Raw genomic sequence first — 230,686 nt, 5'->3', positions numbered from 1 at the left:
TCGTGTATGGCGTGCTTGCGACACTACCGAGAAATTCCCAGCGCCTGCCAGAGAAAGTCGAATGAAATTGTGCGTCGGCCCTGCTCTGCCGCTTGCCGCTTTTCGCCGGCCTCATACATGCGTATCAGGCCCTTCACACGCTCCAGCCCCGTCGCCGTGTTGATCGCCTGCCGGGGGGTTTTGTTGGCGAGCGCGGGAATGGGCTCGTCGGGCCACTTGGCGTACATCCGCCGGAGTGTTTCTTCGATCATTTCGGCGAGAGCCTCCGGCGACATATCGAGGCCAGCGTCGGCGGGCTGCACGCGTTGACCGACAGGCATGTTGCGCAGCAGTCCCGCCGGGTCGGACAACTCGCGAGACACGAATAGAACCGCCTTGCCAGCAGCGGACTCGAACCAGAGGCGACCTTCATCGGCGTAGCGCTGCGTTTTGTAGAACACCGTGATCTTGTCGGCACCGTTCTCGACGTTGATCGTCGCCACCGAGCGTGTCTGCCCGTCTTTGCAGTCGATGAGACGATCCCAAACGGACTCGCGGTCACCGTCAAGGTCGCTCTGGGCAGACAGGCAGTGCGTCAAGGCGGTCCAGTCCCTGACGCGATAATGGTCCGTAATCAGCAACATGGGCTCGCCCGAGTAGGCGTCAATGAAAGCTGGCATCGGCATGGGAGCACAGAATTGTGCGAGCCACTGGCGTCGAATGATGAAACTCAGGATGCCCGGCAGGTCTTCCGCTGGCCCATCGAAGCAATCTCTGGCCGCGCGCAATTCCTCAACAACGAGCGACCCGGCAAGAGGCGAAAACGGGTAGGCCGCACCAGACAGCTCGTAGTGACCATCAAGCTTCATGATCCGAGCGCCCATTTGTATTCCGAGCATCGACGCTTTGCTACCGGACTTCTCACGCACGATGATCGGCGACGCTTCAGTGTCGAGCGAATCGCATAGCGTCAGCTGCTGATTCGGCGTGACGTCCGTAATGTCGTACAAGCGCAACGGGCGCTCCGCCATCTGCACGATCCAGGCGCGCTGATCCACCGTGAATAGCGGCCCACCGTGCCCCAGCAAGTATTCCGCTACCCTCCTGTACTCACCATGAACGAGAATCTGGCCTTCGGCCAACAGCCATTCCGTAGCGTTGAGTTGAATGCTGGTCTGCGTCTCCTGATCCTGAGCTAGAAGCGCATCATGTTCCTCTTCGCTCAATTCATCGTAGAGCATTCCTCCAATGGCCGCGCCGACCGCTTTACGATGTTTGTTCGTGAGCCACTCAATGGCGCGCTCCACCCCTCCTGCGTGACCTTTCCTTGCGGGTTCAACGAAGTCTGCAGGGCTGTTTGCGCAGCACTGCTTGTATTTCTTGCCGCTGCCGCATGGGCAGGGATCGTTTCGGCCAATCTTGTCGGTCATTTGCTGAACTCCACCCTCTCTCGTAATTCCTTGCCCGCCGTGCAGCGGGGTTCTTTGTCGCTGGCACCGGCACGGTCGCCCGCCTTTCGATTCCGCCCGGTGCGGAGCGACCGGTAGTTCAGCGCGAATTGCCGAAGCCGTTGCCCTGTATCCGCTCTCATCTTGCCAACGCGTTGCTCAGCCCGTCAAGAATCCCTTTGACGGCAAGCTCGGTATCTTTGGTGGCGCGTGGCGAAAAATGTACGGTGCGCCGGGTCAGGCCGCCAACAGACTTGTCCATCTCGATCATGCCTGGCCGCAGGTCATTGACTGCGAGAATAGGACAGTTTGAAATCAGAAGCCAGAGGCACTACCCCGCCAGGATCAGCCACCACCGATTGCGAACTGCAAGCTCTGCCCCGCCCACTCCACGTCAGTAATCGGCATCGTCATTGCGGCTACCCGCCGCCTACCGCGTCGATTTCAGCGACCGGCAGATCGAAAAAGCGGGCAATTTCGTCGCGGCTCTGGCCCAGCGCCAGACGCTCGCGCACGTCGGTTTGCCAGCCTTCGAGTCCGAGACTCAGCGAACGACCCGCCCGCTCGCCGGCCAGCGTCTCGCCACCGAGCCGGTCGTATTTGTTGGCATAGCCACGCGGAGTGATCATCAGGCCTTCCTGAACGAAAGTGCTGCTGTTACCAATCAGTACGGTGGTCAGCATGCCGATCTCGCACTCGGCCATTTGCGCCAGCGTCGTCAGCTGGATCGCCTGCTTCTTGCGGTACGCCGACTTGACCACCGCCACCGGCGTCGCAGGCGCGCGATGGCGCAGCAGGATGCGCTGCGCCTCGACGATCTGGCCGGTGCGCCGGCCGCTCTTCGGGTTATACAGGGCGACGACGAAATCGGCGTGCGCCGCCGCGTTCAGGCGGCGGGCGATGACCGGCCATGGCGTCAGCAGGTCGGAGAGCGAGATCGAGCAGAAGTCGTGCGTCAGCGGCGCGCCGACCAGCGCCGCACACGCCGACAGCGCCGTCGCGCCGGGAACGACCTCGACTTCGATTCCCGAACCGGGGCGCCAGCCCGCTTGCAGCAGGACCTCGTAGGTCGGACCGGCCATCCCGTACACACCGATGTCGCCCGACGAAATGACCGCCGCGACCTTGCCCTGGCGGGCATGTTCCCAGGCTTCGTTGCAGCGATCGAGTTCTTCGGTCATGCCCTTGCGGATGACCAACTTGCCCTCGAGCAGGTCTTTCACCAGCCTGATGTAGGTGGCGTAGCCGATGACGACGTCGGCCTCGGCGATGGCCGCGCGCGCGCGCAAGCTCATCTGTTCGTGCGCCCCGGGGCCGAAGCCGACGAGGATGATTTTTCCTGCTTTCTGGATGGGGTCAGTGGCGTTCATTGGCGCTCATGGGTTCTGATAGGTGAATACGGGCGATGGAAACGGTGGCGTTACGGCCATCGGGGCCGCGCCGCTTGTGTTTTTCGACGATCAGGTCGGCCTTGTCGCTGCCGGCGGCGAGCAAAGCAGCGGCTTCTGAAACCGACGGAGAGCCGGTATACCGGCGTACCGTTTCCGAGGGATTGGGAACATCAACGGCCGCGAGCTCGGCGGCCGGGTAAAAATGGGCGCGCCAACCGTATTCCCTGAGCGCCTGCAGCAAGCCGTCTTCGTCGGCCTTGAGGTCGATGCTGGCCACCGCGCGGACGTCCGACGGCTGTCCGCCGCAGGCCGCCAGCGCTTCGCCGATGGCCTCGCTGATGGTCGCCGCCGGCGTGCCGCGGTCGCAGCCGAGGCCAATCGCCAGCGCCAACTGCAGCGGCTTTTCGCTGCCCGGAGCACATTTCACGGCGCGTCGCCCGGCCGGTAAACGACCACCTTGCCGGCCAGCCGCGCCGCATAGTCGGCTGGCATCGCCCGCTGGCTGATCCAGAGCAGCGCCGCGAAGCGCTCGGGATCGACGTCTTCGAGGCGCGCAAAGCGTTGCAACGTCGCCGGCAGCGGGCCACTGCGGCCGTTGGCGTGGCGCGTCCACCAGTCGCCGCTGCCGTCTTCCTGGACCACCGCCACCGGCTCGTCGTTGACCACCGCGGCGCTGACGCGAACGATTGCGGCGTGCGTCGCCTCGATCTTCCAGCCGAGTTCGCGACCGAGGAGATCGACGGCCAGCGTCTGGCGGGCGTCCGAGGCGGTGGTCAGCACGGCCGTCGCCGCCAGCGCGGTCGCCAGGTGGCCGGCGAGAGCGTTGGCGCCGCCGACATGCCCCGAGAGCACCGGGATGGCAAAGCGACCGGCCTCATCCACTACGACAACCGCCGGGTCGCTTTCCTTGTTGCCCAGATGCGGCGCGATCAGGCGGACGACAGCGCCCAGCGAGACGATCGCGACGATCGCGTCGAAAGCGGCGAACAGCGCCGGCACCTGCTCGCCGACCTTGCCGCTGTAGCACTGCGCGCTTGCCGGCGCAGCGCTCGCGGCCTCGGCGCGAAATTTCTCCGGGGCGAACAAGGAGGCCCCGGGCAGTGCCGCGACAACCTTGCCGGCCAGGGCAATGCCGTGCCGGGTAATGGCGACGACAGCGACCTTCATGCCGCCTCGGCTGCCGGCGCCACTGCCAATGCTTCCTTGCGCGTTCGGCAACCGCGACGCAATTCGCCGCGCACGCGCTTCGGGTTATGGACCAGCATCAGCGACAGGTAATTGGCTTTCTCGCCTTTCAGGCTGGCGATGTCGCGAACGATACGCTCGTCGGGCGCGCCGACCTTCTCGACAAAACAGGTGCTGTCGAGCAAGCCACGCCGCTCCAGCAGCTCGATGACTTCGTCGAGCAGCGGCTTGACCTTGAGCAGGACGACGGTATCGAACTCGTCGAGCAGGTGATCGATGACGCCGACGCCGTAGGCCGCCGGAATCACCGCCAGCGTTTCATCTTCCTCGGCCAGCGTGCTGCCGGTGCTCGCCGCGGCAGCGGCGAACGAACTGACGCCGGCGATCGTCTCGACGACCACCTCGGGTGCCAGTTCGCGGACGACGCGGGCAAGGTGACCAAAGGTGGAAAAAGTCGACGCGTCGCCTTCGACCAGGAACACCAGGTCGCGACCTTCGGCGAGCAGCTCGACCGTGCGCAGCGCAGCGCGGGCCCACGCCTTGCCGAGAATCTCGGCGTCACGGGTCATCGGAAAGACCAGTTGCTCGGCGTCGTCCGGCACGGCGATACCGCCACGCGCGACGATGGCCAGTGCGTACGAGTCGTCCTCGGCCTTTTTCACCGGGTACAGCCAGCGTGCACCGGACTGCAGAACCGCCCAGGCGCGGCGAGTGATCAATTCGGGGTCGCCGGGGCCGAGTGAGGCGCCGATCAGTTTTCCGTAGCGGGGCATTCTTCTTCCTTTCTTGCAGTGAGGATCCACACCGGGTTCTGGGCGGCCAGCCGGTGCATGTCGAGAATCGGCTGGCTGCGACTCGCCTGCAGCTGCACCAGCTCCCAGGGCACACCGCTCGCCGCCAGCACGCGGGTGGCGGTAGCCAGGTTTTCGAGGGTGACGAAGTTCATCACCAGGCGGCCAGCCGGCTTCAGGCGGCCAAGAATGCGTTCGATCAGCTCGGCGAGTTCGCCGCCCGAGCCACCAATGAACACCGCATCGGGGTCGGGCCAGCTATCGAGATGAGCCGGCGCCCGGCCTTCGACCAGCGTGTAGTTGCTGGCGCGGAAGCGAACGGCGTTGGCGCGCGCGTTGGCGGCGTCGCCGGCATTCTTTTCGATGGCCCAGACGTGCCCCAGGGGAGCCAGCGCCGCCGCTTCCAGCCCGACCGCACCGGAACCGGCGCCAATGTCCCAGACGATGGCGTCGGCCGCCAGGCGCAGCTTGGCAAGTGACAGCACGCGCGCCTCCTGCTTGGTAATCAAGCCTTTTTCCGGCGCCCGCTGCACGTACTCGTGGTCTTCGCGGCCAAGCACTGCCGTCGCGCTGGGCAGCACCCTTTCGACCAGCAGCACGTTCGGCTCGGGAAACTCGCGCTCGGCCACCTCGGCGAGCGGCAAATCGGGAAAGATCTGCTCGTCCGGCAGCAGCAGGCGGCAAGCCACCGACACTTTGAGATCCGCAGCGTGGCCGGCGCTGAGCAGCGCGCGCGCCAGCCGCGCCGGCGTGTTCTCGGCACCCGTAAACACCGCCACCAGCGGCTGCAGGGCGATTGCCCGCAGCACGCGGTAGAGGCCATGCGCGGGCGACGCGCCAGGCCACCACTCGCCGGCGTCGGCACCGTGACACGAGGCAATGCGCAGGTTTTGCCAGGGCTTGCCGAGGCGCGCACAAAGCAGTTGGACGGTCGACGGCGCCGGCAGAACCTCGATCTGCGCGGCGCCAAGCTTGCCGATCAGCAGCGGCGCGATGCCGTGACAGAGCGGGTCACCGGTGGCCAGAACGGCGACCGATCGGCCATCGGCGCGCGCCGCCGCGATCCACTCCGGCACCTGCTTGATGGCCGCGTCCATGTCCTGCAGCTGGCAGTCCGTCGGCAGCTGCGGGCGCACCAGGGCAAGCGTGCGCGCGGCACCGATCACCAGCCTGGCGGCGAGCAAGCGCTGGCGCGCGCTCTCCGACAAGCCGGCCCAGCCGTCGTCGAGAATGCCGATCACGGCGCAGGGTTCACAGGGCTTCATTTTCCTCCACACGAACGATGAAACGGCCTTCGAAATCGCAGACCAGTACGGTCAGGCGATAGCTACCGGGGTAGCAGGCCTTGAGACTACGGATGGCGCGAATCGCCAGCGCCCGATGGAAAGCTTCAGCGAGTCCCTGCGTCGCCAGGCGTTCAGCGGCGAAACGGCCAGTTTCAGCGTTGCGGATGGCCTCGACGAGGTCTGCCGGCGCGCCGACCGCGTGTGCCGACTCGGCGAGTACGTCGCGGTCGATCTCTGCCTTCCAGGCGTGCGTCACCGCCAGGCCCTGGCACATCTTGGTCAGCTTGCCGACCATCGCGCCGACAAAGACGTGCTGCATACCCTGCTTGACCGCGGCCAGGAATGCCGCCTTGACGAAGTCGCCCATCTGCACGAAGCAGCTTTCGTCGAGTTCGCCCAACTGGCGCATGGCGAACTTCTCGCTGCGCCCACCGGTGGTGAACACGACGCTGCGCTGGCCCTGCCTGGCGGCCACCTCGACGCCCTGGACGACACTGGCGCGAAAGGCGGCGGTCGAGTACGGACGGACGATGCCGGTGGTACCGAGAATCGAAATGCCACCGAGAATTCCAAGACGCGCGTTGAGCGTCTTTTTGGCCATCTCCTCACCGCCCGGAACCGAGATCGTCACCCGCAGCCCGTCGTGCGCCAGCAGCTCGCCAGCGGCCGCCCGCACGTTGTCGCGAATATTGCGCTGCGGTACCGGGTTGATCGCCGGCCCGCCAAGCAGCAGCCCGAGGCCCTCGCGAGTGACCGTGCCGACGCCGGGGCCGCCACACAGCTCGATCTCGCCGGCACGCTCCGGCAACAGCTGCACGGCGGCGGTCAGCTGCGCGCCGTGCGTCACGTCGGGATCGTCACCGGCATCCTTGACGATCGCCGCGCAGGCGCGGCGCTGCAGGCCTTCGCCGACAACGCTGGCAGCGATCACCGCGAAGCACACCTCCTGGCCATTGGCCAGCCGGCACAGGACGTGCTCGGGAACCTGCCCGGTAAGGAGGCCGAGCGTCGCCGCGCGTGCCGCCGCCGCCGAGCACGCGCCGGTGCTGAAACCGGTACGGTTGCCACGCTGACGACGCGTCGCGGACTTGCGCAGCTTGGCCGGAGCGAGAACTTCCGCGGTGTCGCTCATGCCAGCCGTTGCTGTTCGTTTTCGGCGAAGGAAAGCAGCGCGTGAATCGCCGCGACGACCAGCGTCGAGCCGCCCTTGCGGCCGCGGATGGCGACCCAGGGGACGTCGTCGACGTTCATCAGCAAGTCCTTCGACTCGGCCGCCGAGACAAAACCGACCGGCATGCCGATCACCAGTGCCGGACGGACACCCTCCTCACGAATCAGGCGCACGACTTCGATCAGCGCTGTCGGCGCATTGCCGATGCCGACGATGGCGCCATCGAGCTGACCCTCGCGCTGTGCCTTGCGCATCGCCTGCACGGCCCGCGTCGTAGTCTCGGCGTGCGCCAGCTCGATGACGTCCGGATCGGAAATGTAGTGCCGGGTATACAGCGCGAAGTGCTGCAGACGCGGCCTCGACAAGCCGGTACAGATCATCTCGACGTCGGTGACGATCGGCGTGCCACCCTTGAGCACCGCCGCCAGACCGGCGACCATCGCCTGTGGGTGAAAGACGGTTAGGCCGTTGAACTCGAAATCGGCATTGGCGTGGATCATCCGGCGCACCAGTGGCCACTGTTCGGCGGTGTAGTCGTGCGGCCCGACTTCGGCGTCGATGATGGCGAAAGAACCGTGCTCGATGGCGCGGCCGCTGGCGGTCAGTTGCTCGGTAATGTTGTGGGCAGTCATGGCGGCTCAGATATGGGCGTGCTGGTGGTCGTCGTGGCCTTCGTCATGCGCATGAGCGTGAACGCTGGCGATCGTGACGGTGTGGCTGTGGTCGTGCAGGTGCTCGGCCTCGGCGGCCTGGCGGTACTTGCAACCGTCACATTCAAGCAGTGCGCCGCTGGCCAGGTCGCGGCCGCCGACGCGGGCATCGAGCAGGTCGAAGACGCCCTGATCGAAACCGAAGTAGCTGCCGGCCGCAAAAGCGATCTGTGGATACTGCTTCTGCAGCCGTTCGACCTGCGCCTTGATCCGCTCGACGAGGACGCCGTTGAACAGATAGACCGGGACGATGCAGAGCTGCGTCATTCCCAGCCGTACCTGCCGCTGAACGACGCTTTCCAGGCGTGGCCAGGTGACGCCGGTAAACGCCAGTTCGACCAGTTCGTGCTCGTTGGCCTCGAACAGCCAGCGCGCCAGCTTGGCCAGTTCGCCGTTGGCACCGGCGTCGGACGACCCGCGGCCGAGCAGGATCACGCCAGTGGTTTGCGGATCCGGCATGGCCAGCGATTTCATCAGTTGCGCGAGCTGCCCCTGCAGCACGGCAAACACCTCGCGGCCCATGCCGAGATGGCGGGCACAGTGAAAAGTGACCTCCGGATGAGTGGCACGAGCGGCGTCGATCGCCGCCGGCAACTCCATCTTGACGTGGCCGGCGGCGTTGAGGATCAAGGGAATGACCAGCACCCGGCGGGTCCCCCTTGCCGCGCGCTGCAGACCCTCGGCGAGCAGCACGTCGGCGTGCTCGATGAAGCACACCTCGATCCGCCAGTCGGGATGCCGCTGCCGCCACTCGACAGCGAAGCGGCGGATCTCGTCGTTGCCGTCGGGGTGGCGGGAGCCGTGCGCGGCAAGCAGCAATGTGGTCGAACCATCCATCTCGTTTTACTCCGATGCCCGGCGAAAGCGGTGCGTGAAAGTTGCGTCGTAAAGTTTCGATTTCTTCAGTTGTGGCCAGTGCCGCGCGCCGAGCGCCGGACTGGCGATGATCATCGCCTGGCTGGCGATCTTCTGCGCACGACACTTGTCGCGGATGTCGGCGAGCGTCCCGCGGATGATCTTTTCCTCACCCGGCCAGCTCGCCTTATGGACCACCAGGATCGCCGCGTCTTCGCGCCAACCGGCGGCGCGCAGGTCCTCGACGACCTGCTGCAGGAGCGTGATCGACAGAAACACGCACAGCGTGCAGTGGTGCTGCGCGAGTTCCTGCAGCGCTTCGCCTTCCGGCATCGGCGTGCGGCCGGCAACGCGGGTCAGGATCACCGTCTGGGTGACCTCGGGCAAGGTAAGCGTCTCGACGGCGGCGGCCGCCGCGGCCATCGCCGACGAGACGCCCGGCACCACGCCGACCTCGATACCGGCGGCGTCAAGCGGCTGCGTCACCTCGACCAAGGCGCCAAACAGCGCCGGGTCACCGGTCTGCAGGCGAATGACGACGGCCTGGGTGCGGGCCTGCTCGATCAGCCAGGCGGTGATTTCCGCCAGCGCCATGTCCTTGGAATCGGCGATCGCGCAGCCCGCCGGCGCCCAGCGCATGGCGGCCTCCGAGACCAGCGAGCCGGCGAAAAGAATCGCCCCGGCGCGGGCGATCAGATCGCGGCCCTTGACCGTGATCAAGTCGGGGTCGCCCGGACCCGCGCCAACGAACCACACCTTGCCCATCTTCAGTTCGCCAGCTTGAGCGACTGGACGTTGAAGCAGGCGGCGATCAGGCGCTTGTTCTCGTGGCGCTTGAGAAGACGAACGACAGCCAGCGTAAACAAGGGCTCGCAGATGACGATCAGCAGGTAGGAACTGGCAAACGACGCCCAGGCGGCGAGCGGCGTCGCGACCTCGGCGGTGAGCAGCCAGAAGCCGACCATGGCGGTGACGCCGGAGTAGTACAGGGCATCCAGCTTGACGATCGCCCCCCAGCTGACGACCCGGCCGGACATGGCCGCACGCAGCTGACGACCGACGCCGAAGTGGACGGCGATCAGCGGCACGATCAGCGACAGCGAGTTGACCGCCAGCTGCGGCAGATCGGTCGGTTCGAAGAGCACGCCCTGGAGCAGCAGGCCGGCCGCGAAACCGAGCAGCGTCGGCACAAAGCCGAGGGTCAGGTAGATCGCCATGGCGCCGACGAAGTGCAATTCCGAGGGGCCCACCTTGACGTGCAAACCCTGCATGAACAATGAGAAGAACAGCGCCGCGAGCGCTGCCCGGACGATGTCTGCGGGTCGTTTGAGCAGATCCCTGGCGTAGTAGGCGACGACGCCAGCGGCGGCGACATTGGCCAGCGCGACTTTGGCCGGGGCGATGATTCCGGGTTCGATATGCATGGTGACTTCCTTTCGTTCAGTGGGGCAAAGAAGAAGGTGCTGGCGCAAACAGACGTGCCACCGCCTCCGGGTTGGATGGGAAATAGAGGTGCAGGTAGGAGGCGTGCAGACGCCCGACGCGGTAGACGGCCTCGCCGCGCCGCCCGGGGCGCGCGCCCTCGCTGGCGGCAATCGGCAACAGCGGCGTCTCCATCCGGGAATAATGAAAGGTATGCCCGCGCAACTCGCCCTCGGGCAGCACCACCCGGTGCAGGCCAAGGTTGGCGAGCCGGCCGAGCATCGTCGCCTGCCCGGGCAGCACGCCGACCATCTCGGCGCGATTGCCGTCCTTGTCGGCCAGCGATTCGAGCAGGTAGAGCATGCCACCGCACTCGGCGACGAGGGTCTTGCCGGCGCCATGGTGGGCGCGGATGGCGGCGCGCAGGGGCGCATTGGCGGCCAGCGCCGCGAGGTGCAGTTCGGGATAACCACCGGGCAGGTAGAGAACATCGGCCGCGGGCAGCGTCCGATCACACAAGGGCGAAAAGAAAGTCAGCTCGGCGCCCAGGGCGCGCAGCAGGTCGAGATTGGCCCGGTACAGAAAGGCGAAGGCGCCATCGCGCGCCACGGCAATGCGCACGCCGGCCAGCGCCAGCGGCGCCTCGGCCGGCTGCGCTGCTGGCGCGGCGAAAAGCACCGGCGCCGGCAAGGCCTCGTGAAACGCCGTCAGCGCGGCAGCAGCGCGGGCGATGCGGGCGTCCAGGTCGGCGACTTCGGCCGCCTGCACCAGGCCGAGGTGGCGCTCGGGCAGCGCGATGTCGGCGTCGCGCGGCAAGTAGCCGAAGGAAAGCAGCCCCGTCGGCAGGCTCTCGGCAAGCATCTCGTAATGGCGTTCGCCAGCGACCCGGTTGGCGAAGACGCCGGCAAAGGGCAAGCCCGGCCGGTAGCTGGCCAGACCATGCGCCAGCGCACCAAAGGTCTGGGCCATGGCACTGCCATCGATCACCGCCAGCACCGGGATGGCAAAGAGCGCTGCCAGATCGGCGCTCGAACGGTCGCCGTCGAATAGTCCCATGACGCCTTCGACAAGGATCAGATCGGCTTCGCCGGCCGCCTCGTAGAGCAGTTGACGGCAGTGATCCTCACCGCCCATCCACAGGTCGAGCTGATAGACCGGCGCGCCCGATGCACGCTCGAGAATCATCGGGTCGAGAAAATCGGGGCCGGTCTTGAAGATGCGCACCTTGCGCCCGAGCGCGCGATGCCGCCCGGCGAGCGCCGCGGTGACCGTTGTCTTGCCCTGGCCGGAGGCCGGTGCGGCAATGAACAACGCCGGACAGGCGCGCACCGTGCTCACAGATCGACCCCCTTTTGCGCGCGGATGCCGGCGCGAAAGGCGTGCTTGACGTCGCGCAGCTCGCTGACCGTATCGGCCGCTTCACAAAGCGCGTCGGGTGCACCGCGGCCGGTGATCACCACGTGCTGCATAGCCGGGCGGGCGGCGAGATCGGCCAGTACGACCGGCAGGTCCAGCCAGCCATTCTTGAGCGGATAGCTCAATTCGTCGAGGACGATCAGCGCCAGTGACGGGTCGCTGAACATTTCGCGAGCGACGGCCCAGGCTCGCCGGGCGGTCTCCCGATCGCGCTCGAGGTTCTGCGTTTCCCAGGTAAAACCTTCGCCCAGCACGTGCCAGACGACGCCTGGCTGGGCACGGAAGAAGGCTTCTTCACCGGTATCCGAACGGCCCTTGATGAACTGCGCGACGCCGACCCGCAAGCCGTGACCGAGGGCGCGGGCGAGCATGCCAAAAGCCGAGCTCGACTTGCCCTTGCCGTTGCCGGTGAGGACCAGCAACAGGCCCTTGTCCTGATCGGCACGAGCGATGGCCGCGTCGACGACCGCTTTCTTGCGCTGCATGCGGGTGCGATGGCCCTGCTCGCGATCGTCGGCGCTCATGCCCGCCCCCGATCGATCGAGTCACTGCCGATGGCGCCAAAGGGAGAGCGGGAGCGGCCGCGGTCACGCGCCGCAGCGAGCGGGGTGGACCAGGGGTCGCACGACGTGTCGAAAAAAAGGCAGGACGAGCGGACGAGCCGCGTGCCGGCCGGCGCCGGTAGGGATAGTGCACGCACCTAGTTCTCCTCTGCGCACACCCGCGCGCAAGCCGAACGAAAAAAACGACACGAGGAGGAGAACGAGCTGAATCCGGGAAAGCGGCCAGCAGCCGGTTTACCGAGACATCGCCCTCCGCAATGTCGATCTGTATGCGCCAGGCAGGTCTCCGGACTCACGAGCGGGGCAATCCCTGGACCTGCGCCTTCCCATGCGATAGCACAGTGGCGTGTGGCAGATCCTTGCTCTCGTTTACCGTTGCGGGGGCAGTGCCGGGATGGTCATGGCCTGTGGAACAAGGCCTGATGCACCGGCTTCCCATTTAGTCCCTCGAGCGAACACCCTCGGGACACCTGAAGCATGGGCACCTTTTACCCTCCCTGCGAGACGACTGTCAAGCGCTTCGCTACGGCAATTGCATGCATCCAGCCGTTCAGGCCAGCCGCTGTCGGCAGCCGACGCGAGCGCACTGAGCGACAGCAGCCGCCATTCGATCGGGCCGTTCCCGACTGTCGCAGCCGGCCCGATGGCACCGGTCGACGACCCTGGCAGGCAAGCGACGGCCCCATCGGCAGACGGACAATCGGCGGCGATCGAGGCAATGCCCTTATAATGCGGCGGTTAAGCCGATTCGCCGCAAACCTGCAAACCCAGTCCATTTCAGTTACGGGAGAAGTCATGGGATTCCTCGCCGACAAGCGCATTCTGATCACCGGCGTGCTGTCGAAACACTCGATTGCCTACGGCATCGCCAAAGCCTGCCACCGCGAAGGCGCCCAACTGGCGTTCACCTATCAGAACGAGCGCTTCGAAACGCGCGTCGCCAAGTTCGCCGCCGAGTTCGACAGCACCCTGCTCTATCGCTGCGACGTTGGCGAAGACGCCGATATCAACGCGCTGTTCGCGGCTCTCGCCGAGCACTGGGATGGCCTTGAAGGTCTGGTGCATTCGATCGCCTTCGCCCCCGGCGAAGCGATCGAGGGCGACTTCCTCGACGGCATCTCGCGCGACGCTTTCCGCATTGCCCACGACGTCTCTTCGTACAGCTACCCGGCGCTGGCCAAGGCCGCCCGACCACTGCTGCTGAAGGGCCGCAAGCCGGCCTTGCTGGCGCTTTCCTACCTCGGCGCCGAACGCACGCTGCCCAACTACAACACCATGGGTCTCGCCAAAGCCAGCCTCGAGGCAGCCACCCGCTACCTCGCTTTCTGCCTCGGCCCGCAAGGAATCCGCGCCAACGCCATCTCGGCCGGGCCGATCAAGACGCTGGCGGCTTCCGGAATCGGCAACTTTTCGCGCCTGCTGGCGTACAACGCGCACAACGCGCCGCTGCGCCGCAACATCACCATCGACGAAGTCGGCAACGCCGCCGCTTTCATGCTCTCCGACCTGGCCAGCGCGATTACCGGCGAGATCATGTACGTCGACGGCGGCCTGAATACGACGGCGCTCGGTAACGCCGACCCGATGCCGGGCTGAACCAGTGCAGGCCTGGCGCCGCTCTGGCGGCGTCAGGCGTCGCGCCGACTCCCTGGCGCGCGCACGATCGCCGCGGCTTGCGCCGTGTCCCGGCTGCCGGTGCAGTAGTTGCCGTCGCCGTGATCTCAGCCGGCGAAAACGCCGCCAGACAAGAGACCAGCCCAGTGCTCTGCGGCCGCCGACGCGGCGAGCCAGACCACCACACTGCGAAAATCGCCCAATGATCAACAACAGAGGCCTTTACCAGCCGAGTTTGACCGCCCTCGCCCGCGCCACGCATTCCCTGACGCGGCTGCTCATCACGCTGCTCGTCGCGCTCGTGGTGCTGCTGCCAGCGTTCCTGTCGACCCCGGTCAGCGCCGCCACCACCGCTGCCGAGGTGACTGATGCAGCCGATGCCATGGCACCACTGGACACATCGAGTCCGCGCGCGACCTTGCGGAGTTTCCTGACCCTGAGCGAGGCCGTGGCACGTCGCTATCAGGACTACCGCGATGCACCGAGTCGCGAAACGCAAGCGGCGCTCTACATGCGCGTCCGACGAGCCGCCGAGTTGCTTGACCTGAGCCGCGTTCCGCCGGCTACCCGCGCCGAAGTCGCGAGCGAGACCTTCGTCCTGCTGTGGGAAATACTGGCCCGCGTCGAGTTGCCGGCTTTCGATAGCATCCCCGGCGATCAGGAGGCCGGCACCATCAAACGCTGGCGCATCCCGCATACCGCGATCACCATCGCGCGGGTGAGCGACGGAAACCGCGCTGGCGAATTCCTGTTCAGCGCCGACACCGTGGCCGATGCGCGCACGCATTTTCTGCTCGGGAAAGAGCTGCCACACCTGCGTCCGCTTCCGGGTAACAGTGCGTATATTGCCAGCCAGCGTCTGACTGGCTGGATGATCGCGCTGGCCTGGGTCGACGCGCTTCCCGAGTGGGCCAACACCCTGGTGCTTGGCCAGCTGGCCTGGAAATGGCTGGCTTTACTGCTGCTGCTTGCGGCACTCTTCACCGTCATCACCGTGATCTACCGGTGGGCAAGGCAGGGCCGTTGGGACGGCTCGCTGGCGTCCTGCCTGCGCCGTCTGAACGCGCCACTGCTACTACTCGGACTGGCGTATCTCCTGGGCATGTTTGCCACACAACAGATCAACGTCTCCGGACCGGGTGGCCGGGGCTTCATCGAACTGATCGATCTACTCAAGGGAGTCGGTGCCGTGTGGGCCGTGTGGGTCACCATGACCTGGATAGCCGAGGCCTTCATCGCCTCGCCGACGATCCACTCCAAGGGCTTGACCGCGCACATGATCCGCCTGGTAGCGCGTGCCGCCGGCACGGTGACGATTCTGGTCCTGGTCTTTCGTGTCGGCAATGATCTCGGCATTCCCCTGTACGGCCTGGTCGCCGGTGCCGGTGTCGGCGGCCTGGGCATCGCGCTGGCGGCGAAGAGCACGCTCGAGAACTTCATGGGCACGCTCAACCTGTTTGCCGACCGCCCGGTCAAGGTCGGCGATTTCTGCCGCTTCGGCGCCGATCCTTCGCCCGGTTACCTGCGCATCGGCACCATCGAGGAGATCGGGCTGCGCTCCACCCGCATCCGTGGCATCGACCGCACGCTGACGACGATTCCCAACGCCGAGTTCTCCAACCTGCAGATCGTCAACCTGTCGCAACGCGACCAGATGCTGCTGATGATGCGTATCGGCCTGCGCCACGGAACGACGCCAGACCAGTTGCGCCTGGTGCTCACCGAGTTGCGCAAAATGCTGCTCGCGCACCCGCGAATCACTCCCGATCCTGCGCGGGCCCGCTTGACCGGTTTCGGCGAGTGGTCGATCGACGTGGAGATCTTCGCCTACGTCGCCACCGCCGACTGGAACGAGTTTCTTGCCATCCAGGAGGACATCCTGCTGCGCATCATGGACATCGTTACCCACGCGGGGACGGCCATCGCCTTTCCGTCGCGAACCATTTTCCACGCGCGTGACACGGGCCTCGACCGCGAACGCCAACAGTCGTCCGAGCAGCAGGTACGCGAGTGGACCGCCGCGCAAAACCTGCCGTTCCCGGATTTTCCGGACGACTATCGCGCGCAGATCATGGACACCCTCGACTATCCGCCGAAAGGATCGCACGGAGCGGGCGGGGCCTGACCACAACCGTCGTGCCTGCTGCACAGGATGCGGCGCCCTGCACCCGTCCCATGGCGCGCGCCCAGAAGCTACCACGGAGAGCATCGATATGAATTTACCCAGTCTATGGACCGGCGCATCTGGACTCGCCGGAATGGCGCGCAGTGCCGCCCCAGCCCTGCTGGCACTGGTGATCGCTGGCTGCGCCGGCCCACCCGTGCTCGAACGTCAGGTACTCGGTTACGATGATGTCACCAGCCGCCTCGACCAGAAGCTGCTGCTGATCAACATCGCCCGCGCCGACAACGGCAAGCCGGTGCATTTCACGACGACGTCAACCATCGCCGCCACCTTCAACTGGACAAGCACGCTCGGCGCCAGCGGCGAGTGGCACCGCAACACTCCCGATAGCTTCCTGGGAATGAACATCGGCACGGGCGTCTCCGAGAACCCGACCTTCAGCATTCATCCGCTTTCCGGCCAGGCGTTCACCGAACGCGTGCTGACGCCGTTCAAGGACCAGTCCTTCGAGTTTCTGGTCTTCCAGGGTGGTGCCATCGACCGTGTCGCGCGACTGCTCGCTTCCGGGATCGAAGTGCAGAATGCCGACGGCAGCTTCGCCCGCTTCATCGCCAACGACCCGGCGCTAGCGGAGGAGTACACCGAGTTCCGGCGCATCGCGACGCACCTGCGCTGGCTCAACGACAACCGCAAGCTGTTCGTCCGCACGCTCGTCTTCGAGGAACCGATAGCGCCGGCGCTGAAGGCCGCACCGAACGCGGCGGACGTCATCAATGCCAACAAGGAGGGTCTGCAGTGGCGACGAAACGACGACGGCAGCTACCAGTTGGCGCGCCTTCAAGCCGGGCGCGTGGTGGTGATGAACGTCGATCCGATGTCGCTGAGCAATCAGGCGCGCTACGAGCTCAACGAGCGCATCAAGCGCAACCCGCGTGGCTTCGTTTTCCTCGATGTCAGGCCGGACGGCCCTGGCGGCGACCTTGCCATCCGCGGCGCGATCAAGCTGCGCAGCATGTTGCAGATGCTCGCCTTCGTCGCCAACGGCGCGCGCGCAGTTCCCGAGTTTGACGTCGCCCCCGACCCACGCACCGGCGTAGTCAGCGAGAACCCGCGCTCGACGCTACACATCGATATTTCGGAGGTACCACCGGCGGCGACCATCGCCTCAGTCGACTTCCAAGGGCGTGCTTACAGCGTCGGGAACACGAGCTGGGACCGCGCAAACTTCGCGACGCTCGGCGACCTCTTCCAGACCGCTGTCGGTGACATCAAGGGCGTCGACCTGCCGATCACGATTTCGAAGTGAGCTCGTCCGCTTGACGAAACCGCCACTGCCTCCGCGCGGGGCGACCGTCGGACTCTGGCACTGCAGCGGCTAGCAGATCACCAAGGGCCTGAGCGTGTACAGCACCGACTACATGAAGCGCGCGGTGGTCGCCGCCTTCGGCTGGCCGGCGAACGTGCAGGAGGATGCGGTATACCCCTACACCACCGTCAATTCCAAGGGCCAAATGATGCCCCTGAACCAACAGAAACTCTGCACCTCAGCGCGATTTCTCGATGCTTTCCACGCTCGAGACGACTGCCACCCTGCCACGCCCCTTCAATGTCGCAGCACCTGCTGGTGTGGTTGATGCGCATCAGCCGAACAAACTGGCTTGGGGCGGCGCCCGAAATGGGGAGTAAACGCCGGGCGGCACGGGAAGCGTCTTTGCGCTCCAGGTGGTGAGAATCTTTTTCATGATCAGGGAATCTTCGATGCAGGCGATGATCTTGACCTCGCCTCCGCAAGTCTTGCAGGTCTCGATATCGATGTTGAAGACTCGCTTCAGGCGCTGCACCAGGTCATGGCGGCTCGACGTTCAGCAGGCGTGGTGGCTTCAGACGCATCCGCCGTGCGGGCTTGCCCTTGCCGCGCTTGGCCAGCGTTGCTTGTTGACGATGCGCGCCACAGGGGGCAAATACGCCATGAAACAGCGCTGAAGCATGACTGCGCCAGCCCAGTACTGGCAAGGCGTTGCGGTGGGCAGGCAAAAAAGGTTTCGCACAAGGGAGCTAGACAGCCGGGGGGACTTCTGGCAGGATAGGTGGAGGGTCATTGGTCCACGTTTCAGCCGGAGGTATCGTGGTGGTTGCAACGAGCGAAGGGGAGTGGGTGCACTGCGGTCGCGTATTCAGCGCCGCGGAGATCGCCGAGGTGTGCGGGACGGTGGCGTGGCTGCCGGGATTGGCGCGCAAGGAGTTGGCGGCGACGGTCTGCGAGCACCTGGGGTGGACCACTCTGACAGGGACGGCGAAGATCAGCGCCTGCCTGGAGTTTCTGGAGCGTTTGCAGGCGGCCGGGCTGCTGACACTGCCGGCGATAAGGCCGTCGTCAGCACGCCGTTGCGCGCCGCCCGCGGCACCCGTAGATACGGTCACCGGGGAGCTTCCCGTGCACTGCGCCCTGTCGGCACTCGCACCGGTCTGCCTGGAAGTCGTTCGCGACGCGGCGTTGGTGGCGCAGTGGGATGCGCTGGTGGCGCGCTGGCACCCACTGGGTTTCCAGGGGGCCTTCGGCTACCGCCTGCGCTACTTCATCACGGCGGGCGACCGGCGGCTCGGCAGCGTCCTGCTGGCCGGCGCTGCCCGCGCGGTCGCCGTGCGCGACCGCTGGATCGGCTGGACGGCCCAGGCCCGCCGCGAGAACCTGGCGCGGGTGGTGAACAACAGCCGCTTCCTGATCTTTCCCCACGTCCGGGTGCCGCATCTGGCCAGTCATGTGCTCGGACAACTCGCGCGCCGCGCACGCGCGGACTGGCTCGATCACTGGGGCTTCGAGCCCCTGTTGCTGGAGACTTTCGTCGATCCTCGTCACTATACCGGCACCTGTTACCGCGCGGCCGGTTGGCAGTTGCTCGGGGCAACCAGCGGGCGCGGGCTGGCCCGCCCCGGCCAGTCGTATCGCAGCACGCCCCGCCAGGTGTGGCTCAAACCGCTGAGCGCCGATTGTCGCGACCGGCTGTGTGCCGCCCCTGGGAGCTCCCGGCCATGAGCAAACCCTGCCGTCGCCCGACACGCGCTGCCCTCAAGGAGCTGCGCTCAGAGAAGAAACGGCAGGAAAAGGCACTGAACGCGAAACGGCGCGCGAGTGGACAAGTCCTCCACTCCCCCACTTCTCTGCCCAACCGATGCTCAGCCTTCGCGACCGTCGGCGAGGAAAGGGAGGCCCGCGAGGACGCCGTGAGCAAAAAGACGCGTCTCCTGCGCAAAGAGCTACCCGCCTTGCTCGAGCAACTGGAACAAATTCCCGACCCGAGAGACCCCAGGAAGCGCCGCCACAAGCTGACCGCGCTGCTGCTTTACGGTCTGCTGATGTTCGTCTTTCAGTTCTCCTCTCGGCGCGAGACCAACCGCGAAATATCCCGTCCCCAGTTCATGGCCAACCTCCACCTGCTGTTCCCGGAGATCGAGACCCTGCCACACGCCGACACCCTGTTTCGGCTGCTGCGCGACATCGACCTTGACCACCTTGAGCAGGCCCACGTCGATCTGGTGAAGCGGCTGATCCGCGGCAAGAGCTTCCGCCGCTATCTGATCAACCACTGCTACCCCATCGCCATCGACGGCTCGCAGAAGGTCGCCGGCGACACCCTCTGGGCGGAGGAACTCCTCCAGCGCACCGTCGGCAAGGAGGAAACCCGCCACACCCAGTACTTCGTCTACGTCCTCGAGGCCAGCCTGGCTTTCCACAACGGCCTGGTCGTCCCACTGCTCAGCGAGTTCCTCGAACACGCGCTGGGCGATACCGAAGCGCAAAAGCAGGACTGCGAGCTGCGCGGCTTTGTGCGCTTGAGCGACCGGCTCAAGACGCTGTTCCCCCGCCTGCCGATCCTGCTCCTGCTCGACGGCCTTTACGCCAACGGGCCGGTGATGCAGCGCTGCTTGCGCGCCCACTGGCAGTTCATGATCGTGCTTAAGGACAAGGATTTGTCCACGGTCTGGCAGGAGTTCCGCGCACTCCACGCCCTGAAGCCACAAGCCGTGCAGCGCGCTTGGGGAAGGCGCCGACAACACTTCAGCTGGGTCAACGACATCGACTACGCCTTCGCGGCCAACGGGCGTCAGCGTCTCAAGCTGAACCTGGTGGTCTGTGAGGAAAGCTGGGAAAAGATCGATGAACAGGCCAGGACCGTCACCGAAACATCGCGCCACGCCTGGCTCTCCAGCCAACCGCTCAGACAAGACAATGTCCATGAGCGCTGCAACCTCGGTGCCCGCCACCGTTGGGGCATCGAAGCGGGCTTCCTCGTCGAAAAACATCAGGGCTACCACTACGAGCATGCCTTTGCCCTCGACTGGAATGCCATGAAAGGCTATCACCTCCTCATGCGCCTGGCGCATGTGTTCAATACCCTGGCACGTTTCACCCGGCAGTTACGCAACCTGTATCAAGAACTCGGTGTGCGCGGCGCCATCGCCTTCATCCGTAATTCCTGTGCTGCGCCCTGGCTTGACCCAGCACGCCTGCGTCTGCTTCTCGCCGAACCGTTCCTGCTGCAACTCGAATAACCTTGCCCAGGCCTGCCCAACACATCTTCCCAAGCGCGGCGCACCCCGCGCCGGGAAAGGCTCGCCTGGCGATCGTAACGGAGCTCCCTCGACCTCTCCTGTCCCACTGACTGAACACCAAACCCCCGCGCCGCAAGCGCTCCCTTGCCGCTAGCCAACCCCCATCTGGCCGCCTCGGCGGCGAAAGTGGGCGTAACCGGCAAGTGCTGTCGATTCGGGGAGGTCATGCGTCAGGGCTGGCCATGAAACCGGCTTCTTTACTATAGCGCGCCGCGCAGCTAGTTCAGTGCCAAGTCAACGCAGCTTCAGCCTGTCAACAAGTGCTGCCAGACGTCCTGTAGAACCACGAACAGGAACGCCGTCGAACAACCGAACATCAGCACCCCCGTGATTGCGATCAGCGTCCCAAGATGTCGCCAGGGATACTTCAGCAGTATGTCGCCGTAGCCCAGCGTCGTGATCGACGCGGCGGTGAAGTAAATACCCTCGGTAATGCTGGGTAGCAGCCGAGTCCAGCGAAAAAAAATGCCCCATACCGCGGCCTCCGCAACGTGCGCCAACAGTAGTGCGAAGAAGCTACCGAGCAGGAAGATCTTACCAGTATGTTTTGGTCCCAGATGCTCCAGCATCCACGGCTTGAAACGGTGCATCTCGGCGATCACATCAAAGATCACGACCACATGAAAATAGAACAATACAAGCGCCAGCAGCACTGCAAAACCATGGATCCCACCAATCCAGCTCCGAGAAAATGGACGATCGCTCTCCAATTAGATTCCTCCTGACTTATGGCCCATGCCTTCAGTATCCGGCGGCGTTGTTTCCGCCGGTCGCCCAGGTTTCTTCTTGCCAGTGCTTGCCTGACCCGGATAGCGACCGTACGTCTGACGACGCAGCAACAGCCAGGCCAGCATGGACATGATGACGGACAAGCCGGTTACGAGCCAAAAACCATAGGGGTTATGTTGTTCGGGGATTCCAGCAACATTCATCCCGAGCAGGCCGGTAATGAAGCTCAGCGGCAAGAACACGGTTGCGACGATTGTCAGATTGAGGCTGGAACGGGTCATGATCTCCGAGCGTTGCGCCTCTATCTGATCCCCCAGCGTCTGCACCCGCGTGCGGCATTCATCCAGCCTCTGCAAATAGCGTGTCACGTGCTTCGATGCCCTGACCAGCGTTTCACGGTCGTCGGCATCCAGCGCCAGGGTGGGATCGGTAGCAGGGCCTCCGCACTCGGCTGTCATAGCGGTGTGAGGCCCAGCATCGTCATCCGGACATCGTCATCCCAAGCAGCTCCTTTGCGCTTCAAGCGTAAGCTGGCTTTAGTCTTGTCGGTCGTATCCAGACGAATCAGGTTGAGAACGATTTTCTTCAAGAGGGAGAGGTTCTGTGGGGCGTTGTCCTTGCGTACAGTGCTGGCATCTTCACGAAAGCTGACGTCGAGCACCCAGTGAAGGCGGTTTTCTACGCCCCAATGGCCTCGCACCGCGGCCGCCAGCTCTTCGGCGGTCAAGGCACGAGAACTGATGTAGTAGCGTCGCTCGAAGTTCGATTCCTTGTCGCCAACCTTGCGCAGGGAGTCGACCAGGCCGATCGTCTGGCACTTCGGCCAATCGGCCAGATCAACGAGTCCTTGCGCAGGCAAGACCGAGGCGATCTGTCCGACGATTCGACCATGGGACTTGCGGGCCTGACGGTGGCGATCAACGGCCTCGGATTGATACTGGTCGATGAACTCGGTCTCGATGGCTTCCAGCAACGTCGGCTGGTTGCCTTTGACCGCCAGCAGGTAGTCACCGCCTTGATCCGTGATCTGCCGAGCAATAGTTTTCTGGCAGCCCATGGGTAAGTATTCGGCCAACCCGTAGCGCGCCAGCGCCATTGCCGAGGCGGGTTAGCGGCAGAGGACTGATCGGAAGGCTCTGTGAAGGGGGTAGAGCCAGATGTCCTTGATCGGGAGGATCGACTTGCTGGTGGGGCATTTCTTGCCTCGCCCGGCGGTTTGACCGACCTTGATCCAGTTGGCGGCCTGGTAGCAGGTGCCGCGATGGCGGGGCGTCTCGACGAAGGTTTCGAGCAGCACGGGGCGGTAGCCGTAGCGCGCCAGCCAGTCCTTGGGCAGTTGCCGCTGCATAAGCGAGAGGATCTTGGAGGCCAGGCCCTTGCACTGGATCCAGGGCAGGATCAGAAAGCGGGCATTGTTCACCACCAGTTGCAGGTTCCTTTGTCGCTGCTCATCGTGCCAACCGATGAATTGCTCGCGCGCGGCGAGTTTCCAGGCGCTGGCGCCGAAGCTGAGCAAGGCGACCAGGGTCTCGCCGGCGAAGACGAAGTAGCGGCTCTGACTGCCCGCCATGGGCGTGTGGCCGAGATAGTGGTAGCGGGCGATGTACTCGTTCCACAGACGCGAGTTCGCCGAACCGACGACCTGATGCAGACGCAGCGGCGGCAGTTCATGCACCGGCTGGGTGAGCAACGGTTGTGGATCGGTGGCGTGAGTAGGCAGATACTCGGGTTGGCGAGGAGCGGCCCGTCGTGCCGCCGGCAGGGTGAGCAGGCCGTCGGCCTGCATACGCAGCATGGCCACCCGGCAGGTCATATCCTTCAGCTCGCCATTGGGCTTACGCCAGTCGAAGAGCTCACACACCTGGCGCGACAGTTGCGCGCGGCTGCTGCCAGGATGGGCTTCGATCAGGCGGCAGAGGGCCTGCAGTTCGTCGTCGGTAAAGTGACGCCCGCAATAAGGCTTCACGAGCTATCGATGGGACGGCTCTGATCGACCGGGATGCCACGCATCTGAGCCAGTCGATCGGTCGCCATCGCCCAGGGCAGAAAGGCACTCAAGTCCGTCGGCGGCAGGTTGCCGTTGGCGGCGCAGGCCTCCAGATACGCCGTCAGCCAGGTGCGCGGGTTGATTCCCCACAAGCGCAGCGTCAGCAGCAAGCTGAACATCGTCGCGGCGAGTGCGCCGGACCAGAGACTGCCCGACCCATAGAAGTTCTTGCGTGCGACCACCGGCGTGCGCTGTGCGCGCTCGGCGGCATTATTGTCCATCGCCACCTCGGGGCGGTCGACAAAGACGGTCAGGCCGGACCAATGTTTGCGCATGCTTCGCAGCACCTTGCTCGCCGGCATTTTGAGCGCCGGGTTCGCCAGTTCGCTTTCCCGTTGACTGGCCATTTGCGTGATCGCCTGCCGCAAGGCGCGGTCGCGTTCGGCCCACTGTACTGGGTCGCTACGGACTTCCAGGCGCCGTCCATTCAAGTGGTAGAGCTGAGCGATCTGCTCGACCCAGGCCAGTGCCCAGTCCGCGAGCTCCGGATGGGCGTTGGCCAGTTCCAGGAAATCACGCCGCTGATGTGCCCAGCAGAAAGCCAGAATGAAGTGGTCAAGAACTCGCGCGAGCTTCTTGTAGGCCGAATAGCGATCACAGATGATGACTCCTCCGGCGCTACCGGAGAGCTCCCGGATCGGCACCGCCGCCGAGCGGCTCGGGTCGAGCACGAAGTGGATGACCGATGGGCCGTGGAACACCCAGAAATACCAGCGATGTCCGACCTTCCCTTCGGTCTCGGCAAAGACCCGCCAGCGGGTCTCGTCTGCGTGCCACTGTTTCTCGCTGCGTAGTTGGCCAAGCAGTGCTTCTTCAAGCGGCTCGAACAGCGGTGCCAAGGCACGCAGTCCGCCGGCCACCGTTCCTGCCGAGAGCGTCAGTCCGTGGTCGGACAAGTCTCGCAGAAGCCGATGCGTCGGCTGGCCGTACAAGAACTTCGACAGCAGCAGGTGCACCCAGATCGACACGCCGTACTTTCCACGCGGGATCAATCGTGCCGGCGGTGGCGCGGTCAGAATACCCCGCGCGCCCGAACACTGACAGGTCCGCCGGTAGCGCCGCCGGCAGATCTTCCGGCGGTAGGCCTTGACCTCGATCTCGAGGACTTCACTGTCTTCCGTGCCGGGAAAGTCGACGTAGCCCAGACCACAGTCCGGGCAATGCGGGCAGTCGATGTCGATGACCTCGATCTGCGTCGGCAAGTGACTTTCCGGGTTCCGCCCGTGACCCGCTGCTCCCGGTTGCTGACCTCGAGCTCGCGACGATTTTTGGTCCGCCGCCGGGTTCTTCTCGGCTCCCGAAGAGCGTTCTGACTTGCGACCAAACAGGCGTTTTTGCAGATCGCGGATCTTGCCCTTGGCCTGCTCCAGTTCGCTGCGCAAGGCCGCCTCGCGCGCCGCCGCTTGCGCCATTTCCACCCGATGAGCGGCCTCCGATTGCGCCAACCGAACCAGCGCTTGTCGATGTTGGCTCCGCCAGAAGCTGGCCTCCCAGCGGAGCTTGATTTCCTGCTCCTTGGTCAACGTCACCAACACCTCGGCGAACGGCGCCACTTGGCGGTGACTTGCCGCCGATCCTCCGCCAATGATGTCCGCACCCGTGTCCATGCGCCGCATGGTGCCGGATTTCCGCTGCTGTGTCCAGTCCAGATTTCCGGTCTACCCGCCAATCGCTGACTGAACCACGCCGACCAAAAAAGCGGGGGCTACGGGTTCACCGAATACTTACGCCCATGGCGTCGATGGTGACCAGCAACCCATTGATATACAGTGCCTTGAGGAGTTCCGGGATGGCGGTGATCTCATTACTCTTGCTGGCGACCTTTTCCTGGCCGAGGACAATACCCAATTCCGTAGCGAAGGCGCTGACCATGTGAATCGCGGTTTCGCCACCACTGCCGGAACCTCGCACCGTCTTGCCATCGAACGCGACGCTGCCTCGCAAGGCGCCGACCACCCCGGCCACCCAGCGGCGAAACGCGACCTCAAATTGCTTCGGGTCAAGCGCTCGGAACACCCGCAGAAACGTCTCCGTGGAGGGAACCCCGTTCTTGAGCACCAGGAATTCACGCAGCCATTTTTCTTTCCGGCGCCCCCAGTAGGCGATGTCTTCGATGGTGTCACAATCCGAGAGTACCCCTGCCATGGCAATCACCAAAATCTCCTGGAAGTCATGCAGCGTCCCGTTGCTGGGTCTGCGCGGGTCGTCCACTTCCCTCAAGCAGCACATCAGGCTCACTCCCGTCGTCACAGTCATTTCGTTCGTCCAAAAGACGAGAGTAGACCTGATTTCAACAGGGTTTACAAGTGGTTGTCATAAGCCCATGAATGTTAACGATTTTCCGCTGATCGAGTATGACAACAAGCACTATGCTATCCGAGTGCGGAGGCCCTGGGATCGGTAGTCATCGGATCAAGCACCTGCTGGGTGTAATTCACTTGCCGCCTGGTGCGAAAGATGCGGCGCTGAAACTCGCTCAGCGTCTTCTGGGGTGGTACCAGACCGCCGTCGAGCATGGCATCCTCGACGTCATCGATGTCCTGGGTCAGATCGGAGATGACCGGTTCCATCCGGTTGGTCATACCCGTCACCAAGAAGCCCAGCAAGTCCACCGCTGTCACCAGCGACTTGTTCGACGGCAGGTTCTGTCGCAACTGGTCCACGGCGGCGACTTTCCCCGATCGTAAGGTGATTGCCGTGGCTGGGCCGATCAGCAGCTTTAGGTCACCGGGATCAGTGCGATCGTCCTTTTCACCCGAACGCAGCGTTCTCATGCTGAGCAATGTGCCTTCTGGCACTTGTTCATAATGGCTGAAGCGCGCCGGTTCCAACAATGCCGTTCTCGTCTGCTCACTGATCTCCTGCCAGGCCATCAGCCATTCGTGATCAGCGTTGTCGGCAATGTTGATGTCGAACCAGGTGACGCCATCGGGACAGGTCTTATCGCCGGCTTTACCGGAACCGAATCGGGTAATCTCGGGCATGGCGGATCATCTCCAGAGGGTAATGACAACGCGTTAGAGCGCCAGCCACTACATTGTCTTGGCTACGCCGATCGTGCGAGCCTTCATGGAATCGTAGATTGGCGAATTACCCATCAATGTGGGAACGGCCATAGCCGCGAAAGAGGCCCAGAGCATTGGTAATGCCTGGTTGAAAGCACCGGTCATCTCGAAGATCAGGATCATGCCGGTCACTGGTGCTCGAACCGTTGCGGTCAAAAATGCCGCCATACCGGCGATCGCAAAGGTGATGGGGGTGGCACCGGAATCTGCCACGAACTGCGGGCACAGCAGACCGAATCCCAGGCCAAGGCAGGCGCCAAGCGCCAGGATGGGCGCGAACAGGCCACCGGGCGTGCCCGCGGCGTAGGACAACGGGCCGAGCACAAAGCGAACGGCAAAGATGAGGGGCAATGCCGCCAGCCCAATGCCGCCGACGAGAACCTGCTGGGAAATCTCATCGCCGCCGCCGACCATGTCCGGTGCAAACCAGGCCAACGCACCCACCAGTGCACCGATAAGGAGCGCGCGAAACTCCGGTCGCCAACGGGTCAAACCATCGAACAGCGCACAGGTCTTGATGATCAGTCGGTTGTATGCAACGCCTGCCAGTCCAGCCAGGATACCCAACAAGCCGAAGATGGGGCCGGTCCAGGAACTGGGAACGGGCAGTTCTGCGACATTGAAATCTGGTTGCTGCCCGAGCAACAGTGATGCCACCGCGATGGCCGAACAGGAAGCACCCAGTGCGGCGATGGCAATCCGGATATCGAATCGACGAACCAGTTCTTCCAGCACGAACACCGATCCGGCCATGGGGGCATTGAAGGCCACCGCCAGCCCGGCACCGGCACCCGATGCGAAAAGCGCAATTCGATCCGTCGTCGGCAGCCGGAAAGTGCTTCCGCAGAATTGGGCCAGGTTGGCGCCCATCTGCACGCTGGGGCCTTCGCGCCCGAGCGCCAGACCACCCCCTATAGCAAGCAGGCCACCCACGAACTTGACGGGCAACAACAGCAGCGGGGCTGCGGGCAACGTGCCCTCGATCACTGCCTCGACGTGGGGAATACCGCTGCCAGCCGCAGGTTGCCCGGAACGCTGCACCAGCGAGGCAGCAAGAGCGGTGGTTGCTGCAACCGAGGCACAAACCAGGACGAAGCCAAGCACCGGCCATTGGTGGGCCCAGGCGATTGTTTCAGTGCGAGCAGCGTTCATGTGGTCCAGCGCCAAGCGAAAACACCCGATGACCAAGCCGATGACGGCGCCTGTGAGAAGCGACAACAGGGTCAGTTTTGCCAAGCTGAACCTTCCACTTTTACTGGCCTGGCCCCCTTCAGGGTTCGTATTCATATCTGTAAGGTTCCTGAGGTTTGAGGGAGCAGTGATTCAGTAATTCCCGTCTCTCCATAGACAATGACAATGCGTAACGCTCGAAATGGTGAATGAAAAATTGCAGCAGAGCAAAAATAATTCCGATGAAAACGGCTAAGAGACCCATGGCACTACCTTCAGATTTCCTGATCTCGGAGGAAACCGGGTTGGCACTTCAGACAAGAGTGAAGGTCATTCTTGCCCCGGTTTCCGGATGCGGAAAATCTTGCAGGGTGAGTTCCTCGAGGAGCGCGGCGATAGCGCGATCATGAGCTGGGCTGGCCATCCGGTGAATTTTGATGGTCAGGGTGTTGGCTAGCGCGTTCGGTTCGATGTCAGCGGAAGAAACGAACAATTCGCGAATGAGCGCACGTGCGTCGTCCTCCTTCTTCAAGTGGCGGCGCAATAGCGCCACCATGGCGGTCTCGGCCCGGTAGGCGACCATTTTCACGGTATCGCAGAGCATCTTGTTCAGGGGCGGCAGTTGGGTCGGTCGCTCGGCCTCGGGCAGACTGTCGATCGTCACCTTTCGGGGGCTTGCCTTGCGCGCCGCGCAAAGTCGCTTGAGTTCCTCCTGAACGGCCTGCAGTGCTTCGACAGACTCGGCGTTTTTCTGGATTTCGCCGCCGTCGTTCAAGGCCGTCCTGGCGATTGCGGCCTGCAGTTTTCTTTCGCTCTGGCGGGTTTGCCTGACGGCCTTGTCGAGTTCCCGCCAGCGGGGGTTGACGACCTGGTGAGTGCCGGGAAGAGAGTCGTCTCCGTACTCGATAAGTCCATCAATATCATAGTGTTCCATCATGTACGCGAAGTAGTTTTCCTGGCACCAACGGGCGAACATCCGCTCAGCGATGGTGGTGTTTCCGAGTTGCCGGGCGGTCGTGATCACGGCTGTTTGATGTCCCGTCTGGGTCAGCCGACGAACTTCGCTCACGGCCAGGCTGCTATCGCCTGTGCCGAGTCGGGTTTCGCGCATGGCGAGTTTCATCCCGGTGCTGCCGCCTGCCGGCAGATGGACTTCCTGTTCCTGAAACACCTCTTCGGACCAGAGGTCCTTGACGTTCTTGCGGTAGGTCAGTGCGCCGATGCGCTGTTTCCAGAGTCTGCCGAGGAGACTCTGGGTGGCCCCTTCCCGATCGAAGACCATGACAAACCGGTGCAGGGTCGGGTCGGCGTCCAGTTCGGCGGGCGTCGGCTGTCCCGGGACGATCTCCAGCAGTTGCGGGACGATGTCCTTGAGCAGGGTCTCGGCGAGTCCGTCATTGAGCGGCTGCGAAACCACAAAGAACGGGCGACCCAGGGCATCGTTAACCCAGTAGTCGGTGGTGCCCCGCAGGCACAGGCGTTCGCGCGAGACGTAGCGCTTCGACAGCCTGGCCTGCTCGCCGTGATACACCCGAACATGACCATCGACATACAGGTAACCCGCTTCTTCTGGCTCGCTTTCCATCCAGAGCTTCGCGAGATCCCGCATCCAGGCTGCCGGGTCACCCGTCTTGGCCAGCAGATGGACCTTTTCCCGCAGGGTGCGGACTTCCGGTACCCGGTCCAGGCCGATGACTTTGCCGAGTTCTCCGGGCGAGGTTTGTCGCAGATGTTCCGGCCGCTTGATTCGCCCCAGGGCCATGAAGCCGAGGACGAGAAGGATGTGCAAGGCGCTGTAGAATCCCCGGGGCAGCTTGAGATGGCGATCCAGGCCGGTCAGTAGCCCGTTCGCGCACAAGGCCGGCAAGCCGGCCAACAGCCCCCCCATCGCCACATCGTGGCTCGCTTCGAAGCGCGTCGTCGCACCGGTCGCCAATCCCAGCGCCGTTTGGATCCGCTCGTCGGCGCGCGTGCAGGCGGTGCCCATCCCCGCGGCGGCTTCCGCATCCGCCCGGCTGCGCTCACTCTTGGTGCTCGCCGCTTCCAACTCCCCTGCCTCTTGCGGCAAGGCGGCCAACTGCGGCACGCCCTGGCGCCGGATCGCCTTGCGCAGCGTCGACTCCTGGACGCCCACCTGCCGTGCCACTTCGGCAGGACGCTTTCCCTCGCTCAACAGCCGCGCGCATTCGGCACTCTTGTCCGGCGTCATGATCCGCGGCCGGCTCGCCGCCGCCGGTCGAAAGAAAGACGATGGCCCGGCTTTGCGGCTTTGTCCCACCCAGTTCATCAGCGTGCGGTGCGGGATGCACAGCGGTGGCCTTTCCAGTTCGACCGCCTTGACGTGCCCGTTCTCCATCAGGCTGGTCAGAGCGAACCTGCGGCCAGCGTCGTCTCCTACGGGGTGCGAGAAGTAATTGTCTCCCCCAACAAAGTAGATCGCTTGGCCATCCTTCTCCAGAATCGCCAACCCTTCTCCCACTTTCTGCGCACCATCCGGAAACCCTGGAAGCCACGATTGCCTCAACGTCTGCTCCTCCTTGCACTCCTAGCGAAGCTTGGTTTATGCCATAAGAAAATCATGGCCGTCAAAATAAAGTGCCACGTGCAATTCCGGAATTCTACCTACATTCCCGGCCGGGATCAGGAAATCTGAGCTTAAGCGAGTGGATGGCGCGCACACGGAATGGCCTCGCGGGCAAGGCGCCGCGGGACCGTGAGCAGTTGATGGGCATTCGGTCTTCGTTTGATGGCGTGCGGCTCGACCCGGCCGGGGCGTATGGGCAATTCGAGCATGCTGATTGCGCCGAGCAATTGCTCCTGACAGGCCGCAAACCGGCTTGGCTGGTACTCTCCTACCTCGGCACCGAGCGCACCCTGCCCAATTACAACACCATGGGTCTGGCCAAAGCCAGACTCGAGCCGGCCACCCGCTACCTCGCTTTCTGCCTCGGCCCGCAGGGCATCCGCGCAAACGCCATCTCGGCCGGCCCGATCAAGACCCTGGCCGCTCCCGGTATCGGCAACTTCTCGCGACTGCTCGCCGACAACGCGCACAACGCGCCGCTGCGCCGCAACATCACCATCGACGAAGTCGGCAACGCCGCCGCCTTCCTGCTCTCCGACCTGGCCAGCGCGATTACTGCCGAGATCATGTACGACGACGGACTGAATACCACCGCCCTCGGTAACCCGGAGCCGCTGCTGGGCTGAAGGACAAGTCGCTTGCCAGAGACCCCAAGCAGGCCGACAAAAGCGCTCCGGCAGCGCTGCCACCGGGCACGGGCGGACTCGCCCGCGCTGAAAACAGAACGGCAGCCTGACCGCCGCCCGTCTGCTTCGCCAGCCGTAACTCAGGAACTCCTTTACATGAACAATCCCCATCTGCATGCGACTGACCGGGATTTTTCGCGACTGGCGCGCGCCGTCGCACCGGCCCTGTTGGCTGTGGCCATCGCCGGCTGCGCCGGCCGGCCGGTGCTCGAGCGGCTGCTGCTCGGCTACGACGAAGTCACCAGCCGCCTCGACCAGAAACTGCTGCTGAACATCGCCCGCACCGACAACGGCAAGCCGGTGCCACTTCACCTCGACCTCGACCATCGCCGCAACCTTCAACTGGTCGACCACGCTCGGTATCGGCGGCGAGTGGCACCGAACGTCGGGCGACAGCTTCCTGGGCCTCAACGTCGGCACCGGCGTCTCCGAGAACCCGACCTTCAGTATTCATCCGCTCTCCGGACAGGCGTTCACCGAGCGCGTTCTAACGCCGTTCAAGGACCAGCCATTCGAGTTTCTGGTCTTCCAGGGGGGTGCGATTGACCGCGTGACGCGACTACTTGCTTCCGGGATCGAAGTGCAGAACGCCGACGGCTGCTTCATCCGCTTCATCGCCAACGACCCGGCGCGACCAGAGGAATACACCGAGTTCCGGCGCATCGCCAGGGACCTCCGCTGGCTGAATGACAAGCGCCAGCTGTTCGTGCGAACACTGGTCTTCGAGGAACCGATAGCGCCGGCGTTGAAGACTGCACCGAGCGCGGCCGACGTCATCAATGCCGACAAGGAGGGCCTGCAGTGGCGCCGGACCGCCGACGGCAGCTACCAGTTGGCGCGGTTTCAGGCAGGACGCGTGGTGGTGATGAACGTCGATCCGATGTCGCTCGGCAATCAGGCCCGTTTCGAGCTCAACGAGCGCATTAAACGCAACCCGCGCGGCTTCGTCTTCCTCGATGTCCGGCCGGACGGCCCCGGTGGCGACTTCGCCATTCGCGGTGCGATCAAAATGCGCAGCATGCTGCAGATGCTCGCTTTCGTCGCCAACGGCGCGCGCGCCGTTCCCGAGTTCGACGTCGCTGCCGACGCGCGCACCGGGCCAACCGCAGAAAATCCGCGCTCGGCGCTGCTCATCACGATTTCCGAGACGCCGCCGGCGACGGCCATCGCCTCGGTCGACTTCGCCGGGCGCAACTACAGCGTCGGCGACACCCAATGGGACCGCTCGACCACTATACTTCGCCATGCTCGGCGGTCTCTTCCAGACCGCCGTCGGCGATATCAAGGGCGTCGACCTGCCGATCACCATTGCGAAATGAACGCGACTTTCCCATCAAGCGAGGCGAGCAGCGATGCGCTTCATCCACTGCGCTGACCTGCACCTCGACAGCCCGCTGCGCGGCCTCGAAGTCTACGAGGGCGCGCCCGCCGAAGAGATGCGGCGCGCCACCCGTCGGGCTTTCGCCAAGGTCGTCGACCTGGCCATCGAGCGCGCCGCTGACTTCGTACTGATCGCCGGCGACATCTTCGACGGCGACTGGCCGGACTTCAATACCGGCCTCTATTTCGCGGCGCAGTTGCGCCGCCTGGCCGACGCCGATATCCGCGTCTTCCTGAGCTACGGCAACCACGACGCGGTCAGCAAATTGACCCGATCGGTGCCGCTGCCGAAAAACGTCTACAGTTTTCCGGCGAATCGGCCGGCCACCGAGCTCATCGAATCGCTGGGTGTCGCCATCCACGGGCAGAGTTTCGCGTCCGAGGCAGTGACCGCCGATCTTGCTGCGGCGTATCCCGCTGCGCACGCCGGCTTGCTCAATATCGGCGTCTTGCACACCGCCCTGTCGGGCCGCGAAGGCCACCAGCCGTACGCGCCGACAACGCCCGAGCGATTGGCCGACAAGGGCTACGACTACTGGGCGCTGGGGCACGTCCATACGCGCGAAATCGTCCGCACATCGCCGTGGATCGTTTTCCCGGGCAATACGCAGGGACGGCACGCTCGTGAGACCGGCGCCAAGGGCTGCATGCTCGTCGAAGGCGAAGCCGGCGTCGGCATCACCTCGGTCGAGTTCCTTGCAACCGACGTCGCGCGCTGGCATCAGCTCGACATCGACATCGCCGCCTTGTCGTCCGCCGACGATCTGCACGCCGCGGTGCAGGCTGAAGTACGTGCGCTGCAAGTCTCGGCCGCCGACCGGCTCCTCGCCCTGCGCCTGACTCTGAGCGGACGCGGGCCGCTGCATCACGCACTAGTGGCGAATCGAGAAGCGCTGCGCGCGCAGCTGGCGGCGTCGATTGGCGAAGCGTCCGCCGGTATGGCCTGGCTTGAAAAGGTCCGGATCAAGGTCACCGCACCACTCGACCTGGCACGACTGGCAGAACGTGACGATCCGATCGGCTTGCTGATCCGCTCGCTCGAATCGCTGGCAGCCGATCCGGCGACGCTCAAGGCGCTCGCCGAGTCGGTGCTGGCCGATCTCGGGCAAAAACTCCCGGCCGAGCTGCGCGGCGCCGACAGCGCCTGGGCGCTCGATTCCGCCGCCGCGCTCGCCGACGCGCTGGCCAACGCCCGCGAGCGCCTGCTGGCGGCAATTGCCGCCGAGGACCAGCGGTGAAGATCGAACAGATCGATCTCAAGGCCTATGGCCATTTCACCGGCCAGCGCCTGACGCTGGCCGCCGCCGCCAATCTGCACATCATCTGCGGACCGAACGAGGCCGGCAAGACGACGCTCTGGCGAGCGATCAACGGCGCCCTGTTCGGCATCCCCGAGACCAGCCGCGATGGCCACCTGCACGGTAACCCGAATCTGCGTGTCGGCCTCGACCTGTCGTCGCGGCTCGGCGAGCGACTGGCGGTGATGCGGCGCAAGGGTCGCGTCAATACCTTGCTCAAATATGACCCGGAAAGCGGCGCCGAGCTTTCCGAAAGCGTTCCGGAAGGCGTTCTTCGCGACTGGCTCGGCGGCCTCAGCCAGGGTCTTTTCCTGGCCATGTTCAGCCTCGACCACGATGCCCTGGTGCGCGGTGGTGCGGCGCTGGCGCAAGGCAAGGGCGACGCCGGCGAAAGCCTGTTCGAAGCCGGCGCCGGCCTGACGTCGATCCGCGCCCTGCGCAGCAAGCTCGACGGCGAGGCGGAAACGCTGTTCAAGCCGCGGGCATCGAAGTCGGCGATCTACCGGGCGCTGGCGGACTACGACGAAAGCCGCCGCCAGGCGAAAGAAGCCGCGGTGCGACCGGCGGCATGGAGCGCGGCCAGGTCGGCAATGGACGCGGCGAGGAAGGACTACGAGACCGCGCTGGCCGAGCAGCTCCGCCTGCAGCAGGAAGCGCGCCGACTGGAGCGGCTGGCGGCAATCCTGCCCGACGTCGCGGCGCGCGAACTGGCGCAGCAGCAATTGGCCGAACTGGCCAGCGTGCCGCTACTGCCGCCGTCAGCAGCGAGCGAACGCGTCGCCGCCGTGACCAGGAAAACCGAGGCGCTCGCTGCGGCGCAGGCGGCGACGCAGCGCTGCCAGCAACACCAGGCCGAACTGGCGGCGATCGCGATCAACGACGCCGTTCTCGCCGACGCCGAAGCGATCGAAGCGCTTCACCACGCGACCACAGCGTACCGCGAAGCGCGCCTGCAAGCGGCCAAGGCCGAGGCGGCGATCGAAACGGCACACGGCGACTTTGCTTTCGTCGTGCGCCAAATCGTCGGCGACGAAAAACCAGTCGAGCCACTGCAATGGCTGCCGGAGCCGACCCGGACGGCCAGAATCCGCGCCTTGATCACCGCCGGTGCGACGCTCAAGGCCAGGCAGCAGGCCAATCTCGAGACGCAGCGCGAGAAGAAACTCGAGGTCGATCAACTCGGCGCCGAAATCAGCAGCCTGGGGAAAGCCGATTTTTCCGAAGATTTGGCGAGCTACCTGGATTCGATTGCCGATTACGGCGATCCCGAAGCGCGCGCGCAACAACTCGAAGACGAAGCCAGCGCGGCGGCGGCGAAACTGAACAACGAAGCGCGTGGACTGAAGATGGCCGCTGCCGAAGCCATCGCCGGGACGACGGTCCCGCTCGACGCCGAAGTGCAGCTCTTCAAGGCCGAGGACGACGAACTGCGCCGCCGCGCGCGTTCGATCGGCGAGGCGATCGAAAAGATCGAGAACGATCTCGCCGCCTTGCAGGGCGACATCAAGGGCCTGCAAGTCCGCGGTGACGTGCCGAGCAGAGAAGCCGTCGTCGGCCAACGCGCAACGCGTGACGCGCTCTGGATGGGCTTTCGCCGCCATTTCATGGCGACCGCTGGCGAACCCGCAGCGGCCGCTCCAGCGCCAGCGGCCGAGCGCTACGAACGCTACGAGGGGGCGGTCAGCGCTGCCGACGACGCCGCCGACGGCCTCTTCGCCGATGCCGAGCGAGCCACGCGCTACGCCGAGTTCCGGCTGCGCGAAGCGCAGATGCAGAGCGGCCTCAGCCTGGAAAGAGAACGCCAGGCAAGGATCGTCAGCCGCCAGGAAGATCTCGATCGGCGCTGGGCGGCAGTGCTCGCGACACACCGCCTGCCGTCGCTGAAAATCGCCGAAGCCGCGCCCTGGGTCGGCAAACGCGAAGCTTTCCTGCAGAAGTTCGACGCCAGTCAGGGCAAGCGGCACGAGGCCGAGCAGCGCCGCCAGCTGGCCGCGGACATCCGTAGCCGGCTCGCTGGCATCTATGCGCTGCTCAATCGGCCCGCCCCGGCGACGACCGAGCGCCTCTCCGAAACTCTGGCGCGGGCGCGTGCCGTTGCCAAACGGCAAGCCGAGCAGCTGACGCAACGACAGCTGAAGGCCAGCCAGCAGGCGAACACCGATGCCGCGCTGCGGCATGCCGATGCCGCAGCCGCAGCGAGCGGCGGCCAACTCGACGAGTGGCAGAGCCGCTGGGCCGACGCCATGGGCAGCATTCGCCTGGCCGGCGACGCCAGCGCGGAAGAGGCGACGGCACGCCTGCAACAGCTGTCAGACCTGACGCAGGCGCACGCCGCGCTCGAACAATCGAGAAACGAGCAGCGCCAGGCGCGCATCCGGATCGACGACTACGAAGCGCGTCTGGCGAGGACCTGGCAAACCGTTCGCGGCGTCGAGCTAGCCGTCGACGGACGCAGCCATGACCTCCTGGCCGCCGAGATCTACCGCGAACTGACGCTCACGCGCGCCCGGCAGGACAAAAAGAATACCCTGAGCCAGCAGGTCGCCGACGACCAGCAGGCCGTCGAACAAGCTCGCCAGGCCGCCGCCGAAGCCACCCGGATCATCGACAAGCTGTTGCTCCAGGCCGGCTGCCCGACCATCGAGCGCCTCGAACTGGTCGAAGGCCAGAGCGCACAAGCGACCGCGCTGGCCGCCAGGATTCGCGAGATCGAGGCGCGACTCGTCGAGTCAGCCGCGCGGCCGCTGGCCGAAGCGCTCCAGCAGGCCGCCGGCCGCGATCCCGACGCGGTCGCCGCGGCGCTCGATAGGCACGCGCAAGAAAACGAGGAGAACGCCGCCGACGTGCAGCAGCGGCACGCCGCCTACCTCAGCGCCCGGCAGGCCTTCGAGGAAATGGATGGTTCGGCCGCTGCCGCCGACGCTCAACAAAAGAGCGCGCAACACGCGGCACGGATTGCCGAACTCGGCGCCGATTACGCGGCATCGCGGATCGCCGCGGCGGTGCTCGCGCAGGTCATCGCCGACTACCAGAAGCGCAACCAGGGGCCGCTGATCGACAAAGCGTCAAAGCGCTTTGCCGCGATCACCGGCGAGCGCTACAGCGGCGTCGTCGTCGACTTCGACGAAGAGCAGCAGATTCTCAAGGCCGTTCGCGCCGACGGCGAGCGCCTGCGCATGGAGCAGTTGAGCACCGGCCGCCGTGATCAGCTCTTTCTCGCCTTGCGGCTGGCGGCGATCGAAGGCCATCTCGACAACGGCGAGCCCCTGCCGGTGATCATCGACGACATCACGATCCAGTTCGACGACGCGGCCGCGGCGGCGACCTTCAAGGTCCTGGCTGACCTCTCGCAACGAACGCAGGTGCTGTTTCTGACGCACCACGAACATCTGCTCGAGGTGGCCGCAGCGGCGATCGGTGCCGGCGCCTACCAGCCGCACCGTCTGTCGTCATGAGCGAGCGAGGCAAGCCGGCGCCATCGCGCCCGAGATTTTCCGGCCATCGCCTTACGCGAATGACCGGCCATGCTCGTTCGGCGAGGTGCTGGCGAATCACAGCACGTAGAACAGGATGGCGAAGTAATGCGCCGTGCTGCCGGCCATCACGAACAGGTGCCAAATGCCGTGCGCGTGCTTGAGCCGTGTATCGAGCGCGTAGAAAACGATCCCGACGGTGTAGAACACGCCGCCGGCTGCGACCCACACGAAACCGGCCGTTCCCAGGGCATGCAACAGCGGCACCAGTGCCGCCAGCGCCGCCCAACCCATGACGACGTAGATCACCAGAGACAGGATGCGGGCGTCGTTCTTCGGCCGCATTTCCTGCAGGCTACCGAGCAGCGCCAGCCCCCACACCGTCCCGAGCAAGGACCAGCCCCACGGACCGCGCAGGGAAACCAGGCAGAACGGCGTGTAACTACCGGCGATCAGCAGATAGATTCCCTGATGGTCGAGTTTCTGCAGGATCCGTTTGGCGCGCCCGCGAAAGCTGTGGTAGAGCGCCGAGAAGCTGTACAGCAGGACCAGCGTCAGCCCGTAGATCGAGACGCTGAGCAGCTTCCAGGGATCGCCGCCAGCGACCGCCAGCACCACCAGAACAAGCGAGCCAGCGAGCGCCAGAACCGCCCCAAGGACGTGCGTCCAGGCGTTGAACTTCTCGCCGTAGTACATAGTGAGTGGCTCCGACGCGGTAATCGACCCTGCCCGACGAAATGCGGGCAACGGGCTGGCAGGCAATTGAACAAGCGCAGGCGGCATTGTCGCGGCTTCGCCGTTTCGCGGTCAATCGGCAAACGCCCGTAGCGGAAGGCCGCTCGTCGCGATGGACGCTTGCTCGGCAAGCCGACGGCATGGCGAGCAACGAAACCTGCCGCCGACCCGAGGGCTGGTAAGATGTGGCGTCGTCAACCCATCACGCAGGGATCTTCGTGTTCGCTAACTCGCGTCGTCGGCTGCTCACGCTCTTGATCGCCAGCGGGCTGCTCCCTGGCCTCAGCGCTTGTGATCTGATTCAGGAAAAACTCGGACTTGAGAACCCGGCGGCCAAGGCCGCGCGGCTGACTGCCGAGGGCCAGGCGGTCGGCGGTGCCTGCCGGCAGTCGGGGCGCGCCATCGAGGACTGCTACTCGATCTATTCGTGGTTACCGAAGGCGGCGATCTACGAGGGCTGGCGCGACATGGACGGCTACATGCGCGAAAACAAGTTGCCGACCGTCGAGCCGCAACTACCGCCACCGCAAGCCCCGGGCACCAGAAAACCGACCAGGGCGCGCCCGGCAATCGACGCCGAAGCAGGCGCCCGGGCGGAACCGCAGGCCGCCGACGCGAAGGCCGATCAACCGGCCGACAAAGCGCATTAATGTGAAAGTCGCGTACGCGACTCACGAATCTCCTGTCTCCCCTTGCGGGAGAAGGGCCAGGAGAAGAGGGAAACGGTCATGACTTTCATGATCTGGGGTATCTCAACATGTCATGACCGTTAGGCGACGGACGCTATTCACGGCGCTGGATTGGTGTAGCGCAGATGGATCGTATCGATCTCGGTAAGTAGCGACGGTGGCAGCTGCACCGCCAGCGCGCCGAGGTTCTCGTCGAGTTGCGCGAGACTCGTCGCGCCGATGATGGTGCTCGCCGAAAACCAGCGTGAATAGACGAAAGCCAGCGCCAACTGCGTCGGCGTCAGGCCGTTGCGACCGGCGAGCGCGGCATACGCGGCGACCGCCGGCGCGACGTTCTCCTTGCTGTAGCGCTGGCCAAAGCCGGCGAACTGCGTGATGCGGCCCGGCGCATTCGGCTTGTCGAGGTACTTGCCAGAAAGCATCCCGAAAGCGAGTGGCGAATACGGCAGCAAGGAGACGTTTTCGCGGTGGCAAACCTCAGCCAGGCCGCTCTCGTAGCTTCGATTGAGCAGGCTGTAGGCGTTCTGCAGCGACAGCGGGCGCGGCAAGCCGTGCTCGCGAGCCAGGCGAACGAACTCCATGACCCCCCACGGGTGCTCATTCGACACGCCGAAATGGCGAATCTTGCCCTCGCGCATCAGCGTCGCCAGCGCTTCCAGCGTTTCGAGAATCGGCGTCGAAGCGCTTTCCTTCGCCGGATCGTATTGCCATTGGCCGAACATCGGCTGATTGCGCGCCGGCCAGTGCAACTGATAGAGATCGATATAGTCGGTACGCAAGCGCTGCAGCGATCCTTCGATGGCGGCTCGCAAGCGGGCCAGGTCAAAGCCCAGCTGGCCGTCGCGGATCCAGTTGAGGCCGCGCGACGGCCCGGCGGCCTTGCTGGCGACGACCACCTGCTGCCGCGACTGCCTGACCAGCCAGTTGCCGACGATCTCTTCGGTCCGCCCACAGGTCGCGGCCTGCGGTGGCACCGGGTACATTTCGGCGGTATCGATGAAATTGACGCCGGCGGCAAACGCACGGTCGAGCTGCGCATGCGCTTCCGGCTCGCTGTTCTGCTGTCCGAAGGTCATCGTGCCGAGGCAGACCTCGGACACCCGCAGGGCGCTGTCGCCCAGTGTCTTGTATTTCATGCTTCCTCCGCCACTGTGAGTTACCCTGCTACGAACTGCGCCGTCAAGCGCCAGCACGCGCGCGTCGCGGACGCCCGACATCCTCGTCGTCTATAATCCCCTGCCAAGCAGGCGAATTTCACGGTCAGCCTGGACGCCCGCTACCATACACCAGACCGCTTACTCCCATCACCTGCCCAGCGAGCCATGCCTGACGACGACGATCCATCGCAGCAAACGGCACCGGAAGATCCTCTCGAGGTACTGCGCGCCGGCAAGGAACTCTTTCTACGCCGCCTGAGGGAAATAGTCGGCCGCGCAGGGGTAACCCAGGCGTCGGTACTGGAGGCTTTCACCAGCGAAGTCGGCGACGCTTACGAGCAGCTCGCTTCGGCCGCGCCGCGTGACGAATTCGACGAGGCGGGCGAGCTCACGGCGTCGCGCCTGACGCTGATGGGCGACGACGATCTCGAAGTGGACATTCGTCTCCGCGACCTTGTCAACCGTCTGCGAGAAGATGGCCTGCGCGACCTGTGGCGCAGCCAGCTGCGCTACATGACGCTGCTGCGGCGGGCAACAATGAAGGCGGCGGGCAACCCGGTCGGTCCGGACGTGATCTGCCAGGGCCTGTGGGCGATCTACAGCGAATCGGGGATCGACCTGGCGCAGACCCTGGCACTACTCGACCGGATCGAGGACCAGCTACGACAGCAACTGCCAATGCTCTACCGCGAAATCGACGAGTTGCTGGCGGCCTACGGCATCCAGCCGGCAGCGGGGCACAGCGCGCCGCTTGCCGCCGGCAGCGCGGCTGCGGCGCCGGCGAGCGGCGGCGGCAGCGGCGGCGGCGGCGGGCACGAGCCTGCCAACCCGCTGGCAACGCTGCAACAGGCGATGCGTCAGCGACAAAACGGCGGCCAAGCGGCAGCGCTCGGCGAATCACTGCTGCAGTTTCCGGGCGGCAGCGACGGACGGGCGGACAATCCGCCCCTCGATGCGGCGGCGATGGTCATGCTCAAGCATCTGTTCGCTCGCCTGACGGCGCTGGAAGCGCGCTCGCCACAGGCAGACGCGGGCGACGCCAATGCGCCACCTCGATCACCGCTGTGCGCACTCAAGGCAAAGGATCTCGACCTGCCACTCGGCAAGCCGGAGGCGATTGCCCTCGACACCCTGGCGCTGATTTTCGAGGCCATTTTCGATTCGAGCGAACTGCCCGACACCGTCAAGGCGGCGATCGGACGCCTGCAGATCCCGCTTCTCAAGCTGGCCATCTTCGATCCGTCGCTGTTTGCCAACAGCGCGCATCCAGCACGGCGGCTGATCAATCGCCTGGCGCGCGCGGCAATCGGCCTGCCTCGTAGCAGCGGCTGGGAAGATCCGGTCTGCAAACGCGTTGACGCGGTGAGCGCCGCTGTCCGCGACCTCCTGGCCAGGAAAGACGCCGCGCTCGATCCTTACCTCGGCGAACTCGACGCCCTGATCGGCGAGCGTGATCAGGCTATTTGCGAAGCCGCGACGGGCTACGTGCAGCTGCTCGTCGCCCATGAAGAAAGGCAAGCGGCCAAGCAACTCACCAGGAACTGGCTGCGTGCCAGCCTGGCCAGAAGGCCGCCGCCGACGGTCGCCGCATTTCTCGAAAAGCACTGGGCGCGGCTGATGTTCGCTGCCGCGCTGGACGGCGGTTGCGACGGACCACGCTGGCAACGGAACAGCGCTACCGCCAGCGAGCTGATCTGGAGCATCGAGCCCAAGGCCACTGGCGAAGATCGCAAGCAGCTCGCCGGCATGGCCTCGTCGCTGATCAAACGAATCGGCGCCGGTCTCGACGAAATCGCCCTGGCCGGTCCGGAAAGAACGCTGTTTCTCAACTCCCTGTTCGATCTGCAGACCGCCGCGCTGCGCACCCAGGCAACGACGTCGACGGCGCCGCCGGCGGCCACTGACGACGCCGCCGCAGCGGTGACCAATGGCCGATCGCGCACGCTCGAGGCCAAGGGCTTGCGGGTGCTGATGGTGGGTCTATCCGTGCCACTGTCGGTCAATCCCGGCAAGCCGCTGCCAGCGACGGCAACGAACTGGCAAGTCGGCGACTGGCTGCGCTTCTGCGTCCCGGAGCGGCCACCACTGACCGGGCTGTGCTGCTGGCAGAACGCGTCTTCCGGAACAGTGCTGCTCTGCAACGCTGCCTGGGGATACGCCGTCGCCATGCCGGCAACGGCGCTCGACCAGCAACTACGCTCTGGCCAGGCGCAGGTCATTTCCCGGGTCGCGATCTTCGACGCGGCCGCCGAACGCGCCCTGAAGCTCCTCGAACGCAGCTGACTTGCGAGCCCGCCGCAAAGCCCGGCGGGCGCGCCAAATCAATGTATAATCGCGTTTTCTGGCGATCGAGCGTTGACTGTTTTGAGCGATTTGAAGGCTTCCCCAATCCGCTTCACCGACCTCGGGCTGGCGCCTGATCTGCTCAAAGCCGTTGCCGATCAGGGCTACCTCGAACCCACTCCGATCCAGGCTCAGGCGATACCGCTGATTCTGGCCGGGCGCGATCTGATGGGCGGCGCACAGACCGGAACCGGCAAGACGGCGGCGTTCACGCTGCCGCTGCTGCAACGCATTCTGCCGTTCGCCAGCCCCAGTCCGTCGCCCGCGCGCCACCCGGTACGCGTCCTGATGCTGGCGCCAACGCGCGAACTGGCGATCCAGGTACACCAGTCGGTGAAAACCTACAGCAAGCACGTGCCGATCAAGAGTTGCTGCGTGTACGGTGGCGTCGACATCAAGGCGCAGATCGCCGAAATCCGCTGCGGCGTCGAAGTGCTGGTCGCCACGCCGGGCCGCCTGCTTGATCTGGTCGAGCAGAAGTGTCTGCACTTCAACAGCGTCCAGGCGCTGGTCCTCGACGAGGCCGACCGGATGCTCGACATGGGCTTCATCCCTGACGTCACGCGGATCATCAACATGCTGCCGCAGCAACGCCAGAGCCTGCTCTTCTCGGCGACTTTCTCGGAAGAAATCAAGAAGCTGGCGGACCGGATGCTCAAGTCCCCGGAACTGATCGAAGTTGCGAAACGAAACACCGTCTCGGAAACCATCACCCACCGCGTCCATCCGGTCGCCAGCGACGCCAAGCGGGCGCTGCTGGTCAAGCTCCTGCGATCGTCCGACTTCAATCAGGTGCTGGTGTTCACGCGCACCAAGATCGAAACCAACAAACTCGCGCGCGAGCTGCAGCGGGCCGGGATTGCCGCCGACTCGATTCACGGCGACAAGAGCCAGCTGGAGCGCCTGAAGGCGCTGGAAGCGTTCAAGGATGGTTCGGTGCTGGTCCTGGTCGCCACCGACGTTGCGGCGCGCGGCCTCGATATCGATGAACTACCGCACGTAATCAACTTTGAACTGCCGCACACGCCCGAAGACTACATTCACCGGATCGGCCGTACCGGCCGTGCCGGCAAGGCCGGCACGGCGATTTCGCTGGTCTCGGCGAGCGAAGTGCAGTACCTGGTCGACATCGAAAAGCTGATCCGGATCCAGGTCGAACAGGTCATCGTGCCGGGCTTCGAGCCCGAATACGAGTACACCTACCCACCGGGCGACAAGCGCCATCGGCGGCCACCGGCAGCGCCACCGCCAGCGCCGGCTTCGCTGGCCACACCGCGCAGCGAGCGCTCGCCGCCGAGCCGTGGCGGGCCGCGCGATGGCCCGAGAACGGGCAGCCACGGCGGTGCTCGGCGCCCCAGCCATATCGCCGCCGACGGTTTCGATTTCAGCAAACCCTACGAAAGCGCAGAACCGCATCCGGCAGCCGCGGCGATCGGCGCCGATGCCGCCAAACCGGGCCACGCCGAACACCCGCACAAGCGTCGCCGGGCGGTCGCGGCGCTACTTGGCGGACTGGGTCGCTAGCGAGAGCTGGCGACTGGGACGACAGCCGGCTCGGCTAGCGGCGCCTCGACCAGTTTCAGGATGGCCAGCGAAATGTTGTCGCCGTCACCATGGCCCAGCGCCCGCGCCCGGTCAATCAGCAATTCGGACGCTTCGCGCGCCGACGACGCACCGTCGATCACCCACGCCAGTTCCTGATCGGTGAAATAGGCCCACAAGCCGTCCGAGCACAGCAAGAACGTGTCACCCACCTGCAGCTCATTGGCTTCGCCGAAAGCAATCTTGGGCGCTTCGACGCCGCCCAGCGAGGTCAGCAGAATGTTGCGGTGCGGATGCACGAGCGCCTGCTCAGGCGTCACCCTGCCCTGCACGACCAATTGCCCGACGTAGGAATGATCGGTGCTGCGGAAGACCAGACTGTCGCCACGAAAGCGGTAAAAGCGGCTGTCGCCGCAGTGTGCCCAGCTGACCTTGCCTGGTTGCAGCAGCACCATCACGGCCGTGCTGTGCGGGTCCTTCTCGTTGATGAAGCGCGAAGCCTTGATCAACATATGCGCTTCATTGATGCTCGATTCGAGCAGCGCTCGTGCCGATTCAGTGCGCGCCGAAAAACGCTCGAGATTATCGCGGGCGGTGTGCACCACCTGCTGCGCGGCCAGGACGCCGCCGGTATGGCCACCCATGCCGTCGGCGACCACCGCCAGGGCGACGCCGCCACCACGCGGGTGCGGAACGATGGCTACCCGGTCCTGCTGCTCGCGACGGTCACCCTGATGCTGGGCCACGCAGGCATCGATCGAAATCGGCATTGACTCTCTTTCCAAACGACCGACGCCGACGCTGCAGTCGGAGCGCCTGGCAAAACAGGCGGTCGACCAGGTCGAGGTCGGCAGTAGTGTTCTAGATGTTTACCCGCCGCAGCTCGCTGGGGCGCGGCAAGTGATCGCTATGGTCTGGATAACGCTGGATATACACCCGGTGCGCGGCAACGACCAGGGCATGCACGTCGTCACTGCTCAGATCGGGAAAGTTATCGCGCACCAGGCGATACGCCAGATGTTCGAGCGACTGCCCGGCCCACCCCTGCTGCGGATCGAAGAACGGCTCGATCATCGCGAAAGCCGCGCGCAACTCCAGCTGTTGCCGCCGCTCCGGCTGCTGGCCGGCCGTTCGCGCAAGCGCTTCGCTCATTTCATCGCTTTCCAGCTATTTCCGCTATGCCAGCTGCCGCTGATTTTTCCTGTTCACGCGCACGCAACACGCGCCGCTGCAGCTTGCCGGTAGTGGTCATCGGCAGCGCCTCGGCGAATTCTATCGCTTTCGGCGTCTCGTAGGGGGCGAGATGCCGACGCACGTGCTGCTGCAGCTCTTCGACCAAAGCCGACGTCCCGACGACACCGCTTTGCACGACGACAAAAGCCTTCACCAGAGTCCCGCGCAGCTCGTCGGGAACGCCGATGACCGCGCAATTGGCGACCGCCGGGTGCCAGAGCAGGCAGCTCTCGATCTCGGCCGGGCCGATTCGATAGCCACCACTGTTGAAGACGTCGTCGGCGCGTCCCTGGTACCACAGATCGCCATCGGCATCGATCTTCGCCAGATCGCCGGTCAGCGCCCAGCCGTCGCCGACAAACTTCGCTGCCGTCGCCTCGGGATTCTGCCAGTAGCCGAGCATCATCACCGGGTCGTCCTCGCCGTGGCAGCGGCGATGCACGGCGACCTCGCCGAGCTCGCCCGGCGCTACGGGCTGCCCCTGGCTGTCAACGACCGCCACGCGATGTCCCGGATACGCGCGGCCCATCGCACCGGCCTTCGCCGGCCAGCGCGAAGCGCAATTGCCGACCACGTAATTCATTTCGGTCTGGCCGAACATTTCGTTGATCGTCACGCCGAGTTTCTCCCGCGCCCAGTTGAAGACCGTCGCGCCGACCGGCTCGCCGGCACTCATGATCGTGCGCAGATCGAGATCGTACTTCGCCTTCGGCTCGGGCACCGCCTTCATCATCATTTTCAGGGCGGTCGGGAAAAGGAAGGTATTGCGGATCGCGTACTTCTCGATCAGCGCAAAAGCCTTGTCGGCGTCGAAGCGTCCCTTGTAGGCCAGCAAGGGCATGCCGAAGTGCCAGGTCGGCAGCAGCACGTCCCACAGGCCGCCAGTCCACGCCCAGTCAGCCGGCGACCAGAACATGTCGCGCGCCTGCGGGAAAGAGTCGTGCGAGCAAACGAAACCGCTGAGATTGCCGAGCAGCGTCCGCTGCGCCATCAGCGCCCCCTTCGGCTTGCCGGTCGTGCCGCTGGTGTAGATGATCATCGCCGGGTCGTCGGCGCGGGTCAGCGCCGGCGTGTAGCGTGGCGACGCCAACTCGAGCACTTCCTCCCAGCGCGTGACACCGTCGCCGCGGGCCGCGCCGACGCCGAGCAGGTGCCGCAACTGCGGCAGGCGGTGGCGAATCTCGAGCACTTTCGGCAGCGTCGTCTCATCGACGATGGCGACGTGCGCGCCGGCATCGCCGAGCCGGTATTCGAGCGCGTCGGGTCCGAAGAGCTGCGACAAGGGCACCGCCAGCGCGCCCATCTGGTAGATCGCGACGTGCGCGATGGCCGTTTCCGGGCATTGCGGCAGCGCAATCGCGACGCGATCGCCCGGCAGCGTGCCGAGTGCCGCCAGCACATTGGCCAGGCGGTTGGCGGCGCGCTGGATGTCCCAGAAGGTATGCGCCGAGGTGAAACCGCTCTCGTCCTCGTAGTACAGCGCGAAGCGGCTGCGATCGTCGGCCCAGCGGCCGCAGACGTCGACCGCGAGATTGAAATGCTCGGGCACCTGCCAACGGTGCTCGGCGTAGAGTTGCGCATAACTGTCGGCCTGCTGATCCATCTTCGTCATCCCCTAGCCCGCGCTCCGTCGCCGCCCCGACCTGCCGAGGCGCTCAGGAGACGCCGTTCAAGCGCTCGTCGATCAGCTCGATCCAGTGCCGTACCGGCATCTTGCTGCCGCTTTGCAGATGCGTCTGGCAGCCGATGTTGGCGGTTACCAGAACCGCCGGCGCACCGGCGCCCATCGCTGCCAGCTTGTTGTCACGCAACTGCTCGGCGAGTACCGGCTGACTGATCGAGTACGTTCCCGCCGAGCCGCAACAGAGGTGCGGATCGGCGACCGGCGTCAGCTGATAACCGGCGGCCGCCAGTAGTGCCTCGACGACGCCACGAATCTTCTGCGCGTGCTGCAGCGTGCACGGTGAATGAAAGGCGACGCGCTGGCCAGAGGCGGCACTGGCCTGGCGCAGCAAGGCCACCAGCTGCTCCTGCTCGCCGGCCAGAACCTCGGAAGCGTCGCGCGTCATGGCCGCGATGCGCGCGGCCTTTTCGGCGTAGACCGGATCGTCCTTCAGCAAATGGCCGTACTCGCGGACGTGCTCGCCGCAACCCGAGGCGGTCATCACGAAGCCCTCGACACGACCGCTTGCGACGTCGGGCCACCAGGCGTCGATCACCTGCCGCATGTCGTCGAGCGCTTTCTCCTGCGCGTGCAGGTGGTAGCGCAGCGCGCCGCAACAGTTGGCCGCCGGCGCCTCGAACAACTCGATACCAAGCCGGTCGAGGACGCGCGCCGTCGCGGCATTGGTGTTCGGCGTCAAGATCGGTTGTACGCAGCCCGCAAGGGCGATCATCCGCCGCCGGTGTACGCCGGGCCGCGGCCAGGGCGTCGCCGGACCGCCGGCGACGACCGGCACCTTGGCCGCCAGTGCCGCCGGCAACAGCGGCCGCAGCAAGCGACCGATGGTCACCGCCGGCCTGAAGATCCAGCGCCGCGGCAGGGCTTCGCAAAGCAGGAAACGCGTCGCCCGGGCGACCAGGGAGCGTGGCACGCGCTCTTCGACGACCTCGCGGCCGATCTCCAGCAGGCGGTGATAGTTCACCCCCGACGGGCACGTCGTCTCACAAGCCCGACAACCCAGGCAGCGATCGAGGTGGAGCTGCGTCAGTTCGCTGACCGGCTGCCCTTCGAGCATCTGCTTGATCAGGTAGATGCGCCCGCGCGGCCCGTCGAGTTCGTCGCCGAGCAACTGGAAGGTCGGACACGTGGCGGTGCAGAAACCACAGTGCACACAGGTTCGCAGAATGGCGTCAGCTTCGTTGCCAGCTGGCGTGCCCTTGATGAAATCGGCCAGATTCGTTTGCATGATCGGCAGGCTCTCAGAAGTCCGGATACATCCGGCCGCGGTTGAACACCCCTTGCGGGTCGAACGCACTCTTCAGCTGGCGATGGATTCGTGCCAGCGGCGCCGCCAATGGCTGGAAGACGCCGGCCGAAGTCTTCAAGGCGTCGTCGGCACGAAACAGCGTCGCGTGCCCGCCGGCCTTGGCCGCCGCCACGCGGATCGCGCGGGCATCGCCGGCACGCAACCAGCGCTGTGCGCCGCCCCATTCGACCAGGGTCGGCCCGAGCGCCTGCAGCGGCGCCACGGACGGCAGCGACAGGCGCCACAGCGGCGCATCACCGGCAAAGAAAGCGTGTGTCTGCTCGCGCACCGAGTGCCAGAAGGCCGCCGCGTCGGCGTCCGCCAGCGGCTCACCGGCGAGGTTCCGCTGCGCCGCCTCGACGGCCGCCGCCGCGCCCGACAGGCGCAGCGTCAGCGTGCCGTCGTGCCACGCCGATGCGGAAATCGGCAATGGCCGCCCGCCCCACTCGTTGAGCCTGGCCAGCGCGGCCGCTTCGTCGAGCGCAAAGCGCAGACTCTTTTCGGCGACCGGCAGCGGCAAGACCTTGAATGACGCTTCGAGAACCACGCCAAACGTTCCGAGACTGCCTGCCAGCAGGCGCGGCACGTCATAACCGGCGACGTTCTTCATCACCTGCCCGCCAAAGGACAGCACCTCGCCGCTGCCGCTGAGCATCTTGACGCCGAGGACAAAGTCACGCAGCGCGCCGACCGCCTGCCGACGCGGCCCTGACAAGCCACTCGCCAACATCCCGCCAACGGTCGCCGACGGCCCGAAATGAGGCGCCTCGAAGGCCAGCCACTGCCCCTTGTCGGCGAGCGTCGCCGCCAGTTCGACGAGCGGCGTGCCGGCACGCGCGGTGACCACCAGTTCGGTCGGTTCGTAGGCGACGACGCCACGGTGCTCGCTGACCTCGAGTCGTTCGCCGCGTTCGGGGCCACCGTAGAAATCCTTGCTGCCGCCACCACGAATCGTCAGGCTGGCACCTGACCTGGCGGCATCGGCGATCCGCGTTATCCAGTTTTCGATCAATGTGTCCATCACGACCTCGGAGAAGTAGCCGCGCCGCCGGCGCGCGCCTGGGTATATTCGCGACAACGCGCCAGCGTCGGCACGCCCTTACCGGGGTTGAGCAGGCCATTTTCGTCGAAGGCCGCCTTGAGCCGGTGGAAAGCGCCAATCTCGGCGAGCGTGAACTGTTCGGCCATGATGTCGATTTTCTCGATGCCGACGCCGTGCTCGCCGGTGATCGTGCCGCCGAACCTGACCGAGCGCTCGAGAATCTCGGCGCCAAAGGCCGCGGCGCGTTCGAATTGCCCCGGCTGGTTGGCGTCGTACATGATCAAGGGGTGCAAATTACCGTCGCCGGCGTGAAAAACGTTGGCGCAGCGCAACGCATATTTTTCCGACAAGGCGTTGATCGCTTCGAGCATCTCGGCCAGGCGCTTGCGCGGAATCGTCCCGTCCATGCACAGGTAGTCGGGAGTGAGTCGCCCAACCGCCGGAAACGCCGCTTTACGCCCCGCCCAGAACCTGAGCCGCTCGGCTTCGTTCTGTGAGACGCGAATCCCGGCCGCGCCACTGGCTTCGAGAACGGCCGTCATGCGCGCGATTTCCTCGGCCACTTCCTCGGGCGTGCCGTCCGATTCGCAGAGCAGAATGGCCTCGGCATCCATGTCGTAACCGGCCCTGACGTAGGGCTCGACGGCGTGAATCGCCTTCTTGTCCATCATTTCCAGGCCGGCCGGAATGATCCCGGCGGCGATGATGCTGGCGACGGCATCGCCGGCCAGGCGGACGTCGGCAAACGAGGCGATCACCACCTGCGCCAACTCGGGTTTGGGCGTCAGCTTGACGGTCACCTCGGTGATCACGGCGAGCAGGCCTTCGGAGCCGTTGATCAAGGCCAGCAGGTCGTAACCCGGTGCGTCGAGCGCGGCGTTACCGAATTCGACAATTTCGCCCTTGATCGTCAGACCGCGTACGCGCAGGACGTTGTGCACGGTCAGGCCGTACTTCAGGCAATGCACGCCACCCGCGTTCTCGGCGACGTTGCCGCCGATCGTACAGGCGATCTGCGACGAGGGATCGGGCGCGTAGTAGAGACCGTACGGCGCCGCCGCCTCGGAAACCGACAGATTGCGGACGCCGGGCTGGACCACCGCGGTGCGCGCCAGCGGGTCGACGCTGATGATCTTCTTGAGCTTGGCCAGCGACACCAGAACGCCGTCGCGATGCGGCGTCGCGCCGCCCGAAAGGCCGGTCGCCGCGCCACGCGCGACCACCGGTGCTTGCAGCTCGTGGCAGACACGGAGAATCGCCTGCACCTGCGCTTCGTCCTCGGGCAAGACGACCAGCAGCGGCAACTGCCGATAGGCGGTAAGGCCATCGCAGTCGTAGGGCCGCATCTCTTCTTCCTCGGCGAGCAGCGCGGGCGCCGGCAAGACGGCGCGCAGCCGGGCGATCAGCGCCTGCCGATCGAGCGTGAAACGCCGCTCGGCAACGGTGGTTTCCATGCTCATGTGTTTTCCTCGTACGACGTGGTTAATGACGCTAACAAAGACCCTGCGGCCGCGACGGCGCGGTGCGGCTCAGCGGCAATCAGCGGCTCACTGGCGATCAGATCGTCGGCCAGTTCGATACCGACGCGCCGCGCCGCGCAACGTACGTGCTCGTGGGCGTGCCGGCGTGCGCGCTCGGGATCACCCGTGCTAACCGACGCGAAGATCCGCCGGTGCTCGGCACACGCCTCTGCCGGCAAGGCGCCGTTACGCCCGGGCATGCTCCACGCCAGGCGCCGCGACTCGGAAAAGTGCCGACCGAGGAATTCCAGCAAGCGATGCGCGTAGCTGTTATGAGTCGCCGCGGCGATCGCCAGATGAAAGTCGTCGTCGGCCTCCGAACCATCGCTACCGTTCGCCAAGGCATCGTCCATGGCGTCCAGGAAGCACTGCATGGCGACCACGTCAGCCGGCACGCGGCGACGCGCAGCGAGTTCGGCAATCGAGCCCTCGACCATCGCCCGTAATTCGAAGATCTCGCGCAATTCGGCCTGTGCCGGGCCGTCTCCCTGCCAGAAACGCAGGTTGAGACTTTTCGGCGCCAGCGCGACAAAAGCGCCCGCGCCTTGCCGGGTTTCGACGCGGCCATCGGCTTTGAGCCGGGCGACGGCTTCGCGAACCACCGCACGGCTGACGCCGTAGGTTTCGGCCAGGGCTTTTTCGACCGGCAAGCGCTCACCCGGTTTGAACTCGCCGCCGGCGATCTTCGCCTCGAGGGCGACCGACAACTCTTCGCTGAGGCGAGGCCGACGAACAATTCCCTTCAGCTCATTGGTAAGCATGACGTTCCGGTTGTCTGACAACTTCGCGGCAGGATACTACAAGCAGCGTCTGATGCAACTGCTGCGCAGCCAGGACCTGATGGCGCACCCGCTTCGATCGCTCATCGCGTGCATCGATACGACAACATTGGCATGTCCAGCGGCGCGCCCGACGCAAAATGCCTTTCTGCTACAATCGTCCGCTCACTGCGACAGCCACGGGCGCCGTGACATGCGACAGCCGCCCTTCTGAACGAACCGTCGAGGTCACCGAATGCAAGCTCTTGCTCATCTGAATCGCCTGTTGCCCGGGCTGCGACCCCTGCTGAAATACCGTGCCGCGGACTGGCCGTACGACATTCGGGCCGGCCTGTCGGTCGCCGCCGTGGCCATCCCGATCGCCATCGCTTATGCGCAACTGGCGGGCTTCAGTCCGTCGACCGGCTTGTACGCGTCGATTCTGCCGATGGTGGTGTATGCCTTCGCCGGCACCTCGCGGCAGCTGATCATCGGCCCGGACGCCGCCACCTGCGCCATGCTGGCCGCGGTGATCGCGCCGCTGGCCGCCGGCAATAGCGGCCTCTACCTGACCTACGGCATCGCGCTGACGCTGCTGACCGGCGTCTTCTGCCTGGCGGCGAGCTTCCTTCGCCTCGGTGGCCTGGCCGACTTCCTGGCCAAGCCGATCATCATCGGTCTGCTCAACGGCGTTTCGCTGACGATCCTGATCGGCCAGGTCGGCAAGGTCCTCGGCAGCAAACCGGAGGCCACGCGCTTCTTCAAACAGCTGCTGGAAATTCCGCACCTGGTGCTCACCGCACACTGGCCAACGGTCGTCCTGTCGGTCTGCTGCGCGGCGGTGATGTTCTTTATGCCGCGTTATACCAAACGCGTGCCAGCGTCGCTGGCGACGATGATCGTCGCCGGCCTGGCGGCCTTTCTGTTCGGACTCGACAAGTATGGCGTGGCGCTGATCGGCCCGGTGGCCGGCGGCCTGCCCGATCTTGAATGGCCGGAACTGCACGTCGACATCGTCGGCGAGATCGCCGCTTCGGCGGCGGGTCTGGCGCTGGTGCTATTCACCAGCGGCATGCTCACCGCGCGCAGCTTTGCCGAACGCAACGGCTACGATATCGACGTCGACCGCGAATTCGCCGCCTTCGGAATGGCCAACATCGTCTCGGCGCTGTCGCAGGGCTTTGCGGTTACCGGCGCCGATTCACGCACCGCGGTCAGCGACGCCAATGGCGGCCGCACGCAGATGGTAAGCATCGTCGCCGCGCTGACGATTTCGCTGCTGCTGCTGGTCGGTACCGGTTCGCTGGCCTGGTTGCCGATTCCGGCGCTCGGTGTGGTGCTGATGTTTGCCTCGTGGTCCTTGCTCGATTTCCTGGTCTTCAGGCGCTATCACCAGATCGAACGTTCGGCGCTGGTGCTCGGCGTGATCACCATGCTCGGCGTCCTCGCTTTCGGCGCCATCAAGGCGATCATGCTCGCCGTCGGCTTGGCCTTGTTGATGTTCATTCGCCGGGTTGCCCGGCCCGACTGCGAAGAACTGGTCAACATTCCCGGCCGCGCCGGGCTGTACAACCACAAGCTCTTCCCGAATGCAGCGATCATCGATGGCCTGCTGTTGCTGCGCTTCTGTGGTCCGCTGGTCTTCTTCAACGCCAACCACTTCCGTGCCGAAGTAAATCGGGCGATCGCCCGCCAGCCGGCTCCCGTCGAGCGCGTCGTGCTCGACATGATCGCCATGACCGACGTCGACATCACCGGTATCGATACGCTGGAAAGACTCGACGGCGAACTCGCGGCGAAGAACATCACGCTGATTCTGGCCGGACGGCAGATCGAATTCGAGCAATGGCTGGTGAGCACCAAGCACCCCGACGAGTCCCTGCAACAGCGTGCCTTCCCGACCATGCGCCAGGCGATTCGCCATTGGCGGGAACGTGCCGACCTGGACGCCGCCACCGCCGAAGCCGACGATTCCCCCGACCAACCCGACACCGCCCCGGCAGGCGGCCAGGAACGGCCGCCGACCAACACCTAGGGCAGTGGGCTGCTCAGCGACTCAAGCTGATTTCTCGTTCGCCAGCGCCTTGGACGTGATCTGTTCGTAGAGATCGATCAGTCTCGCCGCCAACTCGCCATATTGGGGATGCGCGGCGAGAAATGGCCGGGTCTCCTTGACCCTGGCGAAGACCCGTTCGAGAAAGGCGATATCCATGTCATCGAGGCGCTCGCCGGCGTCCACTTTCGCTTTCAGATCGATGGCGCGAGGCAGCCCTTCTTTTTCCAGGCGCTCCAGCAATACAGTCTCCATTCCCAGATCGTCCGATTCTTGCTTCATTGCCCGCTCCTTTGCTGATGATCACGCCGACATGGCGACTCGAATCGCGGATAATGCCAGCTCCGGCGAACCGATGGCAATAGCCAGCGGCGACATGCCCGCCCTCGCCGTGCCGGAGGGCTTCGGCAGCGGCGACGGCGACCGATCATCGTGGCGAGCGATGTGCCCGTACCGGCAAATCACACGCCGTTACACAACAGGGACAGAGATGCCACAGATCACGACCGAGGGATTCGCTACTCTTCGTCCTGTCGCTGCCGCGCCATCCCCCTCCCCCAGCGCGGCACTGGCCGTAGCACCCGGCCCGCCCAGACCCCCCTCTGTGCGGGCCGATCCATTTCTGGCACGCCAATCGACTCAAGGTGAAAGTCGCCTTCATGACTCACAAATCTCACAAGCCCCCTCCGCCGTCGGCGCGAGACGGGTCGCCAACGAGGGAAACGGTCATGACTTTCCGAATCGGGGGGTGTCTGTTCGCAGTCATGACCGTTTGCGCAAACGTGGGTTTCGTGGAGTACTGATGATGAATCGTTGGATGCAAACCATCGCCGGCGTGCTGGCATCGCTGATCTTTTCGTTCGTGCCAACGGCGCTCGCCGCCGCCCAACCGCTGCCCGGCAAACTACCCAGCGGCGTCGAGAAGCTGACTACTGTCGAAGGAATCAGCGAGTATCGCCTGGCCAACGGCCTGCATTTCATCGTCTTTCCAGACGCCGCCAAGCCGACCGCGACGGTCAACGTCACCTACCTGGTCGGCTCGCGCCACGAGAACTACGGCGAGACCGGCATGGCGCATCTGCTCGAACACCTGATGTTCAAGGGGTCGAAGAATTTCCCCGACCCGACGCGCGAGTTCAAGACCCGCGGCTTCCGGATCAACGGCTCGACCTGGCTGGACCGCACCAATTACTATGTCACGTTTCCGGCCAGCGAAGACAACATCAAGTGGGCGCTGGCGTGGAGCGCCGACGCGATGGTCAACTCGTTCATCGCCAGAAAAGACCTCGACAGCGAAATGAGCGTCGTCCGCAACGAATTCGAGATGGGCGAAAACAGCCCGTCAAGCGTGCTGCTGAAACGCCTGCAGGCGACGCTCTTCGACTGGCACAACTACGGCCACAGCACCATCGGCGCGCGTAGCGACATCGAGAACGTGAAGATAGAAAACCTGCAGGCTTTCTATCGACAGTTCTACCAGCCCGACAACGCGGTCCTGACGGTCGCCGGCAAGTTCGACGAGCAGCAGGTCGTGCAATGGATCGCCGCCAGCTTCGGCAAGCTGCCGAAGCCGACGCGCTCGCTGCCCGAGTACTGGACGGTCGAGCCGACGGCCGACGGCGAGCGCCAGTTCATCGTTCGTCGCAAAGGCGAGGTGCAGCTCATCACCGTTGCTTACCGCACGCCGTCGACGCTGCACGCCGACTCCGAGGCGATCAGCATGGCCAGCGAAATATTGGGCGACACGCCGAACGGCCGTCTCTACAAGGCCCTGGTTCAACCCGGCCTGGCGGCACAGGTCTACGACTTCAGCATCGACGCCCGTCAGCCGGGCTTCGTGGTCTTCGGCGCGATGCTCAAAAAGGGTGAAGCGCTCGATCGCGTTCGCGACCAGATGATCGAGGTGATCGAAGGCGGCTTCGCGCGCCAGGCGGCAAGCAGCGCCGAACTCGATCGCGCGCGGGTGCAGGCGCAAACCTCCTACGAGCGCGCGCTGGCCGACCCGGAAGTGTTTGCGGTGACCTTGTCGGAGTACATCGCGCTCGGCGACTGGCGACTCTTTTTCCTGGCCCGCGATCAACTAGAACAGCTCACCACAGCGCAGATCGACGCCGCAGCCGCCAAATATTTCGTTCGCGACAACCGCGTCGTCGGCAGCTTCGTTCCCGAGGATTCGCCACAGCGCGCGGAGATTCCCGCGGCGCCGAGCGCGGCGCAGCTGCTGGCGAACTTCAAGCCGCAGGAAAAGGGCGACGCCGGCGAAGTTTTCGAAGCTTCCAACGGCAACATCAACCAGCGCAGCCGCCTGCCGAGTATCGGCGAGCTGAAAGTCGCGCTGCTGCCCAAGAAGAACCGTGGCCAGACGGTGAACGTGGCGATGAGCTTCCGCTGGGGTGACGAGAACTCGCTGCGCAAGCGCGACATGGCCGGCAGCCTGGCGCTGGCGATGTTGGCGCGCGGCACCAGCCAGTTGAGCCGCCAGCAGATTGCCGACGAGATGACGCGGCTGAAGATCCACGGCGGCCTCAACCAGTTCGAGACCACCCGCGAAAACCTTCCGGCAGCGCTCGCTCTGGTCGCGCAGCTGCTGCGTGACGCCAGCTTCCCGGCGGCCGAGTTCGAAGAACTCAAGCGCCAGACGCTGACCGCGCTGCAGGCGCAACTCGACAATCCCCAGGAGCTCTCGCGCGACGCCCTGGCCGCGCACTTCAACACCTATCCGCCCGGCGACCCGCGCTACCACGCGCAACTGAGCGAACGCATCGAACAGCTGCGCCAGAGCACGCTCGAACAGGTCGTCGCTTATCACCGCGAACTGATGGGCACGGCGCGTGGCGAAATCGCCATCGTCGGCGACTTCGACGAAGCGACGGTCGTCGACGAACTCAAGCGCTTGTTTCCCGGCTACGTCTCCAGATCACCTTATGCCCGCGTCGACCGCGAGTACCGGCCGGTGGCGGCAGAGCGGATCGTTATCGACACGCCCGACAAGGAGAACGCCTTCGTGCGTGCGCGCCTCGACCTGATGCTGCGTCAGGATGATGCCGAAGCACCGGCGCTGTACGTGGCGAACAACATCTTCGGCGGTAGCAGCGGCTTGTCGAGCCGACTGATCGATCGCCTACGGCAGAAGGACGGGCTCAGCTACAGCGTCGGTTCATCACTATCGGTCGGCACCCACGAGCGACTGTCGAGTTGGACCTTCGCGGCGATGGCCGCGCCGCAGAACGCCGGCCGCGCCGAGCAGGCCTTCCTCGAAGAGTTGGCCAGAGCGCGCCGCGATGGCTTCACCGCCGAAGAAGTGGCCGAAGCCAAGAAGGGTATTCTCGAAGCACGCGCCGTCGCTCGTTCGCAGGACAGCGCCGTCGCCGCGCGCTGGATCTCGCTGCTCGACTTCGGCAAGGACTGGCAGTTTTCGCAGGACTTCGAGGACAAGGTGAAAGCGCTCACGCCGGAGCAGGTCAACGCCGCCTTCCGCAAGTACATCGACCCCCAGCAGCTGACGCTGGTGGTCGCTGCCGACGCCAGCAAGGGACAGAAGAACTGACGACGGTGCGCCGCCCGACGCCAGCCGCCGTGCCGATTACTTGTTCAGGCTGTCGCGAATCTCGCGCAACAGCAAGACCTCCTCGGCGGGCTCCGGCGGCGCCGCCGGCGCGGCCGCTGGCGCGCTCTTCCTGAGGCGATTCACCTGCTTGACCATCAGGAAGATGATGAACGCGAGAATGATGAAATTGACCAGGATGGTCAAAAAGTGGCCGTAGGCGAAAACCGGCACCTGCGCCTTCTTCAGCGCATCGAGCGTCACAGCGGTCCCTTCCGGAACGCTGCCGAGCACCACGAACATCCCAGAGAAATCGAGCTTGCCACCCATGATCAGGGCCACCACCGGCATGATCAGATCACCGACCATTGCTTCGACGATCTTGCCAAAGGCACCGCCAATAATCACGCCGACGGCGAGATCCATGACATTGCCCTTCATCGCGAACTCTTTGAACTCCTGCAGCATGCTCATGATTTCCCTTTTTTGCGTTGTTTTATGATTGGCCTGCCTGGCGGCAGATTGTTCCGGCGCCAACTGGCCTTGGATTATGGCAGCGGCACCGCCACCCGGTGAACGACTACCCGATAGATGATCGGTCGCTGGCCAAACTCGCGTCCGACGTCAAACGCCGCGCAGTCTTTCACCCGCCGCGGCCAGCGTCGCCTCCTGCTTGGCAAAACAGAAACGGACGACGCGGTCATCGTGTCCGCGGTGATTGAACACCGACACGGGAATCACCGCTACGCCGACCTCGCGCGTCAGCCAGCACGCGAAATCACGATCAGGCAGGTCGGAAATGGCGCTGTAGCGCGCCAATTGAAAGTAAGTGCCGTGGCACGGCAGTAACTCGAAGCGCGAAGCGTGCAACTGCGCGCGGAAGAACTCGCGCTTGTTCTGGTAGAAAGCGGCCAACCCGAGATGCCGCGAGGAGTCGCGCATGTACTCGGCAATTCCCAGCTGACACGGCGTATTGACGGTGAATACGTTGAACTGATGGACCTTGCGGAACTCGCTCATCAGTTCATGTGCACCGAGCACGTAACCGATCTTCCAGCCGGTGATGTGATAGGTTTTGCCAAAAGACGAGACGACGATACTGCGCTCGGCCAGTTCGGGATGAGCGGCGACGCTGTGGTGGCGGGCGCCGTCGAAAACGATATGCTCGTAGACCTCGTCGGCAAGAACCACGATGTCGGTGCCGCGCGTCACGGCCGCCAACTGCGCCAGATCGTCGGCGTCGAAGACGCTGCCGCTGGGGTTATGCGGCGAATTGACGATGATCATCCGCGTGCGCGGGCTGAGCAGCGAACGGACTTGCTGCCAGTCGGGTCGGTAGTCGGGAAACGCGAGCGTCGCGTAGACCGCCGTGCCGCCAACGGTTTCGATCGCCGGCACATAGCTGTCGTAGACCGGCTCGAAGACGATCACTTCGTCGCCGCTACGAACGAAGGCCGCGATGGCCGTAAAAATTGCCTGCGTGGCACCGGCGGTGACGGTGATTTCGTTCTCGGCGTCGTAGGCCGCGCCGTAGAGCGTGACCACCTTGTCGGCGATCGCCGCGCGCAGTTCGGGAACACCGGTCATTGGCGGGTACTGATTGCGGCCGTCGCGCATCGCTCGCACCGTGGCGTCGAAGAGCGCGCCGTCGGCCTGAAAATCGGGAAAGCCCTGCGACAGGTTGATCGCCCCGCAGTCGGCAGCGAGCTTTGACATGACGGTGAAGATGGTCGTGCCGACGGCGGGCAATTTGGAGTCGATGACAACCGAAGAGTGGTGCATGGCAATCCGCGCCAAGCGCGGCGAGTAATTATCGAGCGCCCAGTGTAGGGGCGCTGCGCCGACGAAACAAGCCGGAGCCGGGCCTCCCCGGCAAGGCGCGCCCCTACCGCTGCTCGCTCGCGTCGGCGAGGACGCGATCTGATGGCATTTACCGGGCAAGCGATCTAAGCTGACGCTTTCGACCCCCGTCTTGCGACGCCCACCAATCATGACCACCGCCACCACCGCCACCACCGTCTTGCGCCGCCTTTCGGCCATCGTTGCCGCGCTATTACTGACCTTCTCGCTGAGCCTGCACAGCGTCTGCGCAGCGCCTGCACTACCGGCGCTCGGCGCCGAGCTGCGCGACTTGACGGTCTCCGGGGTGTCGTCGGGTGCCTACATGGCGGTGCAGTTCCAGGTCGCTCACTCGCGGCTGGTGCGCGGTGCCGGCGTTATCGCCGGCGGGCCGTACTACTGCGCCGAGGGATCGATGCGCCTGGCCTTGAGTCGCTGCATGGCGCCCTCGTCGTGGGCCGAACTGCCGTCGGTGCAAGAGCTGCGCGGCCAGGCCGAAGCGCTGGCCAAAGCCGACCGCATCGACCCGCTGGACAACTTGCGCGACGATAAAGTATGGCTGTTCTCGGGCGGCAAAGACACGATCGTCGCCACGGCGGTGGTGCAGCGGCTGGCCGAATTCTATGCTCAATGGATGGCAGCGGCGGCGATTCGCTTCGTCAAGCTGCCCGACGCCGGGCACGCGATGATTTCGCTGGCCGCTCCCGAGGCCAATGCCTGCAGCAGCGAGGAATCGCCGTTCATCAACCGCTGCGGCGACCTCGACGCCGCCGGTGAAATCCTGGCGCACCTGCTCGGTCCCCTGCAGCCCGCGGCGACGAAAATGAATGGCGAGCTGCTGAGCTTCGACCAGCGACCCTTTATCCAGGGCAAGGCGATCGACGCCGGGCTGGCAGACGACGCCTACGCCTACGTGCCGCAGACCTGCCGCCGGGAAGCGTGCCGAATTCACGTCGCTTTCCATGGTTGCCGCCAAAGCGCCACGCAAATCGGAAGGCTGTTCGTCGATCTCGCCGGCTATAACGCCTGGGCCGACAGCAACCGGCTGATCGTCCTTTACCCGCAGACCGTCCCGCGCTACGGAGCGGCGATGGGGTCATGGAGTTGGCTCAACAACCCCTTCGCGTGCTGGGATTGGTGGGGCTATTCAGGGAGCGCTTACCACACCCGCGACGGCCTGCAGATCAAGGCCGTGCGCGCGATGATCGAGCGTTTGGCAACGCCCGCTGACCAAGCTCAGCGCTGACGCAGCGGCAAGGACGAAGGGGCAGCTACGAAGGGCAACGACAAAGGATCAGCGGCGAAGCTTGCCGTAGATCACCAGCAGGATCACCGCCATGATCACCGAGGCGATGAATCCAGCGCCCTCGCCGGCCCGGTACCAGCCGAGGAACTGCCCAACGACGCCGGCAGCAAGCGAGCCGGCGATGCCGAGCACGACGGTCACCAAAAAACCCATGTTTTCCCTGCCGGGGTGGATCAGCTTGGCGATCACGCCAATGACAAAGCCCAGAACAATGGTCCAGATAATTCCCATCGGCAATCCAGTCAAATCCGCTGAAGCGCGGTCAATGCCTCGGTTCGCCGCGCATCACAGCGGCGGAATGCGCAACATCTGACCGGGATAGATCTTGTCCGGGTGGCTGAGCATCGGCTTGTTGGCCTCGAAGATCAGCATGTACTTGTTGGCGTTGTCGTAGTGGATTTTCGCGACCTTCGAGAGATTGTCACCCGCGACAACGGTGTAGAACAAGGCTTCCGGCTCGCTCTGATCAACCGACAGCATGTCATGGACTATCGAAACGCCGCTCACGTTGCCACAGCACAGGAGGATTTTCTCCTTGCTGGCCTGGTCACCGGCGACGCCGAAGACGGTCGCCGTAGCGTTGGCGCCGTCAAAGGTCACGGTCAGCCCGGTAACCGGCAAGCCCTGAGTGGTGATGTAAGCCTCAATGGCGTCGCCGGCACTGCGGTTCATTTCGCTCAGTTTGGCCTTGGCCGCCTCGCCGTCTGGCGTACTGTCAAGCGACTTCGACACGGCTTCCGCATCCGCTGAGCGAAAAAGCTTCTCGCCCGCCTCTTTGACAAAATCAAATAAGCCCATGCTGTCTCCTCGGTAGGGCGGCGCATTCAGGCGCCGGCAAATGGTCCACGGCTTTACGATCTTCTGCAAAGCGCAGTCGAGTCTAGCAGTTTCACCGCTGTGCGCAAAGGAAGCAGCAAGGCGCCGATGTCGAGCGGGCTGTTGCTCGCTATACTGGCGCCGCACGGGCCGGAACGACCGCACCGGCCCCCCTTGAACTGCTCTGGAGAAAAGTACATGCCGCTTGCCACTCATCCCATGGCCGCCTCGCTACGCGCGTCGGATACCGGAAAAGTCGTCTCCGCTGAAGACGCAGTAGGTTTGATCGAGAATGGCGACACCGTCGCCACCGGCGGTTTTGTCGGCATCGGCTTCGCCGAAAATATTGCCGTCGCGCTCGAGAAGCGCTTCCTGCTGACGGCCAGCGCAGACGCCCAGGGTCTCGGCAGTCCGCGCGACCTGACGCTGGTGTACGCGGCCGGCCAGGGCGACGGCAAGGAGCGCGGACTCAATCACCTCGGTCACGCGGGTCTGGTCAGCCGCGTCATCGGCGGTCACTGGGGACTGGTGCCGACGCTGCAGAAACTGGCCGTTGCCAATCGCATCGAGGCCTACAACCTGCCGCAAGGGATCATCGCCCACCTGTTCCGCGATATTGCCGCGGGCAAACCGGGAACGATCAGCCGGGTCGGCCTCGGCACCTTCGTCGACCCGCGCTTTGGTGGCGGCAAGCTGAACGCGATGACCACCACCGATATCGTCCGTGTGATGGAAATCGACGGCGAGGAGTATCTGTTCTACAAGGCCTTCCCGATCGACGTCGGCATCATTCGCGGCACCACCGCCGACCCCGATGGCAACGTCACCATGGAAAAGGAGGCGCTGACGCTCGAAGCGCAGGCCATCGCCATGGCCGCCCGCAATTCGGGTGGCATCGTCATCGTCCAGGTCGAACGGATTGCCGAGCGCGGCACGCTCAATCCGCGACAGGTCAAGGTCCCCGGCATCCTGGTCGACTGCGTGGTCGTGGCCGAGAAGCCCGAGTACCACATGCAGACCTTTTCCGAACAGTACAGCGCGGCCTTCGCCGGCGAGATCAAGGTCCCGATGTCGGCGATTCCGGCGATGGCCATGAGCGAGCGCAAGATCATCGTGCGGCGGGCAGCCTTCGAGCTGAAGCCCAATGCGGTGGTCAACCTCGGCATCGGCATGCCGGAAGGCGTCGCCAATATCGCCGCCGAGGAACAGATAGCCGATCTGCTGACGATGACCGCCGAACCCGGCGTCATCGGCGGCATCCCGGCCGGCGGCCTGAGCTTCGGCGCGGCGACCAACGCCCAGGCGATCATCGACCAGCCCAGCCAGTTTGATTTCTACGACGGCGGCGGCCTCGACATCGCTTTCCTCGGGCTGGCGCAGGCCGACCGCCAGGGCAACCTCAATGTCTCCAAGTTCGGTCCGCGCCTGGCGGGTGCTGGCGGCTTCATCAACATTTCACAGAACGCCAAGAAGGTCGTCTTTGTCGGCACCTTTACGGCCGGCGCGCTGGAAGTCGCGCTCGACGACGGCAAACTGCGTATCGTCCAGGACGGCAAGTCGCGCAAGTTCGTCGAGGAGGTCGAGCATCGGACGTTCAGCGGCGCACAGGCGAAAAAGAGCGGGCTGACGGTCCTTTATGTCACCGAACGCTGCGTTTTCAGGCTCTGTTCGGAAGGCCTGGAACTGATCGAGATCGCCCCGGGCGTCGACCTCCAGAAGGACATTCTCGACAAGATGGACTTCACGCCCATCATGCACCGCCCGCCAGCGCTGATGGACGCGCGGATTTTCCGCGACGAGCCGATGAAGCTGCGACCCGAAATGCTGGAAATCCCGATGGCCGAACGCCTGACCTACGACGCCGGCAAGAACGTCTTCTTCCTCAACTTCGAAGGACTCAGCGTGCGCACCGCGGGTGATATCGCCAGGCTTCGACAGACCATCGGGGAAAAATTGGCGCCGATCGGCCACAAGGTCTACGCGATCGTCAATTACGACCGTTTTTCGATCGTCCCCGAACTGGTCGACGACTACGTCGACATGGTCAAGGAAGTGGTAGACACCTACTACCACAACGTCACCCGCTTTACCTCGAATACCTTCCTGCGCGCCAAGCTCGGCGAGGCCCTCGAGAGGCGGAAAATCGCGGCGCGCAGCTACGAAACCGCCGCCGAGGCCGAAGCAAACCTCAGGTCGAAATGACCGGACCGCAATCCATGCCGCGACCACCGCTTCCGGCCATGCCAAGAGCGGCTCTGGTCAAAGCTGGGTGAAAAAGGATAACCGCGCCGCTTTTTCTTGTCTTGCCAATGGCGATTTGCGGCGACAGCACACAGCGAACGCAGCCGGCAGGATACGGCACACGCAAAGACACCGTTTCGGGAATTGCGTGGACGGCAAGCGATGACGCGCTGAAAGCGCGGTTACCCAGCATGCTCTCGACAAGAATTGGCGGCATCGGAGCCCGAGCACCCCGCGCCGGGGTCAGCCGATTCAGGTCGAACTGCGGAAGGGTGCTACGGAACGAGAAGAAAGGCGAGAAGAAAGGCGAAACTGGAGAGGCGGCCTACAGCCGCCTCTCCAGACCGCCGTTGGTGCTTTTTCAGGCCTGAACTTTGCGGCGCGCGCAGAAGGCAAGGGCGCCGATCCCCAGCAAGGCCAAAGTGCCGGGCTCAGGGACATTCGGGTTCGTTGAGCCGAAGGTGATGTTGTCGTATCCGGTCTGATTGGCAGTGCCGCCAAAGTCGATCGAGTAAGCCGTGCCGCCGAAGGCCACACCAATCGGCGTGAAGTTACAGAAGGTACCACTCGGGTCGCCAACGCAGTTGTCGGTATGCTGAGCCACCAGATTGAGCGAACCGAGGATGCTACCACCGCCGGCCGCGCCACCCAACGCATCGTACACGCTGACTATCGCCGCGGTGGACGACGTGTAGTAGAACGAAAAGCCGGTCGTAAAGCCCGCCGAGTAATCGAGAATGGCGGTAGCCGCGTTCAGGAAGAACATGATGGTATTGGGCGTTGGCTCGTTGGCGAAGTTGCCGTCACCTCCGGCATCGGCATCGACAAGCCCCAGGCCATCGACGAACTGGACGCCGTAGTTCGTACCGGAATTGCCTTGGCTGTCGGTTCCGCCGTTGTAGAAATTGTTGATGTCGGCCTGATTACCCACACCCTCGAAGGTCAAGGTGAAGGCCCCGGCTTGCGCGCTGCAGAGCAAACCAGCTGCCACAAGGGCAGCGCTGAGCAAGCTAGTCTTGGTGAGTTTCATGTCGTTACTCCAATTAGAGAATAATGTTTTCGGCGCCACACTATCGATACGCCCGACTACCGTATGGCCATGGTCCGGATTAAATTTAACCCACTTCCCACTGAGCAATTTCCATGCCATTTTTTCAATATGCTGATAACTAATGATTACTTCCCGAACTGCCGTTGCGCAAAAACAGCCCGTGTAAAATTTTTCGACACTGGCTCTTGTCGCGCGCAGCCCGTCCCACCCCGCCTGAGGGTCCGCCACCAAGGATCTCAGCCGAAGCGGCCTTCGATATAGTCGGCTGTTTCCTGGTGCGTCGGGGTGACGAACATCTCCTCGGTCGGCGCGTGCTCGACGACCTTGCCCATCAGCATGAAGATGCATTCCTCGCTGGCGCGACGCGCCTGCGCCATATTGTGCGTGACGATGAGAATCGTGTACTGGCCGCGCAGCTCCCAGAGCAGTTCCTCGACCGCCTCGGTGCCCTTCGGGTCGAGCGCCGAACACGGCTCGTCCATCAGCAGCAGCTTGGGCTTGACCGGCAGCAGCCGCGCGATGCACAGCTTCTGCTGCTCTTCGAGCGACAGCTCGGTGGCCTTGCGCTTGAGGCGGTCCTTGACCTTGTCCCACAGCAACACGGTGCGCAAGGATTCCTCGACGATTTCGTCCGGCGTACCCTGATGGACGTCGCCACCACCCTTCGCGTGCAGGCGGTGGCTGAAAAGGATGTTGTCGCGAATCGAGATCGGCAGCGGATTGGGGCGCTGGAAGACCATTCCCACCTGCTTGCGCACCTGGATCAGCTCGACGCCTGGGTCGTAGATGTTCTGGCCCATGACGTCGATACTGCCCTCGATGCGCACGTAGCCGAGACGCTCGTTGATGCGGTTGACGCTGCGCAGGTAAGTACTCTTGCCGCATCCCGAAGGACCAATCATCGAGGTGATCATGCCCTGGCGGATGCGCAGGTCTACGTCGTACAGGGCCTGAAAGGTCCCGTACCAGAGGTTGAGTTTCTTGGTGTCGATCGCGTATTCGGGCGATGGCTGCAGCAGGGCTGCGGCTGGGGCGGCGCTCATCTAATGGTGTCCTTCATTGGTATTCGGTGAATACAGTGGCAAGCGGGGCAGCTGGCTGGCGCGAAACCGGGCGCTCCGCTGCCAAACGGCAGCGGCAGCCCGGCCCGGCCCGGCCTCAAGACTCAACCGAATCGTCCCTCGACGTAGTCGCGGGTACGCTTATCCTTGACCTCGCCGGTGAACAGATCCTCGGTGACGCCGATCTCGACGCACTCGCCATTCAGGAAGAAGGCGGTGCGGTCGGCCAGACGCCGCGCCTGTTGCACCAGGTTGGTGACCAGGATGATCGTCACCTCCTGGCGAAGTTCCTTGAGCACATCCTCGATACGCATCGTCGTCACCGGGTCGACGGCGATCGAAAACTCGTCGAGCATCAGCAGGTCGGGCTCCTGCGACAGCGCCCTGGCGATCGTCAGCCGCTGCTGTTGGCCGCCGGAGAGCAGGCTGCCGAGCGCGCCGAGGCGATCCTTGACCTCGTCCCAGAGCGCGGCACGCGTCAGACAACGCTGCACGATGACGTCGAGTTCGGCCTTGTTGGTAATCCCCCGCCAGCGTGGCGACAGCGCGACGTTGTCGTACACAGTCATCGGCAGACCGACCGGCAGCGGGAAGACGACACCGATGCGGCTGCGCAGCGCATAGACGTTCTTCAGGTGGCGCGTATCGAGGCCGTTGAAGCGGATCTCGCCGTCCACGCGCATGCCGGTGTTGAACACGTCCATGCGGTTGAGTGCCTTGAGGAACGAGGTCTTGCCGGCGTTGGCCGGGCCAATGATGCCGAAGATCTCGTGCTCGTGAATCTCCAGGTTGACGCCCTGCAGCGCCACCGCCTTGCCGTAACTGATGCGCAGGTCCTTGACCGCAAGCTTGATCGGCGATGCGGCGGCTCCGCCCTTGCTTTGCCGACCGTGCATCGGCCGCTCGAGAGCGCTTTGGCTTACCATTTCTTCTTCCCCCTGAGCCACATCCGGAAAGCAATCGACGCGCTGTTCATGGTCAGCACCAGGCCGATCAGCACCAGCGCAATACCAAAGGGAACCTCGTCAGCAATGCCCGGAACCTGCGTCGCGGCGACGAACAGATGCAGCGACAAGGCCATGGTCTGGTCCATGACGCTCTCGGGCAGGAAGGGCGTGAAGAACACCGCGCCGGTGAACATGATCGGCGCCGTCTCGCCGGCAGTACGCGAGACCTCGAGAATCACGCCGGTGAGAATTCCGGTGATCGCATTCGGCAGCACCACCCGACGAATCGTCTGCCAGCGCGTCGCGCCCATGTTCCAGCAGGCTTCGCGAAACGCTTGCGGCACCGCCTGCAGCGACTCGCGGGTGGCGACGATGACCACTGGCATGGTCATCACCGCCAAGGTCAGACTCGCCGCCAGGATGCTCGTCCCGAAGCCGAAGAAGATGACGAAGGCGCCCAAGCCGAACAAGGCGTGCACGATCGACGGCACGCCGGCGAGGTTGATGATCGCCAGGTTGATGGTCCGCGTGAACCAGTTATCGCCGGCATATTCGCTGAGATAGATCGCCGCGCAGACGCCGATCGGTACCGACAGCATCAGCGCCACCATCACCAGCCAGACCGTCCCCAGCAGCGCCGGCAGGACGCCGCCGGAGCGCATCCCGTCGGTTGGCGCGGTAAATAGAAACTCCCACGAAATGGCGCCGCCACCCTTGGCAATCAGGGTTCCGAGAATCAGGAGAACCGGCGCGATAAGCATCAGCGTCATCATCCCGAAAAGCATTCGGTAGAGCTTCTGGACGCTCTCGTTACGTTTGTTCAGGGCGCTCGCCTGAAACATTGCTGCATTAGCCGTTGTCATTTTTCTAGCCCTTGCGAATGCCGCGCACGATCAGGTCGGCGCTGAGGTTGACGACGAAAGTGACCAGGAACAGCAGGATGCCGATGGTGAATAGCGCCTGATAGTGCTCGCCACCGACAACGGTTTCACCCAACTCGGCGGCGATCGTCGCGGTCAGTGCGCGCACCGAGTCAAAGATGCTGTTCGGGATGTTGACCGCGTGCCCGGTGGCCATCAGCACGGCCATGGTCTCGCCAAAGCCGCGACCGACGCCGAGCAGTACGCCACCGAGAAGACCGTTCTTGGCGGCCGGCAAGACCACTTTGTAGGTCACCTGCCAACGCGTCGCACCCATCGCCTCGGCCGCTTCGCGGTAACGATCGGGAACGGCCTTGAGCGCGTCCTCGGCGATCGAGGTCATGATCGGCGCGGCCATCAGGCCGAGAATGATGCCGGCGTTGAGCACGCAGAGACCGACCGGCACGTCGAACCACTTGATGATCAAGGGGTTCATGATCACCAGGCCGATGAAGCCCCAGACCACCGACGGAATCGCCGCCAGCAGTTCGACCAGCACTTTAAGTGTCTCGCGCGTCTTGCCGCTGGCGAACTCGGCGATGTAGATCGCCGCCCCCAGTGAGAATGGAATCGCCACCAGCATCGCCAGGCCGGTGACGCTGGCGGTGCCGGCCATCAGCGCCAGGATGCCGTATTCGGGATCGTCGGCGTCGCTCGGCGACCAGTAAGGTGTAAGAAAAAACTCATGGAAATTCATGTGATTGACAATGAAGCCGAGACCTTCCTTGGTGACGAACACGAAGATTCCCAGAACGAAGATGATCGCCGAGATGCCGCAAACGAAGACGATCGCCTGCACCGCCTTGTCGACGTACCAGTCGAAATCGCGACGGTCGAAGGCCGCCGCCGTGGCGGCGCCCGGCGCTGTGGTGCTGTTGGCCATATCAGTCGATCTCCCCGCCGCGCAGGGTGCTCATCAGGTTACTCACCTGCACGGCGATCTCGCGCGTCATTGCCTCGTAGCGCGCGCGCCGCTGCTCGTCGGGAAGATCGGCCGCAACGGCGCCGCCGACGTCCCACTCCAGTGCCGCGGTGTGGAACGGAATATTTTCGACGTACGACTTGACCGGACCCTGCAGGCTGACGATGACGTGGAAATCGGCGAGGTCGCGAAGACTCAGATTCAGTGCTCTGGGCTCGTGGCGGTCCAGATCGACGCCGGCATCCTGCAGCAGCCGGACCACGTCGGGCGCCAGCGCACCGGCCTGGCGACCGAGGCTGTGAAATTCACCGCCCTCGGGAAAGTTCTTGCGGGCAACGGTCTCGGCGATCGGACCGAGGAGCGTGTTATCGTCGTCGATGAAGAGGATCCGGAAGGCCTTGTTGGCCTTGGTGTGGCCGGTGACCGCGAACACCGTTTCCTCGCAGATGTTCTTGGCCTGGTCCGAGACGCGCTCGAGCGAGTTGAAAACGCCCAGGTAGGCAAAGAGATCCTCGATGCTGAAGTTCTCGCCCTCGGTGACCAGATCGGCGAAGACCACGTCGAAGGTCCGCTCGACCTGATCAGCCATGATCATCGTCGCCCTGGCCTTCTCGGCGTTGCCGTCGAGGAAGGCGCATATCGCCTGCTTGAACATCTGCCGCGACTCGCCGGCGAGCAACTCGACCTCACGTTTGATCAGCGCGTCGGGGCGTTTGGCCAAATGTACCGACTCGCGGGCAATCGTCACCGCGTAGTCGCCGACGCGCTCAAGCGCGACGTTGGCATGCATCATCGCGGTCATCAGCCGCAAATGTCCGGCGCTCGGCAGGTGCACGCCAATGAACGCGTGGCACATCCGATCGAGCTTGCGGTTCTGGGCGTTGATCCACTGGTCGCCGAGCACCGTCGCGTAGGCCAGCTTGTCGTCACCGCTCAGCAGAGCGCGCACCGCGGCGCTGAGGGCCTCATCGACGCGCTTGGCGAGCAGGCTCGCTTGTTGTTTGATCAGGGACAGGTCTCTCTCGAGACGTTCTTCGTAATGACTCATCGGTTGCAGCTCCCCACAGCGCTTACGGACAACAAATCGCAGAACGGGCACGAGGACTCCCTGTCCCCGTGCCCGAGATGGTGAATGGCTTACTTGCAGCTGATCTTGCGGACCGGCGCGTAGCCTTCCTTGGCGAGGATGCACTGACCAACGTCGCTCATGATCCAGTCCATGTACTTCTTGACGTCGGCCTTCGGCTTGCCATCGGTGTACATCATCAGCGGCCGGGCGATCGGGTAGGTGCCATCAAAGGCCGTGTCCTCGGTCGGTTTGACGCAGGCCTTGCCCTTCTCGGGCGAGATACACAGCGTCTTGAGGTGCTCGGTAGCGTAGGCAAGACCGCTATAGCCGATCGCGCAGGGCGTCTTCTCGACCAGGTCGGCGACGTCCTTGGAGCCGTGCATGTCCAGGGTGCCCTGCCGGAACTTACCCTTCTCACCGAGGACCGCCTCCTGGAAGTAGGCGTAGGTTCCCGAATTGTTCTGCCGGCTGACGACGACGATCTCGTCCTTGCAGCCCGGGATGGTGATCCCGAGATCGCTCCACTTGGTCGCACCGCCGTCACGGCCGTAAATCTTGGCCAGTTCGGGGATGCTGATCGAGTTGAGGGGGAAACTCTTGTTTACGAAGATCGCCAGCGCGTCGTAACCGACGACGTTCTCGACCGGATGGTGACCTTTGGCCTCGGCCTCCTTGATCTCCTTGTCCTTCATCTTGCGGCTGGCGTTGGCGATATCGACCGTGCCGTTGATCAAGGCGGCAATGCCGGTACCCGAGCCGCCGCCCGATACGGCAACAGCCACTTCGGGGTTGATCTTGCCGTACTGCTCGGCCCACGACTGGGCGACATTGACCAGGGTGTCCGAGCCCTTGTTCTGGATCTCGGTTCGTGCGGAAACGGCGCCGGACGCCAGGGCGGCGGCAACGGCGAGGCTGATGCTCAACAACATCGATTTCGAGGTCATTCGGGGTTCTCCAAAGGTGGGAAATTTTTTGAAGTCTGTAGATGTAGATCAAAGACTTCAGGGGTGGCAAAGAGCAGATGAGCGACAGAGATTATCAGAAAAATTCACTCTGACAAGCCCCATAGACTCGGCAAATAGCAATAAAAATTGGCCTGACCACTCGCCACCCCAGCGTTTGCTGAAAGCATTTTATTTTCATGCCAAATGTCTGTTTTGTAGCAGACAATAAAACAATTACTTTCGCTATATAACCGTAGTCCAATGGTTTAACGTGGCTTTTTTATTCATAAGCAATGCCCTTGCCATGTTGTACAAAACATTGCAATGCGCACTCATAATTTCATCAGAAACTGTTTTTATCGTTCGTGAAAATGCCATGGACAGGAGCAGCAGCACGGCATGCTTTCTACTACGGAAGAGCCGTCATTACCACTCAGGGAACTTTTTTTATCGTCACTACAGTCAAGTAAATCCCTTATCTCATGGAGTTACGAAGCGTTCCCCAGAATTTGACGGGGGCGTGCAATTCGTCGCATCTTTGCCATATATAATGACGCTGGCACGTCGTCGCAAGGTCGCAAGAAGGCTGCCCATTCGAGTCCACGTTTTCACCATTCCAGAACCGCTGAAAATGCACTTAGCATGAAATCGAGAGGATTCCCGGCGGAGCGTGGTACGGCGCATCGGCAAGCAGATTGGCAGGCCGAGGCTTCGCGGGGCCGCCGCCGCTGCGAGAAGCGGCTCGGCAGCGGGTAACAGATTCGAGCGGCGACCTGCTTGTCGATCGGCGGGGTGCCGGTACGGCCAAGCGTGTTCGGATCCGGGCTTGAGCCACGTCTCGCGCATACCGGCGTCGATCAGGCACTGGGGGAAAGTGGCGGTGCGGGTTTTTTCACCGCCCGCGGCGAGCACTCTCCCGAGCGGCCGCGACGCGGGCACCGCCGCCGCCTGCTTGCTACGATTCAGCGACCCTCAGGTCGAAGGGACGATCAATCCTCGCTCGCGCATTTGCTCTGCCAGCACCTGCGCCTCCGGCAGGCCCATACGCGACAGGTCGGCGTAGGCCGCTTCAAGGAGCTTGCTCGCTTCGGCTAACGACTCACTGTCGCTGCGGCTCAATAGCTGCAGTGCGATTTTCGAGCACGCCACCGCCCTCTCGCGCACATCGCCCAGACGCTCGTAGACCGGCAGCTCTTCCTCGCGGCGGATGCGCAGCGCCTCGTCCAACTGCCCCCGCATCTCCAGCACGTCAGCAATCCTGCCTTGCGTCACTGCCTGCCCGCGCACATCGCCCAGGCGCTCGAACACCGGCAGCTGTTCCTCGCGGCGGATGCGCAGCGCCTCATCGAGCTGCCCCCGCTCCTGCAGAACGTCGGCTATCTTGCCTTGCGTTACCGCCCTCTCGCGCACATCGCCCAGGCGCTCGTAGACCGGAAGCTCTTCCTCGCGGCGGATGCGCAGCGCCTCGTTCAACTGCCCCCGCATCTCCAGAACGTCGGCTATCTTGCCTTGCGTTGCCGCTACCGAGCGAACATCGCCCAGGCGCTCGTAGACCGGCAGTTCTTCGTCGCGGCGCATGCGCAGCGCCTCGTCCAACTGACCCCGCACCTGCAGCACGTCGGCTACCTTGCCTTGCGTCAACGCTCGCGCACGCACGTCGCCCAGGCGCTCGTAGACCGGCAGCTCTTCCTCAAGGCGGATGCGCAGCGTCTCTTCCAACTGCCCTTGCGCCTGCAGCACGTCGGCTATCCTGCCTTGCGTCACCGCCCGTGCGCGTAGATCGCCCAGGCGCTCGTAGACCGGCAGCTGTTCCTCGCGGCGAATACGCAGCGCCTCGTCCAACTGCCCTCGCGCCTGTAGCACGTCGGCTATCCTGCCTTGCGTCACCGCCACCCCACGTTCGTAACCGCGCAGCAGGTGCAGCGGCAACTCGCGCTCACGCCAATGCGTCAGCGCGGCATCGTAATCGCCGAGGTCGTAGAGCAGTCGGCCCAGTTCGTTGAGTGGCGCGACCAAGAGGTCGTCGGGCGCTGACGGGTGACTTTCGAGCCAGGCCTGGATTTCGCCGATACGCCGACGACGCTGGCTCATCGAACGGACGTCGAGACCATGCCGGTACTGGAAGCGCACAAAGGGCAAGGCGCCACCCGGCCCTTCCATGCGGTCGTACTCCGTGGCGGCGAGCGGAGCGAAGGCATACACGCCGCCGCGCCAGGCCCAGATGTCCGGAGCGGCGCGTGACGCCAGGGCGATCGCTTCGGCGTCGAGCCAGAACACCAGCCGGGCGCGGACTTCGGCGGCGATGCGCTCGCGGCGGACGTTGAAAGCGTCCCAGTGGGCGGCGTCGAACCAGCCGGGGCGACCGATGACATGCACCACCGCCGCGCTGCCGGCGCTCTTGAGCAGCCTCTTCTCGAGCGTCGCGACGTCGGCGACGCGGCGTCCGAGCGGCAGGCGGTTGACCGCCAGGCCGGCCGCCTGCAGGACGTCGTCGAGCGCAGCCATTACCTGCTTGCGCAGCAGTTCGTGCGGCGCGTCGACCAGCAGCCACTGGAAGGTAGGTCCGTGCAGCAGCGTTCGCGACAGGCGCTGAAAGTCGTCAAAGCACTGTGCCGGCAAGCTGCCGGCCGCCTGCAGCCGCAGACGTTCTATCTCGAAACTGGAAGCGGCCATCGGCGCAGCGCCAGCGGCGGCTCAGCCCGGCGGCACGGCGGGTTCGACGGCCGCTGCCGGCAATGCCGCGGCGGCGATCTGGTAGCCTTCCAGCGTCCGTACCACGGGATGGCTGCGCCGCCAGCGGCCGTCGTTGTACTGCATCAAGGCCAGACGGTGCAACAGATCCTGCGCTGCTTCGTCGTTGCCGCCTTGCGCCGGGTTGGCGTCGACGGCCACCAGCAGCGCGTAGTCGCTGGGCCTGAGGAAGTAGCGGTAATCGGCCGCCAGCTGAGCGATCGCGCGCTGCACGACAGCCCCGTCGATCAGGTCGTCGGCGACCTCGCAGCACAGGCGCAGCAACCGCAGCAGCTCGCGCGGATGACCTCCGCTGTGCTCGGCCAGTTGCTCGATTTCGGCGTCGGCGGCAAACAGGCAGCGATCGGCGCGTAGCAGCAGCAGACGGGTCAGCGCCGTCCAGCCGGCTTGGCAGCGGCTGCCGTCGCGCTCGTGCAGCTTGATCATCGGCAGCACCATGTCGGCGTCGAGCTTGCCACCCAGCAGACCACCAAACTTGAGGTGCAAGGGCGCGGTGTAGATCGCCAGCGTCTGGATCGCCAGCAGCTGTTCGGCGTCGAGAACGAAGAACTGCCGGGTATCCTCGCCACGCATCTTGTCCGTGCCGTCCACCAGGAAGAAGACGCGTTCGGCGCGACCGTGCGCTTGCAGTTCGGCCTCGGCGGCACGGATCAGCTGGCTGAAGGCGGCAGCCAGCGTCGTGAACCGATTGCGGATCTGCTGCCGCCATTCGTCCTTCTGGCTGGCGCCGGTCTTCACTGCCGCGGTGAAGCTGGCGAAGAGCTTGACCAGCCCGGGCAGACCACCACCGGCTTGCGCGCCGGCCTTGATCTCGGCGCTCGCTTCGCGTTGCGTCGAACGTGTCGTGATGGCGGTCTCGAACCACTCGCGTACCGGCCACAAGGCGTCGTCGTCCAGCGCATAGCCGTCGCCGAGAAGGCGCTCGAGCAGCGTCTCGGCCATCGCCATCAAGGCTTCGGAATACTGCAGGTTGTTGCGGTCGAGCTTCAGCAGCACGTCGACCTCGACGACGTAATAGCGCCGCGAAGCGTTCAGGCGTTCGGCGTAGCGCCGCAGTTCAGTGGTCTTGCCGCTGCCGATATGGCCGAAGAACAAGGCATGTTTCTCGTTCGGCGGGAAAAAGGCGTCGCTGACCGGGTCCCAGCCGAACTTGCGCGCCAGTCGCGAAAACGTTCGCTCGCTGCCACGCGCTTCCTGTGTCTCGACGAAGCGCGGGTCGCCAGCCGGCAGCGCCTCTTCGTACTCGATCTTTTGCAGTACTTCGAGAATGTTGGCGGGCGGACGATAGGTCATGGCGATCGGGAGAAATGAAAGTGGACGAAACCGGGAACGGCAAAGGCTGCCGACGAGTATCTGCAGCGTCCCCGGCACTGTCAAGCGGCGGCGGTTGCCAGCGCCGCGACACCTACTTGCTGAGCAGCCGCATCCCGCGCGCCAGCCCGTCGAGCGTCAGCGGGAACATCCGCCCGCCCATCAGGTTGTGGATCAGCGAAGTCGATTGCCGGTACTGCCAGGCGTGTTCGGACTCGGGGTTGAGCCAGATCGCGTGCGGCCAGGTGCCGGTCAGCCGCCGCAACCAGGTGGCGCCGGGCTCGGCGTTGTTGTACTCGACGCTGCCCCAGGGCTGCAGCAGCTCGTAGGGGCTCATCGCCGCGTCGCCGACGAAGATCAGCTTGTAGTCGTTGCCGTACTTGTGCAGCACGTCGTGGGTGTCGATGCGTTCGCTGTGACGGCGGCGGTTGTCCTGCCACAGGTATTCGTAGACGCAGTTGTGGAAGTAGTAGTACTCGAGGTGCTTGAACTCGCTGTGACACGCCGAGAACAGCTCCTCGCAGACGCGGACGTGGTCATCCATCGAGCCGCCGATGTCGAGAAAAAGCAGCACCTTGACGGCGTTGTGGCGCTCGGGGCGCAGCTGCAGGTCGAGCCAGCCGGCATTGCGCGCGGTGCCGGCGATGGTCCCTTCGAGGTCGAGCTCCTCGGCCGCCCCCTGGCGGGCAAAGCGGCGCAGCCGGCGCAAGGCGATTTTGATATTGCGCGTGCCGAGCTCGACGCTGTCGTCGAGGTTGCGATACTCGCGCTTCTCCCAGACCTTGACCGCCGAGCGATTCTCGCTCTTGCCGCCGACGCGGATGCCCTCGGGATGCGTGCCGCCGTGGCCGAAGGGCGAGCTGCCGCCGCTGCCGATCCACTTGCTGCCGCCCGAATGGCGCTCCTTCTGCTCGGCGAGACGCTGCTTGAAGGTTTCCATCAGCTTGTCCCAGCCGAGTTTTTCGAGCTTGGCGCGCTCGGCGTCGGTGAGATGTTTTTTCACCGCCTGCCGCAACCACTCTTCGGGAATCAGCGCGTCCATCCCCGGCAGCGCTTCGACGCCCTTGAAGTACTCGCCGAAAGCGCGGTCAAACTTGTCGAAGTGCGTCTCGTCCTTGACCAGGATGGCGCGCGAAAGACGGTAGAAGTCGTCGAGGCTGTGTTCGATGACGTGCTTCTGCAAGCCCTCGAGCAAGGCCAGAAACTCCTTGATCGACACCGGCAGCTTGTTCGCCTTGAGATGGAGAAAGAAATCGATCAGCATAGTCGATAGCGCCTGTTCGCAGCGCGCATCAGCGCTCAGCGATTCTGGCGCGCCATGAAGATCAGCCGCTCGAAGAGATGCACGTCCTGTTCGTTCTTCAGCAGCGCACCGTGCATGGGCGGAATGGCCGTCTTGTGGTCTTTGCTGCGCAGCGCTTCCGGCGGGATGTCCTCGGCGAGCAGCAGCTTCAACCAGTCGAGCAGTTCCGACGTCGAGGGCTTCTTCTTCAGGCCGGGGATTTCACGCAGTTCGAAGAATACTTCCAGCGCCTCGCGCAGCAAGGCCGGCTTGAGCCCCGGGAAATGGACGTCGACGATGCGCGTCATCGTTTCCTTGTCGGGAAACTTGATGTAGTGAAAGAAACAACGGCGCAGAAACGCGTCGGGCAGCTCCTTCTCGTTGTTCGAGGTGATGAACACCGCCGGCCGGTGACGAGCGCGAACGTTCTGGCGCGTCTCGTAAACGAAAAACTCCATGCGGTCGAGTTCGCGCAACAAATCATTCGGGAATTCGATGTCGGCCTTGTCGATCTCGTCGATCAGCACTACCGACGGCGTTTCGCATTCGAAGGCCTGCCACAGGACGCCCTTGACGATGTAGCTGCCGATGTCGGCGACCTTCGCCTCGCCGAGCTGCGAATCACGCAGCCGCGACACCGCGTCGTATTCATACAAACCCTGCTGCGCCTTGGTCGTCGACTTGATGTGCCACTGGAACAGCGGCAGCCCGAGCGAGGCAGCGACCTCCTCGGCGAGCATGGTCTTACCGGTACCGGGCTCGCCCTTGATCAGCAAGGGCCGCTGCAGGGTGACGGCGGCGTTGACCGCCAGGGTCAGATCAGCGGTGGTAACGTAGGTTTCAGAGCCGGCAAAGCGCATGGCGTATCCCTTGTATTCCTGGCACAGCGAGCAGTTGATTCTACCCGCAAAGCTGCCGCCAGGACACGCCGCCAATCACCACCAAGCGCCGTCAGCGACTCAAGCGCCGGCCGCGCGCCGCACGCAGTCAAGGTAAGCGACGCCATCGATCGCGCTGCCATCGCGCTGCGAACGCCACAGCGCCTCGCCAAGGCACTCGAGGATCGCGTGTTCGGCGTCATGAACGTCGAGGCGCGCGCGTAGCGCCTGGTAGGCGGTACGAATTCCCTGCGGCTGGTCGATGCTGATCTGCTCGGCGACGGCCAGATGCAGCGAAAGGTGCAGAAAGGGATTCATCTGGCCGCTTTCGGGAGCGAACTCCTGCTCCACCGCCAGCGCGGGGTTCTCGAGCAGTGCATGGTACTCGGGGTGTTCGCCGATCAGATCGGCGGCGACCACCTCGGCGCCTTCGAGAATCGAACGCTCGCGATGCTTGCGCCAGGCCTCGCAGAAGAACTGCCGGACCTGCTCACGACTGGGATTGAACATCGCTCCTCCGGGGGCTGATCAAAGCACTGACCACAGCGTTGTGCAGCAGACGACAACCACCGTCCAGGCCCGGAGCGATCTGCCCGGTGCCATAACTGCCGATCAAGGGCAGGCCGGGAAAACGCTCGCGCAGACACTCGAGCTCGCGATCCGGGCCGCCGTGGAAACAGGGGCCGCGACCGATGCACGAGAAGACGATGGCCGCCAGGGGGTCGCCGGCGACACCGGCCAGACGGGCAAGCAGCTGGCGCATGTCGTCGGCGGCCGCTTGTGGCTGGCGTATCGCCCACGCCACATGCTGCCCCGGCGTCACTTCTTCGGCCAGCGTCAGCGACTGGTCGGCATGGGCGGCGATGATCGCCAGCGTGCGCCAGCCGTCAGCGGCCGCCCGCGCGTCGCCCAGCACGGCACACAGCGAGGCCAACGGCAGCCGCGCCTGCGCACGATAGTCGGCCGGCAAGGCGCGGCGCAAACTGTCAAGCGCACTCGCGCCACCGACCCTAAACAGCTCACGGCCGCGGCTGCTGTCGATACGCCGCGGGCTGGCCTGCACGCGCCAACCGCTGGACACGCCGACATCGACGTGCGCGCCGCGCAGCCGCAGACTGCACTGCCTGGCCAAGCGACCGTGCTGCCAGGCGACGGGGTCGCTGCAAGCGACCTTGCCGGCAAAGCTGCCGCCGAAACGGCGCGTCGGCGAAGCGCCCCAGGCGTGCGGCCAGTGGCTGCCGGTGTAGCTCAAGAGCGCTTCGTCGCGCTCGTCAGCCGCTTCGCCTTCGTCGCCAGCAGCGCTGGCGGGCCGATGCGCCAACGAGACGCCGCCGGCAAAAACCATCACCGCCGCTGCCGGACGATCGATCAGCCAGCCACTGTCGGTGAAAACGCCGGCGGCCAGGCTGCCAGCGACCTCGGTGCACTGCGCTGCCCGCGCGACGGCGCTGACCGTCGCCTGCGCACAGCGGGAAAAATCGTCCGTCAGAAGCAGCAACACGCCCGCGGCGCGGTCAACACCGGCTTTTTCCAGAGCCCGTGCCAGCGCCTCGACGGCCACCGCCGGCTGCGGGTCATGGCCCGCGGCCAGCGCGCTGGCGATGCTCATCCGGGCATCAAGCCAAAAGGCACGGACTTCTCGGGATACGCGCAGAGGTCGTCGATCGGACACCGCCAGCACTCCGGCTTGCGCGCCATGCAGACGTAGCGCCCGTGCAGGATCAGCCAGTGATGCGCCGACTGCCGGAACTCTTCGGGAACGACTTTCAGCAGCTCGAGCTCAACCGCCAGCGGCGTCTTGCCGACGGCCAGGCCGCTTCGCCTGGCGACGCGGAAGATGTGCGTATCGACGGCGATCGTCGGCTCGCCGAAAGCGGTGTTGAGAACCACGTTGGCGGTCTTGCGGCCAACCCCGGGCAGCGCTTCGAGCGCCGCCCGCGTGCCAGGCACCTCACCCCCGTGCTGTTCCAGCAACTGCCGGCAGGTAGCGATGACGTTCCTGGCCTTGGTCCGGTACAGGCCGATGCCGTTGATGGTGTCGCTGAGGGCCGCTTCGCCGAGCGCCAGCATCGCCTGTGGCGTCGGCGCGTCGGCGAACAATTTTCGGGTCGCCAGGTTGACGCTCTTGTCGGTCGCCTGCGCCGACAGGATGACCGCGATCAGTAGCTGAAAGTCGCTGGCGTACTCGAGCTCGGTCGTCGGTTGCGGATTGACCGCGCGCAGCCGCTCGAACAGCTCCCGGGTCTGCTTGGCGTTCATCACTCGACCATCGCTCAAGCGCCGTCGGCCAGCGCCACCGGCAGCGCATGATCGGCTCCGGAGTCCGGGCGGCGCGCGACGGCGCGCGCTTCGACCCAGTTTTTCCAGGCGATCAGGCAACCGAGCAGGATGAACGCGCCGGGTGGCAGGATCGCCAGCAGCAGGCCAGGATAGTCGGCCGGCAAGAGCTGCAGCCCGTGCAGCGCCGGAAAGACCATGTCGATCCCCGAGAACAGCGTACCGGCGCCGATCAACTCGCGCAGGCCGCCGAGCAAGGCCAGCGTCCACAACAGGCCGACGCCCGTGAAGACGCCGTCGAGCAGCGACTGCAGGGGTGGATTCTTGTTGGCGAAAGCTTCCACGCGCGCCAGCACGATGCAGTTGGTGACGATCAGCGGAATGAAGATGCCAAGGACCAGATAGAGCTCGTGGAAGTAGGCGTTGAACACCAGATCGACGACGGTCACCAGCGCGGCGACGATCAGGATGAAGACCGGGATGCGAATCTCGTGCGGAATCAGATTGCGCAGCGTCGCGACGGCGACGTTGGCCACGGCCATGACGATGATCGTCGCCAGCGACAGCATGACGCCATTGACCAGCGTGGTGGTCACCGCCAGCAGCGGACACAGACCGAGGATCTGGATCAGGCTCGAGTTCTGGTGCCAAATGCCATTGTCCATGATCTCGCGGAATTGTTCTCGGCTGATCACTGGCTTCCTCCCGAAGGCGCTGCAAAGAGTTGTTGGTGGTTCTCGTCGACGTACAGCAGCGCCTTATGGACGGCCTTGATCACCGCGCGCGGACTGACCGTCGCGCCGGCCAGCGAATCAAAACGCCCCTGGTCTTTCCTGACGCGCCAGTCGCGCGCAGGCACGCTGGCCAGCGACAGCCCGTCGAACTGCGCTATCCACGGGTGCTCCTTGCTCTTGTCCTTGCGCGGGTCGACGTAGTCACCAAGACCCGGCGTTTCCTTGTGCTGGGTGACGCGCACGCCGAGTACCATACCGTCGGCAGCGACGGCAATCAACAGGCGAATCTTGCCGGAATAGCCATCGGGGGCGACGGCTTCGAAGACCAGCGCGCTGGCGACACCGTTCTTGCGCGCCAGATAGGCGCTCGACGCTTCGTCGGTTCCGAGTGCGGCGCTGGCCGGCAGCTGCCGGCTGTCGCTCAGCAGATCGTTGTCGTACAACTGTGGCGGCAGCACCTCGCCGATCAACTTCATTTTCTCGGCCGCCGCGGCTTCGGCGATCGCCGGCTGCGTCCACTGATACGCGGCGGCGAGAACGCCGGTGAAGGCGACGACGAAGACGAACAGGACGATCGCCGTGCGCAGCGCCATTTTTGGCGCGCTGATCGGCTTGACGGTTGGCGTCACGGCGCGTCCTTCAGGCCGAAAATTGGCGGCTGCGAGTACATGTCGATCAGCGGCACGCAGAGGTTCATCAGCAATACGGCGAAAGCAACACCGTCGGGAAAGCCGCCAAAGACGCGGATGATGTAGGCCAGCACACCGGCCAGCAAGCCGAAGATCAACTTGCCGCGCGGCGTCGTACAGCCGGAAACCGGGTCGGTGACGATGAAGAAGGCGCCGAGCATCGCGCCACCCGACAACAGATGGAACAGCGGATCGGCAAACTGCTGCGGATTCCAGGCCCACAGCGCCGCCGCCAGCAAGGACAGCCCGGCCAGGAAGCCGAACGGCGCGTGCCAGGTGATCAGCTTGCGCTGCCACATCCACAGACCGCCGAGCAGGTAGCCGCCGGCGACCCACTCCCAGCCACGACCGGCGAAGTGGCCGAAAACGTCCTGCGTCGCCAGCAGCGTCGGCACGTCAACCTGGCCGTCGCCGAGCTTCAGCGCGGTCTTCAGCGCATCGAGCGGCGTCGCGCCGCTCATCGCGTCGATCCGTGGAAGGAGGCCGGCAATGAGCTGGAACTGCTCGCCGAAGCTCAGCTGCAGGCCAAGCGCCGGCCACTGCGACATCAGCGCCGGAAAGGAAACGATGCACGCGGAGAAAGCGACCATCGCCGGATTGAACGGATTCTGGCCGAGACCACCGTAGAGATGCTTGGCGACGACGATCGCCAGCAGCGTCCCGACGACGATCAGCCACCACGGTGCCAGCGGCGGAAAGCTCAGAGCGATCAGCCAGGCGCTGACGATCGCGCTACCATCGCTGAGGAACAGCGCCAACGGCTTGCGCCGCAAGGCGAGCATCAGCGCTTCACCGAGCACGGCCGCCAGCGTGGCAATCGCCAACTGGACGACAATTGCCGGTCCGATCAGCCAGACGTAGGCGGCAATACCGGGCAACAGGGCCAGCAGTACCTGCAACATGACACGGCGCACGCTGCTGCGCTCGAGCAGCAGAAAGGGCGGCGTACTGATGAACTCCATCAGTCAGCGCTCCGTTCCGGCGTCGCGGTCGCTGGCGACACGGCCTGCTCGGCCTGCAGCGCCGCCCTCCGCACTTCGACGGCGGCCAGTTGTCGCTTCTGCTCGGCCGAAAACTGCTCGGTATTTTTCGGTTGCACGGCCTCGCGCTGTGCGCGCGCACGCTCCATGGCCGCGACGATGGTCGCCTTCTTGAGCGCTTGGGCGTCTGCTGCTGGCGCCACTAGCGGCGGCTCGGGGGCCGTCGCCAGCGCGGCGCGGTCGACCGTCGGCGCTGCCGCCGCCGGCTCGGTGGTCGTTGTCGCGGCAGTCGCCGGCGTAGCTTCGGCGGCAGCGGCGGTAGTAACTTCGGCGACGCTCGCGACCTTCTTCTCGGCGGCCCTGGCGGCCGCAGCGCGGGCCAGGCGTTCGGCTTTCTCGGCGAGTTCGCGCTCTTCGCGCGCGTTACGCAATTCGAAACGCGCCTTGGCCGCGTCGGCGGCGTTCTTCTCGCGCTCGCGCGACCAGATTTCGCTCTTGGCGAAGCGGAAGTACTGCACCAGCGGGATGTGCGAGGGGCACACGTAGCTGCAGCAACCACACTCGATGCAGTCGAAGATGTGGTACTCCTGCGTCTTGCCGAAATTGCGCGCGCGTGCGAACCAGTACAGCTCGAAGGGTTGCAGCTCGTGCGGACAAACGTCGGCACAGGCGCCGCAACGGATGCACGGCATCTCGGGCGGATTCGGCGGAAACATCGTCGGCGACGCGGCGATCACGCAGTTGGTCGCCTTGACCACCGGCGCGTCGAGACTGGGGATCTCGAAGCCCATCATCGGCCCGCCCATCAGATAGCGGCTGCTGTCGGCCTTCGGCTTGCCGAGCGCCAGCAGATCGCGCAAGGGCGTACCGAGTCGCACTTCCCAGTTGCGCGGCTGTTCGAGATTGCCGGCGAGCGTGACGATGCGCGAGATCACCGGCTCACCGCAGGCCAGCGCACGCCAGGCGGTGTACGCCGTGGCGACGTTGAAGCACTGCACGCCAAGGTCGGTCGAGCGCTTGCTGGCCGGCACTTCCTTGCCGGTCAACACGCGGATCAGCTGCTTGGCGCCGCCCGCCGGGTAGCGCGTCGGGACGGCGACGACGCGATAATCGTCGCCGAGTCGCTGCACCGCTTGCTGCATCGCCGCGACGGCTTCCGGTTTGTTGTCCTCGATGCCGATCAGCACCCGCCGAGCGGCCAGCAGGTCACGGAAAATGGCGATGCCGCGAACGATCTCTTCGCCACGTTCGCGCATCAGCATGTCGTCGCAGCTCATGTACGGCTCGCACTCGGCGCCGTTGATCACCAGCTCGTCCACCGGCACCGCAGCGGCGGCGGTGAGTTTGGCGTGGCTCGGGAAGACGGCCCCGCCAAGGCCGACGACGCCGGCGTCGCGCAGCAGTTCGCGGACGCGCTCGGGCGGCAGCGCACGGTAGTCCACCGGCGTCCGGGCAAGCCACTCGTCGCGGCCGTCGGGCTCGATGACGACGGTCAGTGTCGGCAGGCCCGACGGGTGCGCGGCGAGGTGCTCCTCGATGGCCAGCACGGTGCCCGAAGTCGAGGCATGCACGGCCGCCGACAGCCAGCCGTCGGCGCCGCCGATCAGCTGCCCCTTGGCGACGTGCTCGCCGACTTCGACCAGTGGATTCGGGACGCCACCGATACTCTGATGCAGAGGCACGTACAGGCGAGCAGGTAATGGCGCCTGGCCAATCGGCTGCTGCACCGACGGCGCCTTGTGCGTCTGTGGTTTGACACCGCCCTTGAAGTGGAACAATCGCTGCAGCATTCCGGTCGCCTCAGGCGGCACGCTTGATTTCGATCACCGGGTACTTCCACTTCCAGTTATCGAGGTTCTCGGTGATCGGCTCCATGGTGATGCACTCGACCGGGCAAGGTTTGACGCACAGCTCGCAACCCGTGCACAGCGGCTCGACGATGGTGTGCATCTGTTTGGCGGCGCCGACGATGGCGTCTACCGGACAAGCCTGGATGCACAGCGTGCAGCCGATGCACGTCTGTTCGTCGATGATCGCCACCTGCTTCGGCGTCTCCTCGGCTTCCAGCGGCTTGACTTCGCGGCCGAGCAGGTCGGCCAGCTTGCGGACGCCATCCATGCCGCCCGGCGGGCACAGGTTGATGTCGGCTTCGCCGGCCGAAATCGCCGTCGCGTACGGTTTGCAGCCCGGGTAGCCACACTGGCCGCACTGCGTCTGCGGCAGGATCGCCTCGATCTTGTCGACCAGCGGGTCGCCTTCGACCTTGAACTTGATCGACGCATAACCGAGCGCGGCACCGAGGACCAGCGCGCCCAGCGCCATGATGGCGATGGTTAGAATCATCGGGGCGCGCCGCTCATTGGTAACGGTCGAGGCCGGCGAAGCCCATGAAGGCCAGGCTCATCAAGCCGGCGGTGACCATGGCGATCGCCGTGCCGCGAAAATAAACGGGCACGTCGGCACCCTCGACACGTTCGCGGATGCCGGCAAAGAGCACCAGAACCAGCGAAAAACCGACCGCACTGCCGGCGCCGAACAGCAGCGACTCGACGAAATCGTGCTGGTTGGCAATATTCAGCAGCGGCACGCCGAGGACCGCACAATTGGTGGTGATCAGCGGCAGATAGATACCCAGTACCTGATGCAGCAAGGGGCTGGTCTTCTGGATCACCATCTCGGTCATCTGGACGATGGCCGCGATGGTGACGATGAACGACAGCGTCCGCAGGTATTCGAGCCCGAAAGGCATCAACAGGTAGTGGTCGATGACGTAGCTGGCGCCGGTGGCGACGGTCAGCACGAAAGTCGTCGCCGCGCCCATACCAAAGGCCGTCTCCAGTTTCCTGGAGACGCCCATGAACGGGCACAGGCCGAGGATCTTGACCAGCACGACGTTATTGACGAGGACCGCGCCGACGATGATGAACAGGTAGTGAGTCATGGTTTTCTTAAGCCGTAGGCAGCCCGTTCCGAGGCGCCGCGATTATCTCGTGTCAAGTGTGTGGCTTCAACCATGTTGGTAATAGCGCCTTGCCGCTTGTCCAGCGAGGCCTTCCGGAATCAGGTGGCGCGCAGCGCCGCGATTGCCGCCGCCGCCTCGGCAACGAGTTCCGGCCCGCGATAAATGAAACCCGTGTAGAACTGCACCAGGCTGGCGCCGGCAAGGATCTTCGCGGCCGCGTCGGCGCCGTTCATGATGCCGCCGACCGCGATGATCGGCACTTCGCCAGCCAGCGCCGCGGCCAGCTTGCCGACCACCGCCGTGGACATCGCCAGGACCGGCGCGCCCGACAGACCACCCGCCTGGTCGGCGTTGCGCAAGCCCTCGACAGCGCTGCGCGCGAGCGTCGTGTTGGTGGCGATGACACCGTCCATGCGGTGCTGCCTGAGCAGGTCGGCGATCGCCTGGATCTGCCGATCGTCGAGGTCGGGGGCGATTTTCAGTGCCAGTGGCACGTAGCGACCGTGTTGGTCGGCAAGCCGCGACTGCGCGGCTTTCAGGCTGCCGAGCAGCGCGTCAAGCGCGTCGTCCTGCTGCAATTCGCGCAGATTCCGGGTGTTCGGGCTGGAAATATTGACCGCCACGTAGCTCGCCGCCAGATAGACGCGATCAAGGCAGAACAGGTAGTCCTTGGCCGCCTGCTCGATCGGCGTATCGAAATTCTTGCCGATATTGATCCCCAGAATGCCGCCCCAGCGGGCAAACCTGGCGGCCGCAATATTGCTCAGCAGCTTTTCGACGCCATCGTTGTTGAAACCCATGCGGTTGATGATCGCCTGCTTTTCGGGGATGCGGAAGAGCCGTGGCTTGGGGTTGCCCGGCTGCGCGCGCGGCGTGACGGTACCGACCTCGATGAATCCGAAACCCAGAGCGGCGAGGGCATCGATGTGCTCACCGTTCTTGTCCAGGCCGGCAGCCAGGCCGACCGGGTTGGGGAAATCGAGCCCCATCACGCGCAGCGGCTGCGGCGGTACAGCAGGCCCCAGCAGGCACGAGACGCCAGCGGCGTTGACCAGGTCGACACCAGCCATGCCGATGCGGTGTGCCAACTCGGCGTCGAGGGCAAAGAAAAACTTGCGAAGCAGCGGATAGATCATCGGCGCATTTTACCGGATCGCCGCTTGCGGCGCTCGGCGAGCCGCTGCGCTGACGACCTGACGGTCAGCGCTTTCATGATCCGGTGGATTTCGACAGCTGGGGACCGTTGGTGCGCAGCAGCAACTCGGCGAAGGCGTCGGCAGACAGTGGCCGGCTGAAGTAGTAGCCCTGCATCTCCTCGCATCCGGCATCGCGCAGGAAGTCGATTTGTGCAGCCGTCTCGACGCCTTCGGCAATCACCGACAGGCCGAGGTTCTTGGCCATGCTGATGATCGCCCGGGCGATCGCCGAGTCGTCCTTGTCGCCGGGAATGCCGCGAACGAAGGACTGATCGATCTTGAGATTGTCGATCGGAAAGCGCTTGAGATACGACAGGCTCGAGTAGCCGGTACCGAAGTCGTCGAGCGCCATTGGCACGCCGGCGTCGCCGAACTCGCGCATCATCGCCACCACCGAGTCGGCGCTGTGCATCAGCATGCTCTCGGTGATCTCGAGTTCGAGGAAAGCACGGGGAATCGCGTGCCGAGCAATCAGCCCGACAACCTTCCTCGGCAGCGAAGCACTGAACTGGCGAGCCGACAGGTTGACGGCGACGTGAACGCAGGGCAGGCCCTGGTCGATCCAGGCGCGGATCTGGGCACACGCGGCGTTGATTACCCATTCGCCGATCGGGTTGATCAGGCCCGTTTCCTCGGCGACCGGGATGAACAGGGCCGGCGGGATCAAGCCATCCTGCGGGTGCTGCCGGCGCAACAAGGCCTCGGCACCGGTAATCCGGCCGCTGAGCAGATCGAGCTGCGGCTGATAGACCAGATGCAGCTCGCCGCGGCCGATCGCTCGCCGCAGACCACCTTCGAGCTTGAGTTGCTCGAACGAGCGCCGGTTCATCTCCTGCGAATAAAAAAGGTGCGAGCTGGTACCGCGCTTCTTGGCGCGTACCATGGCGACGTCGGCGTTCTTCAGCAGCGTCTCGCTATCGCGACCGTCTTCCGGGAAGATGCTGATGCCGATGCTCGCCGACAGCAGGATCTCGTGGCCTTCGAGAAAGAACGGTTGGGCGACCGCGGCCAGGACTTTCTTGGCGACGTTGCCGGCGTGTTCACGACGGCTGATCTCGGGCAGGGCAATGGCGAACTCGTCGCCACCCAGCCGGGCGACGATGTCTTCTTCGCGCAGAGCCGTCGACAAACGCCGCGCCACTTCCTCGAGGATCGAGTCGGCCGGCGTATGGCCAAACGATTCGTTGATGTGCTTGAAACGGTTCAGGTCGACAAACAGCAGCGCGCCGTGACTTCGTTTGCGCAGCGCAGCGCTCAAGGCCTGCTCAAGCAGCGACTTGAACAGGCAACGGTTGGGCAGCGCGGTCAGCGCGTCGTAGTACGCCAGGCGATGGATCTTCTGCTCGGCTTCCTTGCGTTCGCTGAGGTCGGAAAAGACGAAAAAGTGGTTGCGGAGCTTGCCGTTGGCGTCCCTGACCGAGCCGATCGCCGTCGCGCCAGGAAAGGTCTCGCCGTTCTTCCGCTTGAACGGCAGCTCGCCACGCCACTCGCCGCCACCGGCAATTTGGTCGCAGATCAGCGGCCGCAGCCAGCTTTCGCCGGCCTGCTTGAAGAGCATCGCCGGTGCCTGGCCAAGAACTTCCGTGGCGGTGTAACCGGTGATATGCGAGAAGGCACGATTGCTCCAGATGATTCTCTCGTCAACGTCGGTCACCAGAATAGCCTCGTTGTTGCGTTCGAAGATCCTGGCGTCGAGCCGCAGCTTTTCTTCGGTCGCGAGCTGCGTCGACAGGTCACACACATTGCCGACGTAAGCATCGGGAGCACCGTTCTCCTTGCGCACCAGGGCCAGCGATACGCTGGCCCAGAAGGTCTCCGCCGATTTCTTCTTCCATCTCAGCGTCGTCTCGCGGGCCGCCCTCTCGGCGTCGGCGCTGAACAACTCGACGTTGGCATCGGCCTGCAGAATGCGCAGGTGCTGGCCGACAACCTCCGCGGCGGCATAGCCGAAGAGACGCTCGGCAGCGTCGTTCCAGCCCGCGATGTAGCCGTCGAGATCGATGCTGATCAGCGCGTCACGGACCTGCTCGAGCAGCTGTGTCTGGCGACCGCTGTGCTCGCTGCTCACCGCCAGCGCCGCCTCACTCTGCTGCTGGCGGCGGCGGCCCAGCAGCAGTCCGGCGAGCAACGCACTCAGCTCGACAAAGCGACGGACAGCCGGCTGATCGTACGCCGGCAGGCCGTCACCAATCGTGCTGACCCGGCCGACGCCGACAAAAGCCAGCGTTTCCCCGCCGCCCGACAGCGGCAGTACGAGATGTTCGAGATCCTGGCCTGCAATTGTCGCTCGGCAACAGAGCAGACCGCTGCTCGCGGCGGCGCTGGCGAACAGATCGGCCCACAAGCCACCGCCGCCGGCCGCTTGCTCGACCAACACGAAAGACGCGGCATCGCTGGCCATCGCCCGACGAAACAGCGCGGCGATCGCCTCGCCGGACGGCTCGTCGTCGAGCCGCTCGAGCGCACCATGAAGCTGCACCGCGAGGGCAAAATCGGACGGCACGACGGCGTCCACGAAAGCACCACCAGGACGATCGGAAAGCACTTGCACAGAGGGCATCAAGACCCGCATCACCTTTCGGAGTTGATCCGGGCCGCCCAGTAAAAGGCGCCAACCTGCGCCGCGGCGTGCGCCGCCGGTCCGATCTCGAGGCTCGCCAGCAAGGCTTGCGCCTGTGCGAAATCACCCGTCTCGCCGGCCAGCACAACGGCCAGCAGCGTGCCCAGCTGACCCTGACGCAAGGCCAGCGCCGCCTCAACGTCAGACGGCAAAGGCAAGTCGCGCAAGATCTCGCTCATCGGCATCTTGAGCAGGATATCGAGCAAAGAAAAGATACCGGTCATGAACGCCGCTTCGGCCGCCTCGGCAGCCGCGCTGCCTGGACCGAGAGCGGCGGCCAGCAACTCGAGCTGACGACCGCGTTGCGCTGCCAGTTGCATCAAGGGGTTGGGTTTGCTGCCATGAGTCAATTGATCGGCATAGATCAGCAACTGCAACCAGCGTTGCAACTGGCGTCGACCGAGCAGCGCGATCGCCTGATGAAAGCTGTTGATGCGGGTCTTGGCGCCGACGGCAACCGAATTGACCAGGCGCAACAGGTTATACGATAGCCGCGGCTCCTGGCGAAAGACCTCCTCGATTTCGCGGCTGTCGGCATCCTGAATGACCAGATTCAACAGCCTGAGAACCTGCAGTCGTGGCAGATCCCGCTCACCGCCCGAAGCGGGGTCGAGGATCGTCACGAAACGGCTGTCGCTGAGATCGAAGCGCTTGCCGGCCAGCCACTCGAAGGCGTGCACCGAGCCGACAGCCGTGGCGATCTTGCGGAAAGGGCTCCGTTCGAGATCGTTCAGGTCGCCGGCCGAGAGTTGCTCACGGGCAAACGTCGCATCGACCTGCAAATAGTCGAAAGCGGCGCGCGGCAGCGTGTCGATGGTCTCGGCGCGCTCCAGTTGCAAGGCCAGATGGCGCCCCTGCTTGCGCAAGCCGATGCACACGTCGATGGTCTGCGCGTCGTCAAGCGCCGCCGCCGGGACGACGAATATGGCTTGGTCGGCCTGGAATTGTTCGATAGACTCGCTTTCGACCAACCACTTCGGGTCGATCGACAAGACTACCGGCAGCAGTTTGGCGAGTGCCGCCACGCCGGCGTCGGCAAAGCAGCGTGTCAGGTCGGCGGCCTCGGCCGCCTGCGCACCGGCGCTACGCCAGTCAAGCGCAGCCCAACGCTTGTCGGCAGCCAGCAGGGGTCGAAAAAAAGAGTAAGGATCCGGCATGGTCGTGGCTCTTGTCGTGAAGGTCGAATTCCTCTGTTCCGGAAATGGCTTCGGCCGGTCGCAGCCAAGCATCCATGTTAATACGACCAGGGTCGAAGTCGAACCTCTAATCGTCACTTTCGGGAAAAGATAACGGCATGACGCGCACTTTCTTTAGCTGGCAGCGGCTGGCGGCGGCGATCGCCGTGCTGCTCCTCGTCGTTTCGTCGACCGGCGAGGCGCGCGATCTGCGCCTGGCGACGACCACCAGCACCGACAACTCGGGCCTGCTGCGCGCCATCCTGCCGCCATTCGAGAAGGCGCTGGGCATCAAGGTGCAGGTCATCTCGGTCGGCACCGGCAAGGCGCTCAAACTCGCCGAAAACGGCGACGTCGACGTCGTGCTCGTTCATGACCGCCGCGCCGAAGACGCCTTCGTCGCCGCCGGACACGGAATCAAGCGGCGCGACGTGATGTACAACGACTTCGTCCTGGTCGGACCGCCGAGCGATCCAGCCGGGATTCGCGGTGCCAGCGACGTCCTGCAGGCGATGCGCAAGGTCGCCGGTAGCGGCGCGCGTTTCGTCTCGCGCGGCGACGATTCGGGAACCGAGCGAATGGAAAAGAGCTACTGGCAGCAGCTCGGCATCGACGCCAGGGGCGCACCATGGCACGTCGCCGCCGGCCTCGGCATGGGCGAAGTCCTGACCATGGCCGGCGAGATGCAAGCGTACACGCTCGCCGATCGTGCCACCTATGCGACCTACCAGGCGAAAACCGGCCTGCAGATCATGACCCAGGGCGATCCACGGATGTTCAACCCCTACGGAATCATGGCGGTCAACCCGAAGAAATACCCGGAGGTCAATTTCAGCGATGCCAACGCGCTGATCGACTGGTTGACCAGCGCCAGCGGACGCGCGGCAATCAGCGCCTTCAAGCCGCAGGGCGAGCAACTGTTCTTCGTCAGCGCCGACGGCAAGCCGTAGCGCGGACCGGCCTTTGAACCTGATCGACGCAACGCACGCGGCGCTACGTCTACTGCTGTCCGCCGACCCGGAGCTCTGGAGCATCGTTGGCGTGTCGCTGTCGGTGACGCTGCGGGCAATGCTGATCGCCATGCCCTTGGGCATCGGCCTCGGCTACTTGCTGGCGACGCTTCGTTTCCCCGGCCGGCGCGCGCTGATCGTCGTCGTCCAGGGGCTGCTGGCGTCGCCAACGGTGGTCGTCGGCCTGCTCCTCTATCTGCTGCTGTCGCGGCAAGGCGTCTTTGGCCAGTTGCAGCTCTTGTTCAGCCAGACGGCGATGGTCATCGGCCAGGTGCTGATCGCCCTGCCGGTACTGATCGCCTTCTCGCTGGCGGCGATCCAGGGCGCCGACCCGCGCGCCCGCGAGACCGCCGTGGCGCTCGGCGCGGCGACGCCGCGCGTCGCCTGGACGATGCTCGTCGAAGTTCGCTTCGCGCTGATGGCCGCGGTGTGCAACGCTTTCGGCCGCGTCGTCTCGGAAATCGGCTGCTCGCTGATGGTCGGCGGCAACATCGCCGGCGTCACGCGCAACATGCCGACGGCGATCGCCCTGGAAACGAGCAAGGGCGACTTCGCGCAGGCAATTGCGCTGGGCATCGTGCTGCTGGTCGTCGCCCTCGGAATCAACTCGGCCTTCGCGTTCTTTCAGGGAGAATCACGGCAATGACGCTCCTCGGTGTCACCGACATCGCCAAATCCTTCGGCGAGCGACGCCTGCTGGCGATCGACACGCTGACCCTGAGCGCTGGCCAGAGCTACGTACTGACCGGCGAAAACGGCAGCGGCAAGTCGACCTTGTTGCGCATCCTGGCGGGTATCGACGCACCCGACAGCGGGCACGGCCTTTACGGCGCGCAGCGCTTCGACTGGCACCCCTATCCCGACTGGCTGCGCCGCGAAGTGATCTACGTCCACCAGCACCCCTACCTGTTTCACAGCACGGTCGCCGACAACATCGTCTACGGGCTGCGCGCTCGCGGCGTTGACGCCGGCCGACGCGAAGCGCTGCTGGCCGCGGCAATCGCCTGGGCACGCCTCGACCACCTGCTGGCGACGCCGCCGCAGAAACTTTCGGGCGGCGAGCGCCAACGCGTGGCGCTGGCACGCGCCTGGGTACTGTCGCCGAAGGTTTTGTTGCTCGACGAGCCGACGGCCAATCTGGATGCCGAATCGCGCCGGCAAACGATAGATCTGCTACGAGGATTCTGCGCAGCAGAATGCACGACGGTGGTCGCCTGTCACGACCGCGACGTCATCGCCCTGCCTGAAATGCAGCCGCTACACCTGGCTGACGGCCGGATTCGACCGAGGCCTGTGGCAAGCGACTGATCGGCTGAGCGTGACCGGATGCCGCCCTGAGACGCCAGATGGACGGAGCCGAGCACACGACTGGTGCAATAGTCGCGTTGGCAGCGCTTCCGGATGTCGAAAAATTTTACAGTCAAGCCGTAGCTGCCCCGGTGGACCACCGGAAACCGACCATCAAGCGCTTGATATCATGATGGTCTGGCAGGGAGCGCAAGGTTCTGGCGCGATCTGTGCTTTGGACACCGGGACCTTTGCTTTTACACAAGGTGAACCACGAAATCGCGTCTTGACCCAGCTCTTTTCCGGAGCACCACGGCCAGTGCCAGCACTACTACTTCGAGGCATTTGACATGAACACACTGTTGAAAACGCGTTTAACGCATTGCCTGGGCGCCGCAGCCTTGCTGGCGGGGGTGCACGGGAGCGCTCAGGCACTTAGTTTGGGGATCGATTTTTCAGGGAATTACACCGCCGCCAGCCTCGGCTCAATCAGCGACCTTCCCACCCCCTATGGCGGGCTGACGCTGAAGGCCGGAGACCCGAATACGCTGCTCATCGGTGGCGCGGCAAACACTGCCGATGGCTTGATTTACGAGATCGGCGTCACGCGCGGCTCCGGCAATCACATCACGGGATTCAGCGGCATCCCGACACCCTTCGGGTCGGTCGGGACGTTCAACGATGGCGGTGTGGTCTATGGTCCGGGCGGTGTGCTGTTCACCTCGCAATGGCCTGTAAACCAGTTGGGGCAGACCAAGCCGGGAAGCACCGCCGAAGACAAGGTGATCGACCTCGCACCGCTCGGTGTCGCCGGATCGCACTCTGCGATCAATTTTGTCCCGGCCAGCTTCGGCGGTGCGGGCGGCATGAAACTGGTCTCGTGGAGTGGTGGCGAGTGGTATAACGCGGCCTACAGTGCGGATGGAAGTGGCACCTACAACATCGACTCGGTGACGCAGATCGATCTCGACCTGTCAACAGGTGCGATGGACAATCTTCCGGGTGGTCCCGAAGGCTTTGTCTATATCGCCGCCGGCAATGCGGGTTTCACGGTCAATAGCCTCCTGGTGTCGGAGTTCAGCGCAGGCAGCGTCGCCGCCTACGATCTGGACGCGAATGGCAATCCCCTGCTGAGCACGCGCCGGGACTTCATTACCGGACTCAGTGGCGCTGAAGGCGCGACGATTGATCCGCTCACCGGCGATTTCCTCTTTTCAACCTTCTTCGGCGCAAATGAAGTCATTGTCGTGCAGGGCTTCACGGTCCCTGCAGGCGTACCCGAACCGACCACTCTGGCGCTGCTCGGCCTTGCGCTGGCCGGAATTGGCTTTGGTCGCCGCCAGCGCAAGAGCTGAATCGGCCGCTTGAACAGGCAGTAGACCCCGCTCTGCGGGGTTTTTTCTTTCGAGCTGTTGGCGTCGTGCCGGACTGACGTACGCGGCAGGCGCCGCAAGTCAGCCAGCCCAGCCGATCACGGCTGCGCAGCGGCGGCAGTCGAAGCGACGATACGGCGAGGGCGCAGGCTGCCGTGCTCGTCACGTTCTCCGAGTCCCAGCAGGTGGTGGTGCTCGCCGTAGACCCGGCATTTCCCCGGTAGCCCGCTGCTCGGCACCGGATTACCGTGGACGAAGCACAGCGCGTCGGCGGCTTCCAGATAGACCGGCGGCAAACTCTGCAACAAGCTGTCGGGGGCCAGCACCCAGCGCTGGCGATCTTCGTCGGCGAGCGCCGCCAGCTGCTCCAGGGTCACCGCATCGCTAACCACCAGCGCTCCGACAGCCAGGCGACGAAGCGCCGTCAGGTGCGCCAATGAGGCCAGCGAACGCGCCAGGTCCTCGGCCAGGCTGCGGATATACGTACCCTTGCTGCAGGCCACGCGCAAGCGGCAGCGATCGCCCGAAAAATCGACCAGGGAGAGCTCGTGGATGCTCACCTCGCGCGCCTCGCGCTCGACTTCTATCCCTTGCCGCGCCAACTCGTAGAGCGGTTTACCGTCTCTCTTCAAGGCCGAGTACATCGGCGGAATCTGGCGAATCGGGCCGCGGAAGCCAGCCAGCGCCGCGGCCAGCTCGGCCAGCCCGAAGTCGACCGGGGCGCGCTCGACGACGACGCCGTCGGCATCACCGGTATCGGTGCGGGCGCCAAATTGCAATTCCGCTTCGTAGGTCTTGTCGGCAGCCAGCAGATCGACGGCGAACTTGGTCGCCTCGCCGAAGCATAGCGGCAAGAGGCCGCTGGCCAGCGGATCGAGGGTACCCGTATGACCGCCCTTGGCGGCTGAGAAAAGGCGACGCGCGGCTTGCAAGGCGGCGTTCGACGTCATCCCGGTCGGCTTGTCGAGGAGCAAGACGCCATCGACTCGCCGCCAGGTCTTCTTGATCGTCAAGTGGCGTCTGGCGGCGTGGGTAGGTCGGGTGAGTCGGGTGAATCTGTTGCGTCGGGCGGATCGTTCTGAGCCGAGATCGCCACTGCTTCAATGATCAGCTTCGACATCTGCGCGCCCCGCTCGAGCGACTCGTCGAAGATGAAATGCAGCTGCGGCGTGGTGTGGATGCTGATCCGTTTGCCGAGCTCGCCACGCAGAAATCCCGACGCCCTTTGCAGGCCGAGCTGGACCGACTCCAGGTTCTCGCTGCCGGCCAGGCTGCTGAAGAAGATCTTGGCGTGCGCATAATCAGCGCTGATCAGCACGTCGGTCAGACTGATCATGCCGACGCGCGGATCGCGCAGTTCGCTGCGGATCACTTCGGCGAGCTCGCGACGGATCTGCTCGCAGATCCGGTCGCGGCGCGAGAAGCCTTTGTGCGCCGGCATTTACAGCAGCTTCCGGGCCACTTCGGTGACGTCGTAGGCTTCGAGTTGGTCGCCCTGCTCGTAGGCATTGAAGTTCCTCAACGACAGGCCACATTCGAAGCCACTGCGAACCTCCTTGGCGTCGTCCTTGAAACGCTTCAGTCCGTCCAGCTCGCCGTCCCAGACGACAATGTGATTGCGCAGCAAACGTACCCGTGAGTGACGCTTGATGACGCCTTCGAGCACGTAGCAACCGGCAATGGTGCCGATCCGCGTCGCCTGGAAGACCTGCCGAATCTCGACCAGACCGGTGATGTCTTCGCGTTTCTCGGGGGCCAGCATTCCCGACAGCGCCGCCTTCACTTCGTCGACCGCGTCGTAAATGATGTTGTAGTAGCGGATATCGACACCAGCGTTCTCGGCGGCCTTGCGCGCGCCAGCATCGGCGCGCGTATTGAAGCCGATAATCACGGCCTTCGAGGCGTGCGCCAGGTGCACGTCGGACTCACTGATCGCGCCGACCGCGGCGTGAATGACGTTGACCTTGACTTCGCTGGTCGACAGTTTCTGCAGCGACTGCACCAGGGCTTCCTGCGAGCCCTGAACGTCGGCCTTGATGATCAGCGGCAGCACCCGGGCTTCCGTTTCGGTCATCTGGTCAAGGATCGTCTCGAGATTGGCCGCCTGTTTGGTCGCCAGCTTGACGTCGCGGTATTTGCCCTGACGGAACAGCGCGATCTCGCGCGCCTTGCGCTCGTCGGCCAATACCACCGCCTCCTGGCCGGCCGCCGGGACGTCCGACAGACCGAGAATTTCGACCGGAATCGACGGACCCGCCTCTTTGATCATCTTGCCATTTTCGTCGATCATCGCACGCACCCGACCGAAGACCTCGCCGGCGAGCACCACGTCGCCCTGGCGAAGCGTTCCCGACAACACCAGCATCGTCGCTACCGGGCCGCGTCCCTTGTCCAGGCGCGCCTCGATGATCAGGCCCTTGGCCAGAGCATCCCTGGGCGCCTTCAGGTCCAGCACGTCGGCCTGCAACAGGACGTTTTCGAGCAACTCGTCGATCCCTGCCCCGGTCTTCGCGGAAACCGAGATGAACGGTGAATCACCACCGTATTCTTCCGGCACCACCTGTTCGGCAACCAGTTCCTGCTTCACCCGATCGGCATCGGCGCCAGGCTTGTCGATCTTGTTCACGGCCACCACCAGCGGCACGCCGGCGGCTTTCGCATGGTGAATCGCCTCGCGCGTCTGCGGCATGACGCCGTCGTCGGCAGCGACAACCAGGATGACCAGGTCGGTGGCCTTGGCACCGCGTGCCCGCATCGCCGTAAATGCCTCGTGCCCTGGTGTATCGAGGAAAGTCACCATGCCGCGCTCGGTTTCAACGTGATAAGCACCGATGTGCTGGGTGATCCCGCCAGCCTCACCACTGGCAACGCGGGTACGGCGGATGTAGTCGAGCAACGATGTCTTGCCGTGGTCGACGTGGCCCATCACGGTGACGATCGGGGCACGCGGCTCGAACACCACATCCTTGTGGTCGGCAACGCTGTCGTCGGCAAGGAAGGCATCAGGATCATCAAGCTTGGCAGCAAACGCCTTGTGGCCCATTTCCTCGACGATGATCATCGCCGTTTCCTGATCCAGCACCTGGTTGATGGTCACCATCGACCCCATCTTCATCAGCGCCTTGATCACTTCGGTGGCCTTGACGGCCATCTTGTGCGCCAGGTCGGCAACCGAAATCGTCTCGGGCACATGCACGTCGTGAATCACCGGATCGATGGGCGCCTGAAATGAATGCTCTTCGTCGCCGCTGCTGCCCCGACCCGAGCGCTTGCCGTGCTTGTTGTCGCGCCAACCGGCGCCGCCGGTGGCGCCACGCGTCCGCAGCCCGGCACGCTTGTTGGCGCCCTCGTTCTTCCACTGGCCCTTCTTGTCGGCGACTTTCTTGTCGGGAGTTTTCTTGTCCGACGCAGCCGGTTTACCAACCGGCTTGTGCAAAGTCTTGTCTTCCGCAGGCCGCTCGCTGGCGGTCTGCGCGGCCAGCTGCTTGGCAACCCCCGCCGCCTTGGCGGCAACGGCTTTCTCTTCGGCATCCTGCTTCAGCCGAGCGAGGTCGATCACGCGCTGCTGCTTGTTCTTGTACTCGGCTTCCTGCAGCGCGCGCAACTCGGCATTACGCCGCTCTTCCTCGGCGCGCAGCTTCTGCTGCTCCTCGCCGATAATCGAAGCGCGCGTCACCACCTTCTTGACCCCCGGCTTGGCTTCGAGCACCGGCTCAGCTTTGGACTCCTTGGGTTCCTTGTGTTCATTGGACTCCTTGGAACTTTTGGCCTCTTTGGAATCTTTGGAATCTTTGGAATCTTTGGAATCTTTGGAATCTTTGGAATCTTTGGAATCTTTGGACTCCTTGGCTTCGGCGACCACTTTCGGCGGCTCCTCGAGAGCCGCCTCGACAAGCTTCTCGACGAACGGCTCGGCAGGAGTGTCAAGCACCGGCTCGATGGCCGCTTCAACTACGGGCTCGAACACCGGCTCGAACACCGGCTCGAACACCGGCTCGACGACCAGCGCCGCGACTGGCTCAGTCGCGGCTTCGACGATAGCCGTCGGAGGCGCTTCGGCGCCCGCCTCGAGCCGCTGCTCGTCGACCGGCTGCAGCTGCTCCTCGAGCAAGGGCTCGGCCTTTGCCACTGCCGGCCGCGCTTCAACGGGATCGCGTTTGACGAGCACGCGTTTTTTGCGCACCTCGACCTGCACCGTCCGCGACTTGCCATGCGAATCCCGTGAGCGGATTTCGCTGGTTTCCTTTCGCATCAGCGTGATCTTGGTCTTGGCGTCGGCGCCACCATGCGAACGACGCAGATACTCGAGCAGCTTCGACTTGTCCTGCTCGGACAGCAGATCGTCAGCCACGCCTTTGACGACGCCCGCCTTGTGCAACTGCTCGAGCAGGGCGCCGGTGGGCATTTTTAACTGGGTGGCAAATTGGGCAACGCTTGTTTGCGCCATATGAATTCCTTTTTCCGGCTTACTCGAACCAGTGCGCGCGCGCCGTGGTGATCAGTTGTTTGGCCCGCAGTGCATCAATGCCGGTCATCTCGGTCAATTCGTCGACCGCCAGATCGGCAAGATCGTCACGCGTCTTGACACCACTGCCGGCCAGTTTTCCAGCCAGCGCCTTGTCCATTCCTTCGAGGCTCAGCAGATCTTCGGAGACGTCCTCGATCTTCTCCTCGGTGACGATCGCCTCGGTGAGCAGAACGTTGCGCGCCCGCTCACGCAGCTCCTGGACCGTCGCTTCGTCGAAGGACTCGATTTCAAGCATCTCGTGGACCGGCACGTAGGCGACTTCCTCAAGTGTCGAGAAACCCTCCTCGATCAAGATGTTGGCCACCTCCTCGTCGACGTCGAGCTTCTCCATCAACAACACCCGGATCGCCGCAGCCTCGGCCTCGACCAAGGTCTTGGACTCTTCCTCGGTCATCAGGTTGATCGTCCAGCCGGTCATTTCCGACGCCAGACGAACGTTCTGGCCGCCACGACCAATGGCGATCGCCAGGTTCTGCTCGTCGACGACGACGTCCATGCAGTGCTTGTCTTCGTCGACGATGATCGAACTGACTTCAGCCGGCGCCAGCGCGCCAACGACGAACTGCGCCGGGTCGGCCGACCAGAGCACGATATCGACACGCTCGCCAGCCAGCTCGTTGGTCACCGCGGTGACCCGCATGCCGCGCATGCCGACGCAGGTACCAATCGGATCGATGCGCTGGTCGTTGGACTTGACGGCGATCTTGGCACGCATGCCGGGGTCGCGCGCCGCCGCCTTGATTTCCAGCAGGCCATCGTCGACTTCCGGCACTTCGAGAGCAAACAGCTTGACGATGAACTCCGGTGCGGTCCGCGACAGAATCAGTTGCGGGCCGCGGGCGGCTCGGTCGATACGCAGCAGATACGCCTTGACGCGATCGCCAACGCGCAGATTCTCGCGTGGAATCATCTGATCGCGGGGCAACATGGCCTCGATCTTGCCGGTTTCGATGATCGCGTTGCCGCGCTCCATGCGCTTGATCGTGCCGGTAACCAGGTGTTCCTTGCGGTCCAGAAAGTCATTGAGAATCTGCTCGCGCTCGGCGTCGCGGATTTTCTGCAGAATCACCTGTTTGGCGGCCTGCGCGCCGATACGACCGAAGTCGACGGGCTCCAGCGCCTCTTCAAGAAAGTCGCCGACCTCGACCTCGGGGTCCTGTTCCTGCGCTTCCGACAGCGGGATGGTCTGCTCTTCGTCGAGGAAGTCATCGTCGGCGACGACTTCCCAGCGGCGGAACGTCTCGAAATCACCGGTTTCGCGATCGACGACCACACGCACGTTGGCGTCGTCGTGGACGCGCTTCTTGGTAGCCGACGCCAGCGCCAACTCCAGCGCGCCGAAGACGATGTCTTTGGTCACGTTCTTTTCACGTGCCAGAACATCTACCAGCAGCAAGATTTCGCGGCTCATTTGCTCATTACCTCCTAAACCAGCCTGTCACTCGATTTTGCGCGACCGAAATCCGGAACCAGGCGTGCCTTGTCAACATTGGCCAGGTCGAACTCCAACTCACCCGAATCGATCTGCAAGCGCAGCTTGCCTTCGCACACACCGTGCAGGACGCCGCTGAAGTTCCGTCGACCATTCACCGCCAAGCGCAGCTTGAGCGTGATCTCCGAGCCCGCGAAACGCTCGAAATCAGACTCCTTGCGCAACAGCCGGTCAAGCCCTGGCGACGACACCTCCAGGCAGTCGTAGTCGACGTTTTCGACCAGCAACACGCGCGACAGCTGATTGCTGACCTGCGCGCAGTCTTCAGCATCGATACCTCCGGGCTTTTCCGACTTGTCGATGAAGACGCGCAGCACGCGGCCACGCGGACTCCGCTCGACATCGACCAACTCGTAGCCGAGGCCAGTCACCGTCTTTTCAAGAACTTCGTGCATATCCATGGCTGCAAATAAAAAATGGGCGAAACGCCCATCCCCGAAAAAGTTTGCCCCGTGGGGCGACCGGAAAACCGATGGATTATAACCAAACTATCCGCCGACGTAAATCGCCAGGCTCGTCCGCGAGCTCTCAAGCGTGCTCGCCGACCCGGCGGCGCGTGCTGTGACGGCACTGGCCGGCGCTGGCGCGGCGGCAACGGAGCGCTCAACAGCTGGCGCACGGGCCAGTAAAATCGGCTAGCCTTGGCGGCCCGATCTCACCCCGACCGCCCTTCCCCAGCGATGTTCGCCCAGCAATCCCGCTTGATTGTCGCGCACGCGACGCCGATCCTGATCGCCCAACTGGCTTCGATGGGCGTGATGGTCATCGATACTGCTCTCCTTGGCCACTACGGGACCGACGATCTGGCAGCGGTGGCGGTTGGCGGCGGCATCTACATTTCGGTGCTCTTTGCCCTGGCCGGAATCGTCCAGGCGATCGCCCCGACGGTCGCCCAGCTGCACGGCGCCGGCCGCGCCGACGAGGTCGCCGGCGCGCTGCAGCAGGCCTTGTGGCTGGCGCTGCTGCTGGCGGCGCCCGGCGTGTACCTCCTGCTGCACCCGCAGCCGCTGTTCGCGCTGTCAAGAATCGACCCGGCGGTCGAAGAGAAGGCCCGCGACTATCTGGCGATGCTCGCCATGGGCATGCCGGCCGTGCTCTTCTACCGGACCTTCCACGCCTTCTGCAATGCCCTGGGCAGAACGCGACCACTGCTCGTGATCAGCGTCGGCACTACGCTGCTGCACGGCGTTCTGGCGTGGTCGCTGGTCACCGGGCAGTGGGGCGGCGAAGCGCTCGGCGTGCGTGGTTGCGGCGTGTCGAATGCCGCCGTCGGCTGGCTCTCGATGCTCTGTGCAGCGGGCTACCTGCTGTTCGCCAGGGCCTTGCGGCCGTACCGCCTGCTCGCCAACTGGCAGCTACCGCGGCGGCGGCCACTGGCGGCCCTGTTGCGCCTCGGCGTGCCGATGGGATTTTCGCACTTTGTCGAGATTTCATCGTTCACCCTGATGGCCTTGTTCATTGCGCAACTCGGTGCGACGGTCGTCGCCGGCCACCGCATCGTCGCCAACCTGGCGGCGATCTGTTACATGTTGCCGCTGGCGCTGGCCATTGCCACGCTGGTCCAGGTCGGCCACGCCGCTGGCGCACGCGCCTGGCGGCGCGCCGAGCTGTCGATCAGCGCCGGGCTGCTGCTGGCCGGCGTCCTGTCGGCGCTCCTTGGTCTGCTGCTGTGGCTGGTCGCTGCGCCGCTGATTGCGGCCTACACCGACGACCCGGCGGTACAGAGCGTGGCGCTGGCGCTGGTCGGCTACGTCGCCCTGTACCAGGTCTTCGACGCCGTCCAGACGATCGCCGCGCACGCCCTGCGCGGCTACAAGATCACGCTACTGCCGATGCTGGTGCACGTCGTCTGCTTCTGGGGTATCGGTCTGTTCGGCGGCTGGTGGCTAGCCCTCCATGCCCCTCGACCGATGGGCGCCGCCGGCTTCTGGCTGGCCTCGCTGCTCGGCTTGATCGTCGCGTCGATTCTGCTCGGCTACCTGCTACGGCGGGCCGTAGAAGCGGTCAAGGAGTAGCCGTCCGTGCTGCGCAGCAACCGGCAGGCTGGCCTTGATGCTGCCCATTGCCGGCCCGACCAGGTCGTGGAGGCCCTGGCTTGGCTCGCGGCTCGCCGTTACTGGCTGAAAAAATTCTATCAAGAGGGGTAAAGCCGATAAACTGCGCGCGAGTCGTCAACAAGAACAAGCCTCTACCGGCAGCAGGCAAACATGAACCAGATCGAACAACTGCGGATCAGTGGCCAACTCCCCAGCCCAAAAGGCGTGGCAATGGCGATCATGGAAATCTGTCGCCGCGACGATGCGACGCTCGACGAGGTGGCCAGAGTGGTGCAGAGCGATCCTGCGCTGAGCAGCCGCCTGTTGCACCTGGCCAATCCAGCCGCGCTGGCCAACCGGCCAGTGGTCTCGATCCGGGAAGCGGTGATGCGCCTGGGAATGGCCACCGTGCAACAACTGGCGATGGGCTTCTCATTGGTCGACCAGTATCTGATCGGCCCCTGCAGCGCCTTCGACTATGCCGGTTTCTGGTCGCATTCGCTGTTCATGGCAGTGGCCAGCCAGGAACTGGGCAGAACGGTGCGCACGGCTTCACCTGACGAATTATTCTCCTGCGGACTGCTGGCGCAGATTGGCTGCCTGGCGCTGGCCACGGTCTACCCCGACGACTACGCGGCGATACTGACCGGGCACGACCAGGGTGCGGCGCTCCTGGAGCGCGAGCACGAGCGGCTGGGGGTCGATCACCGCGAATTCACGGCCGCTATCCTGGCCGACTGCGGCATCCCCAAGGCCCTGGCGGAACCGCTTCATTACCATGAACATCCGGAGACCTCTGACTTTTTAGAAGGCTCCCGGCCTTACCAACTGGCGCAGCTGTTCTTCCAGGCGCGACGCATGGCCGATCTTGGTCTGTCACCGCTTGGCGAGCGCCACCGCAACATCTCCGAACTGATGCGCCTGGGCGGCCAGATTGGTCTGGATTCGATGGCACTGGGCGAAGTCTTCGACCGCGTCGTTCGGCAGTGGCACGAGTGGGCCGAATTGCTCAAGGTTCCCGCCAGCCTGCCGCCGTCGTTCGACGCCATGGCCAACGCCCCGATACCCCGCCCAGAGCAGGAGACAGCGCAAGCGCTGACGCGCAGAGTGGTCCTGCTGGTGGAGGACGAACCGACGACCCGCATCATGACCGAAGGTTTACTGTGCCACCTTCTCGGCTGCACGGTGTACACCGCCGAGAATGGCCAGGACGCGCTGACGGTGGCCCTCGAAGTCATGCCGCAGATCGTCATCACCGACTGGCTGATGCCGGTCATGGACGGCCTGGAATTTTGCCGCGCGCTGCGGGCCACCGACTGGGGCCAGTCGATGTACGTCATCATGCTGACGGGCGAGGAGACGGAAGAAACGATCATCGAGGCCTTCGAGGCGGGCGTCGACGATTACGTGCCCAAACCCCTGAATGCCCGCGCCCTCAGCGCCCGAATGCGGGCGGCCTTACACTACGTGACGCTGCTCGGAGCCTGGGAGCACGACCGGGCGCAGCTCAACAAATTCGCGGCGGAATTGGCGATCAGCAACCGGCGCCTCGAGCACGCCGCGATGACCGATCTGCTGACGCAGCTACCCAATCGACGCGCCGGCATGGAGGCGCTCAACAGTTTCTGGAGCGCGTCCCAGCGCACCGGCAAACCTGTGGCGGCACTGATGATCGACGTCGATTTTTTCAAGTCCATCAACGACCGCTACGGCCATGCCGTTGGCGACCAGGTATTGCAAAGGGTCGCCAGCGCGATCCAGACGGCCGCCCGCAAGGACGACAGCGTCAGCCGCATTGGTGGGGAAGAATTCCTGTTGGTGTGTCACGACGCGGACCCCAGGGCTTCGCTGCTGGCGGCCGAGCGTCTGCGCAGAATGGTCGGAGCCCTCAAGATCAGTATCGATGGCGTCGATATCCAGACCTCGGTCAGCATCGGCGTGGCCAACCGGGAAGCCGGCATGGCCAATGAGAGCGACATGCTCAAGGCGGCGGACAAGGCACTCTACGCCGCCAAGAATGCCGGCCGGGATCGAGTCTGCCTGCTCGTCAATGGCAAGGCCGTCTACGTCTGAACGAGCAACGGATGCCGTCCGCGAGTCATCACGGAATTGCCGCCCGTTTTCGCCGCACGAGACGCCACGTTTGCCCGGACGCCGCCAGGCGCAGTCGCCTGATCGGTCGTTGCCGATGGCCAGCGGATCCTGATACCGGCCAGGTGATGAGCGCTTGAGAAGCGCTCATCGGGCTAAAGTTCCTGCCTCGGCGTGCCGCTAGGATTCATGGCTCTTGCTTTGCGTCGATGCCCGTTTTTTGAACCATCTTCACGTTCCCCAGGAGATCTGCTCATGTTCACCCGGACGATTCTCGGCCTGGCCACCCTCATCAGCCTGGCCGCCGCGCCACTGCTTGCCGACGAGATCAGACCCGCCACGCCGACCAGAGTCGAAGGCGCCAGGATCGTTACCATTGAAGAAGCCAAGGCGATGCTCGACGGGAAAGCCGCGACCTTTTTCGATATGCGCAGCCCGCTCAACTACGGCAAGGGCCACGTGCCTGGCGCCACGCTGATTGCTTACAAGGAAAAAAGCGATTACACGCCGGACTTTGCCGCGGCGCAGGACTCGTTCGCCATCGCCAGGCTACCGGCCGACAAGGACGTGAGCATCGTCATTTACAGCGATGGCCCGGCGGGCTGGAAGTCTTACAAGGCGACCGTGCTGTCTGTCAGGGCGGGTTACCGCAACGTGCATTGGCTGCGCGACGGCTTTGCCGGATGGCTTGCCAAGGGTCTGCCGGTCGAATAGCGAGCCGCGTGCCCTGGCGATGACCACTGGCAACCCGAGCATCCGAAGCCGGCTGATCGCCGCCGGCGTTCTTGCGCTCGCCATCGTCATCGTGCTGGCGGCGACCGGCGCCTATAGCTACCGCCTGATGCTGCGCAGCACGGCGATGACCATCGCCGCCGCCGAGGCTTCCATCAACCTGCAACTGACTCTGCGCGCACTCGACGAGGTGTTGCTCACGCAGGGCACCATACCTTCCATTGAGCTCGCCAGAAAGAGCCTGCTCGACTACCAGCGGACCTTCCCCAAGCTGGTCGCGGCAACCCACGATGCCGATCTACGCGCACAAGTCGAGACCGCCATCCAGCCCATGTGGCAGGAATACAGCCGCAAAGCCGAAGCGTTCAGCAGGATTCGTGCGCCGAGCACCGACAACGACGAAGCGATGGTCGTTTTTGGCAAACTGATCGACGAGGCCAATCAACTGAACGCGGCTATCGAGAGCTGGCGTGTCAGCGTCAGCGAAGCCGCCGTAAGCGAACTGCACCGCCTGATCGGCTTGGCAACGGCAGCCGCCTTGTTCATGGTGCTCGCCCTGCTGAGTCTTTTTTTCTGGACTTACCGCAGCATCGTGGCGCCCATCTCGCGCCTCGTCAGCGTGATGACCAGGGTGGCGGAAGACGGCGACTACACGACTCGCGCAGCGATCGAAACGGGCGACGAGATCGGCGAACTGGCCCGGGGCTTCAACGCCATGCTCAAGCAAGTCGACGATCGCGACCGCCACCTCGAGGTGCAGGCCGCCAATCTGCGCCGGGCCAAAGAGGTTGCCGAATCTGCCAGCCGCGCCAAGAGCGAGTTCGTGGCGACGATCAGCCACGAGATCCGGACGCCGATGAACGGCATCCTCGGCATGACCGAACTGCTGCGTCACTCCGCGCTGAACGCCAAGCAGCGGCGCTTCGCCGACGCCGTCTATCAGTCCGGCGAGCATCTCCTGAGCATCATCAACGACGTACTTGATTTCTCCAAGATCGAAGCCGGCAAGATCGAAATCGAGCACATCGCTTACGATCTCAGGCAACTGATCGAGGATCTCGGCGGCATGTTCGCTCAGCCCGCCCAGGCCAAGGGCCTTGAAATGGTCTGCTGCATCCCCCACGATTTGCCGGTGGCGGTCAGCGGCGACCCGATGCGCATACGCCAGATCCTGACCAACCTGGTGAGCAACGCCGTCAAGTTTACCAAGCGCGGCGAGGTCGCCCTCCGCGCCATGCTGCTCGACCAGACGCCGCAGCAGGCGCGTTATCGCTTCGAAGTCCAGGATAGTGGCATTGGCATCAGCGAGGAAGCGCAAACCCGACTATTCAGCGCCTTCGTCCAGGCCGACAATTCGACGACCCGGCGCTACGGCGGCAGCGGCCTCGGGCTGGCGATCGCCAAACGCCTGGTCGAGCTGATGGACGGGCAGATCGGCCTGCACAGCGAGGCCGGACGCGGCACCTTGATCTGGTTCGAGCTGCCGCTGCAAAAGCAGGACGCCGCTACGCGCCCGCTTCTTCCCCCGGCTGAGCGCTTCAAGGGCCGGCGCGTGCTGGTCGTCGACGACAACGCCACCAACCGCGAAATTCTCACCCACCAGCTCGAAGCCTGGTCGATGCACTACACCGGTGCCGCTGACGGTCAGCAGGCGCTGCAGGCACTGCAGCAGAGCGCGCCGCCCGCGTTTGACCTGGCGCTCCTCGATCTGCACATGCCCGGCATGGACGGCTTCGAACTGGCGCGCACCATCAGGCGCGACGCACGCTGGGCCAAGCTGCCACTGATCATGCTCTCGTCGGCCAGTGTCGGCAGCGATCATCCGGATCGGCGCAACGCGGCGATCAACTGCTCGCTCGACAAGCCGGTGCGCCAGTCCGACCTGTACGACGCGATCGCCACCGTCCTGGCGCCACTGCTGCTGACGCCGGTCGCTGCCTCGCCAACTTCCTCAGCGAGTTCCCCGCTGACGGCGACGCCGTGCGCGGGCGCCGAGGTCGTGCCGGCCAAACTCGGCGGGCGGGTGCTGGTCGCCGAGGACAACCCGGTCAATCAGGCGGTGGCCGCGGCCATGCTCGAATCGCTCGGAGTGGCCTATAGCGTCGCCGACAACGGCCAGATCGCTCTCGATCGCCTCTTGCACGAGCCTTTCGATCTCGTCCTGATGGATTGCCAGATGCCCGAAATGGACGGCTTCGAGGCGACCGCGCAAATCCGCGCTCGACAGCGCGACAGCCTGCTGCTCGGCCACTTGCCGATCATTGCGCTGACCGCCAACGCCGTCACGGGTGACCGTGAGCGCTGCCTGGCGGCAGGCATGGACGACTACCTGAGCAAACCGTTCACGCGCGAGCGACTGATCGCCGTGCTGCAGCGCTGGCTACCGCGACCGGCGCCCGCGCCAGTGGATGCCGCGACCGAGTCGACCGCGCCCAGCGCTCGCTCCGCTTCCTCCCAGACCGGCGCGGGGCCGGCGCCAGCAGCGACAACCGCGGCCAGCGCCGAGCCGATCAATCCACGCGCGCTCGAAGCAATACGCCAGCTGCCCGGCGCCAACGGCGCCTTGCTGGTCGAGAAAATAATAGCGGCTTACCTGGCAGATGCGCCGGCGCGCTTCGCGCAACTGCAAGCTGCGGCCGAAGCCGGCGATGCCGCAGCCTTGCGCAGGGCCGCGCACGCCCTGAAATCGAGTAGCGCCAACGTCGGTGCCGAGAAACTGGCAGCACTTTGCAAGGAGCTCGAAATGCTCGGCCGCAACGCCACCGTCGAGGGCGCAAAGACCCGGTGTATTGAGGTGGAAAGCACGCTGACGAGTGCCCTCGCGGCGCTGCAAGCCATGCTTCATCGGAGTCCCGAGAAGACGATCAGCTAATGCGGCGGCGGCAACACGAGACGCTGAGCCAGTTCGATTGCGAGCCTTGCGAGACCGACTGCAGTCGGCGGTGGTCAAGCTGCCAATGCCGGACGGTATCGATCATTTCGAGGCACCGATCGCTCTGACCGGCGCTGGACGACGCAGGCGCGCACCGCTATGCTCGCGGATGGCGATGGCCGGCAAGTCGTCGGGCGCCTGCGGTCACTGCGCAGATAGCGCGCGGAGAATAAAATACACTCGCCAACCTGCAAAGAACACGAATCACGCGAGGACCACCATGAGGTACCTTCACAACAACGCGCAGAGCGCCGACTACTTGCGCCAGGCCATCAAACGGATGACCCAGCAAGAGACTGCCCTGCATCCCCTCAGCTATGCAATCTGGTACGAGTACGTGGCGCGCCTCAACCCGGACCTGCAGACGGCGATCGACGCTCGGCTCAAGGAGTGTGGCAAGCTGAACGAGGAGGCGACCTGCGCGCTCTATCACCAGCACGTCGCCGAACTGGACGCGAAGACCGCGCTGCGCATCGGCAACAGCGTCAGTGATCTGGTCGACCAGGTGTCGGCGTCGGCCACCGACGCCAGCGATCAGGCGTCGCGCTTTGGCAACTCGCTCGAGAGCTGGAGCGGCGCGCTGGGCCAGTCGGCCGGCGACCTCGCGGCCGGTGTCGAGGACATCCTGCGCGGCACGCGTGCCATGCAGAAAGCGATCGGCACACTACAAGACAGGCTGGAAGAGAGCAGCCGCGAAGCGCAACAGCTCAAGGAGGAAGTTGCCCGTGCCCGCCAGGAAGCCCTGATCGACGCGCTGACCGGACTGGTCAATCGCAAGGGCTTCGATCTGGCCATGAGCGCTTGCCTGCAGCAGCCCGCGACCGCCCACGGGCCGTGCCTGTTGATGATCGATCTGGACGCCTTCAAACGGATCAATGACGCGCACGGGCACGTGTTCGGCGACACGGTGCTGGCGGCTGTCGGCGAGATCCTCAAGGCCAACGTCAAGGGCAAGGACACCGCCGCGCGCTACGGCGGCGAAGAATTTGCCGTCATCCTGCCGCAGACACCGCGCGGTGGCGCGCTCGGCCTGGCCGAAGCGCTGCGCGCGCTGGTCGCCGCCAGCCGGATCAGGAGCAGCGCCAGGAACGGATCGATGATCGGCAATATCTCGGTCTCGATCGGTGTCGCTGATCATGTCGCCAGCGAGTCGGCTGCGGACTTCATCAGCCGCGCCGACCGCGCGCTCTACGCCGCCAAGGCGCAGGGGCGCAATCGCGTCGTCCTGGCAGCACGCCCGGCGGCCGAGGCGTTCAGCACCTAAGCCGACACGCCGGCGACTGCCGTACCCCTGGCCGTCCCGACACTTTTTGCCCCCTGGTTGCCAGCCGCGCCCGAATTCGGGTCACAGCGCGGCTTCGACAAGGCAAATCGTAGTCACAACAGCTTGTTCACCGGTCTCGAAAGCCGTATACTCTCGCCCGCTTTCGGCCAATGAACTTGGCCTTGCAGCAATTTTCGCACCACAGCCCGCCCCCGCTTGAGGATCCGTCAGGTATGAATGACAACGACTTGATGCACACTCTCGCCAGGGAAGGCGTCATTCAAGTGGCAGGGCTGCTGCCGCTGCTCATGCAGTTCCGCCGTGACGTCTGCTTTGGCGTCAAAGGGCTTGACGGACACTACCGGCTGGCCAACCCGGGTATGGAGCGACTCCTCTGCCAGGGCGGCGGCGACCTCCCCGGCAAGTCGGAGAGCGAGCTCGTGCCGGTCGATCTGCGGGAGGCGCTCGAACGTTGCGAACAGCGCATCCGCGACGGTGCCGCGACAGCCTCCGAGGAGATCGAGCTGGCGCTCAACGGGCAGCCAGGGCTCTACCTGTGCCTCAAGTTTGCGATCCTCGGAGCCGACCAGAAACTGCAGTCGATTGCCGCGATGATCTGCGAAAGCTCGGCCCCTCAAATAGGCACGGCGCTACAGCAGCGGCTGGACAGCCTGCAGCACGCCAATCAAAAATTGCAACGGGAGGTCGTCGAGCTGGAAGAAGCCGCCGGCACCGACAAGCTCACCGGCGCCTGGAACCGGCGCCGACTCGCCGAGTACCTGCTTGGCGAAATGGCACGTTTCGAAAGATATCAGCACCCGCTGAGCCTGCTGATCCTCGACATTGATTTCTTCAAGGCGGTCAACGACCAGCACGGTCACGGCACGGGCGATCAGGTGCTGCAGTTGTTGACCCAGCTGCTGCAAAGCGGCCTGCGCGGTACCGACGCGCTAGCGCGCTGGGGTGGCGAAGAATTCGTCGTCCTGTGCCCCGACACCAATCGGACAACGGCCGCGATGCTTGCCGAACGCTTGCGCGAGCTGATTGCCAACGCCCGTTTCCCGGTCATCGAGCAGCTGACCATCAGCATCGGTGTCGCCGAATGCGGCGCTGGCGAATCCTGGGACGAGTGGTTGCAGCGCGCCGACGAAGCACTCTATCGAGCCAAGGCCGGCGGCCGCAATCGGGTCCAGCTGGCGGCTGCAGCGAATCAGCCTGATGGCGCCGCCGACACCAATGACTACGTGCTCGGCAATTTCGTCCAACTGGTCTGGCGGCCGGCGTACGAATGCGGCGACGAAGCCATCGATCACGGTCATCAGCTGCTCTTCGCGGATGCCAATGAACTGCTGTCGGCGATTCTTTCCGGGCACGAGCCCGAGCAGGTTGACGCGATAGTCGACCGACTGCTGGCCGATCTGCGCAAGCACTTCCAGGATGAAGAGGCGATCTTCGTCGCCGCCGCTTATCCGGACGCTAGCGCACACATTGCCATGCATCGCCAGCTGATCGAGCAATCGCTGCAAATGGCCGCCGCTTACCACGCTGGCACGCAAGGCGTTGGCGACGTCTTCAAGTTCCTGGCGCACGATGTCGTCACCAAGCATCTGCTCGGCAACGACCGCAAGTTCTTCGACCACCTGCGGCGCAGCAGGGCGGCCAGCGCCGACGCTGGCTAACGCCGCTGACGGCCGCCATGGCGCCGACGGAAAAGCCTGCGCTCAGCCGCAGCAACGACCGGCGCCTATTTTTTTACGGCGTCCCTGGTGGCTTCCCTGGCAGCCAGGGTGGCGTCGGCGGCGCGCCATTCTGGCCGCGACGGCGACATCCTTGGCGGCCGACGGTAGCGCTTCGCCGGCTCGCGACAGCCGCCCGGCAAGCGCTGTCGCCGCCTTTACCGGAGACCGTCCCGGCATGCGACGAGCCTTGAAAGGATGTTCATGAGTCCGCGCGTGCATCTCGAGCCAGCGCTTGCCGAGGCCTTGCGCGAGCTGCTTGCCGGCAACGGCGACGGTGACCGCCGCTCGGCGGCGACGATCGACACCGTCAGCGAAATCGGCGGCGGCTCGATCTCGCGAACGTTGCTGGTGGCGAGCGGCAAGCGGCGCTGCTTCGTCAAACTGCATGACGCCGCGCTGGCCGACATGTTCACCGCCGAGGCCGACGGCCTGAACGCGCTGACCAGTTGCCCGGCGCTGCGCGTGCCACGCGTCGTCGGCCACGGCGTCAGCGGCCGACACGCCTACCTGGTCCTGGAATATCTGCGTCTGCACGCGCTTGCCGAAGCAGGCGACGCGGCGCTCGCCGGCCGGGCCCTTGCCGAACTGCACCGCATCCAGGGAACGCGCTACGGCTGGCAGCGTGACAACTTCATCGGCAGTACGCCACAGAGCAACGCCTGGGATGACAACTGGCCTTCGTTCTTCGCTCGCCAGAGGCTATTGCCACAACTGCTGTTGGCCGGACGTCATGGCCAGCACAGCAGTCTGGTCGCCAAGGGCGAACGCCTGGCGGCAAAGCTGCAGCTGTTGTTCGCTGGCTATCAGCCGCCAGCGAGTCTGCTGCACGGCGACCTGTGGTCCGGCAACGCGGCGATCGACGACTCGGGAACGCTGGCACTGTTCGATCCGGCCGTGCACTTTGGCGACCGCGAAGCCGATCTGGCGATGAGCGAACTCTTCGGCGGCTTCCCGAAACGCTTCTACGCCGCCTATTACGAGGCCTGGCCGCTCGCTGATGGTTTCGCGCAGCGCCAGACGCTCTATCAGCTCTACCACGTGCTCAATCACCTGCAGCTGTTTGGCAGCAGCTATCTGCGTCAGGCCGAACGCATGCTGAGCATGCTGTTGGCCGAGATCGACGGCTAATCAGCAGCCGGCGCGGTGGCTTGCCGACGACCGGCAAGCGCCCTGCCCGGCCGGTGCGAACGACTGGCGACGATGCCATTGACGTCCTGACGGCAAGGCCCTAGCATGGCCTGCCGGCCGACTCCGGCGATTACTCTTCCGGAGACGCCGATGGACGTGGCGACAAACGACGCAGGCCAACGGGTCCGCCATTTCCGGCAGATCCTGATGTGGCCCCTGCAACTGATGCCGCTGGCCGACGGCGGACCTTTCCAGAGCCATAGTCAGTTGCTCGACCGGAGCGACGCCGACAACCCGTGGCGCGAACTTGCCGACGAGTTCAGCGGCGACCCCGAACAGTTTCACGAGCGCCACTACAGCGAGTTTGTCACGTTCCTGCCTTACGTCCAGCGCTTCCTCTACGGTGAAGGCGGTGGCCAGAAGGGGAGCAGTTCGCGCGACGGCGAATCGCCGATCCGCATCTTCCGCCGCCATGACGTGGCCAAAGTGCGCATGCTCTTCAAGGACCGCGACGAGGCTATCGATTTCGACATCGCGCACCTCGACCTCTACTTCTTCTACGACATCGAGGTGCTCATTCTGGTCGTCGAAATCTTCGCCGACGACCTCGAACTGCGGCAGGTGCACGACACGCTGTACCGTTTCGGACGCGCCTATCCACCGTCTTGGGACGACGATGGCAGCGGCAGCCACTGCCTGAAGCGCAGCGAATGGATCGCGCCCGACGGCCGCGTGCTGGCCGCTTCAGACTACGAGAAACGCAGCAAGTACCTCAGCTCCGTCTCGCGCTTCCGCGCCCCGTGCATCGCGTCGCACTGGGAGTTCCTGCTGCGCCCCCTGGTGCTGCACCACTCGGACGAGGAAGGGCTGGTCCGCTATCGACAGATCGAGTATCACCGCATGCCGCTCCTCGCCTACCTGGCGATGGACGACCCGCGCACGCTCAGCCGTGACGACTTCGCCCGCCTGGTGCTGATCACCGGGCCGGGGAAGATTGGCGCGCCGCCCGCGTCCGACCTGCCGCTTGACGATTTCGAGGCACGCTATTGCTACGACCGCTACTGGCACCCGCAGGCCGAACAGCCGGGCAGCCGCCTGCTCTCCTGCGGACACGCGGTGGTCATGGTCGGCAGCGCCCGCGACGCCTACTTCAGCGGCCTCGAGGACGGCCTGCTCGGACAGTTTCGCCACCAGTTCTTCCTGCTCGCCTTGATCCCGCACTTTCACAAGGCGGCCTTGCTGATGCTCTCCGACCGCCTGGTGACGGCGCTCAATCACCTGCGCATCGGCGACGCCGAATCGGTCAAGGAATTCAAGCGCGCGATTCGACAAATCCTCGAAGTCTTCCTGCGCTTCACGCATCGCTACTGGTTCTACGAGATTTCCGACCAGGCCCAGGCCCGCGCGATGTTCAAACTGACCAGAGAACACCTCGGCAGCGAGCGCCTGTACACCGAATTGCGCGAGGAAATCCAGGACATGAGCCAGTACCTCGACAGCGACAGCCTGCGTCGGCAGTCCAATACGGTCGTCCGCCTGACCGTGGTGACCACCGCCGGCTTGATCGCGACGGTCACCACCGGCGTCCTCGGAATGAACCTGCTCGACGCCACGCACGCTCCCTTGGCCGAGCGACTGGCGCTTTTTGCGCTGGTCGCCGTGCCGTCGACGCTGCTGACCGGTTTCGCCATCGCCAAGTCGAAAGTGCTTTCGAATTTTCTCGAAGCGCTCTCCGACGAACGTCTCTCGCCGCGCGCCAAACTCGCCGCGCTGACGGCCGTCTGGCGCCGGCCACGCCCGCCCGACGGCGGCTGAGCCAACGCTCACTGGCGACGCCCAGACGTCGGTCGCGACGCTGCCAGCCGGCGATGATCGGCGGCCAGCTGCAGCGCTGCTGCCGCAGCCGCTCCGGCGTCATGAATCTCGTCCCGTGCGTATCCATGCCCTCGCTGTCGAAGAGTCGCTGACCAATCTCAACACCTCGGCCGATGGCCGCAGCGTCGGCGAGGCCACGCATGTCGGCATTGCCATGGGCGTCAACGGCACCGACGTCACCAAGGCAGCGGCCGACCTGATCCTGCTCGACGACAACTTCGCGAGTATCGTCGCGGCGATTGAGGAAGGTCGCGCGGTGTTCGATAATATCCGCAAGTTCCTCACCTACATCCTCAGCTCGAGTATCCTCGAGATCGTGCCCTACCTCGCTTTCGTCCTGTTGCGCATCCCGCTGCCGCTGACCATCATCCAGATCCTGGCCGTCGGCATGGGTACCGATATGCTGCCGGCGCTGGCGCTCGGCGAGCGGCGGCTGTCGTGGGCGCCGGTCGCCCGCGCCGACCTGTTCCTCGGCGTCCTCGAAGCCGCGGCGGCGATGGCCGGTGGCTTCACTGGCAATCGCTTGCTGCAGCTCGGCATCACCTCCGAGCTGGCGGTGATTCTGTTGATCCTGGGCACGCCAGCCGGCAACCGGCTAGTCGGTACGCCACCGATCGACCGCTCACCCTGGCTGCTGGCAGCCGCTTGCGCGCTGCTGATGTGGGCACTCGAAGAGCCGCACAAGGCTTTCGTGCGGCGCACCCCGAGGAACTGAGCGATGTCATCGATACGGCCAGCACTGATCGAAGCACTGCTCGACCCGGCTCGCTATCCCGACCCGGCGACGCGCGTCGACCTCGTCGAAACGCACGCCTCGTGGTTGCTACTGGCTGGTTCCTTCGCCTACAAGATCAAGAAGGCACTGCTCCTGCCTTTCCTCGATTACCGCACGCTGGCCCAGCGGCAAAGCTGCTGCGAAGCCGAGCTGCGCTTGAATCGCCGCTTTTCGCCGGACCTCTACCTGGCGGTGGTGCGCATTACCGGATCGCCGGCGGACCCGCATATCGACGGCGCGGGCGCAACCATCGAGTTCGCCGTCCGGATGCGCCGCTTCGCCGAGCGCGGCCGACTCGACCATCTCTGCAAGCGCGGTCAGCTCAAGGTGCGGCAGGTGTCGGCGCTCGCCACCGCAGTCGCCGATTTTCACCAGCAGGCCGCAACGGCGCCGGCAACGACGCGCTTCGGTGAGCCGGCGCAGGTCCTGGCGCCGGCGCTGGCGAACTTCACCGAGTTGGCGTCGCTGCTCGGCAGCGACGATGAGCCGCTGCGACTGGCGCAACTGGCTGCCTGGACCCGCAACGAATTCGACCGCCTGGCGCCACGCTTCACCGCCCGTAAAACCGCCGGCCGCGTTCGCGAGTGCCACGGCGACCTGCATCTCGGCAACCTGGTATTGATCGACGAGCGCGTGCGGCTGTTCGACTGCATCGAATTCAGCGAAGACCTGCGCTGGATCGACGTCGCCAGTGAAATTGCCTTCACCTACATCGACCTGATCGACCAGGGTCAGCCAGGCCTCGCCGGCTGGCTGCTCGACGAGTGGCTGGCGTGCAACGGCGACTACGACGCGCTGCATGTGCTCCGCTTCTACGCCGTCTATCGCGCTTTGGTCCGCGCCAAAGTGGCGGCCATCCTGGCGGCGCAGACCACCGGCGATCTGAGCCGCGCGCGCCATTATCTGGCACTCGCCGAAGGTCTGGCGAAACCGCCGACGCCGCGGCTGATCATCACCCATGGCGTCGCTGGTTGTGGGAAGAGCCGAGCTTCGCGGCGGCTGCTGTTACGTGACGCCGCGGCAGCAACGCTCCGCCTGCGCTCCGACGTCGAACGCAAGCGCTTGTTCGACCTGGCGAGTGCGGCTAGCAGCGGCTCAGCGCTTGACCGTGGAATCTACGCGCGCGACGCCAGCGAGCGAACGTACCGCCGCCTGCACGAGCTGGCGCAGGAAATGCTCACCGCCGGCTGGTCGGTGATCGTCGACGCGAGCTTCCTCGAAAGCTCCCGGCGCGACGATTTCCGGGCGCTCGCGACGCAGCTGCGAGCGCCTTTCTTCATCGTCGCGCCGCAGGCCACGCCAGCGGTACTGCGGGCGCGCGTTCGCGGCCGGCTGGCCAAGGGGCGCGACGCGTCCGAAGCGACGCTCGCCGTACTCGCCCAACAGCTATCGCGTATCGAAGCACTACGCGCCGACGAACGCGACCGTCTGCTGTAGAGCCAGCCGCGGCGCCGCGACGAGCGGCGCGGCGCCAACGACGCTGGCAAAGGCGCGTTGTCGGCTGCGGCAGCTCGCCGGGCGGTAGAAGTGTCGAAAAATCTTACACCGACCTTCCTTCAACTCAGCAACGACCCGCTCACATAGATGGTTTAATGCTTTAATTATCTGCATAAAGAAACTGGCAGGCTTTTTGCTGGTGAATTGACGGCGCCAGCCGGAAGCAACTCGCGCCGCCGCTTCTTGGCACGACAATTTCGTAAAACGGATCGTGGCGGGGATTTTCATCGATCTGCACGGCAACCCACTTCGCGCCAGCGGACTCGGTCGGCGCTGCGGGGCAAGCCAAGCCAGCAAATCGACCGCCGCACAAGGAATCACGGCTCGCAGGCAACCGCTTCAACAAATTTTCTATCAATATGCATCTACTTGAAATAAATGATGATTAGCCACACGATCACGCCTCTCGGCCGCTTCTGCCAGAGCGCCCGATGCACGTCCAAAAGACTACGCAGAATCGCTTTCTCGCGTAGAATGCGGGCGTGCCGTGGCAGCACGCGTCGTGGACAGAGTGGGGGAGTACTATGAATATTCTCAATAATTGGAAAACCCTGGAGCTGATTACCCGTGAAGGCGAGACCCTGGTATGCATTGAGGGGCGGGTCTACGGCAAGAATCCACGCTTCCCATCGTCCTCGCACATCAGAACGTCGCCGGTCACGGGTTACAGCTTCGAGTCCAATTCGATGGTCGTGATGACCCGACGCGGCTCGGAATATCTGTTGGGCAAACCTGACTCGTCAGAGACCTTTGCCCAGCAGCGACTGATGCGTCGGCTGTCACGGCTCGGGCAGAAACCGTCGTCAAGCTTCAATGAGCTTGAAACGCAACTCACGGACTACAGCGAGTACCGCAAGGCCGAAGACGCCAAGGCGAACTGAACTGCCGCTGCACCACCGCGCGGTTCGACAGCCTGCCAAGCGCATTCCGCGGGCTTTTCCGAACGCTCACAACCGCGCCATCGGCGCGCCGATGGCTTCTTGTGCCGGCGCCGCGGCCAGGGACACCAATAGCGGCGCGAAAAACCGCTCCTCTGGACAATCCACGGCCCAATCGACCATTCGCTTGTCACGCGCCGACGATCGGCGCTGCTCCCAACCAACAAATTGAAGAGCCGCCGAAGACCAGCGGAAATGACGGTGGGGACCGAAGTCCCCACCGATAGCCATTCTGTTTATTGGACGGCTACATCCTCAGCAGGCCTTAAGCGGCCATTGCGAAACGCTCATCGTTGGCGTTTGTGGTTTTGCGCGGATTACGTCCGTCGCCTCTCGAGTCGCCTGCTCGCCATCTGTCACCCTGTCGAAACCAGTGCACCCCCATAGTGGTGGAGGTGGCGGGAATCGAACCCGCGTCCAGAACGCTTCCGGTTTGCCGGAATTACGACTATGCGCCGCATTATGGGCGCAGCCAGCCCGGAACTCAAGAAGTAAACGCTTCAAGGAGCAAACGATTACGGCGACGCCTCAGGGCGCTTGAAAGCCTCACGAGGACGCCGCCGGCTGCGCATGGCCGGTCAGCATTGCCACCGCCGCCGGCAATCGCCCCCGGCCTCGGCCCCCTGACGCCGGCCGTTCGGCGCCTGGCGCACCGATTGCTAGCGCAAAGATATGGCATCGTTCCAGCAGCGCCAATCGGCGCGCTAGACCTGCATATTCATGACGTCCTGGTAGGCCGAGACGAGCTTGTTGCGCACCTGGATCATTTCCTGAAACGACAGGTTGGCCGTCTGCAAGGCGATCATCACCTCGTGCAGGTTCTCGGTGCCATTGCCGCCGGCAAAATTTGCCGCCATCGCTTCCGCCTGCTGCTGCGTCTGGCTGACCTGGGCAATCGAATTCTGCAACACCTGCGCAAAGTCCGTCGCCCCTGCAGGCGGGCTCTGCGCCTCGGCAACACGACCGCCAGCGGCTACCGAGCTAGCTCGCAACGCACTCAGCGCCTGCTCAATTCCCTTGGTGTCCATTCTTTTCTCCACAATCGGCTCAATTTGGCAAAGCAAAAAATGAGCCAGCCGCCCTTTAAACCCGAACAAGCGGTCAACTCTTCAGAAACCCTTCCAGGCGGTATTGCCGCAACTTGTGTCGCAAGGTTCGCTCCGACATCCCCAGACGCTGCCCGGCCAGGGTTCGGGAACCACCCGCAGCGGCCAGCGTTTCCAGGATATGGTCACGCTCGACTTCGCGCATATTGTCGCCTTTTCGGGGAGCCGCTGGTGGCCGCGCCGCAACCCTGGACAACACAGCGCTCGCCGGTCGCGGCACAGCCGTCGGGTCGACCGGCCCCCTTGCTGCCAGATGTAGGGCATCGAGATCGACAGCGTCGCCGGTAGCCAGAATCACCGCCCGCTGCATGACATTTTCCATCTCACGGACATTACCGGGCCAGGGATACTGCCGCAGCGCCGCCTCGACGGTTGCCGAAAGACGCAGGGCGGGACGGCCGGCGCGCCCGCCATGTTCGGCGAGGAAGTGGCGCGCCAGCGGCACAATGTCCTCTGGTCGCTGCCGCAGAGCCGGAATCAGCAGCGGGAAAACGTTCAAGCGATAGAACAGATCCTCGCGAAAAAGTCCTCTTGCGACGGCGTCGGCCATATCGCGATTGGAGGTGGCAACGACCCGGATGTCGAGGACCACCGGCTGCTTGCCGCCGACCCGCTCGACCTCCCGCTCCTGCAGCACACGCAGCAGCTTGGCCTGCAGGAGAAGCGGCATTTCGGTCACTTCGTCGAGCAGCAAGGTGCCGTGCTGCGCCAGCTCGAACTTGCCCGCCTGCGCCTGTTGAGCGCCGCTGAAAGCGCCCTTCTCATAACCGAAAAGCGTCGCTTCGAGCAGACTGTCCGGGATGGCCGCACAGTTGATGGCGACAAACGGCCCCTTCCGCCGCGTTGAGTTGCGATGAATGAAGCGCGCCACAACCTCTTTGCCGACGCCGCTCTCGCCGGTCAGCAGGACGGTACTGTCACTCTGCGCAACGCGCTTGGCGAGCGCGAAAAGATTGCTGCTGACCGGGTCGCAGGCGATGATCCGATGATCATCGTGCACTTCCGGCAGCCGATAGCGCGTGACGTGATCGAGCAAGGCCTTCGGCTCGAAGGGTTTGAGCAGGAAATCGCAAGCTCCCGCGCGCATCGCTTCGACGGCGCGATCGACGTCGGCGAAGGCGGTCATCAGGACCACCGGCAGGTGCGTAAAGCGGCGACGAATTTCCTTGAGCAAGGCGATGCCATCGATCGGCACCATGCGTACGTCGCTGACCACCAGCGACACCGGGCGCCGGCCGAGAATCTCCAGAGCCTCCTCGCCGCCGGCAGCGGCGATCACCGACTGCTCAGCCAGTTCAAGGGTATCGCAGACCGCTTCGCGCAAAGCGGCGTCGTCTTCGACGATCAATATCGGCAATCCTGACGCCATCCGCTTCACATTTCCTCTAGTCGCCCGCCGCCACTTGTGCCGGCAGCATGATCACGAACTCGGACCCTTCGCCGGGTACCGAACTGAGCTGCATGCTACCACCATGGGCGCGCGCTACACCCAGCGCAATCGCCAGACCGAGCCCGGTGCCCTGGCCGCGGGTAGTGAAGAACGGTTCGAAGACGCGAGCCTGGATATCGGGCGCCATCCCGGCGCCGGTATCACGCACGCCGATGCGCAGCAAGCCGCCGACCAGTGTCGCCGCGAGTGTCACTTCGCCGGCGACCGTGCACGCCTGCAGGGCATTTTCGAGCAGATTGACCAGAGCACCGACCAGTGCCTTGCGGCTGCCGATAACCACCGCCTGATCGGCGTCGCAGAGCAGGCGGAAAGCGACGCACTTGTCGACGAACAAGGGCTCGACGGTCTGCGCGGCATCGCTCAGCAATTGCCTGACGGCAGTGGTATCGCGGCCGATGCTTTCGCCGCGGGCGAACAGCAACACCTCCTGAATCAGTCGCTCGAGGCGCTTGAGCTGGGCGGTGGCCTTGCCGGCGAAGCGGATGCGCGCCGCGTCGGCAAGCTCCGCTTGACCGAGATTGGCGCTGTAGAGCAAGGCCGTTGCCAGCGGCGTACGTAACTGGTGGGCCAGCGACGCTGCCATTTCGCCCATCGCTACGAGACGCTGATTACGCTCCAGATCGGCCTTGAGGCCGTGCGCGGCCGTGACATCGTGGATCAGCAGAATGCGCCCGCCGGTCGAATCGAGCGGGCTTTCGACGATCGTCAGGCGCCGCGAATCGAGTTGCCACTCGTCCGGCGCCTCGGTGGCCACCAAGCTGGCCTGCGCCAGCGCAGGCCAGGCTTGGCCGAGCATCGCCGGGCCAAACATCCGGGTCGCCGCCGGGTTGGCGTCGCTGACGCAAGCACCGCTGTCGAGGACAACGACGCCGGCCGGTAAGGCCTTGAGCAACAGCGAAAGGCGTTCGGAAAGCGCCTCTTTCTCTTCGTACTGGCGACGCAACTCGCCGTTGGCGACGGCCAGTTCGGCGGTCAGCGATTCGACACGCGCCTGCAGTCCCTGATACGACTGCGTCAAAGCCAGCGAAACCTGATTGAAAGCGTCGAAAGCGCGCTGCAGCTCCTGCGCCTTCACTTCCTGGCCCGGCGATGGGGCGACTTGGCTCATCGGATGGAAAGTCCCTGGCGGTAAACGGCTACAATAGCAGAGTAATTGTCATCTTTTTTTGCCTTTCGCCCGCTTTATCGCGGGCTTACACCGTATCGCGCGCATGGCGGCAGCCGGAACCGAAACCACAGATGCAGTAGGCGCGGGCAATCCGCTCGATCGCGTTCGCGAGGCGCTGGCGCGTTTGACCGACCGACAAAAAGTGGTGCTGATGGTTTCGATCGCCGCCGTCGTCGCCCTGCTCGTCGTCGCTGGCAGCATGCTTAAACAAGGCGAATACAAGATCCTCTTCTCCAACATCGGCGAACGCGACGGCGGCGCCATCATCGCCGCTCTCGAGCAGATGAACGTTCCCTATCGCTTCAACGACTCAGGCAGCGCCATCCTGGTTCCCGACAGCCGCGTCCATGATGTGCGCCTGCGCCTCGCCTCGCAGGGGCTGCCACGAGGCGGCGCCGTCGGCTTCGAATTGATGGAGGCGCAGAAGTTCGGTATCAGTCAGTTCGCCGAGCAGGTCAACTATCAACGCGGCCTGGAGGGCGAACTGTCGCGAACGATCCAATCGATCGCTGCCATCCAGTCGGCACGCGTGCACCTGGCCATTCCGAAACCGAGCGTCTTCCTGCGCGAAGAGCTGAAACCATCGGCGTCGGTTCTGCTCCGCCTCTATCCCGGACGCTCTCTGGATCCTGCCCAGATCGCCGGCATCCAGAATCTGATCGCGGCCAGCGTGCCGCAGCTGGCGCCGAGCAGCGTCACCCTGCTCGATCAGAGCGGCGCACTGCTGTCCCAGATGAAGAGCAAGCTGCTCGAAGCCGGCCTCGATCCAACGCAGGTGAAGTACATTCAGGAAGTCGAGGCGAGCATCATCAAGCGCGTTGAAGACATCCTGGCGCCGATTGTTGGTGCCGACAACGCGCGCGTCCAGATTGCCGCCGACATCGACTTTTCGCAAAGCGAACAGACCGCCGAAACGCATCGGCCGAACACGACGCCACCAGAGATCAGCATTCGCAGCCAGCAAACCAGCGAAACGGCGAGCACCAACCCGAGTGCACAGGGCGTCCCCGGGGCGCTCAGCAATCAGCCGCCGACGCCGGCCAGCGCCCCACTGACCCGGCCGGCGGTCGCTGGTGCCGGCGCAGCCGCAACGCCGACGCAGCCCTTGCCCGGGCAAATCGATGCCGCCGGCGTGCAGGCGCCGATCGCCAGCGTCGGCCAGCCACTCAGCACCAGCAAGAACTCGACGGTCAACTACGAGGTCGACAAGACGATCCGTCACATCAAGCACGCGGTCGGGATGATCAAGCGCCTGTCGGCGGCGGTGGTGGTCAATCAACGCCAGGAAATCGGCAAGGACGGCAAAGCCGTCAGCAAGCCGCTAGCCGACGCGGAACTGAAGCAGATCAGCGATCTCGTCAAGGAAGCCATGGGTTTCAGCAAGGATCGCGGCGACACCATTTCGGTAGCCAATGCGCCCTTCACCGCGATCGAAAAAGCCGACGAACTGCCGCCATGGCGCGACCCCGAAATGCTCACCCTGGCCAAGGACCTGTTCAAGTATGCCGCCATCGCGGCGATCATCGCCTATCTGTTGCTGGGCGTCGTCCGGCCGCTACTGAAAACGGTCCTGCAACCGAAGGAAGCGGCCGACAAGACCCTTGGCGGCAGCATCGACCTCCTGGCCGGTGAAGAAGGCGGCGGCGAAGGCGAAGGGGAGCAGCACCTGCCGACGCCCGCCATGCTGCTCGAGAAGAAACTCGCCGACGCGCGCGCGCTGGCGCAGGCAGATCCGAAGGCCGTAGCCAACATTATCAGGGACTGGATGGGGACCAATGCCAACGGATGACGGCGTCGAGAAAAGCGCCATTCTGCTGATCGCTCTCGGTGAAGACTACGCCGCCGAAGTCCTCAAGCACCTCGGTCCCAAGGAAGTGCAGAAGCTCGGTCACGCCATGGCGGCGCTGCGATCGGTACCGCGCACACGCGTCGACCAGGTGCTCTCGGAGTTCCAGGCCACCGCCGAGGAATCTGCCGCGGTGCACGTCGATACCGATGCCTACGTGCGCTCGGTGCTCACCAAAGCCCTGGGTGACGACAAGGCATCGAACCTGATCTCGCGTATCCTGCAGCCCGGCGACACCAATGGCATCGAGGGGCTCAAGTGGATGGACGCTCCGACGGTAGCCGACCTGATCAAGAACGAGCACCCGCAGATCATCGCCACGATTCTCGTTCACCTCGCCCATGACCACACCAGCGAGATCCTGAACCAGTTTTCCGAGCGACTGCGCAACGACGTGGTGTTGCGGATTGCGACGCTCGAAGGGATTCAACCCGAAGCCTTGAGGGAGTTGAACGACGTCATGCTGCGCCTGCTCTCGGGGTCGGCCAGCGTCAAGCAATCGGCGATGGGTGGCGTCCGGACGGTCGCCGAAATCCTCAACTTCATGGGCACTGCCAACGAGACCTCGGTGGTCGACTCGATCCGTGAATACGATCCCGACCTGGCGCAGAAGATCCTCGACGAGATGTTCGTCTTCGAGAACCTCCTCGAACTCGACGACCGTGCAATCCAGCTCCTGCTGCGCGAAATTCAGTCCGAGTCGCTGATCCTGGCGATGAAGGGCGCCACCGAATCGCTGCGCGAAAAGATCTTCAAGAACATGTCGCAGCGGGCGTCCGAAATGCTCCGCGAAGACCTCGATTCGCGTGGCCCGGTGCGCCTTTCCGAAGTCGAAGCCGAGCAGAAGGAAATCCTCAAGATCGTCCGCCGCCTCGCCGACGAAGGCCAGATCGTACTCGGCGGCGCCGGTGGCGAGGAAATGGTCTGAGCACGCATCGGTCATGAGCAACTGGATTCCCAAGGAGCAGCTGACCGCCTACCAACGGTGGGAAGTCGCCGCTTTCGACGAGGAACAGCAAGCCGCCGCCGAGCCGCCGCCGGCTGCGCCGTTGCCAGCGCCGCCAGCGCCAGCAGCCGACGAGCAGCCGGCAGACGATGGCGCTGCGACCGACGGCGAACTGCAGGAAACGCCGGTACCCCTGCCAACGGCCGAAGAAATCGAGCGCATGCATCACGAGGCGCACGAGGCCGGCTACGCGGCCGGCTACGCGGAGGGAATCGGCGCCGCGCAGACGACGGCGACAGCAATGTCGGTGCTGCTCGACAACCTGGCCGAGGCGCTGGCCGACGTCGACCAGGGCGTCGCCGAGCAATTGCTGACCCTGGCCATCGAAGTCGCCAGCCAGGTCTTGCGGCAAAGCCTGCGAGTCAAGCCCGAGCTGCTCTTGCCGGTAGTCCGCGAGGCGGTCAGCACGCTTCACCACCAGCACGGGCAGCCGTTGCTGTTTGTTCACCCCGACGATGCCAGCCTGGTCCGTACGCAGCTTGGCGAACACCTCGCGCACGTCAACTGGCGAATCGTCGACGACGCGACGCTGACGCCTGGCGGCTGTCGCGTCGAACTGGGCGCCAGCGAAGTCGATGCAAGCCTGGAGACGCGCTGGCGCCGGGTCATCGAAAGCATCGGCATCAGTCAGGAGTGGCTGGAGGCCCGGGCCGCCGAGACGCCGTCGAAAAGCAGCGGAGAACCCGGTGAGTGATCGCTCGGAGAACTCGCACCTGGCCACCTGGCGGCGCTTTCTCGATGACTGCGGACAGGCCACCAGCCAGGTCAATTCGCTACTGCCGAGCGGCCACCTGACGCGTATCAACGGCCTGGTCATGGAGGCCTCCGGGCTCAGGCTACCGCTCGGCAGTTCGTGCCGGATCATGCCCATTGGCGGCTCGCCGATCGAAGCCGAAGTCGTCGGTTTCAACGGCGAACGGCTGTTTCTGATGCCCTCCGAGGACGTCTACGGCCTGCCGCCAGGCGCCCGCGTGGTGGCCCTGGAGGCTCCTAAGCAGCCACCGCGAATCGATCAGCCACCGCCCGCACGGCGGCGCTCGATCGACCGCGCGAAGCTGGTGCCGGTCGGTGAATCGCTCCTCGGCCGCGTCCTCGACGGCGCCGGCCGGCCACTCGACAAACTTGGCCCGCTGAACGCCAGATCGCTTCGCCCACTCCAGAGCCGCCCGGTCAACCCGATGTCGAGGGCAGCGATCGAGCAGCCGCTCGACGTCGGCGTACGCGCCATCAATTCGCTACTCTGTGTAGGCCGTGGCCAACGGATGGGCCTGTTCGCCGGATCGGGTGTCGGCAAGAGCGTGCTGCTCGGCATGATGGCCCGCTATACCGAGGCCGACGTCATTGTCGTCGGCCTGATCGGCGAACGCGGTCGTGAGGTCAAGGAGTTCATCGAACAGATTCTTGGCGAACAAGGCCTGCGCCGGTCGGTGGTCGTCGCCGCGCCGGCTGACGTCAGCCCCTTGATGCGCCTGCAGGGCGCTGCCTACGCAACGTCTATCGCCGAGTACTTTCGCGATCAGGGCCGGCACGTCCTGCTGATCATGGACTCGCTGACGCGCTACGCGATGGCCCAGCGCGAGATTGCGCTGGCCATCGGCGAACCACCGGTGACACGTGGCTACCCGCCATCGGTTTTCGCCCGCCTGCCGCAACTCGTCGAACGTGCTGGCAACGGCGCCGACGGCGGCGGCTCGATCACCGCCTTCTACACCGTCCTCGCCGAAGGCGACGACCAGCAGGACCCGATCGCCGATTCGGCACGCGCCATCCTCGACGGCCACATCGTGCTCTCGCGGACGCTGGCCGACGCCGGCCACTATCCGGCGATCGATATCGAACAATCGATCTCGCGGGCGATGGTCAACCTGGTCAGCCCGGCGCACCTGGAGCAGATTCGGCGCTTCAAGAATCTCTTTTCGCGCTATCAGCGCTCGCGCGACCTGATCAGCGTCGGTGCCTACGTCGCCGGCTCCGACCTGCAACTCGACCAGGCCATCGCCATCTACCCGCGCTTCGAAATGTTGTTGCAGCAAAGCCTGGCGCAACGTGCGGACTTTGACAGCAGCCTGGCGCAACTGCACGCCTTGTTTGCGGCCGGCGCCTGAAAGTCGGCGTGAATTGATCGCCAGAGCCGCCCATGCCCAGACCATTCTCACTGCAAACCGTTCTCGAGCTGATGCAGAGTCGCAGCGACGAGGCCACCCAGCACCTGGCACGCCTGATCGCCAGCGAACGCGACGCCACGAACAAACTCAGCATGCTCCAGCAGTACCGCGACGAATACACCGAGCGCTTCCAGAAAGCCGCGCAAGACGGCCTTCGACAAGCCGCTTGGCACAACTACTACGAGTTCCTGAACCGCCTCGACGAGGCCATCCAGCAGCAGACCGCCGAGGTCAGCCAGCAGCAGACGCAGACCGCCGCGGGCCAGGCCAACTGGCAACAGCAGCGAGCCCGACTACAGGCCTTCGATGCGCTTCGCGAACGTCACCGCGCCGACGAAGCGAGGCGCGAAGTGCGCCAGGAGCAAAAGGCGCAAGATGAGTTTGCCGCTCGCCGCAAGGACGACGATCACGACTGAGGCACCCTGACAGGGTTCTGGCACGCCAATTGCTTGAATAGCGATAGCCCCTGCTGGAGAGCATCGACCATGAGCATTACGATCGTTTCAAGCTTCGCCAAACTACCCGTCCCGGACGCCCCCCCGGAACGCCCCGCAGCCGACCCGGCGACCGCCGACGGCAAAGCTAACAGCCCGGACTTCGCCAGCGTGCTGCTCGGCCTGCCAGTCAAGGTCAGCGCATCGCCAGCCGACAACGCTGACGACGGCAAGAGTACGGTCGACGAGGCCAGCCCAGCGCTCAACGACTCACAGTTCCTGTCGGTACTCGAACTCGCGCAGCGCAACCTGCCAAATCCGCCGCGGCAGCCGGAGCGCGTGCCACTCACCGGCAGCGACACCCCCAGCCTGGCGGTAAGCGGCCGCAGCGATCCACTCGTCGCCTCGGCCAGCATCAGCGCGGCGACCACTGCCCTGGAACTCGCCGGCCAGGCCAGCGACGACCGCTGGTCGTCGGCCTTGCCGCCATACGACAGCGACGGCAAGGCGGCAAAAATTGCCGTCTCCGACGTCGCGGCGCTGGCTTTCGGGCGAGCCGAGGCGAAAGTCGTGGAACAAGCGCCGCCAGCAAACAACCTCGTCACTCTGGCGCCAATGCCACCCACCCCGAGTGCCGCAACGATGGCGCCGGAGATCGCCCAAAGCGTCCAGACACCACTGCGCGACGCGTCCTGGGCGACTGATCTTGGTCACAAGCTGTTGTGGTTCGCGAGCAACGACAAGCAGCTTGCGCAGCTGACGCTCAATCCACCGCAGCTGGGGTCCGTAGAGATCAGCCTGCGGCTCGACAAGGAGGGCGCCAACGCACATTTCGTCTCGACCAACGCCGATGTCCGCGGCGCCCTCGAAGCGGCCGTGCCACGACTGCGCGAAATGTTCGCCAATGCCGGCATCGAGCTCGGGCAGGTGAGCGTCGGCAGTGAATCGTTCCGACAAGCCGGCGATGGTCGACAGCAGCCCGCTCGCTCACCCCGACTTGACGCCGATGCGGCTATACTTGCCACTGATTCCGCCAGCGGCGTGCTGGCGCAGAGCGTTGCCAGCCACCGCGGCAGGGCGATGATCGATATTTTCGCTTAGCCGCCCAGCGGCTTTCGCGCGGACAGCCGGCGGCACGTAGCGGCCGGATTCGAGAAGCCCCGATAAGTGAAGAAACCAGGAGACAGGTGCTGAATGGCCACTGAAGCAAAGCCGGGAGCTGACAGCGCCACCGCCGCGCCAGCGAAGAGTAGCAAGAAACTGCTGATCATCGTCATCATCACCTTGGTGGTGCTGCTGCTCGGCGTCGCGGCGGTAGGCGCGTTCCTGCTCTTGAAACCCGCTGCCGAGCACGACGAGTACCAGAGTCAAGACTCCGTCGAAAAGGCCAGGCCAGTCAAGCGGAAGAAAGTCGACCGGGACGCGCCACCGATCTACGTCGCTCTCGACGCATTCACCGTCAATCTCGTCCCGGAGAATGGCGACCAATTCCTGCAATTGATCCTTTCGGTCGAAGTCGACGATCATCAGACCGACGAACAGCTCAAGCAGTACATGCCCAAGTTGCGCAACGACCTGACGCTGCTCCTGTCGAGCAAGAAAGCTTCGGAGCTGATCACTATCGAGGGTAAACGAAAACTCGCCGAGGAAATCAAGGAGCAGATCAACGCTGTCCTTGATCCCGCCGGCAAGGGGAAACAACGCGACGCGCCGATCCGCGAAGTGCTGTTCACCTCTTTCATCATCCAGTGAGCGACGAGAGCAACGATGAGCGCCGATTTCCTTTCCCAGGATGAAGTCGACGCCCTGCTCAAGGGCGTCAGCGGCGAGGCCGACGAGCCGGAAGCGCTTGACGACGCGACCGATGGCGCGCGTCCTTACAACCTTGGCACGCAAGAGCGAATCGTCCGCGGCCGGATGCCGACGCTGGAGCTGGTCAATGAACGCTTTGCCCGTTACCTGCGGATCGGTCTCTTCAACTACATGCACCGCAGTACCGAGATCTCGGTAGGCTCGATACGAGTCCAGAAATACAGCGAGTTCACCCGCAATCTGGTGGTCCCGACCAACCTCAATCTGGTCGCCGCCAAACCGCTGCGCGGCACGGCCTTGTTCGTCTTCGACCCGAGCCTGGTTTTTCTGGTCGTCGACAACATGTTTGGTGGCGATGGCCGCTTTCACACGCGCGTCGAAGGCCGCGACTTCACGGCCACCGAACAACGGATCATCCAGGGCCTGCTGGGCGTCGTGTTTACCGAGTACTCGCGTTCCTGGAAGCCGGTCTATGACATGACTTTCGAGTACCTGCGCTCGGAAATGAATTCGCAGTTCGCGAACATCGCGACGCCGTCTGAAATCGTCGTCTCAACGACTTTCTCGCTGGAATTCGGAGGCTCGACTGCCGACATGCACATCTGCTTCCCGTACTCGATGATCGAACCGATCCGTGATCTGCTGTACAGCGCCATGCAGAGCGATCAACTATCAACTGACCGCCGCTGGATCATCATGCTGCGCAAACAACTGAAGAACGCCGAGGTCGAAATCACCGCCAAGCTGGCGACCACCAGCGTCACTCTGCGCCAGATTTTGAACATGAAAGTCGGTGATATCATTCCTCTCGATATCCCCCAAAAAATTATCGCCCTGGTCGACGATGTACCGGTGATGGAATGCCGCTACGGGCAGCAGGATGGGCAGTACGCACTCAAGATCGACCGCTTCGTGGCTGCCGACGAGGAAGCCCATGCCGGAGAAAGCAATGGATAAGGACGAGACGGACGATTTCGCAAGTCCCGCCGCCGACGACGGCAGCGCCGACGATAGTAGCGCCGACGACGACTGGGCCGCGGCGATGGCCGAGCAGGCGACGGCCGAAGCAAGTCCCGGTGCCGGCGCGTCAGCCGCCGATATTTTCCCGAGCTTCAACGAACCGGCGAACAAAGCCTCGCTGATCAATGAACTCGACATGATCCTGGATATTCCGGTCCAGATCGCCGTCGAACTCGGTCGTACCAAGATCACCATCAAAAATCTTCTGCAACTTGCGCACGGCTCGGTCGTTGAGCTTGACGCCATGGCCGGCGAACCGATGAGCGTTTTTGTCAATGGCACGCTGATCGCCCAGGGCGAGGTCGTGGTGGTCAACGACAAATTCGGGATTCGCCTGACCGATATCGTCACCCCCTCCGAGCGCGCTCGAAAGATCGGCCATTGAGCCGCCGTGCCAGCGCCTGCAGGCGACCCGATCAGACACGCCGTTTGCTCCCGGTGTCGATTTCCTTAAGATAGCGAGCAGCCCCCAGCCGGCCCACCACTTGCTTCGACACTTCACATCGCTCAATCGCCGCCACGCCGCTGTCGCCCGCACTCTGCCGTGCGCGCTGCTGTGTGCGCTGTTTTCGGGCAGCGCGGCGGCGCAGGCGGCGCTTGCCGAAGCGCCCGGCGTATCGCTGGCCGCGATGCTGCAAACGCTTCTCGCGCTGGCGCTGGTGATCGGCATAGTGTTTCTGGCCGCTTTCCTGCTGCGCAAACTGAATGGCGGTCGCGGCTTTGGCAGCAGTGGCCCACTGCGCGTCGTCGGTGGCCTGATGATCGGCAGCAGGGAGCGCATCATTCTCGTCGAGGTCGACGATACCTGGATCGTCGTCGGCCTGGTGCCAGGCCAGATTCGCACCCTGCACACGCTGCCGAAGGGCGAGCTGCCACCGCCTGGCGACGGCCAGCGCCCCTTTGCCGAGTGGCTCAAACAGATCGCCGAGCGCAAACGTGAAGGCCACTAGACTCACTGGCTGCTGCATTCTGCTGACCTTGCTGACGCCACTCGCGGCCTGGGCACAGGCTGGCGGCCTGCCGGCGCTGACCAGCAGCCCGGGCGCTGGCGGTAGCCAGACCTACACGCTGTCGATCCAGACGCTGCTGACGCTGACGGCGCTGACTTTTCTCCCGGCGGCGCTGCTGATGATGACCAGCTTTACGCGCATCATCATCGTCCTCTCGCTGCTGCGACACGCCCTCGGCACGCAGACCTCGCCACCGAATCAGGTGCTGGTCGGCCTGTCGCTGTTCCTCACCTTCTTCATCATGTCGCCGGTGCTCGACAGCATCTACAACGAGGCCTACCTGCCCTTGTCCGAGAACCGGATCACCTACGTGCAGGCGATCGAGCGCGGCGCCGTGCCGCTACGCCAGTTCATGCTCAAACAGACGCGCGAATCGGATATCGCGCTGTTTGCGCGGATGACCAACGCGCCGCGCTTCCAGTCTGCCGACGACATTCCGATGCGCTTGCTGATCCCGGCGTTCGTGACCAGCGAATTGAAAACGGGTTTTCAGATCGGCTTCATCATCTTCATCCCCTTCCTGATCGTCGACATGGTCGTCGCCAGCGTCCTGATGTCGATGGGCATGATGATGATGTCGCCGGTGATGATTGCCTTGCCCTTCAAGCTGATGCTATTCGTTCTGGTCGATGGCTGGCAGCTGATTGTCGGCTCACTGGTCGCCAGCTTCGGCACATGACACCCGAACTGGTCATGGACATCGGGCGTCAAGCGGTCGAGATGACCTTGCTGCTGTCCGCGCCGCTGCTCCTGACAGCGCTTCTGATCGGCCTGATCGTCAGCATCTTTCAGGCCGCGACGCAGATCAACGAGCAGACGCTGTCGTTCATTCCCAAGCTGGTCGGCGTCTTCCTGACTCTTCTTCTGGCCGGCCCATGGATGCTCGACACGATGGTCAACTACGTTCGACGACTGTTCGAAAGCATCCCGCTGCTGGTCGGCTAGGCGACGCGCGATGATCAGCCTGACATCGGCACAGATCGACGCCTGGATCGTCGCCTTCTTCTTCCCTTTGACGCGCATCCTTGCGGTGCTGGCCAGTGCGCCGCCGTTCAGCAATCCGGCCTTGCCGATGCGCATCCGGCTGATCCTTGGTCTGGCGATCACCCTGGCGATTGCGCCAATCCTGCCAGCGATGCCGGCCGTCAACCCGGCGTCGGCGGCCGGCCTGTTGATCCTGGCGCAAGAACTCATCATCGGCTTTGCCATGGGTTTCACGATACGCCTGGTATTCAGCGCGGTTGACCTGGCGGGCACCATGATCGGACTGCAGATGGGTCTCGGCTTCGCCACCTCGTACGACCCGCAAAGCGCCGGTCAGACGCCGGTGATCGCCGAGTTCATCGGGCTGCTGGCGCTACTGACGTTCATGGCCCTCAACGGTCACCTGCTGCTGATCGCCACCTTGACGCACAGCTTCAGCGCACTGCCGGTCGGCAACGCATCGCTGGCCGCCGCCAGCTGGTGGAACTTGAGCAACTGGGCGGCAGTGATCTTCTCCTCGGGTTTGCTGCTGGCGCTGCCGATCGTCGTCGCGCTGTTGGTCACCAACCTGGCTCTGGCCATCCTGAGCCGCGCCGCGCCGCAACTCAACTTGATCGTGATCGGCTTCCCGCTGACCATCACCCTCGGTTTTATCGCCTTGATGCTGGCCCTGTCGTATCTGAGTGGACCTCTGCAGCAGCTGTTCGAATACGGCCTGGAGTCGGTCCTCGGAAACTTCTCGGTAGCCGCGCCCTAAGGCGTTCTTGCCGGGTCGCGACGGACCAGCTGAAAAACGCCTTCGGCAAAACGATGCGTAAAAGGCGTGCTCGACTCGATACCTTCCGAGTAGTCGAGGATGCGGTAGGCGAGAAAGCCGCGTTGCTGCTGCAACTGCAGCGCGCGCCGCCTGAGAATCAAGCCCGACTCGCCGTCGCCGCCGGTGCGAAAACTCTTGGCGCGCATTGACACGACGTAGGTGTCGCTGCCGACAAGCCTTTCCTCAATGCTCCAATTGGGCGCCAAGGGATCGTAAATGACGTAGGCCACGACCGCCGCCGCAGCGGCCAGACCCAGATTGGCGGCCGGACCGGTGTAGTGCTCGGCCGTGTAGCCGACTGCGCCAACCAGCGCGATGGCCTTGCCGGGCTCAACGCTGAGCGTCGGATTCGGCGACTGACTGTAGCGGTAGTTAACAGGAGCGCCGGCGTCGCCGTCCGGCGTCTGTTCGAGCGTCACGGTGCCGCACGCCGCCAGGAGGACGGCCAGCGAGCAAGCACCGACACAGCGTCGGGAAATCATCACAGACAGCGCACCACAGACATCACAATTCTCGCCAATCAGAGGTAATTGAAGAGGCTCAAGCCACTGATCGTGACAAACGACTTCTGCGCCGCTTCAAGTGTGACCTGCTGTCTGGTGAAATCCGAAATGGCTTGTGCGTAATCCAGATCCTGAAGCTCCGACAAGGTCTGCTGGTACTGGATATCGAGCGCAGCCGAACTGCTGCTCAGGCCTTCCAGTTCCTGCAGGTGCGCTCCGACGGTCGCCTGCACGCGCCCGACATTAAGCAGCGCCTGGTCGAGGTTGCCGAGGTGCGCCGACAACTGTCCGGAAAATTCGCTTCTGGCGGTGCTTGAAGGCAGCGGCGAACGCAACAGGCCGATCAGTTCGTCGATGGTTTGAAAGACGCTCTTGTTGGCACTCGGCTTGATGGTAAAGGTGTCGCCGGCGGCAGGCTGGCCGCTGATCACCACCTGCGCGCCGAAATCGACCGCCGGCGCGGTACTGACCAGCGGCACAACCTGCCCGGAAGAAAACGGCAGCACGTCGCCGACCGCCTTGGCCGGCAAGGGCGCGCTGGGCGGTGCCGGAGTCGACGCATCGAACAACTGGTAACTGCTGACACCGCCCGGCGACGAAAAAACGATCTGCAGCGCGTGATTGCTCGAACCCTGCCAGGGAAAATCGGCGTTCAAAGCGCTTTGCCACTGCTGCGGATCCAATAGCGAACCCGCATCGATGACGCCGCTCCCCTGATTGGCAACCCCGCCATCGGCACCGGCCGCCGTCGAGAAACTGCCGTTACCCTGCCGGATGTTCATGAACAGGTCGCTGCCGGCAACGTTGCTGGCCATTTGTCGCGATGACCCGACCTGCAGCAAACGCTGGCCATCGTCGCCGTAATAACTCACCGACGAAGCGCTCTCGGGCGCGCTCGCAGCGCTGCGCGCAAACGGCCTGGTCGCCCCCTGGTAGCCGGAAAAGAGATAGTCGCCGGTCGCATTGCGGCTATTGGCGATCCCCATGACTTCTTCGAGACGCGCCTCGAGTTCGACGGCGATCGCCTGCCGGTCGCTATCGGCGAGAACCGTATTGCCGGCCTGGACCACCCGGCTACGGACGCCCTGCAGCGCCTCGCCCAAGGCGCTCAATTGGCTATCGACCAGCGCCAGCCGATCACTGGCGTCGTTCTGATTGCTCGCGTATTGGGCGCCAACGTCCTTGGCCTGGCTCACCGACAGCGCCCGCGCGGCGGCTACCGGATCGTCCGCCGGAGTCAGCAGCCGACGTCCGCTAGCCAGCTGATTCTGCACTTTCAGCAGCGCACTCTGGTTGCGCTCCATACCCTGCATCGCGGAATCGTAGATTTGACTGGTACTGATACGCATCTGACTCTCCTGGCTACTGCCCCAACGCAAGAATGGTGTCGAACAGACTGGTGCCAATTTGTAGCGCTTTGGCCGAGGCCTGGTAGGCCTGCTGGTATCGGATCAAATTGGCGGCCTCCTCGTCGAGATTGACGCCGGAAAGCGACTGGCGACTGGCTTCTGCCTGTGCCAGCAGGGAATTCTGCGCCGCGGCGGCGACCTCGGTCTGGCGCGTCTTGCTGCCCGTCTGGCTGACCAACTGCGCGTACGCCTGCTGGAACGAAGCCGAGTTACCCGACATCGTCGCCTGCGTCTGCAACTGCGCAAGCGCCAGCGCGTTGCGGCCATCGGCAGAAGCCGCCGAATTGGCGGCAATCGCAAAACTGTCGCCGTTATTGGGCGGTCCGCTGAGCACGAAACTGAAACCACTCGGCGGCGTGCTTGCCAGCGAGCCGACCAGGGTGATCGTCGCGCCGCTGGTGTACGCCACGCCATCGCTGGGCGCCGCGATCAGCACCGGCACGCCGCCGTCGACCGATACCTGCGCACCGACCGGAAAGTTGCGCAGTTCGCCGTCCTGATAGAGGACGTTGATCGGCATACCGGCAACAGCCGCCGCATAGCCAGGTCCGGCGCTGCCCGCTGAAACCTTGGCGGCGCCGGTATTGGTGCTCGCCGCCGCGGTGCGGACCGGACCGGCAGCGGCAATCAGACTCGCGTCGGCGACCACCGCCGAGTTCAGCTTGATGTTGCTGGCCGCCGCCCGCGTCGGCTCGATGAGATAGCTCGAACCCGCCAGCAAGGGTCCGGCGGCGAGCGTGAACCCCTGCGGATCGTTGGCCAGTTGGCCATTGATCAGCGCCACGTCGTCGCCAAGCGCCGACCACTGCTTGTTGTCGGACAGGCGCGTCAGCGTCACGCTGCTGGCGTCCGCGGTGAGTCGGTAATCGCTGCTTCCGAGATCGGTGTAGTAGTTGCCCTTGAACGGCGTCGGGATCACGAAAGCAGCGCTGACGGTCGGGCTGCCAGCCGGGTTGCCGGTGTTGGCAATCACCACCGGCGAGGGAATCACGAAGAAGTCTGGTGTAAAACCCGCTACCGACGACGAGACTTGCGATTGTCCGAGAAGATCCTGGCCGAGCGCGCTTTGCGCATTGAAAGTCAAGGCCAGCGACGCGGCGTTGCGGCCCAGGTCGTTGCTGGTCTGGTCGAGCGATTCGCTACGGAACTGCAGCAGGCCGCCGAGAGTGCCGCCACGCAGCAAATTGTCGGGCATTTCCTGGACACCCACCGCGGTCTTCAAACCGACCGCCAGGCGGGAGCGATCGGCCGACGAGGGCGTCGTGGCGATCGCCAGCACCTGTGAGCCGACGACCAGTTGTTGGCCGCTGCCGATGAAGACGTTATAGCTACCGTCGCTATTGCTCGTCGTTCGCGCTTTGACCAGCTTGTTGAGGTCGGCAACGAGCTGGTCGCGGCTGTCGAGCAAATCGTTGGCCGGCTGACCAGTGGAGCCCTCGGCGACGACGATTTGCTGGTTCAGCAGGGCGATTTGTTCGGCGTATGAATTGATGCCGCTGACGGTGGCGGTGATTTGCGAATTGACGCCGCCGTACATCTGCGCGAGCTGATCGCCGAACGACTGATAGCGCGCACTGACCCCCTGTCCGGCGGAGAGCATGGCCTGCCGACTCGCGAGCTCCGACGGATTGGCCGCGACGTCCTGAACACTGTTGAAGAAGCTCTGCAAGGCCGGCGACAGGCCGGCACTCGGGTCGGCCAGCATATTGTTGATCTGACTGATTTGCGCGTAATAGCTGTCGAGTTCGCTGGCGCTGCTCTGAGAACGATCAACCTGGTTGGTCAGAAACTGGTTGTACATCCGTTCGATCGTCGCCACGTGCGTGCCCTGGCCGATAAAGCCGGCGCCGGTCGACAGCGATGGATTGGTCGCCTGCACGCTGCGCTGCCGCGAAAAGCCGACGGTATTGACGTTGGCGATATTGTGCTCGGTAGTCTGCAGTCCAAGCTGGGCGGCCAGTAAGCCGCTGACGCCGGTGCCGATGATTCCTGTGCCCATGGCCTGAGTTTCCTCTTCGATAACTCTGTAAACGGCAGCTTAGCCGGGAAATTTAGTGGCCGCGCCGTAAATCCGTTGAAGCACTACCCCTCCAGCGCCTGCCGCAAGCTTGCTCCACCGATGATACGGGCAATTTTATCGGCGTACATCGGGTCGGTCGCGTAGCCCGCCTGCTGCAATGAACGCGCAAACTGGGCGCCGTCCTGCTGACCGATCACGTCGGCAAAACGCGGCTTGCTGCGTAGCAGTTGCGCATAGTCATGAAAAGCTTCGGCGTACGACGAATAGACGCGAAACTTCGCTCGCTCGGACTGCGCCACGCCATCGACGAACTCGCTGGTTTGCACCTCGACCGTCGGTCCTGACCAGCTACGCCCGGCCTTAATGCCAAAGACGTTGAAACTCTGCGTACCGTCGGCGGCGCGGATCTCGTGTTTGCCCCAACCACTCTCGAGCGCCGCCTGGGCAACCAGAAAGTGAGGAGGAATGCCGGTCGCCGCCCCGGCCTCGAGCGCGTGCGGCCAGACACGATCGACAAATTCACGCGTGCTGGCCGCCGGCGCGCCGTCAGCCGCGGCCACCGGCGTTGCCGACCTGGCGCCAGCCGCGCCCCGGACCGGTGCGCCGGCTATCGCTGCCGCGGCAGTGGCCGCGTACGACGAGCGCAGCGACTGCTGCAGCGCCTCGAGCGGCGAAGGCGCGGCCTCAGCCTGGCCGCCGGCGGACTGTCGCGCCAACTGCTGCTCGATCAGCCCGGCAAAGCCGAGGGGCATTTGCGACGCCAGTTGCGCAGCCATTTGCTGATCGCCGATGGCCGTAAAGAAGCGACTCTGTTCGCTGTCAAGCAGGCCACCGCTGGCGCTTGCGTCGCGCATGCTTTTCAGCATCAGGTGCAGCAGCATGCCTTCGAATTGTTGCGCCGCCTGCCGCACGCCGCCCGGCGCGTCCTGGCCGAGGCGAGCACGCAGATCAGCCGCCGCCGCCGGATCAAGAACCAGACGATTGCTGGCGAGGTCAATGGATTTCATGGGCGACCTTTGGCATTTTCCATGCCGTTACACGCCAACTCAAATGATCTCGAGATCGGCACGCAGGGCACCCGCGGCTTTCATCGACTGCAGGATCGACAGCAGGTCCTGTGGTCCGGCACCGAGCGCGTTGATCGCCTTGACCACCTCGGAAAGGCTCACGCCGGCTTTCACCTGCATCAAGGAACCGCCACCCTGTTTGATATCGATCTCGCTCTGGCTGGTGGTCACCGTCTGGCCAGCGGCCAGCGCGTTGGGCTGACTGACTTTCTGCTCGGTGTTGATCACCACCGAGAGACTACCGTGCGCGATCGCACACGATTCGATGGTCACCGTCTGATTCATCACCACCGAGCCGGTGCGCGGATTGATGATTACTTTGGCCATGCCTTTGGTCGGGCGGACTTCGAGACCCTCGAGCCTCCCCAGGAAGGCAACCCGGCTGTTCGGATCGGTCGGCGCGATCACCTGGATCCGCCGTCCGTCGAGTGCCTGCGCCGTACCCGGCCCGATCTCGCGATTGATCACCTCGACGACCCGCTGGGTGGTGCCAAAGTCGGTCGAGCTCATCTCGTAATGGATGAACGGACCCTGACCCAAAGCCGTCGGCACTTCGCGCTCGACCGTCGCACCGCCGGCGACGCGGCCGGCCAGCAGGTGGTTTACGGTAACCCGGCTGCCACCGCCCGACGCGCCAGCGCCACCGACCAGCAGGTTGCCCTGCGCCTGCGCATAGATCTGGCCGTCGGCGCCCTTCAACGGCGTCATCACCAGGGTACCGCCGCGCAGGCTCTTGGCGTTGCCCATCGACGAGACGGTGACGTCGATCTGCTGCCCGATGCCGGCAAAGGACGGCAGATTGGCGGTCACCATCACCGCCGCGACATTCTTCAGCTGCAACGACTGCGTGGTGGCCAGGGTGGTGCCGAGTTGCGCCAGCATGTTGATGATCGCCTGCGTCGTAAAGGGCGTCTGCGTGGTCTGATCGCCGGTACCGTCGAGGCCAACGACGATCCCGTAACCGACCAGCTGGTTGTTGCGAACGCCCTGTACCGAAGCCAGGTCCTTGATGCGCTCGGCGGCGGCCGGCGCGCTGAACAGCGCCAGGCCGGCAAGAATTGCCGTGTAGTACAGCAGCCGGCGCGCGCGACTGTCGCTGATCGGGATCACCTGATGTTCTCCTTGCTGGGCAAGTCGCGTCGGCGACTGGCGAATTTCATGACCGTTAGAATGGCAGCGCCGACAGGAAGAATCGTGCCAGCCAGCCCATTATCTGCGCCTCGCTGATCGTGCCGCTTTCCTTGTACTCGATTCGCGCATCGGCGATCTGCGACGACGGGATGGTGTTCGCCGCATTGACGAAATACGGATTGACGATACCCGAAAGGCGGATGTATTCCTGTCCGTGGCCAATCGCTACCTGCTTCTCGCCGGAGACCAGCAAATTGCCGTTCGGCAGGACCTCGATCACGGTCACTGTAATGAAGCCGGTAAAGACGTTGTTGGCCGCAGCATCGCCCTTGCCGGCGGCGACGTTGCTACTGCTGGCGCTCAGCTCGGCCGGCCGGAACCAGTTGGCGGGCGAACCGACGAACGGCCCGGCCGATGCGCTGATGCTGCCGGTCTTGCTGACGTTGGTATTGGACTTGGTCGCGGCGGTCGTGTTTTCGGTAATCGAGACGGTGATCGTATCGCCGACATAGCGCGCACGCCGGTCTTCGAACAGCGTCCGCGAAGCGCCGGCCTGGTAGATGCTGCCGGTGGCCGCGAGGTTGGCGGCGAGCGCGTCGGTTCGCGCCTGCGGCCGTGCGGTCATCGGCTGATGAATGTTGGTCGGCGGCACGGTTGTGCACGCGCTGACCACGAGCAGTACGGAAATCGCCAGCAGTGACTTGAAGAACGGCACGAAATCTTTCATCTCGGGCCCCTTACAACTGGGTCAGACGCGCCAGCATCTGATCCGAGGTCGAGACGACCTTCGAATTGAGTTCGTAGGCGCGTTGCGTCTGGATCATGTTGACCAGCTCCTGCGCGACATTGACGTTTGACGCTTCGACGTAGTTCTGGATCACCAGTCCGGAACCATTGGTCCCCGGCGTGTTGGGCGTCGGCGTTCCGCTCGAGGCGCTCTCCAGGAAGAGATTGTTGCCGACGGCCAGCAAGCCGCCGTTGTTGATGAAGGTGGCGACCTGGAGGGTGCCGATCTGCACCGTTGCGGTGGTGCCCGGCTGGGTGATGCTGACCACCCCGTCGCTGCCAACGGTGACGCTCAGGGCGTTCTCAGGAATGGTGATCGCCGGCTGTACGGGATAACCGCTGGTTGTCACCAGTTGCCCCTGGTTGTCCTTCTGGAATGATCCATCGCGCGTGTAGGCGGTAGTCCCGTCGGGCAGCAGCACCTGAAAGAAACCGGCGCCGTCGATGGCCATGTCCAGACTGTTGCCGGTCTGCTGCAGAGACCCCTGGGTGAAGATCCGGCCGGTCGACACCGGCGTCACCCCCAGGCCGATCTGCAGACCGTCGGGGATCTGCGTGGTCTGCGACGATTGCGCGCCGGGTTGGCGCAGCGTCTGGTAGAGCAGATCGGCGAAAATACCGCGCGCCTGCTTGAAACCATTGGTGCTGACGTTCGCCAGATTGTTGGCGATGATGTCGATCTGTACCTGTTGGGCGTTGAGGCCGGTACTGGCAGTCCACAGCGAGCGCATCATGCGGCATTCATCCTATCAAGCGTTCATCGTTAGCAGCTGCGTTGCCGCACGCGCATCGGCGTCGGCGGTCTGCAGCATCTTGATCTGCATTTCGAACTGACGCGCCAGACTGATCATGCGCACCATGGCGTCTACCGAGTTGGCGTTGCTTCCCTCGAGCGCCTCCGGCGTCAGCTTGACGTTCTCATCGGCGAGCGCCGGGAAACCGTTGGCCGTCCGGAACAAGCCGTCGTCGCCGCGGACCATTTCAGCTTCCGGCGGATTGACGAGTTTGATCCGACCAACCACATTGGCGTTGTTGATCGCCCCGGCGCCAAAACGCGGAATGCTCGAGACCGTCCCGTCAGCAGCAATCGCGATGTTGTTGTCCGGCGGCAGCGAGATCGGCCCGCCCTCGCCAAGGACGTTGAAGCCGGCGCTGGTCTGCAGCAAACCATTGGCGTCGGTCTTGAGATTGCCGGCGCGGGTATAGGCCTCGCGTCCGTCGCTGCCCTGCACGGCGATCCAGCCGGCGCCCTCGACGGCAACGTCGAGCGGCCGGCCGGTGAGGCTCACCGGGCCCTGGTCGAAGACGTTGGCGACCGAGGCATCAACGGCAAAAGCGCGCGTCGGCGCGCCGTCGCCGAGCACCTGTACAGCGCGGAAGCGGTGCTCCATGGCGCGGTAACCGTTGGTCGTGGCGTTGGCCAGATTCTGGGCGACGCCAGCCTGCTGCAGGAAAACCTGCTTGGCGCCACTCATCGCGGTGTAGATTAGCCGATCCATTGTCGTGCCAGCGTCTTTCTGATCGATTCAGCCACTAGCGCAGGTTGACCAGCGTTTGCATGAGCTGATCCTGCGTCTTGATCGTTTGGGCGTTGGCCTGGTAATTGCGCTGCGCGGTAATCATGGCGACCAATTCGTTGGTCAGGTCGACGTTCGAATCCTCGACGGCCGACGACTGGATGACGCCGCGGCTGCCCGAAGCCGGCACGCCGACCAACTCGGAACCCGACGCCGCCGTCGAGCGCCACTGGTTGTTACCGAGATTCAGCAGGCCATTCGGGTCAGGAAAGGTGGCCAGCACGACCTGCCCCATGTCGCGCGTCTGGCCGGTTGCTGTAACGCCCCTGCACGATCCCGTCGTTGGCCACGCCGACAGTCACTAGACTTCCCGAGGCGAAGCCCCCCTGCGTCTGGCTATTGACGCTCGACTCACTGCCGTACTGGGTGGTGCCGCTGAAGTCCATGGTTCCCGGCGACCACGGCGAAGTGGCGCCAGTGCTCAGATTCCACGAAGGAAGCGTCTGCAAGGTGCCGGCGCTCAAGGTGCCCGACGTATCGAAAACCAGGTTGCCGACCGGCGCGGCGGGTACCGGATCGGCGCCGTCGAGCGTCGCATGCAGCGTCCATTCGCCACCGTCTGGTGCCGTCGGCGTGTTGAGAACGTAGAAGGTGCTCAGATTGTGCACGACACCCAGCGTGTCGAAGACCGTCAAGGCCGTCGAAAAATTGTACGTCTCGGGATTGGTCGAATTGAACGGCAAAACGGCCGGCACCGTTTCGCGCGAATCGAGGTTGACGACCGCCGTGAGGTTTCCGGCCAGCGGATCACTGCTCGCCCGCGGCTGAATCTGGCTGGCGTTGATCTGCAGCTCGACCGGGTTGGCAGCCGATATCTGGCCACTGGCGGTGACCGGATAGCCGCTTAGGCGCAGCGCTTGATCATTGACGATGTAACCCTGCTTGTCGATGTGGAACTGACCATTGCGCGTGTAGCTGGTGGCGCCGTTGTCGCTCATGCGGAAAAAACCGCCGCCATTAATCGCCAGATCAAGGGGGTTATTGGTAGTCGTCAGATTCCCCTGCGTAAATTGCTGCTGAATCGCTGCAACGCTGACGCCGATGCCGATTTGCGAAGCGCCGACAAAACCCAGCGACGCCGCGTACAGGTCGGCGAAGTTCGCGTTGCCGCTCTTGAAGCCGACGGTCGTCGAATTGGCGACGTTGTTGCCGATCACATCAAGCGCTGCAGACGCCGCGTCCAGGCCACTCAAACCCTGTTGGAAACCCATCCTTACACCTCCTAAAGAATCTGCTGGACCTTGCTCAACTCCACCCGTCCCAGTCCACCGAGGTCGAGTTGGAAGCTACCCTTGTTTCTAACCAAAGCAGAAACCGTGCCAATTTGAAGCGCCTCAGCAGCCACTTTTTCGCCACCGCGCACCGCTTCAACCGCGAAGCCGTAGCTACCCGGCGTGGCGTCGGCGCCGGCGGCGGTCTTGCCATCCCAGGTGAAAGCGAAGCTGCCAGCGTCGCGGGCACCAAGACGCTGACTTTGCAGGACGTTGCCGCCGGCGCCGAGAATGCTCAGCAGCACGTCGTCGACCGGCTCGGCAAGACTGACGCCGCCACTCGCGGCACCATCGGCCAGCAGCAGCCCCGAGCCGCCAACCAGGACGTTCTTGCCGATCAGGGCCGCCGCCTGCACCGCCTGGCCATCGTTATAGGTCGCCAACAAGCTCTCCAACGTCGTATTGAGTCTTTCGATGCCGGTGACGGTATTGATTTGCGAGATCTGGGTGGTTACCGCGGCGTTGTCGAGCGGGTTGAGCGGGTCCTGGTTCTTCAGCTGCGTCACCAGCAGCTTGAGAAAGCGGTTCTGCACCGCCTCGCTGGTCGACACCAGCTCGTTGCTGCCAGACCTGGACTGCGCGTTCACCGACGCCAGGATGTCGTTGTTTGCGCTGCTGGCACTGCTTGCTTGCACGGTGGTCATCAAATTCTCCTCGAGTTTTCGTTCTTACTGGCCAAGTGTCAGGGTCTTGAGCAGCAGTTGTTTGGCGGTATTCATCACCTCGACATTGGTCTGGTAGGCGCGCGACGCCGAGATCATGTTGGTCATTTCGTCAACAACGCTGACGTTGGGCATCGTCACGTAGCCCCGTTCGTCGGCCGCCGGGTTGCGTGGATCGTAGAGCATGCGCCCCGGACTGGCGTCCTCGACGACCTGCGCGACGCGCACCCCTTGTGCCGCTGCACTGCCCATCGGCGTGGCGGCGAAAACGACCTGTTTGGCGCGGTACGGTTGGCCATCCGAACCGACCACGCTATCGGCGTTGGCGAGGTTGCTGGCGACCACGTTGAGGCGCATCGCCTGCGCGGTCACGGCACTGCCGGCGACGTGCAAGGCGTTGAAGAGGCTCATAATTATTGTCCCTGGATAGCTGTCTGAAGCGTTCTGATGCGGCCCGTCAAGAACGTCAGGCCGGCCTGGTAGTAGAAGGAATTTTCGGCAAACTGGGCGCGCTCGACGTCCATATCGACGGTGTTGCCGTCGGCACTGGCCTGCGTCGGCTGGCGATACAGCAGCGGCGCAGACGACGCGTCGGCCGCACCCGGCAGGTGAGCCGGCGACGTCGTCGCCAGCCGCAGGCTCGCTTCGCCGCGGCCGCTGACGGCGCTCTGCAGCGCGCTGGCAAAATCGAAGTCGCGCGCCTGGTAGTGCGGCGTATCGGCGTTGGCGATGTTACCCGCCAGCACCTGCTGCCGATTGGCGCGCAAAGTCAGTGCCTGCTGCTGGTAAAAAAGCGCATCTTGTATCTTGTTGAGCACGCGGACCTCACGACAAAGTGGACGCTGGTGAAAACCATTAAGCAATAGCCGTGCCACCGCCCAGGCAGGCGTGTCGAGAGTCGATGCGAGCGCGCCGCGGCCACGCCGGCGACCCGCTTTTGCCGGCTCGGCGGCAAATATTGCCGGCCACCTGGCCCGACGGCTCGCTCGTGGCTTCGCTCTGCCGCTTCGCCCACGCCACAAAGTCAGGCAGAATGGCGGCATGCGTATTCCTCAGGCTCCCAAGCCGCGCCGCCAGTTGCTGTGTCTGCTGCTCGTTCTCCTGGCCACCTTTAGTGCGGGCGTGCTCGCCCAGGCTTCGCTGTCGGCCGCGCTCGATCAGTACCTGCGCGTTCAAACGCAGGGCTTGCCGGGCAAGGCGAGCTATACCGTCGGCCGCCTCGATCAACAGGCCCAGGCGGCGCCGTGCAACGCCTTCGAGCCGTTTCTGCCGCAGGGCAGTCGACTGTGGGGACGAACGACCATCGGCGTACGCTGCCTGGCGCCAAGCGCCTGGACCGTTTATGTGCCGGTTCAGATAAAAGTTGCGGGCAACTACCTGGTGACCGCAAGGCAGCTACGGCCTGGGCAGATCGTCAGCGCCGCCGACGTATTCACGCAAAACGGCGACCTCGGCACACTGCCGGCCAACGTCGTGACCGAGACGGCGCAGGCGATCGGCATGACGGTCAGAAACGGCGTCGCCGCCGGCCAGCCGCTACGCAGCGACCTGCTGACCGCACCCTGGGTCGTGCAGCAGGGACAAAGCGTCAAGTTGCTGTCCAGCGGTGCCGGTTTTACGGTCAGCAATGAAGGAAAAGCACTGAACAACGCCACCGACGGCCAGATAGCGCAGGTCAGAACCTCGTCAGGACAGGTCGTCAGCGGCGTCGCGCGTCCGGGCGGCATCGTCGAGGTCGCGTATTGACGTAACGCCAGCGTCCGCCACAAAAATGTTAAAGTTCGGCCGTTTTTCGCCGATAGTTGATGTAAGAACCACCGTTCAAGGGATAGCATCGTGAAAATCGACAGCTCAACGAGCACTGCCAGCGCGCTAGGCGGCAGTAACGAGGCGCGCAGTCGTACCGGCGCCAGCGGGCCAGCGGCCGTTGGCGCCAGCGAAGTTCATCTGAGTGCATTGGCCGAACAGCTGCAGGTGTCGGGCGAGGCAACGTCGTTTGATGCCACGCGGGTGTCTGAAATCAAGCAGGCGATCGCCGACGGTCGCTTCTCGATCAACGTCGACGCCGTTGCCGAGCGCCTGATCACCTCGGCCAGCGAACTCATCGCTGCGCAAGCGAAGACCTGAGGCGCGGCCGAATAGCCGATGGCCAGCGCCAGTAGCGCCTTCCTGCAGACCCTGGAGGCCGAAGTCGCGGCGGTACAGGGCTTCGTGACGCTGCTCGAGCGTGAGCAGCAGATGCTCGTCAAGGGCGAAGTCGATGATCTGATCGACCTGGTCGCGCAGAAGAATGCGATCGCCGCCGAACTTGCCAGCCTTGCCGCTCGCCGCAAGCAGCTACTGGCCGCCGGCGGCCTGGCCAACGATCGCGCTGGCGTCGTCGCCTGGCTTGAGGCGCAGCCGCAGGAAGAGCGCGCTGGAACTGTCTGGTCGTCGTTGCTGACGGTCGCCAGGCAGGCGCGTGAACTCAATCGAGCGAATGGCGAACTAATCCAGGTACGCATGCAGAACAACGCGCAGGCCCTCGAAATCCTCCTGAACAGCAACACCGCGGCCGGCTTGTATGGCCCGGACGGCCAAAGTACCCCGGCCAGCGGTCGTCGCATCAGCGACAGCGCTTAGACGCGTAGCGCTGCCCGGCCCGGACTATCGGTCCGCTACCGGAGTCGCCGGTGCCGCCTGCGGCGGCTCCTGCTCGGCGCGTGGCTCGACCGGTGGCGCCTGCAAATTGACTTCGGTCCCCGTTTCGGGAATGTTCGAGTCGATCAGAATCGATACCCGCCGATTGCGCGCCCGCCCGTCAGCGAGCGCATTCGGCTCAACCGGGCGCGTATCGGCGTAGCCAATCGCCGTCAGCCGTGTCGGGGCGATTCCGGCAGCGGCGAACAGACGCAAGACGGTCGTCGCCCGTACCGCCGAGAGCTCCCAGTTCGACGGGAACTGCGCATTGCTGATCGGCACGTCGTCGGTATGACCCTCGATGGTAATTGGAAAATCAGTGGCCACCAGCACCTCGGCGACCGATTGCATGGCTCTGGCCAGCTGCGGTTGGAGCAGCGCCTGCCCGGGCGAGAAGAGGATGCTGTCGTTGATCTCGATGGTCACGCCACGACTCGTTTCGAGGACCCGAACCTTTCCCTGCTCGACCAGCGGCGCCATCACCTCCAGGATGTCGCGGGCGATATTGCGCATTTTTTCGCGCTGTTTCTGGCGCACCGGTTCCTGCGTCTTGTCGGCCAGGCTGGCCTTCTGGACGGGTACCGGCGTCGGCACCACCAACGGGATCTGGCCGACGCTATTGACCGGGACGTTGCGAAAGGCGCTGACCATCGAATCACTGAGAATCCGATACTTGCCCTCGTTGACCGACGACAGCGCGTACATCACCACGAAAAAGGCAAACAGCAGCGTAATGAAATCGGCGTACGACACCAGCCAGCGTTCGTGGTTGTCGTGCTCCTCGTGCCGGTTTTCGCGCTTTCGGCGGGTCATGGATCAGAAAATATAGCCCTGCAGGCGGCTTTCGATAATCCGCGGGTTGTCACCATTGGCGATGCCCACCAGCCCATCGACGATCATTTCGCGCTGCACGACGAGGCGATTGATGTGTGCCTTCAATTTGTTGGCCATCGGTAGATAGACCAGATTGGCGAGTCCGACACCATAGATCGTCGCCACGAAGGCGACCGCGATGCCGGCGCCAAGTTTCGACGGGTCGGAAAGATTCTCCATCACCTGGATCAGGCCCATCACCGCGCCAAGAATGCCAATGGTCGGCGAATAACCACCGGCCGCCTCCCAGATTCTTGCCGAGAGCTTCATTTCCTGGTCGAAGGTATTGATCTCGACTTCAAGCACCTCGCGCAGCCGCTCGGGCTCGGCACCATCGACCAGCAGCTGCAGACCCTTGCGCGAAAACTCATCGCTGAGCTCGTTGACCACCGCATCGAGCGCCAGCAGGCCCTCGCGCCGCGACACCTGGCTCCAGCCGGAAACCTGCTGGATCAATTGCTGCGGGTTGAACACCGGTGGGCGCCAGATCCACTTCGCCATCCGGATGCCGCGCACAAAAGTGGCGTACGGACTCTGCAACATGACCGCGCCGAGCGTGCCGCCGACGACGATCAGAAACGCCGTCGGCTGCGACAGCGACCCGAGGTGGCCGCCTTCGAGAATCTGGCCGCCGACGATCGCCAGAAAACCAATCGACAAGCCGAGAATACTAATCCTATCCATCGCCCCGTGCCTTCCTCGGCGCCTTGCCAGCGCCTGCGAACAAGCGCGCGCGCAGTCTGGCGACGGCCTGGCTGTGCAACTGGCAGACGCGCGATTCGCTAACGCCCATTACCTCGCCGATCTCGCGAAGGTTCAGATCCTGCTCGTAATACAAGGCCATCATCAACTTTTCACGCTCCGGTAGAACGGCGATGGCCTGCGCCAACGCCAGACGGGCGCGCTCGCCATCGAACAGTTTCGCCGGGTCAGAGTCTCCTTCGACGCGATGCCGCGCCAGGAAATCGTCGCCATCCTCGGCGACCAGATCTTCGAGATAGACAAGCTGATGCCCGCGCGCGTCCTGCAGCATCTTCTGATAGTCGGTCAGCGGCATTTCCAGAGAATCGGCAAGCTCGCTTTCGGTCGGTGCGCGGCCATTTTCCTGTTCGAGCCGAGCGATCGCCACTTCGATGCGCCGGCAGTCCCGGCGCAAGCTACGCGGCAACCAATCGTTCTCGCGCAGGCCGTCGAGCATGGCGCCACGCACGCGCTGCGCCGCATAGATTTCGAACTGAGCGCCGACGCCGGCCTCGAAGCGGCCAATGGCATCAAGCAGGCCAAGCATCCCGTTCTGCACCAGATCGTCGAGCTGCACACTGGCAGGCAGGCGAGCCATCAAATGGCACGCAATGCGCTTTACCATCGGTGCAAAGCGCCGGACGAGCTGCTCCTTGTTGATCTGACCAGCCGCGTTGTACATTCTTTTCTGGGGGGAGCTATCAGGCGTAGATAGCTGTTGGATCGATACGTTGGCTCAAGTGTAGCAGTTGTTGGACAAAATATTCGAGCCCACCGCCATGCGTATCGGCTATTGGCCAGGCGAGCAGGTCGCTGGCCAGCCGCTGATACGCGCCGGCTGCCGGCGACTCCGGAAACAGCCCGAGGACCGCTTGACAGAGCCGCGATGCCTGCCGCAGATGCTCGTCAAGAGGGACGTAGCCGGCGAAATCGAGACGAGCGAGCCGGCGCGTATGCGTCACGTCGGCAATATTGTCGTAAACGGCCTGCGCCTCGCCAGCGGTTCGTGCCTTGTTGACCAGAATACGGAAATCCTTGCGCGAGTACGCCAGGCTGACTTTCTTGATCAAGGCGTAGGCCTCGGTAATCGAAGCGCCGTTCGGCGCGACGACAATCACCGCTTCCTGCGCGGCCAGACCGAGCGGCGAAAAGCCGAGCGGATGATCAAGCGAGGCATCGACCAGAACGACGTCGGCCGGCCGACCGATTTCGCCGAGGCTATCGAGCAGAATCCGCTGCTCGGCGACGCTCAGATTGGCCAGCTGGTTGACCACCCCGGCCGCGGGCAGGACCCGCACGGCCGGCGCCACCGCCACGATGACCTCGGCCAGCGATTTCTTGCGATCGATCACCTGCTGCAGATCGTAGTGCGCCGGCGCACCGAAGTACGCCGCGACGTTGTCGCCGGTATTCTCGTCGACCACCAGTACGTCGCGGCCCTGCCGCGCCAGCGCAGCAGCCACATTGGCCACGACGACGCTCTTGCCGACACCGACGCCACCGGCGACGAAAGTCACCACCCGCAGTTGCGGACGGCCAAAGAGGCGGCGTAGCCCGGCCGCCTGATCGCCCCGAAAATCAGCCATGCTGAACTCCGGCGGTTGCCGCGCTGACCGCCGCGCTGGCCATCATCAGACCCGGCTCGACGCCGTCCAGACGATGCGGCGAAGTCTCGGGCAGATCCTTGAAGGCGCGGTGCAGGAGATAAGCGCGATTCGGCAGGTGCAAATCCTCGGGCACCCGCTGCCCGTTCGAAACGTAGTAGAGCCGCAAACGATGGCGGATGACGACGTCGAGCGAAGCCGCCAGGCTGGCAGCTTCGTCGACCTTGGTGAGAATGCAACCGGCCAAATGCTGCAGGCCGCTGTAGGCCTTGACGACGTCGTCCAGGGTATCGCCGCGGCCGGTCGCCGAAAGCAGCAACAGCGACTTGACGTCATTGTCGGCAAACATCGCCACCTGCTCGCTGACCAGACGATCGCGCTGACTCATGCCCATCGTGTCGATCAGTACCATGTGCGTGTGCCGCAAGTCCTGCAGCGTCGCCCGCAGGTCGTCGGCGTCCTTGGCCAGGTGCACGGAGACGCCCAGGATGCGGCCGTAGATGCGCAACTGCTCGTGCGCGCCGATCCGGTAACCATCGGTGGTCACCAGGGCGAGTTTGCGGGCGCCGTGGCGCAATACGCAGCGCGCAGCGAGCTTGGCGGTGGTCGTCGTCTTGCCGACTCCGGTCGGACCGACCAGCGCATAGATACCACCACGATCGACGATGTCGGCCTCGCTATTGGTGGTCAACATGCCGCGGTCGGCGCCACCCTTGACCCACGCCAGCGCCTGGGCGGCGTCGAGATCGTGCGGCAGGTCGGCGAGCAAATCGCGGGCAAAGCGCGGCGAAAAGCCGGCGTCGAGCATCTGCCGCAGGATTTCGGTCTTGACCGGTTCGGCACGTGCCGACTCACCCCAGGCAAAACCGGCCAGTTGTTGCTCGACGATTCGCCGCAGGCTACGAATCTCGTCCATCACGGCGGCGGAAACCACCTCGGCCTGCGCTGGCGGACCGCTGCTCGGCTGCGGCCGCGGCAGCTCGATCTTCGGCAGCGGTCGTGCCGCCAACGGTGGCGAGGATCGATGCGGCGCTGGCGATGCCGGGCGCGGCGCTGGCGCCGCGGCCGGCGCCGATCCTTTGGCGACTGCCCGCGCCGGCGCCGGCGCTCGCCTGGCCGAGGTATCGAGTGACGTGGCCGGCGGTGATTCCCGGCGCGGCGCCGGGCGCTCGGCGCTCGGCACGATCATTTCCATGTCGCGGGCGGCAACCGCCATGATCTCGACGCCTCCCGGAATGCTGCGATTGGACAGAATGATCGCGTCCGGTCCGAGAGTCTCCTTGACCTTGCGCAAGGCGTCTCGCGCGGTCGCGGCGATGAATTTCCTGACGTTCATACCCTGCCTCCAATGATAGAGGTAACTTTGATGATCCTGTTTTCAGGCACCTCGCCGTGCGCCAGGACCTTCAGCTGCGAGATACTGCGGCGCAAGAAACGCGACAATAACGTGCGCAGCTTGCCGGGTACCAGCAGCACGGTCGGCAAGCCAACGTCTTCCTGGCGCTGCGCTGCAGCCGCCGTTTCACGGACCAGCGTATCGGCCAGACCGGGCTCGATACTGGTGCCATCGCCGCCGCCGGCTACAGCCTGCAAGAGAATACGTTCCAGTTGCGGGTCGAGCGACATCACCTGTATTTCGGCAGCGCCCGGAAACAGCTCCTGGACAATCGAACGACCCAGCGCCATCCGCAGCTGCGCGGTCAGCACTTCGGGATCCTGCGAGCGCGGCGCGACGTCGGCCAGCGTTTCGATGATCGTGCGCATATCGCGAAGATGGACGCCCTCTTCCAGCAAATTGCGCAGCACTTTCTGGAAAACACCCAACGGCAGCACCTTGGGTACCACGTCCTCGACCAGCTTGGGCATTTCCTTGGCCAGGTGATCGAGCAGCGCCTGCGTCTCCTGTCGCCCGAGAAGCTCGGCGGCATGGGTAAGAATCAGCTGATTGAGATGCGTCGCCGTCACCGTGCTGGCGTCGACGACGGTGTAGCCGTAAGCCTGCGCCTGCTCGCGCAAGCCGAGGTCGATCCACACCGCCGGCAGACCGTAGGCGGGGTCCTTGGTGACCGTTCCCGGCACCTCGCCGGCAACCCGGCCGGGGTTGATCGCCAGCAGCTTGCCCGGAAAAGCTTCGCCAACGCCGATCTCGACGCCTTTCAGGAGAATCTTGTAGGCATTCGGTTTGAGTTCCAGATTGTCGCGAATGTGTACCGGCGACACCAGGAAACCCACTTCCTGCGCGAACTTCTTGCGAATGCCGCGGATGCGCCGCAGCAACTCGCCGTCCTGCGCCTTGTCGACCAGCGGAATCAAGCGATAGCCGACCTCCAGGCCGAGGACATCGAGCGCCGTGACGTCGGCCCAACTGGCTTCCTGCGTGTCACGCGCGGCGACCGGTGCGACGGCGACCGGCAGCGGCGCCTCGACGCGCTCGCTTTTCTCCAGCTGCCAGGCGAGCGTCGCGAGAACGCCGGCGAGCAGCAGGAAAACGAAATTCGGCATGCCGGGAATCAGGCCCAGCAAGCCGATGATCGCCGCGGTCAGGAACAGCAAGCGCGGATTCTTGAACAGCTGCGCAGCGAACTGCTGCGAGACGTCCTGGCCATCGCCGACGCGGGTGACGACCATGCCCGCGGCAATCGAGATGATCAGCGCCGGGATCTGCGCCACCAGGCCATCACCAATGGTCAGCAGGGTGTAGGTTTTGGCGGCGGTGGCGATATCCAGATCGTGCTGGAGAACGCCGACGAAGAGCCCACCGACGACGTTGATCAGCATGATCAGAATGCCGGCAACGGCGTCGCCACGAACAAACTTGGACGCACCATCCATCGAACCGAAGAAGTCCGCCTCGTCGGCGATAGTTACGCGTCGCCTCCGCGCTTCGTCCTCGCCGATCAGGCCGGCGTTGAGATCGGCGTCGATGGCCATCTGCTTGCCCGGCATGGCGTCGAGCGTAAACCGCGCGGCGACTTCGGCGACGCGTCCGGCACCCTTGGTGATGACCACGAAATTGATGATCACCAGAATCGTGAACACCACCAGACCGACCGCATAATTGCCGCCGACCAGAAAATATCCGAAGGCTTCTATGACCTGCCCTGCCGCGCCGGGACCGGTATGCCCATCGAGCAGAACGACGCGGGTAGACGCAACGTTCAGCGACAGCCGCAGCAAGGTGGTCACCAGCAGGACGGTCGGGAACACCGAGAAATCCAATGGTTTCAGCACACTCATCGCGACCAGCATGACGATTACCGAAATGGCGATGTTGAAGGTGAAAAAGAGATCGAGCACAAATGGCGGCAAGGGCAACACCATCATTGCCAGAATCGCCAGGATCACCAGCGGACCGGCCAGCTGCCGATGGCCGAAGCGAGCGAAGAGATCGTGCACCGCGACGACGGCGGCGTTAGCCATGCTGCGCCTCCGGAACGAGTTCGACCGGAACGGCGATGTCGCGCGGCGGCTGCGGATGCTTGCCGCCCGTCGTGCGCCAGCTGTGCAGCTGATAGACGTAGGCGAGAATCTCGGCGACGGCCGCGTAGAGCGCCGCCGGTATTTCCTGGTCGAGTTCGGCGTGGCGGTAGAGCGCCCGCGCCAGCGGCGGCGCCTCGACCGTCGGCACGTCGTTGGCGGCCGCGACCTCGCGGATCCTGAGCGCCATCTCGCCCATTCCCTTGGCCAGCAGTTTCGGTGCGCCCATGCCGCTCTTGTAGGCCAGGGCCACCGCGTAGTGGCTGGGGTTGGTCACGATCACGTCGGCAGCCGGCACGGCCGCCATCATCCGCTTGCGCGCGGCAGCCCGCTGCAACTGACGGATGCGATTTTTGACCTCCGGATTACCTTCCAGCTCCCTGCCTTCCTGCTTGACTTCCTGACGGCTCATCTTGAGCTTGTCGTGGTGCTGCCAGATCTGGAACGGGACGTCGACCGCGACAATCAGCAGCATCGCCGAAACAATCACCAGAAAACTGAAACTGAGCAAGTGGCCGGCGGCGGCCAGACCGGCGTCGAGTGATTGCGCGAACATCGCCAGCAGGTCGCCTCTCTCGTTCCACAGAACCCAGGCGGCAACGCCGGCGATCAGCGAAGACTTGACCACCGCCTTGAGCAATTCGACCAGTCCGTTCCAGGAAATCAGGCGCGCCAGGCCCTTGAGTGGATTCATCCGACCCAGGTCGGGCTGCAGGGCCTTCGGCGAGAAATTCCAGCTGCCAACAAAAAAAGGCGAGAGCAACGCGGCGGCGATCAGGGCCGCGAACAGCGGCGTGAGTGAGAGCATCGCGTCGATCGAGATATCGGCCAGGCGAACCAGCATCAGCGCCGGTTCGCGCGCCAGCCCCTGGTCGACGATCAACGCCCGGCGGAAAAGCCCGGCAACGCGCTCCACCAGCCACGGACCGACCAGCCAGAAACCGGCCGCCGCAACGATCAGAATCAGAAAGGTACCGACCTCCCGTGAGCGAGGGACCTGTCCCTCCTCACGCGCCTGTTCGAGACGTCTCGATGACGCCGCTTCGGTTTTTTCGAGGTCGCTTTCCTCTGCCATTTCGAGTTTCCAGTGGGATCGTGGCTATTATAGGAAAAAACTCTAATAAATAAAGATGTAGGCGATCTTATTTAGGCCAATTCTCGAATAGTGGCGCGTGCGCAACAGTTGTCGCAACGACACAAATGCAAAAAAGGGGCCGAAGCCCCTTGTGGAAGATGCTGACTGCCGCAGCGTTCAGGCAAGAGATTCCAGCGCCCGGACGGGCAGATGGCGCAGTTCGCGTTCGGCAGGCGCGGTCAAATCGGTGAGCAATTCCTTCATGTCCAGGATCAGAACGATCTGACCGTTGGACAGCGTCGTCACGCCGGCGACGCCGCGCGGCCGAAAATCGTCAAGCGCCTTGATCACCGCGTCGTCACGACCGGCGAAGTTGTCGACAGCGAGAATGAAGCTCCGCTCGGCGGTCTGCATCAGGACGCCAAACTCGGGTTTTCGCAGCTGCGGCCAGCCGAGCAGCCGCGACAGGGCGATCACCGGCAGGATCTCGCCACGGACGACCAGCGTTTCCTTGCCGCCAACCTCCTGCATGTTCTCCGAGTCGATCGGCAGGATTTCCCTGACCATCGACAGCGGTAGCGCAAACGGCTGCTCGCCGAGGACCACCAGCAGCACCGGCAGGATGGCCAGCGTCAAGGGCAGCGAAATGATGAACACCGAGCCCTTGCCAAGTTCGGAGCGGATCTCGATCGAACCGTTGAGCTTCTGGATATTGGTCTTGACAACGTCCATGCCGACGCCGCGGCCCGATACGGCCGAGGCCTGCGCCATGGTCGAGAAACCGGGCAGGAAGATCAAATTCAGACTCTGCCGATCGTCAAGCGTATTGGCCTCTTCTTCGCTGATGATGTTTTTCTCGACGGCTTTCGCCCTGATCCGTTCAGGGCTGATACCGCGACCATCGTCGGCGATGATCAAGACGATGTGATCACCCTCCTGACGCGCCTCGAGCCGAACCACGCTCTTGGCGTCCTTGCCGGCCGCTCGCCGCTGCTCGGGTGACTCGACACCGTGGTCGACGGCATTGCGAATCAGGTGAATCAGCGGATCCGCCAGATCTTCGATCATCGTCTTGTCGACTTCTGTCTCTTCGCCAATCAGCGCCAGCTCGACGTCCTTGCCGAGTTGTCGAGCCAGATCGCGGGCAATCCGTGGGTATTTCTGGAACAGGCGACCGATCGGCTGCATGCGCGTCTTCATCACCGAATTCTGCAAGTCGGAGACCAGCAGGTCGAGCTGGCTGACCGCCTGGTCGAGCGCCTGTAGCGTCTCGGTGTCGGTTCTGCCGGCGAGGATATCCGCCCGCAAACTGGTCAGCCGGTTCTTCGTCAAACCGATTTCGCCGGACAGATTGAGCACCTGATCCAGGCGCGCCGTATCGACCCGGATCGTCGTCTCGCGAGCGGCGCTTTTTTCTTCGGCGCGACGACCCGAACTGCCGGTGCGCGCGGCCAGGCCCGGCTTGTCGGTAGAACGACGTCCTTCCGGCGGGAAATGCGGCTGCAGCGCCGCCACGTCGACGGCCGTCGCCGCTGCCGCCGCGGCCGCCGTGGCGGCGGGTGGCCGTGCGGCTGCCGGCGCTGCGTTCTGGCCGACCAGTGCCTGATGCAAGACCTGCCAGTCCGGACCTGTCGCCGCCGAAGCGCGCTTCTCTGGCGCCGCCGCTACCGGCGTTACCGGCGTTACCGGCGCAGCAAGGTCGGGACTGTTGGCCACTTCATCGACCAGTGCGGCGCGCAGCGTGCCCGTCACTTCGAGCGGCGCCGGGTCCGGCTGCCGCCCCTGGGCGATCTCGCCGAACATGTCGCGAACCGCCTGCGTGGCCGCCATGATGGTGTCCATCAAGGTCGGCGTCAGCGTTTTTTCGGCGTTCCGCAACTTGTCGAACAAACTCTCGGTCAGGTGACAGAGCGTCACCAGTTCGGCGGCGTTGAGAAAGCCGGCGCCACCCTTGATCGTGTGAAAGCCGCGAAAGATGTCATTCAGCAAACGGGCGTCGTCGGGACTCCGCTCGAGATCGACGAGCTTGTTGTCGACATCCGACAGCAGATCACCGGCTTCCTGCAGGAAATCCTGCAACAGGTCTTCCATCCCGGCAAAAGCACTCATCTTGATTCTCCTAGAATCCCAGGCTGTCGAGCAGGTCGTCGACCTGCTGCTGCGACGCCACGACATCGTTGCGCCCGGCGGCGTTGACCACCGGCCCGTTGAGCAGACTCAACACCGATTCGGTACGCCGCTCGCCCGGCATCGTTTCAATCAGCACGCCCATCAGTTGCGACTCCAGCTCCTGGGCGACGGCAATCGTCTTCTTGATCACCTGCCCGGTCAGATCCTGGAAATCCTGCGCCATCATGATCTCGAGCAGCTGCGCCTTGGTCGCTTCGGTCTTTTCGGGAATTCCCTGCTTGAGAAAGCTGCGCGTCTCGTCGGCCAGACGCTTGAAGTCGTCGACGCCCATCTTGTTGGCGTACAGCGCATCCCATTTCAGCGACAGCACGGCCGCCCCGACCTCGAGTTCGTCCTGCAGCGGCGTCGCAACATCGGTCGCGTTGAGAACCCGGCACGCCGCCTGCTCGGTGAGATTGGCGATATAGGTCAATCGGTCGCGGGTGTCCGGGATGGCGGCCACCGTGCTTTCGAGCAGCGCGTGATAGCCCAACTCGCCGAGCGTGTCGTGCAACTGCCTGGCCATCTGGCCGACGCGCTGAAACACCTTGTCGTTGCTGCTGACGCTGGCGGCGGCGGGCGGCTCGGCAGGCGCTGCGTCATCCGTACGCTGCGCGGCAACCACCGCTTCGAACAAGCTTTGCAACTCGTCGCTGTCGTCGTCCTCGCCATCGCCCTCGCGCAGTCGCTGTAGCAGCGATGCTTGGCCCTGCTCCGGCGGCGGCGCGGCGCTCTTAGCAACGTCCGCGACGATGCTTTCGAACAAGTCCTCGAGTTCCTTCGAGTCCCCAGAGGTGTTGGCATCGCTCATCTCAGCCACCCATCTTGTCAAAAATCTTCTGCAGCTTCTCGGCCAGCGTTGCCGCCGTAAACGGCTTGACGATGTAGCCACTGGCACCGGCCTGCGCCGCGGCGATGATGTTTTCCTTCTTCGCTTCAGCGGTAATCATCATCACCGGCAGGTGCTTGAGCGCCGGCGTGGCGCGAATCGCCTTCAGCAGCTGCAGGCCGTCCATATTCGGCATATTCCAGTCGGTGACGACGAATTCGACGCCGCCCGCCTTCAGTTTCTGCAGCGCGATGGCGCCGTCCTCGGCCTCATCAACGTTGGCAAAGCCCAGTTCCTTGAGGAGATTTCTGACGATACGGCGCATCGTCGAAAAGTCGTCCACCACCAGAATTCGCATCTTTGGATCAGCCATCTATTACTCCTGGTTCTTCTTTTAGCGCTCGAGCAGGGGGCGCAGCGTATCGGCAAGGACTTCGGCGTCGAACTTGGCGACGTACGCGTCAACACCGACTGCCTTGCCCATCGCGTGATTGGCCTGCGACGACAGCGACGAGTGCATGACCACCGGCACGCCGCTAAAGCGGGCGTCGCCCTTGATGTGCTTGGTGAGGACGTAGCCGTCCATTTCCGGCATTTCGGCGTCAACCAGAATCATCCGGATCTCGTCGCGCACGCCGCTGCCGATCTGGCTGGCGTGCGCGGCGATTCCCTGCAGCCGGCTCCAGGCCTCGGCGCCATTGGTCGCGTGCTTGTGCTTGACGCCCAGCTTGTCGAGCACCTCGGCGATCTTCCGGCGAGCGACGACCGAATCGTCAACAAAGAACACGCTGACGTCCTCACCGACGTTGGCCGGCTGGATATCGACAATGATCGCCTCGCCAAAGGCGTTGGCCAGGATCTGCTCGACGTCGAGAATCGACACCAGCTTGCCGTCGTCGAGTTCGGTGACGGCGGTAATCAAACCCTGATTGCTCGCCAGGACGCTTTCCGGTGCCTTCACCCTCTCCCAATCGACGCGGATGATCCGATCGACTTCGTGCACCAGAAAGCCGAGCGTTCGCTTCGAGTACTCGGCGACCATCATCGTCTTGCCGTACTCAAGCGGCTGATCCTTGTGCTCAAGAAAGGAGATCAGCGACAGCACCGGGATGACGTTGCCGCGCAAGGAAATCAGGCCTTCTACGCCGCGCGGCATATTCGGCGTCTTGGTGATATGCGGTGTGCGGCCGACCTCGCGGACCTTGAAGACGTTGATCCCGAAGGTCTCCCGCGTACCCAGCGAGAACAACAGGATCTCCATCTTGTTGGAACCGGCTAGCCGGGTTCTCGCGTCAACGCCCTCGAGCAGGTTCTTCCGTTCTGCCAAATCCATCGTATCGCTCCAGAGATCGCGAGATCAGGTCAACTGTACCGTGGGAAGATCGCCCAACAGCCGTCTCGCCAGCGTTTCCGACAATCGCTGCGGCTCGAACTTGGGCACATACTCGTCAACGCCAACGGACTTGCCAAGCTGCTGGTTGGACATCCCCGACAGCGACGAATGCATGATCACCGGCACACCGGCAAAGCGCGCGTCGGACTTGATCTTCTTGGTCAGGATGTAGCCATCCATTTCGGGCATCTCGATGTCGGTCAGCACCAGGCTGATCAGCTCGCTGACCGGCCGCCCGGCCGACACCGCGTAGGCGGCCGTCTTGGTGAGTTCGTCCCACGCTTCCAGACCATTGATCGCCGCCACGAATTTGACGTCCATGGCCTCGAGCGTGCGCTCGATCTGCTTGCGGGCGACCGCCGAGTCGTCGGCGAAGTAGACCGTCAACTCGGGTTTGCCAAGCGGCTTGATGTTGCGGAAGACGATCTCGTCGTCGTAGTGGGTCGTTTCCGACAGGATTTTTTCGACGTCCATCAGCATCACCAGACGACCGTCGCTCAACTCCGTCACCGCGGTCACCAGGCCACCCATTTCAGCCAGAAGCATCGCTGGCGGCACGCGCATCTGACTCCAGTCGAGGCGGAGAATGGTATCGACCCCCTCAACCAGGAATCCCTGCGTGTGGCCAGCGTACTCGGTGACGATCATGATCGAACGCGGCGCCTGGCTATCGACGCCGGCATAGCGCGCCAGATCGACGACCGGCACCAGCACGCCGCGCAGACTGACCATTCCCTGAACCGAAGCGGGCATTTCCGGCGCTGCCGTAATCAAGGGCGTGCGCATGACCTCGCGGACCTTGAAAACATTGATACCAAAGGTCTCCTGCCGGCCGGTACGCGAATCGGTACCGAGCGAGAACAGCAGAATCTCCAGCTTGTTGGTCCCCGCCAGCTTGGTGCGGGCGTCGATGCTCTTCAACAGTTCTGACATTACTCTCTTCCCTCGCGCACGGACCAGGACACGCCTTGCCGCAAACATCTTAAGCCAATCAGCGCTGCGCCGTCATGATCGACCATCGGCCGCAAACGGCGACGACTCATCGAGCAACAGCGACCAGGCAAGCCATCACCGTGGCCTCGGTCGCCGACACGACTCCGGACTACAGACATCACACCTCGGTCTTGTAACCAATACGGAAACCACCCCAGCGCCGGCCCTTGACGACGATCGGCGCCGAAATGTCGTGCATCACCTCGCCGGTGTCGCGCCGGTAGGTCTGCAAGAGGAAAGGCTGATCGTGCGTGCCGCAGCGCTTTCCTACCGGGTCGTCAAAAACACGCTTGCTCCGATTGTTCACGAAATCAAGCTTCTCGTCGCCGGTCAGCGGCTGTGAGAACTTGCGGTTGTGCGTCGGCACGTAACTGTTGCGATCGATACAAATCGCGTAGACCGCCCATTTGCACTGCTCGAGTACGCTCTCTTGCAGCGGCGTTACGTTCTGATCGGTGAAATCGTCGAAACGCGTCTTGAATTTCTGCGGCCGGGTATTGGCGATCGGCTGGTAGCGGTCGTCGAAAAGGTCTTCGATTCTGATCTTGCCGGTGTCGATCGCTCGCTCGAAAAGCTGCCCGACGCCAAGCGCCGTCTGCTTGACGATCTCGGGCATCCGGGCATGCGTCGCCAGCGCCTGATCGCCGACCGCGCCGAGTTTGAAGACGTTGCTGATCTCCCGGAGATTCTCGGCCAGGCATTCGACATGATCGACCGCGACCAGCGTCTCGGCGGCCACGGCGTTATTGGCGTCGGCCATATCCCTGATCCGGCGGACATGCTCGGCGATACTCTGGCCGGTGCGGCTCTGTTGGCTGACGGCGACGGCGATGGCGTCGACTTTCTCCATCGTCGCGCGCGCGCCGCTGTTGATGCGCTCCAGCGACTCGGCTGCCTGCCGGGCAAGTTCGGCACCATTGCGAGCCTGGCCGCTACCCGCCTCAATACTCGAAATCGCGCTCTGCGTCTCACCCTGAATCGCGGCAATCATCTGGCTGATCTCGCCAGTTGCCTGTGAGGTGCGCTCGGCGAGCTTGCGCACCTCGTCGGCAACGACCGCGAAGCCACGCCCCTGATCGCCTGCGCGCGCCGCCTCGATCGCCGCGTTGAGCGCCAGCAGGTTGGTCTGGTCGGCGATCTCGCGAATCGTCTGGACGATGCCGCTGATCGCCTTCGAACGTTCGCCAAGCGCACACACCACTTTCGCCGACTGGGTCACCGAAGCGGCAATTTGTTCCATTTCTGCCGACGCGCTGTGCACGATGCGCATCCCTTCGGTAGACAACTGGTTCGAGGTCTCGGAAATGGTCGCCGTTTCGCTGGCACTCTGATTGACCTGATTCATGTTCTCGGTCAACTCGCCCATCGCGGTAGTCGTCGCCAGGGCCGCGTCGCGTTGCTGATTCGACCCGGCGGCGACGCGGTTGGCGTCGCCCATCAGTTGCTTGGACGCACTTACCACCTCGACCGAGTTGAACAGCACCTTGCCGACGATCGTTGCAAAGCTGCCGATCAGGCGGTTGAAATCGCTGGCCACGGCGGCAATCTCGTCGCTCCCCTGCACCGCTGCCCGCCTGGTCAGGTCGCCATCGCCGTACATGCCGGCAATCACTACCCGCAATGCGTTCAGACGACCGACCAGATTGTTCTCGACGAGCACCGCAAGGAGCACGGCCAAAACGGCCAGCACGCCGAGGGCAGCAAGCCAGGCATTGACGCTGCCGCCGAAAACGCTGCTCACCAGCCACGCGGCCAGAGCAGAAGCGGCAAGCTGAAGCAACATTACGGCACGAATCTTCCAAGCAACTCCGCCCATCTTCTTGCTCCCTTCAGGTATCGTCGGCCGGCTCGCCACTACAGCGGTTTACGACACAAATTACGCTTTCTTGAGGATCGCCGTCGAAGTACTTGCGAAAATGGCGTCGCACCCGGTCACCACGCTGAGCGTTCGCTTGGCCAACGTGGTCAGCAGATTACCCTCGTGCGTCGTCGTATCGAACTGGAAATCGTTGATCAGCCACGGACTGTGCGGCCCGGCGGTGATCAGCCTATCGTCGGCCAACATCAACCGCCGCGAGCCGGCGGCAGTGGTGCGCAGCCGCTCACCGACAAACACCGGCATTGCCAACGGTACAAGCTGCGCCGCCTGCGCACTGTCGACGCCCTCGGCGCTGACGCTACCGGCAACCCACTTGACCTTGTCGACCGCCGTGGCGCCGCCTGTCGCTGCCGGACATCAGCGCGCGCGATAGAGCAGCGTCGGATGCACTTCCTGCAAGACCTTCTGGAACGCCCGCCGATTGGCTGGATTGAGGATGATCGGCGAGCGCGTATTGGCGGCAATCTTGCCGCCCGCGGCGGGGTCGCGGTAAACGATCACCACCACCGTCGCGTCCTCTGGACGTTCGAGCCCGAGCAGCTCGCAGTCGGCGTCGGAAAGCTCGATCTGGTATTCGAGATCGAGCACCTCGGGCTCGACGATCGGGAACATCAAGGCCGGGTCGTCGAGCGACTGCAGCCAGAACACCGTCGCCTTGCCTTCCTCGTGAAAGATCTTGAAGCGGCGACAGTCGGCAAAACCGGCGAGGCCCTCGGCGAAAGTAAATACGGTGTCCGGATCGACCGGCACATCCGCCAAACCAAAGTGTTCGAGATCAATTTTCATGGGGCCTCCCTGAGCGATGCCGCGCGCTTGCCAAGAGGCGTAATTTAACCTGTTTCGGCGAGCAGCGGCAATCCGCTCGGCGCCTTAAGCAGCGACCATGGCGACCACTATCCTCGCCACGACGAAAAAGAATGAGCCCGTGGTTTCGTCGGCGATGACAGCACAGCGAAAAACCATCCTGCATGTCGATTGTGGTCCTGCGCTGCGGCTGGCGAGATTCGCTGCGACATCGACGCCTCGGTCGCGCCCGATTTGGTCGGCCGCCTGACCGCCATGGCGCCGCTCGCCGGCGCCAGCGTGGACGCGATCCTCTCCAGCGACAATCTGAAGCAACTGTCGGCGCACGCAGTGCCGCCCGCCTTGAGCGAGTTCCGGCGCGTGCTGACGCCAAATGCTCGGGTCCATGTGGTGATGACGTCGCTGCTGGATACGGCGCTTTTTCCGGCCGCCTCGTTTGCCGATCCGTACCACAGTCGCTGGCGCGTTGAAGAGGCGTTTCGCCGGCTCAAGAATCGAATCGCCTTGGAGCATACTCCGGCTTGACTTGGCATGCGGCTCCTCAGGGTTTCGCCGCCAAGGCCGTCGTCGACAAGCTCACCGCACTGGCCGCCCAGATCGCCAGCGACGCTCATCGGCGCCAGCTTGTTTGGTGTGGAAGGGGCGCCGGCAGCCCTCGGCCGCCGCGCGCGCCAGCCGTGAGCGAAGCCGTTATGGGCTTTGCAGCCGGTGCCGTCTCGGTTGATGCCACATGCAGAGTGTTCGCCAAATCCCGCCATCGTGTGGCACCATCATGTACTGCTCGAATGACTCCGGCAGACGCCGACAGCGCCTGGCGGCACCGGAAAATTACTGGGGACTCAACAATGGCTTTTCTCAGCTGGCGAGACCAATATCGTGTCGGCGTCGAACACATCGACCGCGAGCACCTTTTTTTGTTCGGCCTGATCAACGGCTTCCACGATCGCCACCGCAGCGGCGCCGATACGCGCGAGCTGCAGAGCATCCTCAACGATCTGGTGCAATACTCCGAGGAGCATTTTCGCCACGAGGAAGAAACAATGCTGGAGAACGACTATCCAACGCTGTCCGCGCACTGCGCTCTGCACGAGGAGCTCTATCTGGCAATTTTCCGCCTGGGCGAGGAGCTCGCCGCCGACTCGTCGTCGATCACCATGGACACGCACCGATTTCTCCGCAACTGGTTGGTCAGTCACATCCTGACGCACGATCTGCAGTTCGCCGATTACCTGGCGAAGCGTAGCGCCGAGCAGGAGAAGCGCGACGAGGCCGCCAGAAGCGCCGCAGCGGGCAAGCGCGAAGACGAAGCCAGGAGCACGGCGGCGACCAAGGGCGAGAAACAAACGCCGATCGCCGGCTAGCGAGCACGGCATCGCCAAAGCATCGCTATGGTGGTCGCTGGCCATGGCCGCCAAGCAAGGTGCTGATCGTCGCCAGCGCGCACCACAGACCGCCGTGGCGTCCCCGGCAGGCACCGGAAAGAGCCCGACTGCCCGCCACTGTGATTTGCCACTTGAACGGCCGCGCGGTCTGTGCCACATTCGCAGCTTCCCAGGTGTCGCCTCGGTCCGTGACTGATCGTCGGCGCAGCGACAAGCAAGCGCCAGGCCCGCCCGAACTTCGCTCAACACCGGCGGCGGCGTCGATCGGATAGCACCGGCAATTCCTGCCGATGGCGCCGGTTTGCAGCGCGGCTTGGCGCCGCCACCAAGAACATGGAGAGAACATGAAATACGTGATATGGGTAATGTGGCCGGCGTTCATCGCCGCCGGCATCGCCGAAACGATCTTCTTCACAATGATCGACCCGGCGCAGTTGTACCTCTTCGGGCAGCTCGTCGAATGGTCGGTGACGGCCACCTACTCGACTGGTTTTCTGCTCTTCTGGCTGGTGTGCATCGGTTCGAGCCTGATGACCTATCTGATGATGCCCAATCAGGCCAAGGAGGCGATCAGGAACGCCGCCGGCGACCGCCACGACCTGGCCCGGCCAAAGCGCCGCGAACCCACCGTCGGCCGCCATTAAGCAACCAAGCCACTACTAAATCGCCGACAAGCCTGTTTCGAGGTCGTTCTGCAGGTCGACAACGCCTTCAAGACCGACGGCAATCCGTAGTAGATCCTCGCTGACGCCGGCCAGCGCGCGTTGCTCGGGAGTGATACGGCCGTGCGTCGTCGATGCCGGATGCGTCAACGTCGTCTTGGTATCGCCGAGGTTGGCGGTTATCGACAGCAGACGGCAGCTGTCGACGACCTTCCACGCTTCTTCGCGAGCGCCCTTGACGGTAAACGAGACGATCGCGCCACCGCTCTTCTGCTGCCGACTGGCGAGCTCGAACTGCGGATGCGAGCGTAGGCCAGGGTAGTAGACGCGCGTCACGCGCGGCTGCCGCTCCAGCCACTGTGCCAGCTGCAGCGCTTTCGCCGACTGCGCCTGCATGCGGATCTGCAGCGTCTCCAGGCCCTTCAGCAGGACCCAGGCGTTGAACGCCGACAGCGTCGGCCCGGCGGTGCGCAGGAACCTGAAGACCTCGTCGGTCAGTCGCTTCGGTCCGGCGACGGCGCCGCCGAGAACCCGCCCCTGCCCGTCGAGGTACTTGGTCGCCGAATGCAGCACCAGATCGGCGCCGAGGTCGAGCGGCCGCTGCAGAATCGGCGTGCAGAAGCAGTTGTCGACGACCACCAGAACGCCGCGCTGGTGCGCGACCTCGACCAACGCGGCGATATCGGCGACCGAGGTCAAGGGATTCGACGGCGTTTCCAGAAAAAACAGCCTGGTTTCCGGCCGGATCGCCGCTCGCCAGGCGGCGACGTCGGTCTGCTCGACGAAGCTGGTCTGAATCCCGAAACGCGGCATGATCGTGCCAAGCAACTGTTGCGTCGCGCCAAAAAGGCCCGACGAGGAAACGATGTGCTCACCGCTACTGCACAGCGACATCACCAGCGAGAGAATCGCCGACATCCCGGAAGCGGTGGCAACGCACGCCTCGGCGCCCTCGAGTGCCGCCAGCCGAGTTTCGAACGCCGACACCGTCGGATTGGTGAAGCGCGAGTAGACGTTGCCTTCTTCGGCACCGGAAAAGCGCGCTGCCGCCTGCGCCGCGCTGTCGAAGACGAAGCTCGACGTCAGGTACAGCGCCTCGCTGTGCTCGTTGAACTGACTGCGTTGCTGGCCAGCACGAACGGCCAGCGTCTCGAGGGAATAATCGCCGATTGGCGGCACGCTAGACTCCATCATCAACTCCGGATTCGACGCCATCGGCTTCAGCCAACCGACATCAGGTTCAGCTGCAACTGCCGCGACATCCAGCGACCTTCATGCGCGCCGGCAGCGCTGCCGTCGCGTGCCAGTTCGAGCGCCTGCAGATACTCGGGGCTGACGTCACCGGTGACATAGATGCCATCGAAACACGAGGTATCAAAACAGCACAGCGACGGCCTCAGCTCGCGGATCGACGCTTTCAGCGCGTCGAGGTCCTGATAGACCAGCGCGTCGGCGCCAATTTCGCGGGCGATGTCCTCGCCGGTACGACCAGTGGCGATCAACTCACTGCGCGACGGCATGTCGATTCCGTAAACATTGGGGTAGCGTACCGGCGGCGATGCAGACGCAAAGTAGACCTTCAGCGCACCGGCAGCGCGCGCCATTTCAACGATCTCTCGACTCGTCGTGCCGCGGACGATCGAATCGTCGACCAGCAGCACGCGCTTGCCCTTGAACTCCTGCGCGACGGTGTTCAGTTTCTGGCGAACCGAGCGCCGCCGCGTCGCCTGACCCGGCATGATGAAGGTCCGCCCGATGTAGCGGTTCTTGACGAAACCTTCGCGATACGGAACACCGATGCGCTGCGCCAACTGCATCGCCGAGGGGCGACTCGAATCGGGGATCGGGATAACGACGTCGATCTCGTCAACGGGAATGTGCTTGACCAGCTTGTCGGCCAGGTGCTCGCCCATGCGCAGGCGCGCTTCGTAGACCGATACGCCATCGATCACCGAATCCGGCCGCGCCAGATAGACAAATTCGAAAATGCACGGCGCCAGCACCGAACTCCTGGCGCATTGCCGTTGGTGCATACGGTGATCGAGGTCGATGAAGATCGCCTCGCCAGGCGCGACGTCGCGCAGCACCTTGAAACCCAGGGTATCGAGCGCCACCGACTCGGAGGCGAACAGGTACTCGGTACCCTCGGGTGTTTCATTGGTCCCGACGATCAGCGGCCGAATGCCGAATGGATCGCGAAAGGCGAGCATGCCATAACCGGCGATCATCGCCACCACCGCATAGGCGCCGCGGCAGCGCCGATGAACGGCGGCAACCGCGCCAAAGATCGTGTCGAGGTCGAGGCGGAAACCCTTGGCGGTCGCCTGCAGCTCGTGCGCCAGCGCATTGAGCAGCACTTCCGAATCGGAGTGGGTATTAATGTGCCGTAGGTCCTGGCGGAACATCTCGTCCTTGAGCTGGCCGGTGTTGGTCAGGTTGCCGTTGTGCCCGAGAACGATGCCAAATGGCGAATTGACATAGAAAGGCTGCGACAGCGATGAGTCGAAGGCTGAACCAGCGGTCGGGTAGCGGCAGTGGGCGATGCCCATATTCCCCGGCAAAGCACGCATATTGCGCGTGCGAAAGACGTCGCGCACCAGCCCCGGCGCCTTGTGTAGGTGAAACTCGTCGTCTTCGGCGGTGGCGATGCCGGCGGCGTCCTGGCCGCGATGCTGCAAAACCATCAAGCCGTCATACAACAGCTGATTGACCGGCGTCGTCGCGACAACCCCAAGAATCCCGCACATAGTTTTTTTCCCTACCCGAAACTGATTCGTTTGGTCACTTCAGACGGCAACCACGGCCTGCTGGCCAGCACCGCGGTCTCCAGCGGGGCCGAGAAATACGCCTCGCTCCACCATTTTTCCTTGGGCAGCGAGGTCATGCCGCCAACGGCAACCAGGGCCAGGACGATTACCAGACCGCGGGCAACGCCGAAGATGATCCCCAGCAAGCGGTCGGTCAAAGTCATCCCCAGCGCCTTGAGCAGGCCGCGCACGGCCAGGCGAAGGAGCGCCATGACCACCAGGACGGCGACGAATACCGCCACCCAGCCGGCAACGATGCGCAAGACCGGGTCGGCAATCGACGTAAATCCCTGCGCCACCAGATCACCCCACCAGCGCGCGGCGAAGAAGGCCAGAATCCAGGCGACCAGGGCGATGATCTCGCCGACCACACCACGCCACATGCCCAGCACCAGAGAAACCGCGACGACAAACAAGACGACGTAGTCAAAGACCGTCATGGCTTGCTGGCGACAACTCCGCCAACACCAATGCGCTTGAGCGTTTCGAGCGCCTTCTCGGCGGCCTCACGGTTCGGGAACGGGCCGGCGCGCACGCGCGTCCTCGGGCCGTCGGGTGAATTGAGCGCTTCGGTATAGGTCGGAACGCCGGCCTTGCCGATCTTGCTCAACAGCTTCTTGACGTTCTCGGGGTCGGCAAAGGCGCCGACCAGAATCACCTGCTGGCCGTTCGATCGGGCGTCGCCGGCGCTTGGCGGCTCGCCCGGCGGTTCAGGCTTCCTGGGCGGGGTCTTGTCGGCCTTCTGCTCAGCCGCTTTCTTGTCGGCGGCCCTTTTCTCGTCGGCCCTTCTGTCGGCGTCCTTCTTTTCGGTGGCCCTTCGCTCTGCGTCCTTCCTTTCGGCGGCCCTTCGCTCTGCGTCCTTCTTTTCGGCGGCTTTTTGTTCGGCAGCTTTTTGTTCAGCCAGCGCCTTGGCGACGGTTTTCTCTTCGGCGGCGCGGTCGACCGACCGATCAGCGGCCTTTTCAACTGCCGCGGCGCTTTGGCCGGCCTTGGCTATCGCCCCCGTGGCGACGTCCTTGGGCGCGGCGCCGCCCGGTGCGACACCGTCGTTTTCCTCGCCGACGACGACAGCCGCCGCGCCAGTTGGAGCGGCCGAGCGGGCGGCCAGCTCCCTGGGGTCGAAGGGCAACTGCTCCTGGCCGGGAATCGCGATCTGCACGTCGTGCACCGCCTGCTTCGGTTCCTCGTCCATGACCATCGGCAGGATCACGGCGGCCAGTCCGGCGATGGCCACGGCGCCGACCAGGCGACGGCGGGCCTTCTTCTTGAGATGCAGTTGGGGGTCGGAGGTGTCAGTCATCGGTAGTGTCGAATCCACTCGCGTCGCGGCGGTCAGCGACCGTCCTTGATGCTGCGCATGACGGCGGCGACCGTGTAGAACGATCCAAAGACGGCGATTCTATCATTTTCGCTGGCCAGCTTGGCGGAACGAGCGAAGGCTTGTGCAGGTGTCGCCAGACACTCGACGCTACCGCCCAGGCCAGCGCCGCTGACCACCGCCGCCAGGGCAGCCGCCGACGCCGCGCGCGGTCCCTCGAGATCAGCCAGCAGCCACAGATCAATCTTGCCGGCGAGCGGCGCCAGCGAACCGGCAAGGTCCTTGTCGGCGAGCATCCCGACGACGGCGATGGTCCGGCTGAAGAAGCCCATGCCAGCCAGGTTGTCGGCCAGCTCGCCGACCGCCTGCGGGTTGTGGGCGACGTCGAGGATGATCGTCGGTCGCCCGGGCAAGACCTGGAAACGCCCCGGCAGTTCGAGCTCGATCAGGCCGCGGCGCTGCGCCTGCATCGACACCGGCAGCTGCGGCTTCAGCGACTCGACGGCGGCCAGCGCGGCGCAAGCGTTGCGCAACTGGCAGCTGCCGCGCAGCGCAGGATTGGCCAGGCCGCCACGACGCAGTTTGCCACGCCCCCAGAAAGTCCACTGCAAGGCGTCGCCGAAGTAGCCGAAATCGCGGCCCAGCAGCTGCAGGTCGGCGCCAATCGCCAGGGCGTGTTCGCGCAGCGACGACGGCGGCTCGGGATCGGCACACAAAGCCGGCCGGCCAGCGCGAAAGATGCCGGCCTTCTCGAAGCCAATTGACGCGCGCGTCGGCCCCAGCCACTCGGTGTGATCGAGGGCGATGCTGGTGACCACCGCGCAATCGGCGTCGTAGACATTGACCGCGTCGAGCCGGCCACCGAGGCCGACCTCGAGAATCAACACTTCGACCTGGCGGGCGCGAAAGACTTCCAGCGCGGCCAGCGTACCGAACTCGAAATAGGTCAGCGGCACGTCTCCGGCCGCCCGGCGCGCCGCCTCGACGCGGGCGAAGGCCTGGCACAGCGGCTGGTCGTCGACCGGCAAGCGATCGACGCGCACGCGCTCGTTGTAGGCCAGCAGATGTGGCGAGCTGTAGCAGCCGACGCGGTAACCGGCGAAACTGTAAATCGCTTCCAGATAGGCGCAGGTCGAGCCCTTGCCATTGGTGCCGCCGACGGTGATCAACGGGCACCACAGCTGCTGGCCGAGCGCCTCCTTGACACGCAGGACACGCTCCAGACCGAGTTCGATTCCCGCCTGCCCGCGCGGGTGAAGGCCCTCGATTTTCGCCAGCCAGCTGGCCAGCTCGCTGGCCGTATCGGTAAGCGGCAGCGCGACACGCGGCACAGTGCTCACCGCGCGCTCCTCGCCGTGCTCACGACGTGGCGGGCCGCTTCTGCAACAGGCTCAGCAAGCTGGCGACCCGCTCCTTCATCTGGCGGCGATCGACGATGATATCGACGGCGCCTTTTTCAAGCAGGAATTCGGCGCGCTGGAAACCCTCGGGAAGCGTTTCGCGGACGGTCTGCTCAATCACGCGCGGACCGGCAAAACCGATCAGCGCTCCGGGTTCGGCGATCACCACGTCGCCGATGAAGGCGAAGGACGCCGAGACGCCGCCCATCGTCGGATCGGTGAGAATCGAGATGAACGGCAGCTTGGCTTGCGACAGCAGCGTCAAGGCCGCCGTCACCTTGGCCATCTGCATCAGCGAGAACAGTCCTTCCTGCATGCGTGCGCCGCCCGAGGCGGCAACGCAGATGAACGCCGCGCGCTGCTCGACAGCCGCCTGGACGCCGCGCACGAAGCGCTCGCCGAGTACCGAGCCCATCGAACCGCCCATAAAGTCGAACTCGAAAACGGCCAGGACCACCGGCAAGTTCCTGATCGCACCCTTGACGACGACCAGCGCCTCGCTCTCGCCGGTGGACTCGGTGGCCTCCTTCAGGCGCTCGGGATAACGACGGCTGTCCTTGAAGGCCAGCGAATCGACCGGCAGGATGTCGCCGGCGATCTCGCTGCGCCCATCGGCGTCGAGCAGCAGATCGATGCGTGCGCGCGCGTCGATGCGCATGTGCCGTGCGCACTTGGGACAGACGTGGCAGTTGCTGGCCAGGTCGGTGGCATAAAGCACCGCCTCACACGCCGGACACTTGCTCCACAGACCTTCGGGAAGCGCCGACTTGCGCGCGACACGGTCGGCGTTCCTCTTGATTTTCGGCGGTAGCAGCTTGCTTAACCAGCTCATGATTTTCCTCGCGAGGCCATGCTTGCCGCGTCTATTCCCTGGCGAAGTTCAGCGACCAGGACGCGGACTTTCTCGCAAGCGTCGTCAGCCGACGCTTGTTCGATCTCTTCTATGATCCGGCTGCCAACGACCACCGCGTCGGCGATCTGCGCCACCGCGCCAGCGGTCGCCGCGTCACGGATGCCGAAACCGACGCCCACCGGGACGCCACAGCGGGCCTTGATTTCCGGAATGCGAGCGGCGACGGCAGCGACGTCGAGCGCCGCCGAACCGGTGACGCCCTTCAGCGAGACGTAATAAACGTAACCGCTGGCCAGCCCGCCGACCTGCGCGATGCGCGCGTCGCTGGACGTCGGTGCGAGCAGGAAGATCGGATCGAGTGCGTGCCGATGCAAGGTCTGGGCAAACTCGAGCGCTTCCTCGGGCGGATAGTCGACCACCAGCACGCCGTCCACGCCGGCGTCGAAAGACGCCGCGGCGAAGGTGTCGATACCCATCGCTTCGATCGGGTTGGCGTAGCCCATCAGAACGATTGGCGTCTCGTTGTCGTCTGCGCGGAAATTGGCGACCATTTCGAGCACCTGACGCAGGCTGACGCCTTTCGCCAGAGCCCGCTCGGAGGCGCGCTGGATGGTCGGTCCGTCGGCCATCGGATCGGAGAAAGGGACGCCCAGCTCGATGATGTCGGCACCGGCCTGCACCAGCGTATGCAGCAGAGGAACGGTCAACGCCGGATCGGGATCACCGGCGGTGATGAACGGGATCAGCGCCTTGCGCCCCTGCGCCTGCAGGCGCTCGAATACGGCTTCAATTTTGGCCATGGTCAGAATGTGATCCCGGATTTTTCGGCGACGGTGTGCATATCCTTGTCACCGCGACCGGAGAGGTTGACCAGCAGGATCTGATCCTTGGCCAGGGTCGGCGCCAAGGCAGCGGCATAGGCCAGCGCATGGCTCGATTCAAGCGCCGGAATGATGCCCTCGAGACGGCACAGATCGTGGAAAGCCTGCAGCGCCTCGGCGTCGTCGATGCTGACGTATTCGGCGCGGCCGCTGTCCTTAAGCCAGGAGTGCTCGGGGCCGACGCCCGGATAGTCGAGGCCGGCCGAGATCGAATGCGTCTCGATGATCTGGCCGTTCTCATCCTGCAACAGATACGTCCGGTTGCCATGCAGAACGCCGGGGCGACCGGCAGTCAGCGAGGCCGCATGGCGGCCCGTGGCGATGCCCTCGCCAGCCGCCTCGACGCCGATCAGGCGCACGCCGGCCAGCGGAATGTACGGATAGAAAATACCCATCGCGTTCGAGCCGCCGCCGACGCAGGCGATCACCGCATCGGGCTGGCGAGCGCAGTGTTCCTGCATCTGGTCGATCGATTCACGGCCGATGATCGACTGAAAATCGCGAACCATCATCGGGTAGGGATGCGGGCCGGCGACCGTGCCGATGATGTAGAAGGTGTCGGAAACGTGCGTCACCCAGTCGCGCATCGCTTCGTTGAGCGCGTCCTTGAGAGTTCGCGAACCGCTGTCGACGGGCACCACGCGGGCGCCGAGCAGCTTCATCCGGTAGACATTGGCGAGCTGCCGCCGAATGTCTTCGGAACCCATGTACACCACGCATTCCATGCCATAGCGTGCAGCGACGGTGGCCGTCGCCACGCCATGCTGGCCGGCACCGGTCTCGGCGATGACCCGCGGTTTGCCCATCCGGCGGGCGAGCAGCGCCTGCCCGATGCAGTTGTTGATCTTGTGCGCGCCGGTGTGGTTGAGGTCTTCGCGTTTCAGGTAAATCTGGGCGCCGCCCAGGACCTCCGACCAGCGCCTGGCGTGGTAGATCGGGCTGGGCCGGCCGACGTAGTGCTTCAGCTCGTAGTTGAATTCGGCGATGAACTGCGGATCGCGCTGCGCGACGGCGTAGGCCTCCTTCAGTTCATCAAGCGCGGCGATCAGCGTTTCGGCGACAAAGACGCCACCGTAGCGGCCGAAATGGCCCGCGGCGTCGGGTAAATCGTAATCATGTACGGCCATCAAAAATCTCCTTGCGGCGGCTGGCGATAAAAGCTTTGCTCAACGTCGAACAGGCACGCTCGCCGCCTCAGGTATGTCTGGCCACGTGGCGTCGCCAGCAAGTCCGCGTCCAGCCACCGGGTTTTCTGCGCGTGCGCAATGTCTTCATCACCTTCCTCGTTCGCCGCCCACCGCTGCTGCCGCGTGCACCGCGGCGACAAAGGCCCGAATCTTTGCGGCATCCTTGATTCCCTTGCTCGCTTCGACGCCCGACGAGACGTCGACCGCGTCTGGTCGCAGACGCCGCACGGCTGCGCCGACGTTGTCGGCATCAAGCCCGCCCGAGAGGATCAGTGGCTTGCCCAGCGAGCTCGGCACCAGCGACCAGTCGAAGACCTTGCCGCCGCCCCCGTAACCGTCGACGAAGGCGTCGAGGAGAATCGCTTGCGCCGACGGAAAGCCAGCCGCGTATTGTAGCAAATCCATCCCTGGCCTGACGCGCGCCGCCTTGATGTAGGGCCGATCGAATTGCCGGCAATACGCTTCGTCTTCGTCGCCATGCCACTGCAGCAGATGCAGCGGTACCGCCGCCAGCGTCGCCCGCACGAGCGCCGGGTCGGCATTGACGAACAGCCCGACCAGGGTGACAAACGGCGGCACCGCGCGCGCCAGGCGGGCCGCCGTCTGGAGATCGACGAAGCGCGGACTCGGCGGGTAGAACACCAATCCAAGGGCGTCGGCGCCGACGTGTACCGCCTGCTCCAGGTCCTCGACCCGCGTCAGTCCGCAAATCTTGATGCGCGGCCGCAGCGGCTGTAACGGGCGGCTGCTCATCGCTAAACGCCAAGGGGTATGAAGAGCGGCTCGTCGGCAGGCGGCAAGACATGCTGTGGCGGGTAGCTGACGGCGACGAGATAGAGCCCGGCGGCGGCGAAAGTCGGCGCCGCCAGGCGGCGATCGCCGGCTGCCAGCAGTTCGGCTATCCACTCGGGCCGACGCGTCCCCTTGCCGACGTGCAGCAAACTGCCAACCAGATTGCGGACCATGTGGTGAAGGAATGCCGAGGCCTCGAATTCGAAGCTGATCAGCTCGCCGGAACGTTGAACATCGGCTTTGTGCATGGTCTTTACCGGTGATGTAGCCTGGCACTGGGCAGCCCGAAAAGCCGAGAAATCGTTCTCGCCGAGTAACAAGCGCGCGGCTTGCTGCATCGCGACGACGTCCAGCGGGTAATGATACCAGCCGGCGCGGCCGTTCCAGACGCCACTGCGCTGCGGCCGATTGATCAGCAGATAGCGGTAGCGCCGGGCGTACGCGGAAAAGCGCGCATGGAAGTCGTCGCCGACCGTTTGCGCCCAGCGCAGCGCGACCGCCGCCGGCAGGAAACTATTGACGCCGCGAACCCAGGCGAACATCGGCCGCTCCAGATCGGTGTCGAAGTGCACCACTTGTCCCAGGGCATGCACGCCGGCGTCGGTACGGCCGGCGCAGACGACGCCCAGCGGCGTCCCGGCAAACTGCTGCAAGGCTTGCTGCAGCACATCCTGAACGGTGCCGCCGGCGGCTTGCGTCTGCCAGCCGTGAAAAGCACTGCCGTCGTATTCGACACCCAGGGCAATGCGCATAGTCCTCAGACCTGCCGCGAGAGAAAAGCCGCGACGCCGCCGGCGACGATCAGCATGGTCATCGCGTCCAGCCATGAAAAGCGCTGATCGACGAGCTCCAGCACCTCGTTGCCATCATTCGCCGGCAGATCAAGCAGACGCCGCCAGTCACGCGGGCGCGGCATCGTCTCGAGGTAGCGGAGAACCAGCATCAATCGGACGACGCCACGCTCGGGCTCGACGCCGCAGGCGCGCAGCGGTTCAAGCAAGCGATGCGTGGCGGTCAGCAAGGTGGCCAGCGGCATCGACTCGAAAAGAACCGCCACTGCCGACAGGGCCAGCAGCAGCCTGCCGAGATGCGTCGCGGCGACCAACAGCCCCTCGCGGGTCGGCGCCAGGGCGCCGTTCCAGGCGGGCTCACCGACGCTTCCCCACGACAGGATCACCACCAGCGACAGGAAAAGCCAGCGCGTACGCCAGGCGAGCCGCCGCAGACGCCGCAGCGACGATCGGCCCAACAGCGGCAGCAACAGCAAGGCCACGAGGAGCGCCTGGCCAGCCAGCGACTGGCTGGCGACCAGTAGCAAGAGCCAGACGACAAGGTAGGTTGTTGGATGCACGGCGAATTCGCGGCTTGCGGCGCGCGGCTCAGGAGATGGGTTACGCCGTAACGCCGGCGTGCTACGGCCAGTACGGCCTGCCGATGAGCTACTCGCGCAACTTGCCGAGGATCGCCAGAGCCGTTTCGCGTTGCGCCGTGTCGCCATCCTTCAGGACCTCCTGCAGGAGCTCACGGGCGCCTTCCAGGTCACCCATCTCCTGATAGGCCGTGGCCAGGTCGATCTTGGTCGCCACTTCTTCACTGGAAGTGATCTCGGATTCCGGCGTCAGGTCCATATCCGTTGCAAAAGCGGCACTGAGCGTACTGTCGGTCGGCTCCGCGTGCAGCGAAAAATCGGGGTTGACCATCGTATCTTCTTCGTCGATCTCGAAGTCGGCCGATAGCGAATCGCTGTCCGCCGGCACGGCGCCATCGCTTGCCGCCGCCTCGTCCAGATCAAGGCTAAGCGACGACAGGTCGAACAACGGATTCTGCATTCCCTGGCCAAGGACCGTCGATTCGGTCAGCGTGACATCAAACTCCAGCGAGTCAAAGGTCGCCGAGCCGATGTCGAGCAGCTCGTCCGGATCGCTGAGCGAAATCGCTTGCGTCTCGGCACTCGGATCGCCGGGCTCGTCGCTCCCCAGATCGAAGTCGAAGCTGGCCTCGCTAGGCGATGGGCTGGCGTGCAGCGAAGAGCCGATGAGCATCGTCTCCTCGGCCACACTGGCGTCGTCCACAGCAATCGGGGCGCTGTCGTCAGCAGCGTCGATATCGACGGCGGCGTCCGGGTCGCTATCGGCAGACGATGGTGTCTCGGCCTGCGGCAAGGAAGTCGCAAAATCAAAGTCCAGCGCGTCGCCCGCCGAAGTGTTGGGGAAGGAGAGCGTCGTTTCGAGAAAAGATTCATTGGCGACCGGCGGCGGCGCCTGCCTGTTTTCGCCAGCGCCAAGGTCAAAATCGAGGTCCGCGAGATCGCTTGGGTCGTGGCTTGCCGTGACGCCGACGTCGGCACTACCGTCTGTTGCGGCATCGCTAGCCGCCTCCGCTTTGGCTGCGCCAGCGACCGCCGCCACTTGCGCAAGCCGTGACAGTTCGCCCGGCTTGGTCACGGTGTCGACCCACAGCTCGGTCGCGTCGCCCAGCGGAGCCGGCGGAGCCTTGCGCTCGACGAAGAACGTTGCCTCCTCGGCGGCCAGCGCTGGCGGCTCGTCGGCCGGCAGCGCCGGCTCGGCTTCCTGCCCGGCACCGTATAGCGGGTTTCGCGCATCGAGCTGGAGACCCATCGCGGCCGCTTTTTCCCAGTCGGCGCCAACGCCACCCGTGGCGTTGAAAAGATCGGTCGCCAGCGCATCAAATGGCTTGGCATCCTTGCGGCCAAGATAGATTTCGAGCAGCTTCAGATGAATGGCGTAGCGCCCGGGGTCCTTCTGCCTCGCCTCGAGGAGGATTTCTTCAGCCTGCGCATCGCGGCCGTAGGCCATATAGACGTCGGCTTCGGCAACCGGGTCGACTTCATCGGTATCGATACTGCCCGGACCAGCCTGGCTGAAATCGGACTGAGCCATCGAATGCGAGGTATCGACGGTCTGTCCGCCGGTACTGCGAAAAACCGAGTTGGCGACCAGACTGTCGCTCTGAGGTACCAGCGTGCTGCTGCTCTCCAGCGAGCGCTCTTCGCCCTGGCGACGACGCCTGGCCAGCGCGTAGGCGGCAAGCAGCGCGACGATGGCGCCACCACCGGCCAGGGCGGTCGTGCTGCTCAACAACTCCTCCAGGAAGCCTGGCTCCTCAGCTTCCGGCGCCACAAGCACTGGCTCCTTCGGCTTGGCAACCGGCCTGGGCGCCTCGGCGGGCTTGGCCTCTTCTGTTCTGACCTCGGCCTTCGCTTCGTCGGATTTTTGCTCGGGCTGAGCGACTTCGGCCGGCTTGGCGTCGACCAACGGTGGCGCTGGCGGCTTGTCCGCTGGGTTCGCCGCAGGCGGCGCGCTGGCAGCGGCCGGCATGTCGCCAGCGTGTGCCGCCGGCGGCGCCTTGGCGACCGATTGCTTCTCCAGATCGGCCAGACTCTGACTCTTCAGCTCGACCAGTCGCTGCAACTCGGCGACGTTCTTCTCGAGACTTGCCAGACGTTCGTTGGCGTCGCGAAGCGCCTTTTCCTTGGCGATCAGATCCTCGTCGCTGCGCGCCGACGTCGTCGCCGCCTTGCCGGCGGCCTCGCCTTTCGATACCTTCAGTTGGTCCCTGGCTTCCGCAGCAGGCGTTGCATGGTCTTCGACGCGGGTCGTGATCTTGCCGGCGGCTTGTTGCCTGGCGGGCTCTTCGACGGCGCCAGCGTCGGCCGCAGCGGCCGCGAGTTTGCGGCGGTAGGCGCCCCAGTCCGACGACTGCGCGACGACGATCCTTGCCGCTTCGTCGCTGCCAAGCGATTCCAGCGTGCCCTGCTCGGGAATCGTCAGAATCTTGCCGGCACGCAGCCGGTTCATGTTGCCGCGGTCAAAGGCGTCTTCGTTGGCGCGGAACAAGCCGACCAGCATTTGATCGAGCGACACCCCGGCGGGCCTGGTCTCACGGGCAATCTTGCTCAGCGTATCGCCACGCCGGACTTCGTAACGCGTACTCGTGGTAGCAACGGCTGCTGGCGCTGGCGCTGGCGTCGGCCGCGGCGACTCGGCCCTGGCCGCGGGCCTGGCGGCGAGAGCGCGCGCTTCGCTGACGGATCGTGCCGAAGCAACCGGCCTGGCGACGAGCGCGGGGGCTGGCGCTGCGGCTGCCCGTGCAGCGAACTCGGGGGGGTCGAGCAGGAAGGTGTAATCGCGGATCAAACGACCTGATGGCCAGTTAAGCTCCAGCAACAAGTCGACAAACGGATCGCTGATCGGCCGCTCGGACGTCAACTTGATGATCGCCTGGCCATTCTGGCTCTTGCTGACGACGAAACTGATTCCCAGCAAAGTCGACGCGTAGTCGACACCCGCCTGCTTGAACTCGGCCGGCGCCGCGAGTTTCGCGGTCATTCCCGCCAGCTCTTCGCGAGAAGCAAAGACTTCAACCTCGGCACGCAAAGGCTGACCGAGTGCCGAGAAGACCTTGATCTTGCCCAGGCCAGCGGCCTCGGCCGTCGCCCAGGGCGCCGCCGCGAAGAACAGCGTTGACGCCACCGCCAATGCCGAAGTCCGCAAGCTGAAATGATTTGCTGTTTTACGTATTGTCTTGGCCACGGCGCCACCTGAGCGTCGAAATCTGAATTATTAAAATAACATCATGAAGTTAGCCATGCAAGCTAAACGTGCTTCTTCAATCGATGCTCACCAGCAACCGAAAAAGCGGCTCAACCGCGCCACTTTTCCCATTCAATTTCAATCAGTTGCGAATCAGGATGCGAAGCATGCGGCGAAGCGGCTCGGCGGCCCCCCACAACAACTGATCACCGACGGTGAACGCTCCGAGATACTCCGGGCCCATCGCCAACTTGTGCAGGCGCCCGACGGGAACCGTCAAACTGCCGGTGACGGCCGCCGGGGTCAGTTCCCGCTCGCTGATTTCGCGCTCGTTGGCGACGACCTTCACCCACGGATTGGCCTGTGCAATGATCGACTCCAGCTCATCTAACGGCAGATCGCGCTTGAGCTTGATGGTCAAACCCTGCGCATGGCAGCGCATCGCACCGACCCGCACGCACAGGCCGTCGACCGGGATGCTGCCCGGCGTGCGGAAAGGCGAGCGCCCGAGGATCTTGTTGCACTCGGCACCACCCTTCCACTCTTCTTTTGACTGACCGCCGTCGACCGGCGCGTCGATCCAAGGGATGACGCTGCCGGCGAGTGCCGTATTGCGGAAGTTCCTGGTCGGAAAGGCCGACGAGCGCATGGTCTCGGCGACCTTGCGGTCAATTTCGAGAATCGCCGAATTCGCGTCGGCCAACTCGCCTTTCACCGCGTCATGCAGCGCCCCCATCTGCAGCAGCAGCTCGCGCATGTTCTGGGCACCGGCCCCGGAAGCCGCCTGGTAGGTCATGGCGCTGACCCACTCGACGAGATCATGACGGAACAGTCCGCCGATGCCCATCAGCATCAGCGACACCGTGCAGTTACCGCCGATCCAGTTCTTGCCGCCCTTCGCCTTTGCCGCTTCGATCACATCGAGGTTCACCGGGTCGAGAATGATCACCGTATCGTCGGCCATGCGCAGCGTCGAAGCGGCGTCGATCCAGTGCCCTTGCCAACCGCTGGCGCGCAGCTTGGGGAAGACTTCCTTGGTGTAATCGCCGCCCTGACAACTGATGACGATGTCCATCGCCCGCAGGGCCTCGATCGACGTCGCGTCGTGCAGCGTGCCGGCTTCCTTGCCAGCATAGACCGGCGCCTTGCCGCCAACGGCAGACGTCGAGAAATAGAGCGGCTCGATGTGCTCGAAATCACCTTCCTCGACCATCCGCTGCATCAGCACCGAGCCGACCATGCCGCGCCAACCAACCAGACCTACCCTGTTCATCCGTCTACCTCTGCCCACAGTTCTGTTGCAAAAAAAACCCTTAGTCGACCTGCAGCGCCGCCAGCACGGCGTCGCCCATGGCCCTCGTTCCCAGCTGCTGCATACCCGGCTCGTAGATATCGGCGGTCCGGTAGCCTTTGGCCAAAACGCTCTTGACGGCGCGCTCGATGCGCAAGGCGGCGTCCTGCTGCGCAAAGGTGTAGCGCAACATCATCGCCACCGAGAGAATCGTCGCCAGTGGATTGGCGACGCCCTGGCCGGCGATATCCGGTGCCGAGCCGTGGCATGGCTCGTACAAACCCTTGCCGTCGGCGTCGAGAGACGCCGACGGCAGCATGCCGATCGAGCCGGTGAGCATCGCCGCCTGGTCTGACAGAATGTCGCCGAACATGTTGCCGGTGACGATCACGTCGAACTGCTTGGGATTGCGCACCAGCTGCATCGCCGCGTTGTCGACCAGCATGTGGCTGAGCTCGACATCGGGGTAGTCGGCGGCCGTCTCGATGGCCACCTCACGCCACAACTGCGTCGTTTCCAGGACGTTCATCTTGTCGACCGAACACAGCCTGCCACTGCGTCGGCGCGCGGCCTCGAAGGCCACCCGCAGGATGCGTCGGATCTCGCTTTCGCAGTAGTGCATGGTGTTGAAAGCAAAGCGCTCCTGGCGACCATCGACGTCGCGCAATTCGATCCCGCGTGGCTGCCCGAAATAGATGTCGCCGGTGAGTTCGCGGACGATCAGAATGTCCAGCCCGGCGACCACCTCGCTCTTCAGCGTGGACGCGTTGGCCAGCTCGGAATAGAGAATCGCCGGGCGCAGATTGGCAAACAGACCGAGCTGCTTGCGGATCGCCAGCAGCCCCTGCTCGGGACGCTGCGCGCGCGGCAAGCCATCCCACTGCGGACCACCGACGGCACCGAGCAACACCGCGTCGGCTTCCTGAGCCAGACGCTGCGTTTCCGGCGGATAGGGATCGCCGGTGGCATCGACCGCACAGCCGCCAAGCAGCGCCTCGTTGAGCTCGCAAGGCAGTGCCAGCGCCTGCAGTACGCGCAGCGCTTCGGCGGTGATTTCCGGACCAATTCCGTCGCCCGGGAGAACACAAATCTTCATCAGCAGTTCCTTAAGCGAACAACCACGGCTGCTGGCGACGCCGCTGCTCTTCGAAGTCCCTGATCCGTTCGGAGTGACGCAAGGTCAGACCGATATCGTCCCAGCCGTTGAGCAGACATTCCTTGCGGAAGGCGTCGATCGAAAACGGCAACAGCTTGCCGTCGGGACGGACCACGCGCTGCCGCGCCAGGTCAACCAGCAGCCGATAACCCGGCGTTTCCTCGACCTGCGCAAACAAGGTCGCCACCTCGCTGGCCGACAGGACAATCGGCAGAATGCCGTTCTTCAAACAGTTGTTGAAAAAAATGTCGGCAAAACTCTCGGCGATCACCGCCCGAAAGCCGAAGTCGAGCAAGGCCCACGGCGCGTGCTCGCGCGAACTGCCGCAACCAAAATTCTGGCGCGTGAGGAGAATCTGCGCGCCTTCGTAGCGCGCTTTGTTGAGCACGAAGTCGGTGTTGCGTGGCCGCAGCGAAGAATCCTCCCCGGGCTCACCGACGTCCAGATAGCGCCAGCCGTCGAACAGGTTCGGACCGAATCCCGAGCGCTTGATCGACTTCAAAAACTGCTTGGGGATGATTGCATCGGTATCGACGTTGGCCCGGTCCAGCGGTGCCACCAGGCCTTCAAGACGAACGAACTTGTCCATACTCTTCCTTGTGCGGGGCCTTACCTGGCCGCTTTTTCGATCGCCTGCCCACCCTTGGCGACATCCTTGCCGACGCCCTGCATGGTATTGCAGGCGGCCAGCGAAGTGCTCACAACAAGCACCACAAAAATCATCGTCAACCTGTTCATCGATTCTCCTTCAATGCCCTACAGCAATTCGCGCACGTCGCAGAAATGCCCGGCAATCGCCGCTGCAGCGGCCATTTCCGGACTGACCAGATGCGTTCGCCCACCGGCGCCCTGTCGCCCCTCGAAGTTGCGATTCGACGTCGACGCGCAGCGTTCGCCGGCTTCGAGGCGGTCGGAGTTCATCGCCAGGCACATCGAACAGCCCGGCTCGCGCCACTCGAAACCGGCGGCGCGGAAGACCTCGTCGAGGCCTTCGGCTTCAGCCTGTCGCTTGACCAGCCCCGAACCCGGAACGACCAGCGCCAGGCGGACCTTGCTCGCCACCTTGTTGCCGCGAACGACAGCAGCGGCAGCCCGCAGGTCCTCGATGCGCGAGTTGGTGCACGAGCCGATGAAAACCTTGTCGACAGCGATCTCGCGGATCGGCGTGCCGGCGCGCAGGTCCATATAGATCAGCGCCCGTTCCATGCCCTCGCGCTTCACTGGATCGCTCTCCTGCGCCGGGTCGGGCACCGTCGAATCGATCGCCACGACCATCTCGGGTGAGGTACCCCAGGTCACCTGTGGTTTGATCTCGCCGGCAGGCAAGTCAATCAGGCAATCGAACTCGGCGTCGTCGTCGCTGCGCAAGCCGCGCCAGTGGGCGACGGCCTGCTCCCATTGCGCGCCCGTCGGAGCGTACGGGCGACCGTGCAGATAGTCGATCGTCACCTGATCGACGGCGACCATTCCCAGGCGAGCGCCGCCCTCTATGGCCATGTTGCATAGCGTCATGCGGCCTTCCATCGACAGGCCGCTGATCGCGCTGCCGGCAAACTCGATGGCATAACCGGTGCCGCCGGCGGTGCCGATCCGGGCAATCACCGCCAGCGCCACGTCCTTGGCCGTAACGCCCTTGCCGAGAACGCCGTCGACGCGCAACAGCATGGTCTTCGACTTGCTCTGCAGCAGGCACTGCGTTGCCAGCACGTGTTCCACCTCGGAAGTGCCGATACCCTGCGCCATGCACGCAAAAGCGCCGTGCGTGCTGGTGTGCGAGTCACCGCAGACGACGGTCATGCCGGGCAGCGTCGCGCCGTTCTCGGGACCGACGACGTGCACTATCCCCTGTCGCGGATCCTTGAACGGAAAATAGGCCAGCGCACCGACTTCCCGAATATTGGCGTCCAGCGTCTCGACCTGCAGCCGCGACACCGGATCCTCGATACCGCGACCCCAGTGATCGGTGGGTGTGTTGTGATCGGCGGTGGCGACGATCGAAGAAACCCGCCAGGGTTTGCGGCCAGCCAGCTTGAGGCCCTCGAAGGCCTGTGGGCTGGTCACCTCGTGTATCAGGTGGCGATCGATATAGATCAGCGCCGTACCATCGGCTTCCTGATGTACCAGGTGGTCCTGCCAAAGCTTTTCATACAAGGTTTGCGGCATAGCTTTACCATCCGACAAAATTTGACCATTTGGGCCAGGAGAGGGCCGGATTATGTCACACCGCGGCGGCCGCTGTCAGCGCCGCCGCGCGCACCGCGCGCGCGTTGGTGCGGCCGCGCAGCGATCGCCGTCAGCGCTCAGGGCGACCGACGGGCGGCGACGTAGAGCGGTTGGACGCGCTGCGCATAAACCCGCAAATCGGCGATCCGCGACTGGTGCGATGGGTGCGTAGACAACCACTGCGGCGGCTGGCCGCCGCCGACACGAGACATCTTCTCCCACAGCGAGATTGTCGCTTGTGGGTCGTAACCCGCTCTGGCGGCGAGTTCAATGCCGATACGGTCAGCCTCCTGCTCCATCTCGCGCGAGTTGGGACGCATGAACGCCAGATCGCCAACGCTGCCAATCACCCCTTGCCCAAGGCCCGAGTCGATTCCAAAATAGGCGCCAATCAGCGCCCCACCGAGCGCGGCGGCGACGTTCAGGCCCGCCGCCTGACCGGCTTTTTCGCGACCGTGCTCACGCAAGGCGTGCGCGATCTCGTGACCCATCACCGCCGCCAACTCGTCGTCGGTGATCTCCAGTTGCTCGAGCAAGCCGGTATAAACGGCGACCTTGCCGCCAGGCATGCACCAGGCGTTGAGCTCTTTCGAGCTGACGACATTGACTTCCCATTGCCAGCCGGGAGCGTCGCTGCGGAACGCCGCGGTGACCGGAATGAGGCGCCGGGCGACGCCGCGTACCCGCGCCAGCTGCGCCGGATCACGATTGAGCAGCTTCTTGCTCTGCGCCTCGCGCATCGTCTGCTGGTAGGCCTTGGCGGCCGAGCGATCGACCTCGGTCGACGACAGCAGCATGGTTTGGTCGCGGTCAACACCGACCGTGCCGCCGCCGGTGGTCCGCGTTGCCGCACAAGCGGTGACCAGTACGGCGGCCAGAAGCGCCAAAACGCCGCGCTGAAAGAAACAAAATCTCATGGCACCCTCAAGAACGCCGTGGCATCTCGGCGACGGCATCGAGATCGGTCTTCCTGATGCCAACGGCGACGCAGATCAGGCCGACGACGGCGAACGCCGAACTCAGCGTGTAGGTCGGCGCGGCCCCCCAGGCGTCCCAGGTCCAACCGCTCAGCAAGCTACCCACCAGACCGCCGGCGCCAAACGACAGACTCGAGTACAGCGCCTGGCCGCGCGCCTGGCAACGGCCGGGAAACCAGCGATTGACGGCGGCAATCGACGCCGCATGATAGGCGCCGAAGGTCAGGCCGTGCAAGAGCTGCGCGGCGACGATCAGCGCCAGCCACTCGACGCCCCAGCCGATCATCAGGAAGCGCCCAATCGCCGCCGCGAAACTGATCAGCAGGATGCTGCGCAGTCCGTAGCGGCGCAGCAAGCCGACCATGAAAAAGAACACCAGGATCTCGGCCAGCACGCCCAGTGACCACAGGCAACCGACCAGAAACTTGCTGTAGTGATGCTCGGCCAGATGGATCGAGTAAAAGACGTAGAGCGCGCCGTGCGCCGCCGACATCGCAAAACAAGCGGCGAACAGCGCCTTGACGCGCCGCTGGCGAACGATCTCGCCGACCGGCGGGTGGGCGTCGCTGAGCGCCTGCAGCGGCGCCTCGGGGACCACCAGCGCATAGCCGAGAATCCCGGCCAGAGTCGCCAGGATGATCCACAGCAAGCCGCTCAGCGGCAGCTGATCGAGCAGCGCACCGGTGCCCATGACGGCAACGATGAAGCCGATCGAACCCCATAGCCTGATCCGACTGTAACGCGCCGGCTGCTCGCGCAGATGATCGAAGGTCACCGTTTCGACCAGCGGTAGCGCGGCGCTCCAGAAGAAAGCCAGCAGCGCCATCGCCAGCAACATCGCCTCGAAGCCGCGCACGGCAAAAAAAGTCGCGAAACCAAGGACGCTGAGCAAGGCCGCCAGGCGAACGATCGCCATCCGCTGCCCCAGGCGATCGGCCAGCGCGCCCCACAGATACGGCGCGAACATGCGCATCAGCTGCATTTGCGACATCAGCAGGCCGATGTCCCACGCCGAAAAGCTCAGCGACTGTAGATATAGCCCGAAATACGGTGAAAAAGCGCCGATGAAGGCGAAGTAGAAGAAGTAATAGCCGGACAGGCGCCAATACGGCAGAGCAAGCATCCGGCGATTCTAGCGGATCGCGCGCCGCATGCCGGCACGGCAGCGGCGCACGCGGCTCAATCGCCGTTCTTGTCCGCAACCAGCATCCGGTACATCTGGTCCTTGAGCAGCAGGCGGCGCTTTTTCATCTCTTCGATGGTGAAATCGTGCACCGGCAGGTCCTCTTCCTCGAGGCGCTCGACCTCGCGCGTCAGCTTCTGATATTCGTCGAACAACTGCCCGAACTGCTCGTTAGAAGCTTTCAGGGCGTCTATCGAATCCAGATACTCGGGGAACTCGTGGTGAAGGTCGTGGTGCTCAACTTGCATGATCTGATGGCCTCTAGCGGATCCCGGTCGGCCCGATGCGCGACCAGAGCAGGCGATTATAAGCATTGCCACCGCCGCCCGTCACGCCGCTGCGCCGGCAATGCGTGGCGTCGCACAGCGTACGTCGGCGCACTGCGCACGGTAACGCAAGGCGTGATCGATCAACACCAGCGCCAGCATCGCCTCGGCAATCGGCGTTGCCCGGATGCCGACGCAGGGGTCGTGGCGACCGTGCGTTTCGACCGTCGTTGCCGTGCCGTCGAGACGCACCGAGCGGCGCGGCAAGCGGATGCTCGAGGTCGGCTTGATCGCCAGATTGACCCGCACATCCTGGCCGGTGGAGATGCCGCCGAGGACGCCACCGGCATGGTTGCTGAGGAAGCCCTGCGGCGTCATCTCGTCGCCATGTTCGCTGCCGCGCTGCGCGACGCTGGCAAAACCGGCGCCGATCTCAACGCCCTTGACGGCGTTGATGCTCATCATCGCGTAGGCGATCTCGGCGTCGAGGCGGTCATAGACCGGCTCACCCCAACCCGCCGGCACGCCGCTGGCGGCGACGCTGATCTTCGCTCCGACCGAATCGCCCGACTTGCGCAGCTGATCCATGAATTCCTCGAGCTGCGGGACGATCGCCGCGTTCGGCGCAAAGAACGGATTGTTGGCGATCTCGGCGGCGGCCAGAAACGGGATTTCGATCGGCCCAAGCTGGCTCATCCAGCCGCAAATCGTCACCCCATAACGCTCGGCCAGCCACTTGCGGGCGATCGCCCCGGCGGCGACGCGCACCGCCGTCTCGCGCGCTGACGAACGGCCACCACCGCGATGGTCGCGAAAGCCATATTTCTGCGTGTAGGCGTAATCGGCGTGCCCGGGACGAAAGGCATCGGCGAGGTTGCCGTAATCGCGGCTGCGCTGGTCCTGATTGCGGATCAGCAGGCCAATCGGCGTGCCGGTCGTCCGGCCCTCGAAGACGCCCGAGAGAATCTCGACCGCGTCGGGCTCACGCCGTTGCGTGACATGCCGCGAAGTTCCCGGCCGGCGGCGGTCGAGCTCGGCCTGGATGTCGGCGACGCTGATCGCCAGTCCGGGTGGGCAGCCATCGACCACGCAACCGATCGCCGGACCGTGCGACTCACCGAAAGAAGTAACCGTGAACAGCGTGCCAATGGTGTTGCCGGACATGGCCTTCTCTTGAGCGTTAGAATGGCCGCAGAGTTTACCATAGCGACCACGCCGCGATCGGCGCCGACCCCGATGACCAACAAACCCGCACGCCGCCGCAAAACGCCGCCGCTGCCGGCGCCGCAAGCGCCCGTACCACAGCTGCCAACGGCCGGCGGCAATCGCCTGCGCCAGGCCGAAACGCGCTGGCAGCGAACGGTTCGCTATGGCTGGGACAAGGGTGGCAGCAAAGGCGGCCGCTAGTGTAGCGTTGCACGCCGCATGGAACATACGAGGCCACCGAGCGCAAGCGCTTTCCTGGCGATGCGCCTGGCCGGCACCGCGTGGCGGCCGCGGCGCTCGGCAAAGCGCAAGAATCGGGTGGCCAGGAAGTGCGCCCGGAACGACAATCGGGGCGTTCCCCTTTTCGATGAAAGCGCCCATGGACGCCGCCAGCATCACCCGCCTGTTCTGCCTCGCCGCGATCTGGGGCGCCTCGTTCCTGTTCATGCGCGTCAGTGTCCCCGCTTTCGGCCCGGTGGCGCTGATCATGTTTCGTGTCGGCATCGCCGCGCTGTTTCTCTGGATCGCCAGCCGATTCGTCAAACAGCCCTTGCAACTGGGGCGCCTGTGGAAGTACTTCCTGACCATCGGCGTCCTCAACTCGGCGCTACCGTTCATCCTCTTCGCGTACGCCGCGCAATCGCTGCCGGCGTCGCTGCTGGCGATTCTCAACGCCACCTCGCCACTCTTCGGTGCGGCCATCGGCGCGCTCTGGATGCGCACGCCGCTGACCGGTGCTGTCGCCCTGGGTCTGGCCTGCGGCCTGAGCGGCGTCGGCGTGCTGGTCGGCCACAAGCTGGCGTTCAACGGTGCAGGCGAGTGGCCGGCGATTGCCGCTGGCCTGCTGGCGCCGCTCTCGTACAGCGTCGCCAGCCTCTATACCAAGGCCCGCCCGGGCCTGGCGACACCGTTCGCCAATGCCCACGGCAGCATGTGGATGGCGACGCTGGTCGTTCTGCCGCTGATTCTTCTGGCGCCGATCCGCGCGGCGCCCGACGCCGGCGACTGGGCAGCCGTATCGCTGCTCGGCGTTATCTGTACCGGCGCCGCCTACCTGCTGTACTTCCGGCTGATCGACGACGTCGGCCCGACGCGGGCGCTTTCGGTGACCTTCCTGATCCCGGTCTTTGGCGTCTTGTGGGGAGCCATTTTCCTCGACGAAGCGGTCGGCTGGTACACACTGCTTGGCGGCGCCTTGATCCTCACCGGTATCGCGATCACCGCCGGCATTCTCGGTCCGCGCCGGCAAGCGGCATGAATCGCCCAGATGAATCCGGCCAGCCCGGCGGGGCGGGCGAGGTTGGCAAATTCGGCGCCGTCGACGAACGCTGCCGGGCGTATGCAACGGTCGCCCGCGCGATCCGTTTCGTCAGACAGCAGCGCGCCTCGCAGCCAAGCCTGCAGGAGATCGCCGAACACGTCGGCAGCAGCCCATTTCATCTGCAGCGGACCTTCGGCGTCTGGGCCGGAATTTCGCCCAAACGTTTTCTGCAATACCTGACCAGCGAGCACGCCCGCTCGCTCTTGCGCGCGCAGCACGACGTGCTCGGCGCGGCGCACGCGGCCGGTCTCTCGGGACCAGGTCGGCTACACGACCTGATGGTCGCCTGCGACGCCGTGGCACCGGGCGAAGTCCGCTCGCTGGGCGCCGGACTGCATCTCACCTACGGTTTCGCGGCAACGCCGTTCGGCCGGGTGATCGTCGGCAACACGCCACGCGGTCTGTGCCATCTGCAGTTCACCGCCGCCGACCAGGACGCCGACGCCGAGGCCATCGCGCAACTCCACGCCGAATGGCGACACGCCACGCTGATCCGTGACGACGCGGCGCTGGCGGCCATCGTCGGGCGCGTCTTTGCGGCCGTGCACGGGCAGCAAGCACTGCACCTGCTCCTGCGCGGAACCAATTTTCAAGTCAAGGTATGGCAGGCGCTGCTTAATATCGCGCCCGGCGACGTCGTCTCGTACGCGACGCTGGCGACGCTGATCGACCATCCGCGCGCGCAGCGCGCTGTCGGCTCGGCGCTGGCACGCAATCGCCTGGCGGTGCTTATTCCCTGCCATCGCGTGATCCGCGAAAATGGCGACATCGGCAGCTACCGCTGGGGCAGCGAACGCAAACACGCGCTGCTGGCGGTCGAGGCGGCGCGTGCCGCCGATCGCCAGCAGCAGATGTACTGAGCCGCCGGCCAGCGTCGCCAGCGATCTACCGGCATCGGCGAGCCAGGAAACGCGCTCTTTCCGGGCCATCGTCGCGCCGCCCGGAGTCGCCCTGGAGGCCTTCCGAAGGGGCAGGCGGGGCGCGGTCGTGGCGGCGCTGGTCGAGCCGCGGGGAATAATTTCACAGCCAAACGAGCGCAAGTCGGTAAAATCGCCGGCTATCCGATCGCCTTTCTGCGCCCAAGACATGACCGACTCGCACCTGCTCGCCGAACTGATCAGCCACACCGCCGCACGCCAACCCGACGCCATCGCCCTCAGCTACGGCCAACAGTCGATGAGCTACGGCGCCCTGCAACAAGCGATTACGGGCTTTGTCAGCGGCGTCGTCAGCCTTGGCCTGCAACGCGGCGAACGGATCGCCATCTACCTCGAAAAACGCCTCGAAACGGTCGTCGCCAGTTTCGGCGCCACCGCCGCCGGCTGCGTCTTCGTACCGCTCAACCCGCTGCTCAAAGCCGAGCAGGTGGCCTACATCATGCGCGACTGCAATGTCCGCGCGCTGCTCACCTCGAGCGAGCGACTGGCGCTGCTCGAACCGATCCTGCCGTCGTGCCACGACCTGCGGCACGTCATCGTCAGCAACGCCGAAGCGCTAGCGGAGCGCGCCGGGCCGCTGGCCTGGCTGCGCTGGGACGAGCTGCTGCAAGCGGCTGGACAGCGCAACGGCCACCGCGTGATCGACACCGACATGGCGGCGATCCTGTACACCTCGGGCAGCACCGGCAAGCCGAAGGGCGTCGTGCTCTCGCACCGCAACATGGTCGCCGGCGCCAAGAGCGTCGCCAGCTACCTCGAAAACACCGCCGACGATACCTTGCTGGCCGCCCTGCCGCTGTCTTTCGACGCCGGCTTCAGCCAGCTGACAACCGCTTTCCACGCCGGCGCGCGCGTCGTGCTGCTCAACTACCTGCTGCCGCGCGACGTCCTCAAGGCGCTGGCGAATGAACGCGTGACCGGGCTGACAGCCGTGCCGCCGCTCTACATTCAGCTGGCCGAACTCGACTGGCCAGCGGCAATCGGCGAGCATCTGCGCTACTTTGCCAATACCGGCGGTCGCCTGCCGCGCCAGACGCTGGCCAGCCTGCGCAGCCGCCTGCCGCGCAGCAAGCCGTTTCTGATGTACGGCCTGACCGAGGCCTTCCGTTCGACCTACCTGCCGCCCGACGAGGTGGATCGGCGTCCGGACTCGATCGGCAAGGCCATCCCGAACGCCGAGATTCTCGTCTTGCGCGACGACGGCTCGGCGTGCGCTGCCAACGAACCCGGCGAACTCGTCCATCGCGGCGCGCTGGTCGGTATGGGCTACTGGAACGATCACGAAAAGACCGCCGAGCGCTACCGACCCTTGCCGGCCAGCACACCGGGCCGCGCCAGCGGCCTGGTGCTGCCGGAAATCGCCGTCTTCTCGGGCGACACGGTGCGCAGCGACGACGAAGGATTCCTCTACTTCATCGGCCGCCGCGACGAAATGATGAAGACCTCCGGTTACCGGGTCAGCCCGACCGAAGTCGAGGAAGTGCTCTACGCGACGCAACTGGTCGGCGAATGCGTCGCCTTCGGCGTCGACCACCCGACGCTCGGCCACGCCATCCAGGTGATTGCCACACCAGTCGTAGACGGCGAGCTCGACACCGCGGCACTGCTTGCCGAATGCCGCCGGCGGATGCCGGCGTACATGGTGCCGGCGGCGGTGAGCGTGCGACCAGGCCCCTTGCCACGCAACCCCAACGGCAAGATCGACCGCAAGGCGCTGGCCAGCGACTTTCTCGCCAGTTCCTCGCCGAACGCGAGTACCAGCAACCGCCAAGGAAGCCGCACATGAGCCAAGCCGCCAGAAGCACGCCCAGACACGCCGCAATGAGCCAGTTTGCGGTCAGCAACGGCGAACTGCTGGTCGGCGGCACGCCGCTCTGCCGACTCGCCGCACGCCTCGGGCAAACGCCTTTCTATGCCTACGACCGGCAACTGCTGAACCGCCGCGTCGGCGAATTGCGCGCCGCGCTGCCGGCTTCGCTCAAACTGCACTACGCGATGAAGGCCAACCCAATGCCGGCGCTGGTCTGTCATATGGCCGGCCTGGTCGATGGCATCGACGTCGCCTCGGGCGGCGAATTGAAGGTCGCGCTCGACGCCGGCGCCGACGCGCGCGAGGTCAGCTTCGCCGGCCCCGGCAAACAAAGAGCCGAGTTGCGGCAGGCTGTCGCCGCCGGCATCCTGATCAATATCGAGTCGTTTCGCGAAGTCACCGAACTGGCCACGATCAGCGAGCAGATGGGTAGCACGGCGCGTGTCGCGGTGCGCGTGAACCCCGATTTCGAGCTCAAGAGTTCGGGAATGAAGATGGGCGGCGGCGCCAAGCAGTTCGGCGTGGACGCCGAACAGGTGCCCGAACTGCTCGCCGAGATTGGCCGTTCGGGGCTGGCCTTCGAAGGCTTTCACCTCTTTGCCGGCTCGCAGAACCTCAAAGCCGAAGCAATCGTCGAGGCGCAGAGCAAGAGTTTCGAACTCGCCTGCCGCCTGGCGCAATCAGCGCCGTCGCCAGTTCGTTTTCTCAACCTCGGCGGTGGTTTCGGGATCCCCTACTTCCCCGGCGAACAGGCTCTCGATCTGGCGCCGATCGGCGCCAATCTGGCGGCGATCGCCGACCAGGCGGCGCGTGAATTGCCAGCCGCCGAGCTGGTCGTCGAATTGGGGCGCTATCTGGTCGGCGAAGCAGGCATCTACGTCACCCGCGTCGTCGACCGCAAGCTCTCGCGCGGTCACACCTTCCTGGTCACCGACGGCGGTCTGCACCACCATCTTTCGGCGTCGGGCAATTTCGGCCAGGTGATCCGCAAGAACTACCCGGTGGCGATCGGCAACCGGATGGCGTCTAGCGAGCGTGAAACGGTATCGGTCGTCGGTCCGCTGTGTACGCCACTCGACCTGCTGGCCGACCGCATGGAACTCGCCAGCGCCGAAGCCGGCGACCTGGTGGTGATCTTCCAATCGGGCGCCTACGGCTTTAGCGCCAGCCCGCAGGCGTTTCTCGGGCATCCGGCTTGTCTCGAGGTGCTGGTTTGAACCGCGCATGCTGTTGTCTTGGCTGGCTGCAGCTACCGTGCTCGAGCGGCCTGGCCGGCGCCGGGCAAGGTCTGCTTTGAAATTCCTGCGCTTCGATCCCGGGTCTTGCTGTTTTCCGAGTCCGCTGGTTTCGCCCTTGCCTGAGACGCCCGCCTGGCCATCGCCCGCGCGCTGGTCCACGCCGCCCGCCCGCTACTCCTCGGCGAACCATTTCCGTCATTTCACGCGCGGCCGCTATGCGCTGCGCGAAGCGTTCAGACTGGCCGGGATCGGTCGCCACGGCGTGCTGCTGGCGCCAGCCTATCATTGCGTCACGATGCTCGACCCGGCGCTGGCGCTGGCTGCGGACATCCATCTCTACCCCCTTCAGGCCGACCTGTCACCAGACCAGGCGGCACTGGAAAGCCTTCTGGCGTCAATTCAGAAACCGGTCAAGGCGCTGCTCGCCACGCACTACTTTGGCATCGCGCAGGACTTCTCGCATTTGAAAGCGTGGTGCATCGATCACGACATCGCCTTGATCGAAGACTGTTCGCATGTACTTCTTACGGAGCGCTTCCGCGCCTCGGGCACCGGCATTCATGGCCATTTCGTAACAGCCAGCCCTTACAAGTTTTTCGCGTGCGCCGATGGCGGATTGCTCTACGCCGCTGACGCGCAGCGCCTCGACCCGGTGGCAACGACACCAGCACCGTTGATCGAAGAGTTGAGAGGCCTCAAGAACGCTGTGGAACGAAGTCGAGGCAGAAAACTCCCGTCCGGCAGCAGCCCTTCGATCGACGAGCGGCTTGAGTTCCTGAGCGCCAGGAAGCTGGACCTGGGTAAGGACCCGTTGATCGACCGCGATGGCCCGTCTTCCCTTTTTTCGGTGGCAGCAGCCACCACGAGTTCACTGCGCAGTTCTCGGTTTGTCGTTGACCATTCGTCGATCGACGACAATATCCGGCGCCGACGCGAGAATTACCAACGCTGGCTGCGAACCGTTGCCGCCGTCCCCAACTGCCACGCGCTATTCCCGATGTTGCCGGCAGACTGTACGCCCTATATGTTCCCCTTGCATATCGACCATCCAAACCCTCACTTCCATTGGCTGAAGCATCTCGGCGTGCCGATCTGGCGCTGGGACGAGATGGCCAGCTCGACCTGCGCGATCTCTCTGGACTATCGCCTGCACCTCCTCCATTTGCCATGCCATCAGGCGCTGACCGAAAGTCAAATGGATTGGATGACGGCCGCCTTCGAAAAAACCCTGCGTCACGTTGCCAAGGGAGTTCAGTGATGGGGTGGGAGATCCACAACGCCAAGACTACGTTCGCGAAGTTTGCGGACGAGTGGGACCAACTGAATGCCCGCTTATACGACTCCCACCCATTTGCTGACAGTCGTTTTCTCGGAGCGCTGTTGGATCATTTCGGCGACGGCAGCCAGTTGCTGTGCGTTCACCGAACAGGCGATCGCCTTTCGGGTGGCCTGATCCTTCAATCATGTGGACTTTGGCGGTATTCGAGCTTTCGTCCTTCGCAAAGACAGGCGATGGTCGTCCTGCTGGAAGACGCTTGCCTGCTTGCAAGCCTGCTGCCCGCGCTGCCAAGACTCACGTGGACGATCGAACTGTACGCGGTGGACCCGCGCTATGCGCCAGACCTCTCCAGCGTGACCTTGCCGCTAATCATCGAGGCACAGGCGCGAACGATCGGGATCGAGCTGGCTAACGGGTTCCCGGCTTACTGGGAAAAGCGCCCAAAGAAACTCGCTGCGAACATTGCTCGCTATTTCCGGCGAACGGAAGCCGAGTTCGGCGCTGATCGCGTGACAAGACTGATCGACGCGGCAGAAATGGACACCGGAGTAGGCCGTTTTGGCGCCATGGAGAGCGCCGGCTGGAAAGGTCAGGCGGGCACCGCCGTTTCGCGCGACAACGAGCAAGGTGCATTTTATCTCGACATCCTGCGGCGCTTTGCGTTGACCAACCAGGCCGCAGTCTACGAATTTCATATTGGTGACCAGCTGGCATCGTCGCGCCTGGTGATTTCCAACGACCGCATGCTGATCTTCCTGAAAACAACCTACGACGAATCGCTGGCACGCTTTGCCCCCGGTCGGCTGCTGCTGTACCGCGTCATCGAAGAGCAGTCCGCACTCAATTCCAGGCAGGCCATCGAGTTCTACACCAATGCCACCAGCGATCAAAAGGAGTGGGCCTCCTTCGCCTGCACCGTTCAGAACGTCCAGATCTTCCGGGGCCCCCTGAATGCGGCGGCGTTCTCGGTGCTGCGGGCCTGGCGGCAGAACCTTCAAGACATCAGGAACAGGGCATCAGCGGGTGAGTCGATAAGCAGCAATGTTGTACAGTGCAAGGACATCGAAGGCTTGCAGGAATATGACCTTGGCGAGTTCGCGGCCGAAGACAACTTCCAGGCGTCGACCGGCTGGTTCAAACTCCTGGAAAAACAGGTATTCCCGTCCGATGCGGGTGTGCGCTATTACTTGACCGCCGAAAAGAAAAATCCCCGGGTGATCCTGCCCGTACGATTGACGACCAGGGGAGTGGTCAAGAGTATCGAGTCACTAAGCAACTACTACACCGCGCTCTATGCGCCACTGCTGAGTCGAGAGGGCGACCCACTCGATCTGCAGAAGCTGCTCGCCGCCGCAGTGCACGACCACGGGAGTGTCCATGTGATCCGTTTCTCACCCATGGACCCGGAATCGGCAACGTACAAGGGGCTGCTCAGTGCCCTCAGAGCGAACGACTGGATCCCGTTCCAGTTTTTCTGTTTCGGCAACTGGTTTCTGAGGGTTGAAGGCAGCTGGGAAGACTACCTGAAAAAGCGCAGTGCCAACCTGCGCAGTTCGCTCAAGCGACGATGCAAGCGCTTTGCGGCTGAAGGAGGAACGCTTGAGGTGGTAACGACCATCGATGACAGCGAACAATGCATCGCGGCGTTTCAGGAAGTCTATTCGGCGAGCTGGAAAGTCCCCGAACCCTATCCCGAATTCGTGCCATCGCTGATCCGTCAACTCGCCACAGCGGGCATGCTCCGTCTCGGTATCGCCCGGCTAAGCGGGCGTACCATAGCGGCCCAGCTGTGGATCGTAGACAAGCAGAAAGCGAGCATCTACAAGGTGGCGTACCACGGCGATTTTGCCTCGTACTCGCCCGGAACGGTGCTCACCGCACACGTCCTGCAGCACGTCATCGACCTTGATCACGTCGCTGAAGTGGATTTCCTGATCGGCGACGACAAGTACAAACGATTGTGGATGAGCGATCGCCGCGAGCGCTGGGGAATCGTCGCCTACAATCCCGCCACGATCATCGGATTCGCTTTGCTGACCGTTGAGGTCGTCGGTCGGACGATCAAGACCGTCAGCACAGCGATCGGCCTCGGGCTGTCGCCAACCGGCTCGATCGGCAAGACTGTGGCGGCCGGCAGGAATGCCCTGAGCCGCATCGTTAAGCGCCGCCCGGCTGAATAGCAGCGACGGCGACGGTACTGCAAGCCGGCGCGCGGCCGGCTGCTCCGACTCATCGAAGCACGTCGCCTGCGCAGACCCATTCAAGCGCATCAACGAATGAGGTACAGTGCGATGTCGGGAAGGCCATTACCGTCTGCGGACACTGGCGCTTGCCGCGCACCGTGGTCACTCCTTCGCCGAGCAGGCGGCAGGCCAAGCGTGCGGACTTGCGCTGTCGTCGGGATCCCGCCGGCGCCGGCGAGATGGTCGTAGCATGCACGTCGAGAACACGCTCAGCAAGCGTAGCCCCTTGCCCGTCGCGTACCGGCCCACGGCAAACCTGATATGAATGGCGCGAGAAAATGATCGAACAAACTTCGCCGGCAAGCCCACAGACACTGCTCCTGGTCGACGACGAGCCGTCGATCCTCAGCGCCTTGCGACGGCTGTTCCGCCCCAGCGGCTATCGCATCCTGACCGCCGAGAGCGGCGCTGCCGGACTCGAACTACTCGGCAAGGAAGACGTCGACCTGGTCATTTCCGACATGCGCATGCCGGAGATGGACGGTGCGCAGTTTCTTGAACAGGTCCGTGCCGGCTGGCCTCGCGCCATCCGCATCCTGCTCACCGGTTACGCGGACATCGCGTCTACCGTCAATGCGATCAACAAGGGCGAGATCTACCGCTATATTTCCAAACCCTGGGACGACAACGATATTCTTCTAATCGTCCGCGAAGCCCTGGAACGCCGGCAGCTGCAGAATGAGAACAGCCGGCTTCTGGCCTTGACGCAGACCCAGAACGAAGAGCTCAAATCACTCAATACCGGTCTCGAGGCGCGGGTCAGCGAACGCACCGCCGAGCTGGAGCAAGTCGTTGGCTTCCTCAATGTCGCCAATGAAACGCTCAAGCAAGGTTTTCTGGTTTCGATCAAGGTCTTTTCGTCGTTGATGGAGCTGCGCGAAGGGTCCGCCGGCGGCCACGCCCGCCGCGTCGCCGACATGTCGCGCAAACTGGCTATCCGCCTTGAACTCGACGCCAAGGCGCAGCAGGATATCTTCGTCGCCGGCCTGCTCCACGATATCGGCAAGATTGGCTTCTCCGATGCGATGCTTGCCAAGCCGGTACCGAAATTGAACCCCGAAGAATTGGGACGTTACCGCAAGCACAGCCTGGCCGGTGCCAATGCCCTGCTGCCGCTGGCCGATCTGAAGAGCGTCGCCGACCTGATCCGTGCCCATCACGAACGCTTCGACGGCCAGGGTTTTCCCGACGGAATCGTTGGCCTGGGAATCCCGATCGGCGCGCGCATCCTGGCGGTCGCCAACGACTACGACGGATTGCAGATCGGCACCCTGTCGGAGAAACGCTTCAACGCCGACGACGCCAAGAGCCTGCTGGTGAAATCGCGCGGAAAACGCTACTGCCCGACGGTCATCGACGCTCTCCTGGAGATCCTTGGCGCGCCGCGCGAAGAAGCCGGCCAGACCTTGCGAGTTCCGGTCGACAAGCTCAAGGTCGGGATGGTCCTGGCGCGCGATCTGATGGCGCGTGACGGCACCCTGCTGCTGGCCACCGACTACCTGCTGGACGCCAACCTGGTTCGCGAGATTCAAGCCTACGCGCGGCGCGAGGACTTGCCTCTCGTGCTGCATGTCCGAACCGAAACCTAGCCACGTCAGGCGAGGAACCCGGAAATGACCCGCATTCTGATCGTCGACGACGAAGAGAACATTCTAAAATCCTTGCGCCGACTACTGGCGACGACGCCCTGCTCGGCGGCCGGCAAGGTCTTTCAGCTCACCGTCGATACCTTTGCTGACCCCTTGCAGGCTCTGGAAAGCGCCTTCGGTACGCCGTACCACCTGGTCCTTTCCGATTACCGCATGCCAGGTATGAACGGCGTCGCCTTTCTCAAGGAGTTTCGTGAACTGCAACCGAATGCAGCGCGGCTGATTCTTTCCGGCTACGCCGATCTGAACGGCCTGATCGCGGCGATCAATGAGGCCGGCATCGTTCGCTTCATTGCCAAACCGTGGAACGATTACGAACTGGTGACGACCATCGCGCAGGCGCTGGCGTTTCAGGAACTGCAGTACGAAACGGAGAAACTGGCCGACGAAGCGCGACTGCAGCAAGGCAGTTGCAGCGCCGAGGATTTCGAGCGCAAGCGTCTCGAAGCGCTGGAGCCCGGCATCACGCGCGTCCGTTGGGGGCCGGACGGCTCGGTCTTGCTCGAACCCGATTCGCTGAAGCGCGACTGAGACGCCCGCAAGGCTTGCCCCCTGGCGGCGCGAAAAGGCGCACAGGTCGGCTGCTAAGAGCGTATCGTTCGCAGACACGGTCGCCGAGGCAGCGCAGGCGGCGGGCGTTGCCGAAAGGCGCGACTCGCCGTGAAAAATGCCTGCTCCTTGAGGCGCGCTTCCTAACACCTAGCCATGGGCTTGCTGTGGACGAGACACCGGCTTCCTTTTCTAATCACGGACTATCCCTGGCTGCCTGGCTATCGCCAGCGGACTTGGCGAAGCTGTGTGCTTCGCTGAGCGTGCTGCTCGATTCTCCGGTCGCGCTCCAGGACCTGGCCGGCACCGTAATCGGCGGTGCCCGTGACCTGCCGGCCGACGCGCGAGTCGAGCTGCGACTCGAAACCGAGCTCATCGGCTACCTGCAAGCGCCGCAGGCCGCAGCGGCGGCGTGCCAGGCAGCGAGCAAGCTGATCGCGCAACTATTGCGCCGGGCGCCACACGGGCTTGCAGCCGCCGCCGACAGTGCCGACACGCCCGTGCCTGCCGAAACGCTGCCACGGCACAGTGGCGAGCTGGCGGAGGCGAAATACCAGGAACTATGCGCAGAAATGGACGACCGCGTCGCCGCGCAGGTGAAACTACTCGACGAGCGGCAGCGGCAATCGTACCAGGCGGAACGCCTCGCCTCGGTTGGCGAACTGGCAGCCGGCGTGGCGCACGAGATCAACAACCCGATCTCTTTCGTGCGCAGCAATCTGCGCACGGCCGACAGCTACCTCGGCAAATTCCATGACCTGGTGGCTGCGGTCAAGACGCTGCCGGGCGGCGAAACACTGGTCGCCGCCGCCGACCTCGACTTCATCCTCGAAGATTTTTCAGACTTGCTGCGCGACAGCGTTGGCGGCGTCGATCGCGTGGCGCGAATCGTCAGCGACCTCAAGGGTTTTTCCAATATCGACAAGCCCGAGGAGGACGTCGTCGACGTCAACCAACTGCTGGGCTCGGCGTGCAAGATGGCCGAAAAGAAGCTGCTGCCTGGCGCCAGGCTGGTCTGCGAGCTGCGCCCCCTGAAGCCGCTCCTGTGTTTGCCGGGCCATCTTGCGCAAGCATTTCTGGCGATACTCACCAACGCCGTCCAGGCCATCGAAGGCAAGGGAGCGAGCGGCGAGCTGCGGGTCGAAAGCCGTTTCGACGGCCAACAGGTGCTTATCGTCGTCAGTGACAACGGTGTTGGCATCGAGCGCGACTCGCTGCCGCGCGTTTTCGATCCTTTCTACACGACGCGGCCGGTCGGCAAGGGAACCGGTCTGGGACTGACCGTGACGCGTGACATCGTGCGCGCCCACGGTGGCGAGATTGAGTTCGACAGCGTGCCGGAGATCGGCACCACGGTCACCGTCAGGCTGCCGGATTGACCAAGGAGCAGCCAACGACTGTCCGCCGCAAGCGGCATCGGCTCGCCGATCCCCTGCTACAACTGGCGCTGGCCTGGGTAAGCGCCTTCCTCGTCGGCTGGCCGCTGATCCAGATTGCCGGCGCGCGGGGCACGGTCGCCATGTACCTCTACGTCTTCGCCACCTGGAGCGCCCTGATCGTGCTCAGCCATGCCGTCTCGCGCAGCCTGCGCCGCAGTCGGCGAGCAGACGGCAGCGACGACGATCCGGTGGACGACTGATGCTCGAGCACAGCTTCTCGCCATTCTGGCTGCTGGTCGCTATCCTGGCCTACATCGCCCTTCTCCTGGCGGTCGGCGCGTGGGCCGAACGGCGCGCCGCGCAGGCTCGCCAGGGAGCTGACCGGGGGTGGATATACGCTCTCTCACTGACCGTCTATTGCACCTCATGGACGTATTTCGGCAGCGTCGGCAGCGCGACCAACAACGGCATGCTCTACGCCACGATCTATCTCGGCCCGACGCTGGTGATGCTCGGCTCGTGGCAGGTCGTACGACGCATGATTCGCCTGCGCCAGCGCTACCATTTCGCCAGCGTCGTCGACCTGATCACGCAGCGTTATGGTCATTCGGTGAGCATGGGGGCGTTCATTACCGTCATCCTGCTGCTTGGCATGGTGCCCTACATCGGCCTGCAACTACGCGCCCTGGTGGAATCGTTCGCCGTCGTCAGCGGCCTGCAGCAGGATCATGCGCCGGCGGGGCTTTGGCAATTTTCCGACGAACTGATCGTCGTCCTGGTCGCCGTGCTCACCGGCGTCTTCGGGTTGCGCCGGGTCGATACGCGTGAACGCCAGCACGGACTGCTGGCGGTGCTGGCCGTCGAATCGCTGGTCAAACTGCTGGCCTTTGTCGCCGTCGGCGTCTTTGTCACCTGGGGTCTTTTCGACGGCTTTGCCGACATCCTGGCGCGCCTCGAAGCCGACCCCGTGCTGCGGCAGCGCTTCGTAGATGCGCCGCTGAGCGGCAACACCTACGTCACCTGGATGACCTACCTGGTCCTCTCGATGTCGGCGATCGTCTTCCTGCCACGGATGTTCCACGTGATGATCGTCGGCGGTCACGATGAGCGTCATCTGATGACCGCGATGTGGCTGTTCCCGCTCTACCTGCTGCTGATGTCATTTTTCGTATTGCCCATCGCGGTCGGCGGACTCCTCCTCGACTACCCCAGCGCGGCGGCAGACTGGCTGGTGATTCGCTTACCGTTCGACCACGGCGGCCCGGTCCTGACGCTGCTTGCCTTTCTCGGCGGTTTTTCGGCGGCGCTGGGAATGATCATGGTCGCCTGCACGACGATGGCGATCATGTTCTCCAACCACGTCGTCCTGCCACTGATCGACCGCGGCGGCGTCGGCGAGCACCTGCGCAGCGGTTTGCGACCGATCCGCTGGGCGGTGGTCTTTCTGATGCTGGCGGCGGCGTACCGCTTTCAGGAAGGCCTGGCCAACAGCTACTTGTTAATCCAGATGGGTCTGATCTCGTTTGCCGCGGTGCTGCAGTTCGTTCCGGCCGGCATCGGCGGCCTCTACTGGACGCGCGGCAACAAGCTTGGCGCCTGGTGGGGGCTGGCGCTGGGCTGGGCGACCTGGGCGTATACGCTGCTCTTGCCGGCCGTCGTCCGCAGTGGCGTCGGCAACGCGGACTGGCTAGGCGCCGGACCCTGGGCGATCGAATTCCTGCGGCCCGAAGCGCTATTCAGCCTGGAACTGGGGTCGCCGTACGCCAACACCGCTTTCTGGTCACTGCTGTTCAACGTCAGCGGCTACGTCGTCGGCTCGCTGCTCGGTGATCAGAGCAATGAAGAATCGGCGACGGCGCACGTCTACGCCAGAGCATTCGGCAAGCAGCGGCGACGCGCAGACGACCACGGCGGCGAATTGCGCATCGCTTGCGCGACGGTACGCGGCCAGATCGAAAGTCTCTTTTCGCGCTACCTGCCCGCGCACGAGGCCGCGCTGGCGATCGAACGTGTGCAACAGGGTGCGTTTACCGATGGCAAACGCAGCCTTTCCGGCGCGCGCTATCTCGAACTGGCAGCCCGTGCCGAGCGCACACTGGCCGGCACGATCGGCGCGGCGATGGCGCGCAAGGCGGCCAGCGAAACGCTGCGCCTGAGCGACGCCGAGACCGCGGAGCTGCACGCCACGCTCGCCAGCCAGCTTGCCGAACTACAGGTCACGCCACGGCAACTGCGCGAGCAGGTCGACTTCTTCCGCTCGCTACAGACGATGAGCGACACGCATGCGCTGGCCATGGGCGAAAAGATTGCCGCGCTCGAAGACGCTGTGCGGGCGCGCGATCTCGCCGATGCCGGCCAGCGCGAGAGCGAACAGCGCTTCCGCTCGCTGGCCGACAGCGCGCCGGTGATGATCTGGATGAGCAGCGACGCCGATGACCAGTGCTACTACAACCGCGCCTGGAATACCTTTACCGGGACGACCGCCGACGAACACACGCGAGCGGCATGGACACTGGTCATTCACCCGGACGACCGGGCGCCCGCGCTGACCCTGATCGACGAGGCGAAGGAGCAACGGACCGGCGGCGAACGCGTCCTTCGTTTTCGCCGGACGGACGGTGAATACCGGCAGCTACGGGTGCACGTCCTGCCGCGCTATGCCGCCACCGGCGCTTTTCTGGGAATCGTCGGATCGGCGGTCGACGTCTCCGACCTGCTCGCCGCCGAACAGACGCTGCGCCGCAGCAACGAACAACTCGAGGCGCTGATCAGCGAGCGAACCGGGGCATTGCAGCAATCGTGCAGCGACCTGCAGGAGCGCGAGCACACGATTCGCACGATCACCGATTCGGCTCAAGACGCGGTGGTGATGGTCGACGACCTGGGCCTGGTGTCGTACTGGAACCCGGCGGCCGAACGCTTGTTCGGCTGGACGCCAGCCGAAGCTCTCGGCCAAGGGCTCGCCGACTTCTTGTTGCCCGAGCGTTTCCGCGCCGCGCACCTGCTCGGCTACCACCGTTTCCAGCAAGGCGCGGCGGGAACTATGCTCGGCCGCAGCAGCGAAGTCATCGCGCTGACGCGAACAGGCGCCGAAATAGCGGTCGAGCTATCGCTGTCGTCGACGACACTGAAGGGCAAGCGGTACGCCATTGGGCTGCTACGCGACATTACCGAACGTCAGCAGGCGACCGCCGCACTGCGGCGCGAAACGACCTGGTCAGAAAGCATCATTCGTTCCGCCCCGACCTTGATCCTCGGTCTTGGGCGCTCCGGAGAGATCGTGCTGTTCAACGACTACGCCGAGAAACTGAGCGGCTTTGCTCGCGACGAGGTAATCGGCAAGAGCTGGAGCGAGCTGTTCATCCCGCCCGTCGATCGACATGAGATCGAGGCGATCATCGAGCAGGCCATCGAGAGCGGCGAAGTCGTACCGTTCAAGGAGCACCCAATCCTTGTCCGCGACGGCTCTGAGCGTCTGATCAGCTGGCACTCGCAGGTGATGCATGAAGACGGCGAGGCAAAATTGATTCTTTCCTTCGGCGTCGACGTGACCGAGCGCCGCCGTGCCGAAAGAGATCTGGAGCGAAATTTCCACGAGCTGAAGCTGCTCAACCAGCGTCTCGAAGAGGCACAGAACCAAGTACTGCAGTCGGAGAAGATGGCGTCGATCGGCCAACTGGCGGCCGGCGTGGCGCATGAGATCAACAACCCGGTGGGCTTTGTCAGCTCGAATCTCCAGACGCTGAAGACCTACAGCCAGCAGATGCTGCAGCTACTCGAGGCGTACGGGGCGGCCGAAGCGCTGATCGACGATCGCTCGACACTGGCCACCATCGCCGAGCTGAAGCAGGCGCTCGACCTCGAGTTCCTGCTCGAAGACCTGCCGGCGCTGATCCGGGAAAGCGAGGACGGCCTGCTTCGGGTCAAGAATATCGTGCGTGACCTGAAGGGCTTCTCACACGTCAGCGAATCGGCATGGCAGGCGGCTGATCTCAACGCCGGACTCGAGTCGACGCTCAACGTGGTCTGGAACGAGGTCAAATACAAGGCACGCGTAGAAAAAAACTACGGCCAGCTACCGCCCGTCGAATGTCTGGCGGCGCAGCTCAATCAGGTGTTCATGAACCTGATCATCAATGCCGTTCACGCACTCGACGAAAGCCGCGGCATGGGAACGATCACGCTATCGTCGGGTCATCAGGACGACTGGGCCTGGGTTGAAGTCAAGGACAACGGGCGCGGCATGAGCGAGGACGTACAACGGCGGATCTTCGAGCCGTTCTACACCACCAAGCCCGTCGGCCAGGGCACTGGACTAGGAATGTCGGTATCTTATAGCATCGTGCACAAACACCACGGTCGCATCGAGCTCGAATCGATGCCTGGAAGCGGCAGCCGATTCAGGGTCTGGATACCGATCAAGCACCGTGCCGTGGAAGAATTGGAATAACGCAAGGGAGATGGCAATGTCGCTTTCGGTTCTCGTCGTCGACGATTCAGCAATGGCCCGCAAGATGTTGATTCGCGCACTGCCGCCGGCTTGGGATATCACCATCACGCAAGCCGCGAATGGCGTCGAAGCCCTGTCGCATTACCGTCAGGGCGGCGTAGATGTCATCTTTCTTGACCTGACAATGCCGGAAATGGACGGCTATCAGGTCCTCGAAACGCTCCGGCACGAAGACCTCAACTGCCTGGTGATCGTCGTTTCGGCGGACATTCAGGCGGCTGCACAAGCGCGCGTTCGCGCCATGGGCGCGATCGCTTTCCTAAAGAAACCGGTCGACCCCGTCGAAGTCAGGGCGGTGCTCAAGGAATACGGACTCGTGTTATGACTATGGACTTCATCAGCGACGATCAACGCGAGGCCTTGCAGGAGGTCGCGAACATCGGCATGGGGCAGGCCGGCGCGTCGATCGCCCAGGTGCTCGGTGAGTTTGTCGAACTCTCGGTGCCACAGATCAGAGCCGTGGACGCGGCCGAGATCCCCGCCGCGCTGGTAGCGCTGGCCGGTGACGGCATCGCCTCGGCGGTCCGCCAGGCTTTTCTCGGCGAATTGCGCGGCGAGGCAATTGTCATTTTTTCGGAGCATTCGGCGCACGACCTCGCCGAACTGATGAGTTACGGAGACGCCCTGGACGCGCCCGCCAGCCGGGAATTGCTGCTCGACATCAGCAACGTACTGGTCGGCGCCTGCCTGGGCGGCATTGCCGAACTGCTGCGTGCCGAGATCGGCTTTTCGGCGCCGTCGCTGCTCGCTGACCAGGTATCCACCCACCAACTGCTTCAGGCCGAAGCGATCGCTGCCCGCTGCGCACTGCTGGTCGAAGTGCGCTTTGGGCTCGAACGACGGGTCTTCCGCTGCCATCTGATCATCCTCATGGCGGAAGACGCCGTCGCCGCTCTGCAGCGCGCGCTCGACCGCTTCATCGAGGAACTCTGAGTGACGCTGCCCGCCGCCGCCGCCACCTCTTCGGCGCTGCTCGAATCGCTGGTCGAGCGCATCGACGTCGGCGTATTCGCCGTCGACCGTGCCGGCACGGTAGCGCTCTGGAACCGCTTCATGGCCGTGCACAGTGGCAAGTCGAGCACCGCGATGCTCGGCCAAAACCTGTTCGCGATGTTTCCGGAGTTGCCGCGGGCCTGGCTGGAGAAGAAGCTGGAAAGCGTCTTCGTCCTCGGCAACAGCGCCTTCACGCTGTGGGAACTGCGGCCCTACCTGTTCCGCTTTCCCCACGACCGGCCGATCACCCGCGGGCTCGATGCGATGCGCCAGAACGTCACCTTCCTGCCACTGCGCGTTGCCGGCGGCGAGATATCGCTGGTCTGCGGCACGATCTTTGACTACACAGAAACGGCGATTGCGCAGTGCCGCCTGCACGAGGCGATTGCCGCGTTGAACACGGAAAAAGCCGCGCAAGGCGTCCTCATCGGCAAACTTGAAGCGGCCCAGAATCAGCTTTTGCAGTCCGAAAAAATGGCCTCGATCGGCCAGTTGGCGGCGGGTGTTGCGCACGAAATCAACAACCCGGTCGGCTTCGTCAACTCCAATCTGCAGAGCCTGAAGAAGTACTGCGAACAGATGCTGCACTTGATCACCACTTACCAGGCGGCCGAGGCGCAGATCGCCGATAGCGAGTTGCTGGCGCGTATCGCCGGATTGAAACAGACGCTCGATATCGACTTCCTGCAGGAAGATCTGCCCGAGCTGATCCGGGAAAGCGAGGATGGTCTGCTGCGCATCAAGAAGATCGTCGAGGATCTGAAGGACTTTTCGCACGTCGATGAATCGGAGTGGCAGTACGCTGACCTCAATGCCGGGCTGGACTCGACACTCAACGTGGTCTGGAGCGAGGTCAAGTACAAAGCCACCGTCGACAAGAACTACGGCCAGCTACCCGCCGTCGAGTGTCTGGCGGCGCAGCTCAACCAGGTGTTCATGAACTTGATTGTCAACGCCGCGCAGGCGGTCGATGAAAGCCGTGGCATGGGCAGCGTCACCCTGAGCACCGGCCATCAGGACGAGTGGGTCTGGGTTGAAGTCCGCGACAATGGTTGCGGCATGAGCGAAGACGTCAAACGGCGGATCTTCGAGCCATTTTTCACCACCAAACCCGTCGGCAAGGGGACGGGACTCGGCATGTCGGTATCGTACAACATCGTCGAGAAACACCACGGCCGCATCGAGATCGACTCGCACCCCGGCCAGGGTAGCCGCTTCAGGGTTTGGCTACCGGTCAGCCAGCCGGCAGCGACCGAGCCCTGACGACGGCGACCGCACGGGGCCTCGCTGGCAGCCGGGCCGGCGATCGTGCGCCGGCAATCCGGGAAGCGCATGCCGCCTGCCTACCGACTTGCCGCGCAGCCGATCGGTCTGCGGTGGGCGGAGCGGGCACTCAATAAGTGTCGCTCCAGGGCGCCGCCCTGCCAAAGAAGTAGCCCTGCGCATAATCGACGCCCACTTCGCACAAACGGTCGACGACCGCCTGGCTGGCGACGCATTCGGCGACCGTCTCGATTCCCAGCGCATGACTCATCTCGTTGATCGCGAAACACGCCCGCTGTGCTGGAAAGCGGTGGTCGGTAAACTGCCCTTCGATCAAGTCGACGAAACCTTCGTCGCTCAGCGAATTGGCCGAGAGGTTGATCGCCAGCATGGCGTCGGCCCGACCGATGCCATTTTCGTACTCCAGAAAAGCGTTGCGGATCACCCAACGATCAATGGCGGCCATCAGATCGTAGCGCTCGGCTGCCGGAATGAAAGCCGCCGGCAGCACCACAGTTAACCTGTTTGCGGCCGATTGCCCTCGTCCACGACTCGCAGCAGAGCCTCGTAACGAACCGCTCGGAAGCGTTTGCCGACCGCGCCGAGGGTTTCGCTGTGGCGCCGAAGCGTCTCGGGATCGTCGTGCTAATAGACGTGAACCCGGTTGCGACCCAGTTCCTTGGCCATGTAGCAGGCGGCGTCGGCGCGGGCCAGGAGCTGCGCGGTGTTGCAGGTTTCCGCGGTGATTGCGACCAGGCGAATACTGACGCCGATCTGATAGCTCTTGCCTTCCCAAATGAAACGGTGCTGTCGAATATTCCGTACCATCTCCTGCGCGATGAGCTGCGCGCGCTCCAGCGGACAATTCTCCTGCAGCAGGGCAAATTCGTCGCCGCCGATTCGCGCCAGGGTATCGCGATCGCGGACCATGCCGGCCAGAATGGTGATGATTTGCTTGAGCAGTTCATCGCCGGCGGCATGCCCGGCACTGTCGTTCACGACCTTGAACTGATCCAGGTCGAGGTAGCACAGAATGTGCCGCGCACCGTGCTGCTGGGCGCTGCCGACCGCTCGTTCCAGTCGCCGCTCGAACTCGGGTCGATTGATCAGGCCGGTCAGCGCATCGTGGGTGGCGTCATGCGCCAACTGGCGCGTCAGCTGGCGCGTCTGGGTGACGTCGTGGAAGACCAGCACGGCGCCCAGGGTCTGGCCATCTCGCCCACCTATCGGCGCCGCCGAATCGTCGACTTCGTATTCGCTGCCGTTGCGCCCGAGCAGTACGGAGCGATTCGGCATGCTCACCACGCGCCGCTCCCGGAGGCAGCGCTGCACGGGATCCGGGACGGTTTCGCGAGTCTGCTGGTTGACGATCCGAAAGACGTCTTCGACACGCTGGCCCTTGGCGTCAGCCTCGTTCCAGCCAGTCAGCGCCTCGGCGACCGGGTTCAGATAATCGACGCGCGCCCGCGCATCAGTCGTGATAACCGCGTCACCGATCGAATGCAGGGTGACCTGCGCCCGCTCCTTGGCTTCGAACAGCGCCAATTCGGCACGCTTGCGCTCGGTAATCTCGATGCTGACTCCGACCAGTTGCTCGATCTGCCCCGTGGCGATGGTGATCGGCGCCTTGATGACGTGGAACCAGCGGCTCTCGCCGCTCGGATCAACCAGTCGCAGTTCACGCTCTAGCCACTCCTGCTGCCCGTCAAGGATCGCCTGGTCGTCGCCAGCCAGCGTACGCACCGCTTCAGCATCGGCAAGAAAGTCGGCGGCGCAGTGCCCGACCATCTCCTCGACGGTCCGATGAAGACTCGCCGCAAGACTGCGGTTGGCCAAGCTGATCCGACCCTGCCGGTCAATGACAAAAATGAAATGCGGATCGGCGTCGATGACCGTTCGCAGAAAGGAACGCTGCTCTTCGATTTCCGTCTGCGCGCGTACCAGACGCTCAAGCAGATGAACGTTCCGAAAGCAGGCCGCGATGCTGCCCAGGAAGACGTCGAGCAGCGCACGATCGAGCGCCGCCAGCGCCGCTCCGGATTCCAGAAAAATCGCCACCTCGTGGTCGACCGACGCGCGCAGGTACAAGACTGCGCAATCGCCAAAGACGTGCTGTCGGCGTGTCACAGCGGCCAGCACAGCCTTCGCGACGCGCCTCTCCGGGACGCCGCTCAACGCCAGCGCAGCACAGCCGGCATGGCGGCCGGCGGCACCAACCACCTGCCACTCGGCGGCGGCACGGCCGGGCGCCTCCCACCGGCTGCAGACCAGGCCATCGACCGGCAACTTCAGCAGGGCCGCCAGTTGCTTGAGAACGCTATTGGCCAGACTGACGATGTGGTGTTCCTCGATCAACTCGGCGGCCGCGTGCACGATCAACTCCAGGCCGCGCCGCTGCTCGGCAATGGCATGTAGTTGCTGGTACGAGCGCAGCGCCGTGCTGACCACGGTGATCAGACGGGTGTGCGTGAGTTCGCCTTTGCTGCGATAGTCGTTGATGTCATATTTCTCAATGACCATCAACTCGGGCGCGTAGCCCGGCTCACCGGTGCGCAGGATCAGCCGGCATTCGACCAGTCGCAGGTGGTCACGTATGTAGCCGACGAGTTCGAGTCCGGCCTGCGCCGTCTCCATGACCACGTCAAGGAGCGCAACGGCGATGTCGGGGTTCGCCGCCAGCAGCGTACGCGCTTGCGTACCGCTGTAGGCGTGCAACAAGTGCAGTGGCCGGCCAAGAACCTGGCGGTCGTGCAAGACCAGCCGCGTAACGCTGTGCACCTCCGGATCGTCGTCGACAACCAGCAACTTCCACGGCGGTAGCGCGCTTGAAAGCGTGCTCGGCGAGTCGGCGTCGTTCGTCCAACAAAGCAATTCATCGTTCATCGGGGGGAGGTTCCTGGGCCGGTCTGGCGAGTGCTATCCGAGGCACGACCGGCTGTTCTTGGGCGATTGCCGGAAAATAAGATACCGGATGCTGCCGGGCTATCGATCGTCTTCAAAGCGCAACCGCACGCGCACAGTCGAAGCAAGTAACTGTTGTCGCGACACGCAAGACGGGCGAAAAGACCAGCACCTGGATATGGCATTTGACAGATATCTCCTTGGCGTGGGCCGGCGCCGAACACCGAGGCAAACGCTTATTCGGCGCCACACGATAGCGGGATTATAAGCAATGTGCGAACGCGAACCGCCGCCAGCCGCTGGCGGCCACGCGGCCAGCAGCTGGCCGAGCCAGCCTGGGGGATCTGGCGACATGGGCCAAGCGGCGCACCCTGACGGGCAGCGACCGATCGCCCTGAAAACGTCGAATCCCGACATCAACGGCTGTCTGCAGGTGGCCCGGGCGAAAGGGAACAAGGCGGGCTTTTGCGCTCAGCCAAGGCCTCGCGCCGCCGCTCCTGAAAACAAAAAACCGGCCCATGGCCGGTTCTTCGGTTCTTCTTAACTACTTGTTTTTGTTGGTCGGGGCGCCGGGATTCGAACTCGGGACCCCTTGCACCCCATGCAAGTGCGCTACCAGGCTGCGCCACGCCCCGACAACCCGCGAATTATAACCGAAATCCCGCGGCCAACGCTCAAACGCGCAGCATTTCTGCGATGCTCAACAGCTCGACGCGCAGCACTTCGTCAGTCAGCGCCGACGCGCGGGGAGTAAGCGCGGGCTCAGGCTCGGCGTCGCCAAGACGATTGCGCGCGCCACTGATCGTAAAACCCTGACTATAAAGAAGCTCACGGATCCGACGTACCAGAAGAACTTCGTGATGCTGATAATAACGGCGATTGCCTCGGCGCTTGACCGGCTTGAGCTGCGCAAACTCCTGCTCCCAATAGCGCAGGACGTGCGGCTTCACGCCACACAGCTCGCTGACCTCGCCAATCGTGAAGTAGCGCTTGGCCGGAATTGCCGGCAATGGCTCATCGCCGTTGTCTCTAGGACTGGCTTCCATCATAAGCGTGCTCCACTTCGGCCTTCAGTTTCTGGCTGGCATGAAAAGTAACCACTCGTCTTGCCGTGATCGGAATTTCTTCGCCGGTCTTGGGATTTCGGCCGGGCCGCTGCGGCTTGTCGCGCAGCTGAAAATTGCCGAATCCCGACAACTTGACGCCGTCGCCACGCTCCAGCGCATTCCGGATTTCCTCGAAAAAAGCCTCGACCATATCCTTGGCCTCGCGCTTGTTGAGGCCAACTTTCTCGAACAGCAAGTCCGCGAGCTCTGCTTTGGTAAGCGTCATTCCCCCCCCTCTCAGACGCGAAGCTGCGCCGCGAACGCCTCTTGCAGATAAGCCAGCAACTGTTGCATGGCGGCATCGACTTCGGCTTCCTGCAATGTTTTTTGAGTATCTTGCATCATTATGCGGAAGGCAAGGCTTTTCTTGCCGGCGTCGACACCGCGCCCGACATAGACGTCGAACAGACTGATTTCTCGAACTATTTTCGGGCGATTGACGGTCATCGCAGCGATCAGCTGCTGCAACTCAAGCGCCTGATCGACGACAATGGCCATATCCCGAATGACAGGTGGTTGCCTGGAGACTTCACCGTAGCGTGGCAGCGTCGCCAGGACAACGGCATCAAGTTCGAGTTCGAAAAGCACCGGCGCCAGCGGCAAATCATATTTCTGCTGCCACTGTGGATGCAACTCGCCAAGGAAGCCAATCGCCTGGCCATCGACCAGAACGCGCGCACTTCGCCCGGGATGCAGGGCCGGATGATGAGTCTTCTCGAAGCTTGCCTGGCGCGGCGCGAGGAGTTGTTCCAGGTCGCCCTTGAGGTCAAAGAAATCGACCTTGCGCGCCGCAACTCCCCACTGCTCGGGCAAAGCCGTCCCGTAAGCCAGGGCGGCCAGCTTCCAGGGTTGCCGAAAGCCGGCAACCGGAGCGCCTTGCGGGTCGCGGCCGAAGCAACGCCCGGTCTCGAAAAAGCGCGCCCGACTCTGCCGACGTTTGAGGTTGGTGGCGACGTTGGCGAGCAGACCACCAATCAGCGTCGAACGCATCACGCTCAACTGACTGGCAATCGGATTGGCCAGACGAATCAGCGCGCCGTTGTCGGCAAAATCGCGTTCCCACGCCTCTTCGACGAAAGCGAAGTTCACCACCTCCTGATAGCCGGTGTCGGCGAGAAGCTGCCGAATGCGCGCCCGCGACCGCGATTGCTCGGTCTGCGGCAGCATCGACAACAGGCCCACCGGCGTCGGCGACGGAATGTTCTCGTAGCCATGCAGCCGCGCCACCTCTTCGATCAGATCTTCCTCGATTTCGAGGTCAAAACGATAGCTTGGCGGGGTGACGATGAAATCGTCCTGATCCTTGACAAACGACAGGTCGAGGCGCGCCAGCAAGTCGCCGATACGCTCACTGCTGAACGTCAGGCCAAGAACTTTGGCGACCCGCGCTGGACGCAGACGAACCGAGCATCGCGCGGGCAATTCGGCCAGACCTTCGCTCACCGGCCCGGCCTGGCCGCCACAGATGTCGAGCATCAGGCGCGAAGCGCGTTCGAGAGCGCGGCGGCTACCGCCAAAGTCGACGCCACGCTCGAAGCGATGCGAGGCGTCAGAGACAAAGCTGTAGCGACGCGCGCGCCCGGCAATCGCCTTCGGCGCAAAGAAGGCGGACTCGAGGAACACCTCGGTGGTCGCCAGGCTGATGCCGCTTTCTTCACCGCCCATGATCCCGGCCATTGCCACCGGGCCGCGCTCATCGCTGATCAGCAGTACATCCGGCTGCAACTCCAGGGTCTGCTCGTTGAGCAGGGTGATCTTTTCGCCGGCCTGCGCCATGCGCGCATGAATGGCGCCCTGCAACCGGCTATTGTCGAAAGCGTGCAGGGGCTGGCCAACTTCGAGCATCACGTAGTTGGTGATGTCTACCAGCGCTGAAATCGGACGGATACCGCTACGTTCGAGGCGGCGACTCATCCACGTTGGCGTCGCCGCGCGGGCGTCGACGCCGACAATCACCCGCCCGCAGTAGCGCGGACACGCTTCTGGAGCATCCAGAACGACTTCGCGCTGACTGTCGATCGTCGCTGCCACGGTCGCGACCTGGACAAGACGCGCCGGCGTTCCGGTCAGCGCGGCGACCTCGCGAGCAACGCCTTCCAGCGACAGGCAGTCGGCCCGATTTGGCGTCAGCTTGAGGGTCAGCAGGCGATCGTCGAGGTCAAGATGGCGACGGATATCGACGCCCACCGGCGCGTCGGCGGCCAACACCAGCAAGCCCGCTGCATCGTCCGCCGTGCCGAGTTCCTTGGCCGAGCACAACATCCCCGAAGACTCGATGCCGCGCACCTTGGCGATCTTGATTTGCAGGCCGCCGGGCAGTTCGGCGCCGGGCAAGGCACACGGAACCTTGATGCCGGGCGCGGCATTCGGCGCACCGCAGACGATCTGCAGAGGCTCGCCCGAACCGACGTCGACCCGGCAGACCTTGAGGCGATCGGCGTCCGGATGCACGCCGACCTCCAGCACCTGCGCGACGACGACCTTGTTGAAGGGGGGGGCAACGGTCGCCTCTTCCTCTACCTCGAGACCAGCCATGGTCAACAAGTGCGAGAACTCATCGCCCGCGCAAGCGGGATCAACGAAAGTGCGGAGCCAGGATTCAGAGAATTTCATGAGTACAACATATCAGGTGGAATCATTGTCAGACGCATCGTCAGGCGCGCTCAGGCGAACTGTCGCAGGAAACGCAGGTCGCCGTCGTAGAACAGGCGCAGGTCATTGATGCCATAGCGCAGCATCGTCAAGCGATCCGGCCCCATGCCAAAAGCAAAACCGAGATACTTCTCGGGATCGATGCCGACGTGCCGCAAGACGTTCGGATGAACCATGCCACAACCGGCGATCTCCAGCCAGCGGCCCTGCAGCGCGCCGCTCATGAAAGCCATGTCGATCTCGGCCGATGGTTCGGTGAAGGGAAAAAACGACGGACGGAAGCGCACCTGCAAGTCGTCGCTCTCGAAAAACCGACGCAGGAAGTCGGCAATGACACCTTTCAGGTCGGCAAAGCTGACGCTCTGACCAACCCACAAGCCCTCGACCTGATGGAACATCGGCGAGTGCGTGGCGTCGGAATCGACGCGATAGACGCGCCCCGGCGCGATCACGCGAATCTCGGGCATGTTTTCCGCGCCGGCATGCCGCGCCAGGTGCGCCTGCATGTAACGGACCTGGATCGGGCTGGTATGGGTGCGCAGCAGCACGCCTGGCGCGACCCCGCCGGCCTCGTCCTGCAGATAGAAGGTATCGTGCATCGAACGTGCGGGATGATCTTCGGGCGTGTTCAGCGCCGTGAAGTTCTGGAAGTCAGCCTCGATTTCGGGACCATCGGCGACGTCGAAACCAATCGAGCGGAACAAGGCCTCGATACGTTCCAGCGTCCGCGTCACCGGATGCAGGCCGCCAGCTGACTGGCCACGACCCGGCAGGGTGACATCCAACGCCTCCTCGGCCAGCCTGGCGTCCAACGCCATCCGGCGAATCGCCTCACGACGCGCGTTGAGCACCGATTCGACGGCGCCTTTGACCCGATTGATCGCCGCCCCGGCGGCCTTGCGCTCGTCGGCCGGCAGTTTACCCAGGCCCTTGAGTAATTCCGTGACCTGACCGCTCTTGCCGAGGTAACTGGCCTTGATCTGCTCGAGGACGTCGGGGTCGTCAGTCGCCGCAAAGGCGACCGACGCCGCTTGGACTATGTGATCGAAGTTGTGCATGGTTCACCGAAAAAAAGGAGGCTGACGCCTCCTTTCTTGACGCTCATCTGCTTCAGGCGTCGAGTTGAGCCTTGGCCTGTCCAGCCAGAGCAGCGAAGGCCGGCTTATCGAAAACCGCCAGATCAGCCAGGACTTTGCGATCGACTTCGATCTGCGCTTTCTTGAGGCCATTCATGAAGGTGCTGTACTTCATGCCGAGTTCCCTGGCCGCCGCGTTGATACGGGCAATCCACAGACTGCGGAATTGGCGCTTGCGCTGACGGCGGTCACGGTAAGCGTATTGACCGGCCTTCATCACCGCCTGCTTGGCGACGCGATAGACGTTCTTGCGGCGGCCGCGATAACCCTTGGCGAGGGCGAGAATTTTCTTGTGACGCGCGTGCGCCGTTACACCACGTTTGACTCTGGGCATCTTTTATCTCCTCAAGCGTAAGGCAGCATGGAACGAACCATGGCCTTGTCAGCAGCATGCACTTCGGTCGTCCCGCGCAACTGGCGTTTCGTCTTGGTGTCTTTCTTGGTGAGAATGTGCCGCTTGAACGCATTCGCGCGCTTGATACGTCCGCTGGCGCTGACCGTGAAGCGCTTTTTCGCGCCGCTTTTGGTCTTCATTTTGGGCATTTTTATGCTCCATTTATAAACATGCTGGCAGGTGTCTCCCAACGGGAGCACTTCGAACCCGACACCACTTGTTTTTACTGCAAGGACTTGCTCATTCAAATACGAGTTGAATGTTTGAACCCACGATCACTGCGCCTTCTACTCTACTACTGCAGCTTCTTCTTGTTCGGGGTCAGCACCATGATCATTTGACGGCCTTCCATCTTGGGCATCTGCTCGACCACCGCGACTTCCATCAGGTCAGCTCTGATGCGCTCGATCTGACGCATGCCGATATCCTGGTGCGCCATTTCGCGCCCACGAAATCGCAAAGTAACTTTGACCTTGTCGTCTTCTTCGAGGAAACGCGTCATGTTGCGCAGTTTGATCTGGTAGTCGTTCTCGTCGGTACCCGGACGCAACTTGACTTCCTTGACCTGTACCTGCTTCTGCTTCTGCCGCTGCTCGTGCTGACGCTTCTGCTCCTGGTACTTGAACTTGCCGAAATCGACGATTCGGCAAACTGGCGGGCGCGCCATTGGGGCGATCTCGACCAGATCGAGCCCCGCCTCCTCGGCCAGCGACAACGCCTCCCTGGCACTCATGACCCCCAACGCCTCGCCCTCTTCCCCGACGAGACGGACTTCCAGTGCGTTGATTTCTCCGTTAACGCGTTGCGCCTTTTGCAGTGCGATGGTTCAGCTCCTTGTCTTGACAAAAGTTAGACCGTGCCACGTCGCGCGGCAACTTCGTCAAGAAGTCGCCCGGTTAGAGCCTCGATCGACATTTGTCCGAGATCCCCACCACCGCGTGTGCGCACGGCCACCAGGTTTGCTGCCACTTCCTTGTCGCCAACGACGATCTGATAGGGCAGCTTGTTCAAGCTATGTTCTCGTATTTTATAGGTAATTTTTTCGTTGCGCAAATCTGCTTCGACTCGCAGTCCGGCATGGCGCAGGCTTGCCGCCACTTGGGCGGCGTACGCGCCTTGCTTCTCGGAAATATTGAGCACTACGGCCTGCGTCGGCGACAGCCACAGCGGCATGGCGCCAGCATAATGCTCGATGAGGATACCGATGAAACGCTCCAGCGAGCCGAGGATCGCCCGGTGCAACATCACCGGAATGTGCCGCTCGTTGTCCTCGCCGGCATAGTGCGCGTCAAGGCGCTCCGGCAAGGCAAAATCAAGCTGCAGGGTACCGCATTGCCAGACCCGGCCCAGGCAGTCACGCAGCGAGAACTCGATCTTCGGTCCGTAGAATGCGCCCTCTCCAGGCTGCAGATCGTAGCTCAGACCTTTGGCAGCAAGGCCCTCGGCGAGAGCGACTTCGGCCCGGTCCCAGACCTCGTCCGAACCAATACGCTTGTCGGGCCGCGTCGACAGCTTGACGAGAATGTCGTCAAAGCCGAAATCGGCATAGACCTCCTGTAAGAGATCGATGAAAGCCGTGGTCTCCGACAAAACCTGCGCTTCCGTACAAAAGATGTGAGCGTCATCCTGGACAAAAGCACGGACGCGCATGATGCCGTGCAGCGCTCCGGACGGTTCGTTGCGATGGCAAGAGCCAAACTCGGCAAGCCGCAAAGGCAGATCGCGATAGCTGCGCAAGCCCTGATTGAAGATCTGGATGTGCCCGGGGCAGTTCATCGGCTTGATCGCGTAATCGCGGTTTTCCGACGCTGTCGTAAACATGTGCTCGGCGTAGTTCTCCCAGTGACCCGAACGCTCCCACAAGGAGCGATCCATGATCATCGGCGTCTTCACCTCGCTATAGCCGTTACGGTCGAGCAGGCGCCGCATGTACTGCTCGACTTCCTGCCAGATGACCCATCCCTTCGGGTGCCAGAAGACCATCCCCGGCGACTCTTCCTGCAGATGGAAGAGATCCAGTTGCCGACCGAGCTTGCGGTGATCGCGCTTCTCGGCCTCCGCGAGCATGTGCAGGTAGGCTTCCTGATCTTCCTTGCGCGCCCAGGCAGTACCGTAGATGCGCTGCAACTGCTCGTTGCGATGGTCGCCGCGCCAGTAGGCGCCGGCCAGCTTCATCAGCTTGAAGACCTTCAACTTAGCCGTCGACGGGACGTGCGGGCCACGGCAGAGATCGACGAAGTCGCCCTGGCGATAGAGCGAGACCTCCTGATTCTGCGGGATCGCGCCGATCAGTTCGGCCTTGTAGTGCTCGCCGATCGACTCGAAGAAAGCGACTGCGGCATCGCGCTGCCAAACCTCGCGGTGCACGGCAATATCGCGCCGCGCCAATTCGCCCATGCGCTTTTCGATCGCTGCCAGATCGTCGTTGGTGAACGGACGCTGATACGCGAAATCGTAGTAAAAGCCGTTGTCGATCACCGGGCCAATCGTCACCTGCGCCGTTGGAAAGAGTTCCTTGACCGCGTACGCCAGCAGGTGTGCGGTCGAGTGCCGGATCACTTCGAGGCCGTCCGCATCCTTCTCGGTGACGATCCCCAACTGTACGTCGCCGCTGATCGAGAAGGACGTATCGACCAGCCGGCCGTCGACCTTGCCGGCCAGCGCCGCACGCGCCAGACCCGCGCCGATGCTTTGCGCGACTTCGGCAACCGTAACCGCTTTTGCGAACTCCCTTGTCGAACCGTCAGGCAGTGTGACCACCGGCATAGCGAAACCCCAGCGTGAAAATTTAGAAAGCCACCGGAAAGGACCAATGGAAAAGCCAGAGCCCGGCTCTGGCTTGCAGGTGTGTGACGCGCGCCAATCCGACGCCGGGCGGGAACCGGCTACCACGGCCGCGAGCGCTGGATTCTAGCACACCCCCCCGGCGCAACAGCTAGCGTGAATGAACCCCAAATTCCGCGATTGGAATTCTTGCCGACCTGATGCCGGGGCTCTGCCCTACGCTGGAGCACCTCAAGGCGCGAGTTAGCCTGCGCCAGAGCGTGCTGAAGGTCGCTGAGCAGTCAAAAGCGGGACGAAAGGATCCCAATGGCATTGCTGACGCGAATTCTGGGCGAACCGATCCTCGCGCATCGCGGCGCGGGGGAGTTTTTTCCGGCGTGTCGAGAGAGAACGGGCGCTTGCTATGGAGGACTTGCCATGGCCTGCGCGAAGCTACGGGTGCGAATGCTGTGGAATAAGTCGACGGTGTCGCCGGCGACCTTCAACACCCATGCCCCGGCATGGCGCACGACCTTGCCCGGCAGATGAAACAGACGCCAGCGAACGGTAGCGACTTTGTGGCGTTGCCAGGCGGTGTCCAGGGCGGCCTGCTTGAACAGGACGAACAGGTTGTGGGCGATGACGCCGATGCGGAAAAAGGCGGCGTTGGCGGCAAACTGTCCGCAGGGCATGCGCTCCATGCCGAAGCCGATCTTCAGTTCCTTGATCCCGTTCTCGGAAGTTTCGCCGCGCTGGCGATACCAGATCAAGGTGTCTGCGGTCGATTCGACCCGATTGCTGACAATGACGTGGTATTTCGGTGCGTCGTCGAACAGCTCGGCCTGCCGTCGATATTTGACGACGATCAAGCGGAACGCTTTCCTGGTCTCGTTCATGCTGTGCAGCGTTTCGGCCACGGCACAGTCCGCGTAGGTTTTCCAGGCGGCTTCGGGGATTCCGGCAATGGCCTGTTGGGTCGCCCCATCCAGCCGTCCACCGATGGCGAAGGTCTTGCCGGTGTCTTCGCAGTAGTTGACGATGTCGGCCTGATAGCCGGCCGAGTCCAGGCGGACATGGGCAATGCGATGCCCTTTGGGCAGGCGTGCTTCGCACGCCTGAATGAATTCGAAGTTCTCTGTCGCCGGGGCGATATTGCCTTCCCGAAACTCGTCGAAGATCACGATACCGGCTTCAGCCAGATGCCCGATCATCGGCATGTAGCCTTGCTCTCCCTTGTACGTGTGCTGCGCCGCTTCCTTTTCGGCGACGATCTGCGAAGCGTCACCATCCAGCGTATGGGCGATGAGACCACTCTGCCGAAGCCGCGTCGCCACGACGCGTCGGTTGATGCGATCCAGCCCGGCAAGTCCGTCGCCGGCACCGGTGCGGCGCAGCCAGTCGCCTACGGCGTCGGTGCTGGGCAGCGCATCCTGCTTGAGGAGATGGCCCAGGGCGGCGTCGTTCTTCAGCGTCCGCAGGTCTTCCAACGAACGACCACCACCGGTCAGCATGAGCACCAGCGGGGTGACATAGGCACTGGCTTGATAGCCGCGCCGACTGCCGGGCTTGGGCATCTCCGTACCCAGCCACCGATTCAATCCCAAGCCGCGCACAAATTCGCCGAACAGCACCAGCCCGGCATTCGCCGTCAGCAGTTCGTCCGTCGCTTCAACCTTGAACGGAAGCACCGTTTGTGCCAGAGTTCCCATCGCCCCGCCTCCTTTGCTCTCCAAATAGGTGACTGTCTCAGTAACATCACTCTACCCAAGATCAAGGCTTGGCGGGGCATTCCCGCTATCTATTCAGATTGAATCGCGGAACCCGGGATGAACGGCTCCTTGGTCTGGCCATCCTTACTGCCGGCGATGAACGCGGTGATCGTCGGGCTGCTGCTCTACTCACCGTAATCGCGCTGATCGTGCTCGCCTGGCGCCATCGGCACCAAGGGCACGCCGACGTGTCCACAGCCCGGCCCTTGCGCTACGGCAGCTGACAATCTCACTTGCCGGCGTTGCCGCCGGGCCTGCCCGCCATTGGACCGATATAGCGGCGTGCAACGACGACGTTATCGATGTAGAGATGCTGGTCGTACGGCGATTGAGCGGTGCCGCCATGGTAGACGTCCAGCCAGACCGTCTCGATGTGCAGCGCGTCGATGGTACGCAATCTGAGATTCTGGCGCTCCATCAACAGACGCCCGTCGAGCCAGACACGCAACACGCCGTCGGCCAAACCCGGGGTGTTCAAGCGCACCTGCTGCTCTATCGAGTACCAGCGATTACGCTGCAACAGAGCGCCCGGCCAGCTCCAGGGGTCGCCATAGGCGCTCTCCATGTCAGCATGGTAAGCGTAGGTACTCAGTTGGGTCAGCCCGTGCAGCGGATGATCCGCCGGGAAAGCGCGAAAGAAACCGCCGCGCAAGGCCCAGCCGTTGGTTCCGTCCGAACGCCTGCCTCCCCAGCCAGCCTTGCCGTAGGTACCCGCCAGGCCGGGTAATTTGCCGCCGTCGACGGTCGGATCCCAATCGTCGCCAAGGCGCAGGTAATAGCGAAAGAACAGCTCGTCAACCTCTCCGCCGTGGTCCTTGAGCAAGACGCGCAGGTTGGCGCCGTAGTGGGCCCCCTTTTTGATCTTGACGCGCAGTGCCTTACCGACAAGTGGCTCGAACCGGCGGTCCCAATCGGCACTGACCACGTCGAACTCACCCACCGGATTCTTTTCCCAAGGCCAAACCCAGCGCAGCCACTCCTCGAATCCCGCGGCAAAGACGACGTCTGAATTGGTCGCGATTCCCTCGTCGGCCGGATAGTCAGCAGCCAGACCGCGGCGCTCGGGTGACGCTGGAAAGGCTGGCACGGCGACTTCAAAGATGCCGATGCGCAGGTCCTTGCCGCGCGGCGCAAGCAGGCTAGACAAGACCAGCTGGGCACTCTGAAGACGACGCGCCGAAAGGTCGGCAGGAAGCTGAAACTGCACCAGCGAGACCACCGACCCCGACACCTGCAGCGCGTCGAGCGTTCCCAACGAGCGGCGGGTCGAGCAGTCCAATTGGGTATCGGCCGTTGGCTTGAGGACTTGCCGACGACCGTTATCCATTTCAAGAATGAGGACTGGCCAATCGCTTTGGCTCTTCCCTTCACGGCTGCTGAACTTCACATAACCCGAACCCGAGACCGGGCGCAGGAAGAAGGCGCCTCTGCTAACCCCTTTCTCGGCCCACTGGCGAACCAATCCCGTCACATCCCAGCTGGTAGAACTGGTACCAGGCGCCGCCTCGGCAAACGGCTGCTCGCCGTGAAGTTTGCCGCGGGCGTCGCGCCAATCACCGCCGCGACGCTCCCAGGGCAGGACATCCGCCAGAAAATGCGAACACGATGCGCCCCCGTCGCCCTCGTAGAGGGGACTGCGAGCCGCGAGGTCGAGCGAATCTGTGCCAGCCGCCGCGTCAACGCGCATGCTGCTGACCAGCAGCACTACGCTGAAGGACAGAAAGCGCAAGGCGACCTGCGCGAATCGGAAAGCAAGACGAAAGGCGCTCACTTCAGGTCACCATTCCAGAAGACTTCATTGACGGAAGCGTCGGCGGCGTGGCACCTGGCAGCCGGCGCGCCCCTGCCGCCCCGGATACGATCGCCGACAGGTCGGACGCATCTTCTCGGCCCAAGCATTCGCTTGTCAAGCTCGGCGGCTCCTTGGCAGTTGCCGGCACGCGGCGATCGCCAGTCCTGCTGGCGGCGCACGGCCCACCTGCCCAGTGACCTTGATAATCGCCCGTGACGCAAGCTCAGGTCTGGCACCGCACGAGTCTTTGCTGTAGCGTAGCGGCTCGTCCGCGATCGACGAAGCGTCGGCAGGATCTCGCGTTTGACCCGTCGAACCACCGCTGTCGTCGCCGGCCATGCTTTTGCCGAGATCGGCGCCGCCGCCAGACAGGATAGTCGCCGGCCACCCGCCGCCCCGACGAAGCCGCCATCCAACCAACCGCTGCTGGCTGACATCTCATGATAGACAAATTTTCTGGCCAGATTGACCTGGCTAGCCTGTTCGAACCTGGCGCTGCCCGGATTCTGATCAAGTCACTAGCCCTTCGCGGCGACGATGTGGCGCACGACGGCGATGCCGTGTGTGCAGTGATCGGCTCTCCCGCTTTCGGGAACGCCAGCGCGGCACCACCGTCCGGCATGGCTGCTGAGCTCCTCAAGGGCTGGCACGCGAGCGGCGTCGAGGTGGCTTCACGGATCCGCGGATCCTACGCCGTAGCCATAGTCGATACGCTACGCGAGTGCGTCTTTCTGGTTGTCGACCGCTTCGCGATCCAGACCCTGTGCTATCGCGTCGATGACAAAACGCTGGCCTTCGCCGACCGTGCCGACCGCGTTCAGGGCGGCGGCGACGAGCTCGATCAGCAGGCGATCTTCAACTACCTTTACTTCCACATGATCCCGGCGCCACGAACGATCTTCAAGCACGTGCGCCGACTGCCGGCGGCGCACGCCCTGCTGGTCGACCGGCAAGGCGCGCACGAGATACGCCACTGGCCTCTGCGCTTCGACGAAAACCACCGCCAACCGTTTGCGGCGACTCGCGACGTCTTCCGCAAGCTGATTCGCGACAGCGTGATCGACGAGGTCGCCGGCCAACAACCCGTCGGCGCTTTCCTGTCGGGCGGCACCGACAGCTCGACGGTGGCCGGCATGCTTGGCGAGGTCACCGGCCAGGCCGCGCCGGTGTACTCGATCGGCTTCGCCGCCGAGGGCTATGACGAAATGGAGTATGCTCGCCTGGCGGCGAAGCATTTCGGATGCCAGCACCACGAGTACTACGTGACGCCAGCTGACCTGGTAGCCAGCATCCCGGCCGTCGCCCAATATCACGATCAACCCTTCGGCAACTCGTCAGCGCTACCCGCCTACTACTGCGCCAGGATGGCGCAAGCCGACGGCTGCAGCAAGATTCTCGCTGGCGATGGTGGCGACGAGCTGTTCGGCGGCAATTCGCGCTACGCGATGCAGCGCCTGTTCGAGTTCTACCAAGCCGTACCGGAAAGCCTGCGACGCCGCATCGAACCACTGTGCGAAGATGGCAGCCTTCTGCGACGGATCCCCGGCCTCAAGCAGGCGACCGGTTACGTCCGTCACTCGCGGATACCGATGCCAGACCGACTGCAGAGCTTCAACCTGATCATGCAACTGGATCCAGCAAAGGTACTCACCGCCGACTTCCTGGCGCAGGTCGACCTGCATGAACCGTCAAAGCACATGCAGACGACATGGAGCGAGTGCAAGGCACGCAGCCTGATCAATCGTATGCTGGCCTACGATTGGCGCTATACGCTCGCCGATAGCGACCTTCCGAAAGTACGCGGCGCCACCGAAATGGCTGGCCTCGCGGTCGGCTACCCCCTGCTTTCCGACCGCTTGACCGACTTTTCGATGAACTTGCCCGCCAATTGGAAGCTGCGCCGCTTCAAACTACGCTGGTTCTTCAAGGAAGCGCTGCGCGGTTACCTGCCTGACAAGATCATCAGCAAGTCGAAAAAAGGCTTCGGACTGCCGTTCGGCGTCTGGGCGACACGAAATCCGGCGCTCATGAAACTCGCCGAGGATTCGCTGCATAGCCTGGCGAAACGAGGTATCGTCCAGGCCGACTTCATCCACACGCTGCTCACCGAGCACCTCCCGACGCACCCCGGTTATTACGGCGAGATGGTGTGGATCCTGATGACGCTCGAACAATGGTTGCAGGGCAGAAAAAGCGCGTGAATCGAAGCCGGGATAACTACCTCTGCCTGGCTGCACCGCTCGCGCTAGCCGGCGTCGGTTCACCGGCACCGGCTAGCGCATCGCTGTCGAGCGGCATGAATGACGGCTCGCTGCAGAATCAAAAGCCCGCCGCATTGACGAGGTCAACGGCCGTGTGATGACCTTACTTTTCTCGCGTACGGCGAATTATTTCACAGTCGCCACAGCGTTTCTTCTTTAGAATTGCGGAACTCCCTGGCCTCATCGCGCCCAAGACATTTGCCAAACTCCGAGATGGCATTGTTCGCGCTCAAGAGGTGCTGACGCGGAGCAGGAGTCCAGCGAGAATCCATCTTCCAGAGCACCTTTCGGGCAATTCGGCACGGTCCGTGATTCGGCCAAACACCAAGATGGCTTAGGTTCAGAATGGGCGCAGAGCCCCACCGGGCCGAAGCGCTGGAAGGCAGAATCAAGCTCCAGGAAGTCCATGAATTTGATCGCCGCGACCCCACGGGTGCGGAATTTTTAGCGCGCCCTGAAGCACGCCACTGGAACGATGACCAACACCCCCAAGAACAAGCGCATCTTGATAATTGCCTACCACTTCCCACCTTGCAAGGGCAGTAGCGGCATTCAACGCACCTTGAAGTTCTGTACCTACCTTCGGGAATATGGCTGGGATCCACTGGTCCTGACGATTTCACCGGCCGCCTACGAAGCCACCAGCCCTGACCAAATGCGCGAAATTCCCGATGATGTAGTCGTTGAACGCGCTTTCGGGCTGAACACCTCTCGCCATCTGGCCATCGCCGGCAAATACTTCCGCTGGATGGCTCAACCGGACCGCTGGATAAGCTGGTGGCCAGGAGCCGTGTGGACGGGCATGCGCATGATCAAGCGCTACCAACCAGCGGCCATAATGTCCACCTTTCCGATTGCGACAGCACACCGTATTGGACTTAGCCTGGCAAAAAAAAGCGGCCTGCCGTGGGTCGCCGACTTCCGCGATTCGATGACCGAACCCGGCTATCCGAGCGACCCATTGACCTGGAAAGTCCACCGCAAGCTGGAGCAAGGAATCGTTCGACATTGCACACGAGCTGTCTTTACGACAGAGCGTACACGGCAAATATATGCCGACCGCTATCCAGAATACCCGCAAGCGCGCTGGGAGGTCATCGAGAACGGCTTCGATGAAGGCAACTTCAGCGATGCTGAAATGGGTATTGACGCGGCCCCCCTGGGATCGTTCGGCCAACTCACCCTCGTCCACAGCGGCTTGCTCTACCCGATTGAGCGAGATCCGCGCCCCTTCTTTGCTGCCGTGCGTAAGCTGAAGGACGCTGGCCATATCGATAGCAAGGGATTGCGAATAATCCTTCGAGCAACCGGCACCGACGATCGCTATCGGCCGATGCTCAAAGAACTGGACATCGACGACATCGTTCACCTCGAGCCCATCATTGGCTATCGAGACGCACTGCAAGAGATGCTCCGCGCCGATGCCTTGCTGCTGTTTCAGGGGAGCACCTGCGACCATCAGATACCCGCCAAGATCTACGAATACTTTCGTGCCGGCAAGCCTATCTTTGCCCTCGTAGGTCTGCACGGGATCACCGCGACCAAGCTACGGCAAGCGGGCGTGAACGACATTTCTGATATGGCCAGCACGGAAGATATTGCCACGAGTCTGCTCAAACTCCTTGGGCGTCTACGCGATGGCGACAGAAGTGGGGTGGCGCGAGAGTTGGCGGCCAAGAGCTCGCGCCAGTCGCGCACTGCTGAACTTGCCAACCTCCTCCACCAACTTACGCCTGCTGCACCACATTCACTCTCCTGACCACTACCAGCCTTCAGCCAATCATGCCCAGCGTGACAAGCAGAACAGGAAGTGCGCGGAATCGGATGAGAAACCCCGAAAGCGTCAGACCCATGCCCCCACCTCGACCGCACCTCCCGGAAGACACCACGACATCCCGTCGGCGGAAGGATGACTGCGTGCGGACGCTACCCTGTTGCAGGAACTTCAGACGAATGGGTGCTGACGCCGCTCGCCTCTTCCTGCCGAGATGGCCGGCAACCCGAAACAGTGGTCTTTCGGGCGTTGAGAGCGTGCTCAAGAAGGGGCGAGCCGCGGCGGAAGGGATCGGAATGCGCATCCGGCTCGCCGGGGCCCGTTCCACACGAAACGACCTACGCCGGGATTGCCTTCAAGAGTGCCTGCGATCACCGACCAACAAGAACTAGGGAAATCATCGATATGTGCAAGCACATGGTAACAAGAAGCGGCGTCAACTTCGTCACCCTGACGCGTCTGGTGATTGCGTCAACGCTAATTGCAATACCAAACATCGGTGCAGCCCTCGACCTGTCCACGATTACCGATGCGGAGACCGCTCTGCTCCCGCGTTATTGCGCCTATTCCAAAAGTTTCCCAGGGAATAGCGCCCCAGAAGCGAAATTGTGGGAGGCACGCTTAGGTCAAGAATCCTTCAAGCATATTCACCATTATTGTTGGGGGCTCATAGAGTTGCAGCGCGCCAGGCGCAGCAGCACTTCCCGAGAACAAGCACAGTATCTCCTGGGCGCCAGCACGAGTGATTTTGAGTACAGCATCAGACGTGTAGCGAAAAACTTTGTTCTGCTTCCAGAAATGCTCACTCGCAACGGCGAGGTGTACCTGCTTCGTTCCAGACCTAACGACGCCAGCAAATCGTTTGCTCAAGCCAGAGCACTGAAGCCCGATTACTGGCCAGCGTATAGCAGCTGGGCTGAGTTCCTGATGCAAAGCGGGAAGAGAGCTGAAGCGAAGCGTATCGTCAACGCCGGCCTCAAGTACAGTCCAAACGCCAAGGTGCTCCGCGAACAGTATCGCTTACTTGGCGGTCGTTCAACCGAGGCGGCAGCGCCGCTCGCGGAGCATCCGCCAGCGGACGATGTTTCGACAGCCAATTCAGCCAAGTGAGAACCAATGACACGCGCCCGGGTCCGGGCCAGAAAGCCGTCTTCCATGAGATGGTGTGTACCATTCCCCGGCAAGAACGACGGTCCGCCACTGGCCAACGCCGACAGTTCCTGGCCACTCTCCCACCTGTCTGCACTTGCGCACACTTCCCTGCAGCGCTTTTGTGTTCGCGTCCACTGTCGCCCCGAAGCGATCGTCGATGACCATTCAAGCCAAGTTCGCCAGGGGTATCCGCCTGCTGGGGGCCGCTCGTATCGCCGCCCAGATCGTGTCATGGGTGGGTACCATTTACGTCATGCGCTTGTTGGCGCCGACCGACTATGGGCTGGCAGCGATCTGTTCCGCAGTGCTGATGCTGGCGTCGCTGATCGCCGAATTCGGCTTTGGTGCGGCGATCGTCCAGGCGGCTACGTTGAGCCGCGACGAGGTGCGCAGTGTCTTCGGTGCGTCGCTACTCTTCTCTTCGCTTTGTGCGGGAGTCGTCGCCCTGGCGGCGCCCCTGTTGGGTAGTTTCTACCGAGCGCCCGAGGCCGTTCCGATGATCCAGGTCGCGATGTTGACGCTCGTCCTGAGCTCGCTTGCGACGCTGCCAGACGCCTACCTGCGGCGCGATATGGCATTCGCACGCATCTCCGTGGTCGAGTTCTGCACCAGCATGATGGCAACGCTGGTCACGGTCTCGCTGGCAGCGAGTGGGGCCGGCGTCTGGTCGTTGATCATCGGACCCGTAGCGGGCGCTGCCATGCGAGCCACTATGGTGTTTGCCATGGCACGAATCTGGATCGCACCGAGCTTCAAGATCAGTGTCGCCAGGCGGCTACTGAGTTATGGACTTAAGATCACCGTCTCACGCATGGCCAGCTACGTGCTGGGGCAATCCGACGTGCTCATCGCCGGGCGCGTGCTGGCAAAGTCTGAGCTCGGCGTGTACTCTATCGCCATGCATCTGGCGATGATGCCGATGGGCAAGCTAATGGGGGTGCTCAATACCGTAGCCTTCCCCGCTATAGCCGACGTTAACCGGAATAAAGGTGACGTGCTGTCGCACCTGCTCGGCTCCTTACGCATGATCGGCCACGTCGTGGTGCCGCTACTGTGGGGGTTGGCGGCCGTGGCGCCCTGGGTGATCCCGGTGCTCATCGGCCCCGCCTGGAACGGCGCAGTGCTGCCTCTGCAGATCGTCTGTGTCGCTTTGCCCTTGCGGCTGGTCAGTACCTTGCTGGCCACCGCTCTGCAAGGGCTGGGACACGCCGGGCTGGATCTGCGAAACACTCTCACCGGCGCCGTCCTGCTGCCGCCCTTGTTTGCGATCGGTTCGCTGCAGGGTGCAGAGGGCTTGGCCGCCGCCTGGCTGGTCGGCCTGCCGCTGCTGCTGGCGGTGAACATGCGGCGCGCACGAGGCGTACTCGGTTTCGGACTACAAGCGGTCTTGAAGGCCTTGGCGCCACCGTTGCTGTGCAGCGCTACGATGGTTGCAGTAGTGACACTGACGGCACGTGCGCTCGGACCAACCGCTCTGACCGTGCCAGGGCTGATCGGCAGCTGCTTGGTCGGCGCTCTGTGCCAATTGCTGCTGCTGTGGTACTTCGATCGCCGCAGCGCTAGCGCGCTGCTGAAGCTGCTGGGGCGCGACAAGCACCGAGAACCCTGACAAGGGGGCTGATGCGCCTAGACCGCCGCCACGAATTCCAGCCATGACATGAACTGTTGCATCCCCTTACGCGCTGCGTCGCGTCAACTGCTTCTTGCGTTAAAAGTCAAGCTGGAAAAAAAACGACCGGCTTCGGCGGGAGCACGCGCAGGGGCAATGAACGAATTCTGCCGTGAGGAAACCTGGCAACCAAATCCGCGAGTCCCTAATCGGCAAGCTGCGCAGATCGCAATGCTGGATTTTTCAGCAAGTTCTGGACAAGTCTTGCCCCAAAACGCAATCGCGTTCGATCCCACGGAGTGAACCGCGGCAGTTGCATCAGGTCGCTTGCCGCATCTGCCACGCCCCAGGCAGTCGTCAGCGCGGCGTCAAAGCCCAAGCTGCGAATCATTTCGGCGTCTGCAGCCCGATAGTCCACATTCGGTTTCCCATTCGGGTAGGCAAAAATGGCGACACGCTCCTGCAGCAAGGATTCGAGAAATTGCTTGCTCTCGGCGACCTCTGCCTTTGCTTCCGCCGGATCCAGCCTTGCAAGAATTGGGTGTGAGACAGTATGCGCGCCGATCGACATGCCCGCCCGACGCATCTCCCTCACTTGCTCCGTGGTCAGCATCAAGTCTGACGGCAACTTGGCGCCAGTCACTTCTGCCACATAATCAGCTGCTTTTTGACGCTCAAGGCGGTCTCGATACTTTACGTCTCCGAGAATGCCATGTATGGCTTGCCGGATGGCGCCTACAGAACCCAATTCATACACCCCAAGGTCCTCTTTCGAAAGATCCAGCTTTGCCTTTTTGCAGTGGCGTACTGCCTCGACAATCGTGTCGTTCCACATCCGCCCGCCATTCAGATAACCCGTCGCGATAAAAAAAGTCGCTGTCAGACTGCTGGCCCTGAGAATCGGCATAGCCACCGTAAAATTGTCAGCATAACCGTCATCGAAGGTAATCGCCGCGGCGCGCGGCGGCAACGAATTGTCATTTAGACGAGAAATAGCCTGGTCAAGCGGCAACACGTTAAACCACTCCTTCAGCCAACTAACGGTCCGTTCGAAGCCAAGCGCATCGAGATCCCACGTGAGAACCGGATCCTGTCGCGCAAGAACCCGATGAAAAATTAGAATCGACAGCCTACCGTGCTGCCCGCCGGGTGACACGACCCTCACTAAAGTCTTGGCTATCATTAGGGCGCCCTAAGAGTTGTCGCATCCGTTACCGCAGATGAACTGAAACCATCGCCAGAGCCTGGCACAACAGCCGTTTCGCGTTTCCAGCCACCCTCATTCAGCCAACGCCTGGTGACGACGACAATCACCAGGATATTGAACGGCAAGTCAAAATAGGCAAGGCTCAAGAAAGCGCCTCCGACCGCAAATCCTACCAAGGAAACCTGACACATCCCGACCAGTTCATAGACCCACGCGAGCTCGGCGATGTTCTTGGTCTCTTTGCGCATTTTTCCGGCCAAACGAAATACTAGCCACCACATCAGCAGGTATAGAAACAGGCCAACGTACCCGTGCTCCCCGAGCACCGAAAAGTAAATACTGTGCGCGGCGCGAGGCAGCAAGGCTTCCGGCGGCGAATACATCGCGTGAATCGTCCAATTATAGATATCAAAGCCGCCGCCAAATGGTCGGTGATTGGCGATGTTAATCGCGGTCTGCCATGCATGTATGCGTCCCATTGCGGACTGATCCTCTTCGTAGGTCTGTATCGTCCCCATGCGATGCTCCCACGATGACGGCATGAAAGCAAGCAAGGAAGCGGCGACAACGATGAGGCCTATACCAACGACCACTTTTCGCTGGGAGCGGTACCACAGTACCAAACTCATCGCCGAAACCGCCACCAGAGCCCCTCTGGATTGCGACCCCAACGCGGAGAATGCACAGAGCAGCATCATGACCAGCAAAGCAAAACGTTGCCAAACACGAGTGGAGAGCGTCCGCAAGTAGTAAAACAGAGGAATAATGATGATGGTGGCAACAGCCAGTGAATTGTTTTCCTCAATGAAACCACCAGGCGGCCCCCAGACTTTTGACTCGCCGCCATGCAAGATAGTGAATATTCCGCCCTTGACGCCAAAGTAAGCGATCGACAAAACGTTGACCCAGAGGAATACCTGGATATGTTTGCGCTCGTGCAAGGCCATCAAGGCAACGGCGGTCATTAGCTGGATTTTCAGAACCTTGTTAAGCTGGGTGGAAGAACCTGCCGGATCAATTGCAAAAGCCGTAGTCAAACACATCCAAAACACCCACAACAACAGAACAACAACGGGAGGGCTCCATGGCATGCGCAGCTTGTCGCGGGTGATTACAAGCGATAGAAGCGCTGCACCTGCCGCTACCGCGGCTATTGGGGCATCGTGTATAAAACCGAATGCCAGCTTGTGGGGGTTCATGATGCTGACCCAGGTCCACAAGATTACCGCCATCCAGGTATGGCGCAGCGCAAACGGCAGGGAACCGAGAACGATTCCGAGTATCAACAAATCACGCATGTGTCTCTGTCCGACCCCCCACATAGGGCTTGACGTGACTGACGACGTAGCGGAACTTGCCCGAGGACTCGTTGGCGATGTCGGCGACCTGAATAACGCGAATATCGACCGCCTGCCCCAGCCTGGCCTTGAAATCCCTGACGATGCGTTCCTCGGCCTGGCGATCGAAGGCTGGCCCGGTTACCAGTTGCACGACGGTCTGGTCGATCGATAGCTGCTCGATCTTGAAGCGCTCCACCCCTGGCAGATCGCGCACCGTGTAGATCAGCGCCAGGCCGTGCATCACCGTACCGTCATGGGCGACGACGAAGTCGGTAGAGCGGCCGCTGATTTCTTCGAGCACCGGCAAACCGCGACCGCAAGCACAGCTCTTGCTGGCGAGAACGCCGACGTCGCCGGTGCGGTAGCGGACAAACGGGAATTCGGCCGTCGCCAGGTGCGTGACGACGATCTCGCCGGCTTCACCAACGCTGGTCGGCGTGCCGTCCGGACGTAGCGTTTCGACGACCAGGTCCTCGGCGCTGATGTGCAGACTGCCCGACGGGCACTCGTGCGCAATGAAGCCGGCGTCGCGGGCTCCGTAGCCGTTGGCCACCGGGCAGCCGAAGACCTCGCTGATCACCGCCCGCTGTTCGTCATAGAGCTTTTCGGAGGTGACGAAAGCGACCTTGATTCCCAAGCGGCTCATCTCGATATTCTTCTGGCGCGCGTGCAGCGCAATCAGCGAAAGACTCGAGGGGTAACCGAAAAGTATCGCCGGACGCGTCGCACGAATGGTGTCCACGAAACGGTCGAGGTTGGCCAAAGACATTTCGAAGGCGGGCAGCAAATGGCTGCGCAGCAGCCCGTCGCGCAGGCGGCGGATACGGTCCTGCGCGCCGAGCTCGACCGGGCTGCCCCAGACCACCAGTTCGCGGTCACCGATGTCGACGTCCCACCAGCGGGTGGCGCGCCACTTGGCTGCCACGTCGTGGCTCTTGCGCGCTTTGCCCATGTAGAAAATCAGCGGCTCGCCCGACGATCCGCCGGTGTTGTAGCGCATCAGCGGACCATGACCGTCGGCCTTGAGGCGTTCGACGTTGGCCCGGATATCGGGCTTGTCGAGCAGCGGCAGCGCGAGCAGCGCGTCCAGGGAATTGACAGACTCCGCAACGAAGCCAAGACGGCTGAACAGATCTCGATAATAGGGAACGTGCTGGCCGATATCGACCAGGAAGTCGCGCAAGCGCTCGACCCGGTAGTCGGCGAGTTGCGCGGCGGACCACCACTGACTTTCCTCCAGGCGCGCACGCCAAGCAACCGAGTCATGGCCCTTGAGCCGTTCGTGCAGCGGAAACAGGAGCTGCGAACACATAGCCGTATAGAAACTCACGATACTCCCCTCGCTGCGCCAACGCGGCAATAAGCCTTAAGCCACTTTTCGCGTACCTGTGGCCAGGCGTAGCGCTGCGCCTCGGCCAACCCTGCCTGCCGTAGGCCAGCGGCCAGCGCCGCATCCTGCAGGACGCGGAGCACTTCCCGAGCCATCGCCTGATGGTCGCCCACGGGCACAAGTAGACCAGTGACTCCGTGCTCGACGAGGTCCGGAATGCCGCCGGCGCAGGTACTGACCACCGGTACGCCGCTGGCGAAAGCCTCGAGGATTGAGATCGGCATATTGTCGACCGTCGTCGGATTGAGCAGGCAATCGGCTGCTGCGTAAAGCGCCGGTATCGCCGCGTTCTCAATCCGCCCGGAAAAGCAAACGCCGTCCTGCAGGCTTAGCTCGGCGACCAGCGCCTGCAGTCGCGCCAGCTCGGGACCACTGCCGGCAACGGTCAGTCGCGCAGCCGGAAAATCAGAACGAATCGCAGCGAAGGCACGAATCGCAGTCGGAATGTCGTAGATCGGCTCCAGATTGCGGGTGACCACCAGATGCGGCGCGTCAAAAAATGAGCGCGCTGGCGCCGGCGCAAAACGCGACAGGTCGATGATATTGGGAATAACTTCCGCACTCAGCCCGTGCACCGAGAAAACCCGGCGCAAAAAACCCGACGGCGTGACCCGCATCGACACTCCGCCGAGCATACCAAGAACATACCTCGGGGCGCTCGCAAAAAAACCGTCGGCATTACCACCCCGGTAATTGACGATCACCGGCGTCTGACGCAGGCGGGCGATCACTATTGCCGGTGCCGCAAACAGGTGCCAGGCCCAGCCGGAGTTGGCGAGAACGTGCAGCACCTGCGCCCGTCCTGCCGCCTGCCAAAGATGGCAAAGGTAAGGCAGCAGGCGACAAAGCGCACGCAACAGCGGCACGCGCCCAACCCATGCCGGTCGATAGGGCGGGTTGGTGCGCACCAGCTCGACGGCAAGGCCTTCATCGCCCAACAGCCGCAGCAGCTGCTCGCATTGATTGGCCATGCCGCCGGATGGCGGTGGCAAGGGCCCAACGATGCACACGGCTGGCCACGCCTGGCGACCGGCGACCTGGTACGCAGAGAGTTCATCGACTCCCCTGGCGCCAATGCCTCCACTGCCTTCGCTCACTTCACTGGCCATCGTCAGCGCCTCCGCGCAGGCGACAAGTTCGCCCGCGCTTGCCACCAGCCGGCGAGAGCAACGAGCAGGCCGAGCAAGGCAGCTAGAATGATCCCGGCGACAACGAAAAGATGCCAGCGCAGACGCTGGATCGCCGCCACCTGGTCCTGATTGCTTTCGTCGGCGAGAATTTTGACGCCAGGGTAAACCCCCTGCACGATGCCGCCGAACTGTTCGAGTGAGCGCGAGACACTCCCGAAGGCACGCACCAGCGACGCCTGGTCGTAGGAGAAGACGTTGTTGCCCCACAGCATCGACCATTGGCCAAGGCCCCGGCGGTAATAGTCCCAGCCTTTCTCTTCGATCGCGAAGCCGGGTCGCGCACCGGGATATAAGGGCAGCATACGCAACGAAGCCGGATTCTCGAGCATCGTCCGGCGAACTTCGATCGCCGACAGCGCCACTCCATCGGCGCCGACCAGATAGGCGTTGTTGAAGACGTCCAGCAGTTGCCAGCGACCGAGCTGCCGGTTATAGATCTCCGGCCAAATGTGGCCATGCCCACCGAAACCGTCAAAGGAAAAAGCCCAGGCACGTACGGGAATGCCGGCGGCGATGGCCAGGCCGGTGAAGGCACGGACGAAATCGCCGCAGTAGCCCTGGCCCTGCTTGACGATCCGCTGGTAGGTGTCGCGCAGGTCCGACTGGATCGCACCGCCCGACAATACCGGGCTTGAGCCGAGCAGATGGCGGCTGATGGCGACCGCCCGCTGCCAGTCCGTAGGCATCGCCGCCAGCCCGAGGCGATCGACGACGTCGGTAAACTCCGGGTACGGCGCCGCACGTTCGAGCATGAAGTCGGCCGGAATGTTCGCCGGCGTCCACGCGAAGCCAGCATCGCCGCGATCACCGGTTTCGCTCAGCAGCAGCGCGTGTCGCAGGCGCACCAGTTCGGTCGAACTGGTGAAATACGGCGCCAGCGACAGCATCGCCAGCAGCATCGCCAGCAAGCTGAGCCAGATACCGCGCCGCCAAAAACGAACCGTGTCGGACACGCTGCCGCCCTCTACCAGCACAGGCCTTCGACCCTGGCCGAAATCGCGGCGCCCTTCGGCAGATTGACGAGGTCAAGCAGCACTTGCTCGGGACGGCACAGCCTGGCCAGCGTCTCGGCGACCTCGCTTCCCGAGAGGCCGATCACCAGCACCTCGGACTCGGCGATGACGCCCTCGATATCGGCCCGCATCATCTCGCCGATGTGCGGCAGATGGCGCTCGATGAAGCTGCGGTTGGCGCCCAGCAGGCTGGCCAGATGGACCTCGGGATCGTAGATCGTCAGTTGCATTCCCTTGCCGATCAACTGTTCGGCGAGCGTCACCAGCGGACTTTCGCGCAGATCGTCGGTGCCAGTCTTGAACGACAGGCCGACGAAACCGATCTTGCGCTTGCCGAGCGCCAGCAGCTTGCGCAGCGCCAGGTCGAGATGATTGCGGTTCGACTGCATGATGCCAGCCAGCATCGGGATCTCGACGTCGTGCATCTTGGCCAGATAGGTGGTCGCCCGCAAGTCCTTCGGCAGGCACGAACCGCCGAAAGCGAAGCCGGGCTTGAGATAAGCCGGCGAGATATTGAGCTGGTGGTCCTGACAGATCAGATCCATGACCTCGAAAGCGTCGACGCCGAGCGCCTCGCACAGCCGCGCGGTTTCGTTGGCGAAGGTGATCTTGAGCGCGTGAAAGTTGTTGCAGCAATACTTCATCATCTCGGCCGAACGCACCGAGGTCTCGATGAAGCGGCACGGCAGACCCCCGAACAACTGCCGCAAGCGCTCGACCGGATAGGCATGATTGGCGCCGACGACGGTGAACGGCGGCTTGTCGTAATCGCGGATCGACGAACCTTCACGCAAAAATTCGGGCTGAAAACAGAGGAAGAAGCCCTCGCCGTCCTTCTTGCCCGACTTTTCTTCGATGATCGGCCGCAGCACGTCTTCGACCGTACCCGGCACCAGCGTCGAGCGCAGGACGACGA

The 230,686-nt window shown here is 63.8% G+C and carries 202 protein-coding genes, 1 tRNA gene, 1 other RNA gene, 5 pseudogenes and 1 riboswitch (1 of these 210 only partly in view); of the genes and pseudogenes, 70 read left to right on the top strand and 139 right to left on the bottom strand.

Going from position 1 to position 230,686, the window contains the following annotated elements; all coding sequences use genetic code 11:
• Nucleotides 1–23: 23 nt before the first annotated feature.
• From QZ656_RS17725 to cobO, 14 genes are all read right to left on the bottom strand, one after another.
• A complete protein-coding gene (locus QZ656_RS17725) occupies nt 24–1,409 on the bottom strand; it encodes an SEC-C metal-binding domain-containing protein (protein WP_291994634.1) in 1,386 nt (461 codons plus the stop codon).
• Nucleotides 1,410–1,566: 157 nt separating this feature from the next.
• Nucleotides 1,567–1,698, bottom strand: coding sequence for a hypothetical protein (locus tag QZ656_RS24175; protein ID WP_366522188.1), 132 nt, complete (start codon nt 1,696–1,698; stop codon nt 1,567–1,569).
• Between the two features lie 148 nt (nt 1,699–1,846).
• Nucleotides 1,847–2,797, bottom strand: a complete 951-nt coding sequence (gene cobJ, locus QZ656_RS17715) for a precorrin-3B C(17)-methyltransferase (protein WP_291994633.1) — start codon at nt 2,795–2,797, stop codon at nt 1,847–1,849.
• Nucleotides 2,784–3,245, bottom strand: a complete 462-nt coding sequence (locus tag QZ656_RS17710; RefSeq protein WP_291994632.1) for a cobalamin biosynthesis protein — start codon at nt 3,243–3,245, stop codon at nt 2,784–2,786. Before QZ656_RS17710 ends, cobJ begins: the two co-directional genes overlap by 14 nt.
• Nucleotides 3,242–3,985 carry a cobalamin biosynthesis central domain-containing protein gene (locus tag QZ656_RS17705; RefSeq protein ID WP_291994631.1) on the bottom strand — a complete coding sequence of 248 codons (744 nt, stop codon included), beginning with the start codon at nt 3,983–3,985 and terminating at the stop codon, nt 3,242–3,244. Before QZ656_RS17705 ends, QZ656_RS17710 begins: the two co-directional genes overlap by 4 nt.
• Nucleotides 3,982–4,776 (bottom strand): precorrin-2 C(20)-methyltransferase, encoded by a 795-nt coding sequence (gene cobI, locus QZ656_RS17700; protein WP_291994630.1) that lies wholly within the window; start codon nt 4,774–4,776, stop codon nt 3,982–3,984. The genes QZ656_RS17705 and cobI overlap by 4 nt, the downstream gene beginning before the upstream one ends.
• Nucleotides 4,755–6,059 (bottom strand): precorrin-6y C5,15-methyltransferase (decarboxylating) subunit CbiE, encoded by a 1,305-nt coding sequence (gene cbiE / locus QZ656_RS17695; protein WP_291994629.1) that lies wholly within the window; start codon nt 6,057–6,059, stop codon nt 4,755–4,757. Before cbiE ends, cobI begins: the two co-directional genes overlap by 22 nt.
• On the bottom strand, nt 6,046–7,212 hold the full coding sequence (locus QZ656_RS17690) for a cobalt-precorrin-5B (C(1))-methyltransferase (RefSeq protein ID WP_291994628.1): 1,167 nt from the start codon (nt 7,210–7,212) through the stop codon (nt 6,046–6,048). Before QZ656_RS17690 ends, cbiE begins: the two co-directional genes overlap by 14 nt.
• The gene (locus tag QZ656_RS17685; RefSeq protein ID WP_291994627.1) at nt 7,209–7,883 is read right to left on the bottom strand and encodes a precorrin-8X methylmutase; all 675 of its coding nucleotides are present in this window, start codon (nt 7,881–7,883) and stop codon (nt 7,209–7,211) included. The genes QZ656_RS17690 and QZ656_RS17685 overlap by 4 nt, the downstream gene beginning before the upstream one ends.
• Nucleotides 7,884–7,889: 6 nt before the next feature.
• Nucleotides 7,890–8,798, bottom strand: coding sequence for a sirohydrochlorin chelatase (locus tag QZ656_RS17680; protein ID WP_291994626.1), 909 nt, complete (start codon nt 8,796–8,798; stop codon nt 7,890–7,892).
• A gap of 6 nt (nt 8,799–8,804) precedes the next feature.
• Nucleotides 8,805–9,581, bottom strand: a complete 777-nt coding sequence (gene cobM, locus QZ656_RS17675) for a precorrin-4 C(11)-methyltransferase (RefSeq protein WP_291994625.1) — start codon at nt 9,579–9,581, stop codon at nt 8,805–8,807.
• Between the two features lie 2 nt (nt 9,582–9,583).
• The gene (locus QZ656_RS17670) at nt 9,584–10,240 is read right to left on the bottom strand and encodes an energy-coupling factor ABC transporter permease (RefSeq protein ID WP_291994624.1); all 657 of its coding nucleotides are present in this window, start codon (nt 10,238–10,240) and stop codon (nt 9,584–9,586) included.
• Between the two features lie 16 nt (nt 10,241–10,256).
• A complete protein-coding gene (locus QZ656_RS17665; protein WP_291994623.1) occupies nt 10,257–11,576 on the bottom strand; it encodes a cobyrinate a,c-diamide synthase in 1,320 nt (439 codons plus the stop codon).
• The gene (gene cobO, locus QZ656_RS17660; RefSeq protein ID WP_291994622.1) at nt 11,573–12,178 is read right to left on the bottom strand and encodes a cob(I)yrinic acid a,c-diamide adenosyltransferase; all 606 of its coding nucleotides are present in this window, start codon (nt 12,176–12,178) and stop codon (nt 11,573–11,575) included. The genes QZ656_RS17665 and cobO overlap by 4 nt, the downstream gene beginning before the upstream one ends.
• A 298-nt stretch (nt 12,179–12,476) precedes the next feature.
• A riboswitch (cobalamin riboswitch) is annotated at nt 12,477–12,706 on the bottom strand.
• A gap of 306 nt (nt 12,707–13,012) precedes the next feature.
• Between cobO and QZ656_RS17655 the strand changes: the two genes are divergently transcribed.
• The 3 genes from QZ656_RS17655 to QZ656_RS17645 all read left to right on the top strand — a co-directional run bounded on the left by QZ656_RS17655 (nt 13,013) and on the right by QZ656_RS17645 (nt 17,262).
• The gene (locus QZ656_RS17655) at nt 13,013–13,813 is read left to right on the top strand and encodes an SDR family oxidoreductase (RefSeq protein WP_291994621.1); all 801 of its coding nucleotides are present in this window, start codon (nt 13,013–13,015) and stop codon (nt 13,811–13,813) included.
• Between the two features lie 220 nt (nt 13,814–14,033).
• A complete protein-coding gene (locus tag QZ656_RS17650; protein ID WP_291994620.1) occupies nt 14,034–15,956 on the top strand; it encodes a mechanosensitive ion channel family protein in 1,923 nt (640 codons plus the stop codon).
• An 88-nt stretch (nt 15,957–16,044) separates the two neighbouring features.
• Complete coding sequence (locus QZ656_RS17645) at nt 16,045–17,262, top strand: hypothetical protein (RefSeq protein ID WP_291994619.1); 1,218 nt, start codon at nt 16,045–16,047, stop codon at nt 17,260–17,262.
• Between the two features lie 421 nt (nt 17,263–17,683).
• Here QZ656_RS17645 and QZ656_RS17640 read toward each other — a convergent pair.
• A pseudogene (locus QZ656_RS17640) lies at nt 17,684–17,930 on the bottom strand (IS91 family transposase); the annotation flags it as partial.
• A 151-nt stretch (nt 17,931–18,081) separates the two neighbouring features.
• On the opposite strand from QZ656_RS17640, the gene QZ656_RS17635 reads away from it, so the two are divergent.
• Both QZ656_RS17635 and QZ656_RS17630 read left to right on the top strand, forming a co-directional pair.
• Nucleotides 18,082–18,990 carry a DUF4338 domain-containing protein gene (locus QZ656_RS17635; RefSeq protein ID WP_291991618.1) on the top strand — a complete coding sequence of 303 codons (909 nt, stop codon included), beginning with the start codon at nt 18,082–18,084 and terminating at the stop codon, nt 18,988–18,990.
• The gene (locus QZ656_RS17630; protein WP_291991619.1) at nt 18,987–20,507 is read left to right on the top strand and encodes a transposase family protein; all 1,521 of its coding nucleotides are present in this window, start codon (nt 18,987–18,989) and stop codon (nt 20,505–20,507) included. Before QZ656_RS17635 ends, QZ656_RS17630 begins: the two co-directional genes overlap by 4 nt.
• Before the next feature lie 305 nt (nt 20,508–20,812).
• On the opposite strand, the gene QZ656_RS17625 is transcribed toward QZ656_RS17630, so the two are convergent.
• The 9 genes and pseudogenes from QZ656_RS17625 to QZ656_RS17585 all read right to left on the bottom strand — a co-directional run bounded on the left by QZ656_RS17625 (nt 20,813) and on the right by QZ656_RS17585 (nt 30,045).
• Nucleotides 20,813–21,277: an ion channel gene (locus QZ656_RS17625; protein ID WP_291994618.1), complete on the bottom strand. Its 465-nt coding sequence runs from the start codon at nt 21,275–21,277 to the stop codon at nt 20,813–20,815.
• The gene (locus QZ656_RS17620; protein WP_291994617.1) at nt 21,278–21,754 is read right to left on the bottom strand and encodes a CorA family divalent cation transporter; all 477 of its coding nucleotides are present in this window, start codon (nt 21,752–21,754) and stop codon (nt 21,278–21,280) included.
• Nucleotides 21,751–22,353, bottom strand: a pseudogene (locus QZ656_RS17615) (ISAs1 family transposase); the annotation flags it as partial. The gene QZ656_RS17620 and the pseudogene QZ656_RS17615, both read right to left, overlap by 4 nt.
• A 51-nt stretch (nt 22,354–22,404) precedes the next feature.
• Nucleotides 22,405–23,262, bottom strand: coding sequence for a DUF4338 domain-containing protein (locus QZ656_RS17610; protein WP_291991636.1), 858 nt, complete (start codon nt 23,260–23,262; stop codon nt 22,405–22,407).
• Nucleotides 23,259–24,959 (bottom strand): IS66 family transposase, encoded by a 1,701-nt coding sequence (locus tag QZ656_RS17605; RefSeq protein ID WP_291991655.1) that lies wholly within the window; start codon nt 24,957–24,959, stop codon nt 23,259–23,261. Before QZ656_RS17605 ends, QZ656_RS17610 begins: the two co-directional genes overlap by 4 nt.
• Before the next feature lie 112 nt (nt 24,960–25,071).
• Nucleotides 25,072–25,572 (bottom strand): annotated as a pseudogene (locus tag QZ656_RS17600) (ISAs1 family transposase); the annotation flags it as partial.
• Between the two features lie 143 nt (nt 25,573–25,715).
• Nucleotides 25,716–26,327, bottom strand: coding sequence for a CorA family divalent cation transporter (locus QZ656_RS17595; protein WP_291994616.1), 612 nt, complete (start codon nt 26,325–26,327; stop codon nt 25,716–25,718).
• Between the two features lie 48 nt (nt 26,328–26,375).
• Nucleotides 26,376–27,644, bottom strand: a complete 1,269-nt coding sequence (gene clcA / locus QZ656_RS17590) for a H(+)/Cl(-) exchange transporter ClcA (protein WP_291994615.1) — start codon at nt 27,642–27,644, stop codon at nt 26,376–26,378.
• Between the two features lie 247 nt (nt 27,645–27,891).
• Nucleotides 27,892–30,045: a helix-turn-helix domain-containing protein gene (locus QZ656_RS17585; protein ID WP_291994614.1), complete on the bottom strand. Its 2,154-nt coding sequence runs from the start codon at nt 30,043–30,045 to the stop codon at nt 27,892–27,894.
• A gap of 335 nt (nt 30,046–30,380) precedes the next feature.
• On the opposite strand from QZ656_RS17585, the pseudogene QZ656_RS17580 reads away from it, so the two are divergent.
• From QZ656_RS17580 to QZ656_RS17560, 5 genes and pseudogenes are all read left to right on the top strand, one after another.
• A pseudogene (locus tag QZ656_RS17580) lies at nt 30,381–30,788 on the top strand (SDR family oxidoreductase); the annotation flags it as partial.
• 156 nt (nt 30,789–30,944) lie between these two features.
• Complete coding sequence (locus tag QZ656_RS17575; RefSeq protein ID WP_291994613.1) at nt 30,945–31,394, top strand: hypothetical protein; 450 nt, start codon at nt 30,945–30,947, stop codon at nt 31,392–31,394.
• A gap of 4 nt (nt 31,395–31,398) precedes the next feature.
• The gene (locus tag QZ656_RS17570; protein ID WP_291994612.1) at nt 31,399–32,223 is read left to right on the top strand and encodes a hypothetical protein; all 825 of its coding nucleotides are present in this window, start codon (nt 31,399–31,401) and stop codon (nt 32,221–32,223) included.
• Nucleotides 32,201–33,466, top strand: coding sequence for a DNA repair exonuclease (locus QZ656_RS17565; RefSeq protein WP_291994611.1), 1,266 nt, complete (start codon nt 32,201–32,203; stop codon nt 33,464–33,466). Before QZ656_RS17570 ends, QZ656_RS17565 begins: the two co-directional genes overlap by 23 nt.
• Nucleotides 33,463–36,981 carry a YhaN family protein gene (locus tag QZ656_RS17560; protein ID WP_291994610.1) on the top strand — a complete coding sequence of 1,173 codons (3,519 nt, stop codon included), beginning with the start codon at nt 33,463–33,465 and terminating at the stop codon, nt 36,979–36,981. The genes QZ656_RS17565 and QZ656_RS17560 overlap by 4 nt, the downstream gene beginning before the upstream one ends.
• A 96-nt stretch (nt 36,982–37,077) precedes the next feature.
• On the opposite strand, the gene QZ656_RS17555 is transcribed toward QZ656_RS17560, so the two are convergent.
• Complete coding sequence (locus tag QZ656_RS17555; RefSeq protein ID WP_291994609.1) at nt 37,078–37,695, bottom strand: hemolysin III family protein; 618 nt, start codon at nt 37,693–37,695, stop codon at nt 37,078–37,080.
• Between the two features lie 257 nt (nt 37,696–37,952).
• Here QZ656_RS17555 and QZ656_RS17550 point away from each other — a divergent pair, with 257 nt between their 5' ends.
• Nucleotides 37,953–38,384 carry a hypothetical protein gene (locus QZ656_RS17550; RefSeq protein ID WP_291994608.1) on the top strand — a complete coding sequence of 144 codons (432 nt, stop codon included), beginning with the start codon at nt 37,953–37,955 and terminating at the stop codon, nt 38,382–38,384.
• 137 nt (nt 38,385–38,521) lie between these two features.
• Here the strand turns inward: QZ656_RS17550 and QZ656_RS17545 are convergent, their stop codons facing one another.
• Nucleotides 38,522–39,559: an aldo/keto reductase gene (locus QZ656_RS17545; RefSeq protein WP_291994607.1), complete on the bottom strand. Its 1,038-nt coding sequence runs from the start codon at nt 39,557–39,559 to the stop codon at nt 38,522–38,524.
• Nucleotides 39,560–39,745: 186 nt separating this feature from the next.
• On the opposite strand from QZ656_RS17545, the gene QZ656_RS17540 reads away from it, so the two are divergent.
• Together QZ656_RS17540 and QZ656_RS17535 are read left to right on the top strand one after the other, a co-directional pair.
• Complete coding sequence (locus QZ656_RS17540) at nt 39,746–41,863, top strand: DUF1631 family protein (protein WP_291994606.1); 2,118 nt, start codon at nt 39,746–39,748, stop codon at nt 41,861–41,863.
• A gap of 105 nt (nt 41,864–41,968) precedes the next feature.
• Complete coding sequence (locus tag QZ656_RS17535) at nt 41,969–43,447, top strand: DEAD/DEAH box helicase (RefSeq protein ID WP_291994704.1); 1,479 nt, start codon at nt 41,969–41,971, stop codon at nt 43,445–43,447.
• Here QZ656_RS17535 and QZ656_RS17530 read toward each other — a convergent pair.
• From QZ656_RS17530 to QZ656_RS17500, 7 genes are all read right to left on the bottom strand, one after another.
• Nucleotides 43,444–44,235, bottom strand: a complete 792-nt coding sequence (locus tag QZ656_RS17530) for a protein phosphatase 2C domain-containing protein (protein WP_291994605.1) — start codon at nt 44,233–44,235, stop codon at nt 43,444–43,446. The genes QZ656_RS17535 and QZ656_RS17530 overlap by 4 nt on opposite strands.
• A gap of 91 nt (nt 44,236–44,326) precedes the next feature.
• Nucleotides 44,327–44,617, bottom strand: a complete 291-nt coding sequence (locus tag QZ656_RS17525; protein WP_291994604.1) for a hypothetical protein — start codon at nt 44,615–44,617, stop codon at nt 44,327–44,329.
• A 1-nt stretch (nt 44,618) separates the two neighbouring features.
• Complete coding sequence (locus QZ656_RS17520) at nt 44,619–46,310, bottom strand: AMP-binding protein (RefSeq protein WP_291994603.1); 1,692 nt, start codon at nt 46,308–46,310, stop codon at nt 44,619–44,621.
• 43 nt (nt 46,311–46,353) lie between these two features.
• Complete coding sequence (glcF, locus tag QZ656_RS17515; RefSeq protein ID WP_291994602.1) at nt 46,354–47,607, bottom strand: glycolate oxidase subunit GlcF; 1,254 nt, start codon at nt 47,605–47,607, stop codon at nt 46,354–46,356.
• Nucleotides 47,608–47,620: 13 nt separating this feature from the next.
• Nucleotides 47,621–48,688, bottom strand: coding sequence for a glycolate oxidase subunit GlcE (glcE, locus tag QZ656_RS17510; RefSeq protein WP_291994601.1), 1,068 nt, complete (start codon nt 48,686–48,688; stop codon nt 47,621–47,623).
• Nucleotides 48,688–50,169, bottom strand: coding sequence for an FAD-linked oxidase C-terminal domain-containing protein (locus QZ656_RS17505; RefSeq protein WP_291994600.1), 1,482 nt, complete (start codon nt 50,167–50,169; stop codon nt 48,688–48,690). The genes glcE and QZ656_RS17505 overlap by 1 nt, the downstream gene beginning before the upstream one ends.
• Nucleotides 50,166–50,990 (bottom strand): FadR/GntR family transcriptional regulator, encoded by an 825-nt coding sequence (locus tag QZ656_RS17500; protein ID WP_291994599.1) that lies wholly within the window; start codon nt 50,988–50,990, stop codon nt 50,166–50,168. The genes QZ656_RS17505 and QZ656_RS17500 overlap by 4 nt, the downstream gene beginning before the upstream one ends.
• 253 nt (nt 50,991–51,243) lie before the next feature.
• Here QZ656_RS17500 and QZ656_RS17495 point away from each other — a divergent pair, with 253 nt between their 5' ends.
• Nucleotides 51,244–53,022 (top strand): SulP family inorganic anion transporter, encoded by a 1,779-nt coding sequence (locus QZ656_RS17495; protein ID WP_291994598.1) that lies wholly within the window; start codon nt 51,244–51,246, stop codon nt 53,020–53,022.
• 21 nt (nt 53,023–53,043) lie between these two features.
• On the opposite strand, the gene QZ656_RS17490 is transcribed toward QZ656_RS17495, so the two are convergent.
• Complete coding sequence (locus tag QZ656_RS17490) at nt 53,044–53,322, bottom strand: hypothetical protein (protein WP_291994597.1); 279 nt, start codon at nt 53,320–53,322, stop codon at nt 53,044–53,046.
• Between the two features lie 520 nt (nt 53,323–53,842).
• On the opposite strand from QZ656_RS17490, the gene QZ656_RS17485 reads away from it, so the two are divergent.
• Nucleotides 53,843–56,587 carry a pitrilysin family protein gene (locus tag QZ656_RS17485; protein ID WP_291994596.1) on the top strand — a complete coding sequence of 915 codons (2,745 nt, stop codon included), beginning with the start codon at nt 53,843–53,845 and terminating at the stop codon, nt 56,585–56,587.
• A 36-nt stretch (nt 56,588–56,623) separates the two neighbouring features.
• Here the strand turns inward: QZ656_RS17485 and mscL are convergent, their stop codons facing one another.
• Together mscL and QZ656_RS17475 are read right to left on the bottom strand one after the other, a co-directional pair.
• Nucleotides 56,624–57,058, bottom strand: coding sequence for a large conductance mechanosensitive channel protein MscL (mscL, locus tag QZ656_RS17480; protein ID WP_291994595.1), 435 nt, complete (start codon nt 57,056–57,058; stop codon nt 56,624–56,626).
• A gap of 150 nt (nt 57,059–57,208) precedes the next feature.
• On the bottom strand, nt 57,209–58,366 hold the full coding sequence (locus QZ656_RS17475) for a pyridoxal phosphate-dependent aminotransferase (protein ID WP_291994594.1): 1,158 nt from the start codon (nt 58,364–58,366) through the stop codon (nt 57,209–57,211).
• Nucleotides 58,367–58,574: 208 nt separating this feature from the next.
• Between QZ656_RS17475 and QZ656_RS17470 the strand changes: the two genes are divergently transcribed.
• Entirely contained in the window at nt 58,575–59,669 is a 1,095-nt protein-coding gene (locus tag QZ656_RS17470) for a poly(3-hydroxybutyrate) depolymerase (RefSeq protein WP_291994593.1), read from the top strand.
• Nucleotides 59,670–59,717: 48 nt separating this feature from the next.
• Here the strand turns inward: QZ656_RS17470 and QZ656_RS17465 are convergent, their stop codons facing one another.
• Both QZ656_RS17465 and lysM read right to left on the bottom strand, forming a co-directional pair.
• Entirely contained in the window at nt 59,718–59,960 is a 243-nt protein-coding gene (locus QZ656_RS17465) for a GlsB/YeaQ/YmgE family stress response membrane protein (RefSeq protein ID WP_291994592.1), read from the bottom strand.
• Between the two features lie 54 nt (nt 59,961–60,014).
• Complete coding sequence (gene lysM, locus QZ656_RS17460; RefSeq protein ID WP_291994703.1) at nt 60,015–60,527, bottom strand: peptidoglycan-binding protein LysM; 513 nt, start codon at nt 60,525–60,527, stop codon at nt 60,015–60,017.
• A gap of 216 nt (nt 60,528–60,743) precedes the next feature.
• Here lysM and QZ656_RS17455 point away from each other — a divergent pair, with 216 nt between their 5' ends.
• The gene (locus QZ656_RS17455; protein WP_291994591.1) at nt 60,744–62,747 is read left to right on the top strand and encodes an acyl CoA:acetate/3-ketoacid CoA transferase; all 2,004 of its coding nucleotides are present in this window, start codon (nt 60,744–60,746) and stop codon (nt 62,745–62,747) included.
• A gap of 400 nt (nt 62,748–63,147) precedes the next feature.
• On the opposite strand, the gene QZ656_RS17450 is transcribed toward QZ656_RS17455, so the two are convergent.
• From QZ656_RS17450 to QZ656_RS17340, 23 genes are all read right to left on the bottom strand, one after another.
• Complete coding sequence (locus QZ656_RS17450) at nt 63,148–63,816, bottom strand: PEP-CTERM sorting domain-containing protein (protein WP_291994590.1); 669 nt, start codon at nt 63,814–63,816, stop codon at nt 63,148–63,150.
• Between the two features lie 257 nt (nt 63,817–64,073).
• Nucleotides 64,074–64,880, bottom strand: a complete 807-nt coding sequence (locus QZ656_RS17445) for a phosphate ABC transporter ATP-binding protein (protein WP_291994589.1) — start codon at nt 64,878–64,880, stop codon at nt 64,074–64,076.
• A gap of 122 nt (nt 64,881–65,002) precedes the next feature.
• The gene (locus QZ656_RS17440; RefSeq protein ID WP_366522187.1) at nt 65,003–65,824 is read right to left on the bottom strand and encodes a phosphate ABC transporter ATP-binding protein; all 822 of its coding nucleotides are present in this window, start codon (nt 65,822–65,824) and stop codon (nt 65,003–65,005) included.
• Nucleotides 65,818–66,687, bottom strand: a complete 870-nt coding sequence (pstA, locus tag QZ656_RS17435; protein WP_291994588.1) for a phosphate ABC transporter permease PstA — start codon at nt 66,685–66,687, stop codon at nt 65,818–65,820. Before pstA ends, QZ656_RS17440 begins: the two co-directional genes overlap by 7 nt.
• Before the next feature lie 25 nt (nt 66,688–66,712).
• Nucleotides 66,713–67,648, bottom strand: coding sequence for a phosphate ABC transporter permease subunit PstC (pstC, locus tag QZ656_RS17430; RefSeq protein WP_291994587.1), 936 nt, complete (start codon nt 67,646–67,648; stop codon nt 66,713–66,715).
• 1 nt (nt 67,649) lies between these two features.
• A complete protein-coding gene (locus QZ656_RS17425; protein WP_291994586.1) occupies nt 67,650–68,735 on the bottom strand; it encodes a PhoU domain-containing protein in 1,086 nt (361 codons plus the stop codon).
• Nucleotides 68,736–68,824: 89 nt separating this feature from the next.
• On the bottom strand, nt 68,825–69,700 hold the full coding sequence (locus QZ656_RS17420; protein ID WP_291994585.1) for a PstS family phosphate ABC transporter substrate-binding protein: 876 nt from the start codon (nt 69,698–69,700) through the stop codon (nt 68,825–68,827).
• A 972-nt stretch (nt 69,701–70,672) separates the two neighbouring features.
• The gene (locus QZ656_RS17415) at nt 70,673–72,373 is read right to left on the bottom strand and encodes a hypothetical protein (protein WP_291994584.1); all 1,701 of its coding nucleotides are present in this window, start codon (nt 72,371–72,373) and stop codon (nt 70,673–70,675) included.
• 21 nt (nt 72,374–72,394) lie between these two features.
• Nucleotides 72,395–73,744 carry an ATP-binding protein gene (locus tag QZ656_RS17410; protein WP_291994583.1) on the bottom strand — a complete coding sequence of 450 codons (1,350 nt, stop codon included), beginning with the start codon at nt 73,742–73,744 and terminating at the stop codon, nt 72,395–72,397.
• A gap of 112 nt (nt 73,745–73,856) precedes the next feature.
• Entirely contained in the window at nt 73,857–75,026 is a 1,170-nt protein-coding gene (locus QZ656_RS17405) for a VWA domain-containing protein (protein WP_291994582.1), read from the bottom strand.
• 35 nt (nt 75,027–75,061) lie between these two features.
• Entirely contained in the window at nt 75,062–75,904 is an 843-nt protein-coding gene (locus tag QZ656_RS17400) for a MoxR family ATPase (RefSeq protein ID WP_291994581.1), read from the bottom strand.
• A 99-nt stretch (nt 75,905–76,003) separates the two neighbouring features.
• Nucleotides 76,004–76,432 carry a DUF1841 family protein gene (locus QZ656_RS17395; protein ID WP_291994580.1) on the bottom strand — a complete coding sequence of 143 codons (429 nt, stop codon included), beginning with the start codon at nt 76,430–76,432 and terminating at the stop codon, nt 76,004–76,006.
• Nucleotides 76,413–77,531 (bottom strand): FIST C-terminal domain-containing protein, encoded by a 1,119-nt coding sequence (locus QZ656_RS17390; RefSeq protein WP_291994579.1) that lies wholly within the window; start codon nt 77,529–77,531, stop codon nt 76,413–76,415. Before QZ656_RS17390 ends, QZ656_RS17395 begins: the two co-directional genes overlap by 20 nt.
• On the bottom strand, nt 77,528–78,181 hold the full coding sequence (nth, locus tag QZ656_RS17385) for an endonuclease III (RefSeq protein WP_291994578.1): 654 nt from the start codon (nt 78,179–78,181) through the stop codon (nt 77,528–77,530). Before nth ends, QZ656_RS17390 begins: the two co-directional genes overlap by 4 nt.
• A gap of 14 nt (nt 78,182–78,195) precedes the next feature.
• Nucleotides 78,196–78,891: an electron transport complex subunit E gene (locus tag QZ656_RS17380; RefSeq protein ID WP_291994701.1), complete on the bottom strand. Its 696-nt coding sequence runs from the start codon at nt 78,889–78,891 to the stop codon at nt 78,196–78,198.
• Nucleotides 78,891–79,562, bottom strand: a complete 672-nt coding sequence (rsxG, locus tag QZ656_RS17375; protein WP_291994577.1) for an electron transport complex subunit RsxG — start codon at nt 79,560–79,562, stop codon at nt 78,891–78,893. The genes QZ656_RS17380 and rsxG overlap by 1 nt, the downstream gene beginning before the upstream one ends.
• Nucleotides 79,559–80,584: an RnfABCDGE type electron transport complex subunit D gene (locus tag QZ656_RS17370; RefSeq protein WP_291994576.1), complete on the bottom strand. Its 1,026-nt coding sequence runs from the start codon at nt 80,582–80,584 to the stop codon at nt 79,559–79,561. The genes rsxG and QZ656_RS17370 overlap by 4 nt, the downstream gene beginning before the upstream one ends.
• Nucleotides 80,584–82,392: an electron transport complex subunit RsxC gene (gene rsxC, locus QZ656_RS17365; RefSeq protein WP_291994575.1), complete on the bottom strand. Its 1,809-nt coding sequence runs from the start codon at nt 82,390–82,392 to the stop codon at nt 80,584–80,586. Before rsxC ends, QZ656_RS17370 begins: the two co-directional genes overlap by 1 nt.
• A gap of 10 nt (nt 82,393–82,402) precedes the next feature.
• The gene (gene rsxB / locus QZ656_RS17360) at nt 82,403–82,945 is read right to left on the bottom strand and encodes an electron transport complex subunit RsxB (RefSeq protein ID WP_291994574.1); all 543 of its coding nucleotides are present in this window, start codon (nt 82,943–82,945) and stop codon (nt 82,403–82,405) included.
• Nucleotides 82,946–82,958: 13 nt separating this feature from the next.
• Nucleotides 82,959–83,543 (bottom strand): electron transport complex subunit RsxA, encoded by a 585-nt coding sequence (gene rsxA / locus QZ656_RS17355; protein ID WP_291994573.1) that lies wholly within the window; start codon nt 83,541–83,543, stop codon nt 82,959–82,961.
• 119 nt (nt 83,544–83,662) lie between these two features.
• Nucleotides 83,663–84,700, bottom strand: a complete 1,038-nt coding sequence (locus QZ656_RS17350) for a quinone-dependent dihydroorotate dehydrogenase (protein ID WP_291994572.1) — start codon at nt 84,698–84,700, stop codon at nt 83,663–83,665.
• Nucleotides 84,701–84,773: 73 nt separating this feature from the next.
• The gene (locus QZ656_RS17345) at nt 84,774–87,320 is read right to left on the bottom strand and encodes a bifunctional diguanylate cyclase/phosphodiesterase (protein ID WP_291994571.1); all 2,547 of its coding nucleotides are present in this window, start codon (nt 87,318–87,320) and stop codon (nt 84,774–84,776) included.
• Between the two features lie 11 nt (nt 87,321–87,331).
• Entirely contained in the window at nt 87,332–88,537 is a 1,206-nt protein-coding gene (locus QZ656_RS17340) for an HDOD domain-containing protein (RefSeq protein WP_291994570.1), read from the bottom strand.
• 137 nt (nt 88,538–88,674) lie between these two features.
• Between QZ656_RS17340 and QZ656_RS17335 the strand changes: the two genes are divergently transcribed.
• The 4 genes from QZ656_RS17335 (at nt 88,675) to QZ656_RS17320 (ending at nt 92,207) form a co-directional block, all read left to right on the top strand.
• Nucleotides 88,675–89,505 carry a substrate-binding domain-containing protein gene (locus QZ656_RS17335; protein ID WP_291994569.1) on the top strand — a complete coding sequence of 277 codons (831 nt, stop codon included), beginning with the start codon at nt 88,675–88,677 and terminating at the stop codon, nt 89,503–89,505.
• A gap of 13 nt (nt 89,506–89,518) precedes the next feature.
• Nucleotides 89,519–90,211 (top strand): ABC transporter permease, encoded by a 693-nt coding sequence (locus QZ656_RS17330; protein ID WP_291994568.1) that lies wholly within the window; start codon nt 89,519–89,521, stop codon nt 90,209–90,211.
• Entirely contained in the window at nt 90,208–90,873 is a 666-nt protein-coding gene (locus tag QZ656_RS17325) for an ATP-binding cassette domain-containing protein (RefSeq protein WP_291994567.1), read from the top strand. Before QZ656_RS17330 ends, QZ656_RS17325 begins: the two co-directional genes overlap by 4 nt.
• Before the next feature lie 329 nt (nt 90,874–91,202).
• Nucleotides 91,203–92,207, top strand: a complete 1,005-nt coding sequence (locus tag QZ656_RS17320) for a PEP-CTERM sorting domain-containing protein (protein ID WP_291994566.1) — start codon at nt 91,203–91,205, stop codon at nt 92,205–92,207.
• Nucleotides 92,208–92,323: 116 nt separating this feature from the next.
• Here the strand turns inward: QZ656_RS17320 and truB are convergent, their stop codons facing one another.
• From truB to rimP, 5 genes are read right to left on the bottom strand one after another with little or no spacing between them, the layout of a single operon-like run.
• Entirely contained in the window at nt 92,324–93,238 is a 915-nt protein-coding gene (gene truB / locus QZ656_RS17315; protein WP_291994565.1) for a tRNA pseudouridine(55) synthase TruB, read from the bottom strand.
• A complete protein-coding gene (rbfA, locus tag QZ656_RS17310; RefSeq protein ID WP_291994564.1) occupies nt 93,235–93,666 on the bottom strand; it encodes a 30S ribosome-binding factor RbfA in 432 nt (143 codons plus the stop codon). The genes truB and rbfA overlap by 4 nt, the downstream gene beginning before the upstream one ends.
• Entirely contained in the window at nt 93,667–96,672 is a 3,006-nt protein-coding gene (gene infB, locus QZ656_RS17305; RefSeq protein ID WP_291994563.1) for a translation initiation factor IF-2, read from the bottom strand.
• Nucleotides 96,673–96,691: 19 nt separating this feature from the next.
• The gene (nusA, locus tag QZ656_RS17300) at nt 96,692–98,164 is read right to left on the bottom strand and encodes a transcription termination factor NusA (protein WP_291994562.1); all 1,473 of its coding nucleotides are present in this window, start codon (nt 98,162–98,164) and stop codon (nt 96,692–96,694) included.
• A gap of 14 nt (nt 98,165–98,178) precedes the next feature.
• Nucleotides 98,179–98,646, bottom strand: a complete 468-nt coding sequence (gene rimP / locus QZ656_RS17295; RefSeq protein ID WP_291994561.1) for a ribosome maturation factor RimP — start codon at nt 98,644–98,646, stop codon at nt 98,179–98,181.
• Nucleotides 98,647–98,946: 300 nt separating this feature from the next.
• Here rimP and QZ656_RS17290 point away from each other — a divergent pair, with 300 nt between their 5' ends.
• The 10 genes and pseudogenes from QZ656_RS17290 (at nt 98,947) to QZ656_RS17245 (ending at nt 114,254) form a co-directional block, all read left to right on the top strand.
• Complete coding sequence (locus QZ656_RS17290) at nt 98,947–100,260, top strand: MATE family efflux transporter (RefSeq protein WP_366522186.1); 1,314 nt, start codon at nt 98,947–98,949, stop codon at nt 100,258–100,260.
• Nucleotides 100,261–100,452: 192 nt separating this feature from the next.
• Complete coding sequence (locus QZ656_RS17285; RefSeq protein WP_291994559.1) at nt 100,453–102,354, top strand: diguanylate cyclase; 1,902 nt, start codon at nt 100,453–100,455, stop codon at nt 102,352–102,354.
• A gap of 273 nt (nt 102,355–102,627) precedes the next feature.
• Complete coding sequence (locus QZ656_RS17280; protein WP_291994558.1) at nt 102,628–103,086, top strand: rhodanese-like domain-containing protein; 459 nt, start codon at nt 102,628–102,630, stop codon at nt 103,084–103,086.
• Between the two features lie 19 nt (nt 103,087–103,105).
• Nucleotides 103,106–105,976 carry a response regulator gene (locus tag QZ656_RS17275; RefSeq protein ID WP_291994557.1) on the top strand — a complete coding sequence of 957 codons (2,871 nt, stop codon included), beginning with the start codon at nt 103,106–103,108 and terminating at the stop codon, nt 105,974–105,976.
• A 280-nt stretch (nt 105,977–106,256) separates the two neighbouring features.
• Entirely contained in the window at nt 106,257–107,300 is a 1,044-nt protein-coding gene (locus QZ656_RS17270; RefSeq protein ID WP_291994556.1) for a GGDEF domain-containing protein, read from the top strand.
• 233 nt (nt 107,301–107,533) lie between these two features.
• The gene (locus tag QZ656_RS17265) at nt 107,534–108,979 is read left to right on the top strand and encodes a diguanylate cyclase (RefSeq protein WP_291994555.1); all 1,446 of its coding nucleotides are present in this window, start codon (nt 107,534–107,536) and stop codon (nt 108,977–108,979) included.
• 255 nt (nt 108,980–109,234) lie between these two features.
• Entirely contained in the window at nt 109,235–110,167 is a 933-nt protein-coding gene (locus QZ656_RS17260) for a fructosamine kinase family protein (RefSeq protein ID WP_291994554.1), read from the top strand.
• A 150-nt stretch (nt 110,168–110,317) separates the two neighbouring features.
• Nucleotides 110,318–111,982, top strand: coding sequence for a hypothetical protein (locus QZ656_RS17255; RefSeq protein WP_291994553.1), 1,665 nt, complete (start codon nt 110,318–110,320; stop codon nt 111,980–111,982).
• A gap of 202 nt (nt 111,983–112,184) precedes the next feature.
• Nucleotides 112,185–112,757, top strand: a pseudogene (locus QZ656_RS17250) (cation transporting ATPase C-terminal domain-containing protein); the annotation flags it as partial.
• A 3-nt stretch (nt 112,758–112,760) separates the two neighbouring features.
• Complete coding sequence (locus QZ656_RS17245) at nt 112,761–114,254, top strand: bifunctional aminoglycoside phosphotransferase/ATP-binding protein (RefSeq protein WP_291994552.1); 1,494 nt, start codon at nt 112,761–112,763, stop codon at nt 114,252–114,254.
• On the opposite strand, the gene QZ656_RS17240 is transcribed toward QZ656_RS17245, so the two are convergent.
• Entirely contained in the window at nt 114,222–114,542 is a 321-nt protein-coding gene (locus QZ656_RS17240) for a hypothetical protein (RefSeq protein ID WP_291994551.1), read from the bottom strand. The two genes, QZ656_RS17245 and QZ656_RS17240, sit on opposite strands and share 33 nt — an antisense overlap.
• A gap of 296 nt (nt 114,543–114,838) precedes the next feature.
• On the opposite strand from QZ656_RS17240, the gene QZ656_RS17235 reads away from it, so the two are divergent.
• On the top strand, nt 114,839–115,195 hold the full coding sequence (locus QZ656_RS17235) for a hypothetical protein (protein WP_291994550.1): 357 nt from the start codon (nt 114,839–114,841) through the stop codon (nt 115,193–115,195).
• Nucleotides 115,196–115,448: 253 nt separating this feature from the next.
• Here QZ656_RS17235 and ssrA read toward each other — a convergent pair.
• From ssrA to QZ656_RS17215, 4 genes are all read right to left on the bottom strand, one after another.
• Nucleotides 115,449–115,753, bottom strand: a transfer-messenger RNA (tmRNA) gene (gene ssrA / locus QZ656_RS17230).
• A 203-nt stretch (nt 115,754–115,956) separates the two neighbouring features.
• A complete protein-coding gene (gene fliE, locus QZ656_RS17225; RefSeq protein WP_291994700.1) occupies nt 115,957–116,280 on the bottom strand; it encodes a flagellar hook-basal body complex protein FliE in 324 nt (107 codons plus the stop codon).
• A 73-nt stretch (nt 116,281–116,353) separates the two neighbouring features.
• The gene (locus QZ656_RS17220; protein ID WP_291994549.1) at nt 116,354–117,727 is read right to left on the bottom strand and encodes a sigma-54 dependent transcriptional regulator; all 1,374 of its coding nucleotides are present in this window, start codon (nt 117,725–117,727) and stop codon (nt 116,354–116,356) included.
• 16 nt (nt 117,728–117,743) lie between these two features.
• Nucleotides 117,744–118,916, bottom strand: coding sequence for an ATP-binding protein (locus QZ656_RS17215; protein WP_291994548.1), 1,173 nt, complete (start codon nt 118,914–118,916; stop codon nt 117,744–117,746).
• Between the two features lie 184 nt (nt 118,917–119,100).
• Here QZ656_RS17215 and fliF point away from each other — a divergent pair, with 184 nt between their 5' ends.
• From fliF to fliR, 13 genes are all read left to right on the top strand, one after another.
• Nucleotides 119,101–120,765 carry a flagellar basal-body MS-ring/collar protein FliF gene (gene fliF / locus QZ656_RS17210; RefSeq protein ID WP_291994547.1) on the top strand — a complete coding sequence of 555 codons (1,665 nt, stop codon included), beginning with the start codon at nt 119,101–119,103 and terminating at the stop codon, nt 120,763–120,765.
• Entirely contained in the window at nt 120,752–121,750 is a 999-nt protein-coding gene (fliG, locus tag QZ656_RS17205; RefSeq protein WP_291994546.1) for a flagellar motor switch protein FliG, read from the top strand. The genes fliF and fliG overlap by 14 nt, the downstream gene beginning before the upstream one ends.
• Before the next feature lie 13 nt (nt 121,751–121,763).
• Nucleotides 121,764–122,522, top strand: coding sequence for a flagellar assembly protein FliH (locus QZ656_RS17200; protein ID WP_291994545.1), 759 nt, complete (start codon nt 121,764–121,766; stop codon nt 122,520–122,522).
• Nucleotides 122,523–122,541: 19 nt separating this feature from the next.
• Nucleotides 122,542–123,933 carry a flagellar protein export ATPase FliI gene (fliI, locus tag QZ656_RS17195; RefSeq protein WP_366522191.1) on the top strand — a complete coding sequence of 464 codons (1,392 nt, stop codon included), beginning with the start codon at nt 122,542–122,544 and terminating at the stop codon, nt 123,931–123,933.
• Nucleotides 123,934–123,965: 32 nt separating this feature from the next.
• Nucleotides 123,966–124,409, top strand: coding sequence for a flagellar export protein FliJ (gene fliJ / locus QZ656_RS17190; protein ID WP_291994543.1), 444 nt, complete (start codon nt 123,966–123,968; stop codon nt 124,407–124,409).
• A gap of 69 nt (nt 124,410–124,478) precedes the next feature.
• Nucleotides 124,479–125,528: a flagellar hook-length control protein FliK gene (locus QZ656_RS17185; RefSeq protein WP_291994542.1), complete on the top strand. Its 1,050-nt coding sequence runs from the start codon at nt 124,479–124,481 to the stop codon at nt 125,526–125,528.
• Between the two features lie 93 nt (nt 125,529–125,621).
• Entirely contained in the window at nt 125,622–126,179 is a 558-nt protein-coding gene (locus QZ656_RS17180; RefSeq protein WP_291994541.1) for a flagellar basal body-associated FliL family protein, read from the top strand.
• 15 nt (nt 126,180–126,194) lie between these two features.
• Nucleotides 126,195–127,196, top strand: coding sequence for a flagellar motor switch protein FliM (fliM, locus tag QZ656_RS17175; RefSeq protein WP_291994540.1), 1,002 nt, complete (start codon nt 126,195–126,197; stop codon nt 127,194–127,196).
• On the top strand, nt 127,189–127,644 hold the full coding sequence (gene fliN / locus QZ656_RS17170) for a flagellar motor switch protein FliN (protein ID WP_291994539.1): 456 nt from the start codon (nt 127,189–127,191) through the stop codon (nt 127,642–127,644). Before fliM ends, fliN begins: the two co-directional genes overlap by 8 nt.
• A gap of 100 nt (nt 127,645–127,744) precedes the next feature.
• A complete protein-coding gene (fliO, locus tag QZ656_RS17165) occupies nt 127,745–128,209 on the top strand; it encodes a flagellar biosynthetic protein FliO (protein ID WP_291994538.1) in 465 nt (154 codons plus the stop codon).
• Nucleotides 128,196–128,948: a flagellar type III secretion system pore protein FliP gene (gene fliP / locus QZ656_RS17160; RefSeq protein ID WP_291994537.1), complete on the top strand. Its 753-nt coding sequence runs from the start codon at nt 128,196–128,198 to the stop codon at nt 128,946–128,948. The genes fliO and fliP overlap by 14 nt, the downstream gene beginning before the upstream one ends.
• Nucleotides 128,945–129,214 (top strand): flagellar biosynthesis protein FliQ, encoded by a 270-nt coding sequence (gene fliQ / locus QZ656_RS17155; protein ID WP_291994536.1) that lies wholly within the window; start codon nt 128,945–128,947, stop codon nt 129,212–129,214. Before fliP ends, fliQ begins: the two co-directional genes overlap by 4 nt.
• 10 nt (nt 129,215–129,224) lie before the next feature.
• Entirely contained in the window at nt 129,225–130,010 is a 786-nt protein-coding gene (fliR, locus tag QZ656_RS17150; protein WP_291994535.1) for a flagellar biosynthetic protein FliR, read from the top strand.
• Here the strand turns inward: fliR and QZ656_RS17145 are convergent.
• The 13 genes from QZ656_RS17145 to flgB form a co-directional block, all read right to left on the bottom strand.
• Complete coding sequence (locus QZ656_RS17145; protein WP_291994534.1) at nt 130,007–130,555, bottom strand: hypothetical protein; 549 nt, start codon at nt 130,553–130,555, stop codon at nt 130,007–130,009. The two genes, fliR and QZ656_RS17145, sit on opposite strands and share 4 nt — an antisense overlap.
• A gap of 35 nt (nt 130,556–130,590) precedes the next feature.
• The gene (flgL, locus tag QZ656_RS17140) at nt 130,591–131,922 is read right to left on the bottom strand and encodes a flagellar hook-associated protein FlgL (RefSeq protein ID WP_291994533.1); all 1,332 of its coding nucleotides are present in this window, start codon (nt 131,920–131,922) and stop codon (nt 130,591–130,593) included.
• 13 nt (nt 131,923–131,935) lie between these two features.
• Nucleotides 131,936–133,981, bottom strand: coding sequence for a flagellar hook-associated protein FlgK (gene flgK, locus QZ656_RS17135; RefSeq protein ID WP_291994532.1), 2,046 nt, complete (start codon nt 133,979–133,981; stop codon nt 131,936–131,938).
• Nucleotides 133,982–134,064: 83 nt separating this feature from the next.
• Nucleotides 134,065–135,009 (bottom strand): flagellar assembly peptidoglycan hydrolase FlgJ, encoded by a 945-nt coding sequence (gene flgJ, locus QZ656_RS17130; protein WP_291994531.1) that lies wholly within the window; start codon nt 135,007–135,009, stop codon nt 134,065–134,067.
• 39 nt (nt 135,010–135,048) lie between these two features.
• On the bottom strand, nt 135,049–136,143 hold the full coding sequence (locus tag QZ656_RS17125) for a flagellar basal body P-ring protein FlgI (protein WP_291994699.1): 1,095 nt from the start codon (nt 136,141–136,143) through the stop codon (nt 135,049–135,051).
• Nucleotides 136,144–136,234: 91 nt separating this feature from the next.
• Nucleotides 136,235–136,927, bottom strand: a complete 693-nt coding sequence (locus QZ656_RS17120; RefSeq protein WP_291994530.1) for a flagellar basal body L-ring protein FlgH — start codon at nt 136,925–136,927, stop codon at nt 136,235–136,237.
• Between the two features lie 10 nt (nt 136,928–136,937).
• Nucleotides 136,938–137,720, bottom strand: coding sequence for a flagellar basal-body rod protein FlgG (gene flgG / locus QZ656_RS17115; protein ID WP_291994529.1), 783 nt, complete (start codon nt 137,718–137,720; stop codon nt 136,938–136,940).
• A 15-nt stretch (nt 137,721–137,735) separates the two neighbouring features.
• The gene (locus QZ656_RS17110; protein WP_291994528.1) at nt 137,736–138,485 is read right to left on the bottom strand and encodes a flagellar basal body rod protein FlgF; all 750 of its coding nucleotides are present in this window, start codon (nt 138,483–138,485) and stop codon (nt 137,736–137,738) included.
• 34 nt (nt 138,486–138,519) lie between these two features.
• Nucleotides 138,520–138,786: a flagellar hook-basal body complex protein gene (locus QZ656_RS24170; protein ID WP_366522185.1), complete on the bottom strand. Its 267-nt coding sequence runs from the start codon at nt 138,784–138,786 to the stop codon at nt 138,520–138,522.
• Nucleotides 138,767–139,774 (bottom strand): flagellar hook protein FlgE, encoded by a 1,008-nt coding sequence (locus QZ656_RS17105; protein WP_366522184.1) that lies wholly within the window; start codon nt 139,772–139,774, stop codon nt 138,767–138,769. Before QZ656_RS17105 ends, QZ656_RS24170 begins: the two co-directional genes overlap by 20 nt.
• 11 nt (nt 139,775–139,785) lie before the next feature.
• The gene (locus QZ656_RS17100; RefSeq protein ID WP_291994527.1) at nt 139,786–140,478 is read right to left on the bottom strand and encodes a flagellar hook assembly protein FlgD; all 693 of its coding nucleotides are present in this window, start codon (nt 140,476–140,478) and stop codon (nt 139,786–139,788) included.
• Between the two features lie 24 nt (nt 140,479–140,502).
• Nucleotides 140,503–140,907, bottom strand: a complete 405-nt coding sequence (gene flgC / locus QZ656_RS17095; protein WP_291994526.1) for a flagellar basal body rod protein FlgC — start codon at nt 140,905–140,907, stop codon at nt 140,503–140,505.
• Between the two features lie 2 nt (nt 140,908–140,909).
• Nucleotides 140,910–141,314, bottom strand: a complete 405-nt coding sequence (gene flgB / locus QZ656_RS17090; protein WP_291994525.1) for a flagellar basal body rod protein FlgB — start codon at nt 141,312–141,314, stop codon at nt 140,910–140,912.
• Between the two features lie 223 nt (nt 141,315–141,537).
• Here flgB and flgA point away from each other — a divergent pair, with 223 nt between their 5' ends.
• The 3 genes from flgA (at nt 141,538) to QZ656_RS17075 (ending at nt 143,118) form a co-directional block, all read left to right on the top strand.
• Nucleotides 141,538–142,242, top strand: a complete 705-nt coding sequence (gene flgA / locus QZ656_RS17085; protein WP_291994524.1) for a flagellar basal body P-ring formation chaperone FlgA — start codon at nt 141,538–141,540, stop codon at nt 142,240–142,242.
• 90 nt (nt 142,243–142,332) lie between these two features.
• A complete protein-coding gene (gene flgM, locus QZ656_RS17080) occupies nt 142,333–142,623 on the top strand; it encodes a flagellar biosynthesis anti-sigma factor FlgM (RefSeq protein ID WP_291994523.1) in 291 nt (96 codons plus the stop codon).
• Between the two features lie 18 nt (nt 142,624–142,641).
• Nucleotides 142,642–143,118: a flagella synthesis protein FlgN gene (locus tag QZ656_RS17075; RefSeq protein WP_291994522.1), complete on the top strand. Its 477-nt coding sequence runs from the start codon at nt 142,642–142,644 to the stop codon at nt 143,116–143,118.
• A 24-nt stretch (nt 143,119–143,142) separates the two neighbouring features.
• Here QZ656_RS17075 and motD read toward each other — a convergent pair whose 3' ends face one another.
• The 15 genes from motD to fliW form a co-directional block, all read right to left on the bottom strand.
• Nucleotides 143,143–143,988 (bottom strand): flagellar motor protein MotD, encoded by an 846-nt coding sequence (motD, locus tag QZ656_RS17070; RefSeq protein ID WP_291994521.1) that lies wholly within the window; start codon nt 143,986–143,988, stop codon nt 143,143–143,145.
• A 3-nt stretch (nt 143,989–143,991) separates the two neighbouring features.
• Nucleotides 143,992–144,732, bottom strand: a complete 741-nt coding sequence (locus tag QZ656_RS17065; protein WP_291994520.1) for a flagellar motor protein — start codon at nt 144,730–144,732, stop codon at nt 143,992–143,994.
• Nucleotides 144,725–145,471, bottom strand: coding sequence for an RNA polymerase sigma factor FliA (locus QZ656_RS17060; protein WP_291994519.1), 747 nt, complete (start codon nt 145,469–145,471; stop codon nt 144,725–144,727). Before QZ656_RS17060 ends, QZ656_RS17065 begins: the two co-directional genes overlap by 8 nt.
• Before the next feature lie 19 nt (nt 145,472–145,490).
• Complete coding sequence (locus tag QZ656_RS17055; protein WP_291994518.1) at nt 145,491–146,375, bottom strand: AAA family ATPase; 885 nt, start codon at nt 146,373–146,375, stop codon at nt 145,491–145,493.
• Nucleotides 146,368–147,729, bottom strand: a complete 1,362-nt coding sequence (flhF, locus tag QZ656_RS17050) for a flagellar biosynthesis protein FlhF (RefSeq protein ID WP_291994517.1) — start codon at nt 147,727–147,729, stop codon at nt 146,368–146,370. Before flhF ends, QZ656_RS17055 begins: the two co-directional genes overlap by 8 nt.
• The gene (gene flhA, locus QZ656_RS17045) at nt 147,726–149,813 is read right to left on the bottom strand and encodes a flagellar biosynthesis protein FlhA (RefSeq protein ID WP_291994516.1); all 2,088 of its coding nucleotides are present in this window, start codon (nt 149,811–149,813) and stop codon (nt 147,726–147,728) included. Before flhA ends, flhF begins: the two co-directional genes overlap by 4 nt.
• Nucleotides 149,806–150,945 (bottom strand): flagellar biosynthesis protein FlhB, encoded by a 1,140-nt coding sequence (flhB, locus tag QZ656_RS17040; protein WP_291994515.1) that lies wholly within the window; start codon nt 150,943–150,945, stop codon nt 149,806–149,808. The genes flhA and flhB overlap by 8 nt, the downstream gene beginning before the upstream one ends.
• A gap of 177 nt (nt 150,946–151,122) precedes the next feature.
• On the bottom strand, nt 151,123–153,054 hold the full coding sequence (locus tag QZ656_RS17035) for a chemotaxis protein CheA (protein WP_291994514.1): 1,932 nt from the start codon (nt 153,052–153,054) through the stop codon (nt 151,123–151,125).
• Nucleotides 153,055–153,064: 10 nt separating this feature from the next.
• Complete coding sequence (gene cheZ, locus QZ656_RS17030; protein WP_291994513.1) at nt 153,065–153,925, bottom strand: protein phosphatase CheZ; 861 nt, start codon at nt 153,923–153,925, stop codon at nt 153,065–153,067.
• A 1-nt stretch (nt 153,926) separates the two neighbouring features.
• Complete coding sequence (gene cheY, locus QZ656_RS17025) at nt 153,927–154,316, bottom strand: chemotaxis response regulator CheY (RefSeq protein WP_291994512.1); 390 nt, start codon at nt 154,314–154,316, stop codon at nt 153,927–153,929.
• A 21-nt stretch (nt 154,317–154,337) separates the two neighbouring features.
• On the bottom strand, nt 154,338–155,276 hold the full coding sequence (locus QZ656_RS17020; protein WP_291994511.1) for a chemotaxis protein: 939 nt from the start codon (nt 155,274–155,276) through the stop codon (nt 154,338–154,340).
• Between the two features lie 24 nt (nt 155,277–155,300).
• Complete coding sequence (locus tag QZ656_RS17015) at nt 155,301–156,269, bottom strand: chemotaxis protein (RefSeq protein ID WP_291994510.1); 969 nt, start codon at nt 156,267–156,269, stop codon at nt 155,301–155,303.
• A 178-nt stretch (nt 156,270–156,447) separates the two neighbouring features.
• The gene (locus tag QZ656_RS17010; RefSeq protein ID WP_291994509.1) at nt 156,448–158,112 is read right to left on the bottom strand and encodes a methyl-accepting chemotaxis protein; all 1,665 of its coding nucleotides are present in this window, start codon (nt 158,110–158,112) and stop codon (nt 156,448–156,450) included.
• 93 nt (nt 158,113–158,205) lie between these two features.
• On the bottom strand, nt 158,206–158,451 hold the full coding sequence (locus tag QZ656_RS17005) for a hypothetical protein (protein WP_291994508.1): 246 nt from the start codon (nt 158,449–158,451) through the stop codon (nt 158,206–158,208).
• Nucleotides 158,452–158,565: 114 nt separating this feature from the next.
• The gene (gene fliW, locus QZ656_RS17000; protein ID WP_291994507.1) at nt 158,566–158,994 is read right to left on the bottom strand and encodes a flagellar assembly protein FliW; all 429 of its coding nucleotides are present in this window, start codon (nt 158,992–158,994) and stop codon (nt 158,566–158,568) included.
• A gap of 252 nt (nt 158,995–159,246) precedes the next feature.
• Between fliW and QZ656_RS16995 the strand changes: the two genes are divergently transcribed.
• The 3 genes from QZ656_RS16995 (at nt 159,247) to QZ656_RS16985 (ending at nt 161,038) form a co-directional block, all read left to right on the top strand.
• Nucleotides 159,247–159,537, top strand: a complete 291-nt coding sequence (locus tag QZ656_RS16995) for a transposase (protein WP_291994506.1) — start codon at nt 159,247–159,249, stop codon at nt 159,535–159,537.
• A 320-nt stretch (nt 159,538–159,857) separates the two neighbouring features.
• Nucleotides 159,858–160,373, top strand: coding sequence for a bacteriohemerythrin (locus tag QZ656_RS16990; RefSeq protein WP_291994505.1), 516 nt, complete (start codon nt 159,858–159,860; stop codon nt 160,371–160,373).
• 365 nt (nt 160,374–160,738) lie between these two features.
• Entirely contained in the window at nt 160,739–161,038 is a 300-nt protein-coding gene (locus QZ656_RS16985; RefSeq protein WP_291994504.1) for a hypothetical protein, read from the top strand.
• 15 nt (nt 161,039–161,053) lie between these two features.
• On the opposite strand, the gene QZ656_RS16980 is transcribed toward QZ656_RS16985, so the two are convergent.
• The 21 genes from QZ656_RS16980 to aroC form a co-directional block, all read right to left on the bottom strand.
• Entirely contained in the window at nt 161,054–162,250 is a 1,197-nt protein-coding gene (locus QZ656_RS16980; RefSeq protein ID WP_291994503.1) for an O-succinylhomoserine sulfhydrylase, read from the bottom strand.
• Nucleotides 162,251–162,276: 26 nt separating this feature from the next.
• Entirely contained in the window at nt 162,277–163,803 is a 1,527-nt protein-coding gene (purF, locus tag QZ656_RS16975; RefSeq protein WP_291994502.1) for an amidophosphoribosyltransferase, read from the bottom strand.
• A gap of 11 nt (nt 163,804–163,814) precedes the next feature.
• Nucleotides 163,815–164,303, bottom strand: a complete 489-nt coding sequence (locus tag QZ656_RS16970) for a CvpA family protein (RefSeq protein WP_291994501.1) — start codon at nt 164,301–164,303, stop codon at nt 163,815–163,817.
• A complete protein-coding gene (locus QZ656_RS16965) occupies nt 164,300–165,163 on the bottom strand; it encodes an SPOR domain-containing protein (protein WP_291994500.1) in 864 nt (287 codons plus the stop codon). The genes QZ656_RS16970 and QZ656_RS16965 overlap by 4 nt, the downstream gene beginning before the upstream one ends.
• 32 nt (nt 165,164–165,195) lie before the next feature.
• On the bottom strand, nt 165,196–166,521 hold the full coding sequence (gene folC, locus QZ656_RS16960; protein WP_291994499.1) for a bifunctional tetrahydrofolate synthase/dihydrofolate synthase: 1,326 nt from the start codon (nt 166,519–166,521) through the stop codon (nt 165,196–165,198).
• A gap of 19 nt (nt 166,522–166,540) precedes the next feature.
• Entirely contained in the window at nt 166,541–167,413 is an 873-nt protein-coding gene (gene accD, locus QZ656_RS16955) for an acetyl-CoA carboxylase, carboxyltransferase subunit beta (protein ID WP_291994498.1), read from the bottom strand.
• Complete coding sequence (trpA, locus tag QZ656_RS16950) at nt 167,410–168,234, bottom strand: tryptophan synthase subunit alpha (RefSeq protein ID WP_291994497.1); 825 nt, start codon at nt 168,232–168,234, stop codon at nt 167,410–167,412. Before trpA ends, accD begins: the two co-directional genes overlap by 4 nt.
• 2 nt (nt 168,235–168,236) lie before the next feature.
• Nucleotides 168,237–169,442, bottom strand: coding sequence for a tryptophan synthase subunit beta (gene trpB, locus QZ656_RS16945; protein ID WP_291994496.1), 1,206 nt, complete (start codon nt 169,440–169,442; stop codon nt 168,237–168,239).
• Between the two features lie 147 nt (nt 169,443–169,589).
• Nucleotides 169,590–170,255 carry a phosphoribosylanthranilate isomerase gene (locus QZ656_RS16940; RefSeq protein WP_291994495.1) on the bottom strand — a complete coding sequence of 222 codons (666 nt, stop codon included), beginning with the start codon at nt 170,253–170,255 and terminating at the stop codon, nt 169,590–169,592.
• A 2-nt stretch (nt 170,256–170,257) separates the two neighbouring features.
• Nucleotides 170,258–171,046, bottom strand: a complete 789-nt coding sequence (gene truA / locus QZ656_RS16935) for a tRNA pseudouridine(38-40) synthase TruA (protein ID WP_291994494.1) — start codon at nt 171,044–171,046, stop codon at nt 170,258–170,260.
• A gap of 5 nt (nt 171,047–171,051) precedes the next feature.
• Nucleotides 171,052–171,645 carry a CbiQ family ECF transporter T component gene (locus QZ656_RS16930; protein ID WP_291994493.1) on the bottom strand — a complete coding sequence of 198 codons (594 nt, stop codon included), beginning with the start codon at nt 171,643–171,645 and terminating at the stop codon, nt 171,052–171,054.
• An 88-nt stretch (nt 171,646–171,733) separates the two neighbouring features.
• The gene (locus tag QZ656_RS16925; RefSeq protein WP_291994492.1) at nt 171,734–174,787 is read right to left on the bottom strand and encodes a FimV/HubP family polar landmark protein; all 3,054 of its coding nucleotides are present in this window, start codon (nt 174,785–174,787) and stop codon (nt 171,734–171,736) included.
• Between the two features lie 202 nt (nt 174,788–174,989).
• Nucleotides 174,990–176,120, bottom strand: coding sequence for an aspartate-semialdehyde dehydrogenase (asd, locus tag QZ656_RS16920; protein WP_291994491.1), 1,131 nt, complete (start codon nt 176,118–176,120; stop codon nt 174,990–174,992).
• A 40-nt stretch (nt 176,121–176,160) separates the two neighbouring features.
• A complete protein-coding gene (gene leuB, locus QZ656_RS16915) occupies nt 176,161–177,234 on the bottom strand; it encodes a 3-isopropylmalate dehydrogenase (RefSeq protein ID WP_291994490.1) in 1,074 nt (357 codons plus the stop codon).
• 10 nt (nt 177,235–177,244) lie between these two features.
• On the bottom strand, nt 177,245–177,883 hold the full coding sequence (gene leuD, locus QZ656_RS16910) for a 3-isopropylmalate dehydratase small subunit (RefSeq protein ID WP_291994489.1): 639 nt from the start codon (nt 177,881–177,883) through the stop codon (nt 177,245–177,247).
• Between the two features lie 20 nt (nt 177,884–177,903).
• A complete protein-coding gene (locus QZ656_RS16905) occupies nt 177,904–178,032 on the bottom strand; it encodes an entericidin A/B family lipoprotein (RefSeq protein WP_291994488.1) in 129 nt (42 codons plus the stop codon).
• 18 nt (nt 178,033–178,050) lie between these two features.
• Nucleotides 178,051–179,457: a 3-isopropylmalate dehydratase large subunit gene (leuC, locus tag QZ656_RS16900; RefSeq protein ID WP_291994487.1), complete on the bottom strand. Its 1,407-nt coding sequence runs from the start codon at nt 179,455–179,457 to the stop codon at nt 178,051–178,053.
• A 137-nt stretch (nt 179,458–179,594) separates the two neighbouring features.
• Nucleotides 179,595–180,434: a M48 family metallopeptidase gene (locus tag QZ656_RS16895; RefSeq protein WP_291994486.1), complete on the bottom strand. Its 840-nt coding sequence runs from the start codon at nt 180,432–180,434 to the stop codon at nt 179,595–179,597.
• A 7-nt stretch (nt 180,435–180,441) separates the two neighbouring features.
• Nucleotides 180,442–181,617: an MFS transporter gene (locus tag QZ656_RS16890; protein WP_291994485.1), complete on the bottom strand. Its 1,176-nt coding sequence runs from the start codon at nt 181,615–181,617 to the stop codon at nt 180,442–180,444.
• 56 nt (nt 181,618–181,673) lie between these two features.
• A complete protein-coding gene (locus QZ656_RS16885; RefSeq protein ID WP_291994484.1) occupies nt 181,674–181,925 on the bottom strand; it encodes a YdcH family protein in 252 nt (83 codons plus the stop codon).
• An 81-nt stretch (nt 181,926–182,006) separates the two neighbouring features.
• A complete protein-coding gene (gene aroC, locus QZ656_RS16880) occupies nt 182,007–183,107 on the bottom strand; it encodes a chorismate synthase (protein ID WP_291994483.1) in 1,101 nt (366 codons plus the stop codon).
• Between the two features lie 72 nt (nt 183,108–183,179).
• Between aroC and QZ656_RS16875 the strand changes: the two genes are divergently transcribed.
• The 15 genes from QZ656_RS16875 (at nt 183,180) to QZ656_RS16805 (ending at nt 202,321) form a co-directional block, all read left to right on the top strand.
• Nucleotides 183,180–183,350 carry a hypothetical protein gene (locus QZ656_RS16875; protein WP_291994482.1) on the top strand — a complete coding sequence of 57 codons (171 nt, stop codon included), beginning with the start codon at nt 183,180–183,182 and terminating at the stop codon, nt 183,348–183,350.
• A gap of 178 nt (nt 183,351–183,528) precedes the next feature.
• Entirely contained in the window at nt 183,529–184,407 is an 879-nt protein-coding gene (locus QZ656_RS16870) for a DMT family transporter (RefSeq protein WP_291994481.1), read from the top strand.
• The gene (locus QZ656_RS16865) at nt 184,404–185,330 is read left to right on the top strand and encodes a methylated-DNA--[protein]-cysteine S-methyltransferase (RefSeq protein ID WP_291994480.1); all 927 of its coding nucleotides are present in this window, start codon (nt 184,404–184,406) and stop codon (nt 185,328–185,330) included. The genes QZ656_RS16870 and QZ656_RS16865 overlap by 4 nt, the downstream gene beginning before the upstream one ends.
• Nucleotides 185,331–185,556: 226 nt before the next feature.
• Nucleotides 185,557–187,194: an acyl-CoA ligase (AMP-forming), exosortase A system-associated gene (locus QZ656_RS16860; protein WP_291994479.1), complete on the top strand. Its 1,638-nt coding sequence runs from the start codon at nt 185,557–185,559 to the stop codon at nt 187,192–187,194.
• Nucleotides 187,191–188,435 carry a pyridoxal-dependent decarboxylase, exosortase A system-associated gene (locus QZ656_RS16855; RefSeq protein WP_291994478.1) on the top strand — a complete coding sequence of 415 codons (1,245 nt, stop codon included), beginning with the start codon at nt 187,191–187,193 and terminating at the stop codon, nt 188,433–188,435. Before QZ656_RS16860 ends, QZ656_RS16855 begins: the two co-directional genes overlap by 4 nt.
• A gap of 76 nt (nt 188,436–188,511) precedes the next feature.
• Nucleotides 188,512–189,714, top strand: a complete 1,203-nt coding sequence (locus QZ656_RS16850) for a DegT/DnrJ/EryC1/StrS family aminotransferase (RefSeq protein WP_291994477.1) — start codon at nt 188,512–188,514, stop codon at nt 189,712–189,714.
• Nucleotides 189,714–191,915, top strand: a complete 2,202-nt coding sequence (locus QZ656_RS16845; protein WP_291994476.1) for a GNAT family N-acetyltransferase — start codon at nt 189,714–189,716, stop codon at nt 191,913–191,915. The genes QZ656_RS16850 and QZ656_RS16845 overlap by 1 nt, the downstream gene beginning before the upstream one ends.
• Nucleotides 191,916–192,256: 341 nt before the next feature.
• A complete protein-coding gene (locus QZ656_RS16840; protein WP_291994475.1) occupies nt 192,257–193,567 on the top strand; it encodes an HD domain-containing phosphohydrolase in 1,311 nt (436 codons plus the stop codon).
• Between the two features lie 24 nt (nt 193,568–193,591).
• Nucleotides 193,592–194,158, top strand: a complete 567-nt coding sequence (locus tag QZ656_RS16835; protein ID WP_291994474.1) for a response regulator — start codon at nt 193,592–193,594, stop codon at nt 194,156–194,158.
• A gap of 254 nt (nt 194,159–194,412) precedes the next feature.
• On the top strand, nt 194,413–195,555 hold the full coding sequence (locus tag QZ656_RS16830) for an ATP-binding protein (protein WP_291994473.1): 1,143 nt from the start codon (nt 194,413–194,415) through the stop codon (nt 195,553–195,555).
• A complete protein-coding gene (locus tag QZ656_RS16825) occupies nt 195,552–195,815 on the top strand; it encodes a hypothetical protein (protein WP_291994472.1) in 264 nt (87 codons plus the stop codon). The genes QZ656_RS16830 and QZ656_RS16825 overlap by 4 nt, the downstream gene beginning before the upstream one ends.
• Nucleotides 195,815–200,005 (top strand): PAS domain S-box protein, encoded by a 4,191-nt coding sequence (locus tag QZ656_RS16820; RefSeq protein WP_291994471.1) that lies wholly within the window; start codon nt 195,815–195,817, stop codon nt 200,003–200,005. The genes QZ656_RS16825 and QZ656_RS16820 overlap by 1 nt, the downstream gene beginning before the upstream one ends.
• A gap of 16 nt (nt 200,006–200,021) precedes the next feature.
• Complete coding sequence (locus QZ656_RS16815; protein ID WP_291994470.1) at nt 200,022–200,390, top strand: response regulator; 369 nt, start codon at nt 200,022–200,024, stop codon at nt 200,388–200,390.
• Nucleotides 200,387–200,998: a chemotaxis protein CheC gene (locus QZ656_RS16810; protein ID WP_291994469.1), complete on the top strand. Its 612-nt coding sequence runs from the start codon at nt 200,387–200,389 to the stop codon at nt 200,996–200,998. The genes QZ656_RS16815 and QZ656_RS16810 overlap by 4 nt, the downstream gene beginning before the upstream one ends.
• Nucleotides 200,999–202,321, top strand: coding sequence for an ATP-binding protein (locus QZ656_RS16805; protein ID WP_291994468.1), 1,323 nt, complete (start codon nt 200,999–201,001; stop codon nt 202,319–202,321).
• A 130-nt stretch (nt 202,322–202,451) separates the two neighbouring features.
• Here the strand turns inward: QZ656_RS16805 and QZ656_RS16800 are convergent, their stop codons facing one another.
• From QZ656_RS16800 to QZ656_RS16740, 13 genes are all read right to left on the bottom strand, one after another.
• Nucleotides 202,452–202,832 (bottom strand): EAL domain-containing protein, encoded by a 381-nt coding sequence (locus QZ656_RS16800; RefSeq protein ID WP_291994467.1) that lies wholly within the window; start codon nt 202,830–202,832, stop codon nt 202,452–202,454.
• A 134-nt stretch (nt 202,833–202,966) separates the two neighbouring features.
• Complete coding sequence (locus tag QZ656_RS16795; protein WP_291994466.1) at nt 202,967–205,204, bottom strand: DUF3369 domain-containing protein; 2,238 nt, start codon at nt 205,202–205,204, stop codon at nt 202,967–202,969.
• Nucleotides 205,205–205,780: 576 nt separating this feature from the next.
• Nucleotides 205,781–205,857, bottom strand: a tRNA-Pro gene (locus tag QZ656_RS16790).
• Nucleotides 205,858–205,896: 39 nt separating this feature from the next.
• Nucleotides 205,897–206,268 carry a MerR family transcriptional regulator gene (locus QZ656_RS16785; RefSeq protein WP_291994465.1) on the bottom strand — a complete coding sequence of 124 codons (372 nt, stop codon included), beginning with the start codon at nt 206,266–206,268 and terminating at the stop codon, nt 205,897–205,899.
• Complete coding sequence (locus tag QZ656_RS16780; protein ID WP_034915708.1) at nt 206,252–206,554, bottom strand: integration host factor subunit alpha; 303 nt, start codon at nt 206,552–206,554, stop codon at nt 206,252–206,254. The genes QZ656_RS16785 and QZ656_RS16780 overlap by 17 nt, the downstream gene beginning before the upstream one ends.
• An 11-nt stretch (nt 206,555–206,565) precedes the next feature.
• A complete protein-coding gene (gene pheT / locus QZ656_RS16775) occupies nt 206,566–208,941 on the bottom strand; it encodes a phenylalanine--tRNA ligase subunit beta (RefSeq protein WP_291994464.1) in 2,376 nt (791 codons plus the stop codon).
• 50 nt (nt 208,942–208,991) lie between these two features.
• Nucleotides 208,992–210,038, bottom strand: coding sequence for a phenylalanine--tRNA ligase subunit alpha (pheS, locus tag QZ656_RS16770; RefSeq protein ID WP_291994463.1), 1,047 nt, complete (start codon nt 210,036–210,038; stop codon nt 208,992–208,994).
• 52 nt (nt 210,039–210,090) lie between these two features.
• Nucleotides 210,091–210,450, bottom strand: coding sequence for a 50S ribosomal protein L20 (gene rplT / locus QZ656_RS16765; protein WP_291994462.1), 360 nt, complete (start codon nt 210,448–210,450; stop codon nt 210,091–210,093).
• 11 nt (nt 210,451–210,461) lie between these two features.
• Nucleotides 210,462–210,659: a 50S ribosomal protein L35 gene (gene rpmI, locus QZ656_RS16760; protein WP_291994461.1), complete on the bottom strand. Its 198-nt coding sequence runs from the start codon at nt 210,657–210,659 to the stop codon at nt 210,462–210,464.
• Nucleotides 210,660–210,805: 146 nt separating this feature from the next.
• A complete protein-coding gene (infC, locus tag QZ656_RS16755) occupies nt 210,806–211,327 on the bottom strand; it encodes a translation initiation factor IF-3 (protein WP_366522189.1) in 522 nt (173 codons plus the stop codon).
• Nucleotides 211,328–211,359: 32 nt separating this feature from the next.
• A complete protein-coding gene (gene thrS / locus QZ656_RS16750; RefSeq protein ID WP_291994460.1) occupies nt 211,360–213,276 on the bottom strand; it encodes a threonine--tRNA ligase in 1,917 nt (638 codons plus the stop codon).
• 419 nt (nt 213,277–213,695) lie between these two features.
• A complete protein-coding gene (locus QZ656_RS16745) occupies nt 213,696–214,982 on the bottom strand; it encodes an IS1380 family transposase (protein WP_291992695.1) in 1,287 nt (428 codons plus the stop codon).
• A gap of 289 nt (nt 214,983–215,271) precedes the next feature.
• Nucleotides 215,272–216,813: a polysaccharide lyase gene (locus QZ656_RS16740; RefSeq protein ID WP_291994459.1), complete on the bottom strand. Its 1,542-nt coding sequence runs from the start codon at nt 216,811–216,813 to the stop codon at nt 215,272–215,274.
• A 461-nt stretch (nt 216,814–217,274) separates the two neighbouring features.
• Between QZ656_RS16740 and QZ656_RS16735 the strand changes: the two genes are divergently transcribed.
• From QZ656_RS16735 to QZ656_RS16720, 4 genes are all read left to right on the top strand, one after another.
• Nucleotides 217,275–219,035 carry an asparagine synthase C-terminal domain-containing protein gene (locus QZ656_RS16735; RefSeq protein WP_291994458.1) on the top strand — a complete coding sequence of 587 codons (1,761 nt, stop codon included), beginning with the start codon at nt 217,275–217,277 and terminating at the stop codon, nt 219,033–219,035.
• 535 nt (nt 219,036–219,570) lie between these two features.
• The gene (locus tag QZ656_RS16730) at nt 219,571–220,854 is read left to right on the top strand and encodes a glycosyltransferase (protein ID WP_291994457.1); all 1,284 of its coding nucleotides are present in this window, start codon (nt 219,571–219,573) and stop codon (nt 220,852–220,854) included.
• Between the two features lie 420 nt (nt 220,855–221,274).
• Nucleotides 221,275–221,979 (top strand): hypothetical protein, encoded by a 705-nt coding sequence (locus tag QZ656_RS16725; RefSeq protein ID WP_291994456.1) that lies wholly within the window; start codon nt 221,275–221,277, stop codon nt 221,977–221,979.
• Between the two features lie 199 nt (nt 221,980–222,178).
• On the top strand, nt 222,179–223,630 hold the full coding sequence (locus QZ656_RS16720; protein ID WP_291994455.1) for a lipopolysaccharide biosynthesis protein: 1,452 nt from the start codon (nt 222,179–222,181) through the stop codon (nt 223,628–223,630).
• Between the two features lie 205 nt (nt 223,631–223,835).
• On the opposite strand, the gene QZ656_RS16715 is transcribed toward QZ656_RS16720, so the two are convergent.
• The 6 genes in view from QZ656_RS16715 to QZ656_RS16690 are tightly spaced (at most 11 nt apart) and all read right to left on the bottom strand, a layout consistent with a single transcriptional unit that may run on beyond the window.
• On the bottom strand, nt 223,836–224,813 hold the full coding sequence (locus tag QZ656_RS16715) for a polysaccharide deacetylase family protein (protein WP_291994454.1): 978 nt from the start codon (nt 224,811–224,813) through the stop codon (nt 223,836–223,838).
• Entirely contained in the window at nt 224,813–226,135 is a 1,323-nt protein-coding gene (locus tag QZ656_RS16710; protein ID WP_291994453.1) for a putative O-glycosylation ligase, exosortase A system-associated, read from the bottom strand. Before QZ656_RS16710 ends, QZ656_RS16715 begins: the two co-directional genes overlap by 1 nt.
• The gene (locus QZ656_RS16705) at nt 226,128–227,507 is read right to left on the bottom strand and encodes a phenylacetate--CoA ligase family protein (RefSeq protein WP_291994452.1); all 1,380 of its coding nucleotides are present in this window, start codon (nt 227,505–227,507) and stop codon (nt 226,128–226,130) included. Before QZ656_RS16705 ends, QZ656_RS16710 begins: the two co-directional genes overlap by 8 nt.
• Nucleotides 227,504–228,676, bottom strand: a complete 1,173-nt coding sequence (locus tag QZ656_RS16700) for a glycosyltransferase family 4 protein (RefSeq protein ID WP_366522183.1) — start codon at nt 228,674–228,676, stop codon at nt 227,504–227,506. Before QZ656_RS16700 ends, QZ656_RS16705 begins: the two co-directional genes overlap by 4 nt.
• A 2-nt stretch (nt 228,677–228,678) precedes the next feature.
• A complete protein-coding gene (locus QZ656_RS16695; protein ID WP_291994451.1) occupies nt 228,679–229,710 on the bottom strand; it encodes a transglutaminase-like domain-containing protein in 1,032 nt (343 codons plus the stop codon).
• An 11-nt stretch (nt 229,711–229,721) separates the two neighbouring features.
• On the bottom strand, nt 229,722–230,686 hold the 3' portion of the coding sequence (locus tag QZ656_RS16690; protein ID WP_291994450.1) for a nucleotide sugar dehydrogenase. The gene runs 352 nt beyond the window's last position; only the last 965 of its 1,317 coding nucleotides appear in the window; its start codon lies beyond the right edge, outside the window; its stop codon occupies nt 229,722–229,724.

It is taken from the genome of Candidatus Accumulibacter sp. ACC003, assembly GCF_907163085.1.
Lineage (GTDB): Bacteria > Pseudomonadota > Gammaproteobacteria > Burkholderiales > Rhodocyclaceae > Accumulibacter.
Note: the sequence above shows the minus strand (reverse complement) of the source record. Positions and strands in the feature narration are given on the sequence as shown.

What these genes read in the sequence shown, in the direction of transcription:
- QZ656_RS17725 (WP_291994634.1), bottom strand. Translation starts at nt 1,409, where the DNA reads ATGACCGACAAGATTGGCCGAAACGATCCCTGCCCATGCGGCAGCGGC.
- QZ656_RS24175 (WP_366522188.1), bottom strand. Translation starts at nt 1,698, where the DNA reads ATGATCGAGATGGACAAGTCTGTTGGCGGCCTGACCCGGCGCACCGTA.
- cobJ (WP_291994633.1), bottom strand. Translation starts at nt 2,797, where the DNA reads ATGAACGCCACTGACCCCATCCAGAAAGCAGGAAAAATCATCCTCGTC.
- QZ656_RS17705 (WP_291994631.1), bottom strand. Translation starts at nt 3,985, where the DNA reads ATGAAGGTCGCTGTCGTCGCCATTACCCGGCACGGCATTGCCCTGGCC.
- cobI (WP_291994630.1), bottom strand. Translation starts at nt 4,776, where the DNA reads ATGCCCCGCTACGGAAAACTGATCGGCGCCTCACTCGGCCCCGGCGAC.
- cbiE (WP_291994629.1), bottom strand. Translation starts at nt 6,059, where the DNA reads ATGAAGCCCTGTGAACCCTGCGCCGTGATCGGCATTCTCGACGACGGC.
- QZ656_RS17690 (WP_291994628.1), bottom strand. Translation starts at nt 7,212, where the DNA reads ATGAGCGACACCGCGGAAGTTCTCGCTCCGGCCAAGCTGCGCAAGTCC.
- QZ656_RS17685 (WP_291994627.1), bottom strand. Translation starts at nt 7,883, where the DNA reads ATGACTGCCCACAACATTACCGAGCAACTGACCGCCAGCGGCCGCGCC.
- QZ656_RS17680 (WP_291994626.1), bottom strand. Translation starts at nt 8,798, where the DNA reads ATGGATGGTTCGACCACATTGCTGCTTGCCGCGCACGGCTCCCGCCAC.
- cobM (WP_291994625.1), bottom strand. Translation starts at nt 9,581, where the DNA reads ATGGGCAAGGTGTGGTTCGTTGGCGCGGGTCCGGGCGACCCCGACTTG.
- QZ656_RS17670 (WP_291994624.1), bottom strand. Translation starts at nt 10,240, where the DNA reads ATGCATATCGAACCCGGAATCATCGCCCCGGCCAAAGTCGCGCTGGCC.
- cobO (WP_291994622.1), bottom strand. Translation starts at nt 12,178, where the DNA reads ATGAGCGCCGACGATCGCGAGCAGGGCCATCGCACCCGCATGCAGCGC.
- QZ656_RS17655 (WP_291994621.1), top strand. Translation starts at nt 13,013, where the DNA reads ATGGGATTCCTCGCCGACAAGCGCATTCTGATCACCGGCGTGCTGTCG.
- QZ656_RS17650 (WP_291994620.1), top strand. Translation starts at nt 14,034, where the DNA reads ATGATCAACAACAGAGGCCTTTACCAGCCGAGTTTGACCGCCCTCGCC.
- QZ656_RS17645 (WP_291994619.1), top strand. Translation starts at nt 16,045, where the DNA reads ATGAATTTACCCAGTCTATGGACCGGCGCATCTGGACTCGCCGGAATG.
- QZ656_RS17630 (WP_291991619.1), top strand. Translation starts at nt 18,987, where the DNA reads ATGAGCAAACCCTGCCGTCGCCCGACACGCGCTGCCCTCAAGGAGCTG.
- QZ656_RS17620 (WP_291994617.1), bottom strand. Translation starts at nt 21,754, where the DNA reads ATGACAGCCGAGTGCGGAGGCCCTGCTACCGATCCCACCCTGGCGCTG.
- QZ656_RS17605 (WP_291991655.1), bottom strand. Translation starts at nt 24,959, where the DNA reads ATGCGGCGCATGGACACGGGTGCGGACATCATTGGCGGAGGATCGGCG.
- QZ656_RS17595 (WP_291994616.1), bottom strand. Translation starts at nt 26,327, where the DNA reads ATGCCCGAGATTACCCGATTCGGTTCCGGTAAAGCCGGCGATAAGACC.
- QZ656_RS17575 (WP_291994613.1), top strand. Translation starts at nt 30,945, where the DNA reads ATGAACAATCCCCATCTGCATGCGACTGACCGGGATTTTTCGCGACTG.
- QZ656_RS17565 (WP_291994611.1), top strand. Translation starts at nt 32,201, where the DNA reads ATGCGCTTCATCCACTGCGCTGACCTGCACCTCGACAGCCCGCTGCGC.
- QZ656_RS17555 (WP_291994609.1), bottom strand. Translation starts at nt 37,695, where the DNA reads ATGTACTACGGCGAGAAGTTCAACGCCTGGACGCACGTCCTTGGGGCG.
- QZ656_RS17545 (WP_291994607.1), bottom strand. Translation starts at nt 39,559, where the DNA reads ATGAAATACAAGACACTGGGCGACAGCGCCCTGCGGGTGTCCGAGGTC.
- QZ656_RS17540 (WP_291994606.1), top strand. Translation starts at nt 39,746, where the DNA reads ATGCCTGACGACGACGATCCATCGCAGCAAACGGCACCGGAAGATCCT.
- QZ656_RS17530 (WP_291994605.1), bottom strand. Translation starts at nt 44,235, where the DNA reads ATGCCGATTTCGATCGATGCCTGCGTGGCCCAGCATCAGGGTGACCGT.
- QZ656_RS17525 (WP_291994604.1), bottom strand. Translation starts at nt 44,617, where the DNA reads ATGAGCGAAGCGCTTGCGCGAACGGCCGGCCAGCAGCCGGAGCGGCGG.
- QZ656_RS17520 (WP_291994603.1), bottom strand. Translation starts at nt 46,310, where the DNA reads ATGACGAAGATGGATCAGCAGGCCGACAGTTATGCGCAACTCTACGCC.
- glcF (WP_291994602.1), bottom strand. Translation starts at nt 47,607, where the DNA reads ATGCAAACGAATCTGGCCGATTTCATCAAGGGCACGCCAGCTGGCAAC.
- glcE (WP_291994601.1), bottom strand. Translation starts at nt 48,688, where the DNA reads ATGGACACATTGATCGAAAACTGGATAACGCGGATCGCCGATGCCGCC.
- QZ656_RS17505 (WP_291994600.1), bottom strand. Translation starts at nt 50,169, where the DNA reads ATGAGCATGGAAACCACCGTTGCCGAGCGGCGTTTCACGCTCGATCGG.
- QZ656_RS17500 (WP_291994599.1), bottom strand. Translation starts at nt 50,990, where the DNA reads ATGCTTACCAATGAGCTGAAGGGAATTGTTCGTCGGCCTCGCCTCAGC.
- QZ656_RS17495 (WP_291994598.1), top strand. Translation starts at nt 51,244, where the DNA reads ATGCAAGCTCTTGCTCATCTGAATCGCCTGTTGCCCGGGCTGCGACCC.
- QZ656_RS17490 (WP_291994597.1), bottom strand. Translation starts at nt 53,322, where the DNA reads ATGAAGCAAGAATCGGACGATCTGGGAATGGAGACTGTATTGCTGGAG.
- QZ656_RS17485 (WP_291994596.1), top strand. Translation starts at nt 53,843, where the DNA reads ATGATGAATCGTTGGATGCAAACCATCGCCGGCGTGCTGGCATCGCTG.
- mscL (WP_291994595.1), bottom strand. Translation starts at nt 57,058, where the DNA reads ATGAGCATGCTGCAGGAGTTCAAAGAGTTCGCGATGAAGGGCAATGTC.
- QZ656_RS17475 (WP_291994594.1), bottom strand. Translation starts at nt 58,366, where the DNA reads ATGCACCACTCTTCGGTTGTCATCGACTCCAAATTGCCCGCCGTCGGC.
- QZ656_RS17470 (WP_291994593.1), top strand. Translation starts at nt 58,575, where the DNA reads ATGACCACCGCCACCACCGCCACCACCGTCTTGCGCCGCCTTTCGGCC.
- QZ656_RS17465 (WP_291994592.1), bottom strand. Translation starts at nt 59,960, where the DNA reads ATGGGAATTATCTGGACCATTGTTCTGGGCTTTGTCATTGGCGTGATC.
- lysM (WP_291994703.1), bottom strand. Translation starts at nt 60,527, where the DNA reads ATGGGCTTATTTGATTTTGTCAAAGAGGCGGGCGAGAAGCTTTTTCGC.
- QZ656_RS17455 (WP_291994591.1), top strand. Translation starts at nt 60,744, where the DNA reads ATGCCGCTTGCCACTCATCCCATGGCCGCCTCGCTACGCGCGTCGGAT.
- QZ656_RS17450 (WP_291994590.1), bottom strand. Translation starts at nt 63,816, where the DNA reads ATGAAACTCACCAAGACTAGCTTGCTCAGCGCTGCCCTTGTGGCAGCT.
- QZ656_RS17445 (WP_291994589.1), bottom strand. Translation starts at nt 64,880, where the DNA reads ATGAGCGCCGCCCCAGCCGCAGCCCTGCTGCAGCCATCGCCCGAATAC.
- QZ656_RS17440 (WP_366522187.1), bottom strand. Translation starts at nt 65,824, where the DNA reads ATGGTAAGCCAAAGCGCTCTCGAGCGGCCGATGCACGGTCGGCAAAGC.
- pstA (WP_291994588.1), bottom strand. Translation starts at nt 66,687, where the DNA reads ATGTTTCAGGCGAGCGCCCTGAACAAACGTAACGAGAGCGTCCAGAAG.
- pstC (WP_291994587.1), bottom strand. Translation starts at nt 67,648, where the DNA reads ATGGCCAACAGCACCACAGCGCCGGGCGCCGCCACGGCGGCGGCCTTC.
- QZ656_RS17425 (WP_291994586.1), bottom strand. Translation starts at nt 68,735, where the DNA reads ATGAGTCATTACGAAGAACGTCTCGAGAGAGACCTGTCCCTGATCAAA.
- QZ656_RS17420 (WP_291994585.1), bottom strand. Translation starts at nt 69,700, where the DNA reads ATGACCTCGAAATCGATGTTGTTGAGCATCAGCCTCGCCGTTGCCGCC.
- QZ656_RS17415 (WP_291994584.1), bottom strand. Translation starts at nt 72,373, where the DNA reads ATGGCCGCTTCCAGTTTCGAGATAGAACGTCTGCGGCTGCAGGCGGCC.
- QZ656_RS17410 (WP_291994583.1), bottom strand. Translation starts at nt 73,744, where the DNA reads ATGACCTATCGTCCGCCCGCCAACATTCTCGAAGTACTGCAAAAGATC.
- QZ656_RS17405 (WP_291994582.1), bottom strand. Translation starts at nt 75,026, where the DNA reads ATGCTGATCGATTTCTTTCTCCATCTCAAGGCGAACAAGCTGCCGGTG.
- QZ656_RS17400 (WP_291994581.1), bottom strand. Translation starts at nt 75,904, where the DNA reads ATGCGCTTTGCCGGCTCTGAAACCTACGTTACCACCGCTGATCTGACC.
- QZ656_RS17395 (WP_291994580.1), bottom strand. Translation starts at nt 76,432, where the DNA reads ATGTTCAATCCCAGTCGTGAGCAGGTCCGGCAGTTCTTCTGCGAGGCC.
- QZ656_RS17390 (WP_291994579.1), bottom strand. Translation starts at nt 77,531, where the DNA reads ATGAGCATCGCCAGCGCGCTGGCCGCGGGCCATGACCCGCAGCCGGCG.
- nth (WP_291994578.1), bottom strand. Translation starts at nt 78,181, where the DNA reads ATGAACGCCAAGCAGACCCGGGAGCTGTTCGAGCGGCTGCGCGCGGTC.
- QZ656_RS17370 (WP_291994576.1), bottom strand. Translation starts at nt 80,584, where the DNA reads ATGGAGTTCATCAGTACGCCGCCCTTTCTGCTGCTCGAGCGCAGCAGC.
- rsxC (WP_291994575.1), bottom strand. Translation starts at nt 82,392, where the DNA reads ATGCTGCAGCGATTGTTCCACTTCAAGGGCGGTGTCAAACCACAGACG.
- rsxB (WP_291994574.1), bottom strand. Translation starts at nt 82,945, where the DNA reads ATGATTCTAACCATCGCCATCATGGCGCTGGGCGCGCTGGTCCTCGGT.
- rsxA (WP_291994573.1), bottom strand. Translation starts at nt 83,543, where the DNA reads ATGACTCACTACCTGTTCATCATCGTCGGCGCGGTCCTCGTCAATAAC.
- QZ656_RS17350 (WP_291994572.1), bottom strand. Translation starts at nt 84,700, where the DNA reads ATGATCTATCCGCTGCTTCGCAAGTTTTTCTTTGCCCTCGACGCCGAG.
- QZ656_RS17345 (WP_291994571.1), bottom strand. Translation starts at nt 87,320, where the DNA reads ATGCCCTCTGTGCAAGTGCTTTCCGATCGTCCTGGTGGTGCTTTCGTG.
- QZ656_RS17340 (WP_291994570.1), bottom strand. Translation starts at nt 88,537, where the DNA reads ATGCCGGATCCTTACTCTTTTTTTCGACCCCTGCTGGCTGCCGACAAG.
- QZ656_RS17335 (WP_291994569.1), top strand. Translation starts at nt 88,675, where the DNA reads ATGACGCGCACTTTCTTTAGCTGGCAGCGGCTGGCGGCGGCGATCGCC.
- QZ656_RS17325 (WP_291994567.1), top strand. Translation starts at nt 90,208, where the DNA reads ATGACGCTCCTCGGTGTCACCGACATCGCCAAATCCTTCGGCGAGCGA.
- QZ656_RS17320 (WP_291994566.1), top strand. Translation starts at nt 91,203, where the DNA reads ATGAACACACTGTTGAAAACGCGTTTAACGCATTGCCTGGGCGCCGCA.
- rbfA (WP_291994564.1), bottom strand. Translation starts at nt 93,666, where the DNA reads ATGCCGGCGCACAAAGGCTTCTCGCGCCGCGACCGGATCTGCGAGCAG.
- infB (WP_291994563.1), bottom strand. Translation starts at nt 96,672, where the DNA reads ATGGCGCAAACAAGCGTTGCCCAATTTGCCACCCAGTTAAAAATGCCC.
- nusA (WP_291994562.1), bottom strand. Translation starts at nt 98,164, where the DNA reads ATGAGCCGCGAAATCTTGCTGCTGGTAGATGTTCTGGCACGTGAAAAG.
- rimP (WP_291994561.1), bottom strand. Translation starts at nt 98,646, where the DNA reads ATGGATATGCACGAAGTTCTTGAAAAGACGGTGACTGGCCTCGGCTAC.
- QZ656_RS17285 (WP_291994559.1), top strand. Translation starts at nt 100,453, where the DNA reads ATGAACCAGATCGAACAACTGCGGATCAGTGGCCAACTCCCCAGCCCA.
- QZ656_RS17280 (WP_291994558.1), top strand. Translation starts at nt 102,628, where the DNA reads ATGTTCACCCGGACGATTCTCGGCCTGGCCACCCTCATCAGCCTGGCC.
- QZ656_RS17275 (WP_291994557.1), top strand. Translation starts at nt 103,106, where the DNA reads ATGACCACTGGCAACCCGAGCATCCGAAGCCGGCTGATCGCCGCCGGC.
- QZ656_RS17270 (WP_291994556.1), top strand. Translation starts at nt 106,257, where the DNA reads ATGAGGTACCTTCACAACAACGCGCAGAGCGCCGACTACTTGCGCCAG.
- QZ656_RS17265 (WP_291994555.1), top strand. Translation starts at nt 107,534, where the DNA reads ATGAATGACAACGACTTGATGCACACTCTCGCCAGGGAAGGCGTCATT.
- QZ656_RS17260 (WP_291994554.1), top strand. Translation starts at nt 109,235, where the DNA reads ATGTTCATGAGTCCGCGCGTGCATCTCGAGCCAGCGCTTGCCGAGGCC.
- QZ656_RS17255 (WP_291994553.1), top strand. Translation starts at nt 110,318, where the DNA reads ATGGACGTGGCGACAAACGACGCAGGCCAACGGGTCCGCCATTTCCGG.
- QZ656_RS17245 (WP_291994552.1), top strand. Translation starts at nt 112,761, where the DNA reads ATGTCATCGATACGGCCAGCACTGATCGAAGCACTGCTCGACCCGGCT.
- QZ656_RS17240 (WP_291994551.1), bottom strand. Translation starts at nt 114,542, where the DNA reads ATGAAAATCCCCGCCACGATCCGTTTTACGAAATTGTCGTGCCAAGAA.
- QZ656_RS17235 (WP_291994550.1), top strand. Translation starts at nt 114,839, where the DNA reads ATGAATATTCTCAATAATTGGAAAACCCTGGAGCTGATTACCCGTGAA.
- fliE (WP_291994700.1), bottom strand. Translation starts at nt 116,280, where the DNA reads ATGGACACCAAGGGAATTGAGCAGGCGCTGAGTGCGTTGCGAGCTAGC.
- QZ656_RS17220 (WP_291994549.1), bottom strand. Translation starts at nt 117,727, where the DNA reads ATGGCGTCAGGATTGCCGATATTGATCGTCGAAGACGACGCCGCTTTG.
- QZ656_RS17215 (WP_291994548.1), bottom strand. Translation starts at nt 118,916, where the DNA reads ATGAGCCAAGTCGCCCCATCGCCGGGCCAGGAAGTGAAGGCGCAGGAG.
- fliG (WP_291994546.1), top strand. Translation starts at nt 120,752, where the DNA reads ATGCCAACGGATGACGGCGTCGAGAAAAGCGCCATTCTGCTGATCGCT.
- QZ656_RS17200 (WP_291994545.1), top strand. Translation starts at nt 121,764, where the DNA reads ATGAGCAACTGGATTCCCAAGGAGCAGCTGACCGCCTACCAACGGTGG.
- fliJ (WP_291994543.1), top strand. Translation starts at nt 123,966, where the DNA reads ATGCCCAGACCATTCTCACTGCAAACCGTTCTCGAGCTGATGCAGAGT.
- QZ656_RS17185 (WP_291994542.1), top strand. Translation starts at nt 124,479, where the DNA reads ATGAGCATTACGATCGTTTCAAGCTTCGCCAAACTACCCGTCCCGGAC.
- QZ656_RS17180 (WP_291994541.1), top strand. Translation starts at nt 125,622, where the DNA reads ATGGCCACTGAAGCAAAGCCGGGAGCTGACAGCGCCACCGCCGCGCCA.
- fliM (WP_291994540.1), top strand. Translation starts at nt 126,195, where the DNA reads ATGAGCGCCGATTTCCTTTCCCAGGATGAAGTCGACGCCCTGCTCAAG.
- fliN (WP_291994539.1), top strand. Translation starts at nt 127,189, where the DNA reads ATGGATAAGGACGAGACGGACGATTTCGCAAGTCCCGCCGCCGACGAC.
- fliQ (WP_291994536.1), top strand. Translation starts at nt 128,945, where the DNA reads ATGACACCCGAACTGGTCATGGACATCGGGCGTCAAGCGGTCGAGATG.
- fliR (WP_291994535.1), top strand. Translation starts at nt 129,225, where the DNA reads ATGATCAGCCTGACATCGGCACAGATCGACGCCTGGATCGTCGCCTTC.
- flgL (WP_291994533.1), bottom strand. Translation starts at nt 131,922, where the DNA reads ATGCGTATCAGTACCAGTCAAATCTACGATTCCGCGATGCAGGGTATG.
- flgK (WP_291994532.1), bottom strand. Translation starts at nt 133,981, where the DNA reads ATGGGCACAGGAATCATCGGCACCGGCGTCAGCGGCTTACTGGCCGCC.
- flgJ (WP_291994531.1), bottom strand. Translation starts at nt 135,009, where the DNA reads ATGAAATCCATTGACCTCGCCAGCAATCGTCTGGTTCTTGATCCGGCG.
- QZ656_RS17120 (WP_291994530.1), bottom strand. Translation starts at nt 136,927, where the DNA reads ATGAAAGATTTCGTGCCGTTCTTCAAGTCACTGCTGGCGATTTCCGTA.
- flgG (WP_291994529.1), bottom strand. Translation starts at nt 137,720, where the DNA reads ATGATGCGCTCGCTGTGGACTGCCAGTACCGGCCTCAACGCCCAACAG.
- QZ656_RS17110 (WP_291994528.1), bottom strand. Translation starts at nt 138,485, where the DNA reads ATGGATCGGCTAATCTACACCGCGATGAGTGGCGCCAAGCAGGTTTTC.
- QZ656_RS17105 (WP_366522184.1), bottom strand. Translation starts at nt 139,774, where the DNA reads ATGGGTTTCCAACAGGGTTTGAGTGGCCTGGACGCGGCGTCTGCAGCG.
- QZ656_RS17100 (WP_291994527.1), bottom strand. Translation starts at nt 140,478, where the DNA reads ATGACCACCGTGCAAGCAAGCAGTGCCAGCAGCGCAAACAACGACATC.
- flgC (WP_291994526.1), bottom strand. Translation starts at nt 140,907, where the DNA reads ATGAGCCTCTTCAACGCCTTGCACGTCGCCGGCAGTGCCGTGACCGCG.
- flgA (WP_291994524.1), top strand. Translation starts at nt 141,538, where the DNA reads ATGCGTATTCCTCAGGCTCCCAAGCCGCGCCGCCAGTTGCTGTGTCTG.
- QZ656_RS17075 (WP_291994522.1), top strand. Translation starts at nt 142,642, where the DNA reads ATGGCCAGCGCCAGTAGCGCCTTCCTGCAGACCCTGGAGGCCGAAGTC.
- motD (WP_291994521.1), bottom strand. Translation starts at nt 143,988, where the DNA reads ATGACCCGCCGAAAGCGCGAAAACCGGCACGAGGAGCACGACAACCAC.
- QZ656_RS17065 (WP_291994520.1), bottom strand. Translation starts at nt 144,732, where the DNA reads ATGGATAGGATTAGTATTCTCGGCTTGTCGATTGGTTTTCTGGCGATC.
- QZ656_RS17060 (WP_291994519.1), bottom strand. Translation starts at nt 145,471, where the DNA reads ATGTACAACGCGGCTGGTCAGATCAACAAGGAGCAGCTCGTCCGGCGC.
- QZ656_RS17055 (WP_291994518.1), bottom strand. Translation starts at nt 146,375, where the DNA reads ATGGCTGATTTTCGGGGCGATCAGGCGGCCGGGCTACGCCGCCTCTTT.
- flhF (WP_291994517.1), bottom strand. Translation starts at nt 147,729, where the DNA reads ATGAACGTCAGGAAATTCATCGCCGCGACCGCGCGAGACGCCTTGCGC.
- flhA (WP_291994516.1), bottom strand. Translation starts at nt 149,813, where the DNA reads ATGGCTAACGCCGCCGTCGTCGCGGTGCACGATCTCTTCGCTCGCTTC.
- flhB (WP_291994515.1), bottom strand. Translation starts at nt 150,945, where the DNA reads ATGGCAGAGGAAAGCGACCTCGAAAAAACCGAAGCGGCGTCATCGAGA.
- QZ656_RS17035 (WP_291994514.1), bottom strand. Translation starts at nt 153,054, where the DNA reads ATGAGTGCTTTTGCCGGGATGGAAGACCTGTTGCAGGATTTCCTGCAG.
- cheZ (WP_291994513.1), bottom strand. Translation starts at nt 153,925, where the DNA reads ATGAGCGATGCCAACACCTCTGGGGACTCGAAGGAACTCGAGGACTTG.
- cheY (WP_291994512.1), bottom strand. Translation starts at nt 154,316, where the DNA reads ATGGCTGATCCAAAGATGCGAATTCTGGTGGTGGACGACTTTTCGACG.
- QZ656_RS17020 (WP_291994511.1), bottom strand. Translation starts at nt 155,276, where the DNA reads ATGGATTTGGCAGAACGGAAGAACCTGCTCGAGGGCGTTGACGCGAGA.
- QZ656_RS17015 (WP_291994510.1), bottom strand. Translation starts at nt 156,269, where the DNA reads ATGTCAGAACTGTTGAAGAGCATCGACGCCCGCACCAAGCTGGCGGGG.
- QZ656_RS17010 (WP_291994509.1), bottom strand. Translation starts at nt 158,112, where the DNA reads ATGTTGCTTCAGCTTGCCGCTTCTGCTCTGGCCGCGTGGCTGGTGAGC.
- QZ656_RS17005 (WP_291994508.1), bottom strand. Translation starts at nt 158,451, where the DNA reads ATGCCGGTGTTTGTCGGTGAGCGGCTGCGCACCACTGCCGCCGGCTCG.
- fliW (WP_291994507.1), bottom strand. Translation starts at nt 158,994, where the DNA reads ATGAAAATTGATCTCGAACACTTTGGTTTGGCGGATGTGCCGGTCGAT.
- QZ656_RS16990 (WP_291994505.1), top strand. Translation starts at nt 159,858, where the DNA reads ATGGCTTTTCTCAGCTGGCGAGACCAATATCGTGTCGGCGTCGAACAC.
- QZ656_RS16985 (WP_291994504.1), top strand. Translation starts at nt 160,739, where the DNA reads ATGAAATACGTGATATGGGTAATGTGGCCGGCGTTCATCGCCGCCGGC.
- QZ656_RS16980 (WP_291994503.1), bottom strand. Translation starts at nt 162,250, where the DNA reads ATGATGGAGTCTAGCGTGCCGCCAATCGGCGATTATTCCCTCGAGACG.
- purF (WP_291994502.1), bottom strand. Translation starts at nt 163,803, where the DNA reads ATGTGCGGGATTCTTGGGGTTGTCGCGACGACGCCGGTCAATCAGCTG.
- QZ656_RS16970 (WP_291994501.1), bottom strand. Translation starts at nt 164,303, where the DNA reads ATGACGGTCTTTGACTACGTCGTCTTGTTTGTCGTCGCGGTTTCTCTG.
- QZ656_RS16965 (WP_291994500.1), bottom strand. Translation starts at nt 165,163, where the DNA reads ATGACTGACACCTCCGACCCCCAACTGCATCTCAAGAAGAAGGCCCGC.
- accD (WP_291994498.1), bottom strand. Translation starts at nt 167,413, where the DNA reads ATGAGCTGGTTAAGCAAGCTGCTACCGCCGAAAATCAAGAGGAACGCC.
- trpA (WP_291994497.1), bottom strand. Translation starts at nt 168,234, where the DNA reads ATGGCCAAAATTGAAGCCGTATTCGAGCGCCTGCAGGCGCAGGGGCGC.
- trpB (WP_291994496.1), bottom strand. Translation starts at nt 169,442, where the DNA reads ATGGCCGTACATGATTACGATTTACCCGACGCCGCGGGCCATTTCGGC.
- QZ656_RS16940 (WP_291994495.1), bottom strand. Translation starts at nt 170,255, where the DNA reads ATGAGCAGCCGCCCGTTACAGCCGCTGCGGCCGCGCATCAAGATTTGC.
- truA (WP_291994494.1), bottom strand. Translation starts at nt 171,046, where the DNA reads ATGCGCATTGCCCTGGGTGTCGAATACGACGGCAGTGCTTTTCACGGC.
- asd (WP_291994491.1), bottom strand. Translation starts at nt 176,120, where the DNA reads ATGAACAGGGTAGGTCTGGTTGGTTGGCGCGGCATGGTCGGCTCGGTG.
- leuB (WP_291994490.1), bottom strand. Translation starts at nt 177,234, where the DNA reads ATGAAGATTTGTGTTCTCCCGGGCGACGGAATTGGTCCGGAAATCACC.
- leuD (WP_291994489.1), bottom strand. Translation starts at nt 177,883, where the DNA reads ATGGACAAGTTCGTTCGTCTTGAAGGCCTGGTGGCACCGCTGGACCGG.
- QZ656_RS16905 (WP_291994488.1), bottom strand. Translation starts at nt 178,032, where the DNA reads ATGAACAGGTTGACGATGATTTTTGTGGTGCTTGTTGTGAGCACTTCG.
- leuC (WP_291994487.1), bottom strand. Translation starts at nt 179,457, where the DNA reads ATGCCGCAAACCTTGTATGAAAAGCTTTGGCAGGACCACCTGGTACAT.
- QZ656_RS16895 (WP_291994486.1), bottom strand. Translation starts at nt 180,434, where the DNA reads ATGAGATTTTGTTTCTTTCAGCGCGGCGTTTTGGCGCTTCTGGCCGCC.
- QZ656_RS16890 (WP_291994485.1), bottom strand. Translation starts at nt 181,617, where the DNA reads ATGCTTGCTCTGCCGTATTGGCGCCTGTCCGGCTATTACTTCTTCTAC.
- QZ656_RS16885 (WP_291994484.1), bottom strand. Translation starts at nt 181,925, where the DNA reads ATGCAAGTTGAGCACCACGACCTTCACCACGAGTTCCCCGAGTATCTG.
- aroC (WP_291994483.1), bottom strand. Translation starts at nt 183,107, where the DNA reads ATGTCCGGCAACACCATTGGCACGCTGTTCACGGTTACTTCTTTCGGT.
- QZ656_RS16875 (WP_291994482.1), top strand. Translation starts at nt 183,180, where the DNA reads ATGACCAACAAACCCGCACGCCGCCGCAAAACGCCGCCGCTGCCGGCG.
- QZ656_RS16870 (WP_291994481.1), top strand. Translation starts at nt 183,529, where the DNA reads ATGGACGCCGCCAGCATCACCCGCCTGTTCTGCCTCGCCGCGATCTGG.
- QZ656_RS16865 (WP_291994480.1), top strand. Translation starts at nt 184,404, where the DNA reads ATGAATCGCCCAGATGAATCCGGCCAGCCCGGCGGGGCGGGCGAGGTT.
- QZ656_RS16860 (WP_291994479.1), top strand. Translation starts at nt 185,557, where the DNA reads ATGACCGACTCGCACCTGCTCGCCGAACTGATCAGCCACACCGCCGCA.
- QZ656_RS16855 (WP_291994478.1), top strand. Translation starts at nt 187,191, where the DNA reads ATGAGCCAAGCCGCCAGAAGCACGCCCAGACACGCCGCAATGAGCCAG.
- QZ656_RS16845 (WP_291994476.1), top strand. Translation starts at nt 189,714, where the DNA reads ATGGGGTGGGAGATCCACAACGCCAAGACTACGTTCGCGAAGTTTGCG.
- QZ656_RS16840 (WP_291994475.1), top strand. Translation starts at nt 192,257, where the DNA reads ATGATCGAACAAACTTCGCCGGCAAGCCCACAGACACTGCTCCTGGTC.
- QZ656_RS16835 (WP_291994474.1), top strand. Translation starts at nt 193,592, where the DNA reads ATGACCCGCATTCTGATCGTCGACGACGAAGAGAACATTCTAAAATCC.
- QZ656_RS16820 (WP_291994471.1), top strand. Translation starts at nt 195,815, where the DNA reads ATGCTCGAGCACAGCTTCTCGCCATTCTGGCTGCTGGTCGCTATCCTG.
- QZ656_RS16815 (WP_291994470.1), top strand. Translation starts at nt 200,022, where the DNA reads ATGTCGCTTTCGGTTCTCGTCGTCGACGATTCAGCAATGGCCCGCAAG.
- QZ656_RS16810 (WP_291994469.1), top strand. Translation starts at nt 200,387, where the DNA reads ATGACTATGGACTTCATCAGCGACGATCAACGCGAGGCCTTGCAGGAG.
- QZ656_RS16795 (WP_291994466.1), bottom strand. Translation starts at nt 205,204, where the DNA reads ATGAACGATGAATTGCTTTGTTGGACGAACGACGCCGACTCGCCGAGC.
- QZ656_RS16785 (WP_291994465.1), bottom strand. Translation starts at nt 206,268, where the DNA reads ATGGAAGCCAGTCCTAGAGACAACGGCGATGAGCCATTGCCGGCAATT.
- QZ656_RS16780 (WP_034915708.1), bottom strand. Translation starts at nt 206,554, where the DNA reads ATGACGCTTACCAAAGCAGAGCTCGCGGACTTGCTGTTCGAGAAAGTT.
- pheT (WP_291994464.1), bottom strand. Translation starts at nt 208,941, where the DNA reads ATGAAATTCTCTGAATCCTGGCTCCGCACTTTCGTTGATCCCGCTTGC.
- pheS (WP_291994463.1), bottom strand. Translation starts at nt 210,038, where the DNA reads ATGCACAACTTCGATCACATAGTCCAAGCGGCGTCGGTCGCCTTTGCG.
- rplT (WP_291994462.1), bottom strand. Translation starts at nt 210,450, where the DNA reads ATGCCCAGAGTCAAACGTGGTGTAACGGCGCACGCGCGTCACAAGAAA.
- rpmI (WP_291994461.1), bottom strand. Translation starts at nt 210,659, where the DNA reads ATGCCCAAAATGAAGACCAAAAGCGGCGCGAAAAAGCGCTTCACGGTC.
- thrS (WP_291994460.1), bottom strand. Translation starts at nt 213,276, where the DNA reads ATGCCGGTGGTCACACTGCCTGACGGTTCGACAAGGGAGTTCGCAAAA.
- QZ656_RS16745 (WP_291992695.1), bottom strand. Translation starts at nt 214,982, where the DNA reads ATGGGAACTCTGGCACAAACGGTGCTTCCGTTCAAGGTTGAAGCGACG.
- QZ656_RS16735 (WP_291994458.1), top strand. Translation starts at nt 217,275, where the DNA reads ATGATAGACAAATTTTCTGGCCAGATTGACCTGGCTAGCCTGTTCGAA.
- QZ656_RS16730 (WP_291994457.1), top strand. Translation starts at nt 219,571, where the DNA reads ATGACCAACACCCCCAAGAACAAGCGCATCTTGATAATTGCCTACCAC.
- QZ656_RS16725 (WP_291994456.1), top strand. Translation starts at nt 221,275, where the DNA reads ATGTGCAAGCACATGGTAACAAGAAGCGGCGTCAACTTCGTCACCCTG.
- QZ656_RS16720 (WP_291994455.1), top strand. Translation starts at nt 222,179, where the DNA reads ATGACCATTCAAGCCAAGTTCGCCAGGGGTATCCGCCTGCTGGGGGCC.
- QZ656_RS16715 (WP_291994454.1), bottom strand. Translation starts at nt 224,813, where the DNA reads ATGATAGCCAAGACTTTAGTGAGGGTCGTGTCACCCGGCGGGCAGCAC.
- QZ656_RS16710 (WP_291994453.1), bottom strand. Translation starts at nt 226,135, where the DNA reads ATGCGTGATTTGTTGATACTCGGAATCGTTCTCGGTTCCCTGCCGTTT.
- QZ656_RS16700 (WP_366522183.1), bottom strand. Translation starts at nt 228,676, where the DNA reads ATGGCCAGTGAAGTGAGCGAAGGCAGTGGAGGCATTGGCGCCAGGGGA.